This is a genomic window from Paracidovorax valerianellae (assembly GCF_900102625.1).
Taxonomy (GTDB): Bacteria; Pseudomonadota; Gammaproteobacteria; order Burkholderiales; family Burkholderiaceae_C; genus Paracidovorax; species Paracidovorax valerianellae.
Genome location: NZ_FMZC01000003.1, coordinates 278755 through 508586 on the forward strand (window position 1 = coordinate 278755; position 229832 = coordinate 508586).

At 67.5% G+C, this 229832-nt stretch carries 195 protein-coding genes, 2 tRNA genes, 3 pseudogenes and 1 riboswitch (1 of these 201 running past the window's edge); of the genes and pseudogenes, 78 read left to right on the forward strand and 122 right to left on the reverse strand.

Annotated features, from left to right (window positions below; all coding sequences use genetic code 11):
- Positions 1-161: 161 nt before the first annotated feature.
- On the reverse strand, positions 162-1067 hold the full coding sequence (locus BLT03_RS06635) for a methyltransferase domain-containing protein (RefSeq protein ID WP_092741549.1): 906 nt from the start codon (positions 1065-1067) through the stop codon (positions 162-164).
- Between the two features lie 37 nt (positions 1068-1104).
- On the opposite strand from BLT03_RS06635, the gene BLT03_RS06640 reads away from it, so the two are divergent.
- Both BLT03_RS06640 and trmL read left to right on the forward strand, forming a co-directional pair.
- Positions 1105-1827 (forward strand): ComF family protein, encoded by a 723-nt coding sequence (locus BLT03_RS06640; protein ID WP_092741551.1) that lies wholly within the window; start codon positions 1105-1107, stop codon positions 1825-1827.
- A gap of 78 nt (positions 1828-1905) precedes the next feature.
- Entirely contained in the window at positions 1906-2367 is a 462-nt protein-coding gene (gene trmL / locus BLT03_RS06645) for a tRNA (uridine(34)/cytosine(34)/5-carboxymethylaminomethyluridine(34)-2'-O)-methyltransferase TrmL (RefSeq protein WP_092741553.1), read from the forward strand.
- A gap of 39 nt (positions 2368-2406) precedes the next feature.
- Here the strand turns inward: trmL and BLT03_RS06650 are convergent, their stop codons facing one another.
- On the reverse strand, positions 2407-3363 hold the full coding sequence (locus BLT03_RS06650; RefSeq protein WP_092741555.1) for a LysR family transcriptional regulator: 957 nt from the start codon (positions 3361-3363) through the stop codon (positions 2407-2409).
- Positions 3364-3573: 210 nt separating this feature from the next.
- Here BLT03_RS06650 and BLT03_RS06655 point away from each other — a divergent pair, with 210 nt between their 5' ends.
- Positions 3574-3891, forward strand: a complete 318-nt coding sequence (locus BLT03_RS06655; RefSeq protein ID WP_092742009.1) for a DUF4148 domain-containing protein — start codon at positions 3574-3576, stop codon at positions 3889-3891.
- A gap of 117 nt (positions 3892-4008) precedes the next feature.
- Here the strand turns inward: BLT03_RS06655 and BLT03_RS06660 are convergent, their stop codons facing one another.
- The 3 genes from BLT03_RS06660 to BLT03_RS06670 all read right to left on the reverse strand — a co-directional run bounded on the left by BLT03_RS06660 (position 4009) and on the right by BLT03_RS06670 (position 5990).
- A complete protein-coding gene (locus tag BLT03_RS06660; RefSeq protein ID WP_092741557.1) occupies positions 4009-4473 on the reverse strand; it encodes a MaoC family dehydratase in 465 nt (154 codons plus the stop codon).
- A 96-nt stretch (positions 4474-4569) separates the two neighbouring features.
- Positions 4570-5187: a nucleotide-binding protein gene (locus BLT03_RS06665; protein ID WP_092741559.1), complete on the reverse strand. Its 618-nt coding sequence runs from the start codon at positions 5185-5187 to the stop codon at positions 4570-4572.
- A 164-nt stretch (positions 5188-5351) separates the two neighbouring features.
- Positions 5352-5990, reverse strand: a complete 639-nt coding sequence (locus tag BLT03_RS06670; protein ID WP_092741561.1) for a LysE family transporter — start codon at positions 5988-5990, stop codon at positions 5352-5354.
- A gap of 159 nt (positions 5991-6149) precedes the next feature.
- Between BLT03_RS06670 and kefC the strand changes: the two genes are divergently transcribed.
- From kefC to BLT03_RS06715, 9 genes are all read left to right on the forward strand, one after another.
- Positions 6150-8045: a glutathione-regulated potassium-efflux system protein KefC gene (kefC, locus tag BLT03_RS06675; protein WP_092741563.1), complete on the forward strand. Its 1896-nt coding sequence runs from the start codon at positions 6150-6152 to the stop codon at positions 8043-8045.
- Positions 8046-8129: 84 nt separating this feature from the next.
- Complete coding sequence (locus BLT03_RS06680) at positions 8130-12317, forward strand: DUF4132 domain-containing protein (protein WP_092741565.1); 4188 nt, start codon at positions 8130-8132, stop codon at positions 12315-12317.
- 51 nt (positions 12318-12368) lie between these two features.
- Positions 12369-13514, forward strand: coding sequence for an ATP-binding protein (locus tag BLT03_RS06685; protein ID WP_092741567.1), 1146 nt, complete (start codon positions 12369-12371; stop codon positions 13512-13514).
- A complete protein-coding gene (locus BLT03_RS06690) occupies positions 13511-15979 on the forward strand; it encodes a DUF5682 family protein (protein ID WP_092741569.1) in 2469 nt (822 codons plus the stop codon). The genes BLT03_RS06685 and BLT03_RS06690 overlap by 4 nt, the downstream gene beginning before the upstream one ends.
- A complete protein-coding gene (locus BLT03_RS06695) occupies positions 15976-17103 on the forward strand; it encodes a vWA domain-containing protein (RefSeq protein ID WP_092741571.1) in 1128 nt (375 codons plus the stop codon). Before BLT03_RS06690 ends, BLT03_RS06695 begins: the two co-directional genes overlap by 4 nt.
- The gene (locus BLT03_RS06700; protein WP_092741573.1) at positions 17100-19247 is read left to right on the forward strand and encodes a YehQ family protein; all 2148 of its coding nucleotides are present in this window, start codon (positions 17100-17102) and stop codon (positions 19245-19247) included. The genes BLT03_RS06695 and BLT03_RS06700 overlap by 4 nt, the downstream gene beginning before the upstream one ends.
- Before the next feature lie 247 nt (positions 19248-19494).
- Positions 19495-21666: a TonB-dependent siderophore receptor gene (locus tag BLT03_RS06705; protein ID WP_092741575.1), complete on the forward strand. Its 2172-nt coding sequence runs from the start codon at positions 19495-19497 to the stop codon at positions 21664-21666.
- 279 nt (positions 21667-21945) lie between these two features.
- Positions 21946-22488 (forward strand): helix-turn-helix transcriptional regulator, encoded by a 543-nt coding sequence (locus BLT03_RS24780; RefSeq protein WP_245711265.1) that lies wholly within the window; start codon positions 21946-21948, stop codon positions 22486-22488.
- Positions 22485-23762 carry a type II toxin-antitoxin system HipA family toxin gene (locus tag BLT03_RS06715; RefSeq protein ID WP_092741577.1) on the forward strand — a complete coding sequence of 426 codons (1278 nt, stop codon included), beginning with the start codon at positions 22485-22487 and terminating at the stop codon, positions 23760-23762. Before BLT03_RS24780 ends, BLT03_RS06715 begins: the two co-directional genes overlap by 4 nt.
- 112 nt (positions 23763-23874) lie before the next feature.
- On the opposite strand, the gene BLT03_RS06720 is transcribed toward BLT03_RS06715, so the two are convergent.
- The 10 genes from BLT03_RS06720 to BLT03_RS06765 all read right to left on the reverse strand — a co-directional run bounded on the left by BLT03_RS06720 (position 23875) and on the right by BLT03_RS06765 (position 32571).
- Complete coding sequence (locus BLT03_RS06720; RefSeq protein WP_092741579.1) at positions 23875-24855, reverse strand: tripartite tricarboxylate transporter substrate binding protein; 981 nt, start codon at positions 24853-24855, stop codon at positions 23875-23877.
- A gap of 135 nt (positions 24856-24990) precedes the next feature.
- Positions 24991-25275: a muconolactone Delta-isomerase gene (gene catC / locus BLT03_RS06725; protein WP_092741581.1), complete on the reverse strand. Its 285-nt coding sequence runs from the start codon at positions 25273-25275 to the stop codon at positions 24991-24993.
- A 65-nt stretch (positions 25276-25340) separates the two neighbouring features.
- On the reverse strand, positions 25341-26675 hold the full coding sequence (locus tag BLT03_RS06730; protein WP_092741583.1) for a short-chain fatty acid transporter: 1335 nt from the start codon (positions 26673-26675) through the stop codon (positions 25341-25343).
- Between the two features lie 71 nt (positions 26676-26746).
- Positions 26747-27508: an SDR family NAD(P)-dependent oxidoreductase gene (locus BLT03_RS06735; protein WP_092741585.1), complete on the reverse strand. Its 762-nt coding sequence runs from the start codon at positions 27506-27508 to the stop codon at positions 26747-26749.
- Between the two features lie 29 nt (positions 27509-27537).
- On the reverse strand, positions 27538-27834 hold the full coding sequence (locus BLT03_RS06740) for a YciI family protein (protein ID WP_092742011.1): 297 nt from the start codon (positions 27832-27834) through the stop codon (positions 27538-27540).
- A 104-nt stretch (positions 27835-27938) separates the two neighbouring features.
- Complete coding sequence (locus BLT03_RS06745; protein ID WP_092741588.1) at positions 27939-29006, reverse strand: cyclase family protein; 1068 nt, start codon at positions 29004-29006, stop codon at positions 27939-27941.
- A gap of 26 nt (positions 29007-29032) precedes the next feature.
- Complete coding sequence (gene pcaD, locus BLT03_RS06750) at positions 29033-29827, reverse strand: 3-oxoadipate enol-lactonase (RefSeq protein ID WP_092741590.1); 795 nt, start codon at positions 29825-29827, stop codon at positions 29033-29035.
- A gap of 99 nt (positions 29828-29926) precedes the next feature.
- Complete coding sequence (gene pcaF / locus BLT03_RS06755; protein WP_092741592.1) at positions 29927-31129, reverse strand: 3-oxoadipyl-CoA thiolase; 1203 nt, start codon at positions 31127-31129, stop codon at positions 29927-29929.
- A gap of 57 nt (positions 31130-31186) precedes the next feature.
- The gene (locus BLT03_RS06760) at positions 31187-31840 is read right to left on the reverse strand and encodes a 3-oxoacid CoA-transferase subunit B (protein WP_092742013.1); all 654 of its coding nucleotides are present in this window, start codon (positions 31838-31840) and stop codon (positions 31187-31189) included.
- A gap of 29 nt (positions 31841-31869) precedes the next feature.
- Positions 31870-32571, reverse strand: coding sequence for a 3-oxoacid CoA-transferase subunit A (locus BLT03_RS06765; protein ID WP_092741594.1), 702 nt, complete (start codon positions 32569-32571; stop codon positions 31870-31872).
- A gap of 108 nt (positions 32572-32679) precedes the next feature.
- Here BLT03_RS06765 and BLT03_RS06770 point away from each other — a divergent pair, with 108 nt between their 5' ends.
- The 4 genes from BLT03_RS06770 to BLT03_RS06785 all read left to right on the forward strand — a co-directional run bounded on the left by BLT03_RS06770 (position 32680) and on the right by BLT03_RS06785 (position 38809).
- A complete protein-coding gene (locus BLT03_RS06770; protein ID WP_092741596.1) occupies positions 32680-33483 on the forward strand; it encodes an IclR family transcriptional regulator domain-containing protein in 804 nt (267 codons plus the stop codon).
- A gap of 215 nt (positions 33484-33698) precedes the next feature.
- A complete protein-coding gene (locus tag BLT03_RS06775) occupies positions 33699-35555 on the forward strand; it encodes a methyl-accepting chemotaxis protein (RefSeq protein WP_092741598.1) in 1857 nt (618 codons plus the stop codon).
- 126 nt (positions 35556-35681) lie between these two features.
- Positions 35682-36116, forward strand: a complete 435-nt coding sequence (locus tag BLT03_RS06780) for a DUF1841 family protein (RefSeq protein WP_092741600.1) — start codon at positions 35682-35684, stop codon at positions 36114-36116.
- A gap of 173 nt (positions 36117-36289) precedes the next feature.
- Positions 36290-38809 carry a bifunctional diguanylate cyclase/phosphodiesterase gene (locus tag BLT03_RS06785; RefSeq protein ID WP_092741602.1) on the forward strand — a complete coding sequence of 840 codons (2520 nt, stop codon included), beginning with the start codon at positions 36290-36292 and terminating at the stop codon, positions 38807-38809.
- A gap of 29 nt (positions 38810-38838) precedes the next feature.
- Here BLT03_RS06785 and BLT03_RS06790 read toward each other — a convergent pair whose 3' ends face one another.
- Both BLT03_RS06790 and BLT03_RS06795 read right to left on the reverse strand, forming a co-directional pair.
- A complete protein-coding gene (locus BLT03_RS06790) occupies positions 38839-39891 on the reverse strand; it encodes a hypothetical protein (RefSeq protein WP_092741604.1) in 1053 nt (350 codons plus the stop codon).
- 230 nt (positions 39892-40121) lie between these two features.
- Positions 40122-40787, reverse strand: a complete 666-nt coding sequence (locus BLT03_RS06795) for a c-type cytochrome (RefSeq protein WP_092741606.1) — start codon at positions 40785-40787, stop codon at positions 40122-40124.
- 104 nt (positions 40788-40891) lie between these two features.
- On the opposite strand from BLT03_RS06795, the gene BLT03_RS06800 reads away from it, so the two are divergent.
- From BLT03_RS06800 to BLT03_RS06825, 6 genes are all read left to right on the forward strand, one after another.
- Positions 40892-41746, forward strand: coding sequence for an AAA family ATPase (locus tag BLT03_RS06800; RefSeq protein WP_092741608.1), 855 nt, complete (start codon positions 40892-40894; stop codon positions 41744-41746).
- Positions 41747-41756: 10 nt separating this feature from the next.
- Positions 41757-41987: a hypothetical protein gene (locus BLT03_RS06805; RefSeq protein ID WP_092741610.1), complete on the forward strand. Its 231-nt coding sequence runs from the start codon at positions 41757-41759 to the stop codon at positions 41985-41987.
- Positions 41988-41995: 8 nt separating this feature from the next.
- Positions 41996-42598: a GNAT family N-acetyltransferase gene (locus tag BLT03_RS06810; RefSeq protein ID WP_092741612.1), complete on the forward strand. Its 603-nt coding sequence runs from the start codon at positions 41996-41998 to the stop codon at positions 42596-42598.
- A 28-nt stretch (positions 42599-42626) separates the two neighbouring features.
- A complete protein-coding gene (locus BLT03_RS06815) occupies positions 42627-43814 on the forward strand; it encodes a vWA domain-containing protein (RefSeq protein ID WP_092741614.1) in 1188 nt (395 codons plus the stop codon).
- Positions 43815-44007: 193 nt separating this feature from the next.
- Complete coding sequence (locus BLT03_RS06820; RefSeq protein ID WP_245711266.1) at positions 44008-45861, forward strand: autotransporter assembly complex protein TamA; 1854 nt, start codon at positions 44008-44010, stop codon at positions 45859-45861.
- 24 nt (positions 45862-45885) lie between these two features.
- The gene (locus BLT03_RS06825; protein WP_092741616.1) at positions 45886-50100 is read left to right on the forward strand and encodes a translocation/assembly module TamB domain-containing protein; all 4215 of its coding nucleotides are present in this window, start codon (positions 45886-45888) and stop codon (positions 50098-50100) included.
- Positions 50101-50131: 31 nt separating this feature from the next.
- Here the strand turns inward: BLT03_RS06825 and BLT03_RS06830 are convergent, their stop codons facing one another.
- Positions 50132-50638, reverse strand: a complete 507-nt coding sequence (locus BLT03_RS06830; protein ID WP_139160338.1) for a guanylate cyclase — start codon at positions 50636-50638, stop codon at positions 50132-50134.
- Positions 50639-50784: 146 nt separating this feature from the next.
- Here BLT03_RS06830 and BLT03_RS06835 point away from each other — a divergent pair.
- Positions 50785-50859, forward strand: a tRNA-Arg gene (locus BLT03_RS06835).
- A 278-nt stretch (positions 50860-51137) separates the two neighbouring features.
- On the opposite strand, the gene BLT03_RS06840 is transcribed toward BLT03_RS06835, so the two are convergent.
- Together BLT03_RS06840 and BLT03_RS23810 are read right to left on the reverse strand one after the other, a co-directional pair.
- Positions 51138-51746 (reverse strand): hypothetical protein, encoded by a 609-nt coding sequence (locus tag BLT03_RS06840; protein ID WP_092741620.1) that lies wholly within the window; start codon positions 51744-51746, stop codon positions 51138-51140.
- A gap of 180 nt (positions 51747-51926) precedes the next feature.
- Positions 51927-52778 (reverse strand): hypothetical protein, encoded by an 852-nt coding sequence (locus tag BLT03_RS23810; RefSeq protein ID WP_139160339.1) that lies wholly within the window; start codon positions 52776-52778, stop codon positions 51927-51929.
- 570 nt (positions 52779-53348) lie between these two features.
- On the opposite strand from BLT03_RS23810, the gene BLT03_RS23815 reads away from it, so the two are divergent.
- Complete coding sequence (locus BLT03_RS23815) at positions 53349-53990, forward strand: DUF6338 family protein (protein WP_139160340.1); 642 nt, start codon at positions 53349-53351, stop codon at positions 53988-53990.
- Between the two features lie 343 nt (positions 53991-54333).
- Here BLT03_RS23815 and BLT03_RS06850 read toward each other — a convergent pair whose 3' ends face one another.
- The 6 genes and pseudogenes from BLT03_RS06850 to BLT03_RS06870 all read right to left on the reverse strand — a co-directional run bounded on the left by BLT03_RS06850 (position 54334) and on the right by BLT03_RS06870 (position 58919).
- Positions 54334-55170, reverse strand: a complete 837-nt coding sequence (locus BLT03_RS06850; RefSeq protein WP_245711267.1) for a tyrosine-type recombinase/integrase — start codon at positions 55168-55170, stop codon at positions 54334-54336.
- A 154-nt stretch (positions 55171-55324) separates the two neighbouring features.
- Positions 55325-55636, reverse strand: a pseudogene (locus tag BLT03_RS25075) (Arm DNA-binding domain-containing protein); the annotation flags it as partial.
- Between the two features lie 94 nt (positions 55637-55730).
- Positions 55731-55991 (reverse strand): zinc-ribbon domain-containing protein, encoded by a 261-nt coding sequence (locus BLT03_RS06855; RefSeq protein ID WP_139160341.1) that lies wholly within the window; start codon positions 55989-55991, stop codon positions 55731-55733.
- 111 nt (positions 55992-56102) lie between these two features.
- On the reverse strand, positions 56103-56600 hold the full coding sequence (locus BLT03_RS06860; RefSeq protein WP_175537685.1) for an META domain-containing protein: 498 nt from the start codon (positions 56598-56600) through the stop codon (positions 56103-56105).
- 64 nt (positions 56601-56664) lie between these two features.
- Positions 56665-58179 (reverse strand): lyase family protein, encoded by a 1515-nt coding sequence (locus BLT03_RS06865; RefSeq protein WP_092741626.1) that lies wholly within the window; start codon positions 58177-58179, stop codon positions 56665-56667.
- A gap of 254 nt (positions 58180-58433) precedes the next feature.
- Positions 58434-58919, reverse strand: coding sequence for a DUF2127 domain-containing protein (locus BLT03_RS06870; protein WP_092741628.1), 486 nt, complete (start codon positions 58917-58919; stop codon positions 58434-58436).
- Positions 58920-59154: 235 nt separating this feature from the next.
- On the opposite strand from BLT03_RS06870, the gene BLT03_RS06875 reads away from it, so the two are divergent.
- The 3 genes from BLT03_RS06875 to BLT03_RS06885 all read left to right on the forward strand — a co-directional run bounded on the left by BLT03_RS06875 (position 59155) and on the right by BLT03_RS06885 (position 63747).
- On the forward strand, positions 59155-59538 hold the full coding sequence (locus tag BLT03_RS06875; protein ID WP_245711268.1) for a DUF2946 family protein: 384 nt from the start codon (positions 59155-59157) through the stop codon (positions 59536-59538).
- A gap of 208 nt (positions 59539-59746) precedes the next feature.
- Positions 59747-62089 carry a TonB-dependent receptor gene (locus BLT03_RS06880; RefSeq protein ID WP_434802334.1) on the forward strand — a complete coding sequence of 781 codons (2343 nt, stop codon included), beginning with the start codon at positions 59747-59749 and terminating at the stop codon, positions 62087-62089.
- A gap of 71 nt (positions 62090-62160) precedes the next feature.
- Entirely contained in the window at positions 62161-63747 is a 1587-nt protein-coding gene (locus tag BLT03_RS06885) for a PepSY domain-containing protein (RefSeq protein ID WP_092742019.1), read from the forward strand.
- Positions 63748-63991: 244 nt separating this feature from the next.
- On the opposite strand, the gene BLT03_RS06890 is transcribed toward BLT03_RS06885, so the two are convergent.
- From BLT03_RS06890 to BLT03_RS06915, 6 genes are all read right to left on the reverse strand, one after another.
- Entirely contained in the window at positions 63992-65392 is a 1401-nt protein-coding gene (locus BLT03_RS06890; RefSeq protein ID WP_092741632.1) for a phospholipase D-like domain-containing protein, read from the reverse strand.
- Positions 65389-66900, reverse strand: coding sequence for an ATP-binding protein (locus tag BLT03_RS06895; protein ID WP_092741634.1), 1512 nt, complete (start codon positions 66898-66900; stop codon positions 65389-65391). The genes BLT03_RS06890 and BLT03_RS06895 overlap by 4 nt, the downstream gene beginning before the upstream one ends.
- Positions 66897-67556, reverse strand: a complete 660-nt coding sequence (locus BLT03_RS06900) for a response regulator (protein ID WP_092741636.1) — start codon at positions 67554-67556, stop codon at positions 66897-66899. Before BLT03_RS06900 ends, BLT03_RS06895 begins: the two co-directional genes overlap by 4 nt.
- A 171-nt stretch (positions 67557-67727) precedes the next feature.
- Complete coding sequence (locus BLT03_RS06905) at positions 67728-69257, reverse strand: DegQ family serine endoprotease (protein ID WP_092741638.1); 1530 nt, start codon at positions 69255-69257, stop codon at positions 67728-67730.
- Positions 69258-69347: 90 nt separating this feature from the next.
- Positions 69348-69872, reverse strand: coding sequence for a hypothetical protein (locus tag BLT03_RS06910; protein WP_092741640.1), 525 nt, complete (start codon positions 69870-69872; stop codon positions 69348-69350).
- Positions 69873-69895: 23 nt separating this feature from the next.
- The gene (locus tag BLT03_RS06915) at positions 69896-70651 is read right to left on the reverse strand and encodes an NIPSNAP family protein (RefSeq protein ID WP_175537686.1); all 756 of its coding nucleotides are present in this window, start codon (positions 70649-70651) and stop codon (positions 69896-69898) included.
- 134 nt (positions 70652-70785) lie between these two features.
- On the opposite strand from BLT03_RS06915, the gene BLT03_RS06920 reads away from it, so the two are divergent.
- Positions 70786-71778, forward strand: a complete 993-nt coding sequence (locus BLT03_RS06920) for a helix-turn-helix transcriptional regulator (RefSeq protein WP_092741642.1) — start codon at positions 70786-70788, stop codon at positions 71776-71778.
- Positions 71779-71855: 77 nt separating this feature from the next.
- On the opposite strand, the gene BLT03_RS06925 is transcribed toward BLT03_RS06920, so the two are convergent.
- On the reverse strand, positions 71856-73484 hold the full coding sequence (locus tag BLT03_RS06925) for an ABC transporter permease (RefSeq protein WP_092741644.1): 1629 nt from the start codon (positions 73482-73484) through the stop codon (positions 71856-71858).
- Between the two features lie 164 nt (positions 73485-73648).
- Here BLT03_RS06925 and BLT03_RS06930 point away from each other — a divergent pair, with 164 nt between their 5' ends.
- Positions 73649-74713, forward strand: a complete 1065-nt coding sequence (locus tag BLT03_RS06930) for an ABC transporter ATP-binding protein (protein ID WP_092741646.1) — start codon at positions 73649-73651, stop codon at positions 74711-74713.
- Between the two features lie 58 nt (positions 74714-74771).
- On the opposite strand, the gene BLT03_RS06935 is transcribed toward BLT03_RS06930, so the two are convergent.
- Both BLT03_RS06935 and BLT03_RS06940 read right to left on the reverse strand, forming a co-directional pair.
- Positions 74772-75707 carry a LysO family transporter gene (locus tag BLT03_RS06935; protein WP_092741648.1) on the reverse strand — a complete coding sequence of 312 codons (936 nt, stop codon included), beginning with the start codon at positions 75705-75707 and terminating at the stop codon, positions 74772-74774.
- Between the two features lie 3 nt (positions 75708-75710).
- Positions 75711-76475, reverse strand: coding sequence for a 2OG-Fe dioxygenase family protein (locus BLT03_RS06940; protein ID WP_092741650.1), 765 nt, complete (start codon positions 76473-76475; stop codon positions 75711-75713).
- Between the two features lie 286 nt (positions 76476-76761).
- On the opposite strand from BLT03_RS06940, the gene BLT03_RS06945 reads away from it, so the two are divergent.
- The gene (locus BLT03_RS06945; RefSeq protein ID WP_092741652.1) at positions 76762-77214 is read left to right on the forward strand and encodes an Lrp/AsnC family transcriptional regulator; all 453 of its coding nucleotides are present in this window, start codon (positions 76762-76764) and stop codon (positions 77212-77214) included.
- Positions 77215-77289: 75 nt separating this feature from the next.
- On the opposite strand, the gene BLT03_RS06950 is transcribed toward BLT03_RS06945, so the two are convergent.
- From BLT03_RS06950 to BLT03_RS06975, 6 genes are all read right to left on the reverse strand, one after another.
- The gene (locus BLT03_RS06950) at positions 77290-78030 is read right to left on the reverse strand and encodes a lysophospholipid acyltransferase family protein (protein ID WP_092741654.1); all 741 of its coding nucleotides are present in this window, start codon (positions 78028-78030) and stop codon (positions 77290-77292) included.
- A gap of 28 nt (positions 78031-78058) precedes the next feature.
- Positions 78059-79360 (reverse strand): dihydroorotase, encoded by a 1302-nt coding sequence (locus tag BLT03_RS06955; RefSeq protein WP_092741656.1) that lies wholly within the window; start codon positions 79358-79360, stop codon positions 78059-78061.
- Positions 79361-79442: 82 nt separating this feature from the next.
- The gene (locus BLT03_RS06960; RefSeq protein ID WP_092741658.1) at positions 79443-80405 is read right to left on the reverse strand and encodes an aspartate carbamoyltransferase catalytic subunit; all 963 of its coding nucleotides are present in this window, start codon (positions 80403-80405) and stop codon (positions 79443-79445) included.
- 2 nt (positions 80406-80407) lie between these two features.
- Positions 80408-80947 (reverse strand): bifunctional pyr operon transcriptional regulator/uracil phosphoribosyltransferase PyrR, encoded by a 540-nt coding sequence (gene pyrR / locus BLT03_RS06965; protein ID WP_092741660.1) that lies wholly within the window; start codon positions 80945-80947, stop codon positions 80408-80410.
- The gene (gene ruvX / locus BLT03_RS06970) at positions 80944-81381 is read right to left on the reverse strand and encodes a Holliday junction resolvase RuvX (RefSeq protein ID WP_092741662.1); all 438 of its coding nucleotides are present in this window, start codon (positions 81379-81381) and stop codon (positions 80944-80946) included. The genes pyrR and ruvX overlap by 4 nt, the downstream gene beginning before the upstream one ends.
- The gene (locus BLT03_RS06975; RefSeq protein WP_092741664.1) at positions 81378-81980 is read right to left on the reverse strand and encodes a YqgE/AlgH family protein; all 603 of its coding nucleotides are present in this window, start codon (positions 81978-81980) and stop codon (positions 81378-81380) included. The genes ruvX and BLT03_RS06975 overlap by 4 nt, the downstream gene beginning before the upstream one ends.
- A gap of 21 nt (positions 81981-82001) precedes the next feature.
- Here BLT03_RS06975 and BLT03_RS06980 point away from each other — a divergent pair, with 21 nt between their 5' ends.
- A complete protein-coding gene (locus BLT03_RS06980; protein ID WP_092741666.1) occupies positions 82002-83468 on the forward strand; it encodes a cryptochrome/photolyase family protein in 1467 nt (488 codons plus the stop codon).
- A 72-nt stretch (positions 83469-83540) separates the two neighbouring features.
- Here the strand turns inward: BLT03_RS06980 and BLT03_RS06985 are convergent, their stop codons facing one another.
- Genes BLT03_RS06985 through BLT03_RS07010 form a run of 6 tightly spaced genes read right to left on the reverse strand, consistent with a single transcriptional unit; the run spans position 83541 to position 93764 of the window.
- A complete protein-coding gene (locus BLT03_RS06985) occupies positions 83541-89882 on the reverse strand; it encodes a hybrid sensor histidine kinase/response regulator (RefSeq protein WP_092741668.1) in 6342 nt (2113 codons plus the stop codon).
- A 47-nt stretch (positions 89883-89929) separates the two neighbouring features.
- Positions 89930-92209 carry a methyl-accepting chemotaxis protein gene (locus BLT03_RS06990; protein ID WP_092741670.1) on the reverse strand — a complete coding sequence of 760 codons (2280 nt, stop codon included), beginning with the start codon at positions 92207-92209 and terminating at the stop codon, positions 89930-89932.
- A 21-nt stretch (positions 92210-92230) separates the two neighbouring features.
- On the reverse strand, positions 92231-92758 hold the full coding sequence (locus BLT03_RS06995) for a chemotaxis protein CheW (RefSeq protein ID WP_092741672.1): 528 nt from the start codon (positions 92756-92758) through the stop codon (positions 92231-92233).
- Between the two features lie 17 nt (positions 92759-92775).
- Positions 92776-93141, reverse strand: a complete 366-nt coding sequence (locus tag BLT03_RS07000; RefSeq protein ID WP_092741674.1) for a response regulator — start codon at positions 93139-93141, stop codon at positions 92776-92778.
- Entirely contained in the window at positions 93141-93539 is a 399-nt protein-coding gene (locus BLT03_RS07005; RefSeq protein WP_092741676.1) for a response regulator, read from the reverse strand. Before BLT03_RS07005 ends, BLT03_RS07000 begins: the two co-directional genes overlap by 1 nt.
- Before the next feature lie 51 nt (positions 93540-93590).
- Entirely contained in the window at positions 93591-93764 is a 174-nt protein-coding gene (locus BLT03_RS07010) for a rubredoxin (RefSeq protein ID WP_092741678.1), read from the reverse strand.
- A gap of 95 nt (positions 93765-93859) precedes the next feature.
- On the opposite strand from BLT03_RS07010, the gene thiD reads away from it, so the two are divergent.
- From thiD to BLT03_RS24785, 3 genes are all read left to right on the forward strand, one after another.
- On the forward strand, positions 93860-94813 hold the full coding sequence (gene thiD / locus BLT03_RS07015; protein ID WP_092741680.1) for a bifunctional hydroxymethylpyrimidine kinase/phosphomethylpyrimidine kinase: 954 nt from the start codon (positions 93860-93862) through the stop codon (positions 94811-94813).
- A complete protein-coding gene (gene hemL / locus BLT03_RS07020; RefSeq protein WP_092741682.1) occupies positions 94797-96110 on the forward strand; it encodes a glutamate-1-semialdehyde 2,1-aminomutase in 1314 nt (437 codons plus the stop codon). The genes thiD and hemL overlap by 17 nt, the downstream gene beginning before the upstream one ends.
- Before the next feature lie 194 nt (positions 96111-96304).
- Positions 96305-97510 carry a pectate lyase gene (locus tag BLT03_RS24785; RefSeq protein WP_245711269.1) on the forward strand — a complete coding sequence of 402 codons (1206 nt, stop codon included), beginning with the start codon at positions 96305-96307 and terminating at the stop codon, positions 97508-97510.
- 104 nt (positions 97511-97614) lie between these two features.
- Here the strand turns inward: BLT03_RS24785 and purH are convergent, their stop codons facing one another.
- The 4 genes from purH to BLT03_RS07050 all read right to left on the reverse strand — a co-directional run bounded on the left by purH (position 97615) and on the right by BLT03_RS07050 (position 101674).
- Positions 97615-99240: a bifunctional phosphoribosylaminoimidazolecarboxamide formyltransferase/IMP cyclohydrolase gene (gene purH / locus BLT03_RS07035; RefSeq protein WP_092741686.1), complete on the reverse strand. Its 1626-nt coding sequence runs from the start codon at positions 99238-99240 to the stop codon at positions 97615-97617.
- An 83-nt stretch (positions 99241-99323) separates the two neighbouring features.
- Complete coding sequence (locus BLT03_RS07040) at positions 99324-99557, reverse strand: Fis family transcriptional regulator (RefSeq protein WP_092741688.1); 234 nt, start codon at positions 99555-99557, stop codon at positions 99324-99326.
- A complete protein-coding gene (dusB, locus tag BLT03_RS07045) occupies positions 99554-100606 on the reverse strand; it encodes a tRNA dihydrouridine synthase DusB (RefSeq protein WP_092742023.1) in 1053 nt (350 codons plus the stop codon). The genes BLT03_RS07040 and dusB overlap by 4 nt, the downstream gene beginning before the upstream one ends.
- Positions 100607-100777: 171 nt before the next feature.
- Positions 100778-101674 (reverse strand): c-type cytochrome, encoded by an 897-nt coding sequence (locus BLT03_RS07050; RefSeq protein ID WP_092741690.1) that lies wholly within the window; start codon positions 101672-101674, stop codon positions 100778-100780.
- A 142-nt stretch (positions 101675-101816) separates the two neighbouring features.
- Between BLT03_RS07050 and BLT03_RS07055 the strand changes: the two genes are divergently transcribed.
- Positions 101817-102296, forward strand: a complete 480-nt coding sequence (locus tag BLT03_RS07055) for a YqaA family protein (RefSeq protein ID WP_092741692.1) — start codon at positions 101817-101819, stop codon at positions 102294-102296.
- Positions 102297-102372: 76 nt separating this feature from the next.
- On the opposite strand, the gene BLT03_RS24425 is transcribed toward BLT03_RS07055, so the two are convergent.
- Both BLT03_RS24425 and BLT03_RS07060 read right to left on the reverse strand, forming a co-directional pair.
- Positions 102373-102522 carry a hypothetical protein gene (locus tag BLT03_RS24425; protein WP_175537687.1) on the reverse strand — a complete coding sequence of 50 codons (150 nt, stop codon included), beginning with the start codon at positions 102520-102522 and terminating at the stop codon, positions 102373-102375.
- Positions 102519-103457, reverse strand: a complete 939-nt coding sequence (locus BLT03_RS07060) for a YihY/virulence factor BrkB family protein (protein WP_139160342.1) — start codon at positions 103455-103457, stop codon at positions 102519-102521. Before BLT03_RS07060 ends, BLT03_RS24425 begins: the two co-directional genes overlap by 4 nt.
- A gap of 651 nt (positions 103458-104108) precedes the next feature.
- On the opposite strand from BLT03_RS07060, the gene BLT03_RS07065 reads away from it, so the two are divergent.
- Together BLT03_RS07065 and BLT03_RS23820 are read left to right on the forward strand one after the other, a co-directional pair.
- Positions 104109-105290 carry a DUF262 domain-containing protein gene (locus BLT03_RS07065; RefSeq protein ID WP_092741697.1) on the forward strand — a complete coding sequence of 394 codons (1182 nt, stop codon included), beginning with the start codon at positions 104109-104111 and terminating at the stop codon, positions 105288-105290.
- Positions 105287-106039 (forward strand): hypothetical protein, encoded by a 753-nt coding sequence (locus BLT03_RS23820; protein WP_139160343.1) that lies wholly within the window; start codon positions 105287-105289, stop codon positions 106037-106039. The genes BLT03_RS07065 and BLT03_RS23820 overlap by 4 nt, the downstream gene beginning before the upstream one ends.
- Here the strand turns inward: BLT03_RS23820 and BLT03_RS07070 are convergent.
- The 3 genes from BLT03_RS07070 to BLT03_RS07080 all read right to left on the reverse strand — a co-directional run bounded on the left by BLT03_RS07070 (position 105991) and on the right by BLT03_RS07080 (position 109399).
- Complete coding sequence (locus BLT03_RS07070; protein ID WP_092741699.1) at positions 105991-107094, reverse strand: DNA cytosine methyltransferase; 1104 nt, start codon at positions 107092-107094, stop codon at positions 105991-105993. The two genes, BLT03_RS23820 and BLT03_RS07070, sit on opposite strands and share 49 nt — an antisense overlap.
- 236 nt (positions 107095-107330) lie before the next feature.
- Positions 107331-108425: a redox-regulated ATPase YchF gene (ychF, locus tag BLT03_RS07075; RefSeq protein WP_092741701.1), complete on the reverse strand. Its 1095-nt coding sequence runs from the start codon at positions 108423-108425 to the stop codon at positions 107331-107333.
- 101 nt (positions 108426-108526) lie between these two features.
- The gene (locus BLT03_RS07080; protein WP_092742025.1) at positions 108527-109399 is read right to left on the reverse strand and encodes an MOSC domain-containing protein; all 873 of its coding nucleotides are present in this window, start codon (positions 109397-109399) and stop codon (positions 108527-108529) included.
- A 95-nt stretch (positions 109400-109494) separates the two neighbouring features.
- On the opposite strand from BLT03_RS07080, the gene BLT03_RS07085 reads away from it, so the two are divergent.
- The 4 genes from BLT03_RS07085 (at position 109495) to BLT03_RS07100 (ending at position 114209) form a co-directional block, all read left to right on the forward strand.
- Positions 109495-110628, forward strand: a complete 1134-nt coding sequence (locus BLT03_RS07085; protein WP_092742027.1) for an FAD-dependent monooxygenase — start codon at positions 109495-109497, stop codon at positions 110626-110628.
- A gap of 85 nt (positions 110629-110713) precedes the next feature.
- Positions 110714-111433 carry a DsbC family protein gene (locus tag BLT03_RS07090; RefSeq protein ID WP_092741703.1) on the forward strand — a complete coding sequence of 240 codons (720 nt, stop codon included), beginning with the start codon at positions 110714-110716 and terminating at the stop codon, positions 111431-111433.
- Between the two features lie 126 nt (positions 111434-111559).
- Positions 111560-113359, forward strand: a complete 1800-nt coding sequence (locus tag BLT03_RS07095) for a M61 family metallopeptidase (protein WP_092741705.1) — start codon at positions 111560-111562, stop codon at positions 113357-113359.
- A gap of 70 nt (positions 113360-113429) precedes the next feature.
- The gene (locus tag BLT03_RS07100; RefSeq protein WP_092741707.1) at positions 113430-114209 is read left to right on the forward strand and encodes an enoyl-CoA hydratase; all 780 of its coding nucleotides are present in this window, start codon (positions 113430-113432) and stop codon (positions 114207-114209) included.
- A 302-nt stretch (positions 114210-114511) separates the two neighbouring features.
- Here BLT03_RS07100 and BLT03_RS07105 read toward each other — a convergent pair.
- A pseudogene (locus BLT03_RS07105) lies at positions 114512-115384 on the reverse strand (LysR family transcriptional regulator); the annotation flags it as partial.
- 113 nt (positions 115385-115497) lie between these two features.
- Here BLT03_RS07105 and BLT03_RS07110 point away from each other — a divergent pair.
- Together BLT03_RS07110 and BLT03_RS07115 are read left to right on the forward strand one after the other, a co-directional pair.
- A pseudogene (locus BLT03_RS07110) lies at positions 115498-116391 on the forward strand (MBL fold metallo-hydrolase); the annotation flags it as partial.
- The gene (locus BLT03_RS07115) at positions 116385-117119 is read left to right on the forward strand and encodes a DsbA family protein (RefSeq protein ID WP_175537688.1); all 735 of its coding nucleotides are present in this window, start codon (positions 116385-116387) and stop codon (positions 117117-117119) included. The pseudogene BLT03_RS07110 and the gene BLT03_RS07115, both read left to right, overlap by 7 nt.
- Positions 117120-117171: 52 nt before the next feature.
- Here BLT03_RS07115 and BLT03_RS24790 read toward each other — a convergent pair whose 3' ends face one another.
- The 10 genes from BLT03_RS24790 to BLT03_RS07160 form a co-directional block, all read right to left on the reverse strand.
- Positions 117172-118365, reverse strand: coding sequence for a CMD domain-containing protein (locus tag BLT03_RS24790; RefSeq protein WP_245711271.1), 1194 nt, complete (start codon positions 118363-118365; stop codon positions 117172-117174).
- A 48-nt stretch (positions 118366-118413) separates the two neighbouring features.
- On the reverse strand, positions 118414-119736 hold the full coding sequence (locus BLT03_RS24795) for an acyl-CoA thioesterase/bile acid-CoA:amino acid N-acyltransferase family protein (protein WP_245711272.1): 1323 nt from the start codon (positions 119734-119736) through the stop codon (positions 118414-118416).
- Positions 119737-119739: 3 nt separating this feature from the next.
- Entirely contained in the window at positions 119740-121329 is a 1590-nt protein-coding gene (locus tag BLT03_RS07125; RefSeq protein WP_092741713.1) for an ABC transporter substrate-binding protein, read from the reverse strand.
- 76 nt (positions 121330-121405) lie between these two features.
- Positions 121406-122470 carry an ABC transporter ATP-binding protein gene (locus BLT03_RS07130; protein ID WP_092741714.1) on the reverse strand — a complete coding sequence of 355 codons (1065 nt, stop codon included), beginning with the start codon at positions 122468-122470 and terminating at the stop codon, positions 121406-121408.
- A complete protein-coding gene (locus BLT03_RS07135) occupies positions 122467-123474 on the reverse strand; it encodes an ABC transporter ATP-binding protein (RefSeq protein WP_245711282.1) in 1008 nt (335 codons plus the stop codon). The genes BLT03_RS07130 and BLT03_RS07135 overlap by 4 nt, the downstream gene beginning before the upstream one ends.
- Positions 123475-123518: 44 nt before the next feature.
- On the reverse strand, positions 123519-124448 hold the full coding sequence (locus tag BLT03_RS07140; RefSeq protein WP_092741718.1) for an ABC transporter permease: 930 nt from the start codon (positions 124446-124448) through the stop codon (positions 123519-123521).
- A complete protein-coding gene (locus BLT03_RS07145; protein WP_092741720.1) occupies positions 124445-125419 on the reverse strand; it encodes an ABC transporter permease in 975 nt (324 codons plus the stop codon). Before BLT03_RS07145 ends, BLT03_RS07140 begins: the two co-directional genes overlap by 4 nt.
- A gap of 94 nt (positions 125420-125513) precedes the next feature.
- Complete coding sequence (locus tag BLT03_RS07150; protein ID WP_092741722.1) at positions 125514-127088, reverse strand: flavin-containing monooxygenase; 1575 nt, start codon at positions 127086-127088, stop codon at positions 125514-125516.
- The gene (locus tag BLT03_RS07155; RefSeq protein WP_092741724.1) at positions 127085-128074 is read right to left on the reverse strand and encodes a LysR substrate-binding domain-containing protein; all 990 of its coding nucleotides are present in this window, start codon (positions 128072-128074) and stop codon (positions 127085-127087) included. The genes BLT03_RS07150 and BLT03_RS07155 overlap by 4 nt, the downstream gene beginning before the upstream one ends.
- Positions 128075-128237: 163 nt before the next feature.
- The gene (locus tag BLT03_RS07160) at positions 128238-129113 is read right to left on the reverse strand and encodes an SDR family oxidoreductase (RefSeq protein WP_092741726.1); all 876 of its coding nucleotides are present in this window, start codon (positions 129111-129113) and stop codon (positions 128238-128240) included.
- A gap of 80 nt (positions 129114-129193) precedes the next feature.
- On the opposite strand from BLT03_RS07160, the gene BLT03_RS07165 reads away from it, so the two are divergent.
- Complete coding sequence (locus BLT03_RS07165; RefSeq protein WP_139160344.1) at positions 129194-129697, forward strand: winged helix-turn-helix transcriptional regulator; 504 nt, start codon at positions 129194-129196, stop codon at positions 129695-129697.
- Positions 129698-129799: 102 nt separating this feature from the next.
- Here the strand turns inward: BLT03_RS07165 and BLT03_RS07170 are convergent.
- A tRNA-Met gene (locus BLT03_RS07170) sits at positions 129800-129876 on the reverse strand.
- A gap of 124 nt (positions 129877-130000) precedes the next feature.
- On the opposite strand from BLT03_RS07170, the gene BLT03_RS07175 reads away from it, so the two are divergent.
- From BLT03_RS07175 to mdoH, 6 genes are all read left to right on the forward strand, one after another.
- The gene (locus BLT03_RS07175; RefSeq protein WP_092741728.1) at positions 130001-130423 is read left to right on the forward strand and encodes a hypothetical protein; all 423 of its coding nucleotides are present in this window, start codon (positions 130001-130003) and stop codon (positions 130421-130423) included.
- A gap of 133 nt (positions 130424-130556) precedes the next feature.
- Positions 130557-131900 carry a tRNA (N6-isopentenyl adenosine(37)-C2)-methylthiotransferase MiaB gene (gene miaB / locus BLT03_RS07180; RefSeq protein WP_092741730.1) on the forward strand — a complete coding sequence of 448 codons (1344 nt, stop codon included), beginning with the start codon at positions 130557-130559 and terminating at the stop codon, positions 131898-131900.
- A 13-nt stretch (positions 131901-131913) separates the two neighbouring features.
- Positions 131914-133374, forward strand: a complete 1461-nt coding sequence (locus BLT03_RS07185) for an ATP-binding protein (protein ID WP_092742033.1) — start codon at positions 131914-131916, stop codon at positions 133372-133374.
- Positions 133364-134074 carry a hypothetical protein gene (locus BLT03_RS07190; RefSeq protein ID WP_092741732.1) on the forward strand — a complete coding sequence of 237 codons (711 nt, stop codon included), beginning with the start codon at positions 133364-133366 and terminating at the stop codon, positions 134072-134074. Before BLT03_RS07185 ends, BLT03_RS07190 begins: the two co-directional genes overlap by 11 nt.
- A 19-nt stretch (positions 134075-134093) precedes the next feature.
- Positions 134094-135494 (forward strand): sigma 54-interacting transcriptional regulator, encoded by a 1401-nt coding sequence (locus BLT03_RS07195; protein WP_092741734.1) that lies wholly within the window; start codon positions 134094-134096, stop codon positions 135492-135494.
- 404 nt (positions 135495-135898) lie between these two features.
- Positions 135899-137971 carry a glucans biosynthesis glucosyltransferase MdoH gene (gene mdoH / locus BLT03_RS07200; RefSeq protein ID WP_092741736.1) on the forward strand — a complete coding sequence of 691 codons (2073 nt, stop codon included), beginning with the start codon at positions 135899-135901 and terminating at the stop codon, positions 137969-137971.
- 209 nt (positions 137972-138180) lie between these two features.
- On the opposite strand, the gene ffh is transcribed toward mdoH, so the two are convergent.
- Positions 138181-139560: a signal recognition particle protein gene (ffh, locus tag BLT03_RS07205; protein WP_092741738.1), complete on the reverse strand. Its 1380-nt coding sequence runs from the start codon at positions 139558-139560 to the stop codon at positions 138181-138183.
- An 89-nt stretch (positions 139561-139649) separates the two neighbouring features.
- Between ffh and BLT03_RS07210 the strand changes: the two genes are divergently transcribed.
- The 8 genes from BLT03_RS07210 to BLT03_RS07245 all read left to right on the forward strand — a co-directional run bounded on the left by BLT03_RS07210 (position 139650) and on the right by BLT03_RS07245 (position 149924).
- On the forward strand, positions 139650-140447 hold the full coding sequence (locus BLT03_RS07210) for a cytochrome C assembly family protein (RefSeq protein WP_092741740.1): 798 nt from the start codon (positions 139650-139652) through the stop codon (positions 140445-140447).
- Positions 140444-140659: a PP0621 family protein gene (locus BLT03_RS07215; RefSeq protein WP_092741742.1), complete on the forward strand. Its 216-nt coding sequence runs from the start codon at positions 140444-140446 to the stop codon at positions 140657-140659. The genes BLT03_RS07210 and BLT03_RS07215 overlap by 4 nt, the downstream gene beginning before the upstream one ends.
- A 13-nt stretch (positions 140660-140672) precedes the next feature.
- Positions 140673-142379, forward strand: coding sequence for a two-component system sensor histidine kinase NtrB (locus BLT03_RS07220; RefSeq protein WP_092741744.1), 1707 nt, complete (start codon positions 140673-140675; stop codon positions 142377-142379).
- A gap of 17 nt (positions 142380-142396) precedes the next feature.
- The gene (locus tag BLT03_RS07225) at positions 142397-143908 is read left to right on the forward strand and encodes a sigma-54-dependent transcriptional regulator (protein WP_092741746.1); all 1512 of its coding nucleotides are present in this window, start codon (positions 142397-142399) and stop codon (positions 143906-143908) included.
- The gene (gene ampD / locus BLT03_RS07230; RefSeq protein WP_092741748.1) at positions 143892-144491 is read left to right on the forward strand and encodes a 1,6-anhydro-N-acetylmuramyl-L-alanine amidase AmpD; all 600 of its coding nucleotides are present in this window, start codon (positions 143892-143894) and stop codon (positions 144489-144491) included. The genes BLT03_RS07225 and ampD overlap by 17 nt, the downstream gene beginning before the upstream one ends.
- 374 nt (positions 144492-144865) lie before the next feature.
- Positions 144866-147808 carry a ribonucleoside-diphosphate reductase subunit alpha gene (locus tag BLT03_RS07235; RefSeq protein ID WP_092741750.1) on the forward strand — a complete coding sequence of 981 codons (2943 nt, stop codon included), beginning with the start codon at positions 144866-144868 and terminating at the stop codon, positions 147806-147808.
- A 137-nt stretch (positions 147809-147945) separates the two neighbouring features.
- Complete coding sequence (locus BLT03_RS07240) at positions 147946-149142, forward strand: ribonucleotide-diphosphate reductase subunit beta (protein WP_092741752.1); 1197 nt, start codon at positions 147946-147948, stop codon at positions 149140-149142.
- Between the two features lie 182 nt (positions 149143-149324).
- Entirely contained in the window at positions 149325-149924 is a 600-nt protein-coding gene (locus BLT03_RS07245; protein ID WP_092742035.1) for a histone, read from the forward strand.
- A gap of 108 nt (positions 149925-150032) precedes the next feature.
- Here the strand turns inward: BLT03_RS07245 and BLT03_RS07250 are convergent, their stop codons facing one another.
- The 7 genes from BLT03_RS07250 to BLT03_RS07280 all read right to left on the reverse strand — a co-directional run bounded on the left by BLT03_RS07250 (position 150033) and on the right by BLT03_RS07280 (position 156863).
- Positions 150033-150929, reverse strand: a complete 897-nt coding sequence (locus tag BLT03_RS07250) for a carbohydrate kinase family protein (RefSeq protein WP_092741754.1) — start codon at positions 150927-150929, stop codon at positions 150033-150035.
- A 25-nt stretch (positions 150930-150954) separates the two neighbouring features.
- Positions 150955-152532 carry a DUF3426 domain-containing protein gene (locus tag BLT03_RS07255; RefSeq protein ID WP_092742037.1) on the reverse strand — a complete coding sequence of 526 codons (1578 nt, stop codon included), beginning with the start codon at positions 152530-152532 and terminating at the stop codon, positions 150955-150957.
- A 58-nt stretch (positions 152533-152590) separates the two neighbouring features.
- Positions 152591-153493, reverse strand: a complete 903-nt coding sequence (gene prmA, locus BLT03_RS07260; RefSeq protein WP_092741756.1) for a 50S ribosomal protein L11 methyltransferase — start codon at positions 153491-153493, stop codon at positions 152591-152593.
- A 78-nt stretch (positions 153494-153571) separates the two neighbouring features.
- Positions 153572-154921: an acetyl-CoA carboxylase biotin carboxylase subunit gene (gene accC / locus BLT03_RS07265; RefSeq protein ID WP_092741758.1), complete on the reverse strand. Its 1350-nt coding sequence runs from the start codon at positions 154919-154921 to the stop codon at positions 153572-153574.
- A gap of 178 nt (positions 154922-155099) precedes the next feature.
- Positions 155100-155543, reverse strand: a complete 444-nt coding sequence (gene accB, locus BLT03_RS07270; RefSeq protein WP_092741760.1) for an acetyl-CoA carboxylase biotin carboxyl carrier protein — start codon at positions 155541-155543, stop codon at positions 155100-155102.
- A 109-nt stretch (positions 155544-155652) separates the two neighbouring features.
- A complete protein-coding gene (locus BLT03_RS07275) occupies positions 155653-156270 on the reverse strand; it encodes a TlpA family protein disulfide reductase (RefSeq protein WP_092741762.1) in 618 nt (205 codons plus the stop codon).
- Positions 156267-156863: a hypothetical protein gene (locus BLT03_RS07280; protein ID WP_092741764.1), complete on the reverse strand. Its 597-nt coding sequence runs from the start codon at positions 156861-156863 to the stop codon at positions 156267-156269. The genes BLT03_RS07275 and BLT03_RS07280 overlap by 4 nt, the downstream gene beginning before the upstream one ends.
- A gap of 186 nt (positions 156864-157049) precedes the next feature.
- Here BLT03_RS07280 and mpl point away from each other — a divergent pair, with 186 nt between their 5' ends.
- Positions 157050-158459, forward strand: a complete 1410-nt coding sequence (gene mpl / locus BLT03_RS07285) for a UDP-N-acetylmuramate:L-alanyl-gamma-D-glutamyl-meso-diaminopimelate ligase (protein ID WP_092741766.1) — start codon at positions 157050-157052, stop codon at positions 158457-158459.
- A gap of 118 nt (positions 158460-158577) precedes the next feature.
- Here the strand turns inward: mpl and BLT03_RS07290 are convergent, their stop codons facing one another.
- The 4 genes from BLT03_RS07290 to tldD all read right to left on the reverse strand — a co-directional run bounded on the left by BLT03_RS07290 (position 158578) and on the right by tldD (position 162440).
- The gene (locus BLT03_RS07290; protein WP_092741768.1) at positions 158578-158889 is read right to left on the reverse strand and encodes a hypothetical protein; all 312 of its coding nucleotides are present in this window, start codon (positions 158887-158889) and stop codon (positions 158578-158580) included.
- 123 nt (positions 158890-159012) lie between these two features.
- Positions 159013-160134 carry a 3-deoxy-7-phosphoheptulonate synthase gene (locus BLT03_RS07295; RefSeq protein WP_092741770.1) on the reverse strand — a complete coding sequence of 374 codons (1122 nt, stop codon included), beginning with the start codon at positions 160132-160134 and terminating at the stop codon, positions 159013-159015.
- A 268-nt stretch (positions 160135-160402) separates the two neighbouring features.
- On the reverse strand, positions 160403-160948 hold the full coding sequence (locus tag BLT03_RS07300; RefSeq protein WP_092741772.1) for a hypothetical protein: 546 nt from the start codon (positions 160946-160948) through the stop codon (positions 160403-160405).
- Positions 160949-160979: 31 nt separating this feature from the next.
- A complete protein-coding gene (gene tldD / locus BLT03_RS07305) occupies positions 160980-162440 on the reverse strand; it encodes a metalloprotease TldD (protein ID WP_092741774.1) in 1461 nt (486 codons plus the stop codon).
- A gap of 156 nt (positions 162441-162596) precedes the next feature.
- Between tldD and BLT03_RS07310 the strand changes: the two genes are divergently transcribed.
- The 6 genes from BLT03_RS07310 to BLT03_RS07335 all read left to right on the forward strand — a co-directional run bounded on the left by BLT03_RS07310 (position 162597) and on the right by BLT03_RS07335 (position 168539).
- On the forward strand, positions 162597-163271 hold the full coding sequence (locus BLT03_RS07310) for a GntR family transcriptional regulator (protein WP_092741776.1): 675 nt from the start codon (positions 162597-162599) through the stop codon (positions 163269-163271).
- 39 nt (positions 163272-163310) lie between these two features.
- Entirely contained in the window at positions 163311-163991 is a 681-nt protein-coding gene (locus BLT03_RS07315; RefSeq protein WP_092741778.1) for a DUF2848 domain-containing protein, read from the forward strand.
- 11 nt (positions 163992-164002) lie between these two features.
- Positions 164003-165361 (forward strand): amidase, encoded by a 1359-nt coding sequence (locus BLT03_RS07320; RefSeq protein ID WP_434802339.1) that lies wholly within the window; start codon positions 164003-164005, stop codon positions 165359-165361.
- A 43-nt stretch (positions 165362-165404) separates the two neighbouring features.
- Positions 165405-166337, forward strand: a complete 933-nt coding sequence (locus BLT03_RS07325; RefSeq protein ID WP_092741782.1) for a LysR family transcriptional regulator — start codon at positions 165405-165407, stop codon at positions 166335-166337.
- Between the two features lie 127 nt (positions 166338-166464).
- Positions 166465-167145 carry a DUF4286 family protein gene (locus tag BLT03_RS07330; RefSeq protein WP_092741784.1) on the forward strand — a complete coding sequence of 227 codons (681 nt, stop codon included), beginning with the start codon at positions 166465-166467 and terminating at the stop codon, positions 167143-167145.
- Between the two features lie 83 nt (positions 167146-167228).
- Entirely contained in the window at positions 167229-168539 is a 1311-nt protein-coding gene (locus BLT03_RS07335; RefSeq protein ID WP_092741786.1) for an MFS transporter, read from the forward strand.
- 66 nt (positions 168540-168605) lie between these two features.
- On the opposite strand, the gene rodA is transcribed toward BLT03_RS07335, so the two are convergent.
- Entirely contained in the window at positions 168606-169769 is a 1164-nt protein-coding gene (gene rodA / locus BLT03_RS07340) for a rod shape-determining protein RodA (protein WP_092741788.1), read from the reverse strand.
- A 101-nt stretch (positions 169770-169870) separates the two neighbouring features.
- Between rodA and BLT03_RS07345 the strand changes: the two genes are divergently transcribed.
- Complete coding sequence (locus tag BLT03_RS07345; RefSeq protein WP_092741790.1) at positions 169871-170458, forward strand: YqiA/YcfP family alpha/beta fold hydrolase; 588 nt, start codon at positions 169871-169873, stop codon at positions 170456-170458.
- Between the two features lie 9 nt (positions 170459-170467).
- Here the strand turns inward: BLT03_RS07345 and BLT03_RS07350 are convergent, their stop codons facing one another.
- On the reverse strand, positions 170468-172075 hold the full coding sequence (locus BLT03_RS07350; RefSeq protein ID WP_092741792.1) for a PglL family O-oligosaccharyltransferase: 1608 nt from the start codon (positions 172073-172075) through the stop codon (positions 170468-170470).
- Between the two features lie 142 nt (positions 172076-172217).
- Between BLT03_RS07350 and BLT03_RS07355 the strand changes: the two genes are divergently transcribed.
- The 4 genes from BLT03_RS07355 (at position 172218) to mtgA (ending at position 176824) form a co-directional block, all read left to right on the forward strand.
- Entirely contained in the window at positions 172218-174308 is a 2091-nt protein-coding gene (locus BLT03_RS07355; protein ID WP_092741794.1) for a ribonuclease catalytic domain-containing protein, read from the forward strand.
- On the forward strand, positions 174305-175165 hold the full coding sequence (locus tag BLT03_RS07360) for a TonB family protein (protein WP_092741796.1): 861 nt from the start codon (positions 174305-174307) through the stop codon (positions 175163-175165). The genes BLT03_RS07355 and BLT03_RS07360 overlap by 4 nt, the downstream gene beginning before the upstream one ends.
- A gap of 65 nt (positions 175166-175230) precedes the next feature.
- A complete protein-coding gene (aroE, locus tag BLT03_RS07365) occupies positions 175231-176082 on the forward strand; it encodes a shikimate dehydrogenase (RefSeq protein WP_092741798.1) in 852 nt (283 codons plus the stop codon).
- A gap of 7 nt (positions 176083-176089) precedes the next feature.
- The gene (gene mtgA, locus BLT03_RS07370; protein WP_092741800.1) at positions 176090-176824 is read left to right on the forward strand and encodes a monofunctional biosynthetic peptidoglycan transglycosylase; all 735 of its coding nucleotides are present in this window, start codon (positions 176090-176092) and stop codon (positions 176822-176824) included.
- 49 nt (positions 176825-176873) lie between these two features.
- Here mtgA and BLT03_RS07375 read toward each other — a convergent pair whose 3' ends face one another.
- The 4 genes from BLT03_RS07375 to BLT03_RS07390 form a co-directional block, all read right to left on the reverse strand.
- The gene (locus BLT03_RS07375) at positions 176874-177671 is read right to left on the reverse strand and encodes an IclR family transcriptional regulator domain-containing protein (protein WP_092741802.1); all 798 of its coding nucleotides are present in this window, start codon (positions 177669-177671) and stop codon (positions 176874-176876) included.
- Between the two features lie 68 nt (positions 177672-177739).
- Positions 177740-178531, reverse strand: coding sequence for an HpcH/HpaI aldolase family protein (locus BLT03_RS07380; RefSeq protein ID WP_092741804.1), 792 nt, complete (start codon positions 178529-178531; stop codon positions 177740-177742).
- The gene (locus BLT03_RS07385) at positions 178528-178887 is read right to left on the reverse strand and encodes a cupin domain-containing protein (RefSeq protein WP_092741806.1); all 360 of its coding nucleotides are present in this window, start codon (positions 178885-178887) and stop codon (positions 178528-178530) included. Before BLT03_RS07385 ends, BLT03_RS07380 begins: the two co-directional genes overlap by 4 nt.
- Positions 178884-179879: a Bug family tripartite tricarboxylate transporter substrate binding protein gene (locus BLT03_RS07390; protein ID WP_092741808.1), complete on the reverse strand. Its 996-nt coding sequence runs from the start codon at positions 179877-179879 to the stop codon at positions 178884-178886. Before BLT03_RS07390 ends, BLT03_RS07385 begins: the two co-directional genes overlap by 4 nt.
- Positions 179880-180105: 226 nt before the next feature.
- Between BLT03_RS07390 and BLT03_RS07395 the strand changes: the two genes are divergently transcribed.
- Genes BLT03_RS07395 through ruvC form a run of 3 tightly spaced genes read left to right on the forward strand, consistent with a single transcriptional unit; the run spans position 180106 to position 182605 of the window.
- Positions 180106-180990, forward strand: coding sequence for a lysophospholipid acyltransferase family protein (locus tag BLT03_RS07395; protein ID WP_092742039.1), 885 nt, complete (start codon positions 180106-180108; stop codon positions 180988-180990).
- A gap of 2 nt (positions 180991-180992) precedes the next feature.
- Positions 180993-181997 carry a phosphatidate cytidylyltransferase gene (locus tag BLT03_RS07400; RefSeq protein ID WP_092741810.1) on the forward strand — a complete coding sequence of 335 codons (1005 nt, stop codon included), beginning with the start codon at positions 180993-180995 and terminating at the stop codon, positions 181995-181997.
- A gap of 59 nt (positions 181998-182056) precedes the next feature.
- Entirely contained in the window at positions 182057-182605 is a 549-nt protein-coding gene (ruvC, locus tag BLT03_RS07405) for a crossover junction endodeoxyribonuclease RuvC (RefSeq protein ID WP_092741812.1), read from the forward strand.
- A gap of 52 nt (positions 182606-182657) precedes the next feature.
- Here ruvC and BLT03_RS07410 read toward each other — a convergent pair whose 3' ends face one another.
- On the reverse strand, positions 182658-183185 hold the full coding sequence (locus BLT03_RS07410; protein ID WP_434802335.1) for an RcnB family protein: 528 nt from the start codon (positions 183183-183185) through the stop codon (positions 182658-182660).
- Between the two features lie 258 nt (positions 183186-183443).
- Positions 183444-185108, reverse strand: coding sequence for a methyl-accepting chemotaxis protein (locus tag BLT03_RS07415; protein WP_092741814.1), 1665 nt, complete (start codon positions 185106-185108; stop codon positions 183444-183446).
- Positions 185109-185389: 281 nt separating this feature from the next.
- Between BLT03_RS07415 and BLT03_RS07420 the strand changes: the two genes are divergently transcribed.
- Positions 185390-187054, forward strand: a complete 1665-nt coding sequence (locus BLT03_RS07420; RefSeq protein ID WP_092741816.1) for a methyl-accepting chemotaxis protein — start codon at positions 185390-185392, stop codon at positions 187052-187054.
- Between the two features lie 48 nt (positions 187055-187102).
- On the opposite strand, the gene thiC is transcribed toward BLT03_RS07420, so the two are convergent.
- From thiC to BLT03_RS07535, 24 genes are all read right to left on the reverse strand, one after another.
- The gene (gene thiC / locus BLT03_RS07425; protein WP_092741818.1) at positions 187103-188965 is read right to left on the reverse strand and encodes a phosphomethylpyrimidine synthase ThiC; all 1863 of its coding nucleotides are present in this window, start codon (positions 188963-188965) and stop codon (positions 187103-187105) included.
- Positions 188966-189078: 113 nt separating this feature from the next.
- Positions 189079-189202, reverse strand: a riboswitch (TPP riboswitch).
- Positions 189203-189238: 36 nt separating this feature from the next.
- Positions 189239-189415, reverse strand: a complete 177-nt coding sequence (locus BLT03_RS24430) for a hypothetical protein (protein WP_175537689.1) — start codon at positions 189413-189415, stop codon at positions 189239-189241.
- A 44-nt stretch (positions 189416-189459) separates the two neighbouring features.
- Positions 189460-190383 carry a UDP-3-O-acyl-N-acetylglucosamine deacetylase gene (gene lpxC / locus BLT03_RS07430; RefSeq protein WP_092741820.1) on the reverse strand — a complete coding sequence of 308 codons (924 nt, stop codon included), beginning with the start codon at positions 190381-190383 and terminating at the stop codon, positions 189460-189462.
- A gap of 144 nt (positions 190384-190527) precedes the next feature.
- Positions 190528-191754 carry a cell division protein FtsZ gene (gene ftsZ, locus BLT03_RS07435; protein WP_092741822.1) on the reverse strand — a complete coding sequence of 409 codons (1227 nt, stop codon included), beginning with the start codon at positions 191752-191754 and terminating at the stop codon, positions 190528-190530.
- A 171-nt stretch (positions 191755-191925) separates the two neighbouring features.
- Complete coding sequence (gene ftsA / locus BLT03_RS07440) at positions 191926-193155, reverse strand: cell division protein FtsA (protein ID WP_092741824.1); 1230 nt, start codon at positions 193153-193155, stop codon at positions 191926-191928.
- 15 nt (positions 193156-193170) lie between these two features.
- The gene (locus tag BLT03_RS07445; RefSeq protein WP_092741826.1) at positions 193171-194025 is read right to left on the reverse strand and encodes a cell division protein FtsQ/DivIB; all 855 of its coding nucleotides are present in this window, start codon (positions 194023-194025) and stop codon (positions 193171-193173) included.
- Positions 194022-195047 (reverse strand): D-alanine--D-alanine ligase, encoded by a 1026-nt coding sequence (locus BLT03_RS07450; RefSeq protein ID WP_434802336.1) that lies wholly within the window; start codon positions 195045-195047, stop codon positions 194022-194024. The genes BLT03_RS07445 and BLT03_RS07450 overlap by 4 nt, the downstream gene beginning before the upstream one ends.
- Positions 195044-196474, reverse strand: coding sequence for a UDP-N-acetylmuramate--L-alanine ligase (gene murC / locus BLT03_RS07455; RefSeq protein ID WP_092741828.1), 1431 nt, complete (start codon positions 196472-196474; stop codon positions 195044-195046). The genes BLT03_RS07450 and murC overlap by 4 nt, the downstream gene beginning before the upstream one ends.
- Positions 196471-197538, reverse strand: coding sequence for an undecaprenyldiphospho-muramoylpentapeptide beta-N-acetylglucosaminyltransferase (murG, locus tag BLT03_RS07460; protein ID WP_092741830.1), 1068 nt, complete (start codon positions 197536-197538; stop codon positions 196471-196473). Before murG ends, murC begins: the two co-directional genes overlap by 4 nt.
- A 79-nt stretch (positions 197539-197617) precedes the next feature.
- Positions 197618-198904: a putative lipid II flippase FtsW gene (gene ftsW / locus BLT03_RS07465; RefSeq protein ID WP_092741832.1), complete on the reverse strand. Its 1287-nt coding sequence runs from the start codon at positions 198902-198904 to the stop codon at positions 197618-197620.
- Entirely contained in the window at positions 198901-200463 is a 1563-nt protein-coding gene (locus BLT03_RS07470; protein WP_434802340.1) for a Mur ligase family protein, read from the reverse strand. Before BLT03_RS07470 ends, ftsW begins: the two co-directional genes overlap by 4 nt.
- A 578-nt stretch (positions 200464-201041) precedes the next feature.
- Positions 201042-202220: a phospho-N-acetylmuramoyl-pentapeptide-transferase gene (gene mraY, locus BLT03_RS07475; protein ID WP_092741836.1), complete on the reverse strand. Its 1179-nt coding sequence runs from the start codon at positions 202218-202220 to the stop codon at positions 201042-201044.
- Positions 202211-203629, reverse strand: coding sequence for a UDP-N-acetylmuramoyl-tripeptide--D-alanyl-D-alanine ligase (locus BLT03_RS07480; protein WP_092741838.1), 1419 nt, complete (start codon positions 203627-203629; stop codon positions 202211-202213). Before BLT03_RS07480 ends, mraY begins: the two co-directional genes overlap by 10 nt.
- Positions 203620-205137, reverse strand: coding sequence for a UDP-N-acetylmuramoyl-L-alanyl-D-glutamate--2,6-diaminopimelate ligase (locus tag BLT03_RS07485; RefSeq protein ID WP_092741840.1), 1518 nt, complete (start codon positions 205135-205137; stop codon positions 203620-203622). The genes BLT03_RS07480 and BLT03_RS07485 overlap by 10 nt, the downstream gene beginning before the upstream one ends.
- Positions 205134-206879, reverse strand: a complete 1746-nt coding sequence (locus BLT03_RS07490; protein WP_092741842.1) for a peptidoglycan D,D-transpeptidase FtsI family protein — start codon at positions 206877-206879, stop codon at positions 205134-205136. Before BLT03_RS07490 ends, BLT03_RS07485 begins: the two co-directional genes overlap by 4 nt.
- Positions 206876-207211, reverse strand: a complete 336-nt coding sequence (gene ftsL, locus BLT03_RS07495) for a cell division protein FtsL (RefSeq protein WP_092741844.1) — start codon at positions 207209-207211, stop codon at positions 206876-206878. Before ftsL ends, BLT03_RS07490 begins: the two co-directional genes overlap by 4 nt.
- Positions 207208-208137: a 16S rRNA (cytosine(1402)-N(4))-methyltransferase RsmH gene (gene rsmH, locus BLT03_RS07500; RefSeq protein WP_092742045.1), complete on the reverse strand. Its 930-nt coding sequence runs from the start codon at positions 208135-208137 to the stop codon at positions 207208-207210. Before rsmH ends, ftsL begins: the two co-directional genes overlap by 4 nt.
- A 7-nt stretch (positions 208138-208144) precedes the next feature.
- Positions 208145-208573: a division/cell wall cluster transcriptional repressor MraZ gene (gene mraZ / locus BLT03_RS07505; protein WP_092742047.1), complete on the reverse strand. Its 429-nt coding sequence runs from the start codon at positions 208571-208573 to the stop codon at positions 208145-208147.
- A 298-nt stretch (positions 208574-208871) separates the two neighbouring features.
- Positions 208872-210200 (reverse strand): ATP-dependent protease ATPase subunit HslU, encoded by a 1329-nt coding sequence (hslU, locus tag BLT03_RS07510; protein WP_092741846.1) that lies wholly within the window; start codon positions 210198-210200, stop codon positions 208872-208874.
- Between the two features lie 83 nt (positions 210201-210283).
- Positions 210284-210829 (reverse strand): ATP-dependent protease subunit HslV, encoded by a 546-nt coding sequence (gene hslV / locus BLT03_RS07515; RefSeq protein ID WP_092741848.1) that lies wholly within the window; start codon positions 210827-210829, stop codon positions 210284-210286.
- Between the two features lie 132 nt (positions 210830-210961).
- Positions 210962-212680, reverse strand: a complete 1719-nt coding sequence (locus BLT03_RS07520; protein WP_092741850.1) for an STAS domain-containing protein — start codon at positions 212678-212680, stop codon at positions 210962-210964.
- Positions 212681-212725: 45 nt separating this feature from the next.
- Positions 212726-213457 (reverse strand): RNA polymerase-binding protein DksA, encoded by a 732-nt coding sequence (dksA, locus tag BLT03_RS07525; protein ID WP_092741852.1) that lies wholly within the window; start codon positions 213455-213457, stop codon positions 212726-212728.
- Positions 213458-213631: 174 nt separating this feature from the next.
- Entirely contained in the window at positions 213632-214708 is a 1077-nt protein-coding gene (locus BLT03_RS07530; protein ID WP_092741855.1) for a CobW family GTP-binding protein, read from the reverse strand.
- A gap of 169 nt (positions 214709-214877) precedes the next feature.
- A complete protein-coding gene (locus BLT03_RS07535) occupies positions 214878-216065 on the reverse strand; it encodes a class I SAM-dependent rRNA methyltransferase (RefSeq protein WP_092741857.1) in 1188 nt (395 codons plus the stop codon).
- A gap of 212 nt (positions 216066-216277) precedes the next feature.
- Between BLT03_RS07535 and BLT03_RS07540 the strand changes: the two genes are divergently transcribed.
- Positions 216278-217882 carry a methyl-accepting chemotaxis protein gene (locus BLT03_RS07540; protein ID WP_092741859.1) on the forward strand — a complete coding sequence of 535 codons (1605 nt, stop codon included), beginning with the start codon at positions 216278-216280 and terminating at the stop codon, positions 217880-217882.
- Between the two features lie 29 nt (positions 217883-217911).
- On the opposite strand, the gene BLT03_RS07545 is transcribed toward BLT03_RS07540, so the two are convergent.
- The 10 genes from BLT03_RS07545 to BLT03_RS07590 form a co-directional block, all read right to left on the reverse strand.
- Positions 217912-218853, reverse strand: coding sequence for a tyrosine recombinase XerC (locus tag BLT03_RS07545; RefSeq protein WP_092742049.1), 942 nt, complete (start codon positions 218851-218853; stop codon positions 217912-217914).
- Positions 218854-219040: 187 nt separating this feature from the next.
- Entirely contained in the window at positions 219041-219733 is a 693-nt protein-coding gene (locus tag BLT03_RS07550; RefSeq protein WP_092742051.1) for a DUF484 family protein, read from the reverse strand.
- A 2-nt stretch (positions 219734-219735) separates the two neighbouring features.
- Positions 219736-220614 carry a diaminopimelate epimerase gene (dapF, locus tag BLT03_RS07555; RefSeq protein WP_092741861.1) on the reverse strand — a complete coding sequence of 293 codons (879 nt, stop codon included), beginning with the start codon at positions 220612-220614 and terminating at the stop codon, positions 219736-219738.
- 43 nt (positions 220615-220657) lie between these two features.
- Positions 220658-221593, reverse strand: a complete 936-nt coding sequence (locus BLT03_RS07560; protein WP_092741862.1) for an ROK family protein — start codon at positions 221591-221593, stop codon at positions 220658-220660.
- Between the two features lie 152 nt (positions 221594-221745).
- Complete coding sequence (locus BLT03_RS07565; protein ID WP_092741864.1) at positions 221746-222648, reverse strand: amino acid ABC transporter substrate-binding protein; 903 nt, start codon at positions 222646-222648, stop codon at positions 221746-221748.
- Positions 222649-222744: 96 nt separating this feature from the next.
- The gene (locus BLT03_RS07570) at positions 222745-222939 is read right to left on the reverse strand and encodes a DUF2905 domain-containing protein (protein ID WP_092741866.1); all 195 of its coding nucleotides are present in this window, start codon (positions 222937-222939) and stop codon (positions 222745-222747) included.
- Positions 222940-223036: 97 nt separating this feature from the next.
- Positions 223037-223954 (reverse strand): ABC transporter permease, encoded by a 918-nt coding sequence (locus BLT03_RS07575; protein ID WP_245711273.1) that lies wholly within the window; start codon positions 223952-223954, stop codon positions 223037-223039.
- Positions 223951-224961 (reverse strand): ABC transporter ATP-binding protein, encoded by a 1011-nt coding sequence (locus BLT03_RS07580; protein WP_092741868.1) that lies wholly within the window; start codon positions 224959-224961, stop codon positions 223951-223953. The genes BLT03_RS07575 and BLT03_RS07580 overlap by 4 nt, the downstream gene beginning before the upstream one ends.
- 9 nt (positions 224962-224970) lie before the next feature.
- On the reverse strand, positions 224971-226011 hold the full coding sequence (locus tag BLT03_RS07585; RefSeq protein WP_092741870.1) for an ABC transporter substrate-binding protein: 1041 nt from the start codon (positions 226009-226011) through the stop codon (positions 224971-224973).
- Positions 226012-226091: 80 nt separating this feature from the next.
- On the reverse strand, positions 226092-227030 hold the full coding sequence (locus tag BLT03_RS07590; protein ID WP_092741872.1) for a TauD/TfdA dioxygenase family protein: 939 nt from the start codon (positions 227028-227030) through the stop codon (positions 226092-226094).
- A 241-nt stretch (positions 227031-227271) separates the two neighbouring features.
- On the opposite strand from BLT03_RS07590, the gene BLT03_RS07595 reads away from it, so the two are divergent.
- The 3 genes from BLT03_RS07595 to BLT03_RS07605 all read left to right on the forward strand — a co-directional run.
- On the forward strand, positions 227272-228147 hold the full coding sequence (locus BLT03_RS07595; RefSeq protein WP_092741874.1) for a LysR family transcriptional regulator: 876 nt from the start codon (positions 227272-227274) through the stop codon (positions 228145-228147).
- Positions 228144-229313, forward strand: a complete 1170-nt coding sequence (locus tag BLT03_RS07600) for a YbfB/YjiJ family MFS transporter (RefSeq protein ID WP_092741876.1) — start codon at positions 228144-228146, stop codon at positions 229311-229313. The genes BLT03_RS07595 and BLT03_RS07600 overlap by 4 nt, the downstream gene beginning before the upstream one ends.
- A 366-nt stretch (positions 229314-229679) precedes the next feature.
- Positions 229680-229832 carry the 5' end (the start) of a DeoR/GlpR family DNA-binding transcription regulator gene (locus tag BLT03_RS07605; protein ID WP_092741878.1) on the forward strand. Its footprint extends 624 nt past the window's final position, so only the first 153 of its 777 coding nucleotides appear in the window; it begins with the start codon at positions 229680-229682; its stop codon lies beyond the right edge, outside the window.

Genomic DNA, 229832 nt, shown 5'->3' on the forward strand with positions numbered 1-229832 from the left:
CAAACCATGAGGCGGCCTGTAGGCGCTTCCGCCACAGGCGATCTCTCAAAGGGGGCCGCGTGGATTGCGCCGCACGTCCGAAGTTCCGGATCTGCAACAGCAAAGAATTGTAGCGTGCCGTTGATCGGGATCAGGAGCGGCCCCACCCCGGGAAAACACCCTCAAGCTCCCGGTTTTTTGGCCCCTTGCAGCATGGCGCGCATGTCCTGCAGCGATACGGCGCTGCTCTCGCTCACCCGCAGACGGGGTGCGGGTTTGAAGGCATGGCCGTAGACGATCTCGAAGGTCAACGCCAACTGGCCGCCCTGCCGGGGATCGGCCAATCGGTCGGCCAGCGCCTGTTCGAGCCGTTCGCGCCAGCGGCGGCCGCGCAGCGCCGGGAAGCGGTCCGGGTGCAGGTTGCAGCCCAGCTCACGCAACTCTTGCAGCAGCCGCGCGGGTGTGGCGAAGGTCAGCGTGATGTGTTCCATGTCCATGACGGGCTCGGCGAAACCCGCCTGCACCAGCATGTCGCCCCAGTCGTGCATGTCGGTCATCGCATGGCCTGCGGGCGGCCAGCCCAGCTCGGCATAGACCGCGTGCAACTCGCGCACGGTGTCCGGGCCGAAACAGGAGAACATGAGATAGCCGTCCACGGCCAGCGCCCGGTGCCATTGGCCGATCAGCCGCTGCGGATCTGCCGCCATGTGCAGGGCCATGTTGGCCCACACCAGGTTGACGCTGCCATCCGCCGGCAGGCCGAAGCGCGGGGCCCGGCTGCCCCAGCGCGAGGGGCTCCACCAGGGGGCGGCCAGCGCCTGCTCGGCCACGGGCTGCAGCCGCGCGGCGGTTTCTGCGACCTGGCACTGGGCTTGCGGATAGCGTTGGCGCACCAGGGCATGGCCCTGCAGACCGCCGCGCACCGGGTCCCAGTCGCACCAGGCGGCCGGCGCCTGCCGGATCCACTGCAGCCGCTCATCCATGCGCCGCGCGACCTCTTCGTGCAGCCAGGGGGAAACGGCCGGGGCGGCTTCGTGCCAGCGCGCTGCGGCGGCCGGGTCGATGGTGGGGGGAAGGTGCTCTGGCATGGGGGGATGGGAAGGTCGCGGCGAGTATATTGAGTCGATGCTCCACAGGCACCTTGCAGGGATATCGCACTGGATCGGCGCGGCACTGAGCGCCGTGCCCAGCCAGTGCGCCGTCTGCCATGCCTGGCCGGCACGGCGCATCTGCGAAGGCTGCGCCACGCGGTTCGCGCAGCCGCAGCCCCGCTGCCAGACCTGCGCCCTGCTTGTCCCGGCCGGCGTGACGCGTTGCGGGCAATGCGTGCTGGAGCCGCCACCGCTGGATGCCTGCATCGCCGCGGTGGGCTATGGCTACCCCTGGGCGCAGGCCCTGGCCGATTTCAAGTTCCGGGCCGACCCTGGCTGGGCGCCTTCTCTCGCGACGCTGCTGCGCAGCACGCCCTGGGTCGAGCCAGCGATCGAAGCGGCGGACTGCCTGCTGCCCATTCCGCTGTCGCGTGAACGCTTGCAGACGCGTGGCTTCAACCAGGCGGCACTGCTTGCCAGGGCCCTGTCGCCGGCCAAGGCGGACGCTGCCACCTTGCTGCGCACCCGGGCCACCGAAGCCCAGAGCAGCCTGCCGCGCAAGGACCGCCTGCGCAACCTGCGGGGTGCGTTCGCGCTGGAGCCGGCCCGCGCCACCCGCATTGCTGGCCGTCGGATCGTGCTCGTGGATGACGTGATGACCACCGGCGCCACGCTGCATGCCGCCGCCCGCGTGCTGCGGGAAGCAGGCGCCGTGCACATCACCGCACTGGTCGTGGCCCGCACCGACCTCCATTGATCGCTGAAACGCTGCCGTCGATACTTTTATTTACGAGCTTTTTCGCCGCTCCCAGCGGGGATGCCGACAATAGCCGCCATGTTTCATATCGTTCTTGTCGAACCCGAGATCCCGCCCAACACCGGCAATGTGATCCGCCTGGCCGCCAACACCGGGTGCCGGCTGCACCTGATCGAGCCGCTGGGTTTTTCCATGGAAGACCGCCTGATGAAGCGCGCGGGACTCGATTACCACGAGTACGCCGAGGTGCAGCGCCACGCGGGCTGGACCGCTTTTTTGCGCGATGCCGAGCCCGACGCGACCCGCATGTTCGCGATGACCACGCATGCAACGCTCACGGTGTATGAGACCAGCTTCAAGGCGGGCGACTGGCTGGTGTTCGGCGCCGAGACGCGCGGCCTCCCCCCCGAACTGCGGGAATCGTTCCCGCCGGCGCAGCAGCTTCGCCTGCCGATGGTTCCGGGCCAGCGCAGCCTGAATCTTTCCAACGCCGTGGCCGTCACGGTGTACGAAGCCTGGCGGCAAAACAGCTTTCTTTGAAGCGGTGACGCGGCCCGCTGATGGTTAAGGCCTCAGAACTCAAGTCTCCTGCGCCTGCGCCATGGCGGACGGGGCCTGCAGCGCCTCTTCGACCGACTGCTTGGTGTGTGCGCTCATGAAGTCCAGAAATACCCGGGTGCGCGCAGGCATGAACTTGCGGCTGGGAAAAGCCGCGTACAGCGTGAACCGCCCTTCCGTCCAGGGCGCCAGCACCCGCACCAGTTGCCCGCTGCGCAGGTAGGGTGCGGCCAGATCGACCGGCAGCGAGGTCAGGCCCGCACCGTCGAGTGCCGCCCTCAGCAGGGTGTCGATGTGGTTGGCCACGCAGACCGGCTGCACTTCGATGTCCACCGCCTTTTCCTTTTCGGCCTGCCGCGGATCGAAGAGCCGCATCACCCCTGATTTGGTGTCGCTGCGCCGCCGCAGCAGGCATTGATGCCGGACCAGGTCTTCGGGCGACTGCGGCATGCCGTGGCGCTGCAGGTAGGCGGGCGAGGCGCACACCACGCTGTCTGAGCGAACGATCGGCCGGGTGACCACATTGGCGCCGAGCACTGCGTCGTCGCTGAGCAGCGTGATGTCGAAGCTGCCGATGGGCGGCTCCATCGACGAGTCCACATGGATGTCCAGCACCACGCGCGGATGCGCCCGGTGAAACCCCTCCACCAGTGGCGCGAGGATGTGCACCGCCAGCATCGGCGGAGCATGCAGCCGCAATACGCCGGCGATTTCGGAAGTGTGGGCCTGCGCGGCCGCGAAGGCCTCTTCCACGTCGGCCAGGATCGTGCGCACCCGTGCCAGGTAAGCCTCGCCCGCATCGGTCAGCGACACGCGACGAGTAGTGCGCTGCAGCAGCCGTGCACCGATGTGGCTCTCCAGATCGGCGATGAGCCGCGTGACGGCCGCTGCGGACAGATCCATGGCGCGTGCCGCTGCCGCAAAGCCGCCTTCGTCCACCACGGCCTGGAACACGCGCATCGTCAGCAATCTATCCATTTCAGGAATGACGGCATTTCAAGAGCCGCGATTATTTCGATTTCGTTAATTATTCATTGCCCAGAGTGCTGTTTTTCAAAGGGTTAACCCTGCGTACAGTTCAACCCATCGATGAGGAAGCCCTGAAGGCGGACCCACCGAGGCAGGACAAGACCGGCCCCCAACAAGACCAGCCTTGCCCGGAAACACCAACCAATGAAGGACACCATCATGAACTACCGCACTCTCGCTACCGCTGCCGCCATCGCCCTGAGCGCTTTCGCCGCCAACGCCGCCTCCGGCGTGGAAGGCGACGGCTCCAACTACCCCGCTGCCTCGACCGCCACCAGCGGCCTGACCCGCGAAGCCGTGGTGGCCGACCTGGTCGCCGCACGCCAGAACGGCACCCTGCCCCGCGCCGGCGACTGGTATGACGTTCCCGCACCCCTGGCCATCTCCAGCAACGAAACGGTGCTGACCCGCAAGGAAGTGCAAGCCGAAACCGTGGCGGCTGCCAAGTCGAAGCGCAACTTCGGCGGCGACCACTGATCGCTCCCCCGCCTGGCCGGCTCGACCGTGCCATGCAAAAGGCCCGCAGGCTTCTCGCCTGCGGGCCTTTTTCGTTGGGTGCGAGACCCCTGGCGTCTATAGAAAGTGAGCGATGGCTTACGGCGCAGCGCCGTAATTGCGTGCCAGCGACTCGGCCACGCACGCCGGCTTGTCCGCCCCTTCGCGCTCGATGGTGACCAGCCAGGTCATCTGGATGCCGTCCGGCGCCGCCGGCTCGCAGGCCTGCAGCGTGAGCCGCGCCCGCAGGCGGCTGCCCACCGGGACGGGCGATGTGAACCGCACCCGGTTGAGCCCGTAGTTCACACCCATGCGCGCCCCGGCGATGGAAAAGGCCGATTCGAAAAAGCGGGGAATCAGCGACAGCGTGAGAAACCCGTGCGCGATCGGCGCGCCGAACGGCCCCTTCGCAGCCCGCTCGGGATCGACATGGATCCACTGGTGGTCGCCCGTGGCCTCGGCGAACAGGTCGATCTGCGCCTGGGTGATGGTGATCCAGTCGGTCACCGCCACCTCGCTGCCCACGCAAGCCGCCACTTCGGAATACATCTGGAAGGTTTTCATGCGCGCACTTTAGGCCCGGGTGGGCCGCGCGCGTTGTCGGGCGCGCGACAGCGGTGCAGCGCCGTGCCGTGCCGCGCCGTGGCTATAGGCGACCGATTACTGATCGAGCCAGCGGCAGATGCCCTGCCATTGCTCCAGGTCGCGCGCGACCCGGCTGGGCGACACGTCGAAAACCGACAGGCCCTGCGCTGCGAGATGGATGTAGTTCTGCGTATCGCGCAACTGGCCCAGCACCGGAAGGCCCAGGCTTTCGACGAATTCGTTCAGCTTGTCGGCTGCGATGGTGCGGGCATCGACGCGCATGCCGACGATGCCGATCTGCGTGTTGGCGGCATGGCGGCTTTCGGCCAGCTCGTCCAGGAAGCCGCGGATGGCGAAGATGTCGAACACGCTCGCCTGCAGCGGCACGATCACCTTGTCGGCGAGCTTGAGCACCTCTTTCAGCTGCGCGCCGTGCAGGCCCGCTGGCGTGTCGAGCACCGCATGGCTGGACTCTTTGGGTGGGCGGCCGATGGCGTCGGGCTGCACTGGCCAGTCGCCGATGGGGCGCACGGCCGGGGACCGCAGGCCGCGCCACAGCCGGGACGACTGCTGCGGATCGGCATCGCCCAGCACCACGGCGTGGCCCTGGCTGGCGAAGTAACCGGCGATGTTGGTGGAGAGCGTGGATTTGCCCACGCCGCCCTTGGGATTGGCCACTGCGATCACTGGCATACACGGCTCCTCGGTGTCAGAAGTTGGGATGGCGGTGGCGATGGTAGCGCCGCCCGGGGCTGGAATGAAACATGGGCATCAAAAACCCTTCCAGCGCATATTCCACTAGGGCACATAGCTATATTTTTTATAGCACGCATTCGACCATTCTTTTGGCGGTGCATTCAGCCATGCTGGGCGCCGCGCTTGACGAAGAAAAGCCCCGTGCCCACGGCCACCAGCAGGCCGCCGAACACGCGGTTCTGTGCCCGCATGGCGCGAGCGCTGCGCAGCAGGCGGCGCATGGCGCTCGCGCCAGCGGCGTAGCCGTGCATGACGGCCATGTCCACCACCACCATGGTGGCAGCCATGGCGAGCAATTGCGTCCACAGCGGGCGCGCGTCGGTCATGAACTGGGGCAGCACCGCCACCATGAAGATGATGCCCTTGGGATTGGTGGCATTGGTCAGAAAGCCGGTGAGGCAGCGCTTTTGCCAGGGGCCGGCAGGCGCCGCTTCGCCGCCTTGCAGGGGCGAAGCCTCGCCCGAGCGCCACTGGGCGATGCCCACATAGATGAGATAGCACGCCCCGAGGATCTTGACCGCGCTGAAGGCCGTCTCAGAGGCCAGCAGCAGCGAGCCCACGCCCGCCCCGGCGATCACCAGCACCAGCAGCAGCCCCAGTTGCAGGCCCAGGATGGTGGCGCCGGTCTTTCGCACGCCATAGGAGAGCCCGTGGCTCATCGACAGCACGGCGCCGGAGCCCGGCGAGATCGCGATGAGGCAAGCCGCCGCCAGAAAAGCCAGCCAGGTGTGCAGGTCCATGGGTCCACCGAAAAGAAAGAAGATGAAAGGAACGGGAGGCCGCCGATCTTACCGATGCCAGAATGGACGGCCCGCTTGGCGCCAGGACCGTCCATGGACCGGCAGCCTTGCCGCCTCGCCGCCGCCCCGACGTTTTCCCCATCCCTCTTTCGATCCTCCATGGCCCACGCACCCACCTGGCTCACCTACGGTTTTCTTTATCTCGGGGCGGCTGTGCTGGCCGTGCCCATCGCGCGGGCGCTGGGGCTGGGAGCGATCATCGGCTACCTGGCGGCCGGCATCGCCATCGGCCCGTGGGGGCTGGGCCTGGTGAGCAATGTGCAGGACATCCTGCATTTCGCCGAGTTCGGCGTGGTGCTGATGCTGTTCCTGGTGGGACTTGAGCTGCAGCCGAGCCGGCTGTGGAGCCTGCGCCGCCCGATCTTCGGGCTGGGCAGCGCGCAGGTGCTGGGTTGTGCGGCGCTGCTGTGGCTCGCGGCCTGGGCGTGCGGACTGCCCTGGCGCGTGGGGCTGGTGGGCGCGCTGGGGCTGGCGCTGTCGTCCACGGCCATCGCGCTGCAGTCGCTGAACGAACGCAACCTGATGCGCACCGACAGCGGACAGAAGGCGTTCTCGATCCTGCTGTTCCAGGACGTGGCGGCCATTCCCATCCTGGCGCTGCTGCCGCTGCTGGGCGCGGCCGCCGCAGGCGATGCGGCCCCCCACGCCTCGCCCGACCTGCTGCTGGAGGCCGCCAAGATCGTGGGCGTGGTGGGCGGCATCGTGCTGGGCGGGCGGCTGCTGCTGCGCCCGGTGCTGCGCTGGATCGCCAAGAGCAAGACGCCGGAGATCTTCACCGCCGCCGCGCTGCTGCTGGTGGTGGGCATCGCCTGGCTGATGGTGATCGTGGGCCTGTCGATGGCGCTGGGCGCCTTCCTTGCCGGCGTGCTGCTGGCCGACAGCGAATACCGGCGCGAGCTGGAGGCCGATATCGAGCCCTTCAAGGGCCTGCTGCTCGGGCTCTTTTTCATGGCCGTGGGCATGTCCATCGACTTCGGCGTGCTGATGCGCTCTCCGGGGTTGATGGCCCTGGTGCTGCTCGGTTTTCTGGCCATCAAGGGCGTGGTGATCTACGCATTGGCACGGGTGACCGGCACGCCGTACCAGGAGCGCCCCGTGATGACGCTGCTGCTGGCGCAGGGCGGCGAGTTCGCGTTCGTCGTGTTTCAGGCGGCGTCGACGGCAGGCGCGATACCGGCCGCCACCGCGTCGCTGCTGATCGGCGCCGTGGCGCTGTCGATGCTGCTGTCGCCGCTGCTGCTGGTGTTGCTGGACCGCGTGCTGCTGCGCCGCTATGCGCGGCTCAAGACCGATGTGCCGGCGGCGGCCAAGATCTCAGAGCCGCAGGAGGCGCCCGTCATCATCGCGGGCTTCGGGCGCTACGGGCAGATCGTCGCGCGCACCATGCTGCTGCAAGCCGTGCCGACCACCGTGCTGGACCACAGCGTGGAGATGCTGGAGGTGGCCCACACCTTCGGCTACCGCGTGTTCTACGGCGACGCCACGCGGCTGGAGCTACTGCGCATTGCGGGAGCTGCACAGGCCCGCATCCTCGTCATCGCGGTGGACGACGCGAGCCAGTCCATTAAGATCGCCGCGTTGGCGCGCGCTCACTTTCCACATCTGAAAATCGTGGCCCGAGCCCGCAACGTGAGCCATTGGAACTCGCTGCGCGATCTGGGCGTGGAGCATGTCGAACGCGAGTTATTCGAGTCCAGCCTGAAGACCGCCCGCACGGTGCTGGAACTCATGGGCCTGCCGGCGCAAGACGCTCTGCGCGTGGCGGACCGGTTCCGCGAACACAACATCGACCTGGCCAACCGCATGTACCCGCACCACAAAAACCACGAGAAGTTCATCGCCGTTGCGCGGCAAGGCCGCCAGCAGCTGGTGGAACAGATGGCCAAGGAGCGGCAGGAAGCCGCATCCGCTGCGGCGGATGCGGAAACCATGGCGGACGCCGCAGGCCATGCCCCGCCCGCGCAGCGCACCGGCCTGCCGCCGGGCAGCGCCTGACGTTTTTTCAACCGGCGGCCGCGGTCCGCGCCGCGACCGCCGGCCCATCCCCCAAGACCCGTTTGCGAAAGGACACACGACCCCATGCGCCGTTTCGAAATGATCGAAGGAAACTCCAGCAAATTCTGGGAGATCGAGCCCTCCGGCTCCGACCTGAACATCCGGTGGGGCCGCATCGGCACGGCCGGCCAGAGCCAGACCAAATCGTTCGCCGACGCCGCAAAGGCGTCGGCGGCGCTGACCAAGCTGGTCACCGAGAAAACGAACAAGGGCTACAGCGAAGTCGGCGTGGCCCCGGGCGCTGCCATCGGCGCCTCGCCGGCGCCCGCCGCCAAGGCGGCCGCGCCCCAGGCCGTTTCCAGACAGGCGGCTGCGGACGGTGCCGAGCCCTCCATTGCCGCCAGCGCTCCTGCACCGGTTCCCGCCCCGGCGGAAAGCCTGGACGCGCAGTGCGATCGTGTTTTCGCAGCCTTCTGCACGCAATTGGCCGAGGGTGCGATGAAGGTAGAAGACGTGTTCTCGGCCGCGGTGCTCAAGCGCCAGCACGGCGTGAGCGACCAGGGCGCCTCGATGGCATTCGAGCGCCTGAAATCCGAAGGCCTGCTGACGGGCTGGGGCACGACCGCGCAGGTCGGCAAGCGCGCGCCAGCCCTCGCCCAGGCCCTGCTCGCCGAAGCGGCGGCTGTGGCCGCGACCACGCCGCCAGCAGCAGCGACCACCGATGCCCCGGCCGGTGATGGCGGGCCCGGCGCGGTGCCGCCCTGGCTGGCCCAGGGCGACCCTGTGCGCCTGACGCCCCAGATGGAGCGCGAGACCTACGCCTCGCGCCGTTTCCCCCAGGAAACAAAAGCCGTTGCGCTGCCCCAGGCATGGAAGCGCGTGCGCAGCAGCTGCAACTTCCTGATCGATTTGGCGAGCACCGACGCCCCCCTGCGCGATCCGCTGCAGCGCACCATCGACCGCCTCAACCTGCACACGGTCGATGCCGATGCGGAGGCCGACACGGCGCTGCTCGCGCTGGCCTTGGCCAGTTCGGGCTACTACGGCGAGAACGACCCGGCCGACGCCATCGCGGACTACCTCGTGGCGCAGTACGGACTGCCGGGGGCCGTCGACCTCCTGATGGCATCGCAGCGCCTGGAGACGACCAACGATTACGACTCGACGATCAAGAAGCGCCGTGCGCACCTGTCCGCCACCGTCACCCGCCCGATGAGCAACGGATGGCGCGGGCCGTTGGGTGAGGGCGAAGAGGCCTTCCGCCGCTATCTCGCGGCCGCGCCACAGGCCGAGTGGGAGACCTGTGCGGACCGCATCGAGGCCGCCCTGCCTTCTCTGCATCCGAGCCGGCAGCCGGCGATGGCGCTGCTGCTGCCCGACCGGCCTGCGGTTTCCGACGCGCTGGCGCATCGGCTCGCCGCCGAGAAGGACGTGCCCGAAACCCTGCACTGGCTGCTGCTCACAGCCACGGACCCCACCGCGCTCGCGCTGGCCGCGAAGACGCGCCTGGGCTACTCCGAGGGCTTCTGGGGCAACAGGCGCATGGTGGCGACGGCCGTGCGCGAACGCGGCACCGGTGCGGTGGCGGTGCTGGAACGCGGGGCCGACGAGGAGGCCGCCGGCGAAGCGCTGGCCGCCCTCGGCACTCCCGAGGCCGTGCATGCGTTGGCCAAGGCCGCCAGCGGCTCCAAGGGCGCTCTGGCGCGCCTGTCCCTGGCGGCGGACCGCTGGCCGCTCGCGGCGATCGCGGCCCTCTCGCGGTTGGTGGCCGCGGATGGAAAGGACGCAGGCCTGCTCACGCCCATGCTCTCGCGCCTGCTGCGTGCGCACGGGCAGAGCGTGCCGCTGCTGCGCCCCTGGCTGGATGCCGCCGCGCAGGCTGCCGTGGACCGGCAACTGGCTCTCCTCACCGGCCCGGCCGAGGTGGCCGCCCGCGAAGAATTGCCGGCCGTTCTCGCCGATCCGCCCTGGCTCGCGAAGACCGCGCGCAAGACCGCGGCGGTGCTGTCGATCGAGCCGCTGCCGCTGGCCCCCGTCGAGGAATGGGCGCCCGGCGAACGCGAAGAGGCGCAGCGTCTCAACTCGTGGCAGCTCAGCCGCTTTGCGAAGGCGGCGCAGGACGTGGCGGAGATGGTGGATCTGCTGGGCTTCGACACGACCAAGAAAAAAAAGCTCAGTACGCACGGCGAAGAGGCCGCTCGCGCCATCCGGGCGGGAGACGCCGATGCGCTCATCGCGGCATGGCGCGCCATGCTGGCCGAGCGCAAGCGCGAGCGCTACTACTGGTATTCCTTCGACTGCGTGGCCGTGGCCACGCTGCCTCCAGCGCTCGCCGCGCCGTTCTGGAATGCCGTGGCGGGCGAGGCCGAGGGCTACGGCGTGGGCCATGCCATCGCCAAGCTGGGCCTGCCCGCGCTGCCGGCGCTCGCCGCCATGGTGCGCGCGAAGCCGGCCGAAAACCTGGCCTGGGCGATGCACTACGGTGCTGTGGAGATCGCACCCACGGCCGCGCGCGCGTTCGCCAAGCTCAAGACCGCGCGCGACGCTGGCCGCGCCTGGCTGCTGAAATACCCCGAGCACGCAGCCTGTGCGCTCATCGCTCCGGCCCTGGGCAAAGCGGGCGAGGCGCGCGACTGCGCGGGCGCCGCCCTGCGGCTGCTGCATGCGCAGGGCAACGGGGCACTTCTGATGGAGGTGGCAGGCCGCTACGGTGACGATGCGGTCCTGCAGGTGCTGAACACCGTGCTCGACGAAAGCCCGCTGGACCGCTTCCCGACCAAGCGCGCCAAATTGCCCGATTTCTGGCAGCCGCGCGGCTGGCGCCGCCCAGTGCTGCAAGACGGTCCGGGGCGCGGCAAGGCACTGCCCGACGAAGCGCTCGACGCGCTCGGCCAGATGCTGACCTTCCCCACGAGCGAGGAGGTGTATGCCGGCATCGCGGTGGTGCGCGAGGCCTGCACGCCCGATTCGCTGGCCGACTTTGCATGGGATGCATTCGGCGCCTGGCTCGAAGCAGGCGGCCCGTCCAAGGAGGGTTGGGCGCTGACCGCGCTGGGCCTGCTGGGCACCGACGACACCGCCCGCCGGCTCACGCCCTTCATCCGCGCCTGGCCCGGCGAGTCGGCCCATGCGCGCGCCGTCACGGGGCTGGACGTGCTCGCGCAGATCGGGACCGACGTCGCGCTGATGCTGCTCAACGGCATCGCACAGAAGATCAAGTTCAAGGGCTTGCAGGACAAGGCACGCGAGAAGATCGCCGCCATCGCCGAGGCGCGTGGCCTGAGCCCCGAGGAGCTGGAGGACCGCCTCGCGCCCGACCTGGGCCTGGACGCGCAGGGCACGCTGCGGCTCGACTTCGGTCCGAGGGCCTTCAAGGTGGGCTTCGACGAGACGCTCAAACCCTATGTGCGCGAGGTCTCGGTGGACGGCAGCGACGGCGCGCGCCTGCCGGACCTGCCCAAGCCGAAGAAGACCGACGACCCCGCCCTCTCGGCGGAGGCCGTGGAGCGTTTCAAGCTGCTCAAGAAGGACGCGCGCACCATCGCCAGCCAGCAGTTGCTGCGCCTGGAAGTGGCCATGTGCGCGCGCCGGCGCTGGACGCCGGAGGTGTTCCGTGCCTTCCTCGCCGGCCACCCGCTCGTGCGCCACATCGTGCAGCGCCTGGTTTGGGGCGTGTACGAGGTGGAAGATGGCGGCAGCTACGGCGGCCGGCTCACGGCCTGTTTTCGCGTGGCGGAAGACGGCAGCGCCACCACGGCCGAGGACGATGCGTTCGATATCCCGGAGGGCACGCAGGTGCGCATCGGCGTTCCGCATGCGCTGGAGCTGTCGCCCGAGGACGCCGCGGCCTTCGGCCAGATCTTCGCGGACTACGAACTGCTGCAGCCATTCCCGCAGATCGGCCGCGACACCTACACGCTGACCGAGGCGGAGAAGGCGGACATCAAGCTCTCGCGCTGGACCAAGGCCAAGGTGCCCACGGGCCGCGTGCTGGGCCTGGTCAACAAGGGCTGGCGCCGCGGGCAGGCGCAGGACGGCGGCGGCATCTGGTACTTCACCAAGCCGCTGGGTGCCGCCCACGTGATCGAGTTGCACCTGGACCCCGGCATCATCGTGGGCATGGTGGACGAATACCCCGAGCAGGAGCTGGGCGAAGTGCAGGTGGGCAAGCCTTCCGCCTGGGGCGAACTGCAGAATGCCGAGCCCATCGGCCGCCTGGACGCCATCTCCGCCAGCGAGCTGATCCGCGACCTGGAGGGACTTCGCGCCTGACCGGCCATCGCTGGCTGCCCCTCGCTTTTCCTGCACCTGACCGACCGCACCATGGCCACCTCCCGCAAAACAACATCTCCCGGCGAAGCCGCAACCACGGGTGTCCCGCTGCAGCGGCCGCCTTCCGAAATCCTCCATGCCGCGGAGCTGGAGCGCCTGCGCGCACAGGACGCCGACCCGCGCCCGCCCGGCTGGTCGCTGGGCCTGCGCGCCGCGCGGGCCTTCATCCTGGGCGATGCGGCGCTGGGCATCGCGCCCAAGATCGTTGCGCCCGTGGCAAGCATCGAGCGCATGCTGGTCACCCTGGCCACCGGCCGCGGGCTGATGCTTGTGGGCGAGCCCGGCACGGCCAAGTCGCTGCTGTCGGAACTGCTCGCCGCGGCCGTCTCGGGCGTCTCCACGCTGACCATCCAGGGCGGCGCCTCGACCACCGAGGACCAGATCAAGTACGGCTGGAACTACGCCCTGCTCATCAACGAAGGCCCCAGCCCGCGCGCGCTCGTGCCTGCACCGCTTTACCAAGGCATGCAGCAGGGCCGCGTCGTGCGGTTCGAGGAGATCACGCGCGCGCCGCTGGAGGTGCAGGACTGCCTGCTCGGCATGCTCTCCGACCGCGTGATGGCGGTGCCCGAGCTGGCGGGCGAACACGCCATGCTCTACGCCCGCGAGGGCTTCAACATCATCGCCACGGCCAACACGCGGGACCGCGGCGTGAACGAGATGAGCGCCGCGCTCAAGCGCCGGTTCGACTTCGAGACCGTCTTTCCGATCCTCGACTTCGAGCGAGAGCTGTCGCTCGTGCAGGATGCGAGCGCGCGGCTGCTCGCGCAGAGCGGCATTCCGCACGCCGTGCCGGAGCCCGTGCTGGAGCTGCTCGTGTCCACCTTTCGAGACCTGCGCGGTGCACCGGCCGAGGGCAAGCGGGGGGCGCCGCCCGATGCGGCCATGGACCGCCTCAGCGCCGTGATGTCCACCGCCGAGGCCGTGAACGTGGCCCACGCAGTGGGAGTGCGCGCCTGGTTCCTGGAGCGGCGCGAGGGCTCGCCCGCCGACCTCGTGGACTGCATCGCCGGCACCATCGTCAAGGACAACGCCGACGACCGCGCCAAGCTGCGCCGCTATTTCGAGCAAAAGGCCGCCAAGCGCACGGGCGGGCACTGGCGCGCGTACTACGAAGCGCGCCACCGGCTGCCGTGAAGGCCGGCACGGCGCCGCACGCCGACCCCGTCATCGTTGGCGTGCGCCACCACAGCCCCGCCTGTGCACGGCTGGTGGCAGCGCGCATCCGGGCGCTGCGGCCCGCGTTCGTACTGATCGAGGGGCCCGCGGACTTCAACGACCGGCTGGACGAGCTCTACCTGCCACACCGCCTGCCGGTCGCGATCTACAGCTACCTTGCGCGCGGCGATACGCACCGCGGATCGTGGACGCCCTTCGCCGATCACTCGCCCGAATGGCAGGCGCTGCAGGCCGGGCGGGAAGCCGGCGCGCAGGTGCGCTTCATCGACCTTCCCGCCTGGCACGACGCATTCGCCCATCTCGAGAACCGCTACGCCGATGCGGCCGATGCCGAGCACCAGGCGCGGGCCGAGGCCTACGAACGCGCGCTGGCGGAGAAGCTTGCGGTGCAGGGCCGCGACGCACTCTGGGACCACCTTTTTGAAGACGCAGGACCGGCGGATGCGCAGGCCGGCGATGGCCTGGCGCTGCGCCTGTCCACGTACTTCGGCCACCTGCGCGGTGAGGAGGAAACGGGCTCGCTCGGCAACCAGGCGCGCGAACAGATGATGGCGCGCTGGATCGCCTGGGCCATGGCGCAGGACCGCGGCACGGTGCTGGTGGTGTGCGGCGGCTACCACGCACCCGCGCTCGCGCGGCTCTGGCGCGGAATGCCCACCGACGAGCCGGAGACGCCGCAGCCCGGAGAAGACGTCGAAGGCACTATAAAAAATATAGCAATCGACCCAAACAACACTAGGGCACAGACGCGATTTGGCTCTTACATCGTGCCCTATACCTTCCGGCGGCTCGATGCCTTTGCGGGCTATGCGTCGGGCATGCCGTCGCCGCAGTACTACCAGTGGCTATGGGAGCACGGGGCCGAGGGCGCGGCCCGCGAGGTGCTGCGCGGCGTGATGCAGCGCCTGCGCGAGCGCAAGCTGAGCGCTTCCACCGCCGACCTGATGGCCGTGCATGCGCGCGCGCTCGGGCTGGCGCGTCTGCGGGGGCACCACCAGCCGCTGCGCTCGGACTGGCTCGACGCGCTCGCGGGCGCCTTGGTGAAGGAGGCGCTCGACGCCCCCCTGCCCTGGACCTACCGGGGCCCGCTGCGCGCTGGCACCGACCCGGTGCTGGTGCAGGCGATGGACGTGCTGGCCGGCGACACGGCGGGCCGCCTCGCACCGGGCACGCCACAGCCACCGCTGGTCGCGGCCGTGCGGGCCGAGCTGGCCGCCCAAGGCCTGCCGATGCGCGGCACCGTCACGCTCGACCTGCTGCAGGAAGGCGATCGCGCCCGCAGCCGCGTGCTGCACCGACTGGCCTTGCTGCAGTTGCCGGGCGTGGTGCGCACGCGCGGCCCGGCGATGGCGCTGTCGGGCGAACGCGGCGAGGCCTGGAGCCTCAGCGAACCGCTGGAGCAGCAGGCCGCGCTCATCGAGGCGGGCGCCTGGGGCGCGACGCTGGAAGATGCCGCACGGGCGCGCCTGGAAGACAGCCTGCGACAGGCACGCGGGCGCATCGGGCCGCTGGCTGAGGGCCTGAACAGCGCGGCCTGGGCCGGCCTCGCGAACCTGAGCGACGGGCTGCTGCGGGACATCGGCGAGGCCATCACGCAGGAAGCGCGTTTCGAGGCGCTGGCCCCCGCGCTGGGGCTGCTGCACACGCTGCTGCGCCATGGGCAAATGCTCGGCATGGCCGGTGCACCCGTGCTGCGCGTGGCGGTGGAGGCCGGCTTCGACCGTGCGCTCTGGCTTCTTGAAGCCCCCGCCGCAGTGGCCACCGCGGACACCGAAGACCATCTGCGCGGCCACCTCGCGCTGCACCGCATCGTCGCCGACACGCTGGCCGACCTGAACGACGGCGTGCCCGATCCGCTCGCACTGGAACCCGCGCGCGCCCTCGCGGTGTGGCAGCGCAAGGCGGCCGACCCGCAGGCCGCACCGGTCAGCCGCGGCGCGGCGCTCGGCGCGGTGCTGGCGCTGTCGGGCCGCCTGGGCGGTGGCTCGGAAGGCGACGACGCCATCGCACCCGAGGCCGGCGTGGCGGAGGCCATGGGCCTGCTCGCCACAATGACCGCCGCCACGCTGGGCGACGCCCTCGCCGGTCTTTTGGCGCTGGCGCGCGAGGCGCTCGCCACCGAACCCGCCTTCGCCACCGGCATGGACCGCCGCATCCAGGCGCTCGACGACGACGACTTCGTGCTGGCCCTGCCAGCGTTGCGGGCCGCCTTCGCCTGGCTGCCGCCGCGCGAGCGGGGCCAACTCGCCGGGCAGGTGCTGTCGCTGCACGGCGCGCGGCACCTGCCGCGCAGCGCCCTCATGGCCGCAACCCCGGGCGCACTGCCCCCCGAAGCGATGGCCCGCGCCCGCGCCGGCGAGGCCGCAGCCGCGGCGCGGCTGGCCGCCTGGGGCATTGCCACCGGTACCGGAGCCCTTTCATGACACGGCTGACCATTCCCGACCCACTGCAGCGCTGGCGCCTTCTGCTCGGCGAGCCGGCGGAACCCGCGTGCGGCGCGCTCCGCGACGCTGCGCAGGCGGCCGATGCAGCCCTCGAATGGCTCTACGGCCGCGACAGCGATCGCGCCGAACGCGGCGAGCGCGGCGCGGGCCTGGGGCCGTCGGCGCTCAGCACGCCGGACTGGATCAACACCATCCACACACTCTTTCCCAAAGAAGTGATCGAGCGCCTGGAACGCGATGCGGTGGAGCGCTACGGCATCGACGAAGTGGTGACCAATCTGGAGGTGCTGGAGCGCATCGAGCCGTCCGAGTCGCTGCTGCGCGCGGTGCTGCACACCAAGCACCTCATGAACCCGCAGGTGCTGGCCGCTGCCCGCCGGCTCGTGGCCGAAGTGGTGCGACGCATCATGGAAAAGCTCGCCACGGAGGTGCGCCAGGCGTTCAGCGGCAGCCGCGACCGGCGCCGCCGCTCGCGCATGAAAGTGGCGCGCAACTTCGACTTCCGGAGCACCCTGCAGGCCAATCTGCAGCGCTGGGACCCCGCCAGCGGCAAGCTTTATGTGGAGCGGCCGGTCTTCATCAGCCGCACGCGCCGGCACGCGGAACCGTGGGACATCGTGCTGCTCATCGACCAGAGCGGGTCGATGGTGGACTCCGTCATCCACAGCGCGGTGATGGCCGCGTGCCTTTGGCAGTTGCCGGGCATGCGCACGCGGCTGGTGGCCTTCGATACGAAGGTGGTGGACCTCACGGCCGATGTTTCCGACCCGGTGGAACTGCTCATGAAAGTCCAGCTTGGCGGCGGCACCGACATTGGCCGGGCCGTGGCCTATGCGCAATCGCTCGTCGCCAACCCGGCCCGCACCATCGTCGTGCTGGTGAGCGATTTCTACGAAGGTGGCGACCCCGGAGAACTCGTGCGCCGCGTGAAGGCGCTAACCAGTTCGGGCGCTAAGGTGCTGGGCCTGGCGGCGCTCGACGCGCAGGCTGAACCCGCCTACGACCGGGAGATGGCAGCGCGCCTCGTGAAAGAAGGCGCGCAGGTCGGCGCCATGACCCCGGGCCAGCTCGCGGGCTGGCTGGCCGAGAAGGTGCAGGCATGAACGCGCCGCTGCGGGCCGACCTGCTCGAACTCACTCCGCAGGCGCTGACTACGCTGGCCAACGCGGGCTTCGTCAAGCGCGCGCAGAAGGACGTGGCGGCCAACGCACTGCCACGTCTGGAGACCGAACCCGACGGCACCGTGCGCGCGGAATTCGACGACGGCGCGCGCACGCATCTGCCGCCAGGCCGCACGCTGCGCGATGCCGCATGCACCTGCGCCGCGAGCGGCATGTGCCGCCACCGCGTGATGCTGGTGCTGGCCTATCAACAACTGAACGGCACGGCAAGCGCCCCTGCGATCGATGCGTCCACGGCCGAAGCGCCGCCTGCGGAACCGGGCGGCGCCTGGAGCCCCGCGCATTTCGATGATGCAGCGGTGGCGGCCAGCGTGGCGCCCTCGGTGCTGGAGCAGGCCGCGCGGCTGGCGGCCTCGCGCCCCGTGGTGGCGGTGCAGCCGTGGCAGGGTCCCGCCGCGCCGCCCACCGCCCGGTTGCCGATGTGCACCGTGCGGTTCTTCTCGCGCAGCTCGCTCGTGCATGCGCGCTGCGACTGCCAGCAGGGCAGCGGCTGCGCGCATGTCGTGGTGGCGCTGTGGGCTTTTCGCGCTGCAGGCGATCTGCCCGCAGGCAGCGAAGAAGCCATGGTGGAAGTGCCGCCGCGCGCGGCCCCGGCCCAGCACGGTGCCGGCACCGATGCCGACAGCGGCGCGGCAGCGGCACCCGCACGCCTGCAGTCCCCCGAGGCGCTGCGCCTGCGCGAGGCACTCGATGCGGTGCTGCTGTCGCTGTGGCTCGACGGATCGGCCCAACCCACGATGGCCCTTGCCGCGCGCTTCGAGGCCTTGCGGGCCCAGGCGCAGGCCCTGGGCTGGCGCTGGGTGGACGATGGCATCGCAGAGCTGTGGCTGCTGCTGCAATCGCTGCAGGCCCGCAGCAGCCGGCACGACCCGCTGCGCCTGCTGGCCGTGGCGGCCGAGCTGTGGGCGCGCCCGCGTGCCGCAGCCCATGCCGAGGCCGCAGCCGCGGACACGACGGGGGCCGCACGCCCCGCGCTGCATGCCAGCCAGATCCTGGGCGTGGGCGTGAAAGGCGAGGTCGCGCTGGACCACATCAAGCTCGTCTCGCTGGGCGCCGCGCTCTGGTCTGACGCAGCCGCCGAAGGCGCCAACGTGCTCTTTGCCGATCCGGACACGCAGACCCTGACGGTGCTGGAACGCCAATGGCCGCGCGGCGAAGGCGCCAGCGGCCCCGTGCAGGCCCTCGCCGGACGGCGCGTGGCGGGGTTTCCGCTGCGGCAGATCGCAGCGGGGCAGGTCATCACCAAGACCGCTACGCGCCGCGCCAACGGCCTCATCGAAATCACCGCCGGGGCGCGCCAGACCGGCGTGATGCCGCTCTCGCCCGCGGCCTGGGACGAGCTGGCCCCGCCCCTGCGCCAAACCAGTGTGCAAGCGCTGCGCGATCGTCTGCGCGCGGCGCTTCCCGATTTCGTGCAGCCGCGTCAGGCCGCCACCGGCGCGGCCAGCGGGGCGTCGGGCGCGCTGCATGTGGTGGCGCTGGAAGGCGGCATGCAGGTGCAGGGCTTCGAGTGGGATGCGGCCGCGCAGGTGCTGCATGCGCGCATCGCGGACGCCCAGCAGGAAGACGCCGGCCCTCTCCTGCACCTCGCGCTGCCGCACCGTGCGGCCGCGCCGGGCGCCGTGGACGCGCTGGCCCGCGCGCTGGCTGGCGAATGGGGGCCGCTGCGCGCGGTGGCTGGGCCGGTGGCGCTGCGCGGTGGCGAGGCAGTCATGCAGCCGCTGGCCCTGCTCACCCATCAGCGCGCCGTGGTCCCGCAGATCGAGCCGCCATCCGCCCAGCCGCTGGGGCTGCGCACCGCCGCCGATGCGCCCACACCCCTGCAGGCCCTGCTCGACGAAACCCTGCAATCGCTCGCCCAGTGGCTGCGCCAGGGACTGCGCCACCAGCCAGGCGGGCTGGACGCGCGCGCGCAGTCTCAGGCCCGGCAGCTGCGGCAAGGCGGCCTGGACCGCGGCGCCGCGCTGCTCGAAAGCCTGGGCGGGCACCTGCGGTCGGCCGACCGCGCACCGCTGCTGGCAGCGCTCTCCACTCTGGCACTGCTGTTGCAGGCACAGGGCGGTTAAGGGCGGCTAGGGCGGCCGCGAGACTGCGCGCGCCCCCTTTAAGCGGGTGCAGGCACGTCGGGCGCACGCACGCCGAATGCCGGCTGAAAGCCCGCCGAATGCCGGCACCTCTTCCAGCTCGCCCCTCGCCACATCAATTTGAATGATAATTATTCTTGTTTAAATTGATTTTCGGCTGCCTTCCGGCCGGCCAGTTGCCCGCTTTTCTTCCTCGCTTACTCCTCGCCTCCTCCTCTCCCGCATTTCCATGGTCCACACACGTTCCGACGCGGCGCACTCGCCTGCCCGCGCTACTGCTTTCCTGCGCCCTTCACTGGCCCGTTCCCCCGCACGCACCCTGTGCCGCTGCGCACTCACGCCCCTGGCGCTGTGCCTGTCGCAGGCCGCCATGGCTCAGGCCAGCGCGGACGCGACGCCGCAACTGCAGGAAGTGCGCATCAATGCCAGCACCGAAAAAGACGTGGGCTTCGCCCCCGCCGAAGCGCAGACGGCGGGCAAGGCCCCGATGCGCCGGCTGGAAACGCCGCAGTCAATCAGCGTGGTGACGCGCGAGCAGATGGAGTCGCGCCAGATCACCAACATGCAGCAGGCGCTGCAGACCGTGGCGGGGGTGAGCCCGGTCAACTTCGGGCGGCGCGGGTTCGACGACATCAACATCCGCGGCTTTCGCTCGACCGAATCCATCCTCATCGACGGCCTGGTGCAAAGCCCCGGCATGTGGACGCGACTCACGCCCTACGGCTACGAGCGCTTCGAGGTGCTCAAGGGCGCCGCGTCGGTGCTGTATGGCCAGGTGCAGCCGGGCGGCATCGTGAACGCCGTCAGCAAGCGGCCCAAGCGCGATGCTTTGAGCGAGGTGGGCGTGGAAGTGGGCAGCTTCGGCCAGCGCACGCTGCAGGCCGACATCAACCGGCCGCTGAACGAGTCGGGCAAGGCGGCGTTCCGCATCAATGCGCAAGTCTCGAGCAGCGACGACCCGACCGACTTCGTCTACCGGCGCGACCGCTGGATCGCGCCTTCGCTGTCGCTCGACCTGGGGCCGCAGACCGACCTGGTCCTGTTCGCCACGTACAGCCAGAGCAACTGGCTGCGCCAGCAGGGCGTGACGCCCTACGGCACGGTGCTGCCCAACCGCAACGGCCCGGTGCGCACGACGCTGTACACGGGCGATCCGAGCTTCGGCGGCTACGACATCGAAAGCACCTCGGTCGGCTACGCGCTGGAACACCGCATCTCGCCGCAGCTGACGCTGAGACAGAACGTGCGCTACGAATCCGAAAAGGGCAACGGCAACTTCGTCTCGAACCTGGCGCTGCAGGCCAACCAGCGCCTGCAAAACCGCCAGGCCACGCGCCAGTACCTGGACGACGACATGCTGGCCACCGACACCTCGCTGCTGTCGCAGTTCGCCGCACTGGGCGTGCAGCACCGCCTGGTGACCGGGCTGGACGCACGCACCAGCCACAGTTGGCAAGGCCAGCGGCGCTGCACCATCGGCGCGCTCGACGTGTTCAACCCGGCGTACGGCGTGTCCACCGCGTGCCCGACGGCCTACACCAGCAACGCGCCCGAAAAGCTCAGCGTGATGGGCCTGTATGCGCAGGACCAGATCAAGTTCAACCCGCAATGGACCGCCCTGGTCGGCCTGCGCCGCGACTGGTCGAACAACCAGATCGACGACCGCCTGGCCAACCGGCAGACGCGCCAGAAGGATTCCGCCACCACCCTGTCGGCCGGGCTGGTGTATGAGTTCACGCCCGGCTGGGCGGCCTACACCAGCTACGGTGAATCGTTCCTGCCCGTGGCCGGCACCAACTTCGGCGGCTCGCCCTTCGTGCCGGAAACCGGCAAGCAGTGGGAAGCGGGCCTCAAATACGAAGCGCCGAACGGCGGGCTGACCGGCTCGCTCGCGCTCTTCGACCTCAAGCGCCGAAACGTCACCACGGCCGACGCCGCCAACACCGGCTTCAACGTGCAGACCGGCGAACAACGCGCACGCGGGCTGGAGCTGGAAGTGGGCGCCGAGCTGCTGCGCAGCCTGAAGCTGACGGGCGCCTACACCTACACCGACACGAAGGTCACCAGCGACAGCAACGCAGCCATCGTCGGCCTGCCGCTGAACCTCACGCCGCGCCACACCCTGGCGCTGTGGGCCACGTACAAGCTGCCGCAGATGCCGCAAATCACACTGGGCGCGGGCGCCCGCTACGTGAGCGAGCAGGTCGGCTCGTACCCCTTCACCCTGCCCGCCTATACGGTGGCGGACCTGTCGATCGGCTATGCCGGCTCCAACTACCGCATCACTGCAGGCGTGAAGAACGTGTTCGACAAGGCTTACTACGACGGCGCGATCAACGCCAACGTGGTGTCGCCCGCCATGCCGCGCAGCTTCAACGTGGGCCTGACGTACTTCTTCTGAAGCTGGCGTTGACCACATGAATGGGCTGATCTTGCCTGCCGGCACTGGTCATGAACCAATGGGCTCTGGCCAATGTTGCTCGCTGGTGGGAGGGATCGGCGGTGGCGTTGTGTGCTCTGGATGCTGATGCCCATGCCGTGCTTCGAAGCTCCAGAAGCAATTTATTTATAGATGAATAAATTCTTGAATTTCACAGCATCTATGTTGTTTTTCGGCATTTTCAGCTTGGCCGACGAAACCATAGATGTTGCTGAAACTTGGTTTCGATAACATCTATGAATGCCAAGACAAAACACCTCGCCTGCGGACTACCCCAAAGCCGTGCTCCAGCAGATCGAGCAACTGGCGCAGAACATCGTCATCGCGCGCAAGCGCCGCAAGGAAACGCAGGCGCAGTGGGCGCAGCGGCTGGGCGTGTCGCAGCCGACCATGGCCCGCATCGAGCGGGGGGACCCTTCTGTGGCGATGGCGTCGTACGTCATGTGCATGTGGCTCATCAACCAGGCACAGGGGCTGGCCGAGTTGATCGCGCCGCAGAAGGACCTGGCCTCGCTGGAGCGCGAGGTCGCCAGGACGCGGCCACGTGCACCGCGCTCGCCTCTCGTGAAAGCGCCGAAGAAAAGTACGGTGCCGCAGGCCGCCTCCCCCCTCGGCATGCCCAGCGTCGTCCGCGAAGCGGAACCGGTGTTCGACCGGTATGACACCGCGACGAGTGCTTCCCCTGAGAAAGCCGTTCAGCCAAGCCTTTCGGAGCGCCCCGCCAACAGCACGGCAGCGGGCTTGGCGTCCCTGATCGCCGGGCAAAAGAAAGCCCGCCCATGAGCACGCCGGCGGTGCTGCCGCGCTCTTACGTTCCGCAAGACACCCTGCACGTCTGGACGCTGGTCAACCCGGCCGCACCCGTGCTGACCGGCTCCATCGCGTTGTCGGCGCTGGTGCCCAACTGCGCCACCTTCAACTACGCGGCCGACTGGTGGGAGTTCGCGCTGAGCGAAGACCTGCCGCTGGTTGCCGGGCAAACCTTCAGCGCAGGCCAAAAGGACAGCGCCCCCGGCGCCATCGACGACGCCCGACCCGACCGCTGGGGCGAGCGCATCATCCGCCACGTGGACCGACCCGCGCGCCTGTCGATCCTGGAAATGCTGCTGTTCGCGGGCGACGACCGCTTCGGCGCACTGGGCATCTCCACCTCGGCCGACCGCTACGTTCCCCGCCGCATCGGGCCGTATCCGCAGTTGCGCGATCTGCCCTCGTTGGTTCGGGCGGTGGAAGACGTGCAGGCGCAGGCGCCCATCACGTCGGAGATCCAGCGGCTGGTGCAGCCCGGCGTCACGCTGGGTGGCGCGCGGCCCAAGGCGCTGCTGCAGACCGACAGCGGCGCGTGCGTGATCAAGTTCAGCGAGCTGGACGACCCCGTGGACACGCCGCTGATCGAACACGCCACGATGACGCTGGCCGCCAAGGCCGGCATTCGCGTCGCCACCACCGGTGTGTTGCCCCTGCCGCTGCGACATGCGCAAGGCCAACCGCGCCACGCATTGACCATCCAGCGATTCGACCGGCTCGACACCGGCACGCTGAACCTGCGCCTGCACTGCACTTCGGCCAGGACGGCGCTGGCGGCGGCGGGGCTTGGCGAAAGCTACGGCGCGCTCGCCACGGTGCTGCTGCGCCAGGCCCACCCCGACCGGCAGAAAGCCCAGCGCGAAGAGCTGTTCCAGCGCATGGTGTTCAACATCCTCATGGACAACACGGACGACCACGAGCGCAACCACTGCCTGCGGCTGGGCTTCGACGGGTATTACGAGCTGTCGCCCGCGTTCGACGTGGTGCCCACGCTGCAGAACATGGGCTACCAGGCGATGGTGGTGGGCCGGCACGGCGCGGAATCGACCCTGGAAAACGCGCTGACGGACCTGAGCGAGTTCGGCATCACACGCGCCCGGGCCGTAGAGCTGATCCAGGCCGTGGCCCGCACCGTGGACCAGTGGCCCCAGCACTTCGCCCGACAGGGCGTGGGCGCGCAAGACATGGAGCTATTGCACGCCAGCATCGACCGCGACGCGCTGAAAGCGCAGCGCCAGGCGTTCTGCTGAACGGCTGGCGGAACGTGCGCCGCGCAGGCATTTATATAAAAAAAAGGCCTTCAGCGCATGTTCCACTAGGGTGGTTAGCTACAAAACCAATAGCACTCTCGATGGAACCAGATCAGTCCACGCTGGCGCCGGACTCTTTCACCACCTTGCCCCACTTCGCGCTCTCCGCCTGGATGAAGGCGGCGAACTGCTCGGGCGTCTCGCTCACCGGCTCGGCGCCCTGGTCGGCCAGCTTCTTCTTCGTCTCGGGCTGCGACAGCACCTTGACCAGCGCCTTGTTCAGTTGCGCCACGATGGGCGCGGGCGTGCCGGCCGGCGCGAACATGCCGAACCACGACGTGGCTTCATAACCGGGCACACCGGCTTCGGCGATGGTCGGCACATCGGGCAGTTCGGGCGACCGCTTGGCGGTGGTCACGGCGATGGGCCGCAGCTTGCCCGAGCGCACGTGCTGGATGGCCGAAGGCATGTTGTCGAACATGATGCCGATCTGGTTGCCCAGCAGATCGGTGACGGCCGGGGCGCTGCCCTTGTAGGGAACGTGCTGCATGTCCACCTTGGCCAGGCTCTTGAAGAGCTCGCCCGACAGGTGAATGGAGCTGCCGCTGCCGGACGAGCCGAAGTTCACCTTGCCCGGGTTGGCCTTGGCGTAGGCGATGAGTTCCTGCACGCTCTTGTAGGGCTGGTTGGGGTTGGCCACCAGCAGGTTGGGCACGTTGGCCACGCGCGTCAGCGGCGCGAAGTCCTTCACCGGATCGAACGGCATCTTCTTGTACAGCGCAGCGTTGATGGCGTGCGTGCCCACCGTGCCCATGAAGAGCGTGTAGCCGTCGGCCGGTGCGCGTGCGGCCATCTGCCCGCCGATGTTGCCGCCTGCACCCGCGCGGTTGTCCACCACCACGGACTGGCCCAGTTCGGCGGACAGGCCCTGGCCGATCACGCGCGCCAGGATGTCGGTGGTGCCGCCGGCTGCGAACGGCACGATGATGGTGATGGGCTTGTTCGGAAAGGCCTGCGCGAACGCGCCGGCCGGCACCACCGCAGCAGCGGCAGAGATGATCGCAGCGGCCAGCAGCGTGCGGCGCGAACCCATGCGGGAATCAGCGGATCGGGGGATCGAACGGTTGGTTGAACGGAACGGGGTCATGTTTGTTTCCTCGGATCTCTTATGGAATGAAAGCCTGGCGGGTCGTGCGCCCGCTGGCGGCAAAAAACGAAACGTGCCGGCTTATTCCTGCACGATGGACGACGGGTGATTGGCCAGCGGCGTCACCTTGATCTGCATGTATGGGAACAGCGGCAGGCCGCTCAGGATCGTGTGCAGCTCGTCGTTGCTGGCCACGTCGAAGATGCTGACGTTGGCGTATTCGCCGACGACGCGCCACAGGTGGCGCCACTTGCCGTCACGCTGCAGCTGCTGCGAATATTCCTTTTCCTTGCGCTTTATCTCGTCGGCCACTTCCGGGGCCAGCGTGGACGGGATCTGCACGGTCATTTCAGCCATGAACAGCATGGGTTGCTCCTTGAAAAAAATGGAAAGAAAAGGGAATCAAAGGGGCGAGGCCATCAGCGCGGCGATCAGAGGTGCGGCCAGACCAGCATGGTCACCGCGTAGATCGCGCCCACCAGCAGCATGGAAACCACCGTGTAGCCCATGATGTCCTTCAGCTTCAGCTTGGACAGCGCCAGCGCCGGCAGGATCCAGAACGGCTGCACCAGATCGTTCCAGCCGTTGCCCAGCATCACCGACATGGCCGTCTGCGCCTGCGAGGCACCCAGCGTGGTGGCCGCGTTGATCATGAAGGGGCCCTGCAGCACCCAGTGGCCGCCGCCCGAGGGCGCGAAGAAGTTGATGACGAACGAGCTGACCAGGCCCCACAGCGGCAACGTGTCGGCCGTGGACACGCTCACGAACATGTGCGCGATCGATTCCACCAGGCCCGAGCCATGCATGATGGCCATGATCCCGGCGTAGAACGGGAACTGCAGAATGATCCCGCCGATGGTCTTCACGCCTTCATTCACCTTCTCCACGTACTTCATCGGTGTGCCCAGCAGCAGCACCCCGAGGAATAGGATGAAGAAGTTGATCATGTTCAGGTCGAGGTTGCCGCCTTTGATGAAGTGCATGGCCACGTACGCCATGCCGCACAGGCCGATCAGCAGGCTCAGCACGCGGCTGTTGTTCAGCCGATAGGCCAGCGTCTTCTGGTCGCCCAGCAGTCCCTCGGCACTCGCCGGCTTGGTGTCGGCCACGGTGGCCGGGTCCAGCTCGACGACGGGCTCGCCCTTCTTGGGGTGCATGGTGGCGTTCAGCAGCGGCAGCGCGATCAGCACGGCAAGGCTGGTCAGCAGAATGGGCGCGGAGAAGATCGTCTGCGTCAGCGGAATCAGTCCCATGGTGCTTTCGAACGCGTGGCCCTTGGTGGAGATCAGCACCGGAATGGTGGCCGAAAAGCCCAGGCTGTACATGGTGAAGCCCGTGTACGCCGCCGCGATGATCAGCGGGTAATGCACGCCCTTCACCTTCAGCGCCAGCTTGCGCGCCATGATGCCGCCGATCACGAGGCCAAAGCCCCAGTTGAGGTAGCTGCCCACGCAGCCGACGATGGTGGCCACGATGATGGCCTGGCGCGGCGTTTGCACGCGCGATGCGATGCGGTCCAGGAACCGGTCCACGATGGGCGCGGCCGCCAGCACGTAGCCCATCACCAGGATCACCGTCATCTGCGTGGTGAAGGCCAGCAGGCTCCAAAAGCCCTTGCCCCAGTCTTGCACCACGTCGTTGATCGGGCGGTTTTCCACGCCGAAGGCCAGCGCCATCGTCAGCAGCGTGAGCATGATCGCGAAGACGAACGGATCGGGCAGGTAGCGCCGCATCAGTTCGGTGAAGAAGGCTGTGATTTTCGACATCGGGACTGTCTCTTTGTTGTGTGTGGTGAGAAGCGAAAAAAAGAAGAAAAGAGAAAGAAAGGGGCCGCGCGCTACACGCCCGCCACGCCCACGGTCATGCCGCCGCAGACGTACAGCACCTGCCCGGTGACGAAGCCGCTGCGCTCGTCCAGCAGATAGGCCACGGCATGGGCCACGTCGTCCGGCGTTCCCACGCGCTTGACGGGCACCGAATCGATGATGGCCTGCGTGCGCGGCGAATCGGGCGGGTTGGCGCGGTCGAACAGCTCGGTGCGAATGGGCCCGGGGCCGATCGCGTTGGCCGTGATGCCGTGGCGGCCCAGCTCCAGCGCCCACACGCGCGTCATGCCGATCAGCCCGGCCTTGGTGGCCGAGTACGCGGTGCGCAGCTCCTTGCCCAGGGCCGCGCGCGACGACATGTTCACGATGCGCCCGAAGCCCGCCGCCTGCATGCCGGGCAGCAGCGCCTGCATGCACTGCAGCGAACAGCGCAGGTTCAGCGCCACGGCCAGATCGAACTGCTCCAGCGTCTGCTCGGCGGCTTCGGCGGGCACCACGATGCCCACGTTGTTCACCAGCCGCGTGATGGGACCGCCCGCCAGCGCCTGTTGCAGCGCCCGCGCGGTGTCGGCGGTATTGGACAGGTCGGCCTGGATGCCGCCCGGCACGTGGTCCACCACGCGGTCGATGATGACGGGCTCGTAGCCCTCGGCACGGCAGCGCTCGGCCGTGGCGGCGCCGATGCCCGCGCCGCCTCCCGTGATGAGAACGCGCTGGCGCACGGCAGAGGACGATGAAAACGAGGAAGCGGAAGAGGAAGGTGAAGCAGTCATGGGAGCCCCGCGAAGGAATCGAAAAAAAATCAGAGGTAGCAGCGGCCGTCCACGTAGGCCTTGCGCCAGCGGGTGAGCGTCACCCGTTCGAACAGGCTGGCAGCGTGGAAGGGGTCGGACTCGATGAAGCGCTGCGCTTCTTCGCGCGTTTCCAGCGCCACCACATAGAGCCCGCCGCCGAGGTCGGTGCCGTCGTCGGCCAGCTTGGCGCCGCACGCCAGCAGCAGGTCCTTGTGGCGCTCCAGGAATTCGAGGTGCGCCGCGCGGTGCGCCTTGCGCACATGCTGGTGGTCGGGCTTGTCGAAGGTTTCGATGATGTAGGGCACGGCAGTCTCCTCGTGCGCGGCGGTCCGGCACGTCGTGTTCGCCGGCGGGCCGGCATGGCAAAGGTACTTTCTGGCCAGCACGCCAGCCGGAAACGGGGTGACGCTCAGACGGTGGCGACCGGGGTCACGGGCGAGGCCACTGCACCAGGCAGGTTCAGCGGCGGCGCCGTCAGCAGAAAGCGGTGGCGCCGCTGCGCGCGCAGCCAGATGGCAAGCGGCGTGAGGTGCCACAGCTCCCCCAGGTGCACGCCCAGCTTGAACAGGCAGTGTTCGTGCAGCGGCAGCGCCGCGCAGCAGTCGAGGCCGGGGCGCGCGGGGTGCGCCTCCACGGCGTAGTTGTCGGCGGCGATGGCGGCGATCTGGCTGTCGGTGATCCACTGCAGCAGCCGCGCATCGCGCCCGTCCAGCACCGCGCAGCTACCGGCCAGCGTGGCCGGGTCGGGCTCGCGGCGCATGCCCAGCACCACCTCGGCAAAGCCGGTGTGCAGGCACAGGATGTCGCCCGGCTCCACCTGCACGCCATCGGCTTCCATCACGCGCAGCAGGGTGTCGTAGCCGACCAGCGTGCGGTCGTTGCCCAGGTGCGCGTGCAGATCGACCATCACGCCGCGGCCCTGCACGCCCGTGCGCGCCATGCCTTCGATGCCCAAGGCGCGGGCGGCCGAGGTGCTGATGGCCGCGCCGGGCCGTGCGGGCACACCGGCGTCCTGCACGTCGCTCGGGCCCACGATGTCGCGGCCGGCGGCGTAGCCGTTGTAGTACAGCGCTTCGGGCAGGCCGTCGCCGTTGGCATCGAACATCGAGCCGGCATGCGCCAGGCCGTCCCACTGCGTGGAGTACTGCAGGTGCAGGATCGCCAGATCGTCCGACAGCACGTCGGTGCGGCCGGGCTCCAGGTCGCCGAGCAGGCAGTTGAAATTGACCAGCCCCTTGCGCAGCAGCGGCCGCAGCACGGGCGGGTGCCGGTTGGGGTTGAGCGCGCTGCCGCCGGGGTAGTCCAGCGGCAGGCTCAACGCGAAGCTCAGGCCCTCGCGCACCTCGGCCACGCCCTGGCGCACCTTTTCAGGCGTGAGCAGGTTCAGGCGGCCCAGCTGGTCGTCGGGGCCGAAGTCGCCCCAGGTGGAGCCTTCGGGGCGGTGCCGCCAGCGGGGGTTCGTAGGCTGTTGATCCATTCGAAATTTCTTGGACGGCAAACCGCTCAGGCAGCCAGGAAAGCGGCCAGGGCGGCATTGAAGGCTTCGGGCGCCTCCAGGTTGGACAGGTGCGAGGCGGGAAGGTCCACGCGCTGCGCACCGGGAATCGCGGCCTGCATCGCTTGCGCGTCGGCCACGGTGGTCACCGGATCGGATACACCCGCGATCAGCAAGGTGGGCACGGCGATGGTGGCGATGGCGCTGCGCAAGTCGGCATGGGCCAGGGCCTCGCAGCACGCGGCATAGCCTTCGGGTGCGATGCCGGCGATCCACCCTTGCGCACGGCGCACCGCCTCGGGTTGCGCGGCGACGAAGGCTTCGGTGAACCAGCGGCCAGGCGACGACGCGGCCAGCTCGGCCATGCCGGCCGAACCTTTCTCGCGCACCAGGGCGGCGCGGGCGAGCCACCCATCGGTCGCGCCGATCTTCGCTGCGCTGTTGGCCACCGCCAGGCGGTTCAGCCGGCCCGGCGCGTTCACGCCCAGCCACAGGCCGATGAGACCGCCCATGGAGATGCCGCAAAAACTCGCGCGCTCGATTCCCAGCGCATCCAGCAGGGCGACCACGTCACTGCCCAGCTGATCCGCCCGGTAGGGCCCCGTGGGCACGACCGAGCCGCCGTGACCGCGCGTGTCGTAGCGCAGCACGCGGTGCGTGCGGGAAAAGTGCGCGGCCTGCGCGTCCCACATTTCCAGCGTGGTGCCCAAAGAGTTGGAGAACACCAGTGCGGGCGCATCTTCCGGGCCTTCGATGCAGACACGGAAGGCGCCAGCGGCGGTGGTGACGGTGGAAAGGGACACGGGGTTTCCTTGGGTATCTATCAGCTATCAGGCGGGCTTTTCAGCAGAACAGGCGAGAAAAGATGCGAGCGGGGCACACGGGCGCCCGCGCCACAGCCGTCAAACGCGTTCCAGCACGACGGCGATGCCCTGCCCCACGCCGATGCACATGGTGGCCAGCGCATAGCGCCCGCCGGTGGCGTGCAGGCGGTTGACCGCCGTGGTGGCCAGCCGCGCACCGCTGGCGCCCAGCGGGTGGCCCAGGGCGATGGCGCCGCCCCAGGCGTTCACGCGCTCGTCGTCGTCCTGCAGGCCCAGCTGGCGCAGCACGGCGATGCCTTGCGCGGCGAAGGCTTCGTTCAACTCGATCACGTCCATCTGCTCCAGCGTGAGGCCGGTGAGCTGCAGCACTTTCTGTGTGGCGGGTGCCGGGCCGATGCCCATCACGCGCGGCGCCACGCCGGCAGTGGCCATGCCGACCACGCGCGCCTTCGGGGTCAGGCCATGCTTGGCGGCACTGGCCTCATCGGCCAGCAGCAGCGCACAGGCGCCGTCGTTCACACCGCTGGCGTTGCCGGCTGTCACGGTGCCACCTTCGCGCACCACGGGCTTGAGCCTGGCCAGCGCTTCCAGGCTGGTTTCGCGCGGGTGTTCGTCCTTGTCCACCACGACGGGGTCGCCCTTTTTCTGAGGCACGTGCACGGGCGTGATCTCGCGGGCCAGGTGCCCGGCCTGCTGCGCGGCCACGGCCTTCAACTGGCTGGCAAGGGCCATGCGGTCCTGCGCCTCGCGCTCGATGCGGTAATCGTCGGCCACGTTCTCGGCGGTCTCGGGCATGGAATCGACCCCGTACTGCGCCTTCATCAGCTTGTTGACGAAACGCCAGCCGATGGTGGTGTCGTACACCGCGTTGGTGCGGCTGAAAGCGGTTTCGGCCTTGGGCATGACGAACGGCGCACGGCTCATGCTCTCGACGCCGCCAGCGATCATCAGGCCCGCCTCACCCGCCTTGATGGCGCGCGCCGCGGTGCCCACGGCATCGAGCCCCGAGCCGCACAGGCGGTTGATGGTGGCGCCGGGCACGTCGATCGGCAGCCCCGCCAGCAGCGCGGCCATGCGGGCCACGTTGCGGTTGTCCTCACCCGCCTGATTGGCGCAGCCGTAGAGCACGTCGGTCACCGCCGCCCAGTCCACGCCGGGATTGCGCGCCATCAGCGCCTTGAGGGGAATCGCGCCCAGGTCGTCGGTGCGCACGCTGGACAGCGCGCCCCCGTAGCGGCCGAAAGGCGTGCGGATGGCATCGCAGATGAAGGCTTGCGTCATGGCGTTTGTCTCCAGGGGGTTGGGTCCAGGGGTCGTTAGAGTTTGGCGGGCCGGCGCTTAGCCCTGCGCGGGCCGGATGGGCAGGCCCACCAGGCGTTCGAGTTCGGCGTGGTCCAGTCCCGGCACCATGTCGATGAGCACCAGGCCTTCGGGCGTGCAGGCCAGCGTGGCCAGGTCGCTGTAGATGCGTTTCACGCAGCCGATGCCGGTGAGCGGATAAGTGCACTGGGCGACGATCTTCGACTGCCCCTGCTTGGTGAGCAGATCCATCATCACCCACGTCTGCTTGGCGCCGATGGCCAGGTCCATGGCCCCGCCCACGGCGGGAATGGCGCCAGGCTCGCCGGTGCTCCAGTTGGCCAGGTCGCCCGTGGCGGACACCTGAAAGGCGCCCAGCACGCAAATGTCCAGATGGCCGCCGCGCATCATCGCGAAGCTGTCGGCGTGGTGGAAGTACGCGCCGCCCGGCAGCAGGCTCACGGGCTGTTTGCCGGCGTTGATAAGGTCGTAGTCTTCGTCGCCTGTGGCGGGCGCGGGGCCCATGCCCAGAATGCCGTTCTCGCTTTGCAGGATGACTTCGCGGCCGGCGGGAATGTGGTTGGCCACCAGGGTGGGCTGGCCGATGCCCAGGTTGACGTACGCGCCGTCGTGGATGTCCTGCGCCACGCGGGCGGCCAACTCATCCTTGCTCCGTTTTTGATAGCTACTCACGCTTTCTCCTATTGCGCTGGATGCCATTTTCATGCCGACTTCTTGAAGCCGCCGGCCTGCGTCGCGACGCGGTCGATCTTCACCACGTGGCTCACGTAGATGCCTGGCGTGACGATGGCCTCGGGATCGAGTTCGCCCAGCTCCACCAATTCGTGCACCGTCGCCACGGTGCGCCGGGCTGCCGTGGCCATCACCGGGCCGAAGTTGCGTGCGGACATGCGGTAAGTCAGGTTGCCCCAGCGATCACCCCGCTCGGCCTTGATCAGCGCCACGTCGCCATGGATGGGGTACTCCAGCACGTAATGTTTGCCGTCGATCTCGCGCGACTCCTTGCCCTTGGCAAGCTCGGTGCCGTAGCCCGTCGGGCAGAAGAAGGCGCCAATGCCGGCCCCGGCGGCGCGCAGGCGCTCGGCCAGGTTGCCCTGGGCTACCAGTTCCAGCTCCAGCTGGCCGGAGCGGTACAGCCCGTCGAACACATAGCTGTCGACCTGGCGCGGAAAGCTACAGATGATCTTGCGCACCCGGCCCGCCTTCAGCAGGGCCGCCAGGCCCGTGTCGGCGTTACCGGCGTTGTTGTTCACCACGGTGAGGTCGCGCGCGCCCTGCTCGATCAGGCCGTCGATCAGTTCGCCTGGAATGCCGGCCGTGCCGAAGCCGCCGATAAGCACGGTGGCGCCATCCTGAATGCCCGAAAGGGCCTGGGCCACGGAATCCGCAATCTTGTTGATCATGGGAGGTGGGGGTGCAAAAGGTGAAAATTCGGGTCCCGCCTGAGCGGCTGGGCATTTGTTCGCATATAGAACAAATGTTCGTATAATGAATTTTAGGACCAAATCCCAATGAGCGACAGCCCCCCGGAGATCGGTGATAACCCTAAGCCAGGCGACAGCTATGTGCAGTCGTTCGCCCGCGGCCTGGAGGTGATCCGCTCGTTCAGCGCCACCGCGCCGCAGCAGACGCTGAGCGACGTGGCCGCCCGCACCGGCCTCACCCGGGCCGGCGCGCGGCGCATCCTGCTCACGCTGCAGACGCTGGGTTATGTGGACACCGACGGCCGGCTGTTCCGCCTCACGCCCCGCATCCTGGACCTGGGCTTTGCCTATCTGTCGTCCATGCCGATCTGGGACCTGGCCGAGCCGACCATGGAAGCGCTGGTGGACCAGGTGCACGAGTCGTGTTCGGCCGCCGTGCTGGACGGCCGGGACATCGTCTACGTGCTGCGCGTGCACACTCACAAAATCATGAGCACCAACCTCGGCGTCGGCTCGCGCCTGCCGGCCTTCTGGACATCGATGGGCCGCGTGCTGCTGGCCGGCCAATCGGACGACGCGGTGATGGCGCTGCTGCAAAACCTGCCTCGCCGGCAGTTGACCCCCCACACCCTGCTGGACGACGAAAACCTTCTGGCCGCCGTGCGGCAGGCGCGCACGCAAGGCTGGTGCCTGATCAACCAGGAACTGGAAGAAGGCCTGATCTCCGTCGCCGCGCCGCTGCGCAACCGCGCCGGGGAGACTGTGGCAGCGCTCAACATCAGCGGACAGGCCAACCGCACCAGCGCCGAGATGATGCAGACACAGTTGCTGCCCGCGCTGCTCAAGGCGGCCGAGGCGATCTCTCGCACGCTGGGCACGCGCCGCCGCTGAACGAGGCCTTTGTCAGCCATGCCGTCATGACCACGGCCAACCGAAGGCCGGTTACACCTGTTGAGTTTTCCCCACAGGCGGCTCGGGGAGCCCTTTGAAAATGACCGTGCTCAAGAAGGCTTCAGTTTTAGTGGTTACGATTGCTGACAAATAGACAGTCGCCCGCGGCTGCCTCCCCGCTATCTCTGTCCAAGCACCTTTCCTAGAAGACTCCCATGAACAATCTCAAACTGGGCGTTCGCCTGGGCCTCGGCTTCGGCGTAGTGCTGCTGCTGATGGCCATCATCACCGGCATGAGCCTTTTTCGCCTGGCCGACCAGGACGAAGCCTCGCAGCAGCTCATCACCGACCTGTACCCCAAGGCCGCCGCCAGCCAGCAGCTGTCGTACCTCACGATGGACACGGCACGCCTCGTGCGCAACCTGATCATCCTGGCTGACGAAAATTCCATGGCCCCGAACAAGGCCGCACTGGACAAGAACATCGCGACCACCGGCACGCTCGTCGGCACGCTGGAAAAACTGGCCGACACCGCCGAGGAGCGTGCCCTCATCCAGGACATCAAGGCCCAGAGCGCGACCTACATCGCCTTCAGCCAGGAAGTCGCCACGCTCGGCATCCAGAACAAGAACGAAGAAGGCCAGCAACTGCTGTTCGGCCCGCGCTATGCCATCCAGGGCACTTATCTCGCCACGTTGCGAAAGATGGTCGAACTGCAGGAAAAGAACATGCAGCAAGGGGGCGAAGTGGCCCATGCCGCTTACCTGAACGCCCGCATGATCGTCTGGATCGTGGCGCTCATCGCGGCCCTGATCGGCATGGTCTGCGCCTTCTTCATCACCCGTTCGGTCACCGCCCCGCTGCAAGACGCCGTGGACGCCGCCGACCGCGTGGCCGATGGCAACCTGAGCGTGCCGATCGTCTCGCACTCGAAGGACGAAACCGGCACGCTGCTCACCGCCCTGCAGCGCATGCAGAACAACCTGGTGCAGACCGTGAGCGCCGTGCGCGGCAACGCCGAGAGCGTGGCCACGGCCAGCGCCGAAATCTCCCAGGGCAACAACGACCTGAGCCAGCGCACCGAGCAGCAGGCATCGGCCCTGGAGCAAACCGCCGCGTCGATGGAAGAGCTGGGCAGCACGGTGCGCCAGAACGCCGACAACGCACGCCAGGCGAACCAGTTGGCCCAGGACGCGAGCGAAGTGGCCGTCAAGGGCGGTGAGGTGGTGAACCAGGTGGTGGACACCATGAAGGGCATCAACGAGAGCTCGCGCAAGATCGCGGACATCATCTCGGTGATCGACAGCATCGCGTTCCAGACCAACATCCTGGCGCTCAATGCCGCGGTGGAAGCCGCCCGCGCGGGCGAGCAGGGCCGCGGCTTCGCGGTGGTGGCCAGCGAGGTGCGCAGCCTGGCGGGCCGCTCGGCCGATGCGGCCAAGGAAATCAAGGACCTCATCAGCGCCAGCGTGGAGCGTGTGGAACAAGGTACGGCGCTGGTGGACCAGGCCGGCAACACCATGACGGAAGTGGTGACCTCCATCCGCCGCGTGACCGCCATCGTGGGCGAGATCAGCGCCGCCAGCCGCGAGCAGAGCGACGGTGTGGCGCAGGTCGGCGAAGCCGTGGTGCAGATGGACCAGGCCACCCAGCAGAACGCCGCGCTGGTCGAGGAAAGCGCAGCAGCGGCCTCCGGCCTGCGCGTGCAGGCCGACCAACTGGTGCAGGCCGTGGCCGTCTTCAAGCTGGCCGCCGGCAGCGGTGCTTCTTCTGCCTCATCTGCCTACGTGGCATCAGCGCCAGCAGCCCCCGTGCGCAAGCCGGTCGCCCTGCCCGCACGCGCCGCCCCAGCACCAGCACCGAGAGCGGTGGCCCAACCGGCGCGCGCCCGCCTGGCTGCACCTTCGGCCACGGCACCCGGTGCAGCGAAGCCCACGGCAGGCAAAGCCCCTGCGGCATCGAAGGCACCCACCCAGAAGCCGCGCGCGATGGCTCCGCCGCCCGCCAACGCACCGGCTGCAGCGCCCGCATCGGGCGGCAAGCACAACGCCGACGACTGGGAAACCTTCTGATAAACCCTGGGATCGGGGCACGCACCCAGCCGCAGGCCGTGCCGGCGCTCCGCATACCGGAATGCCTGCGGCCGAGCATTGCAGGAAGGCCCCAAAACCCCTGTGGCCCGTGCTACGCTGGCTGACATGTTCAACCCTTCCCAAGCCGATGTGCGGCGCTTTTTCTGCGCCGTGTACGCCAAATCCCAGGCCGGCCAGCCCATGGAAGCCATCGAGACGCTGGCCAGCCTGTGGATCGCGGAACACCCCGAATACCACTCCGACCTCGCCGATGTCGATGCGGCCCTGGCCCGCAATTACGACGAGACGCCGGACCGCGCTAATCCGTTCCTGCACCTGTCGATGCACCTGTCCATCAGCGAGCAGTGCAGCATCGACCAGCCGCGCGGCATCCGCCAGGCCGTCGAGCTGTTGGCCGCACGCCTTGATTCGCTGCACGATGCCCACCATGCCGCCATGGAGTGCCTGGGGCAGATGCTGTGGGAAAGCCAGCGCTCCGGCCGCCCGCCCGATGGCGATGCCTACGTCGCCTGCGTGCAGCGGCGCGCCACCCGGGACTGATGCCGGCTCCGCCGCCACCACCGCACCACACCACCAAACCATGCTCGGGACCGAACGCACTCCGACACCTGCCTTGAAGGCCGGGCGCTGCACGGCGGAGCTCTCTGCGGCGCACCGCCGCGCCCATCGGCCGGGGACACCCAACGCCCCTGCACCGGACAGGACGGCCTGACATGCGCCGGTGGCAGATCTCCCTGCGCACCGCCATTGCCGTACCGTTCGCCGTTCTGTTCGCGGCCACCGCGGGGCTGCATGCCTTCACCCAGCAGCGGCAGATCGGCCACCTGATCGACCAGGAGAGCGTTCGCCTGCTGAACGCGGTAACGCAAACCTCGCAGGACCGCCTGTCGCGGTTCCTGTCGCGGCCTTTCGAAATACAGCGCGAAATCGCCGATGCGATCGGCCGCCACGGCCTCTACCAGCCCGGCGACATGCGCCCCATTCACGAGCACCTTCGCGCGGTGTTCGATGCGCTGTACCGCGACGAACGGCAGATCAGCCTGCTGAGCTTCGGCAGCCGCGACGGCGAATACACCGGCCTGCGCCGCGAGGCGGACAGCTACCGGCTGATCCTCAAGGACCGCTCCACCGAAGGCCTGATGCACGTGTACCAGACCGGCACGCCCGATTCGGTGTCGGCATCGTTTCGCGGCTACGACCCGCGCGTGCGGCCCTGGTATGTGCCGGTGGCCCGCACCGGAAAACCCGGCTGGTCGCCCATCTACACCACCGCCGGCGAGCGTGCCGATGTGACCATCTCCGCCGCCTCCGCCGTGGTCGCCAACGGCCAGATGGTGGGCGTGATGGAAGCCGACGTCCGGCTCGACACGCTCAACCATTTCCTGCGCGACGACCCCTTGCGCGGGCACGGCCACATCTTCATTCTGGACGTGGACCAGCGGCTGGTAGCGCAGTCCGAAGGCGGCTCGGTACTGTCCGAGCAGCCCGTTTCACGCACCGGCGAACGGGAGCGGCTCACCGCCGGGCTGAGCGCCAGCGCGCCCATCCGCGCCGCCGCCGCCGCCCTGCCGCGAACCCGGTCCGACGCGGGAATGGACTTTCAATTCCAGCACAGCGGCGAACGCTACTTCGCACGCGTCACCCCGTTCACGCAGCAGCCCGGCATCGACTGGCGCATCGTGGTGCTGCTGCCCGAATCCGACCTGCTGGGCGACACGCGCGTGATCAGCCGCCGGTACATCCTCGCGGCCAGCGGCATCGCGCTGCTCGGGTTGCTGCTGGGCCTGTGGGTGGTGCAGCGCGTGGCGCGCCCCATCCTGCTCACCGCCGAAGCCGCCAACCGGCTGTCGCGCGGCGACTGGGAGCCCGGCCTGCTGCGCCACACCAGCGCACTGCGGGAGACCACCACCCTCATCCAGGCCTTCAACCAGATGGCCGACCGGCTCCGGCAGTCGTTCCTGCAGATGCGCGAGCAATTGCTGGGCGACCCCCTCACCCGCCTGCTCACCCGGCGCGGCCTGCTGGAAAAGGCCGACTGGACCTCCCCACGCTGGGCCGTGCTCAGCCTCGTGGGGCTGGATGCCTTTCGCGCCATCAACGACAGCGTGGGCTTCGGCACCGGCGACCGGCTGATGCAGGCCATCGCCGAACGCATGCGCCAGCGCCTGCCGGCCACCGTGCTGATGGCACGGCTGGGCGGCGACGAGTTCGCGCTGCTGCACCTGGATGGCGAGGCCGCGGCGGAAGACACCATCGGCAAGGCCGTGCTGGGCCTTTTCTCCACGCCGTTCTCGGTGGGCGCGGACGAGGTCATGCTCAACGCGTCGGTCGGCGTGGTCGCGGGATCGCTGGTGGGCGACCAGCTCGCAGAATGGCTGCGCAACGGCAGCATTGCCCTGGGCGAAGCCAAGCGCCGCGGCCGCAACCAATGCGTGGTGTTCGAGCCGTGCATGGTGGAGCAGTCGATGGAGCGCACGCGGCTGGCCATCGAGTTGCGCCAGGCGCTGGAAAAAGGCCAGTTCATCGTGCATTACCAGCCTGTCATCGACCTTGCCAGTGGTCGCGTCACAGGCGCGGAGGCGCTGGTGCGCTGGAACAGCCCCTCGCGCGGATTGGTTCCGCCGGGTGTCTTCATCCCCATCGCGGAAGAGTCCGACCTCATCCTGGCCCTGGGCGACTGGGTGCTGCGCGCGGCCACGCACGCCATTGCCCACCAGCTGGCGCAATTGCCCGAGGGATTCGACCTGCATGTGAACGTATCGGCCCGCCAGCTCATTCAATCGGATTTTCCCGCCACGCTGCAGCAGGTGCTGCGCGACAGCGGGTTGCCACCGGACCACCTCACGCTGGAGCTGACCGAGTCGGTGCTGATCGAAGACGACGGCGTGACGCAGGCGCGGCTGGCCGCCATTCGCGCGCTGGGCGTGAAGATCGCCATCGACGACTTCGGCACCGGGTATTCATCGCTGGCCTATCTGAGCCGGCTGCCGTTCGATTGCCTCAAGATCGACCAGCGATTCGTGCGCAACCTGCTGCATTCACCGCAAGACGCGGCCATCGTCACCGCCGTGCTCAACATCGCCCAAGGGTTCGGCGTGACCGTGGTGGCCGAGGGCGTGGAAACCGAAGGCGAGGCGCGGCAACTGCGGGCCATGGGCTGCGCCCAGGCCCAGGGCTATCACTTCGGCCGGCCAGCGCCGCTGGAACTGTTCGACCGGTCCGTGCGGGGGTAGAGCCCCTCTGCACGGTGATCGGTGCGCCGTCAGGCGGTAAGTGCGCTGCCGATCCGGCTCAGCGATACCGTACCCGTGCCTGCGACCTGTATCTCCACCTGCTGGTTCTGTTTGCCGACCGGCAACGTCAGCGTCGCACCGTCCTGACCCACCGCACCTTGATTCGGTCGATTGGCCGCCAGCACTGCCATCGCCTGCTGCAAGGTGGTTTCCACAACGCGCGCCGCCTGCTCACCTGTTTCTCCGCGGTAGTTCGCCCCTTCGACGATGCAGCGGACCCCTTCGGAGAGCCGCGAAAACCCGATGCGCCGACCCTGCGACAGCCAGTTGGCGATGGCGTAGCCCACTTCCATCGGAGACACGGCCGTGTTCGCCAAACTGAGGGTTTCCAGCGCACCGAACAGCGCAGGCAGCAAGGCTTGCAGCGCTGCGTCAGCCGCTTCTTCGCGCTGTGCGGCGGTTGCCTGCGCCAAGCCCGGCAGCGTGTTGGCCAAGTGCAGATAGGTCCGGTAGTAGTCGGCAAACTCGCGCGGCGTGTGCGATAGGCGAATGCCGAACGCTGCAGCTTCTTCCTGCAACGCCTGCGAGGGAGCCGAGCCGTCCGCCGCGAGCCCAGGCAATGCGCACAGCGCCATGGCATCGAGGAGCTCTATGCTCTGGAACACAGGCGAATCGGCCACGCCGAGCGAACCGACGAAAGCCCGTGCGCTCTCGAAATCCGCCGCCGTCAGCAGCCGATGCTCGCGAAGAATGCGCTGAACCTCCGCCGTCACCGCAGGTTCTGCATCGCCCGATTCCGACCGGGCCAAAGTTTGCAGATCGCTCAATTCCAGCGTCATCAGCTTGCCCGGGCTGACCATCAGGCCCATGCCAGGCAGCAGCGCCAGGGCGGAGCCGTGAAGACCTTGCTGGACGTCGTTCACCAGCGCCGCTTCATCGGAAAAATGGTAGTGCGCGCTGGGTGAGGTGATCGCCCAGTTCAGCCATTCCTGGCCACCATCGACCAATGCCAGGGCAAGCCGCCCGGACTCCGACAATTCGGAAGGTTTGACTAGAAAACGCCCCACGATGGAAATGCTCATGCGATGGCCCCCGTTGCAATGCAGATTGGAAGGAATGACGAACAGGATTTGAGCGCTGGCGCGCCGCACCCCTGAAGGACCGATGCGGCACCCAGCCATTCGGTCAGCGGGTGCCGCGACCAAAATATAACGCTCGCGCACGGCCGTTCTTGCAGGAACCGGCCAAAAGAAAACCCGCCGGGCGGCGGGTTTCAAGGAAAGCGACGGGGAAGTGATTCCCCGTGAACGAATTAGCGGAAGCGCGACTGCGGCACCACTTGCAGTTCGCCATCGAGCGAGCCGATGTAGCCGGCCAGTGCCTTCAGCTCGGCATTGGTGAACTGCTTGGCGATGCCCGCCATGATGGCGTTGGAGCGGCCCAGGTGGGCATTGTTCGGATCGGCCTTGTAGGCCTTCAGTGCCACGAAAAGGTAGTCCGCATGCTGGCCGGACAGCTTGGGGTACGACGGATCGATGGGCTTGGAGAAGTTGTCGCCATGGCAGGACACGCACGCGCCCTTTTGCAGCAGCTGCGCCACCTGCGCGCTGGGCTCGCGGGTGGGCTTGGCCGGCAGGTTGGCGCCTTCGCGCACCTGCGCTGAGTAGTAGGCCGAGACATCGGCGATGTCCTGGTCGGTGAGCGAATCGGCAATGCCGCGCATGGTCGGGTGCTTGCGATCGCCCTTCTTGTAGGCGTTGAGGGCCGAGGCGATGTAGCGCTCGCCCTGTCCCGAAATCATGGGCACTTTGTGCACTTCGGGAAAGCTGGCCTGGTACCCTGGAATGCTGTGGCAGCCGATGCACATGGCGATCTTGCCTTGGCCCGCCTTGGCATCGCCCTTGGTCTCCTGGGCCTGCGAAACTGCGGTCACGCAAGCGACAGCCAGGGCGAATATCGTGGTCAACTTCTTGTTCATTTTGCGCGCACAATCTCGTGGAAGTTTGTCGGTGCTCGGGCAGAAAACGATTATAGCCAGCGCCTTTCCAGGCCTTTTATCAACGATTACCCTATTTACGGCCCATGAAATTCCAAGGCTCACAGAGTTACGTTGCCACCCAGGACCTGATGCTCGCGGTGAACGCGGCCATCACTTTGCAGCGGCCGCTGCTCGTCAAGGGCGAGCCGGGGACCGGCAAGACGATGCTGGCCGAGGAGGTCTCGCGCGAACTGGGCATGCCGCTGCTGCAGTGGCACATCAAGTCCACCACCAAGGCGCAGCAGGGCCTGTATGAGTACGACGCCGTGAGCCGCCTGCGCGACAGCCAGCTCGGCGATGCCGAGAGCAGCGAGCGCGTGAAGGACATCCGCAACTACATCGTGCAGGGCGTGCTCTGGCAGGCCTTCACGGCCGACCAGCCCGTGGCGCTGCTGATCGATGAGATCGACAAGGCCGACATCGAATTCCCGAACGACCTGCTGCGCGAGATCGACCGCATGGAGTTCTACTGCTACGAAACGCGCGAACTCATCCGCGCCAAGCACCGGCCGCTGGTCTTCATCACGTCCAACAACGAAAAAGAACTGCCCGACGCCTTCCTGCGCCGCTGCTTCTTTCACTACATCAAGTTCCCCGAAGCCGAGACGATGCGCAAGATCGTCCACGTGCATTTCCCCACGCTCAAGAGCGAACTGCTCGCCGTGGCGATGAAGACGTTCTACGACGTGCGCGGCCTGCCCGGCCTGAAAAAGAAACCCTCGACCAGCGAACTCATCGACTGGCTCAAGCTGCTGGTGGCCGAAGACATTCCGCTCGAAGCCCTGCAAAGCGCCGACCAGAAAGTGTCCGTGCCGCCGCTGGTGGGCGCCTTGCTGAAGAACGAACAGGACGTGGGCCTGTTCGAGAAGCTGGTGTTCATGAACCAGCGCAACCGCTGAAGGGCGCGCGATGAGCAGCGCGCGCCGCCTGTTGATGGAAGGCCTGTCGGACGCCGTGGGCTTCGTGGGCGGTGCGCTCGCGGGCTACTGGATCGGCCACCTGCTGGGCTTCGACATTTTTTCTTCGGGCTATGGCCCGTCCAGCCTGGCGGGCATCGCGCTCGTGGGCCTGGGCGGCGGCTTCGGCCTGCAAGCGGCGCGGCGCTGGCGCGCCAGCCGCTTACCGCGCGACAAGGAGTGATTCTTTCCATGGCTTTCGTTGAACCCGTCACCCTGCGCGATCGCGGCATCCGCCTGGAGCCCCTGGCACTGTCGCACGAAGAGGGTTTGCGCGCCGCAGCCACCGACGGCGCGCTGTGGACGCTGCGCATCACCTCCGTGCCCGAGCCGCAGGATGTGCGCGCCTATATCGAAACTGCCCTGGCGGGGCGCGAGCAGGGCCACCGGTTCGCATTCGCCGTGGTGCAGGAAGACACCGGCAAGGTGCTGGGCACCACCAGCTACCACGACATCGTGCCGGCCGTGAAGCGCGTGGAGATCGGCTTCACCTGGTATGCCAAGAGCGTGCAGCGCACGCACGTCAACACCACCTGCAAGCTGCTCATGATGGGACACGCCTTCGAGACGCTGGGCAGCCACGTGGTGGGCTGGCGCACCGACAACTACAACTTCGCCTCACAGCGCGCCATCGAACGCCTGGGCGCCCGCAAAGACGGCGTGCTGCGCGGCCATGCGCTGCGCCGCGACGGCACCATCCGCGACACGGTGATGTACAGCATGCGCTCGGGCGAGTGGCCCGAGGCCAAGGCCCAGTTGCTATACCTTTTGCAGCAGCACACCCTAGTGGAATAAGCGCCAGACGGCTAAAAGGCTTCAACCCATGCTGATCGATTTCTTCTACACCCTGCGCGCCGGCCAACTGCCGGTGTCGGTGAAGGAATACCTCACGCTGCTGGAGGCCCTGCAGGCCGGCGTCGTGGGCCCGAACTCGGACGACGCCTGGAGCCTGGACGATTTCTACCACCTAGCGCGCACGGTGCTCGTGAAGGACGAGAAGCACTTCGACAAGTTCGACCGGGCCTTCGGCGCCTATTTCAAGGGCGTGGAGATGGTGGCCGATTTCCGCAAGGACATCCCCGCCGACTGGCTGCGCAAGATCCTGGAGCGCGAACTCACGCCCGAGCAGAAGGCGGCCATCGAGAAGATGGGCTGGGACGAGCTGATGGAGACGCTCAAGAAGCGCCTGGAAGAGCAGAAGGAGCGCCATGAAGGCGGCAACAAGTGGATCGGCACAGGCGGCACCAGCCCGTTCGGCCACGGCGGCTACAACCCCCAGGGCGTGCGCATCGGCGGCGCAGGCAAGAACAAGAGCGCCGTGAAGGTGTGGGACCAGCGCGCCTACAAGGATTACGACGACACGCAGGAGCTGGGCACGCGCAACATCAAGGTGGCGCTGCGGCGGCTGCGCAAGTTCGCGCGCGAAGGCCATGAGATGGAGCTCGACCTGCCAGACACCATCCGCAGCACGGCGGCGAACGCGGGGTACCTGGACATCAAGATGATTCCCGAGCGCCACAACAATGTGAAGGTGCTGCTGCTGATGGACGTGGGCGGCACGATGGACGAGCACGTGCAGCGCGTGGAAGAGCTTTTCTCGGCCGTGAAGACCGAGTTCAAGCACCTGGAGTTCTATTACTTCCACAACTGCGTGTACGACTTCATGTGGAAGAACAACCGCCGCCGCTTCGCCGAGAAGTTTCCGACCTGGGACATCATCCGCAAGTACAACAAGGACTACAAGCTCATCTTCGTGGGCGACGCCACCATGAGCCCGTACGAGATCCTGCAGCCCGGCGGCAGCGTCGAATACAACAACGAAGAGGCCGGGGCCGAATGGCTGCAGCGGCTGATCCACGCCTTTCCCCGGTTCGCCTGGATCAACCCCGAGCCGCAGGGCGTGTGGCAGTACCGGCAGAGCATCGGCATCATTCAGCAGATCGTGGGCCAGCGCATGTACCCGCTGTCGCTGAAGGGCCTCGAAGAGACGATGCGGCTGCTGTCCAAATAACCCGGCCGGGCAGCGCAGCGCGCGCCGCTGTCTGACAGCGCCTGAGCACTTTTCAGGCCATAGTGCCCCCAATTGCCGCCACGCCTTTCAGGTTGAGGCGGCTTCGCAGCCCCTTCCCGCCAGCCTTATCAAAGCCCTCTTTTACGTGTCCCTCAACGCCCTCCATTCTTCGAGACGATTCCCGACGCCGGCCTTGTGGCCGGCGTTGCTGCTTTCGAGCCTCGTGGCGCTGCAGGGCTGCAGCCTGCTGCCCGGCGCGAAAGAAGGCACGGTCGACAACAACACCATTCAGTCCGACGCCGGAGCCGGCACGGGGCCGGATGCGTTTTCGCTGGAGGTGCGGGGCCCGGAGGCCGTTCGCGAATACCTCACGCGCCACATGGAACTGCAGCGCTTTCGCCAGTTGCCCGACCTGCAGTCCAGCGAAATCACCCGCCTGCTGGGTGCGGCCGAGGCCAATGCCCGCGAACTGCTGGGCACCCTGGGCTACTTCAGCCCTACGCTCACCATCACGATGCAAGAGACGCCCGACGCCGCAGGCGCGCCGCGCACCATCACGGTAGAGGTGGAGCCCGGCCCGCAGACCCGCGTGGCCAGCGCCGACATCGATTTCACCGGCGCCGAAGCCGACTCTCCGAAGTTCGCCAACCGCCGGGCCCGCCTGCAGCGCAGCTGGTCGCTCACGCCCGGACAGCCCTTCACGCAAGACGCATGGGACGGCGCCAAGTCCCAAGGTCTGCGCCAGTTGCAGACCAGCCGCTACCCCACGGCCAGCATCGCCAAAAGCCGCGCCGAGATCGATGCCGACCGCAACGAAGCCAAGCTGGGCGTGACGTACGACCCCGGCCCGCCCTACCGCTTCGGCGCACTGCGGGTGCAAGGCGGCGAACGCTACAGCGCCGACGGAGCGCGCCGCATCGCACGGCTGCCCACCGGGGCCGACTACAGCGAAACCCAGTTGCTCGACGCCCAGTTGCGCCTTGCCAGCAGCGGCTATTACGACGCCGTGTTCCTGTCCCTGGAGACCGACGGCACCGATCCGCAGGCGGCGCCCGTGGTGGCTCAGGTGCGTGAGGCGCCGCTGCAAAAGGTGGTGTTCGGCGTGGGCCTTTCTACCGACAGCGGCCCGCGGCTGAGCGTGGACCACATCCACAACAAACTGCCCGGCATCGGCTGGCGCGCAGTCAGCAAGGTCTCGGTGGACCGCAAGAACAAGCTGTTGTCCACCGACTGGACCGACTTGCCGGGCGAAGACGGCTGGCGATGGTTCACCGGCGCACAGGTGCAGCGCGAAACCACCGGCGACTACGAGGTCAACAGCACCCGCCTGCGCGGCGGCCGCAGCAAGAGCACCGACCACATCGACCGCAGCTATTTCCTGCAGCACGACACCGCCAAGAGCCAGGGCACGGATGCGCCGCCCTCCAGCGCAGCCATCAGCGCCAACTATGGCTGGACGGGCCGCTACTTCAACAACACGACCAACCCCACACGCGGTTTCGGCCTGGCCGCCGAACTGGGCGTGGGCACCACGCTGCGGCCCGAGCGCGACCCATTCGTGCGGGCCTACGCCCGATGGCAATCGTTCTATCCTATGGGCCGCGTGGACATGGGCGAGGGCGTGACGCGCACCAGCCGCCTGGCGCTGCGCGCCGAAGGCGGCGCGGTCATTGCACGGCGCGGCGCCGAGATTCCGGTGACCACGCTGTTCCTGACCGGCGGCGACACCACGGTGCGGGGCTACGGCTACCGCGAAATCGGCGCGCGCACCACCAACGGCCAACTGTATGGCGGCCGCTACCTGACCGTGGCCAGCGCCGAATGGCAGCGTCCCATCGAATTCCGCGGCAACCGCACCGACTTCGAAAGCGCCGTGTTCATCGATGCCGGCGCCGTGGCCGACCGCGCGGGCGACCTGGACCCGCGCGTCGGCGTGGGTGCGGGCCTGCGCTGGCGCAGCCCGGTCGGCCCGCTGCAGGCCGACGTGGCCTACGGCGTGCAGGCCAAGCAACTGCGGCTGCACCTACGGCTGGGTTTCAGCTTCTGACCCCCACCCGAGACCTTTGACCCCATGGCAGACCGCCCATCCCGCAACCCCTACGCCGCCGCTGCGGCCCCCGTTCCTGCGCCCCGGCGCCGGCGCGGTTGGCGCATTGCGCTGTGGACCTTGGCCGCGCTGCTGGCCCTGGTCGCGATCGTTCTTGGTGCGGCGTGGTGGTGGGCCGGTGGCCAGGCCTCGCTGGCGACCACGCTGGACCGGGCGGCGCGCTACCTGCCAGCCGACCAACGGCTCGAAACCCGTGACGTGACGGGCTCGCTGCGCGCGGGTGGCCACATCGGCTGGCTGCGCTGGAGCAGCCCCACGCTGGCGGTCGAGGTGAACGACGCGCGCATCGGCTGGCAATTGGCCCCGCTGCTGCAACGCCAGTTGACGCTGGGCGAGGTGCATGCTGCCGAGGTGCGCATCACGCCGCAGGGCCCGCCCCGCACCGAACCCGAAGCACCGCCGCAGCCGCTGGAATCGCTGGTGCTGCCGCTGCGCATCGACGTGCCCTTTCGCGTGGATTCGATCATCTGGGCCGCGCCCAGCCCAGTCATAGCGCAAGGTTTGGCGGGCCGCTACCGCTACGACGGCACGCACCACCGCCTGGTGGTGGACAACGTGGCGTTCGCCCAAGGCATTTATTCGGGCCAGGCCACCGTGCAGGCCCAGTCGCCCATGGCGCTGGAGCTGCGGGCCGACGGCACCGTGCGCACGGCATCGCCGGGCGGCGGGGACGACCTCGAAGCCAAGGCCCACGCCGAGGCCAAAGGCACGCTGGCCACCGCGGCGGCTCGCCTGCAGATCACCGCGCAACTGCAGGCCCAGACCGCAGCGCCGTTGACAACGAGTGCCCCATTGCCCTCGGCATCCGCTCCCACAGCCGCACGCGCCCCTTCAAACACCGCTTCCAAAACAGCAGCTACCAAGCCAGCCAAGTCTGTGGCCCGCTCTGCACTACCGGCCGAGCCCATGCGCGCCGATGTGCAGGCAGAGGTCGCGCCCTGGGCAACGCAGCCGCTGGTGCAGGCCAAGGCTGATGTCGCCTCGCTCGACCTCGCCGCCCTGTGGCCGCAGGCGCCCGCCACGTTGCTGAGCGGGCAAGTGCGCGTGGACCCGGCTGCGGCCGCGCCTGGCGCTGCCACCACCGGCTGGGCCATCGCAGCGCAACTGCGCAATGCCCTGCCCGGCCCCTGGGACCAGGCCAAGCTGCCGCTGGAGGGCATCGACGCCCAGGTCGATTTCGACGGTGCGCAATGGACCATTCCTGAAGCCACCGCCCGCATCGGCAACGGCACCGTCGCACTGCAAGGCCGCTTCACCCCTGCCACGCGTGCCATGGAAGGCCGCGCCGAAGTGCGTGGCCTGCGCCCCAGCGCCGTGTACAGCACGCTCGACGCCACGCCCATCGCGGGGCAAGCCCAGGCCCGCAGCGAAGGCGGCGACGACGATCCGCTGGTGCGCTTTTCCGCCGACCTGCGCGCCACCGGGGCTGCGGCACCGCGCCGCGCGGGCTCCGGCGCGGCGCTGCGTGTCGAGCGCCTGAACACCGAAGGCACCTGGCAAGGCAGCCGGCTCACGCTCGCGCGCCTGCAGTTGGATGCCTTGCAAGCTCAGGTCAACGCACAGTCACTGCAGATCGGCACGGCCGACCTGTCGGTGAAAGGCCAGTTGCAGGCCACCGTGCCCGGCGCCACGGCGAAGCTGGATGGCCAGATCGCCCCGCGCGCAGGCGACGGGCAGTTGGAATTGCGCGTGGCCGATGCACAGCGCGTACAGCACTGGGTCGAGTCACTGCCCGGTCTGGCCACGGCCCTGCGCGGCGCGGCCATGCAAGGCGACGCCCAGTTCACCACCCGCTGGAACGGCGGCTGGCAGACCCTGCAGCGGCAATTGCAGGCGGCAGGCTTGCTCGCGCCGGCCGCCGCAGGCACGGCCCGCGCCGCTGCCAGCGAGCGGTTCGAATGGCAGGCCCGGCTCACCGCGCCGCGCTTCGATGTCTCGTTGCCCGCCAGCGGCTCGGCGGCGCCCCTGTCCGTTCGGCTCACGGCCGTGCGCGCCGATGCGGCCGGTGGATTGGCCCAATCCACCCTGTCGCTGGACGGCGAGGCACGCGTGGACCGGCGCCGGCTCGACCTGCGCCTGCGCGGCACCGGGGGCACGGCGACGCCCGGCCAATGGAGCGCCCAGATCACAGAACTGCGCGCCCAGGCACGCGACGAACAATTGCCCGGCCCCTGGACGGTGCAGTTCAACCAGCCCCTGTCCATCACCACGCGCCAGGCGCCCGGCCTGCAGGTGGAAACCTCGGGCGGCGGCGCCACCGTCTCAGGCCCTGCGCCGGGGCAAGTCACGCTGAGCTGGGAGCCCGTGCGCTTTGCGCAGGGCGCCAACGGCGCCATCGCGCTGCGCACCCAGGGCCGCCTGCAAGGCCTGCCCATGGCCTGGACCGACGCATTCGGTCCGCAGGGCCAGGAAGCGCTGCAGCGCCTGGGCCTTGCAGGCAATCTGGTGTTCGACGGCGACTGGGATGTGGACGCTGGCGAAACCCTGCGCGCCACGGCCAGCGTGCGGCGCGCCAGCGGCGACATCCGCGTGCTGGCCGGCAGTGCCCCGCCCGCGACCACAGTGGTGCGCAGCAGCGGCCAGGGCCAGGGCGCCGGCCGTGCGCAGGCCAGCGAAGGGCCCGGCACGCCCGCCGGCGTGCGCCAGGCCGAAGTGCAACTGCAGGCCGAGGGCGACACCGTGCGCGCCCGCCTGCAATGGGACAGCGAACGCGCGGGCCGCGTCCAGGCCGAAGGCAGCACCCGCCTGGCCCGTGCGGACGGCGGCTGGCAATGGCCTGCCGATGCCCCGCTGGCCGCCACCGTGCGCGCGCAGTTGCCGGACGTGGGCGTGTGGTCGGCACTCGCACCGCCGGGCTGGCGCGTGAAAGGCACGCTGGACGCCAACGTCGCCCTGGCAGGCAATCGCACCGCCCCCCGCTGGAGCGGCACGCTGGGGGCCGACCAGTTGTCGGTGCGGTCGCTGATCGACGGTGTGGACCTGCAGGACGGCCGGCTGCGCGCCACCTTGAACGGCGACCGGCTCGACATCACCGAATTCCGCGTGAACGGCGGCCAGGGCAGCAACGCGCGCATCGCCGGCTTCAGCGGCAACCGCACTGCGGCACCGAAGGACGGCGGCACCCTCACGGGCAAGGGCAGCGTGTCATGGAGCACCGGCGCAAGCGCCGCGGCCTCGTCCGGCATAGCGATGGATTTCGACGCCGAAGCGCGCGCGCTGCAGGTGCTGGTGCGCGCGGACCGGCAGGTCAGCGTGTCCGGCAACCTCCAGGCACGGCTGCGGCAGGGCCAGTTCACCCTGCGCGGCAAGCTCACCACCGACCGCGCCACCATCATCCTGCCCGAGGCCGGCGCGCCCAGCCTGGGCACCGACGTGGTCGTGCGCTCGGCGGCCAAAGACCGCGAAACCGTCAAGCAGGCCGAACGTGCCGGCGAGGCCGCAGGCCGCGTCGAAGCCGCCAAGCCTCCGGACATCGCCGTCACCCTCAACCTGGGCGACGACTTCGCATTGCAGGGGCATGGCATCACCACGCGCCTGGCCGGCGAGCTGGAAATCCGCGGCGCCACCGTGCCCGGTGCACCGCCACGCGTCACCGGCGAAGTGCGCACCGTGGAAGGCCGCTACCGCGCCTGGGGCCAGTCGCTCGATGTGGAAACGGGTCTGGCGCGCTTCAACGGCCCGTACGACAACCCGGCGCTCGACATCCTCGCCATCCGACCCAACATCAGCGTGCGCGCCGGCGTGCAGGTCACCGGCTCGGCCAAGGCACCGCGCGTGCGGCTCTATTCCGACCCGGAACTGCCCGATGCGGAAAAACTCTCCTGGGTGGTGCTGGGCCGCAGCGGCGCCGCCGGCGGCGCCGAAGCCGCGCTGCTGCAACAGGCCGCGCTCGCCCTGCTGGGCGGCAACGGCAATTCCGGTGCGGGCAACTTCGCCAAGCGCGTCGGGCTCGACGAAATCGGGTTCAAGGGCCCGGGCTCGGGCGAGGACGCTTCGGCAGCGGCGCTCACCTTCGGCAAGCGGCTGTCCAAAGACCTGTACGTGACCTACGAACGCAGCCTTTCGGGTGCCCTGGGCACGCTGTATATCTTTTATGACCTGACCAAGAGCCTCACGCTGCGCGGCCAGACCGGCGCACAAAGCGCGGTGGACTTGATCTACACCGTGCGGTACGACTGAAAGGGCTCAGCCGGTCACCGGTGCAGGGCCTTCAGCCGGCGGCCGCCCTGGCGACCTGCGGTGCGCTGTACACCCGGCCATCCAGGTGCGGCAGATAGGGGTAGAGCAGCCCGCCCGCCGCCTGCAGCAATTCGAACTGCGGCTGCGCCAGGCTCAGCTCGATGAAATCGAAGTGGCACAACGTGCCGTACAGGCCGCCGCGCGGGTTCGTCACCGGCACCCCGTGGTAGGCCACCACCACCCCGCGGAAGGAACTGGACAGCAACCGATCGTCATGCATCGAGTTGTCCACCAATAGCGAGCCATCGCGCAGCACGAACTGGCAAAAGCTGTTGTCCAGTGCCACCACGGCCAGCGCCTCCGGCCGAATCTCGTGCTGCTTGTCGTAGAGAAAGACGTTGATGAGCTGCGACTCGATCACTTGAAAAACCCCCGTGTACCGATGCGGCACTCCGCGGTTCAGGGCCTCCATGGCAGGATAAAGTCCGTCCGCTTGAAGCAGCGCGTGGAACTGTGGAGGCGTCATCGAGAGGGTCATTGCGGGAGGCATTTTAGGCGTTCGCCCCGCTGGAGGCTCTGCGTACCAAGAGGCGCTTCCTCAAGCTGGTGGAAAAATGGTCTTCCTTCACGCGCTCTCAACGATGGTCCTCAGGCGCATCAGCGGCACCTTTACAATCGCCCGTCCTCCTCGTAGTTCAATGGATAGAACGAGTGCCTCCTAAGCGCTAGATACAGGTTCGATTCCTGTCGAGGGGACCAGTGACCAGTCCGTAAGAGTCTAAACTCTTCCGGACTTTTTTATAAATATGGAGCGAGGCGCGCGTCAATGGATAACAGGGGCGCCCAACCTAGAGAAAGCTCCAGTTCATCAGGCACATGATCTCGGGGCAGAAGACCACACGGGGCATCCACGGTATGGAGATACGCCGTTGATGATGTATCCCAATTAAAGTGAAGTTTTGGCCATTGGCTTGGTGGCAACCCTTCCAGTGCGTCGCGGTATACGTGCATGTTTTGTCCAGACGCTCAACTGGCTTTCATTGCGCTTGTGCTTGCCGATCTGAGCGCTCATGCATGTCTTTCATCATGTGCGCGTCCTTCATAAACCATTCGATCATCTCCCAACGGTCAAGCCTACTGCTTTGATTCCCCATGCTCCTGCGAATTTCCAAGAGCAGCGTTGCCATCAATGCAAGCCAGTGAGATGTCTTTTGGTCTAGTGGTCGTTGGTCTCCATCGATTTGATAGAAGAACTGCATGAGCGAGTTGTACGCCCGAACAACCTCGTCGTTGGCAACGAGAGAGAGCTTGAAGCCCACCTGTCTGTATTCAAACGACATCATGCGACTGACCGCAATTTCGTTCTTATTTTTGTTCTTGTATTTGGGATCTGAGGCGAGCGAAGCCTCAGTAGTGAAAAGCAGAAAAAAAGGATCGAGTAGCGCGTTGTAAGTGGCGATTCTGTCCTCGCGCAGTCTGTCCTCAAGCTCACGTATGCGGGCCTGCTGGTTGTCTCTTTCAGCACGAGCGGATTCGATCTTATTTTTCAGAGTCCACCCGATTGCCCCCAGGATTGCGAGCAACACGGGAGTTACGAGAGTCGCGATCGATGCAACGGTCTCAAGAACAGTCTTTTCTGCTGCCATGCGTGATTGTGGTTGGGTGTGAGATGAATCGAAGTGTAGGTCGCACGGTTGCGAAGCCCATTGCCCTCGCTGACGTGAAGTAGCTTTGCTGCCGATATGCCACACACGCGGACTGAACTGCCATCTCCTCTGGCCCCAAACGTCACATCGAATCCGTTGGTTTGACAGCCACTGCAACTCCTATGCGAGCAAGTGAAGTTTGCCATCTTCGCCAAGTTCGATGGCCATACTCCAGTCGTTCCACATCCATGGCGTAGGCGTCTGCAGCAACTCAGTGCCGCAAAAATCGTCTGCACACATCCCGGTCAGAAAAATGCAAATCGGTGCATGCATTGGCTTGGGCCAGCCATCAGATGCAAGATCAACCTTGACCTCAAGCAAGCGCGCGTCATTCGCGAAACCAGCATACAAAGTCGCTAGGCGGCCGTCCGCCACCTTGATGATGGCTCCATGAAGGCGAGTTATTGCCCATAGCGTTATGAAGTTCTTTGCTCCCGCCAGCTTGGCAAGATCCGCAGCGTCGACCACTCCATTGCACAAACACACCTGCACAAGATCTTCGTAAAGTACATCGTCGGTGAATGCGGGCTTCCAGACAAATCGATTGGCAAGAAAAAGAAATAGAGCCTCGTCGCTTTGAGACAGTGGATAGCCCGAAGTTAGCTTGCGTAGTGCTTTGTCGAATTTGTGTCGAGCGGCATCCCGTCTAAGTCCTGAGCCCATCTTGAGCTCTTCGTCTGTTAGCAAGCTCAGATTTGCCAAGCCTGCCGCTCTCAAGTCATCGAGCGTGGGTCTCAGCCGACGCAACCCAAGACTCCATACACGGAAGCTTGTAAAGATATCGCGGACTCGCTGAGTGACTGGGCCCTTGCTTCGCTGATCACGATGCGCAAGGAAGTCTCCGATCTCTCGAAAGCTCTCTTTCCCATGAGATGTCTCTCGTTGGTCGAGGAACAAGCGGTCGAGATCTTCGGCTTTGGCGCGACCTTCCATAAGTCGGCGTGCTCGTGCTTGCAACTCAGATTTGATCATTCAATGAGTCTCATGGGATGACGCTCCTCCGCGAGCACAGTCAGAGTGCTTCGGATGTCGCGAATGTTGGCGGCCTAGTCAATCGTAGCTGGCCGCCCCTGTCTATGAGACTTCATGCATTCGAAGGAAATGCCTTGAATTGGCGCCTTGGCAACCAACCGATACTGTTCGCATTCCACCAGTATCCGCATCAAAAATCTGTCACGTAACTCGTGCCCAACTTTGGTTTCAACGGCCAGTCAAAAGCCGTCAAATCCCGTCACAAGAATCCACTCAAAAAAAGCCTGGAGGCCGCACCACGCCGCGCGCCGCCCATGGTCGGCAGGGTCGGCAGAAACGGGCTGTTTAGAGGGCAGGTGAGGCGGGGTCTCCACTGCGCGCTCGGGGGTTCCGTCGTCTTCATCAGGGGAGCGCTGTGATAGCCATGCACGGCGGCTTGCCTCGTGGCAGATCAACCTTTGACGGGATATTGGACGGTGTCGCAGCACGCGGCATGATGATTTCGGGCGGGAGAAGGTTCTTTGCGCCCAAATCGCTTCGTCATTCTCATGCGAGCCGCTATGCTGAGCCATGCCTGAACTATCTAAAGACGTTGTAGCTTTGTTGCAGTACCTTGCACCAGGCTTCCTCGTCGCGTGGGTCTACTTCGGCCTAACCTCTCACATCAAACCATCTCAATTTGAGCGTGTTGTTCAAGCTCTCGTTTTTACGGTCGCTGTTCAGGCGATAGTCGCGATGGAAAAGTGGGGCGCTGAACGCATCGGATCAAGGTGGTTTTCATTGGGGGAATGGACATCTGAATCCACACTCATGGCGTCCATGGCTACAGCTATCCTGCTGGGAGTCGGTGTTTCAACATTGACTAACACTGATGGAATTCACGCCCTCGCGCGAAAGCTCGGGCTCAGCAAAAGAAGTGGCCACCCTGGGGAATGGTTTGGAGCCTTCTGCGACTGTCCCCGCTACGTCGTGCTTCAATTGAAAGACGGATCACGTATCTATGGCTGGCCGTCCCGATGGCCTTCTGAGTCGTCGAATGGGCATTTTTTCATTACTGACGTCACTCGGCAGGCCAATGGAGAAACGCAGGTGCTAGTTCAACTCGAAGGAATACTCATCGACGCGAAGGATGTAGCATCAGTTGAATTTGTCAAAGAACCGGAGACCAATGATGGCCAAGCCCCCAGCACCTGTGACCCCACTGCGGCCTAGCAGCCCACCGGACCAGCGCCGCGATCAGGCCAACGTTAACCCACCGGCAAGCTACGCCAAGCCGCCAATGCCACCAGCGCCACCCGCGAAAAAAAACTAGCCTAGCTTCCCCATCCTCATATGCGGGCAATCTGTTTTCTAGCCCGCACAGCCAAGCGCGTTTACTCTTTGTTTCCGCGACGAGCTGGGCAACATCTGGCGTCGTCTCCAACCGGGCGGCACTGGTCGTGAGTCATGTGGCCTCGCTTGGAATCCGGTCCAGCAGAAGCGACTTGCAGCGTTCGATTTAGAGCATCAGCTAACTTCGCGGCATGAGCGCCATCATGCGTTCGTGCGTGGCAAGTTACTGCTCAGGGGTCGCACCACCATTTCCCAAGTAGTCCGCCCACCACTGCATAAGTTTCGTCCGGTCAGCTATGTACGTGGTGCGGTGGTACGCCGCCCTGATCTCGTTCTGCTCCCGGTGCGCGAGCTGTCTCTCGATCACATCCGGGTTCCATCTGTGTTCGTTGGCCACGGTCGAGAACAAGGCCCTGAACCCGTGGGCTGTGGCGATGCTCTTGTAGCCCATGCGCGCGAGCGCTGAGTTGAAGGTGTTCTCGCTCAGTGGCTTGCTCGGGTAGTACGGACTCGGGAACACCAGCTCGCGGCCACCGCTGATGGCTTCGATCTTGTCCAACACTTCGAGGGCCTGTTTGGACAGGGGCACGCGGTGTTCCTCGCGCATTTTCATGCGCTCTGCGGGGATGGTCCACAGCGCCGCCTTGCGGTCGAATTCCACCCAGCGCGCGCCGCGTACTTCACCTGGCCTGCAGGCCGTCAGCATGAGCATGCGCAGGCCCAACACGATGCTCGGGGAGCCGTCATAGGCCGCGAGCTTGCGCATGAACTCAGGCAGCTCTTTGTCCGCCAAGGCGGCCCGGTGCTGGACGGTGCGGGGTTTGAGAATTTCCGAGGGCACCAGATCCAGAATCGGGTTGGTGTCGATGCGCTGGTGCGTGACGGCCCAGCGATAGATAGCCTTCACGCGCTGCAGCAAGCGGCCCGCCTGATCGCTGGCGCCACGCGCCTCCACCGCTTTGACCGCTTCCATGACCTCCCGGGCCTTCAGGCTGACCATCGGCCGTGAACCGAGGGCCGGGAACACATCCGATTCGAGTGAAGCCCGGATGCGGCCCATGGTGATGGGCTCCCAGCGGGTGGACTGGTGTTCGAGCCAGTTCTCGGGCCACGGCTTCGAGGGTGTTGCGGTTTTCGTGGACGATCCGGGCCTTTTGCTCCTTGCGGGCCTCCCCGGGGTCTTGGTTGTCTTGCAGCAGCTTGCGGGCCTTGCTGGCGGATTCCGTTGCCATCTTGAGGCTGATGTCGGGGTACACGCCAAAGGCCAGGCGCTTTTCTTTTCCTGCGAAGCGGTACTTCATGCGACAGTAGCGCCCGCCTGCCTTGGTGATTTCGAGATACAGGCCCAAGCCGTTGGCGTGTTTGCCAGGTTCAGAGAGGGTGCGGAGCTTCGTGTCGGTGAGTTTCAAGGGGCACCAAAAAGGTCTGGGGGCACAAAGGGGCACATTTTTCCAGCGCCTTTTTAGAAGTGAGTATTTATGCGGCCTAGCGGGCAGAATGTGAGAGCTGTCGAGGGACCATTTCACGGCAAAACATAAGCATGGGTCACTGGAGTCCGCCGATGGGAAATCAGCGATCCGGTGCTGGCTCCGATTCAGGACCCATCAAACCGTCTCGCCTCTACCGGCTCAACATCGCCACCACCGCGACGATCCCGATCACCACTACCGCCACCGCCCGCGCGGCCCAGCCGCCCAGGCTGGCGGCGGTCATGCCTGCGATGCCGGCCTTCACCGTTCCGGCGTGGCGGCCTTCGTGGGTGCCGGATTCAAAGGCGGAGCGCCTGCTGATCGCTGTTGATTGAGGATGGCCGCAGCCGGGGCAGGCCACTGCCTGGTCGGAAATCTGCCGGTTGCATTCAGGGCATTGAACGAGTGCCATGGGTTTCCTCTCCTGGTGGATTGAACGATGGCCACAACCTGCTTGTGACCATCGGACCATAGCCCGGCGCTGGTCCACGGCAGTTTCGAAATGCTTCAAGACGCGTTGCATCTACGGCGTCATTGGGTAGCCAGCCAGTTCCCACCGGCTGCCATCGGCAAAAAACAGCATCAGTCTCAAGTCGCCGGACGAGGTAACCAGGCGGAAGCGACGAACTTTCGACAACTGTTGATTGACCCAAACCTCCAGGCGCATCACCGGCTCATCGCATGCGGCCATCGTCTGCAAGATTTGCTCAGCACGCAGTCCGCCCTCTCCCACCAGTCTGTATCGGAATGTCGACCAGTTGCATACGCGTATGCCCAAAAGGCCGGCATTACGGGTACTCAAACGTACCGATGGGCCACTGTCCATCCCCACCCTCGGCCAATCGGCTCGCTCCGTGCCGTTGGGCTCGAAGATCGTGACCAGCGCCCATCCATCGGTATCCAGCGTAGACAGGTTAAAGTTTTCAAAGATTGGTCCTGTCGCTGGCTTGGTGGGTGGCGGCTGCGAAGCCCCCGCGCCACCCGCAGCGAAAGGGAGTGCGGCGCAAGCAACGAGAGCCATCACCCTTCGCATCTTCTGAGTCTGGTCAGGTAGCGCCATCAAGCGTTCAATGGCGGCGAGCACCCTAGCGCGCCCCGCCCAACTTCTCGAAATCCGCATCCAGCCGTGCCAGCGACGCCGAAATCTGCGCACGCCGTGCCTTGATCCAGCTGTCCTGATCGGCCACGCGCTGGGTGGCCTCGCGCAGCATGCGGTCCATTTCGGCAGGCTGCGGGCCGCCGGCGGTCTGGCGGTTCCTGACGATCGCCAAGGGGTCGAGCGTGGAGCGGAACTCTGCTTCGGACATCGGTAGCCCCTGCGCAAACTCCGTGCCCTTCACTGTCTCGGTGTAAATGCGTTGCGCCTCCGCATACGGAAACGCGAGTGGCTTGATGTCCTTGGCCTTGGCGTACTCCACGACCTCCGAGGCGAAATGGTGGCCGACGCGGAAGGGCAGCTTGTACTTGCGCATCAGCACGTCGGCCAGTTCCTGCGAGGCGGTCCAATCGCTGTTGAGCTCCTCCAGCGCACGCTGTGGGTCGATCACCAGGTTGTTGAGGATGCGGGTCCAGTTGTTCAATACGCCAGCCGCCGCTTGCACCATCGCGGCGTTGGTGCGGACTTCCTTGGGATCGCTCATGCCCGGGGGAATGTTGTGCGCCTGCAGTGCGGGGCCCATGCCCAGGTTGAGTGCCGTGGAAGCGTCGCGGCGGGTGCTGTTGAGCAGGCCGGGATTGCGCTTTTGCGGCATGGCGCTGGAAACGTACGTGTTGCCGCCGCCTTCCTGCAGCAGGATCCAGGGGCGAGGCTGGGCATATTGGGTCATCACGTCTTCGATGAAGCTGCCGGCATGCAGGGCGATGGCCATGACGATGGCGCCGGCCTCCACGGGCTGGTCGACCGCGGAGATCTGCGCGGCGTCGTACGCGTTGTCCACCGTGGCGGAAAAGCCCAGGTAGTCCGCCATGCGCTGGCGGTTCAACGGCCAGCTGGTGCCGTTGAGCACCGTGGTGCCCATGGGCGAGCGGTCCATGCGGGCATAGGCTTCGCGGATGCGCTGGGCGTCGCGCTCCAGCCCGGCGGCGATGCCCAGCAGATAGTGGCCGTAGCTGTTGGGCTGGGCTGCCACGCCGTTGGTGTAGTTGGGCACCACGGTGGCCCGGTGCTTGCCGGCGAGTTCGACGAGGGTGGCAGTGGTCTTGTTGAGTGCCTCGGCCAGGTGGAGCATTTCATCGCGCAGGATGGCGGACCGCGCGGTGGCCAGCATGTCCTGGCTCGACCGGCCGGCGTGCAGCAGCGTGATCTGGGGGCCTGCGGCCTCGATCAGCAGCGGCTCGAAGGTGATGACCAGCGAGGGCCGCTTGCCACCGGGCTTGTCGCCGTTGGCCAGCACCTGGGTGATGCCCCGGTAGACGAGGGGCGACAACGATTTGTCGAGCAGGCCTTCGTCGGTGTTGATCACGGCGGTGGCCTTGTTGATCTCACCGAGCCAGAAGAAATCGTCGTGCTTTCTGGCAGGGGTCTGGGCGCCTGCGTGGGGCACGAGGGCCGCCAGGAACATGGCGGCGGCAATGGCGAGTTGGGTGGGTTTCATGGGCATGGCATGTTGTCTCTGTGATGGGTTTATTTTCCCTGGCGCCGGTGGCCTTGGAGCGACGACGGGCGCGCCCTGCCCGTGCTCAGTACACGCCGTAGCGGTATGCGAAGTACAGAGCGGCGAGGGTGCCGACGACGGCAAGGACGGTCATTGCTTTGCGCATGGAAGCTCCGCAGGGAAAAGGCCATGGTAGCCGCCCCATGCCACACCCGCTGCCACCCGCCGCTGCCAGCCGCCTCTGGCAGCCGCCTCTGGCATCAGCCCCCATGCAGGCCCGGCTGCGCAACGCCCGGCCGCGCATCCCGCCGCCGCTGCAGCAGCGCCCGCACCATCACGGCCACCACCAGCGCGTTGACGATGAAGATGCCCGCGTGCAGCGCATTGCGGTGGTGCAGAAAACCGATGAACTCGAACGGCAGATAGATCGCCCCGCTGCCCGCGGCCAGCACCTCGGCCCAGGGCCGTTCCTTGAAGAGGCCGTAAGCCTCCACCAGCCGCAGCGTGGCATAGGCAGCGGCGCCCAGGGCCAGCAGGGACAGGCGCGCGTCCTGCAGATTGCGGGCCGCGTCCAGAAAGATCTGCGGGTACTTCGCGGCGGGATTCAGATGCGCGTGCTCGATGAGGCGCACGGCAATGGCGTAGAGGTCGCGGTGCATGAGCGACAGCAGCCCCGTGGCGGCCGCCAGGACGAGCAGGCCCTTGAAAGCTTCGAGGAAGGCGACGAGTCGGATGGCCTGGTTCATGGCAAGGCGATGGTGGTGGGCGAGCGGTGGGCGGATGCGCGCCCGGCTGAGCTGCGCCGGCCGATTGTCGGCGCTGGCGCTGCAGTGCGGCGCGCCTGGTCGCCTGAAGGGTTGCCGGCCTACAATCCGCCGCTGATGGCTACCCGCCCCATCGCAAGGTCCACAGCCAGCCACCAGGGTTTTGAACCAAATCGGCCTCCAGCGCAATAAATACTACGGCACATTGCTATCAAAAGTGAAGCAAGCACCTTCCATCGCCCTGCTGCATGCCGCGCGCGCCCTGCGCCGCTGGGTGCTGGCGTGCTTTGTGGGTGCGTTGCTGGTGGCGGTGGCATCGCCGCTGGTGCATGCGCGGGCGATGGAGTGGATCTGTTCCACGGCGGGCATGGTGAAGGTCTACGTGCAGACCGACGACGGCCCGGTGGAGATGGGCCAGACCGCCATGGATTGCCCCCTGTGCATGCCGCATGGCGCCCCTTTGCCGCCGGTGGCGATGCAAACGCTGCCGCAACCGTTGCCGCTCGGCCATGCGGTGCAGGCGATTCCGGCCGCGCGCATCGCGGCGGCCACGGCCGCGCCGCTTCCGGCGCGCGGGCCCCCGGCGTTTCAGCACGCCTGAGCCTTTTCGGCTCCCTTCGTTCGCCCTAGTTCGCCCCGGTTCGTCCTGACGCGGCGACCTGCCCGTGCATAGATGGCTGCGGCCTGGCGCGAACACGTTCCCTGTCCTTTTCGCTGACCCGGCCTGCCGGGCGCGCCGCTTGCCGCTGCCGACCGCGCGGTTCAGCGGCGCGCGCCGTGCGCCGGCTGCCCGCGTGCTGATCGATGCCATGACCACCACAACCCTTTCTCTCGTTTCTCCCCGCCCATCCACGCCAAGGCCGATGCCCGCGTCATCGGTGCGCACCGGATCACCCTCGGCCGACACCGAGGCACGCCTGCAGCGTCGGTTGGCGAGGTCGCCCCTTGCCCACGCGGTGCTGGCGCTGCTTGCCAGCGTTGCATCGCCTGCAGCGTCGGCGCAAGAGGGGCCGTCCCGGTCGGTGCCCACGCTGGCGCCCGTCACCGTGTCTGACACGCCCGCCGAGCCGATGGGCCGGCTGAACCTGGACACCCCCGCCGAAACCGGCAGCCGCCTGGGCCTGACGCCGCGCGAGACGCCGGCATCGGTCACCGTGGTGGACCGCGCGACCATCGAGGCGCGCGGCGCGCAGGACACGCAGGAGATCCTCCGTGCCGTGCCCGGCGTGACAGTGCACAACGCGCCGGGCTCGATGGCGGCCAGCTACCGGGGCTTCAACAACAACTCGGTCACGCAACTGTTCAACGGCATCACCGTGCAATACGGCAGCGCCACGCGCGCGGTGGACAGCTGGATCTACGACCGCGTGGAGGCGATCGGCGGGGCCTCGGGGTTCTTGTACGGCGCGGGGGCGGTGGGCGGCTCGCTCAACTTCATCACCAAGACGCCCGACCGCAGCGGCGACTTCACGGAAGGCCGCCTGCGCCTGGGCTCGTATGGCCTGAAGGAAGCATCTGTCGGCATCAACCGCCGCATCGCCGGGCCGCAGGATGGCAGCGCCGCACCAAGCCCGGGGTCGAGCCCCGGACCGAGCCCAGGGCCGAGTCATTACGTGCGCCTGGACGTGAACCACCGCGACGCCGGCAGCTGGACCACCGGCACGCAGACCCGGTCCACGCAACTGGCCGCATCCCTGCTGTCCGACCTGGGCGGCGGATTCACGCACCTGCTGGCCTACGAGTTCCAGAAGGAAACGGTGGACCGGCCCTACTGGGGTACGCCGGTGCTCAACCCCAGCAGCGGCGCGCTGCGCATCGACCCGGGGACGCGGTTTGCCAACTACAACAGCGCCGACGGCATGTATGCCCAGCGTGTGCAGTGGCTGCGCTCGATGGCGCAGTGGCGGGTGTCCGATGCGCTGCAGTGGCGCAACACGCTGTATGCCTACGACGCGCTGCGCGACTACCGCAACGTGGAGACGTACCAGTTCAATGCGGCCAACACCTTGGTGTCGCGCGGCAGCGCCTTTCTGCAGCGGCACGATCAGCAACTGGTGGGCAACCGCACCGAGGCCACGTGGCACGGCACGCTCGCCGGCCGGCAGAGCGACTGGGCGTTCGGCCTGGACGTGAGCGTGAACCGGCAGACGCGCTTTCCCAACAGCCTGTCCGGCACGGTGAGCACGGTGGACCCATACCGCTTCACCACCGAACGGTTCTTCGACATTCCCGGCATGGCGCCGGGATTTCGGGCCGACCGCGACAACCGCGTGCAGACCACGGCGGTCTTCGCAGAAAACCGCACGGCGCTGGTGCCCGGCGTGCACCTGGTGACCGCGCTGCGGCACGAGCGCATCGCGCTGGAGGTGAACAACCGCCGCGCCATCACCGCCACGAGCCCGGCCGCGTTCGACCGCAGCTACACGCCCACCACCGGCCGGCTGGGCGTGGTGTGGGACGTGGCACCCGGCGCCAACGTGTATGCGCAGTACGCGACGGCGGGCGACCCGCCTTCGGGGTCGCTCTCCACCGCATCGTTCGCCGACGTAGCCAACAACAGCGCGCTAACCACCGGCCGCCAGGCCGAGGTGGGCAGCAAATTCGACTTCTGGGGCGGGCGCGGCACGGCCACCGTGGCGGCGTTCCAGATCACGCGGCGCAACATCGCCTCGCAAGACCCGAACAACCCTGCGTTCACCGTGCAGGTGGGTGAGCAATCGTCGCGCGGGGTGGAGGTGGCCGCAGGCCTGCGGCTGACCGACCGCTGGCAGGTGCAGGCCAACGCGATGCGCGCGCGTGCCCGCTACGAGCAGTTCGTGCAGGGCGGCGTGTCGCTCGCGGGCCGCACGCCCATCAACACGCCCGAGAGCGTGGCCAACCTGTGGCTGGGCTACGCGATCACGCCTGCGCTGCAGGCCACGGCGGGCGTGCGGCGCGTGGGGCGCATCTATGCGGACGCGGCCAACACGCAGTATTGGCCTTCGTACACGCTGCTGGACCTGGGGCTGGCATGGAAGCTCTCGCCCACGGCCACGCTCACCGGGCGCATTCGCAATGCCACCGACCGCATCTACGCGGCGGAGGCCCGCAGCGCGCAGGTGTACCTGGGCGCGCCGCGCACGGCGGACGTGTCGCTGCAGGTGGCGTTCTGACCGCGGCCGGGAGACCTGACATGCCACCGCTTCGCCTTACGGGCATCGCCCGCAGCCTGCGCACCCTGCCAATGCCGGGCCTCGGCCCTGCCAAGCGCTGGCTGTTTTTGACGCACCGCTGGCTGGGGGTGCTGCTGTGCGCCTTCTTCGCCATGTGGTTCTTCTCCGGCATCGTGATGATGTACGTGGGCTACCCGCAGCTCACCGAGGCCGAGCGCACCGCGCACCTGCCGACGCTGGGCGACGGCGCGGGCCTGCTGGAGCCCGCCGCCGCGCTGGCAACCGCCGGGCTGTCGCAGACGCCGCTGGCCGACCTGCGCCTGGCTGTGGCGAGCGGTGGGCAGGCCGTGTATCTGGTGCGGCCCGAAAGCGCGCCGCCGCGTTTGGCCGCCACGGTGATCGATGCGCGGACGGGCGAGGTGCTACAGGCAGTGGATGCGATCCGCGCCCGGGCCAGCGCCATGGCCTGGGCGGGGAGCGGCGTGGCGGCGGACCACGAGGGCACGCTGCAGGAGGACGCCTTCACCCATTCGCGCGGGCTGGACGCGCACCGGCCGCTGCACCGCGTGCGCCTGCACGATGCGGACGACACGGTGCTCTACGTGTCCGGCACCACGGGCGAGGTGGTGCGCGATGCGCCGCGCACCGAGCGCCTGTGGGGCTATGTGGGCACCTGGATCCACTGGCTCTATCCGCTGCGGGGCAACGCGCTGCAGCCTTACTGGAGCGCCACCGTGAACACGCTCGCCGTGGCGGGCACGCTGGCCGCGCTGGCCGGCACGGTGGCGGGCCTGCAGCGCTGGCGGTTTCGCGGCCGCTACCGCAGCGGGGCGCGCACGCCTTACCCCACGCGCGCCATGCGCTGGCACCACGTGCTGGGGCTGGCGTTTTCGCTGGCCACCATCGCGTGGATCTTCAGCGGCTTCATGTCGATGAACCCGTGGAAGCTGTTCGACAGCGGCGCGCCGCCGCTGCGCATGGCTTCGCTGCAGGGCGGGCCGCTCACCATGGCTGAGCCAGCGGGCGACAGCGCCCGGCAGGCACCGCTGGCCGCGCTGCTCGCCCAGGCCGGTGGCGCCACGCGCGAGCTGCGCTGGGTGCGCGCCACGGGCCGTACGCTGGTGCTGGCGCAGCCGGCCCAGGGCGCGCCCGAAGTGCTGGACACCGCCACCGCCGCGCCCACCGCCATCGACGCCACGGCGCTGCAGCACGGCATTGCCGGGCTGGTGGCCGCGCCGCTGGTGCGCATGGACACGCTCGCGCACTATGACCTGTACTACTACGCCCGCGCCTCCCACACCATGACCGGCGCCCCGGCCAAGCCCCTGCCCGTGCTGCGCGCCGTGTTCGCCGACGAGCACGCCACCTGGGTGCATGTGGACCCGCGCACCGGTGCCGTGATGGGCCGCCTGGACGACCACCGCCGCGCCAGCCGCTGGCTTTTTGCCATGCTGCACAGCTGGGACTGGGTGCCGCTGCTGGAGCGGCGGCCGCTGTGGGATGCGGTGATGCTGCTGCTCGGCCTGGGCGGTGCGGCGCTGAGCGGTACGGGCATGGTGATCGGATGGCGCCGCCTGCGGCGCAAGGCAAGCCAATCGGGCAAGGCGGGCCAAGCAGGCAAGACGCAGACTGCAAAGCGCCCCGTGGCAAGGGCCTGAGTGCAGTGATGTGATGGGTGCAGTGACGGGGCGCGACGGCACAGGCGCGTTGTGCGGCGCCCTGCCACGTCGCATCTCATCGCGTCGCATCGTCGCATCGTCGCATCGTCGCATCGTCGCATCGTCGCATCGCAGATTTAGATCAAAACCGCCCTCTGCCGCCGTATTCATTGCGCTGACGGCTATAAAAACAATAGCAAACGATTGGCTACCAATGGCTCAGTACCTTTGCGCCGCCACCGCTCTACAACTGAAAGCCCACCGCCCGTACCACGCCCTCGGCGATGTCGCGCGGCCAGGACGGCCGCCGGGGAACGAACGGCCGGGCCAGGGCGATCTGGCGCGCGCACCAGTCCGAGAGCCATTGCACCTCGGCCGGGCCGTAGAACGCCGTCATCGCCTCGTAGTTGAGGAACAGGCTGCGCGCATCCAGGTTGAGCGAGCCGGACAGGGCCAGGTCGTCGTCGATCAGCACGGCCTTGGCGTGCACCATGCCGGGCGCCAGCCATACCTCGGCGCCGGCCAGGCCCAGCTCGCGCAGGGCACGCTCGCGGGCCCAGTCGGCCAGTCGGTGGTTGGAGCGCCGGGGCACCAGCAGGCTCACGCGCACGCCGCGGCGGCAGGCCATGCACCAGGCTTCCAGCAGCGCATCGTCGGGCACGAAGTACGGCGTCACGGCGACGATGCGCTCCTGCGCGTGGTAAGCGCCTGCCAGCAGCAATGCGTGCACGGTGTCGTCGGCATGGTCGGGGCCGCTGGGCACCCACTGCGCCAGGGCGCCGTGCTCGGGCCCGGTGGGCAGCGGCTGCTTCAGCGCGGCGCGCACCAGCCGGCCGCTGGCGGTGCTCCAGTCGGCGTCGAACTGCGCGGCGGCTTGCAGGGCGATGGGGCCGTGCACTTCATAGCTCAGGTCGATCCAGGCCGGGTGGCCGGGCTGGTCCAGAAAATATTCGCAGGCCAGATTGCGCCCACCGCTCCACAGGCGCTCGCCATCGGCCACCACCAGCTTGCGGTGGTTGCGCAGGTTGGTGCGCCCGCGCATCGGGTTGTGCAGCATGGGCATGAAGCGGCGCACCTGCACGCCCTGGGCCTGCAGGGTGCGCACCATCACGTTGGGCGTGGCGAGGCTGCCCACCGCATCCAGCAGCAGCCGCACCGCCACGCCGCGCTGGGCGCATTCGCCCAGGGCCTGCGCGACCTGGCGGCCCACCGGGTCGTCGCCGAAGACGAAGGTGCACACGTCCAGGCTGCGCTCGGCCGAGGCGATGGTGGCGCGCAGCGTCTGCAGCGCCTGCGCGCCGTCGGCATGCAGCACGACGCGGTCGTTGCGCACCGCGGGCTCCAGCTCCATGCTGGCCAGCAGGCGCGCCGCCCAGGCGGGCCCCGCCGGCAGCGCGGCAGCGGCCATGGCCTCCTGCTGCGCCTTGCGGGGGCGGCGCAGGGGCCGCGCGAACTTGCGGGTGCCGAACAGCACGAAGAGCGGCACGGCCACGTACGGAAACGCCACGATGGCGACCACCCACGCGATGGCTGCCGAAGGATGCCGCCGCTGGTGCCCGATGCGCGTGCCCATCACGTAGACCAGCAGGCCCACTGCCACGAACACCGCGTGGCCCAGGCCGGAGAGAACGGCGAACCCGGTCAAGCCTGGCCCTCGGCCGATGAAGGCGGCACGCCGAACCGCACCGACACGCGCAAGCCGCCCAGGCGGGGCGAGCCGTCCAGATCGACCTGCGCCTGGTGCATGCGTGCGATCGACTGCACGATGGCCAGGCCCAGGCCGCTGCCCGCCACCTGCGCACCGCCGTCGGCGGCCTGCGGCACGCGATAGAACCGGCCCAGCACGCGCTCGCGGTCGCCCTCGCCGATACCGGGGCCGCTGTCTTCCACCACCAGGGTGACGGTGCCGGGCCGGGCCGCACCCGCATCGCCATCGCCGTCGCCGTCGCCACCCGCATCCCGGCTGTCCGTTGTTGTCGCCCCATCCGGCGCCGCGATCACGTGCACGTCCACCACGCCGCCGTCGGGCGTGTACTTGACGGCGTTGTCCACCAGGTTGCGCAGCAAGATGCGCAAGGCCTCGGCATGGCCCGCCACCGGGGCCGCATCGGCCGTGGCCAGGCCCAGGTCGATGCCGCGCTGCTGGGCGGCCGGCGCCGCGTCGGCCACGGCCTGCAGCGCCAGATCGGCCAGCACCACCGGCTGCGCGGGTGCGCCCGCGGCCACGCTGGACTCCTGCCGCGCCAGCGCCAGCAGTTGCTCCACGAGCCGCGTGGCGCGGTCGATGCCGGCCGACAGCCGGGCCACCGCCACGCTGCGCGCCTCGGCATCAGGCGCGCGCAGCAAGCCTTGCGCCTGCAGCTTGAGTGCGGCCAGCGGCGAACGTAGCTCATGCGCGGCATCGGCCACGAAGTGCTGCTGCGCCTCGAAGGCACGCTGCACCCGCACGAAGAGCAGGTTCAGCTCATCCACCAGCGGCTGCACTTCGGCAGGCAGCGCCTCGCCATCGACGGGCGACAGGTCATCGGCCTGGCGCTGCGCCACCTGGCGGCGCACACGCTCCACAGGCGCCAGCGAACCGCTCACCACCCACCACACGGCCAGCGCCAGCAGCGGCGCCATGAGGGCGATGGGACCGGCCGTGCTCAGCGCCAGGTCGCGCGCCATGGCCTTGCGCGCCGCCATGTCCTGCGCCACCTGGATCACCTGCGCGCGGGTCTGCACCGAGAACACGCGGTAGGTGGTGCCATGCGCCTTCACGTTCGAAAAACCCAGCACCGCACGCTGCGGCAGCGCCGCGCCCACGGCGGACTCGAACACGCGCGACCCTTCGGAAGACCAGACCTGCACGACGAACTCGTAGCTTTCGTCTTCGTGCACCAGCGGAGCGGGCGCATTGGCCGGCACTTCCGGCAAGCCGGGGCGCAGCGCCATCGCCATCTGCTCCATGTGGTAGTCGAAGATTTCGTCGGCCTCGGTCAGCGCGGAGCGGTACGACAGCGCAATCTGCAGCAGCGCGGTGCACACGATCGCCCCCAGCAAAAACCAAAGCAGCCGCGCGCGCAGCGAATGCGCGGCCGACGCATGCCCGGCCGCGAGCGGCGCGTGGGCCTGGACGGGCGGGCTGGCGTCCGTTGCTGCGGGCTTCTTCATGCCTTGGGCACCATGTAGCCCACGCCGCGCACGTTCAGCAGCAGGTCGGCCCCCAGTTTCTTGCGCAGGCCATGCACGTACACCTCCACGGCGTTGCTGCTGATCTCGTCCTTCCAGCCATAGAGCTTTTCTTCGAGCTGCGTGCGCGACAGCACCATGCCCGGCCGCGCCAGCAGCGGCTCCAGCACGGCCCATTCGCGCGCCGACAGCACCACGGGCGTTCCGTTCACGGTCACCTCGCGCGTGGCCGGCAAGATCCTCACGCCCTTGTGTTCGTACGCCGGCTCCGCCCGCCCGGCCGCCCGCCGCGTCAGCGCGCGGATGCGGGCGAGCAGTTCGTCCAGTTCGTAGGGTTTGAGCACGTAGTCGTCGGCGCCGGCGTCCAGCCCTTCGACACGCTGCGCCAGCGCATCGCGCGCGGTGGCCACCAGCACTGGAGTGCGGTCCTTGCGCGCGCGCAGGTCACGCAGCACGGACAGGCCATCGCGGCGCGGCAGGCCCAGGTCGAGCAGCACGAGGTCATAGGTCTGCGTGCGCAGGGCGGTATCGGCCATGTCGCCATCGCGCACCCAATCCACCGCGTAGTGCTCGGCGCGCAGCAGGTCGTGCACGGCTTCCCCGATCATGGTGTCGTCTTCGACGAGCAGCAAGCGCATGGGCGGCCCTCTTCTTCTTTCTTCTTGTCAGGTCAATCAACGCCACCGCGCCGGTAGCGGCTGCGGCCATCGCAGCGCCAGCGGCGCGGGTGTGTGGGGTGGCGAAAGGTGAGCGGCTTCCATGGCCGCCAAGCATAGCGGCCCGGTCCGCCGCTGCCGCGTAGGACGCGGTCAGCCCAGCGGGACCGGCACGAAGATCTTGTCGCCGTCGCGCTGGATCAAAAGCGCCACCGATTTGCCGGCCTTGGCCATCGCCTCGCGCACCTGATCCACCCCGCGGGCCGGCGTGCCGTTGATCGCCAGCAGCACATCACCGGGCTGCACGCCCGCCAGGGCGGCAGGGCCGCGCGCATCTTCCACCAGCAGGCCGCCGTCCACGCCGGCATCGCGGCGCTCCTGCGGCTGCAGCGGCCGCAGCGCCAGGCCCAGCCGGCCCTTGCCTGCGGACTTTTCGGTGCTGGCGATCTTGTTGGCCTTCTCGCTCGCATCGCCCAGCGTCGCCATGAACTCCACCGGCTTGCCATGGCGCCACACCTCCAGCTTGGCCTGTGTGCCAGGCGCCGCCTGGCCCACGATGGCCGGCAGGTCGCCCGACGCCACGATGGGCTGCCCGTTCACGCTGCGGATCACGTCGCCCGACTTCAGGCCCGCCTTGTCGGCCGGGCCGCCCTCTTCCACGCCGGCCACCAGCGCGCCCTCGGGCTTGTCGAGCTGGAACGAGTCGGCAAACGCCTGGTTCACCTCCTGCACCGACACGCCCAGCCGCGCATGGCTGGCCTTGCCCGTGGCCACGATCTGGTCCTTGACCTTGGCCGCCACCTCGATCGGAATGGAGAACGACACCCCTTGGTAACCGCCCGATCGGCTGTAGATCTGAGAGTTGATGCCCACCACCTCGCCACGCGCATTGAACAGCGGGCCGCCGGAATTGCCGGGGTTCACCGCCACGTCGGTCTGGATGAAAGGCACATAGCTGTCATCGGGCAGCGAGCGGCCCTTGGCACTGACCACGCCCGCCGTCACGCTGTTTTCAAAGCCGAACGGCGAGCCGATCGCCAGCACCCATTCGCCAACCGCCAGGTTGCGCGTGCTGCCTAGCTGCACCACGGGCAGGTCCTTGGCATCGATCTTCAGCACGGCGATGTCGGTCTTCGGGTCCGAGCCCAGCACCTTGGCCCGAAACTCGCGCCGGTCGGTCAGCTTCACCGTGACCGTGTTGGCGCCTTTCACCACATGGGCATTGGTGAGGATCACCCCGTCCGCACTCACGATGAAACCCGAGCCTTCACCGCGCGTGGGCACCTCGCGCTGCCGGCCCGGGGCCTGCGCGCCGGGCGGCACCATGCCGAAACGGCGGAAGAACTCGAACATTGGATCGTTCGGGTCCATGCCCTGCGCGCCGCTGCGAGGGTGTGCCGCGGTTTCGTCATCGTCGTCGTCCGAATCGGTCAGCGATGTCTTGGTGGTGCCGCTCACGCTGATGTTCACCACCGCCGGGCCATTGCGCGCGGTGATCTGCGCAAAGTCCGGCGCCGTCACGCCCCCGGTGTAGGGCATGGCGGCAGGCTGCGTCACTGCGGGCGGCACCGCGGCACGGCTCGGGTGCATGTTGGTCACCAGCCCTGCGCCGGTGGCTCCGATGGCGCCAGCGGTCAGCAGGGCCAGGGTCAGACGGCGAGGGGTCGAGAGAACGGAGTTCATGGCAGTCCTTTCGTTGGGTCGTTGCATGGGGGCAGTTTGGGCAACGAGACTTAGGTGTGGCTTAGGGACTGCCAACGCCTTCACATCCTCTCAGCCCCCCGGCCGCGAGAACTCCATGACCCAATTGGTCTCCCAGCTGCGCCCCTCATCGTCCGAAAACGCTTGCTCCCAACGGGGCGTGCCGGTGGCCAGGTTTTTCGTCCAATAGAAACGCACTTGGACTGGCCGGCCCTCGAACATGTCCTGGCCGAAAAACAAGCCCCGGTCCGTACCAGAAAACCCTCCGACCACGGGCGACCAGAGCATGTCCGTTGCAGGGTCCAGACCGCCTGTCACGTTGTCCAGCCAGTAGATGGTCCAGCGCTTGTTTTGCGGATTGAACAGGCGCAGCGCCATACCAACGTAGCCTGCGCACCAAGTGGCGGGAATGAAGTCGTCGCAGTTGGCGATGCCGCCGGGCAATGGACGCGCTGTGCCTGTCGCGTCGAAGGTCTCCCACTCGGTACAGCCTGCGAGCCGCCGCACAAGGCGGGTATTGCGGATGTGCCAGGGGCCCATCAGGAAATCGAAATCGCTGGCATCGCCAGTGGGTGGAATCGTGTCGGGAAGGTTCATGGTCTGCCTCGGAAGGTGGCGGGTCATGCGTGCAAGGCCGAGTGGGCCGTGGGCTGGAGGCGATGACTTTCGGGGGCCTTCGCGAGCCAGGATGCGAGGCCGGGCGCCACGTCGCGCTGCCATGCGCTGCTGTTGGCGAAGTTGTCGAGGGCTTGCGCATCGTCGAACAGCGCCAAGCCGAGCAGCACCGGCTCGCCTTCGCGCACGGGCAGGCGCGGGAAGGTGTTGGGGCTTGCATCGCTGGCATACCACGCGGTGTGGCGGGCGCCGCCCGTGCGCAGCACGGGGTCCATGTGATGGCGGCAATGGTCCAGCAGCGCGGGCGTTGCGGGCTCGTTCAGATAGAACACCGTGGCATCGAGCACGTCGTGGGCCAAGCCGTTGGCGCCCGCGGCTGCGCGGTTCGCCGGCAAGCCCGTAGCGGCGCCTGGCCATGCGGGGTGCAGCAGCAGCACGTTGTCCGAATCGACCATGGTGGCGTTGGCAGCATCGCGGTGCGCGGCCCAGACGGGCCCGCCGTAAAAGGCGGCGAGGGCCCGCTGGCGCGCAGGCATGTCGGCAAAGCCGCGCAGCCAGACGAAGAGATCGGGCCGGTCCAGGTCGATGAACTGGCCGATCACCCGCATGCCTTCGCGCTCCTGCGTTTCGAGGAACTCACGGTCGAACAGGTCGATGAGCATTTCGCGCTGGCCGGGGTGCAATGCGTATTGGCGGAATTCGACGATGGAGCAGTCGGCGAGCGGTGGAGCGGAGGGAATGGCGGTGGCGATGGTGGACATGCGGCGTTCCTGGGGTCGAAGGGTTCACGGAAAGAGGAAGCCCGCAGTCTGCGGCGCCATACCTGCCAAGGCATGGCAGGTATTCGCTGCATACTGTCGCGAGCAAAAAATTCTCGTAGCCGGACTCTCCCACCATGCGCGCCAGTCGCCTGCTCTCCATCCAGATGCTGCTCGAAACCCAGGGGCGCATGAGCGCGCAGGCCCTGGCCGGGGCACTCGAAGTCTCGGTGCGCACGCTTTACCGCGATGTGGACCAGCTCACCGCCGCCGGCGTGCCCATTTATGCCGAGCGGGGGCGCCATGGCGGGTTTGCGTTGCTGCCGGGGTGGAAGACCACGCTGACGGGGCTCACCCCATCCGAAGCGCAGGCCGTGTTCTTGAGCGGGTTGCCCGGCCCGGCCGGCGACCTGGGCCTGGGGGAGGATGTAGCGGGCGCGCGCCTCAAATTGCTGGCGGCACTGCCCGCGCCCTGGCGCGAAGATGCGCAGCGTGTGAGCGCGCGGCTGCACCTCGACCCCGTGGACTGGTACCGCGAGAGCGAGCCCACGCCGCACTTGGCGACGGTGGCGGCCGCTGTGTGGAGCGGCCAGCAACTGGCCTTGCGCTATGAGAGCTGGGCCGACACGGTGGAGCGAACGGTGGGCGCCCTGGGCCTGGTGCTCAAGGCCGGTGTCTGGTACCTGGTGGCCCTGCCCACCGGCAACGGTGCGAAAGAAGGAGGACCACGCACTTACCGCGTGTCCAGCATTCGCGCGGCCACGGCACTCGGCACTGCGGTGCGGCGCCCGGCGCGGTTCGATTTGCCGGCCTACTGGGCGCAGTCCATCCGCCGGTTCGAGTCGAGCCTCTACACGGGCGAGGCGGATCTGTTGGCCACGCCTGCAGGCCTTAAAGGACTGAGCGCGCTCAGCGCCGCAGTGGCACGGGCAGTGGCGACAGCTGTGGCTGCGCCATCGCGCCGTAAGGATGGCCGCGTGGCGGTCACGATTCCCATCGAATCGGTGGACCACGCCTGCGGACAGCTCATGCGCCAATCGCCCGAGGTCGAGGTGCTGCGCCCGGTGGCGTTGCGGCGCGCACTGGTCAAGCGCATCGAAGCCACTGCGCGGCTGTATCGGCTGCGCTGACACCGCACGGGTTCACGACCTGTCGCGATCTTTCACAAGGACAGGTCATCAAGCCGGCTGATGACACAGGCGAATGGTCAGCCGCGGCTGCGCAGCGTGCGGCTCAGCAGCACGACCGGTACCAAGCCCACCGCCACCAGCGCCAGCGAGGGCAGCGCGGCTTCGCCCAGGCGCTCGTCGCGCGCCAGTTGGTAGGCGACCACGGCGAGGGTGTCGCTGTTGAAGGGCCGCAGCACCATGGTGGCGGGCAGTTCCTTCATCACATCCACGAACACCAGCAATGCCGCAGCGGCGGTGGAACGCTTGAGCAGCGGCCAGTGCACGCGTGCCAGCAGGCCGGCGCCGCCCGCGCCGAGCATGCGGGCGGAATCGTCCAGGCTGGCAGGAATGCGCGCGTAGCCGCTTTGCATGGATTGCAGGGCCACCGCGCAAAAGCGCACGAGATAAGCCCACACGATGCCGACCGCCGTGGCGGTGATGATCGACGGCAGCCCCCATTGCGGCGCGGCGGCCTGCAGCCAGCCCACGGGCAGCAGCAGGCCGACGACGATCACGGCGCCGGGCACGGCATACCCCAGGCTCGCCAGCTGGGCCACGCCCCGCGTGAGCGCGCCGGCCTGCCGGCGCACGGCAAAGGCCAGCACCAGGGCGATGGCCACGGCCAGCACGGCGGTGATGCTGCCCAGGCGCACGCTGTTGCCGGCCCATTCCAGAAAGCGCGACCAGGGCAGCACGGACCAGTCGGCCGCCAGCGGCCGCAGCATGAACGCCACCGGCGCCACGAAGCCGAACAGCACCGGCAGCACGCACACCGCCCACGCGGCCACGCAACGCAGGCCCTGCAGCCGCTGCGGCTGGGCCTCGGCTGAGCCGGCACGGCCGGCACCGCCCGCGGCAAAGCGCATGCGCCGCTGCGCGCGCTGCTCCAGTTGCAGCAGCAGCATGACGAGCACGAGCAGGATGGTGGCCAGCTGCGCAGCGGCAAGCCGGTTGTCCATCGACAGCCATGCCTTGTAGATGCCCGTGGTGAATGTTTGAATGCCGAAGTAGCTCACCACGCCGAAGTCGGCCAGGGTTTCCATCAGGACCAGTGCCACGCCCGCCGCGACGGCCGGGCGCGCCAGCGGCAGCGCCACGGTGCGCACCCGCCGCGCCAGAGGCGCGCCCAGCAGTCGCGCGGCCTCCATGAGGTGGGCCGCGCGCTCGCCCAGGGCAGTGCGCGCGAGCAGGTACACGTAGGGATACAGCGAGAAGATGAAGACCCACACGGCCCCGCCCAGGCTGCGTACTTCGGGCAGCAACCGGCCCTGCAAGCCATAGGTCTCGCGCAGCCACACCTGCAGGGGGCCGCTGAACTGCAGAAAGTCGGTATAGGCGTACGCGGTCACATAGGCCGGCATGGCCAGCGGCAGCAGCAGCAGCCATTCCAACGTGCGCCGTCCCCTGAAATCAAACAGCGTGACGGCCGCCGCCGTGGCCGTGCCCACCACCGCAGCACCGATGGCCACGGCCAGCCCCAGCCAGACCGTGGTGACGAAGTAGCCCGGCAACACGGTGGCCGCCATTTCGCGAAGGATGGCCCCGGCCTCGGCGCCCCCCACCGTGCCCGGCAACCAGGAGGCGAGCACTGCCAGCACCGGCAATGTCAGCGCGGCGGCCAGCAGCAGCAAGGGAATGGATCGCAGGGCGGAGAGCAAGCGGGGCAACGGGCGGCCTTGGGAATGGAAGGAGAAAGGACGACGGAACGCCGGAGCGAAGAGCGGCACGCGCCATCGGGAGCAGAACGCGAAATGCCCTGAATGGCTTGCCGATGAAAGCCGCGAGATGCAAATGCGAATTCTACGCATTGGCGCCTTCTAGAATCGCGGCCATGTTCCTTGAAGTCTCTCAACTGGAAGTGCGCTACGCCGGCCGTGCGCAAGCTGCCGTGCGCGGCGTCACCCTCGGCCTGGCCGCGGGCGAGATCGGCGTGCTCATCGGGCCGTCGGGCTGCGGCAAGACCACGCTGCTGCGCGCGGTTGCCGGGCTGGAGCCCGTGACGGCCGGCGAGATCCGGCTGAGCGGTGCGCTGGTGGGCGGCGCGGGCCGCAGCGTGCCGCCGGAGCAGCGGCGCATCGGCATGGTATTCCAGGACTACGCCCTCTTCCCTCACCTCTCCGTGGGCCGCAACGTGGCGTTCGGCATCCACCGCCTGCCGCGCGCCGAGCAGGCCGCCCGTGTGGACGAAGTGCTGCGGCTCGTCGGGCTGGAAGGCAGCGCGGCACGCTTTCCGCACGAGTTGTCCGGCGGCCAGCAGCAGCGGGTGGCCCTGGCCCGCGCGCTGGCGCCCCGGCCACAGTTGATGCTGCTGGATGAACCGTTTTCCAACTTGGACGTAGACCTGCGGGAGCGCCTGGCGCACGAAGTGCGGGGCATTTTGAAAGCCGCAGGCGCCACCGCGCTGTTCGTCACGCACGACCAGTTGGAAGCCTTTGCCATCGGCGACCGCATCGGGGTGATGGAAAGCGGCCAGTTGCACCAGTGGGACGACGCCTATGCGCTCTACCACCGCCCCGCGATGCGCTTCGTGGCCGACTTCATCGGCCACGGCGTGTTTGCGCCGGCCACGCTGGAGCAGCGCGGCGACAACGTGGTGGCCCGCACGCCACTGGGCGACCTGACCGACATCGCCGAATGTCCGTTGCCGACCAGCTACCCCGGCGGCGAATGCGATGTGCTGCTGCGTGCCGACGACGTGGTGCACGACGACGCCTCGCCCGTGCAGGCCCGCATCGTTCGCAAATCATTCCGGGGCTCTGAATTTCTGTACACGCTGCAACTGCGCGACGGCCTGACCGTGATGGCCCACGTGCCGAGCCACCACGACCACGCGGTGGGCGAGTGGATCGGCATTCGTCCGCAGGTGGACCACGTGGTGGCGTTTCCACGGGCCTGAGGCGGCGAATCAGCCTGGTTCAGCAGGCAGCGACGCCCTGTGGCGGCCGACAGGCTCGCTATGACAGGAACAGGGCGATGAAGACCGGCGCCAGGACGGTCAGGATGAAACCGCTGACCAAGGCCAGCGGAATCGCATCGGGGTGGCAGGCTTGCTTGACGATCGGCAGCGTGGAGTCCAGCGCCGTCGCGCCGGCGCTGCCGATGCCGATGGCCGGGTGGTACCGGCCGATCGCGTAAAGCGCGACGATGGCGATCAGCTCACGGAACAGATCGACCATCAGCGCCATGGTCCCGTAGGTCTGGCCCAGGTGCTGGCCCACCATCACGCTCGACAGCGTGAACCAGCCGAAGCCGCTGGAGAGGGCCAGAGCGACCTTGAGGCTCTCTCCCGTCGCCCAGGACGACGCCACGGCACCCACGAACGATCCGATCACGACCAGCACCGGCACCGACAGAACCGCCCAGGAAAACCAGCGCGCGTTGAGCTTCACGGTCGCCAGATCGATCCCCACCAATACGATCAATGCCAGCAAGATGGCAGAGCTGGACGGCAGCCACAGGGCGCCTGCCAGATAGGTCTCATTGATGAAAAAGAGCGCACTGCCCAGCGCCACCATCGACAGGGCGATGCAGCATTCCTTCAAGGGGGGCCAGACTGTGCGGAACCCCGGCTTGCCCGCCGTTTTTCCAGCGTTGCCGTTGCCGTTGCCGTTGTGACTGCTGCTGCGGATGCCCGCCGCAAAAATCAACCCGCAGGGCACCAGCGTCGTCAGCAAGGCAAAGACCGCGGCGGTCTTGACGACCTGACCCACCGATTGCGCAGAAAGAATGACTTCGCCGAACTCGACGCCGATCAAGAAAAGCAAAAGCCAGACGAGCGGCAATATCAACCGGATCAATGCCCCGCCAAAACGGGCCGGTATTATTTTGCCGGCCACAAAACCCCCGGCGAGTGCCAGAACGATAGGAAGCAACGCGTAAAAAACACCCATGGTTTATATGCTCTGCCTCATTCTGGAAAAGTCGATGAGTATAACGCAGCGTTCTCCGTCACCCGATCCATTCTCTTTGCTGCGAATCGGCGTCACATAATGGGAAACGCGTGGGTCATGGACGACGAAGCTTTCCATGAATCGAGACAATTCGAATTCGGCAATGACGTCCTCTTTGGGCACTTCATGCAATCCGAGGCCCCGAGCCTGCACCGTGCCGATGTAATTGGTGCCGCCCGCCGTGCCACTGGTTCTGCGCATCAGGTGGGCAAAGGTGAAGGGCTCTCCGTCCTGGTGAAAGCAGTCGGGTGAACTGATTCCGAGGTCCGACGCCGAGCCCGAGCGGAGCTTCACGAAGTGCACGCCGAAATAGATCGGCGCCCGGCGATCGGCCTCCGACCAGAAGGTGTGCGAGAAGTCCTTCCTGATCAGGTCACCCAGGAAATCGGTGGCTTTCGCCTCTTCGCTCAACGCGCGAAAGTAGCGAATATCGGGGTGCTCCGGGTTGTTGCCGCCCTGGTCGTAGCCGGACAGGCGCGCGCCGTGGTCGTCCTCTGCCGTCGGAATCCAGTGGATGTCCGTCTGCTCCGTCCACGGAAGGATGATGCCGTTGCCATAGCGCCGGAAACGCTTCACCTTGTCCGGTGCATAGGGATCGTGCTCCAGTCGATCGAATTCCCGGTGGAGGGTTTTGAGCTCTTCCGAATCGCAATCGATCTCTGGAACGAATTGGCAATAGCCGAATTGCTTGAGTTGCGTTTGAATCATTGGCATAAGCGTGAAATGACACTCCCATAAATCTTTGAAATAAACATCTCAAGAATCAAGGATGATGCACCGCTGGCATTACCCAAACGCAATAAGCCATGCCGCATTGGCATAATGAAAGATGCATTCCGATGCATTTCCCGGTTCGCTTATATTGAGCGCTTGATCTTGAGCGACAGCAATGCTAATAAGGAGGAAAGCATGAAGGGAATGCAAGAAATGAGATTTAAATACCACCCATCCTCATTAAATTAGATATTTCCCGTCATTACCTAATTTAAGCAATATGGACAATATTGATCGAAATCTGCTGACGGCTTTGCACCAGGACGCCAAGACCACCGTGAAGGCGTTGAGCGAGCGGGTGGGCCTGTCTCAGCCCAGTTGCGCCGAGCGCATCAAGCGGCTGGTCGACCAGGGAGTGATCGAAAAATTCTCGATCCAGATATCGCCCAAGGCCATCGGCTTCCCGATTGCCGCCATCGTGCGGGTGCGGCCTTTGCCCGGCGAGATGTTCCGGGTCGAGGAGGTGATTCGCGATATCGATGCCATCGTGCAGTGCGACAAGGTCACCGGCGACGACGCGTTTTTCTGCCGGCTGTATCTGCGCGACATCGAAGAGCTGGACCACTGCTTGGGCAAGATCGCCCCCTATGCGACGACCAGCACGTCGATCGTCAAATCGACGCAGATCGCCAACCGGCTTTTACCGCTGCACGAGCCGGCTCGCGTCTGTTAGCGGAAATAAGGAGTGATTCGCCAGCATCGCCGAGCGGGATGCAGCAATGCTGGAGGCCGGCGGCTGGCGGCTGGCTCAGGTACGGCGCAGCACGTCCACCGCCGCCCGCAGATCGTCCGCCCAGGCGCGGCGGTCGCGGCCTTGCGCGTGCTGCAGCGGGCCATAGTGCACGACGGCCACCAGGCCGTCCGCCATGACGGTGCGCCACAGCGAGCCGAGCAAGGTGTCGTCGCCGACATAGTTGGGGGCGCTGGTGGGCGCTCCGGTGGTGCGTTCCACGAAGCGCAGGCCCACGGGTTGCACGGGCGCATTGGCCACCACGGCGGCCTGGAGCAGATTGGCGTGAAACGGCAGCAATTCGCGGCCATCGGCGGTCGTGCCCTCGGGGAACACCGCCAGCACCTCTTGCCGCGCAAGGGCCTCCTGCATCAGGCGGACCATGCGCAGTGCGTCGCGGCGCGAACTGCGCTCCAGGTAGAGCGTGCCGGCCGCCGTGGCCAGCGTGCCCACCAGGGGCCAACCCTTGATGTCCGACTTGGAGATGAAGCGGCAATGGCGCGCGGCGTGCATGACGGTGATGTCCAGCCACGACAGGTGATTGGCCACCAACAGCACCGGGCCCGCAGGCGCGGGCGTGCCTCGCACTTCAAGGGTGATGCCGGAATGCACCAGCATCTGCCGCGACCACGCCTGCACGCGCGCATGCTGTTCCTTTTCGGGCATGCGGGGAAAGCGCAGCGCGACGGTGCCCAGCCCGGTGACGAGGTGCGCCAGCACGCGCGCCAGGCGCCACACGGCACGGGCCTGGCGCTTCATGAAGCGGGCCCGAAGGCGGTGTGCGTCATCACAGGTTGCCGCGTTCGAACGCGACCTGCCCGCCCACCAGCGTGTAGCGCACGCGGCCGGGCAGTTCGTAGCCGGAAAACGGCGTGTGCTTGCCCTGGCTGCGCAGTGCCCCGGCCTCGACGGTCCAGGCCGCCTTGGGGTCGAGCACGCACAGATCCGCCACGCCGCCTTCCACGATCTGGCCGACGCTGGCCTGCAGCGTGCCCAGCGCACTGCCCAGCACGCGGGCGGGCTCGGCGGTCACCGTGGCCAGCGCGCGCACCAGCGGCACGCCGTGGTCGGCGGACCATTTGAGGGCGATGCCCAGCAGCAGCTCCAACCCGGTCGCGCCGGGCTCGGCTTCGGCGAACGGCAGGGTCTTGGCATCTTCGTCCACGGGCGTGTGGTCGGAAACGAGTGCATCGATGGTGCCGTCGGCCAGCGCGGCCAGCAGCGCATCGCGATCGCGTTGCTGGCGCAGCGGCGGCGACAGCCGGGCGCGGCTGTCGAAGAAGCCGATGTCGTTGTCGGTCAGCAGCAGCGAGTTAATGCTGACGTCGCAGGTGACCTTCAGGCCCTCGGCCTTGGCGCGGCGCACCAGCTCCACGCCCGCAGCACTGCTGATGCGGCACAGGTGCACGCGGGCGCCGGTGGTCTTGAGCAGCTCGAAGATGGTGTGCAGCGCGATGGTTTCGGCCGCCACGGGCACGCCCGACAGGCCCAGGCGCGTGGCCAGCGGCCCGCTGGCAGCGACGCCGCGGCCCAGGTGCAGCTCTTGCGGGCGCAGCCAGACGGTGTAGCCGAACGTGGCCGCGTACTGCAGCGCGCGCTGGGTGACCTGGGTGCTGGCCAGCGGCACGTCGGCCTGGCCGAAGCCGACGCAGCCGGACTCGGTCAGCTCGGCCATTTCGGTCAGCACCTCGCCGGCCAGGCCGCGCGTGAGCGCCCCCAGCGGAAACAGGCGCGCCTGGTGCAGCTTTTCCGCCCGGAACTTGAGCATTTCCACCAGGCCGGGTTCGTCCAGCACGGGGTCGGTGTCGGGCGGGCAGACGAGGCTGGTCACCCCGCCGGCCACGGCCGCCGCCATCTCGGATTCGAGCATGCCTTCGTGCTCGTGGCCCGGTTCGCGCAGCCGTGCCGCCAGGTCCACCAGCCCGGGCAGCACGATGCAGCCCGTGGCGTCGATCACGCGGTTGGGGGTGAAGTCGCGCGGCGCCCGCTGCACGGCGATGACACGCCCGGCCGCCAGCGCCACATCGCCCGTCTGGTCGAGGCCGCTGGCGGGATCGATCACGCGGCCGTTCTGGATCAGTATCTTCATGGTCTTGAGCAAAAAAGGCCGCTAGCGCATATAGGACTAGGGCGTATAGCTATAAATTTAATAGCAACCGATCACGCTGCGATCACGCTTCGTTTCCAGCGACGATCGACATCACCGCCATGCGCACCGCGATCCCGAAGGTGACCTGCGGCAGGATCACGCTCTGCTTGCCGTCCACCACGGCGGAGTCGATCTCCACGCCGCGGTTGATGGGGCCCGGGTGCATGACGATGGCATCGGGCTTGGCCAGTTGCAGCTTCTCGGGCGTGAGACCGAAGCTCTTGAAGTATTCCTGGCTGGACGGCAGCAGCGCGCCGCTCATGCGCTCGTTCTGCAGACGCAGCATGATCACCACGTCGGCGTCCTTGATGCCCTCTTCCAGCGTGTGGCACACGCGCACGCCCATCTGGGCCATGTCGGCGGGCACCAGGGTGCGCGGGCCTACCACGCGCACTTCGGCGCAGCCGAGCGTAGTGAGGCCATGGATGTCCGAGCGTGCCACGCGGGAGTGCAGCACGTCGCCCACGATGGCCACGGTGAGGTTGCTGAAGTCCTTCTTGTAGTGGCGGATGGTGTACATGTCCAGCAGCCCCTGCGTGGGGTGGGCATGCCGGCCATCGCCCGCGTTGATCACGTGCACGTGCGGCGCCACATGCTGCGCGATGAGGTAGGGCGCCCCCGATTCGCTGTGCCGCACCACGAACAGGTCGGCCGCCATGGCCGAGAGGTTGGCGATGGTGTCGAGCAGCGACTCGCCCTTGCTGGCCGAGCTGCGGGCGATGTCCAGGTTGATCACGTCGGCCGAAAGGCGCTTGGCAGCGATCTCGAAGGTGGTGCGCGTGCGCGTGCTGTTTTCGAAGAACAGGTTGAACACGCTCTTGCCGCGCAACAGCGGCACCTTCTTGACCTCGCGGTCGTTCACCGACACGAAGTTGGCGGCCGTGTCGAGGATGTGCGTGACGATGCTCTTGGGCAGGCCCTCGATCGACAGCAGGTGGATCAGCTCGCCATTGGCGTTGAGTTGGGGGTTGCGCTTGTGCAGCACCGTCAGGCCTCTTGGACTTGGAAGTGGAAGGTGCCGGCCTCGGTGCGGGCCAGCGCCAGCGATTGCGTGTCCGGCAGCGCCACGCGGGCGGCGGCGAACTCGGCTTGCACCGGCAACTCGCGCCCGCCGCGGTCCACCAGCACGGCCAGCCGCACGCTGGCCGGGCGGCCGTAGTCGAACAATTCATTGAGCACGGCGCGAATGGTGCGGCCGGTGTAGAGCACGTCGTCCAGCAGCAGGATGTCGGCGCCGTTCACGTCGAAAGGCAGCGCGGTCTGGGCGCTCACCGCCATGCCGCGCTGCGAGAAATCATCGCGGTGCATGGCGGACGACAGCACGCCGGCCTCGCCCGGCAGGGCCAGGTCCTTTTGCAGCCGCTCGGCCAGCCAGGCGCCGCCCGAGGCGATGCCGGCCAGCTGGGTATTGGCCGTGCGCAGGCTGCGCACGCCGCGCAGCAGCTCGCGGTACAGCGCCTCGGCATCGAGCGCGAGGGTGCCTGTCGATGGGGAGGGCGTGGAAGACGCGGGGGGCGTGGCACTCATGGAAGATTCCTCAAAAACTGCTCCAGGATGATGCAGGCCGAAGCGGCATCGGCATCGCGGGCGCCGCTCGAATGCGCCTCGGTGGTGCTGTAGCGCTCGTCCACCTCGAACACCTGCAGGCCGAAGCGGCCGCGCAACTGGCGCGCGAACTTGAGCGCGCGCGCAGTGTTCTCGTGGCTGGCGCCGTCGGGGTGATAGGGAACGCCGATCACCAGCGCATCGGGCTGCCATTCGCGGATGCGATCGGCCACCTGGGCAAAGCGGGCATCGCCCTCGGCGCGGATGGTGGCCTGCGGCGTGGCGGTACGCAGCAACCGCGAGCCCACAGCGACTCCGGTGCGCTTGAGCCCGAAGTCGAGCGCGAGAAAGCTCTGGAAATGCGCGGGAACGGCCTGCGGGGCGGTGGGGGCGGCAGCGGCGGGCGTACCGCTCATGCATGCCCCGCGTCGGGCGAGAGCATCCAGGACTGCAGGCCCAGCAGGCCCAGCGCGCGGTCGTAGCGCTCGATCACCGGCGTGTCGAAGATCACCGACAGGTCGGCACCCACGGTCAGCCAGCTGTTCTCGGCCAGTTCGGATTCGAGCTGCCCTTCGCCCCAGGACGAATAGCCCAGGGTGACCAGCACGCGGCGCGGGCCGGCCCCGGTGGACAGGGCTTCCAGCACGTCTTTCGAGGTGGTCATTTCGAGCCCGCCCGGAATGGCCATGGTGGAGGCATAGGCCGACTCATCGCTGTCTACGCTGGCAGCGGCGAACATGGGTTCGTGCAGCACGAACCCGCGTTCGGTCTGCACGGGACCGCCCTGAAAGACGGGCTCTTTGGAAAGGTCCTCCCGGCGCAGCGACAGATCGACCTTGTCGAAAAGGCCCTTGAGGCTGATGTCGGAGGGTTTGTTGATGATGAGACCGAGCGCACCACGCTCGCTGTGTTCGCACAGGTACACGACGCTGCGGGCAAACGACGCGTCTTCGAGCCCTGGCATGGCGATCAAGAAATGGTGCGTCAGGTTCATGGGCGCAGAATCGGCAGGCATTTGCCAATTTTAGCGACGATCATGGAGCACACCTTTTCATCGGGCCTTGTCTGGTTCCGCCGCGACCTGCGCAGCAACGACCACGCCGCCCTGTACAACGCCCTGCGCCAATGCGCCCAGGTGCATTGCGCCTTCGTCTTCGACCGTGAAATCCTCGACGCCCTGCCCCGCGCCGACCGGCGCGTGGAGTTCATCCGCGATTCGCTGGTGGCGCTGGACGAGGCGCTGCGAAAACTCTCGGGCAGCGCCCACGGCGGGCTCATCGTGCGCCACGCGGTGGCCCACCAGGACATTCCGGCGCTCGCGAAGGAGCTTGGCGTGCAAGCCGTGTTCGCCAACCACGACGACGAACCGCTCGCGCTCGAACGCGATGCCCGGGTGCGCGGGGCGCTCGACGGCATGGGCATGCGCCTGCTCACCTTCAAGGACCACAGCATCTTCGAGCGCGCCGAGGTGCTGACCCAGGCCGGCACCCCCTACACGGTGTTCACGCCCTACAAGAACGCCTGGCTGCGCAAGGTGGACGATTTCTACCTGAGCTCGTACCCCGTCGAGCGCCATGCCGTCCGGCTCGCGCCCCGGCCTGCGGGCATGCGCAGCGCGGTGCCATCGCTGCAGGCGCTGGGCTTCGAGACGACCGACCTGCAAGCCTTGGGCTTGCCCACCGGCATGCAGGGCGCACAGGCGCTGTTCGACGATTTCCTCGGCCGCATGGACCGCTACGGCGAGGCCCGCGACTTTCCCGCCGTGAAAGGCCCCAGCTACCTCAGCGTGCACCTGCGCTTCGGCACCCTGTCGCCGCGCGTGGCCGCCCGCGCTGCGCACGAACGCAGCCTTCAAGGCAGTGCCGGAGCATCCACCTGGTTGGGGGAACTGATCTGGCGCGACTTCTACTTCCAGGTCCTGGCCCACCACCCCCACGTCGCCGGTAGCAGCTTCAAGCCTGCCTACGACGCGATCCAGTGGGAAGACGGCGCGCAAGCCAAGGCGCTGTTTGCCGCATGGTGCGAAGGGCGCACCGGCTACCCGCTGGTGGACGCCGCCATGGCGCAGATCAACCAGTCGGGCTACATGCACAACCGCCTGCGCATGGTTGTGGCCAGCTTTCTCACCAAGGACTTAGGGATCGACTGGCGCTGGGGCGAGCGCTATTTTGCGGAGAAGCTGAACGACTTCGATCTGTCCGCCAACAACGGCGGCTGGCAATGGGCCAGCTCCAGCGGATGCGATGCCCAGCCCTACTTTCGCATCTTCAACCCGGTGAGCCAGAGCGAGAAGTTCGACCGCGAGGGCAAGTTCATCCGCCGCTATCTACCGCAATTGGCCGGATTGCAAGGCAAGGCGCTGCATTCGCCGTGGAAGGCGGCGCCGTTGGAGTTGCAGGCGGCAGGCGTGGTGCTGGGCAAGGACTACCCCCGCCCGGTGGTGGACCACGACGAAGCGCGGCAACGCACGCTGGCCCGGTATGCCGTGGTGAAGGCCGGGTAAGCAGCGGGCAACAGGCCATAAAAAGGGCCGCTCAAGAGCGGCCCTTTGGGAGCGGTGGCGCAGGCCGATCGATCAGGCGACGGCAGCCTCCGCAGCCGCCCGCGCGTAGTGCTGCACCAGGCTCAGCAGTTCTTCGTCGGAATACGGTTTGCCCAGGTAGTGGTTCACGCCCAGTTCCGCCGCATGCTCGCGGTGCTTTTGTGCGATGCGCGAGGTGATCATGATGATCGGCAGCTCGCGCAGCCGCGCATCGGCGCGGATGTTGCGCGCCAGGTCGAACCCGTCCATGCGCGGCATTTCGATGTCGGACAGCACGACGGTCGGACGCTCTTCCTGCAGCCGCTCCAGGGCCTGCAGACCATCGGCGGCCAGCACCACGCGATAGCCTTCGCGCTGCAGCAAGCGCTGCGTGACGCGGCGCACCGTGATCGAATCGTCCACCACGAGCACCAGCGGCACCTGGCTGGCGGCCGACAACGCTGGCGGGGCCGCCTTGCGCTCGCCGTCGCCGGACGCTTGCGCATCGGCAGCGCCGGCCGGTGCGGAAAGGGCCGCGAGCTGCGCCCGCACCTGATCGCCGTACACGGTCGACAACGCCACCGGGTTGTAGATGAGCACGACGGCGCCGGAAGCCAGCACGGACATGCCGGCAAGACCCGGCAGACGCGACAGCTGCGGCCCGAGGTTCTTCACCACCACTTCCTGGTTGCCCAGCACTTCGTCCACGTGGATCGCGATGCGCTGCGAGGCGCTTCGCAACACGACCACCGGACGGGTCTTGCCCGAGGTTTCGCTGCTGCGCTGCGACGCTTGCAGCAACGCGCCGGCCCAGAAGAACGGCAGCGCTTCCACGCCGTCCTCGAAAGCGCCTTGCTGGTACGCACCCTCCAGCTCGCTGGCGGTGGTGCGGCGCACGATCTCCACCAGGTTGGCGGGCACGCCGATGGTGAGGTCGCCCGCGCGCAGCATCACCACCTGCGTCACGGCCGTGGTGAGCGGCAGCACCATCCGGAAGGAGGTGCCCTGCCCTGCAGTGGTATGGGTTTCGATGCGGCCGCCCAGTGCGTTCACTTCGGCGCGGACCACGTCCATGCCGATGCCGCGGCCGGCCAGGCCGGTGATCTCGCTCGCCGTCGAGAAGCCGGGCGTGAAGATCAGGTTGGCGGCTTCGGCCGTGCTCAGCGCGGCGTCGGGAGCGATCAAACCCTGGTCCACGGCCTTGGCTCTAATACGGTCGATGTTCAGGCCGGCGCCGTCGTCGCGGAACTCCACCGAGACGTCATTGCCTTCCTGGTGCAGGTCCACCGTGATCGTGCCCGAAGCCGGCTTGCCGGCCGCCGTGCGGTCCTCGGGGGCTTCGATGCCATGGGCGACGCAGTTGCGCAGCAAGTGTTCGAACGCGGGCGTCATGCGGTCCAGCACGCCTCGGTCCATCTCGATCGAGCCGCCGGAAATGTCCAGCTTGATCTGCTTGCCCGTTTCCTTGGAGGCCTGGCGCACCACGGCATACAGGCGCTCGGAGATACCTTCGAACTCCACCATGCGGGTGCGAAGCAGATCGCGCTGCAGTTCGCGGGCTTGCCGCCCTTGCGAGATCAGATCGTCTTCGGCGCCTTCCATGGACCGTTGCAGGTTGCGCTGCACGGTGGCCACGTCGTTGACCGATTCGGCCATCATGCGGGTCAGTTCCTGCACGCGGGTGAAGCGGTCGAACTCCAGCGGATCGAAGCCCGCGGCGGAATCCTTGGACAGCGCCAGCCGGGATTGCATCTGCGATTCGGCCTGGACCTCGATGTCGCGCAGTTGCTGGCGCAGACGCTCCAGGTTGCCCGACAGGTCGCTCAGCGAACTCTTCATCTGGCCCATGCGCACGTCCAGGCGCGAACGGGCGATCATCACCTCGCCGGCCTGGTTGACCAGGCGGTCCAGCAACTGGGCACGCACGCGCACCGACTGGCTCGACACCGGGCGCACTGCCGTGAGCTGCGAAGCCGCGGGCAGGCGCACTGCGGGCAGCGTCTGCAGCACCGGTGCTTCAGGAGCGCCGGCCGATGCCGATGCTGGCGGCACCTCTTGCCGCTCGGAGATCGGCACGGGCGCCACGGCCACGGGTTCGGCCAAGCCTTGCGAGCCGATCGTGCGCAGCGCATCGAAGCTGGCCTGCAGGCCGTCGAAGCTGGCGAGCAACGGCTCGATCAACTCGGCCTTGGGCTCTTCGATGTCGATCTGTTCCACCGCCGATTCCAGGCGGTGGGCCATTTCGCCCAGGCGCATGGCCCCGGCCAGGCGGGAGCTGCCCTTGAGGGTGTGCAGCGCGCGAAGCAATTCGCTGCGTGCGCCCAGGTTGTCGGGACGTGCCGCCCACTGGCGCAGCGCGGCGCCCAGCTGTGGCAGCAGTTCGATGGCCTCTTCCTCGAAGATGGGGAAAAGGTCTGGATCGATCACGTCCAGCGCGTCGATGTCGTCGTCGATATCGGATGAGAGCAACACCGCGTGGGCGATGGCCGCATCCACGTTGTCGTCGTGCTGGTTCGACACCACGACCGACAAGGCAGGCGCCACGTAGCCGCGGGCGACCGGGGCGGGTGCCTCGGCTTGCGGCTCGGCCACTGCGATGTCCGGCGCGGCCTCTTCGGTGGGCTGCACCGTTTCGGCCACGGAGGGCTCTTCGACGGCTTCGGCAATGGCTCCTTCGGCGACAGGCGCCTCGGCCACGGGGTCGCTGTCGCTTCCCAGCGCAGCCAATCCGCTGCCGACTTCGGTCTGCAGAATTTCGCGCAGCTCGGCCAGCACTTGCTGGTTCGGCTCCTTGAGGAAACCGGCTGCGAATTGGTGCAGCAGACGGCGAATGTCGTCGGCGGCCGCCAGGAAGACACGGGCCTGGTCCGCCGAACCCTGGCCACGCAGCTGAACGTGCTGCAGCGCATGTTCCAGGGCGCGTGCCATTTCCGACAGTGCCTGGAAGCCGACCGTCGCGGAACTGCCGGCCAGCGAATGCGCCAGGGCCACGGCCGTGTCCGGCAGGGGCTCATGCAGTTCCAACGCCCATTCCTGCAGGCAGGTGGCGAGACGGCGCGACCATTCGTCGGCCTCGTTGAGATACACGTTGTACAGCGGAATACCGATGCGCAAGGTCTCGATGACCTTGACCGCTTCGTCCTGCGCCGCAGCATCGACCTCGGGCAGATCGATGCCATCTTCCATGGCCTCCACGACCTCGATCACCTCGGGAACGGGGGCAGGCTCGACCACGGGGGCCAGTTCGCCTCCGAAATCTTCCGGGCTGTCGGCAACGGCATCGAGCACGTCTGCGTCGGCATCTGCCTGCGCATCCGCCAGTTCGGCTGTGGTCTCTTCGGCCTCTGCTTCGGCGTCGGACTCGACAGCCGGCAGATCCAGCGGCGAGGAGTCGGCCGTCAGTTCCGCCAGGCTTTCGATCGCGAGTTCGCCGGGCAAGTCCATCGCCAGGTCTGCCAGTTCGGCTTGCGACAGCTCGGACAAGGTTGCTGGCTCGGCGGTGTCCACCAGCAGCTCGTCGAGCGACGGCAGCGGTGCGTCCTGCGCCGTTTCCGGCACGGGGGCGGGAGTTGCCGAGGGGGGCAGCTCTTGCGCCAGCGCATCGGCGAACACCGAAAAGTCGATGTCCTCGGCCATTTCGGGCGTAACGGCTTCGACCGGAGCGGGAAGCGCCTCGGCCGTTCCGAGGTCCGGCATTTCCGTGTCGGCAAAGTCCAGCAGCGGTGGCTCGTCTTCGAGCAGCAGGTCGAATTCATGCGCCGGCACCGATGCCGCCGTGGCGCCAGCCAGTTCGGGAGCAGCGGCCGCATCGAGCAATTCGTCGGCGGGAAGGTCGATTTCCAGTTCGGGCAGCGGCTCGGAAAGCACTTCGGGCATGGCCGGAACCGTATCGGTCGCAGCCTCGGCATCGACCGCCACGGCGCCTGCCAAGGGCACGGCCAGCGGCAGGAAGACTCCGGTGTCGCGCATGGCTTCCGCCGAGGCGTTGAACGCCCGGGGCTGCCAGGCCGACGCATCGCCCGCGGCAATGTCGTCCGCCCATGCGCCGAAAGCGCGCAAGGCTTCACCCGACAGCTGCAGGAGCGCTGGCGGCATGGGCTTTTGTTCAGCCAGCCAGGCATTCAGCACCTGCTCCATCGACCAGGCGGCCTCTCCGAACGCATCCAGGCCCACCATGCGCGAGCTGCCCTTGAGCGTGTGGAACGCGCGCCGCAGCGTGGTTTGCTCGCTCAGGTCGGACGGCTTGGCCGTCAATGCTGCGACCGCAGCCAAGCCGTTGGCCACCACTTCGCGCGCTTCTTCCAGGAAGATGTCGAGCAGTTCGTCTTCGTCGTCCTGATCGGAAGCGACGGCAGATGCGGGAACGGCCGCCGGTGCCGCAACGCTCGCTGGAGCCGGTGCGGCAGTGTCTTCGGCAGCGGGTGTTTCCTCCAGCGAAGCCAAAGCGGAAGATGGCAGATCAAGGGCCTCTTCCAGCGTCGGAGCCAGTTCTCCCAGGGATTCCTGCACCACCTTGGGTGCCGGCTCCACGCGGGGAACGATCTCGGGGGCGACGACCGGGCCGCGCTCTTCGACCTTGGCGACCAGTTCTTCGGGCGCATCGGAAGCACGGCCGCGGGTGCGCCCCATCAGGATGCGCAGTTCGCCCAGCTCTTCGTCATAGACGAACAGCTTGCGCGCCATGGTGCGCTGATAGCTCAGCATGTCGATCAGGAAGCCCAGCGCGCCCAGGCTGCTGCCCAGCTTCTCGAACACCTGCTGGCGTTCCGCTTCCGGCACTTCGTTGATCAACAGGCGTTCGACGGTGTCGCGCATGCGCAGCACGGCCAGCGAAGCCTGGTCCAGACCCAGTACCGACAGCACGCCACGCATCTGCGCCAGGCGTCCCGGCACCGGCGCCAGCGTGGACAGATCGTCGGGGCTGCGGAAATACTGGTCCATGGCCTTTTCGGCCTCGCCCAGGGTGGAGCGGAGTTCGTCCACCACGCTGCCCATCGTCTGGTGGTCGCTGACGCGGCGGTACAGCTCCTCCATCCAGGGTTCCAGGGGTGCCGAATCGCCGCCAGCGGTCACGTTGTCCAGGCGTTCTGCCAGGCGCGCCGCGCGGTCGGTCATGTATTCGTGCGCAGAGTCCAGTTCTTCGAACGTGGCCTGCAGGTACAGCACGGCCGTGGCGACTTCCATGGCCAGTGCGGGCGATGGCGGCTCGCCGGAACGGGTCGTCACTTCCACCGCGCGGGTCAGGGCCTGGGCAAGGCTGTCACTGCCGGGGTGCAGCTTGGCCAGCGAGTCGCACACCAGGCTGAACTGGTCCGTGGCGGGCTTGAGCTTGTTGCGGTCGCCCCCGGCCAGTGCGGACCAGGTTTCGGTGGCAGCGGCCATGCGCTTGCGCGCCTGGGCCAGCAGCGCGGGATCGAACAGGCCGAACCGCGGGGTTTCGTAGTCCACGGCCTTGAACCGGTCCAGACCGAACGCCTGGCGCACGGCCTGCAGCGCCGAGCCATCGCCCGCCACTTCGTCGGACGCCAGGGGCTTGGCCTGCGAGCAAAAGAAGAGCAGGTCCTGCACGAGCCGGTCGGCAATCGTCGGGTCGCCCTTGGCCAGGGTCGCGTATTGCATCAGCACGCGGGAGGCCACGCGCTTCACGTACAGATCGGGACTCAGGCGGCCCTGGGCCAGCGCTTCGAAAAAGCCGGCGCAGATCTTCCAGAAGGCGCGCGACTGGCGGTCCGCCTGCGAAGCCACGAAGGCCAGGCAGATGTCGCGCAGGTCCCCGGCGGCGGCCAGGTCGCCCGTCTTCACGATGCGCAGCACGGCAGAGTCGAGCCGCGCGCGGGCTTCGGGGCCATAGTTGAGCGGTGGCACCGACACGGCGAAGTCGGGCTCGCGGAAGCGCCGCTCGACCGGCCACAGATCGGCCGGGTGCACGCGCTCGGCGCCCGCCAGCGCCTGGGCGTCTCGGTATTGGGGGAACAGGGCCACGGGCGAGACGGCCTTGCCGGCCAGCACGCTCTCCAGGTATTCGATCAGCGCGAAGCTGGCGCGTTCGATCACGCCTGCGGCTTCGTCGCTGCACAGCTCGGGCCGGTGCACGAACTTCTGCACGGCCGACTCCATGGCGCGCAGCACGAGCGCTGGCGGGCCCATGCCCACCATTTCCAGCGCGCCGCTGGCCTGATGCAGTTGCTGGCGCGCGATGCGCAGCGTGCCGGCATCGAGAGCAGCCAGATCGGATTCGCGTGCCAGTTCGGCGTCGCGCACGAAACGGCGCATGGCCTTGACGGCACCGTCGAGGGACTTGCGCAACTCATCGAGCACCCAAGCAAGAGGACCCAGGTCCTGCTCACCCTGGGTCCAGTCTGCGGCGGGTGCGTTGGCGGCGTCAGTAGATGACATGGATTCGTCCCCGGCTCCGCGAGCCAGTTCGTTGATGGGTCCGCGCGTCAGGCGATCTTGAAACGTGCAACCGACTGGCGCAGTTCTTCAGCCATGTGCGACAGCTCGCGCACCTGCTGGGCCGTCGTGCGGGTGCCTTCACCGGTCTGCTCGGTCACCGCAAAAATGTGCTGGATGTTGTCGGCCACTTCGTTGGCCAGTTCGGCTTCGCGGGACGTGGACGACGAAATCTGTTCAATCAGGTCCGCCAGGCGGCGCGACACGCGGTCGATCTCGGTCAGTGCCGTACCGGCGCTGTCGGACAGACGGGCCCCTTCCACCACACCCTGCGTGGAACGCTCCATAGCGGCCACGGCATCCTGGGTGTCGGTCTGAATGGCCTTCACCAGCGCGGAAATCTGGCGCGTTGCGTCAGCGGAGCGTTCAGCCAGCCGCTGCACTTCTTCCGCCACCACCGAGAAGCCGCGACCGGCTTCACCGGCGGATGCGGCCTGGATGGCTGCGTTCAGGGCCAGCACGTTCGTCTGCTCGGTAATGTCGGAAATCAGTTCGGTGATTTCACCGATCTCCTGGGACGATTCGCCCAGGCGCTTGATCCGCTTGGACGTGTCCTGGATCTGGTCGCGGATGGAGTTCATACCGCCGATGGCGTTCTGCACGGCCTGCAGGCCCGAGTCGGCGGCTTGCAGCGACTGGCGCGCCACCGAGGCCGATTCCTGCGCTTGCGTGGACACTTCGTTGATTCGGCTCGCCATGTCGAGCACCGAGCGGCCGGTTTCGCGAATTTCGCGCAGCTGTTCGGTCGAAGCGGCCAGCAGTTCGGTGGACGTGCTGTCCACCTGCGACGTCGTCTGGGCCACGCGGGTAGCCGTGTTCTGCACGCTGCCCACCAGTTGGCGCAACTCTTCCACCGTGTAGTTCACCGAGTCGGCGATGGCGCCCGTGATGTCTTCGGTCACGGTGGCTTCCTGCGTCAAATCGCCTTCAGCGACCGACTGCAGTTCGTTCATCAAACGCAAAATGGCGGCCTGGTTGGCGTCGTTCACGCGCTTGGCTTCCTGCTCCTGCCGGCGGGCATCTTTTTGCTGCGATTCGGCAGAGGCCTGGCGCGAGCGGCTGTCCATCAGCTGGACGCGCGAAATTCCGATACCGCACAGCAGCACGAACAGACCGGCGACTGCCAGTGCAGCGAACTGCCCGGCGCCCAGGCCCGTCTGGGACGACAGCTTGGTCTGCAGGCCTTCCAGTTGGCGGCGCAGCGGTTCGCTGTCGGCAATGATGGCTGACTGCGCTTCGCGGGCCGACACCAGACCTTGCAGGTTGCCCAGAATGGCGCTGGCCTGCGAGCGGGTCTGCTCATAGAGCTTGATCAGGCTTTCCAGTTGTTCGCGGGTCTGTGCGTCCTTGGTGGCGGCCAGGCGCAGGTCGGCACTGCCGTCCAGCATGCCCTGGGCGATTTCCTTGAACGAGTTCAAATCCTTGCCCAGCAGGAACACCGCTTCAGGGCTCACGCCTTCGGTGGTCTGGAATTCGTTGGCGGACTTGCCGATGCGCTGGGTCAGCATCACCAGTTGGCCGGCGGCGGAGATTTCAGCGGCGGGCGCGTTCTGTTGCAGCTTGAGCGACGAAATCGTTTCGGCGATTTCCAGCAGGTCGGACGACTGGCGGTTGATGGTGCGAAGCGCGTCGCCCACCTGCGTCAGGATCTTCTGCTGGCCCATCACCACGCTGGCGTTGCGCTCGGCGCGTTCCATCAGGGGCGTCACGGCTTCGAGGTCGGGCTTGAACTGTTCGCCCAGGGCCTGCACGTTGCGGTCGTTGTCGCCGCTGTTCAGGGCGCGAACGTCGCGCGCCAGGGAGCCGGAGCTTTCCATCACATCAGGGAAGGCCTGTGGGCTGCCCACCAGTGCCTGAGACACCGATTTAGCGAGGCGCTGCGACTGCATCAGCGACTGGCCCGTGGCCGCCAGCTGTTGCGCAGAGCGGTCGGCCTGCTGCAGCACCCAGCCGGCGATCACCGCCAGCACGATCACCCCGATGGCCAGCAGCATCAGCAGGCGGCGCTGGTGGCTCGCGGCCGTCGCGCGGCCCAGCAGGGGCAGCGAGATCAGGTCCTCGTCGGCCAGCTCGCCTTCGGAGAACTGCGAAATCGCGGAGGGGTCGCCCTGCACGCTGTTCATGGCGTCGGCCTGGTAGGAGTCGCGCAGCGAGGACGCGTCGGACGTCAACGGATCCAGCCCGGCATCCGCTCCCGAAAGCCCCAAGTTGGCATCCGGCTCGGCGGGCTTGCGGTTGAACATTTTTGCAAATGGGTTGACGACGGACATGGTGCGGCCTTACAGAAAAACTCAAGCACTGATGCTGAGGAATGCGGGGTGTTGGGACAGGGCTTGCAAGTTGAGCTCCTGCCATTGGACTCCCTGGGAGTCCAGATACAAGGTGCCGTAGAACGGCGGCGCGTCTTCGGCGGGCGGCTCGGAGGAAACGAAGGCTTCCGTGCCGCGCAGGCCGGCCAGCCGGTCCACGAGCAAGGCGGCGTTCACGTCGAGCACCGCATTGAACGCCAGCAGGCTGGCATCGGCCAGCGTCTGTTCGTTGCGGGTGGAGGGCAGGCCCAGCAGGCCCGCCAGATCGACCACGCCGATCAGGGAGCCGCGCAGGTTGGCGACCCCTAGGAACCAGGTGTGGGTATAGGGCACGGACTGCACGCCCGCCCACGGAAAAATCTCTCCCGACTGGCCCAGCGGCAGCAGGAAACGGCGCCCGGCCGACTCGACGGCCAGCCAGGACGAAACGGATACACCCTCGCCCCGAGCCGCCTGCAGCCGGGCGGCAAGGCGGGTCTGGAGCTCTCTCAGCGCTTCACGGTTGGCCATGGACGGTGCGGCCGCTTTTAGTTCAGTGCGTCGATCTTGGCTTGCAGCTCGGCAGGATCCACCGGCTTGGTGATGTAGCCGCGAGCGCCCTGGCGCATGCCCCACACCCGGTCGGTTTCCTGGTTCTTGCTGGTGCACATGATGATCGGCACATCGGCGAACTGGGGATCGCGGGTAATGGCGCGGGTGAGCTGAAAGCCGTTTTGGCCAGGCATCACGACGTCCATGAGGATCAGATCGGGCTTTTCTTCAGCCAGGCGGCGGAAGGCTTCTTCGGCGTTTTCCGCGGTCCGGACCTGCATGCCCTTTTTTTGCAGCAAGTCGGTCAGGAACATCAACTCGGTCTTCGAGTCGTCAACGACCAGTACTTTCTGGATAGGCATTACATCGCTCCTTGTTGGGCATTACCGAACTGCTGAACGGCTTTCAGCAACTGGTCTTTGGTAAATGGTTTGGTGAGATATTCCTGGCAGCCCACCATGCGTCCACGCGCCTTGTCGAAAACGCCGTCCTTGGAGGAGAGCATGACGACGGGCGTATCGGCGAAGCGCGCATTGCGCTTGATGATGGCGCAGGTCTGGTAGCCGTCCAGCTTGGGCATCAGGATGTCGCAGAAGATCAGCTGAGGCTGGTAATCGTTGACTTTGGCCAAGGCATCGAAGCCGTCATCGGCGAGCAGCACTTCGTGGCCGCCCTGCTTGAGAAAGATTTCTGCGCTGCGGCGGATGGTGTTGCTGTCATCCACGACGAGCACCTTGAAGGATGCGCCTGTTGTAGTCAATTTCGTCACCGCTCCTGAAGGGGAAAGAACAACGCTGGCAGGAGCCGCGCCTCAGATCTGGACCATTTCGAAGTCTTCCTTGCGTGCACCACACTCTGGACAAGTCCAATTCATGGGCACTTGATCCCAGGGCGTATTGGGCGATATTCCGTCCTCAGGAGATCCCGCGGCCTCGTCATATATCCAACCGCAAATCAAGCACATCCAGGTTTTAGGGTCCGTCACAGCTTAAATGGCCTTCACATAGAATGCAACGATTGTATCCAAGCATCTCAACGGGAAGGCAGTTTCCGTGCCAACCGTTACGCTGGTGCGGCGCCATGACCACAGATTCCCCCCTCCCCCCCGAACCCACTTCCACGTCCGATGAGTCCACCGAAGACGGGGCCACGCCGGCCTGCGTCATGGTGTTCAACGCCAATGACCCGAGCGGGGCCGGCGGGCTGACGGCGGACATCGTCACCATCGCCTCCGTCGGCGGCCACCCGATCGCGATCGCCACGGGCGCCTACGTTCGCGACACGGCCGAGATATTCGACCACTACGCCTTCGACGACGAAGCGGTGGCAGAACAGGCGCGTACCGTGCTGGAGGACCTCACCGTGCAGGCCATCAAAGTCGGCTTCGTGGGCAGCCCCGAGAACCTCAGCGCCATCGCCTCGGTCGCGTCCGACTACGACGATGTGCCCCTGATCGCCTACATGCCCAACCTCTCCTGGTGGCGGGACGACCTCATCGACCAGTACCTCGACGCCTTTCAGGAACTGCTTTTGCCCCAGGCTTCGCTGTTGGTTGGAAACCACAGCACGCTGTGCCGATGGCTGTTGCCGGACTGGACCGGCAGCAAGAAGCCGTCCGCGCGCGACCTTGCCATGGCAGCGTCCGAGCTCGGAGTTCCCTACATACTTGTAACAGGCATCCCCGCGCCGGAGCAGTTCGTGGAGAACGTCCTCGCCTCCCCGCAGACCGTGCTGGGCAGCGGCAAGTTCGAACTGTTCGAAGCCACCTTCGCCGGCGCCGGCGACACGCTCTCGGCGGCCCTGACGGCGCTCGTCGCCAGCGGCAACGACCTGGGCGAGGCGACCAGCGAAGCGCTCGCCTACCTGGACCGCTGCCTGGACGCGGGCTTTCGCCCCGGCATGGGCCACATCCTTCCCGACCGCATGTTCTGGGCGCAGCCCGACGAGGACGACGAAGAGGAAGATGGCGAGCCCCTGCCCGACCCCACCGCCACCGACGGCTTCGTGATGCCACCCCATGACACCCAGCACTGATCTCAACCTCTCCCTGTTCGAACGCGCCAAGGCGCTCATTCCCGGCGGCGTCAACTCGCCCGTGAGGGCCTTCAAGGCTGTGGGCGGCACGCCGCGCTTCGTGCAGCGCGCCCAGGGCGCCTATTTCTGGGATGCCAACGGCCAGCGCTTCATCGACTACATCGGCTCCTGGGGTCCGATGATCCTGGGGCACGGCCACCCGGCCGTGCTGGAAGCGGTGCAGAAGGCCGCGCTGGAAGGCTTCAGCTTCGGCGCGCCGACCGAGCGCGAGGTCGAACTGGCCGAGGCCATCATCGGCCACGTGCCTTCGATGGAGATGATCCGCCTGGTCAGCTCGGGCACCGAAGCCGGCATGAGCGCCATCCGCCTGGCGCGCGGCGCCACGGGGCGCAGCAAGATCATCAAGTTCAACGGCTGCTACCACGGCCATGCCGATGCGCTGCTGGTCAAAGCCGGCTCGGGCCTGGCCACCTTCGGCCACGCCACGAGCGCAGGCGTGCCGGCCGAAGTGGTGCAGCACACCCTGGTGCTCGAATACAACGACATCGCGCAACTGGAAGAGGCCTTCGCCCTGCACGGCCAGGACCTGGCCTGCCTGATGATCGAACCCATCGCCGGCAACATGAACTTCGTGCGCGCCAGCGTGCCCTTCATGCAGCGCTGCCGCGAGCTGTGCACGCAATACGGTGCGCTGCTGGTGTTCGACGAAGTCATGACGGGTTTCCGCGTGGCGCTCGGCAGCGCCCAAAGCCTGTATGCGCAGAGCATTCCCGGATTCAAGCCCGACCTCACCGTGCTGGGCAAGGTGATCGGCGGGGGTATGCCTCTGGCTGCCTTCGGCGGACCGCGCGCGATCATGGAGCACCTGGCGCCGCTGGGCCCGGTCTATCAGGCCGGCACCCTGTCGGGCAACCCGGTGGCGACGGCTTGCGGGCTGGCCACGCTGCGCGAGATCGGGCGGCCGGGCTTCTATGAAGCGCTGGGCGCGCGCACGCGTTCGCTGATCGAAGGGCTGACCCAGGCCGCGCAGGCCGAGGGCGTTCCCTTCAGCGCCGACTCGGAAGGCGGCATGTTCGGCTTCTTCCTGTTGCCCGAATTGCCGCAGAACTACCCGACGGTGATGGCCACGGACGGCACGCGCTTCAACACGCTGTTCCACGGTTTGCTGGACCGCGGCGTCTACATTGCGCCCGCACTGTATGAAGCCGGCTTCGTGAGCAGCGCCCACACGGCGCAGGACATCGAAGAGACCGTGGCTGCCGCACGCGCGGTGTTCCGCACGCTCGCCGCCGGCTAAGGCCTCGCCCCTACCCCGGCGGCTCTGCCAGGACTTCCCCCGACGGCGCCCGGCGCCCGTAGCGCTTCGGGTGGCCGCAGCCGGCTTCGCGCCGCCGCACTGCGGCGCGAAGGCCGGGCGCACAGTGTTCGCGAAGCCACGCATGTTGCGTGGCATGTCCACGGCGGTTCGTTCCGCCGAGATCGCGAGCCCGCATGAGTCCCATCGACCTTCTCTCTTCCTTCAGCGCCTGGAACACGCACCGCAAGCAGGTCCAGTCCGGGTCGTCGAACGCCCCCACCTCGGGTGCCGACAGCCAGCCCTTGCAGAAGGCCATCGAATCCTTGCTACAGGGCTTTCTGGAAAAGCTCCTGAAAGAGCTGACGGGGCAGTCCAAGCCATCCGAGAGCGGCGCAAGCGGAGGCGGCGGCGGCAATTCGCCATCGCCATCCCCGTCCCCGGCGCCGTCCTCTTCCCCTTCGCCCTCTTACGCGCAGCCACCGTCCTCCCCATCCCCTGCGCCATCCCCCTCGCAGGTGCCGGCCCCGGCGCCGTCTGCCTACACACCGGCACCGCCAGCGCCCGTGCCCGCCCCCACTCCCCCCGCAACGTCTCCCACGCCACCGCCAAGCACGGGCAGCACAGCGCCCGCGCAGGCCCCGGCACCTGCATCGGCACCAGGCACGGACTCATCGTCGCCTGCCGGTGTGACCAAGCCGCCCGCAAACATGAAGGTCGGCACGCCCACGGGGGTGGAGGAGGTGAACAAGCCCATCATCGTGAAGGCGGGCACGACCTTCGACGGGCAAGGCAAGCTGTTCAACGCTGGCTCCGGACTGAACGGCGGCGGCACCGCCGAAACGCAGTTGCCGATGTTCATCCTCGAACCAGGCGCATCGATCAAGAACCTGCAGTTCAAAGGCGGGGACGGCATCCACCTGCTGGGCGATGCCAAGCTGGACAACGTGCACGGCCTGCAGACCGGCGATGACTTCGTCACCGTGGATGGCGCGGAGAACAAGGCCGTCGATGCCCAGCGCGCTGGCATCTCGGCGAAGGACCTGCCGAGCGGCCCCGCGAAGGTGGAGATCACCAACTCGTCGTTCCAGAACAGCCATGACAAGGCGATCCAGATCAACGGCGATGTGGACCTGAAGCTGAAGGGCATCTACGCGGACAACATCGGGCAGTTGGCGGTCACGAGCGGAGGTAAACCGATCACCGCGAATGTGGAGCTATCCGATTCGACGCTGCAGAACCTCAAGGCCTTCACCTTCCGCTTCGACTCCAAGCACTCCACCGCCAACATCGCCAACACCGATGTGGACGGCGGCAAGACGCCGGTGAACGTCATGGCGGGCGACCCCGGCAAGATCAAGGGCGCCGACAGCGTGCGCCAGTCGGTGCAGACGGTCGGGTAATCCACCGCACTGGAACGGCGAAGGCCCTGCCAGCGCAGGAAGGCAGGGTCTGCCTTTCCGCGCTGGCAGGGCCTTCGCGTTTCAGGAGGCTTTCGCCGCCCGGATCAGTGGCGGAAGTGGCGCACGCCGCTGAACACCATGGCCACGCCGCGCTCGTCGGCAGCGTCGATGACTTCCTGGTCGCGCATGCTGCCGCCGGGCTGGATGATGCAGGTCGCGCCCGCGTCCACCACCACGTCCAGGCCGTCGCGGAAGGGGAAGAACGCGTCGCTCGCCACCACCGTGCCGGCCAGCGACAGGTTGGCGTGCTGGGCCTTGATGCTGGCGATGCGTGCCGAGTCGAGGCGGCTCATCTGGCCTGCGCCCACGCCCATCGTCATGCCGCCCTTGCAGAACACGATCGCGTTGCTCTTCACGTACTTGGCGACCTTCCAGGCGAACAGCAGGTCTTCCATCTCTTCCAGCGTGGGCTGCTTTTGCGTGACGACCTTGATGTCGATCATCGACAGCTCATGGTTGTCGGCCGACTGCAGCAGCATGCCGGAGCCGATGCGCTTGGCGTCCATGGCATTGCGGCCGCGGTGCCAGGGCGTGTTGCCGCCCAGGGCGAACTGCGCCGCGTCCAGCGGGGCCGGCAGCGCGATCTTGAGCAGGCGCACATTGGCCTTGGCCTTAAAGACTTCCAGCGCCTCGGCGGTGAAATCGGGCGCCATCAGCACTTCGACGAACTGCTTGGCGATCTGCTGCGCCGCCGCGCCGTCCACCGGGCGGTTGAAGGCGATGATGCCGCCGAAGGCGCTCGTGGGGTCGGTCTGGAAGGCCTTGCCGTAGGCGCTCAGGGCGTCGAGGCCCACGGCCACGCCGCACGGGTTGGCGTGCTTGACGATCACGCAGGCGGGCACGTCGAAGCTCTTGACGCATTCCCACGCGGCGTCGGCGTCGGCGATGTTGTTGTACGAGAGTTCCTTGCCCTGCAGCTGCACGCCGGTGACGATGGAGCCGGGCGCGGGGTACAGGTCGCGGTACAGCGCGGCCTGCTGGTGGCCGTTCTCGCCGTAGCGCAGGTCCTGCACCTTGGTGAAGATGCCGTTGCTCTGGCCGGGGAAGGCGGCGCGCGCGGGCACGTAGTCTTCGGCCAGCTTCTCGGCCTCGAACGTGACGGACGAGAGGTAGTCGCTGATGGCGCCGTCGTACTGGGCGATGCGGTTGAACGCCGCCACCGACAGCCCGAAGCGCAGGGCGTCGGACAGCTTGCCCGAAGCCTTCAACTCGCCCAGCACGCTGTCGTACTGCGACGCATCGGTCACCACGCCCACGTCCTTCCAGTTCTTGGCGGCGCTGCGCACCATGGCTGGGCCGCCGATGTCGATGTTCTCGATCGCGTCGGCCAGCGTGCAGCCGGCCTTGGCCACGGTGGCTTCGAAGGGATAGAGGTTCACCACCAGCAGGTCGATGGTGTCGATGCCGTGCTCCTTGAGCGCCGCCATGTGCTCGGGCAGTTCGCGGCGGGCCAGCAGGCCGCCGTGCACCTTGGGGTGCAGCGTCTTCACGCGGCCGTCCAGCATCTCGGGGAACTGCGTGACCTCGGCCACCTCGGTCACGGGCAGGCCGGCCTTGGCCAGCAGCTGGGCGGTGCCGCCGGTGGACAGTAGCCGGATGCCCAGCGCGTGCAGGGCCTGGGCGAATTCAACGATGCCGGTCTTGTCGGAGACGGAGAGAAGTGCGTTCATGGGGAGGTCGGGTTTGGATGAAATCGGGCCACAGCGCAATATTCACTAGGGCAGTGCGCTATTAAAAATATAGCAAAAGGCCATCAGAGCAGCTTGTGCTCCACCAGCTTCTTGCGCAGCGTATTGCGGTTCAGCCCCAGCCATTCTGCGGCGCGGGACTGGTTGTTCTCGGCGTGGCTCATGACCACCTCCAGCAGAGGCTTTTCGACCACGCGCACGAGCATCTCGTACATGCCGTCCGGCGTTTCGCCCCCCAAGTCGCGAAAGTATCCCTGCAGGCTCTCCCGCACGCACTCTTCGATGTGTTTCTTGCTCATGCCGCCAGGCCTTCCTGCTCTTCGCTGGGGTCTGCGTCCGCCGGGTAGGCGACGGGCGGCAACCGGTCCATCTGCTGCGCGATCGCATCCAGATAGCCGGCCACCGCGTGCCACTGTTCGGAGCAGTCCTCGATGGTGTTGATGTGTTGTCTGAAAGCTTCGCCGCCGGGCAGCGCCCGCAGGTACCAGGCGATGTGCTTGCGCGCGCTGCGCAGCCCGGTCGATTCTCCGTACAGGCGGTAGTGGTCCTGCAGGTGGTCCAGCAGCAGGCGCCGCACCTCGGCCACCAGCGGCGGCGCCAGGTGCTCGCCCGTGGCAAGGTAATGCGCGATCTCGCGGAAGATCCACGGCCGGCCCTGCGCCGCGCGCCCGATCATCACCGCGTCGGCGCCCGTGGCGGCCAGCACGGCATTCGCCTTCTCGGGCGAGGTGATGTCGCCGTTGGCCACCACCGGCACGCGCACCGCGGCCTTCACGGCGGCGATGGTGTCGTACTCGGCATGGCCACGATAGCCCTGCTCGCGGGTGCGGCCGTGCACGGTGAGCATCTGGATGCCCACGCTCTCGAACACCCGGGCCAGGGCCACGGCGTTCCTGTGGTCCTGGCTCCAGCCGGTGCGCATCTTGAGGGTGACCGGCACGTTGCGCGGCGCGCAGGCATCGACCACGGCCTGGGCGATCTCGATGGCCAGCGGCTCGTTCTGCATCAGGGCGGAGCCCGCCCATTTGTTGCAGACCTTCTTGGCCGGGCAGCCCATGTTGATGTCGATGATCTGGGCGCCCCGGTCCACGTTGTAAAGCGCGGCCTCGGCCATCATCGCGGCGTCGGTGCCAGCGATCTGCACGGCGATGGGCCCGGGCTCGCCCTCGTGGTTGGCGCGGCGCGAGGTCTTGAGGCTGTTCCACAGGTCCTTGCGCGAGGTGACCATCTCGCTCACCGCGTAGCCCGCCCCCAGCGCCTTGCACAACTGGCGGAACGGCCGGTCCGTGACGCCCGCCATCGGGGCGACGAACAGGCGGTTCGCCAGGGGAATGTGGCCGATGTGCATGGGAAGGGGGTGGCAGCGCGTGCTGAAAAAGGAGGCAGGATTGTAGCTGCTCAAAATTTCAGCAAATGAAAAGTCCGTTCGCTGGCGAAACGCAGGCGCCACGGGTCCGGCGGCCGGGCGAATCCCTGCCGCCGTATCGTCATCGCCTCGCCGCACCCCCGCTTGCCACGGTCAGCGCACGGCGCGGCGGTCGCGGGCCATGTGCTGCAGGTAGGCGACCAGATCGTCCAGGTCGCGCTCGCTCAGCATGCCGGGCGTGAAGGCCGGCATCGACTGTCCAGGCCACTGCCGCACGCTGGCGGGGTTGCGCACCAGTTGGCGCAGCGCCTGCGGCTGGAAATACTCCACAGGGCTCATCGGCAGATTGAGGTCGGGTCCCAGGCGCGCTTCGCCGCCGCCGTTCATCGTGTGGCAGACGAAACACTGCGCCACGAACACCGCCTGCCCGCGCCGCCGCGCATCGGCAGCAGGCACCTCGGGCGCGACGGCGATCTGCGGCCAGCGCTGGTCCGGCGCCTGTCGCACCTGCAGCCGTGCCACGGCATAGGGCCACTGCTCACTGCGCACGCCCTCGGCCACGGGCCAGACGATGTAGAACGGCCCGGGCCCCGCGCCCGCCGCCTTGCCCGGCAGCGCAGGCCATGGCGCCCCCGCCGGCTCGACCGCCAGCCAGGGCTGGTCCGGCCCCTGGCGCAGCACCAGCGCGCCGGGCAGCTGCGCCACAAAGCCGTCCAGCGCCACCGCCTCCAGCGTTTCGCTGGCCGTCAGGCCCAGGCCGTTCAGGACCACCGCCATCGGCACGGCGCGGTAGCGCATGGGGCGGTGGTACGCGACATCCGCCGGCACATCGATCTCGCGGGCCGCCGGGTGGCGCAGCAGGGTCTCGGTGTCGATCTGGCGCGAGCCGCCCGGCCCCTCCAGTTGCAAAACCGCCGCCTGCGCCCATCCACCCAGGCAGCCGGCAAGCCCCAGGGTGAGCCAGGCCAGGGCACGCCGCAGGCCCGGCAGCGGCGGGGAGACAGAAACAGACCTGAAAGCAATGGCGACAAAGACGCTGAACGAACGCATGGGGAACCCTCCTGTTTTTGATGGCTTTGAAGGCGGCGCCGCAGGCCTCGGCACCCGGCCGCCGCACCATGGAATCGTACGGCGCGCAGGCGTCCGTCCGACAGCGGGGGCTTGCGACCCTCCCCTACACTGCGGCTCAGTTATGGAAATCTGGATGAACCACCTCATGGACCTGCTGGCGCTGCCCCAGTACGGCCTCAGCACCGTCTTCATGGTGTCGTTCATCTCCGCCACTTTGCTGCCGCTGGGCTCCGAGCCCGCGGTGTTCGGCCTCATCAAGCTCAACCCGGAACTCTTCTGGCCCGCCGTGCTGGTGGCCACCGCCGGCAACACGCTGGGCGGTGCGGTGAGCTGGTGGATGGGGTTCGGCGCGCACAAAGCGGTGGACCGCGCCCGCGGCGAACACTCCAACCCCCGTGCCCTCGCCTGGCTGCAGCGCTTCGGCGCCAAAGCCTGTCTTCTGAGCTGGCTGCCCGTAGTGGGCGACCCGCTGTGCGCCGTGGCCGGCTGGCTCAAGCTGCCGTTCTGGCCCTGCGTGGCCTACATGGCCGTCGGCAAATTCGCCCGCTACCTGACCATGACGGCGGGGCTGCTGTACCTGTGGCCCGAGGCGGGGCGCTGATTTCTTTTGCTATTTAATTAATAGCAATACACCCTAGTGGGATATGCGCTGGAGGCCTATTTCACTCATACCCGCTTCACGACCGACGCTCCAGGCGCTGGCCCCGGCCACGCAGGGATAGGCGCATCGCCACGGGCTGGCGCTCGGCCAGCGGGTCGATGAACGGCAGCGTCTCTTTCGTGCGGCCCCCGTTGGCCGGGCCCGCGCATTGGAAGTGCGAGATCAATGCGGTGGCAGGTCGGCCGCTGCGGGCTCACCAGCCGCCGGACCGAAAGCATCTGCCCCATCAGCCGGCGCATCGGCCTTGTTGCGCAGCACGCCGTTGACCTCGGCCCCGAAGATCAGCGTGGTGGCGCTGATGTACAGAAACACCAGCGTGGCCACCACCCCGGCGAAACTGCCGTAGACGAGCGCCAGCTTGCCCGCGCTGCGCAGCGTGTACGACAGCGTGGCGGCTGCCCCCACCCACATGCCCGCGCCCACGATGGCGCCCGGCACCACGGTGCGCAGCCGCTGGCGCAGATCGGGCAGCCAGCCGTAGAGCAACGCATACAGCACCGTCAGCACCACGAACGCCGACCCGTAGCGCACGCTGTTGCGCAGCCAGGGCACCTCTTCGCCCACGCCCACGTTGTTCTCCAGAAGCTGCCACACGTACGGCATGACGATCACCGAACTGAAGGCCGCGAGAATGCCGCCGCCCACCACCACGGTGAACACCGTGACCTTGATGCGCGCCTTCCAGAACGGCAGGCCGCGCTCGATGCCGTAAGAGCGGTTCAGCGCGGTCCGCACCGCCTGCATGCCCGACGACGCCGTCCATAGCGTGACGAGAAAACCGATCGCGAGCAGCGCCTGGTTGCGCTGCGACAGCACCTGTTCGATGACGGGCTGCATCGCATCGCGCACGACCTGGGGTGCGTACTCCATCACCCGCTGGGCCAGCGCCGCGGCATCGCCCGGCTCGCCCACATAGGCTGCGGTGGCCGACAGCAGGATCAGCAGCGGGAACATCGCGAGGACGGACGAGAACGCCATGCTCCCGGCCTGATTGGCGCTCTGATGCAGGATGTAGTTGCGAATCGCCAGCGCGATGACGGGCAGGCCGGGAATGGACCAGGCTAACTTCTGCGCGCGCCGCCAGACAGCCAGGGGATTCACGCGGGGGTCCAGCACTGCAGCATCTTCGTTTGGCCTGTCGGAGGGGGGTGGATTCAAATCTTAATATCCTCCAAGTCCGATGCGCTGGCTGTAGGACTCAAGGAGCAGCGGTACAGGGATGCACCTTTGGCGAATAGTCCCCTGCGTACGCCATCCAACGCGGCGATTAAAATTCCGCAAAACGGAAAGAAAAATTGAGCCTGAGTGCTCACGCAACGTAGGCATAACGTGAATACCGCTAAGAATTTAAAGCGATTCTTTAGTGCGTGGGTTTTTGCGGGGAATCGCTAGCAGGGAAAGTGCAAGCGCACGGGGCAGCGGATACCTGCCGAAGCAGGAGTACCTAAGTCACAAAAACCGCTCGACGAGGTTTGCAGGCACCCAGCGTGCGATCTGCTCCCGCTGCAGCGAAACTCATTGGCGCTCTTTTATCTATATGGAGGAGTAAAGAATTATTTTGTATTGAAGACCCAAATGCTCAAGTTCACACTTGCAGTCTCAGTACATTTTTCAAGTATCCTGACCATGTCATGTGCTCTGGCCTTTGGCCCGACACGCATCGCTAGTCTTCCAAGCGCGCTGCTCTTTAATCTGACAGCGGACGCGTGCGGTGCTTAGCCAGATCCACTATTTACTGACCAAGAAGTTTCAATGAGCCAAGACATGCTTCCAATGCCAGCTACTGATCAGGCCGATCTAGTCGAAGCGCAGATTGCAGAATTGCAAAAGGAGACTGATTACGAGATACGTGAATGGCCCATTGAGGTGCTCGTGGAAAAATTTACTAATGGTCGTGACAACGATACCTCTGAAATATTTATCCCCGACTACCAGCGCGAAATGGTTTGGAGCGCGAAGCAACAGTCACGTTTTATCGAATCCATTCTGATTCGCTTGCCGGTGCCCTTCATCTTTGCCGCTGACGTGGGCACGGGCGACCGAGAAGGCGCGCTCGAAATTATTGATGGCTCCCAACGGTTACGTACGTTAGATCACTTCCTCAACGATAAGCTGCGCCTAGTTGGCCTACAGCGCCTGACAAACGCTCTTGGCATGCGCTTCTCAGATTTGGCTAGACCCCGGCAGCTTCGGTTTAAGCGCTCCACCATTCGAGTCATTGAACTAACTGAGAAGGCTGACGAGCAAGCGCGCCGCGAGATGTTTGATCGCCTCAATTCTGGGGGCACAAAGCTTACGAGTATGGAGACACGCCGCGGTGTGGAAGATGGGCCTTTCATGGCGTTTATCACTGAATGCGCTCGGACGGCGCTATTTAAGGAAATGGTTAAGCTGAGTGATCGCAATGCAAGTCGGAAGGAGCATGAAGAGTTTGCGCTGCGCTATTTCGCATACGCCAACAACTACCTCAATTTCCGCAAAAGTGTCGTCGATTTTTTGGACGAATACCTCAAGGACGGAAACGAACACGCCACTACGGAAATTTTGGGCACTTTGGCTGCAGAGTTACAGCAGACCCTGGAATTCGTAAAGCAGCACTTTCCATGCGGCTTCAAGCGAGAGGGCCACACAACTGTGCCCCGCATCCGTTTCGAGGCCATTGCGGTGGGAGTGACTTTGGCCCTACGCGAACAGCCTGATCTACAACCGGCTCCGGTCAATACGTGGCTGGATAGCAAAGAATTCATCCAGCACACGCGCTCGGACGCAAGTAACTCTCGGCCTAAGCTGCGAAACCGCATCCACTATGTGCGAGATCATCTTTTGGGGCGCACCGTGCAGTTAGATCCCGAAACTGAATTGGTCGAAAATAGCGCTAATGCTGACGCGCATGAGGAAGATGAACTACAGCAACAACAAGGCCTGTTCACATGACCCAGCTAGTAGCTACTACGATGGATCTATTACGCACCCGTGGCAGAGAAATGCTTTCCTACCTAGCGTTTCTTGAGCTAGCAGTGGAGAACGACGCGCACATTACCGCTTACAACGGTCAACGCAAATTGGCGCTCGACAAGCCTCTAACCCATGTGTTAAAGGCAAATGTATCCTTGCTTCTATACAGTGCTATGGAAGCCAGCACCGTGTCTTTGCTAGACGAGATGCATGATGCTATTGGAAAAAACTGCGGAGGTGCGGATCTGCTGAATGATCAACTATTTCTATTGGTCGCTCGGAGGTTCAAAGGACACAAGACGGACATAACTAAAGACAACACGCGAAGACCATTGCATGAGCACCTTTTTAAGACGTGGATCACTGACTGGAATGATCGAAGCCAACGCGAAAAGCGTCAAATCGGTTTCTCAGGAGGCGTTGACGGGCTTGAAATATTCAACCAATTGCAACGATTTGGTGTTTTTCCACCAGAAGTAAGCAAGCCACCGACCCGTCTGACGCATAAGGCTCTGCAACACACCCGAGCTCGCCGCAACCGGCTTGCACATGGAGAAATTAGTTTTGAGGATTTAGGCCAAACGTTAGCACTCGCATCCCTTCGCTCGGAGGTACGTGCTGTTTTCCGGACGCTTCGCCGTGTTATTTTGGAGGTCGATGCCTTCTTACACCAAAGACTCTATCTAGCTGTACCCTTATCCGCAGTAGCACTACCAACGACAGCCTGATGAAGCGAATGCGCAACGGCTTCACCTAGCTTGGGCGGTACGGCATTACCAATTAGACGCGCTAACGTTTTAATAGACATGCCTTCTCCTTCCTTCACAAAGCGATAGTCGTTCGGAAAAGACTGGAAGATGGCAGCTTCGCGCAACGTGATCCCACGGTGCTGCTGTGGATGACCAAAACGGCCGTTACCGTACCCGTTACACAAAGTGGTCATGGTTGGTGCCGGGCGGTCCCACTCCATACGACCATAAACGCCGGCTGAATGTTTACCACTTTCGCGTTTATGACATTCAGCAACCAACTCTTGTGGCCAATCGCGCCAAGTGCCGCCCGGCTTAGAAGCTTGGATACGCTGGCGGTTAAGGGGCGACAGAGCAGAAGCGACGTGCAGCGGGTCATGCCCGCACTTCTGACCATCGCTAAGCTTGGGCAAGTGACCCACCGCCTGCCGCACCGTGACCCATTGATCCGCCCCATTGTGCGTGGGTTTAGGCATGGTTACTGGTCCGAGCCGTGAGGCCACAAGAACAAGCCGCTTGCGTTGCTGCGGCGCGCCGTAATCAGCAGCATTCAATACGCCATAGGCAACACTATATTTACCCCGCTTGAGCGCACTTAAAAAAGCCTTGAAAGGCGCCGTACCCTTGAGTCGAGGTACGTTTTCCATCGTGACAAGATCGGGCGCACATTCGTCTACTAACCTGGCGAATTCTTTGAGCAGCCGCCACTTTGCTTTGTCGACTGTCGCCGTATTGGCATAAGTAGAAAACGGCTGGCATGGCGCACAGCCCGCCAAAAGCCTTACAGCCCCAGCAGACCACAACCCGTTGAGCTGCTCGCCTTTGAGCGTTCCCACATCTATTTCCACAAACTTCGCGCCTGGATGGTTAGCTGTGTAAGGATACTCACAAGCAGGGTCTATATCAAAGCCAGCCACCACGCGAACTCCTTGGGAAGAGAGACCCCATGAGAGACCGCCAACTCCACAGAAGAGGTCAATAGCCTCAATCAGTGGAGAAGCGACCGGAGACGAAACAATAGGCTGAGTAATCATTTTGCAAACGATAAAAAACACTCTCTCAGGCTTCGACCCACGCGATGTTGGTTCTATAGAGATCTGAATTGAGTGACTCACACGAGTTTTCTCAAAACTCAGTCAAGTACCATGCGCTCCCGGTTATGCCACATATGAGGGCCCTGAACGCCCATGCGCACTGGCGGGCAGTTTTCTATACCTTCAATGGAATAACCAAGGCCGACAGACATAGTGAACCCAACAACTTTTCCTTTTTAAACGTTAAACAAGAAGTTCATCACGTCGCCATCCTTGACGACGTATTCCTTGCCTTCGGCGCGCATCTTGCCCGCGTCCTTGGCGCCCTGCTCGCCCTTGAAGGCGATGAAGTCTTCGAAGGCGATCGTCTGCGCACGGATGAAGCCGCGCTCGAAGTCGCCGTGGATCACGCCCGCGGCCTGGGGTGCGGTGTCGCCCACGTGGATGGTCCAGGCGCGCACTTCCTTCACGCCGGCGGTGAAGTAGGTCTGCAGACCGAGCAGGTTGAAGCCGGCGCGGATCAAACGGTTCAGGCCCGGTTCGGCCTGGCCCATCTCGGCCAGGAACATGTCGCGGTCCTCGTCGCTCATCTCGGACATTTCGGCTTCCATCTTGGCGCAGATGGCCACGACGGGTGCGTTCTGGGCGGCGGCGTATTCCTTGAGGCGGTCCAGCAGCGGGTTGTTCTCGAAGCCGTCATCGCTCACGTTGCCCACGAACATGGCGGGCTTGGCGGTGATCAGGCAAAAGGGCTTGAGCAGCGGGGCGTCTTCCTTGCTCAGGGCCACGGTGCGTGCGGGCTTGCCCTGGTCGAGCGCGGCCTGGATGGGCGTGAGGATCGACACCAGCTTGGCGGCTTCCTTGTCGTTGCCCGACTTGGCGGCCTTGCTGTAGCGGTTCAGCGCCTTTTCCACCGTGGCGAGGTCGGCCAGGCACAGCTCGGTCTGGATGACTTCGATGTCGGAGATCGGGTCCACGCGGCCGGCCACGTGGATGACGTTGTCGTCCTCGAAGCAGCGCACCACGTTCACGATGGCGTCCGTCTCGCGGATGTGCGCGAGGAACTGGTTGCCCAGGCCTTCGCCCTGGCTGGCGCCGGCCACGAGGCCCGCGATGTCCACGAACTCGACGATGGCTGGCACGATGCGCTCGGGCGTGATGATGTCGGCGAGCTGCTGCAGGCGGGGATCGGGCACTTCCACCACGCCCGTGTTGGGCTCGATGGTGCAGAACGGGTAGTTCTCGGCGGCAATGCCGGCCTTGGTCAGCGCGTTGAAGAGGGTGGACTTGCCCACATTGGGCAGGCCCACGATGCCGCATTTCAGGCTCATGGCAGGGCTTTCAGGTGTTCGGGAGACAAACCCGCGATTTTACGGGGTGGGCCGGGGGATGGGGAGGCATGGCCTTGCAAGCCCTGCCCGGCAGGGGCCGATCATTCGAAGCGCAGGTCGGCGGCGATGGGCTGGCCCACCCGCAGCACGCGGCCGGCGCCCTCGCGCACGATGGCGTTCATGCCGAAGGTGATGGCGCCGCCCAGGCGCCGGTCGTGGCGGTAGGTGCGCAGCATGGTGCTCACCTCCGGGCTGCTCGCAGCCGTCGCCGGGTCGATGTCCGGAATGGGGCAGCGCGCGCAGGGCTTGGTGGGCTGCAGGTGCACTTCTTCGCCGTCCCCCGTGCCGATGTAGAGCCGGTCGATGCGGTCCTCGTCATGGGCATGCAGTCCGCCGACCACGATGTTGGGGCGAAAGCGTTCCATGCCCACGGCCGCCTGGCCGGCGGCCAGCAGGCGCTCGTTCAGCCCGTCGAGCGAGGCCTCGCTGGCCAGCAGCAGCGGAAAGCCGTCGGAGAACAGATTGGGAACATCGAGGCCGTCGGTCCACTTCGGGCTGGACAGCCGGCGGTGCTCGGGGTCGAACCGCACCATGCGGCAGGGCTGGCCCAGAAAGTCGGTGAACCACTGGGCCGCCAGCGGGCCCATGTCCCAGGCGGGCACGGTGTCGTCCCACACCTGCACGGTGGCCGGCCCCTCGACCTGGTCGATCGCCACGTGCAGCGCCAGCATGCCCGGTGCGCGCAGCACCATTTCGTGCACCTTGAGTTGGGGCCGCACCAGGGCCATGCGGGGCAGCGCGCGCTGGGTGAGAAATTGCCCGTCGGCATCGACGACCATCCAGGCGCGGTCCAGGTCGAGCCCGGCGTCGGTCAGCAGCGCTTCGCGCACTTCGATGCCGGCGCAGGATTTGACGGGGTGGACGAACAGGCGCGAGATGGTGCCGGCAAGGTCGTGGTCGGGGCGAAAGGTCACGGGAAAAGGCTCCAGGGGCACGGGCGCGAAACCCGCCGGTGAAAGCGGGATTGTGCCCGCCCGCCCGGCCTCGGCCGGCTCCTACAATGCCCGGCATGGCGCAAACCTTTGATGTATGTATCCGTGGCGCTGGCGTCGTGGGCCGCACCCTCGCCCTGCTGCTGGCGCGCGAGCGGCTCCGCGTGGCGCTGGTCGGCACCCCTTCTTCCCTGTCGGCCGACGTGCGCGCCTATGCGCTGAACGCCGCCTCGCGCGGGCTGCTCGAATCCGTGCGCAGCTGGCCCGACGCCGCCCACGCTACCGCCGTGCGGCAGATGCAGGTGCATGGCGACCAGGGTGGCGAAGTGACGTTCGACGCCGCCCGCCAGGGCACCGAGGCCCTGGCCTGGATCGTGGACGTGCCCGCGCTGGAAGCCCGACTGGCCGATGCCCTGCGCTTTCAGCCGCAGGCCGAGTGGGTGGACGCCCCCGTGCCCGCCGCCCTCACCGTGGTGTGCGAGGGCCGTGCCAGCCGCACGCGCGAGGAATTCGGGGTGGACTTCGCCACCATGCCCTACGGCCAGCACGCGGTGGCCACCCGGCTGCAATGCGAACGGCCCCACGGCCAGGTGGCGCGCCAGTGGTTTCTGCCGGACGGCATCCTGGCTTTTCTGCCGCTGGGCGGCGCCGAAGGGAACTCCGTCGCGGTCGTCTGGTCAGTCTCGCAGGACCAGGCGCAGCGACTGACGGCCATCGACACCACCGAATTCGAGCAACAGATCCAGCAAGCCAGCCAGAACACCCTCGGCACCGTGCAATTGAGCGCGGACCGCACGGCCTGGCCGCTGCAGCAAGCCCGGGCGGACCGCTGGTGCGGCCCGATGTCGCCGCCCAGTGGCGCTGCCACGGCCGCACGCAGCTGGGTGCTGGCCGGCGATGCGGCGCACAACGTGCATCCGCTGGCCGGCCAGGGCCTGAACCTGGGCCTGGGCGACGCGCAGGCGCTGGCCCGTGTGTTGAACGGGCGTGACTACTGGCGCGGCGTGGGAGACCTGCGGCTGCTGCGCCAATACGAGCGCGAACGCAAGGCCGCCCTGCTGCCCATGGGCTGGACGATGGACGGGCTGCAGCAGCTTTTCTCGCGCAACGAAGGGCCTTTGACGGCGCTGCGCAACTGGGGCATGAGGGGTTTCGAGCACAGCGGCCCGATCAAGGACTGGGTGACGCGCCAGGCCATGGGCCGGGTCTAGAGGGATGGATCGAAGGGCCGCAAGGCAAGACGCTGGCGACTGCCGCAACGGATCGAACAACGAATTGAAGAACGAAAGAATCGCCATGAAACTGCTTTCCTCCGTGCTGGCCGCCGCCGCGCTCACCCTTTCCCTGGGCGCCTTCGCCCAGGAAACGGTCATCCGCAAATCCCTGTCCGAGCGCATTCCCCAGCTGGAGAAGATCGACGAGGTGCGCAGCACGCCCATGCAGGGCCTGTACGAAGTGCGCATCGGCACCGACCTGTTCTACACCGACGCCAAGGGCAACTACCTGATCCAGGGCGAGTTGATCGATACCAAGGCCCGCCGCAACCTGACCGAAGACCGCATCAACAAGCTCACGGCGGTGGACTTCGACGCGCTGCCTTTCAAGGATGCCTTCACCATCGTGCGGGGCAACGGCAAGCGCAAGATCGCGGTGTTCGAAGACCCCAACTGCGGCTACTGCAAGCGCTTCGAAAAAGACCTGCAGAACGTGGACAACGTCACCGTGTACATGTTCCTGTACCCCATCCTGAGCCCCGATTCGGCCGAGAAATCTCGCAACATCTGGTGCGCCAAGGACCGCGTGGTCGCCTGGCAGGACCAGATGGTCCGCGACAAGCCGGCGCCCTCGGCCAGTTGCGACACGGCGGCCGTGCAGCGCAACCTGGCCTTCGGCAAGAAGCACAAGATCACCGGCACCCCGACGATCATCTTCGCCGACGGGTCCCGCGTGCCGGGAGCGATCAACGCGCAAGAGGTCGAAAAGCGCATGTCCGACGCCGGCGGCTCCGGCAACTGAGCCCCCGGGTGCGCGGCGGCGGCTGCCGCTGCCGCTGCGCACAGAACCTTTCCTTTTCTCTGACCGGCCAGGCGGCGCGGTGCATGCGCTGCCCCCGGCCGCCCATCGACCACCAGCGCCCGCACCATGCCCGTCCTTCGCAACGCTTCACCCGCCGTCCACTACCGCGTCGAGCCCACCCAGCCGCACGCCCACCTTTTCAGCGTGACGCTGACGGTGGCCAAGCCCGCGGCGCAGCAGCAGCTGTCGCTGCCGGTGTGGATTCCTGGCAGCTACCTCGTGCGCGAATTCGCCAAGAACCTGCAGAACCTGCGCGCGCAGCAGGACGGCAAGGACGTGCCGCTCGCCCAACTGGACAAATGCCGCTGGGAAGCCCAATGCCGCAAGACCCAGCCGCTGGTGCTGACCTATGAGGTCTGCGCCTACGACACCTCGGTGCGCACCGCCTTCCTCGACGCCACGCGCGGCTTCTTCAACGGCACGAGCGTGTGCCTGCGCGTGCACGGCCAGGAAGACGCCCGCCACGACCTCGAAGTGGTGAGCACGCCCGCCGTGGCGCGCTGGTCGGTCGCCACCGGGCTCACCGCCGAGAAAACCACGCGTGCGGGCTTTGGCACCTACACCGCCGAGCACTACGACGAACTGGTGGACTGCCCGGTGGAGATGGGGCCGTTCTGGAGCATCCGCTTCACGGCCTGCGGCGTGCCGCACCGGCTGGTGGTGTCGGGCGCTGCGCCCTCGTTCGATGGCAACCGGCTGGTCGCCGACATTCGCCGCATCTGCGAGGAAGGCATTCGCTTCTGGCACGGCAGCGGCAAGCCGCCCTACCAGAACTACCTCTTCTTGCTGAACGTGGTGGACGACGGCTACGGGGGCCTGGAACACCGCAACTCCACCGCGCTGATCTGCGGGCGGCGCGACCTGCCGCGCATCGGCCAGGCCCGGGCGCCCGAGGGCTACAACACGCTGCTCGGGCTGGTGAGCCACGAGCACTTCCACACCTGGAACGTCAAGCGGCTGCGCCCGGCGGAGTTCGCACGCTACGACTACACGCAGGAGAACCACACCCGGCTGCTGTGGTTCTTCGAAGGCTTCACCAGCTACTACGACGACCTGCTGCTGCGCCGCGCCGGCATGATCGACAACGCCACGTACCTGCGGCTGCTCACCAAGACCATCAACCAGGTGCTGCAGACGCCCGGCCGCCGCGTGCAGTCGGTGGCCCAGGCCAGCTTCGACGCCTGGGTCAAGTACTACCGCCAGGACGAGAACACGCCCAACAGCACGGTGAGCTACTACACCAAGGGTTCGCTGGTGGCCCTGTGCCTGGACCTGGCCCTGCGCCGCGAAGGCCAGACCACGCTGGACGATGTGATGCGCGGCCTGTGGGAGCGCTGCGCCGCCGGCCCGATGTCCGAGGCCGACCTGCTCGCCACGGTCCAGGCGCTGGCGGGCCGCTCGTTCGCGGACGAGATCGCGCAATGGGCGCACGGCACCGACGACCTGCCGCTGGCCGAACTGCTGGCGGCCAACGGCGTCACCCTGCAGGACGAGCCCGCGCAACTGGCCCAGCGCCTGGGCGTGCGGGTGGCCGAAGGCTCGGGCCTGCAGATCAAGGTGGTGCTGCGGGGCGGACTGGCCGAGCAAGCCGGCTTCGCCGCGGGCGACGAATGGGTGGGGGTCGAGGTGCAGGGCGAAGCCTGGCGCGTGCAACGGCTGGACGACGTGCCGCTGTATGCCGGCGTCGAGCCCCACGTGACCGCGCTGGTGGCCCGGGACCGCAAGCTGCTCAAGCTGGCCCTGGAGCTACCCAACCCAGGGCGCACGGGCGCTGGACATGAGATCGACACCGTGGGCCTGTCGGTGGCCGATGCGGCCCTGGCGAACCGCTGGCTGGACGGCACCACGGCCCAGCCGGAACGGTAAAAGCCCGGGCGCGGGCGCGGAAGGCCTTGGGTATAGTCTGCCGATCACCAACGATCAACGGAGACACCCCTTGGCCTACGAAGTCATCGAGGTCCGCACCGAGGCGGACAAGGTCGGCATCATCACGCTGAACCGGCCCAAGCAACTGAACGCGCTGAACGATCAGCTGATGAACGAACTGGGGGAGGCGCTGCAGGCCTTCGATGCGGACGAGAAGATCGGCTGCGTCATCATCACCGGCAGCGAAAAGGCCTTTGCCGCGGGCGCGGACATCGGCGCCATGGCGAACTACAGCTTCGCCGATGCCTACAAGGGCGACTACATCACGCGCAACTGGGAGCGCATCCGTTCCATCCGCAAGCCGGTGATCGCCGCCGTGAGCGGCTTCGCCCTGGGCGGCGGCTGCGAACTGGCCATGATGTGCGACTTCATCATCGCGGCCGACAACGCCAAATTCGGCCAGCCCGAAATCAAGCTGGGCGTCATCCCCGGCGCCGGCGGCACGCAGCGCCTGCCGCGCGCGGTGGGCAAGTCCAAGGCCATGGACATGGCCCTGACCGGCCGCATGATGGACGCCGCCGAAGCCGAGCGCGCCGGGCTGGTCAGCCGCGTCGTGCCGTTCCCGCAGCTCATGGACGAAGCCCTGGGCGCCGCGCTGCAGATCAGCGACTTCTCGCGGATCGCCGTGATGGCGGCCAAGGAATCGGTCAACCGCGCGTTCGAGAGCGGGCTCTCGGACGGCGTGATGTTCGAGCGCCGCCTGTTTCACGCCCTGTTCGCCACCAGCGACCAGAAGGAAGGCATGGACGCCTTCGTGAACAAGCGCAAGGCGAGCTTCACGCACCGCTGAACAAGCCACAAGGCGCATTGCACCCGCCCGCAGTTGCCCTTGCGTCGGCCTCCAGAAAACGCCGCCCTGTGCGGCGTTTTTCGTTGCTGGTCCGGCGGCGGCTATCGCGCCCTGGCGGCTGGCCGGGCTTTCGGCGTCACCTGGCGGGGTGCCTTTGGCTTTGGGGATGCTTTCGCCGCGCCAGCCTTCGCAGGCACAGCCTTTGACAGCATTGCCGCCCCGCCATCGGCGCGGCTGCGGCTCCGGCCCCTCCCGGGCGCCGTGGGATGCGCCAGCCCCACGGACCAATGCGCCGGGTCGGCGAAACGCTCCACCAGAAAATCCAGCATCGCACGCAGCGCGGGCGGCACTTGCCGGCGCGAGGCATACACGCCGTGCACGCCCAGGGCGCGCGGCGCATAGCCCGGCAGCAGCGCTGTAAGACGTCCCTGCGCGATGAGCGGCGCGGCGGAATAGATCGGCTGCAGCGTCACGCCCGCGCCGTGCAGCGCGGCGGCCAGCAGCACCTGCGATTCGTTGGCGCTCAGGTTGCCGCCCACCGGCACCGCGATGCGCTCGCCCCGGTGCGTGAACTCCCACAGGCTGCGGCCGAAGTACGAATACGTCAGGCAGTTGTGCGTGGCCAGGTCCTGCGCGCGGCGCGGCGTGCCGTGCGCGGCCAGGTAGGCCGGCGCCGCGCACACCACCGAAGCGCATTCTCCCAGCGGCCGGGCGATGAGATTGGGGTCCAGCTCGTTGCTGATGCGCACGGCCAGGTCGATGCGCTCTTGCACCAGGTTGACCGGGCGCGCATCGATGTGCAGGTCCACCGCCACCAGCGGATGGCGGCGCAGGAACTCGGCCACCGCCGACGACAGCACGTCCTGCGCGAGCGATTGCGAACTCGCCATGCGCAGCAGGCCGCGCGGCACCTCGGCCTCATCCCCCACGGGCACGGCCATTTCGCCGGCCAGCTCCAGCAATTGCCGGCAGCGGGCCAGGGCCTGCTCGCCCGCGGCGGTGAGGCTCAGGCGCCGCGTGGTGCGGTGCAAAAGCCGCGCCCCGGCCCAGGCCTCCATCTGCGCGAGGTAGCGCGTGACCATGGCGCGCGACATGTCCAGCGAATCGGCGGCGGCCGTCATGCTGCCGCGCTCGGCAATGCGGACGAAGACATCGGCGGCGGTGAGGCGGTCCATTGAATTTGATCGATTCGTGCAACAAATCATTGCATCGTAAGGGGTTTTTTGATCGATCGGGGCAACCTACGATGCGAGCCATCCATTCACCAACCCCTTGACGGGAGCCTCGCATGTTCAATCCCACCCTTCTTCGCACCCTGCTCGCCGGCGTTGCCAGCCTTGGCTTCGCCGCCTCGGCGATGGCCGCCGGCCCGCTGCAATTGCAGGTGTACAACCCGGGCACGAAAAGCCTGTTCCCGGTGTCGTCGGAGCTGATCACCGGCGCCCACGACGCCGTGCTGATCGACGCGCAGTTCCAGCGCGACGATGCCGAGGCCCTCGTCGAGAAGATCCGCGCCAGCGGCAAGAAGCTGACCACCGTGTACATCAGCCACAAGGACCCCGACTTCTACTTCGGCCTCGATGTCATCCAGGCGGCCTTCCCCGACGCGAAGATCGTCGCCACGCCGCAGACGGTGGCTGGCATCAAGGCGTCCAAGGACGGCAAGCTCGCCCACTGGGGCCCGATTCTGAAAGGCAACGCACCCAAGGCCCTGGTAGTGCCCGAGCCGATGCAGGGGGACACCATCACGCTGGAAGGCCAGGCCATCAAGGTGCTGGGCCTCGACGGCCCCACGCCCGCACGCACCGTGGTGTGGATTCCCTCGCTGAAGGCCGTGGTGGGCGGCGTGCCCGTGGCAGCCAACATCCACGTCTGGATGGCCGACACGCAGAGCCCCGAGTCGCGCCGCGACTGGATCACCACGCTCGACCGCATCGAAGCGCTGAAACCCGAGGTCGTGGTGCCGGGCCACTTCGTGGTGGACGCCAAGGGCCAGGAGCCTCGCAGCACCGCCTCGCTGGCCTTCACCCGCGACTACGTGAAGGCTTTCGAGACGGAAGCCGCCCAGGCCAAGGACGCCGCCGCACTCGTGGTGGCCATGAAGAAGCGTTACCCCGAACTGGGCGAATCGTCTTCGCTGGACCTGGGCGCCAAGGTCATCAAGGGAGAAATGAAATGGCCGTGACGAGCCCTGCAACGCCCGCTGCGGTGCTGCATTACGTGTTCGACCCGCTGTGCGGCTGGTGCTATGCCGCCGCCCCGCTGGTGGAGGCCGCGCGGCAGGTGCCGGGCCTGGCGATCGTGCTGCACGGGGGCGGCATGATGACCGGCCCCAACCGCCGCCACATCACGCCCCAGTGGCGCGACCACGTGATGCCGCACGACCGCCGCATCGCCGAGCTGAGCGGCCAGCCGTTCGGCGAGCGCTATTTCGACGGCCTGCTGCGCGACACCACGGCGGTGATGGATTCCGCACCGCCAACCACCGCCCTGCTCGCCGCCGAGGCGATGGCCGGGCGCGGGCTGGACATGCTGCACCGCCAGCAGCAGGCGCACTACGTCGAAGGCTTGCGCATCGCGGACACCGGCGTGCTGGAGGCCCTGGCGCAGGACCTCGGGCTCGATGCCGCAGCCTTCGAGGAAGCGTTTGCGCAATGGGAGGGCGCCGCCACCGAAGCGCACATGGCCACCAGCCGCCAATGGCTGGCGCGCGCTGGCGGCCAGGGCTTTCCGACGCTGGCGCTCGCCGTGGGCGCCGGCCCGCTGCAGCGGCTGGACATCGGCCCCTGGCTCGGCCAGCCCGAAGCCTGGCAGGCCGAACTGCAGCGGCGCCTGCCCGTGGGCGCAGTGACTGATGCCGCGCCGGCAGGGGCCGCCCTGGCCTGCGGGCCGGGGCACTGCGCGATCTGAACGGCGCGTGGGCCCGGCTTCACTGCCCGGCCTGCGGTTCAGACCTGCGCGTTCAGGCCGGGAAGACCGGCTCGCCCAGGTTGAGCATCAGCCGGTTGGCCCACGCGAAGATCGCCACGGCATGCACCGTGTCGAGAATCTCCAGGTCGGACAGGCCCGCCACGCGCAGCGGCTGCACCTGGTCTGCACCGAACGCGCCGGGCGCGTGCGTGAGGTCGATGCTGGCCTGCACGATGGCCTGCTCGCGCGCCGTGGTGCCCGCGCCCTGTGGTTCGGTGAACACCTGCACGATCACGTCGTTGCGCTTGGCCAGTTGCTCGAAGCGCTGCGCATGCACCGAGGCGCAATACACGCAGCCGTTCACACGCGAGACGACGGCGCTGGCCAGCTCGCGCTCGGCGCGCGACAGGCCGCCGGGCGCGTACATGATCGCGTTGAAAACGATGGAGCGCTCTTCCAGAATGCGCGGCTGGTGCACCAGCACGCGGTAGTAGTCGCTCGTCTTGGCCTTGGGGTGGCTGGCTTCCAGCACCGCCAGTTGCGCGGGCGAGGCCTGCGCCAGGTCCAGCACCGGCAGCCAGGCCTTCCACTCCAGCGTTTCGCTGGTGTAGCCGTTCACGCGCACGGGCTCGCCGGGCTTGGGCAGGTTGGCCGGGTGCACGAACGGTGCGGCGGCCGGTGCAGTCGCCGGTGCGGACTCGCCGCCCGCTGCCTGTGCCGACCCGGACGCCTGCGGCGCACCGAGCGCTGCCAGTGCCTGCAACCCGGCCACCACGCGCACCTGGTACGCCACGAAGGCGATGAGCTGCGCCAGCGCGACCACGGCCGGCGTGCTCAAGCCCGCGGCGGGCAACTGCAGCAGCGCCGCGCGGTCGCCCTCCACCGGCCGCGCGGCCAGCAGATCGGCAAAGCGCAGTATGGCCTGCAGGCGTGCGTCGTCCGCGTTCGCCGAACCCGACGCCACCGCGTCGCGCTGCGCGGGCGTCAGGTCGGGCAGACCCTGCAGGCGCGCCGTGTAGTGCGCCACCAGGGGCGCGCTGCCGGCCTGGGCAGCGATGGCCAGCGCGGCGAGCAGGCGCTCGGCCAGCGAGAGGCCCTCCAGCGCGGGATCGAACAGGCTGTCGTAGCTGCCCTGCGTGGCGGCCACCACCTTGTCGCGCTGGTGGCGCACGGCATGCACCGGGTCGCCGGCAACCAGCGGCACGAGGGTGTCCACGAGGTCGAGGGAAAGGGAGGAATCGGTCATGGTCAGCTCCGGTGGGGCGGCACGGCGGCCGCCAGGGATCTCAATGATTTAAGGCTCCAGCGCATATTCTTCTAGGGCAGCATGCTTCAAAAACGATAGCACCTGTTGCCAGGAATCTTCATCGGCCCATGCGTTGGGTGCGGGCGTGCCGCCGCCCGTGCTGCGCCGGCCGGAGACCGGATGGGCGTACACGGTCTGCGTGCTCGGCAGGTAGGGAAACAGGATCGAATGCCCGGCGCCGGCGTAGTCGTGGTGCGCCACCGGATGCGGGTGCGCGTGGGCCTTCAGGCGCTCGGCGACCATGCGGCCGTAGAGCGACGACGGCCACGAGCCATCGTCTTCGGCGGTGAGCAGCAGCACCGGGCCGCGGATGCGCTCCACGCGGATTCGGGCGCGCTCCACGGCGTCTTCGTCCTGCAGCGCGGTGAGCAACGCGTTGGCGTGGCGACGCGGCTCGGGGCCGTCGTCCCACGGCGCCCAGGTGGCCGTGCGGTTGTTTTCCCACAGGTGCGGCAGCGGCCGGCCACGAAAGATCCACGCGGGGCCGTTGCGGCTGTCGGGGCCGTTGGCCGGGTCGCACGCGTTCTGCGCGCTGTGCACCACCGCGCCCGGCACGTAGCCGATCACGGCCGAGACCTGTTCGGGAAACAGGCTGCCCAGCAGCAGCACCAGTTCACCGCCGCGCGACTGCCCGCTCAAGGCCACGAAACCGCCGCGCGGGCGCACGGTGCGGTGCAGCCAGGCGAGCGCGGTTTCGAAATATTCGAGGTGCGTGTCCGAGATGTAGTCGGGACGCCCGGGCGACTGGAAATAGCCCAGCGCCAGCGCCGCGTAACCGTGCGAGGCGTACAGCGCGGCGCGCGGCTCGTTGATGCCGCCGCCCGAGCCGTTGAGCACCAGTACCGCAGGGTGCGGGCCGGGGCCCGGCGGCAGAAACAGCGTGCCCGACAGGCCGTCATCGCGCACGTCGCGCCGCACCACGCCGGGGCCGACGAGGTGCTGCACGAAGCGGCCCGAGAGCGGCGCCTCGCCGGTGGCGGCGCGCTCCAGGGCGATGTCGGTGGTCAGCGGCGCCGCCGGGGTGCTGGCGAACAGCGCGCGCGGCGCCTGTCCGCCGTCCGGCACCTGCGACCACACCAGGCCCATGGGCGACACGCCCGCGTAGCTGCCCGACAGCGGCGCATCGCGCGACAGGTCTACCGTGCCTTCGGCATCGGCGCGAAACACCGCCTCGGCGCGCCAGGCCACGGCCGGCCCGCGCAGGGTGTGGCTGCGCAGCGTGACCGCCTCGCCGGGAACGAGCCCGGTGGCGACGATGCGCCGGGGCACGTCGATCAGCGCCTCGGCGGGGGTGATGGAAAGCGCGGCCACGCCTTACTTGCCCACGCGGGTGACTTGCAGGGCGGTGGTGCGATCGCTCAGGATCGGCTCGACCTTCAGGCCCTTCTTGGCCGCCCAGATGTTCTGGTAATGGAACAGCGGGATCTGGCCCACGTCGTCGGTCACCAGCTTGGCGGCGTGGCGGAACACGGCCTCGCGGCGGCGCGCGTCGAACTCCACCGTGGCGGCGTCGAGCGCCTTGTCCACGGCCTCGTTGCTGTAGCGGCCCCAGTTGTTGGCGCCCCGGCCGCGCTTGGCGTCGGTGGTAGCCAGGGTCTGCAGCAGGCCGTAGCCGGCTTCGCCCGTGCCGTTGCCCCAGGCGATCACGCTGACGGCGAAGTCGTTCTTGGTGGCGCGGCTCGCGTACGACGCCCAGGGCAGCACCTCGACCTTGGTCTTCACACCGGCGCGGCTCCAGAACTGGGCCACGGCCTGCACCGTCTCGGGGGCCTGCGGATAGCGGTCGCCGGGCACGTGGATGGTGATCTGAAAGCCCTGCGGAAAGCCCGCTTCGGCCAGCAGCTTCCTGGCCTGCTCCACGCTGTAGGGGATGTCCTTGACCTCGGGGTTGTAGCCGAAGCTGCCCTTGGGCATCCACTGGTTGGCTTCCGTCACGGTGCCCTGCAGCACGCGGTCCACGATGGCCTTGCGGTTGATGGCCAGCGACAGCGCCTGGCGCACGCGCACGTCCAGCAGCGGGTTCTGCGCGAGCGGCTTGCCCGCGTTGTCGGTCACGAACTCGTTCGGGCCGGCCTTGAAGCTGGGCTGCAGCAGCAGCGCACGCAGGCCGGGGTAGGTGTACACGCTCACGCTGGGCGTCTTGCGCAGCTTGTCCACATCGGTCACGGCGACCTTGTCGATCACGTCCACGTCGCCGGCCAGCAGCGCGGCGGTGCGCGCCGCGCCGTTGTTGATGAAGCGGTAGTTCACCTTGTCCCACACCGGCTTCGGGCCGTAGTAGCTCGCGCTGCGCTCGAACACCGTGCGGTCGCCCGGCACGTACGACACGAATTTGTAGGGGCCCGTGCCCACCACCGCGCGGCCGGCGTTGTAGTCCTCGGTCTTGGATTTTTCGCCCACGTGTTTGCTCACGATGTAGATCGAGGCGATCTCCAGCGGCAGCATCGGGTTGGGCGTGTTGGTCTTGACGATGACGGTGTGCGCATCCTTGGCCGTGGTGGATTCGACCGTGCGCAGCGCGCCGGCATACGACGCCACGCTGCCGGGCACGCTGCGCGCGCGCTGGAACGAGAACACGATGTCGTCGGCCGTGAAGGGCGTGCCGTCCTGCCACTTCACGTCGGTGCGCAGCTTGAACTCCCAGGTCTTGTCGTCCAGCGTCTTCCAGCTCGCGGCCAGACCCGGCTCCAGCTTGCCGCCGTCGCGCGAGTTGACCAGCGAGTCCCAGAAATGCAGCGCCAGCGACCGGTCGCCGGCATGGTTGTTGAGTTGTGGATCGACCGACGACACCGGGTCGGCGAAACCGATGGACAGCGTGTTGCCGTTCTGCGCGAACGCGCCGGTGGCACCGGTGCCGGCGAGCAGCGCGGCGGCGGCCAGGGTGGCGAGGCGGAAGGAAGTCATGGCGGGCCTTTCAGGAAGAACGAAGGGGTTGATGCAGGCGATGGGCGGGCAACGAACGGATGGCGAGCAGGTGGGGTCATCCGCCGCCCGCATCGTTCAGGTGGCAGGCGCTTTCGTGCCGCACGGCGATGCCGCGCAATCGCGGCACCTCGGTGGCGCAGCGCGGCATGGCGTGCGGGCACCGGGGGTGGAAATGGCAGCCGGACGGCGGCGCAATCGGGCTGGGAATCTCGCCACGGATGGACGAGAAACGCGTGCGCCGCGCGGCCACGCTCGGAATCTCTGCCAGCAGCGCCTGCGTGTAGGGGTGGTTGGGCCGCGCGAACAGTTCCTCGACCGGCGCACTCTCGACCACGCGCCCCAGGTACATGACCACCACGCGGTCGCACACGTGCTCCACCACGCCCAGGTCGTGGCTGATGAACAGGTAGGTCAGGCCGAGCTGGTCGCGCAGGTCCATGAACAGGTTGAGGATCTGCGCCTGGATCGACACGTCCAGCGCCGCCACGGCCTCATCGCACACCAGCATGCCCGGCTGCACCGCCAGCGCGCGGGCGATGCCGATGCGCTGGCGCTGCCCGCCGCTGAACTGGTGCGGGTAGCGATGGCGCAGCGCGGGGTCGAGCCCGGCGCGCTGCAGTTGCGCGCTCACGTAGTCGTCGAGCCCGGCGGCATCGGTCAGCCCGTGCAGCAGCGCCGCCTCGCCCACGATGCGCGAGACGCGCAGGCGCGGGTTCAGGCTGGCGAAGGGGTCCTGGAACACCATCTGCGTGCGCAGCCGCGCGGTCAGGCGGTCCCGGCCGTTCAATCCTTCGAGCGACCGGCCCTCCACCAGCACCTCGCCTTCGGTGGCCGGCAGCAGGCCGGCGGCGATGCGGCCGAGCGTGGATTTGCCGCAGCCCGACTCGCCCACCAGCCCCACCACCTCGCCGGCATGCACCGACAGGTCCACGCCATCGACCGCGTGCGTCACCACCGGCGCCTTGGACAGGCCCAGGCGCCGCAATGCGCGGCCCACCGGGCCCGGTGGCGGCTGCAGGCCGAAGCGCTTGGCCACGCCGCGCAGCTCGATCAGCGGCGGTGCGGCGTGCGCGGTATCGGCGGGGGTGCCAAGGCCTTGCGGCGAAAGAACGTCGCTCATGCCGCACCCTCCCCTGCGCCCGGATGGAAGCACCGCACCGCATGCGCCGGGGCCTCCGCCCGCGGGTGCGTGATGCCCGGCGGCACACCGCAGGCCGCGCTGGCCCGCGCACAGCGCGGCGCGAAGGCGCAGCCCGGCGGCATGTGCAGCAGCGAGGGCGCCATGCCCGGAATCTGCCGCAGCCGCTCGCCGCGCCGGTTGGCGCTGGGCAGGCTGCCGATGAGGCCCTGCGTGTAGGGGTGCTGCGGGTGGTCGAGCACGTCGTCCACGGTGCCGTGCTCCACGATGCGCCCGGCGTACATCACGGCGATCTCGTCAGCCAGGCCGGCCACCACCGACAGGTCGTGGCTGATCCAGATCAGCGAGGTGCCGCGCTCGCGCACCAGCTTTTGCACCTCCGACAGGATCTGCGCCTGGATGGTCACGTCCAGCGCCGTGGTGGGCTCGTCGGCAATGATGAGGTCGGGCCCGTGCAGCATGGCGATGGCGATGGCCACGCGCTGGCGCATGCCGCCGGACAACTGGTGCGGGTAGGCCCGCAGCCGGTCGTCCGGGCTGGGAATGCCCATCAGCGCCAGCGTGTCGCGCGACAGCGCCCGGGCTTCGGCCGTCGTGGCGGGGCGATGGGCCTTCACGGCTTCGATCATTTGCGTGTCCACGCGCAGCACGGGGTTGAGCGTGGCCATGGGGTCCTGAAAGATCATGGCGATGCGGTTGCCCTGCAGCGCGCGCCGCTCGGCGGCCGGCAGCGTGGTGAGGTCGCGGCCCTGGAACAGCACCTGCCCGCCTTCCACACGGCCGGGCGGATCGACGAGCCCCATGATCGAAAAGCCGGTGACGGATTTGCCCGAGCCCGACTCGCCCACCAGCCCCAGCACCTTGCCGCGCCCCAGCGTGAACGACACGCCGTCCACCACCGGCAGCACGCCGGCGCGGGTGTGAAAGCGCGTGCGCAGGTCGCGCACTTCCAGCGTGGGGGCGCCTTCCGGTGCGGCGGTGGGCACGGCGGTGGACGCTGCCGGCAGCGCGAAAGAAGTCACGGCGCGCGTCATTTCTGCAGCCTCGGGTTGAGCACATCGCGCAGCTGGTCGCCCACGAGGTTGATCGCGACGATGGTGAACAGCAGCGCCAGGCCGGGAAAGAAGCTGATCCAGTATTCGTTGGACAGCAGGTACTGGTAGCCGTTGGAGATCAGCAGGCCCAGCGACGGCTCGGTGATCGGCACGCCCAGGCCCAGGAACGACAGCGTGGCCTCCAGCGTGATGGCGCGCGCCACCTGCAGCGCGCCGATCACCAGGAGCGGCGGCAGGCAGTTGGGCAGGATGTGCCCGGTCACGATGCGCCAGCCCGGAATGCCCTGGCCGCGCGCGGCCTCCACGTATTCGCGGCGCGCCTCCACCAGCGCCTGGCCACGCGCTGTGCGGGCGTAGTACGCCCATTCGAGCAGCACCAGCGTGAGCACCACGTTGCCCACGCCCTTGCCCACGTAGGCCAGGATCATCAGCGCCATGAGGATGGTCGGGAACGACAGCAACAGGTCCACCACGCGCATCAGCAGCGCATCGACCTTGCCGCCCGCGTAAGCCGCAAGCAGCCCCACCAGCGTACCGATCACCGCGGCGACCACGGCGGAGCCCACGCCCACCAGCAGGCTGATGCGCAGGCCGTAAACGATGGCCGAGTACAGGTCGCGCCCCTGCCCGTCCGTGCCCAGCCAGTAGGTGAAGGTGCCTTCGCCGTTGGTGGCGCCGGGCTTCAGGCGCGCATCCAGCACGTCCAGTTGCATGAGGTCGTAGGGGTTCTGCGGCGTGATCCAGGGCGCGGCCAGCGCGGCGATCACCACCAGCGCCAGCACGGCCAGCGCCGCTGCGGCGGTGCGCGAGCGCAGGAAGTCCGCCGCCACGCGGTACCAGATCGAACGGTCGTCGAAGCCACGCGCCGCTGGGGCGGTGGACGAAGCGGTCACAGGCTGCGTCATGCGGCGCCCTCCACCCGGGCGCGCGGGTCCAGAAGGCGGTAGAGCACGTCCACCACCAGATTGAGCGTGACGAAGATCACCACCACCACCATCAGGTACGCCACGACCACGGGGCGGTCCAGGCTGTTGATGCTGTCCAGGATGAGCTTGCCCGCACCGGGCCACGCGAAGATGCTTTCGGTCACCACCGCATAGGCGATGGTCGAGCCCAGCTCCAGGCCCAGCACCGTGACGAGCGGAATGAGCGTGTTGCGCAGCACGTGCATGCCCATCACCCGCGCGGGCGACAGGCCCTTGGCACGCGCGAACTTCACGAAGTCCTGCGGCAGCACTTCGCGCACGCCGGCCCGAGTGAGCCGCAGCACCAGCGAGATCTTGAACAGCGCCAGGTTGAAGGCCGGCAGCGCCAGGTGCTGCAGGCCATCGAGCGTGAGGAACGACCACGGCACGCCGAACACCTCCCGCGTGGCGCCGCGGCCGCTGGCGGGCATCCACCCCAGCTGCACGCTGAACACCATGATGAGCATCAGCGCAACCCAGAACGCCGGCAGCGAAAAGCCCGCGATGCTGACTGCCATGAGCGCCTTGGACACCGGGCTGTCCGGCCGCATGCCGGCATAAAGCCCCAGCGGCACGCCCAGCACCACCGCCAGCACCAGCGAGGCCATGGCCAGTTCCAGCGTGGCGGGCAGGCGCTGCAGGATCAGGCGCACGGCGTCTTCCTGGTAGACGAAGCTCTTGCCCAGGCTGCCGTGCAGCGCGCCATCGACGAACGCCAGGTACTGGCGCCACAGCGGCTGGTCGAGCCCCAGGCGTGCGATGGCGGCCAGGCGCTCCTGCTGGTTCATGTCGTCGCCGATCAGGATGTCCACCGGGTTGCCGATGGCGTGCAGGCCCACGAAGACGATCACCGTCATGGCCAGCACCACCAGCAGCGCCTGTCCGAGCCGGCGCAGCAGCCAGCCAGTCATGGCCGCGGGGCCGCGGGCGGCCGCGAGCGATTCAAGCCAAAAAGGCCTCCAGCGCAATAACCACTAGGGTGTATAGCTATTAATTTGATAGCAATCATCGCGTGGCCTCCTGAGTGCTTTCGGGGGAAGCGGTGGCGGCAGGCGCTGCGCCCTCCGATGTGTAGGCCGGAAACTCCGCGGGCGTCCACTCGTCGCCGTCCAGTTCGGGCTCTTCGTAGCGCTGCATGGCGGCGTAGTGCAGCGCGGCGTCGTCGGCCAGCAGCCGTGCGGCCAGGCCCCGGGCCAGGCGCTGCGCGCCGTCGCTGATCTGCGGAATATCGCCCGCGCCTGCACCCTGCGACAGCGCGCCGCCGTAGTTGAAGCAGTGCACGCGGTCCAGGGCCGGGCAGGTGCCGGGCACCTTTTCCTGGAACTCGAACAGCGGCCCCAGGTCGGGCGAGGCGGACAGCTCGGCATCGTCCTCGCCAGCGGGGGGCACGAAGCGGTCCTGCCACAGGCGCACGGCCGGCGCGAACGCGGCGAACTCGGGGCGCAGCGCCCAGTCGGTGCGAAAGCCGGTGCAGAAGATCACGAAGTCGGCGGCCAGCGGTCCCTTGGCGGTCTCCAGCCGCAGCGCGCCGTCGGCCCGCACGGAAGCGCTGCGCACGCCCGCGCCCAGGTGGAAATGCGCATTGGCGTGGCGCGACACGCGCAGCGTGCTGCCGTGCGGCGGCGGCACCTGCTGCACGTTGAGGTAATGGCGAAAGCGCCACTTCCATTCGTCCGGCAGCGACCAAAAGCCGTGCGCCATGCCGGGGTTGCCGGCGCCCTTGCCCTTGTTCACGCGGGGCAGTTCGGCGCGGCGCACCAGCAGGTCCACGCGCGCGGCGCCGGCCTCCAGCGCGGTCGCGGCCGAGTCCATGGCCGAAGCGCCACCGCCCACCACCGCCACGCGCAGGCCGCGCAGCGCGGCGCCGTCCCAGGCATCCGCCGAATGCGCCCAGCGGCCGCGCGGCAGTGCCCGCGCCCACTCGGGCACCCAGGGGCCGCCCAGGCCGTCGCGGCCGGTGGCCAGCACGGCATGGCGCGCCAGCACGTGGTACGGCGCGCCGCCCTGCGCGTCATTGGCCAGATCGATCCGCACCAGCCCATCGGCGCGCGGATGCACGGCCAGCACGCGCTGGCGGTTGCGCACGTCCAGGCCCAGCACGCGGCGATACCAGCGCAGGTATTCCATCCACTGCAGACGCGGAATCTTGTCCAGCGCCGCCCAGGCGGGCAGGCCGAACTGCGATTCGAACCAGGCCCGGAAGGTGAGCGCGGGCAGGCCCAGCGCCGGCCCCGTCAGCTCCTTGGGCGAGCGCAGCGTTTCCATGCGCGCCGTGGTCGCCCAGGGGCCTTCGAATCCCTCGGGCGCCCGGTCGAACAGCGGTGCCTGCACGCCCATGTGCGCGAGCGATGCGCCCAGCGCCAGCCCGGCCATGCCGCCGCCGACGATGGCCACGTCCAGCACGGGCTCGCCTGCTTCGGTGGTGCGCGGCGGCACCCAGCGCCGCGCGGGCAGGCCCAGCCACTGCAGGTCCTGGCGCAGGCGTGCCTCCAGGGCGGCGAGCCCGGCGGGTGCGGGTGCGGGTGCGGGTGCGGGCGCCGGGATGGGGGTGGGGATGGAGTCGGCGGGGGCAGTCGTCATTCGGAAACCTCGGAAGCAGTGGGGCCGGCATCGCCGCCGTAGAGCGCCTGCAGCAGCGCAGCGTGGGCTTGCGGCGCGTGCTGGACGAAGCCCGGCAGCGGCCGGGCGGCCAGCAGCAGCGCGTCCGCCACGGCCTGCACCTGCGGCGTGACGGGCTGCGCCTGGGGCGTGATGACCCCGAAGAAAAAAGGAATGTCCGTGTCCAGCGGCCGCACGACCACGCCGTCGCACGGCAGGCCCAGGGCAGTCAGCGGCTCCAGCACGGCCACGCCCAGCCCCGCGCGCACGGCGGCCTGGGCATTGACGGAAGAATTGGTCTCGATCGCATCGCGCCGCACCACCCCGGGCCGGCCCGCCTGGGCCAGGGCGCGGTCGATGCGCCCGCGCAGGCGAAAGGGGTTGCTCAGGCTGATGAGGCGGCGCTCGGCCAGGGCCGCGAGCGGCACCACGGCCTCGGCGGCGAGCGGGTCGTCCTCCGGCAGCACGGCCATGCAGGCGGTCTGGACGATCCAGTGCACCTGCAGCCCACGGTGTTCCAGCGGCAGGCTGGTGGCGCCCAGTTGCACCGCGCCGGTGAGCACGGCATGCACCACCTCTTCGGGCGAAGTGCTGCGCAACTGGATGGCGGCGCTGCCGGTGTGCGGCTCGGCCAGCCGCAGCGCCTGGGGCAGCAGGCCCACGGCCAGCGCCGAAGTGGCGGCCAGGCGCAGCGGGCGGGCCTCGCCCCGTGCGATTTCAGCGGCGCGGTCGCGGATCTGGCGCAGGCCGCCGAGCGCACGCTCCACATCCTCGTACAGCAAAAAGCCCTGCTCGGTGGGGGTGACGCGCGGGCCGCCGCGAATGAAGAGGGCGTAGCCGATCTCGGCCTCCAGCTCTTGCAGCGAGCGGCTGACGGAGGGCTGGGAGCGGTCCAGCAACCGCGCGGCCGCTGTCACGCTGCCGGTGGACATCACGGCGGCGAAGGCTTCGAGTTGGCGCAGTTCCATGGGGTTGATTGCATGCGTTTTATGAAATCATGAACCCCTTGCATGCGAAATACAAATACTTTGACCGCATATGCAAATGCCGAAGGGGCGCAAGCAGGGGCTTGACGCTCGCCTTCGGCACGCCGGCCGGGGTGCCCGGCCAGAAATCGTCGGGTGGCCTATTTCAGGATTTCAGGGCTTCGCTGACCGAGGCCGAGAACGGCGTCGTCGGCCGGCCGATCAATGCGCTCAGTTGGCGCGCACAGTCGAACAGCGCGCCCTTGGCCGCGCCGGCGTCGCTGTCGGCCAGCATCTCGGCGACCGGCGCGGGCAATCCCACCTGGACCAGCAGATCGCGGTAGGCGGCTTCGGGCATGTCCTGGTAGACCAGCGGCTTGCCGGCCTGGCGCGCCACCTCCTGCGCCAGTTCGGCCCGGGTGTAGGCGCCGTCGCCCGCGAGTTCATAGACCTTGCCGGCCGGGCTGTCCTTGGCGGCCATCACGGCGGCGGCTGCGGCGGCGTAGTCTTCCCGTGACGCGGAGGCGAACCGGCCCTCGCCCGAAGCGCCCACCAGCACGCCGCGGCCCAGCGCGTCGGCGATGCCCATCAGATTGTTTTCGGTGTACCAGCCGTTGCGCAGCAGCACGAAGGGCACGCCCGAGTCCTTGAGCAACGCCTCGGTCGCTACATGCTCTTTCGCCAGGCCCAGCGGGGACACATCGGCGTGCAGCAAGCTGGTGTAGGCGATCAACTGCACGTTCGCCTTCGCCGCCGCACGGATCACGTTGCCGTGCTGCGCGACGCGGCTGCCGACCTCGCTGGATGAAATCAACAGCACCCGGTCGATGCCCTGCAAGGCAGCATCCCACGAGGCCGCGTCGGTGTAGTCCGCCTGGCGCAGTTCGACACCGTCTGGCAATACGCCTTTGCTTTTCTCGACATTGCGCACCGAGGCCACGATCTGCGAAGCCGGCACCTGCGTGAGCAATTGCTGAATGACGAGGCGGCCGAGCTGGCCGCTGGCGCCGGTAACGAGCAGGCGGGGGGAAGAAGTGGACATGCGAGAACCTCAGAAGGTATGGATTAGAGAGGAGGTCTATATTAGGAACCGCCCAAACTTCCACAAGAAGGCAGTTTTTCATGCCCTGGTTACCTGAAGCTCACCACCCGGCCCTGGCTCCCGTGGCCAAAGTGGCACCCGAAGCCCTCGAAGTCCTGACCGCCACCCAGGCCTGGATGCGCGACCGGCCAGAGGGCCTGGACCTCTCCAAATGCCCGGTGCGCGACGTGCTGGACCACATCGGCGACAAATGGACCACGTTGATTTTGCTCACGCTCGCCCCCGGCCCATTGCGCTTCGGCGCCCTGCAGCGCGCCGTGCCCGACATCTCTAAGCGCATGCTGGCCCAGACCCTGCGGTCGTTGGAGCGCGACGGCCTGCTGACCCGGCACGTCTTTCCTACCAAGCCGCCCAGCGTGGAGTACCGGCTGTCGGTCCTGGGCCGATCGGTGATGGTGCCGCTGTCGCAGTTGCTGCAATGGGCAGAACAACACCACGGGAGCATCCGCACCGCGCGGGAACGGTACGACGAAGAGGCGTTGGCGACACAGGCGCCGGCCTTGGCGGAAGTGCCTGCGATGTAAGTGCCGGGAGGCCCCAGCCATCGGCTTGGGGCGTAGTGCGGCCAGAAAGTGTGGCCGGAAATGCAAAAGGGGCTGCGTTTTCACGCAGCCCCTTTTTCTGTTTGGTGGCGCTTCACGGATTCGAACCGCGGACCTGTGGATTATGATTCCATCGCTCTAACCGACTGAGCTAAAGCGCCTAAGCCTTCGATTATATCGCGACTTTTTTCGCTTTCAACCCTTTTCTTAGCTTCCCTGCTGCCGCGGACGGCGCTTCGACGGGCCTGCACGTAAAATCGCGCCCCCAGCCCCTGGATGTAAACCATGAACCGCTGCCCCACTGCTCCGTTGTCTTTTCTCTTCGCGCCCTTGCTGGCCGGCGCCCTGCTCACCGGCGCGGTCCTGCCCGCTGCGGCCCAGGTGGTCGCGCCCCTGGGTGGATTGCGCACCTTTCCCGAAAATGCCCTGCGCGGCACGCTCGCCATCAAGAGCACCGTCGATGCTGAGCTGGATGGCAAGGCCATCCGCATGGCGCCCGGAATGCGCCTGCTCAGCCCGCAGAACACGCTCGTCATGGCGCATTCGGTGATCGGGCAGAAGTACACGGTGAACTATGTGGTCGAGGCCAGCACCGGCATGCTGCTGACGGCCTGGATCCTGAGCAAGGAAGAGGCCGCCCTGCCGCGCAAGGGCGCCAATTCGACGGGCCGCAATTTCATCTTCGAGTCCGAGATCCCCAAGCGATAGGCCCGGCACCTCCAACGCTGCGGCTGCTGAACGCGCCATCCCTTTTTCCCCCAAGCCGCACGACCGGCTCCGCGCGCTATCGGCCCATTGCCTTGGTGGCCGCGGGCAGCGCTACCGACACCAGAGATTCCCCATGAGCAAAAAAGTCTTCATCAAAACCTTCGGCTGCCAGATGAACGAGTACGACTCGGACAAGATGGCCGACGTGCTGCATGCCGCCCAGGGCTACGAGCCCACGCTGGACGTGGAACAGGCCGACCTGATCCTCTTCAACACCTGCTCGGTGCGTGAGAAGGCACAGGAAAAGGTTTTCAGCGATCTGGGACGCATCAAGCATTTGAAGGCGCGGGGCGTGAAGATCGGCGTGGGCGGCTGCGTGGCCAGCCAGGAAGGTGCCGAGATCATCAAGCGCGCACCGTATGTGGACGTGGTGTTCGGCCCGCAGACGCTGCACCGCCTGCCCGAACTGCTGGCCCAGCGCGAAAGCCAGCGCCGCCCGCAGGTGGATATCAGCTTTCCAGAGATCGAAAAGTTCGACCACCTGCCGCCCGCCCGCGTGGAGGGCGCCAGCGCCTTCGTCTCGATCATGGAGGGCTGCAGCAAGTACTGCAGCTACTGCGTGGTGCCCTACACGCGCGGCGAAGAGGTGAGCCGTCCGTTCGAGGACGTGCTGGTCGAGGTCGCCGGCCTGGCCTACCAGGGCGTGAAGGAAATCACGCTGCTGGGCCAGAACGTGAACGCCTATCTGGGCAAGATGGGCGACACGGCGGAGATCGCCGACTTCGCGCTGCTGCTGGAATATGTGGCCGACATTCCCGGCATCGAGCGCATCCGCTACACCACGAGCCACCCCAACGAATTCACGCCGCGGCTGATCGAGGCCTATGCCCGCATCCCCAAGCTGGCCAGCCACCTGCACCTGCCCGTGCAGCATGGCTCGGACCGCATCCTGATGGCCATGAAGCGCGGCTACACCGCCATGGAATACAAGAGCACGGTGCGCAAGCTGCGCGCGATCCGGCCTGACCTGGCAATGAGCAGCGACTTCATCGTGGGATTCCCCGGCGAGACCGAGGAGGATTTCCGCAAGATGATGAAGCTGATCGACGACGTGCATTTCGACAACAGCTTCAGCTTCATCTTCAGCCCTCGTCCGGGCACTCCCGCCGCCAGCCTGCACGACGACACGCCCCATGAGGTGAAGCTCAAGCGCCTGCAAGAGTTACAAGCCGTCATCAACGGCAACATCAAGTCCATCAGCGAAAGCCGTGTGGGCACCGTGCAGCGCATCCTTGTCGAAGGCGCTTCCAAGCGCGACGCCAACGAATTGATGGGCCGCACCGAATGCAACCGGGTCGTCAACTTCGTCGGCCAGCCCCGGCTGGTGGGGCAGATGGTGGACGTGACCATCACCGAAGCCAAGGCCTACACCCTGCGCGGCGAGGTGGTGGTGCGCGAGCCTGCGCTGGCGCACTGAGGGCCGCATGGGCATGGGATTCGCGATGCGCTTCTTGCGCCGGCAGCAAGGGGTTGCGGCCCTGGGTGGCCTCTCGTTCCAGCAGATGCTGTTGCTGGCCTTTTTGCTGATCGCCGGGCTGCTGGGCGCCAGTTCGCTGCGGGCGATCTTCACGCTGGAACAGCTCATGGGCCAAAGCCGCAACGGCGCGGCCGAGGCGATCCAGCTCACCGCGGCGGCGCAGAGCCTGAACGGGCGCAGCCAGACGCTGGAGCGCGCGGCGCGCCAATCGCTGGTGCTGGCCGACAAATCGCTGCGCCGGCGGTTCGACGAAGTGTCCGCCGAGGCCCGCGACATCCTGCAGCGGCTGGAAACCAAGGGCCTGCCGTCGGACCTGCCCAACCTGTGGCGCAAGCACCTGGGCGAAGTCACTTCCCTGCTGGACGGGCCTGCGGCGCTGTCGCTGGAGAACGAGCGGGTCGTGGCAGCGCTGTTCCTCGAACTCGATGCGCTGAACGGCACCATCGCGCAGACGGTGCAGGACATGAACGCGCAGCGCAGCACGGCCTTGCTGGAAAAGATCGAGGCCAGCCGGCGCGAAGTGACGCATCAGGTGGTGGGCGTGATCGTGCTGGCCCTGGCCCTGGCCCTGGCCTTCGGCATCTGGCTGGCCCGGCCGTTCAAGCGCATGGAGCACGCCATCCGCCTGCTGGGTGAAAACGACCTGTCGCAGGCGGTGGACCTCTCCGGCCCGGTGGACATACGCCGGGTGGGGCAGCAACTGGAATGGCTGCGCATGCGGCTTCTGGAGCTGGATGCCGACAAGGCGCGCTTTCTGCGGCACGTCTCCCACGAATTGAAAACGCCACTGGCCTCGATGCGCGAAGGCGTAGCGCTGCTTCAGGACGGCGTCACCGGCGAACTGACCGACGGGCAGCGCGAGGTGGTGGACATCCTGCACCAGAACACGCTGGTGCTGCAGGGCGAGATCGAGGCGCTGCTGCGCTTCAACGCGGCGGCGTTCGAGGCACGCCAGCTGCGCCGCGCAGAGACCGATCTGCTGGCGCTCATCGAAAGCCAGGTGGAGGCGCAGCGCCTGCACTGGCAGGCCAAGAAGCTCGACGTGGTGGTCGAAGGCGGTCCGGTGTCGCTGCAGATCGACGCGGAAAAGATCGCCTCGGCGGCCAGCAATCTGCTGTCGAACGCCATCCGGTTCTCGCCGCGCGGTGGAACGATTCGGATCACCTTGTCACGTTTTGCCGACCGGATTCGGGTCGATTTCGCGGACGACGGCCCGGGAGTGCATGAGAATGACCGCTCTCGCATCTTCGAACCGTTTTACCGGGGTGTGCGCCAACCCGAAGACGCCGCGCGCGGCACGGGCATCGGCCTGTCCATCGTCCAGGAATACGTGAGCGCCCACGGCGGCCACGTCACGCTCGTGGAGGACGGCGAACGCACCCCCTTCCGCATTGAACTGCCCCATGTCTCCTGAATCCCCGTCGCTTACTGTCCCCCGCGCGGCCTGCGGTGCACGCCGCGCCGGACCGGCCGGCCTGCTGCTGGCGGTGGCCCTGCTGAGCGCGGGCTGCGCCAATGAGCCGCCCGTGGTGGCTCCGCCGCCTCCACCCGTGGAAGCGCCGGCACCGGCTGCGCCGCCGCCGAAGGAAGAGCCGGACGAGCCGCCACCGCCGGTGACGGAAGCCCCGGCCAAGGACAACGGCAGCCCGCGTGCGTCCATTCCGCGGCAGATGCTGCAGTACGCCGACAAGGCACGCAGCATGGGCACGGCCGAGCTTGCCGCCGAGATCACGCAGCTGTCCAACACGCAGCAGCCGTCGCCCGAGAAAACGCTGCAACTGGCCATCGTGCTGATGCACACGCGCCAGGCACCCGATACCGCCCGTGCGCTCGGGCTGGTGCAGCGCGTCATGGCCGACAACACGGCCCCCGCGCCCACGTTGCATCCCCTGGCCCGGCTGCTGGAAGGCCGGCTGCTGCAGCAGCGCCGGCTGGAAGACCAGCTGGACCGCCAGAACCAGCAATTGCGCGATGCCCAGCGGCGGATCGACCAGTTGAACGACCGGCTGGAGGCCATGCGGGCCATCGAACGCAGCCTGAATGCGCGGCCCGGGGGCGTCAACGACCCGGCCAAGGGCGCGCAACCCCCTCCCGCCGCAGAACCCCAACGCTGACCGCCAACCGATCGCCACCATGAAAGCCTCTTCCGGACACCGCCAACGCATCCTTGTGGTGGACGACGACGCCGACATGCTGCGGCTGCTGTCGCTGCGCCTGCAGGGCGCGGGCTACGAAGTCACCGCCGTGACCTCGGCCGAGGCCGCGCTCGCCCAACTGGACATCGACCGGCCCCAGCTCGTGCTGAGCGATGTGCGCCTGCCAGGGCGGGACGGCCTGGCGTTGTTCGACGAGGTCCGGTCGCGCCACCCATCGCTTCCGGTCATCCTGCTGACCGCGCACGGGACGATTCCCGACGCGGTGGAAGCCACGGCGCGAGGCGTGTTCACCTACCTCACCAAGCCCTACGACGCCAAGGACCTGCTGGACAAGATCGCGCAGGCCCTGGCCTTCAGCACCCCGACCGCGCAGACCACCCGGGCCGACGATGCCTGGCGCACGGAGATCATCAGCCGCTCCAACCGCATGGCGGACCTGCTGGCCGAAGCGCACATGGTCGCCCAGTCCGATGCCAGCGTGCTGCTGCTGGGCGACAGCGGCACCGGCAAGGAATTGCTGGCCCGGGCCATCCACCGCGCCAGCCCCCGCGCCAACCGGCCCTTCGTGGCGGTGAACTGCGGCGCCATTCCCGAAGCGCTGCTCGAGTCCGAACTGTTCGGCCACATGAAAGGCGCGTTCACCGACGCCGTGACCAACCACAAGGGCCTGTTCCAGGCAGCCGACGGCGGTACGCTGCTACTCGACGAAATCGGCGATATGCCGCCGGCCCTGCAGGTCAAGCTGCTGCGGGTGCTGCAGGAACGGGCCGTGCGGCCCGTAGGCGCCAGCCAGGCGACGCCGGTGAACGTGCGCATCATCTCGGCCACCCACCGCGACCTGGAGACGGCCATGGCCGCCGCGCAGTTCCGGGAAGACCTGTACTACCGCCTCAACGTCGTGACGCTGACCCTGCCCACGCTGGGTGACCGGCGCGAGGACATCGCGCTGCTGGCCAACCATTTCCTGGACAACCTCGCCCGCAAATACGACAAGCGCCTGTCCGGCTTCTCGCCGGAGGCGCTCAAGGCGCTCACCACCGCGGCCTGGCCAGGCAACGTGCGCCAGCTCTACAACGTGGTGGAACAGGCCTGCGCACTGTCCACGACACCCCTGGTTTCGCTGGGGCTGGTGCAACGCGCGCTGCGCACGCCTTCGGCCCAGGTGCTGAGCTTCGCCGAAGCCCGCCACCGGTTCGAGCGCGAATACCTGGTGGACCTGCTCAAGATGACGGACGGCAACGTGGCCGACGCCGCCCGCCTCGCCCAGCGCAACCGCACGGAGTTCTACCGGCTGCTGCAAAAGCACGCCCTGACCCCCGGCCATTTCAAGGCCGACGCGGGGGGGGCCGAGGATGTCGCCGAAGAGCGACACGATTAAATCGTTGATTTAAAAGGGAATTCGTCTCCCACCCCTCGGACTGGTCGCCGAATCCCGACAGATTCGACCCTTTTCGAGCGGTTTTGCGGCGCTGCACAACCACTTACAGCCCGATTGCGTCATAAGTCTTTGATTTAAAAAGACTTTTTGGAGCTGGCACAGGGTTTGCCCTATAGACCGGCATGACGCAAGAATTTTCTCCTTCCCAAGCCCCGCAGGTGCCCAGTGCCTCTGCGAACCGGACGCCTGTCGCCGCACCGGCCACAGGACAGCAACCGGCACGGGCAAGCCAGGGCGAAGTCTCCGCGCGTCTGGCCCTGTCTTCGGCCTCCGGCGCCTTTGTCGCCGAAAGCCGGACAAGTGCTTCTTCCCCAACGACAACCCAACTCCGCAATGAGGGAACCATGGACCCACATCAATCTTCCCGTGTAGGACGTGTCGGCGCCGTAGCGCATGCACCCGCCGTGGTGGCGAAGCGCGGTGCCAAATACCCCCGTCCCGTGGCCTCCAGCCGCAGCACGATGCGCGAAGAGCGCCATCCCAATTCCGTGACCGCACCGCCCGTGCACCGCGGCTCCATGGCGCCGCTGCCCTGGCGCGGTTTCTGGAACAGCATCGGCACCGCGTTGCTGATGCGCCTGAACGGCCAGCGCAACCGCCCGGCCGAAGGCTCCGAACTGACCGAAACGTGGCAGCAGGCCGCCCAGCAGCGCCGCCTGGTGTTCATGCTGCTGACGGTCGCCAGCAGCGCGCTGGCCACTACCCTGTTCGCCGGCGTCCAGCCCAGCTACGACAGCGCCTGGCTCGAATACGGCCAACTGGCCCTGTTCGCCCTGCTCTCCACCTGGGTCGTCACCGGCTTCCTGACCGGCGTGATGGGCTTTTGGGTCATGCTGCGCGGCGACGCCCACGCGTTGTCGGCCGCCAGCGTGCGCAACCAGCCTTTGAGCCCCGATGCGCGCACCGCGATCATCATGCCGATCTGCAACGAGGACGTGGCCACCGTGTTCGCCGGCCTGCGTGCAACCTGCGAATCCGTGGCTGCCACGGGGCAGGCGAAGACCTTCGACGTGTTCGTGCTGTCCGACAGCTACGACCCCAAGATCGCCGCTGCCGAACGCACCGCCTGGGAAGAGCTGCGCGCCGCCCTGGCCGCCAACGGCAACCAGCCGCAGGTCGAGGTGTATTACCGCCTGCGCACCCGCCGCAGCCACCGCAAGGCCGGCAACGTGGCCGACTTCTGCCGCCGCTGGGGCAAGGACTACCGCTACATGGTCGTGCTCGATGCCGACAGCGTCATGAGCGGCGACTGCATCGTTTCCATGGCCAAGCTGATGGAAGCGTATCCCCGCGCCGGCATCATCCAGACCGCGACCCAAGCCATCGGCCACGTCACCCTGCACGCCCGTGCACAGCAGTTCGCCTCCCGTGTGACGGGCCGGCTGTTCACCCTCGGCATGCAGTTCTGGCAACTCGGCGAGTCCCATTACTGGGGCCACAACGCGATCATCCGCGTCGCACCCTTCATGGAACATTGCGCGCTGGCCCCCATCAAGGGCACTGGCGGCATGAGCGGCGGCATCATGTCGCACGACTTCGTGGAAGCAGCCCTGATGCGCCGCGCCGGCTACCACGTGTGGCTGGTGTCCGACCTGGTCGGCAGCTACGAGCAGCAACCGCCTGATCTGCTGTCCGAACTGCAGCGCGATCGCCGCTGGTGCCAGGGCAACCTGCAAAACGCCCGCCTGATGGCCGAGCCCGGCATCCACCCCGTGCACCGCGCCATGTTCGTGACCGGCGCCATGGCTTACCTGTCCGCGCCCCTGTGGCTGGCTTTCATCACCTTCGGCACGGCCCTGTGGCTGGCCGGTGCGCGGCTGGTGTCCGACTGGAACATCCTGCCCAGCGAACTGATGGCGCTGTGGGCCTGGACGCTGTGCATGCTGTTCCTGCCTCGCGCACTGGGCGTGACGGCCATCCTCATGAAGGGTGAGCAAAAGCAGTACGGCGGCACCGCCAGCCTGCTGAAGAGCGCCGGTCTGGAAAGCGTGCTGGCCATCCTGCAAGCCCCGATCCGCATGCTGGCCCATTCGCTGTTCGTGCTGATCGCCCTCACCGGCCTGAAGCTGGACTGGAAATCGCCTCCCCGCGAAGCCAACGCCGTGCCTTGGAGCGATGCCGTCCGCCAACTGGCCCCCATGACCGGTGTGATCGCCCTGCTGGGTGTGGGCGTGGCGCTGATCGACCCGAGCGCGCTGATCTGGCTGATGCCCGTGGGCCTGCCGCTGGCCCTGTCGATCCCGCTGGTGGTGGTCTCCAGCCAGATCGCCCTGGGACGCGCGGTGCGCGCTCAGCGCCTGCTGCTGATCCCCGAAGAGGCATGGTCGCCACCCGTCCTGCGCCGTGCATGGATGCACGCCACGCAGCTGAAGAACCGCCCCCAGCGTTCTGCAGCCCCGGTGCTGAAGGCGGCCTGAGCGGCAGCAAACTGCCGCCCGATGCTGGTCAGGCACAGTGACGATCGCTGTGCGCCGTCACCGTGCGCACGCCAAAGACCAATGGTCTTTTTGGCCTCCAGCGCATGATCCACTAGGGTGTATAGCTACTAATTTTATAGCAACCCATCAAGACTGGTCATGCCACCGCCACCGCGCCACAGCATGGCGGGGCGCCGGCCGGGTGCCGGTCAGAACGGCAGCTTCGGCATTCCGCCGCCGCCCAGACCCTTCATGCCTCCCATGCGCTTCATCATCTTCATGAGGCCGCCACCCTTCATTTTCTTCATCATCCCCTGCATCTGATCGAACTCGTTGAGCAGGCGGTTGACATCCTGCACATGCACGCCGGACCCGGCGGCGATGCGCTTCTTGCGGGTGGCCTTGATCAGCTCGGGCTTGCGGCGCTCCAGCGGCGTCATGCTCTGGATGATCCCTTCCTTGCGGCGGATGTCCTTCTCCGCCTTGTCCATGTCCACCTGGCCGGCCTTGGCGGTGAACTGGGCGGGCAGCTTGTCCATCAGGCTGGACAGTCCACCCATCTGCTTCATCTGCTGCAGCTGCGACAGGAAGTCGTTCAGATCGAAGCCATCGCCACTCTTGACCTTGGCGGCGAGCTTTTGCGCCGCCTCCATGTCCACGCCCGCGCTCACCTGCTCGACCAGCGCGACGATGTCGCCCATGCCCAGGATGCGGCCGGCATGGCGTTCCGCGTCGAACACCTCCAGGCCGTCGATCTTTTCCGAGACGCCGGCGAACTTGATCGGCGCGCCGGTCACCTGCCGCACCGACAGGGCCGCGCCACCGCGGGAGTCGCCGTCCAGCTTGGTCAGCACGATGCCGGTGAGCGGCAGCGCCTCCTTGAAGGCCCTGGCCGTGTTGATGGCGTCCTGGCCCTGCATGGCGTCGACCACGAACAGCGTCTCGACCGGGTTCAGCACGGCGTGCAGTTCCTTGATCTCGGCCATCAGGGCTTCGTCGATGGCCAGGCGGCCGGCGGTGTCCACCAGCAGCACGTCGAAGTAATGGCGCTTGGCGTAGTCGATGGCGGCGCGCGCGATGTCCAGGGGTTTCTGGTCGGCGGTGCTCGGGAACCACTCGGCGCCGGCCTGCGCGGTCACGGTCTTGAGCTGCTCGATGGCGGCCGGGCGGTACACGTCGCCCGACACGGTCAGCACCTTCTTCTTGCGCTTTTCGATCAGGTGCTTGGCCAGTTTGGCGGTGGTGGTCGTCTTGCCGGCGCCCTGCAGGCCCGCCATCAGGATCACCGCCGGCGGCTGGGCCGCCAGGTTGATGTCGGCGATACCTTCGCCCATGGTGGCGGCCAGTTCGCGGTTCACGATGGACACCAGCGTCTGCCCCGGCTTGAGCGAGCCCAGCACTTCCTGGCCGAGGGCCTTTTCCTTCACGCGGGCGATGAAGTCGCGCACCACGGGCAGGGCCACGTCGGCCTCCAGCAGCGCCATGCGCACTTCGCGCAGCATGTCCTGCACGTTGGATTCGGTGATGCGGGCCTGGCCGCGCATCTCCTTGACGAGTCGCGTGAGTTTTTCGGTAAGGGCGGAGGCCATAGGAGTGTTCCGGAAGTGCCCTTGGCGCCGGGCGGCTGGTGCCGCAGGCAGGTCCGCCGGAGGCGGGCGAAGGGCTAAACTGTGAGACCATGATTTTACCCAGTGCGTCTCCTGTCAGCTGGCTGCTGGCCTTGTCCGCGGCGGTGGCTTACGCGGCCCCTGCCGCAGCCGCCGCACGATTCGGCCCCCAAAGCGGCCGCACCGCGCTCTGGGTCGCCTGGGTGCTGCACGCCGCCGTGCTCGCCTGGGGCCTGCTCGGAAACACCCCGCACTTCGGCTTTGCCCCCGCGCTGTCCATGACGGCGTGGCTCGTTCTCACCGTGTATGCCGTCGAGCGGCAGATGTTTCCCGAGCTCCAGGCCCGGTGGGCGCTGGCGACGCTGGGCGCTGTCGCGGTGCTGCTGGCGCTGCTGTTTCCGGGCCAGCCTTTGCACGTGAACGCGTCGGCCTGGCTACCGCTGCACCTGGCGCTGGGCATTGCTTCGTACGGATTGTTCGCCGCGGCCGTGGTGCACGCCTGGCTCATGACGCGTGCCGAACGCAAGATCCGCCAGGCGGCGGACCCGCACAGCGGCATTCCCCTGCTCACCCTCGAGCGCCTCACGTTCCGCTTCGTGATGGCGGGGTTCGTGCTGCTGACCGCCACGCTCGTCGCCGGCTGGCTCTTCGGCGAAACGCTGTATGGCCGGGCCTGGAATTGGGAGCACAAGACGGTCTTCTCGGTCCTGTCGTGGCTGACCTTCGCGGTGCTGCTGATCGGCAGGGCGCGTTTCGGCTGGCGCGGTCGCAGCGCGGTGCGCGTTCTGTATGCCGGCGCGGGGCTGCTGCTGCTGGCCTATGTGGGTTCCCGGTTCGTGCTCGAAGTGGTGCTGGGGCGCACCGCATGAAGTACCTCGTCCTGCTGGTGGTGCTGGTCATCGCATTCGGCGTGTGGCGCAGCCGCCGGGCCGTGCCCCCGCAGACGGCGGCCCGCCCTGCCCTGCCGCAGGCCATGGTGTCCTGCGCGCGGTGCGGTGTGCACATTCCCCGGTCCGAGGCATTGACCGACGGCGGCCCGAGCTACTGCAGCCCCGAGCACCAGCGCCAAGGGCCGGCGTGAAAAGCCCGCACCCATGCCAGCCCTGAAGCGCGCCAGCGCCCTGCGGTCCGCCGACGCGCCGTTCGCCCGGCTGTGGGGCAGCTTCCTGTCGGGCCGCATCATGGTGGCGGCCGCCTTGCTGCTGCTGCAGGGCCTGGGCGTGGCGCTGAACCAGTCGTACGAACCGCTCCTGCTGGGCATCTGCGCCGGCTACCTAGTGGCCACCGTGCTGCTGCTGGTGCTGGCGGGCCATTCGCCGCCCGGTCCGCATTCATGGCTGCAATGGGTGTGTTCGATCGGTGTGGACCTGGCCTTGATCAGCACCTTGCAGGTGCTGCATGTGGGCTCGATGAACTTCACGCCGCTGTTCGGCCTGCCCATCCTGATGGCGGGCGTGCTGGGCACCCTCACGCTGGCGCTGGGCACGACCGCCGCCGTGACGCTGCTGCTGCTGGCCTGGGCCTGGTGGCTGGGCGGCAGCGGCGGCTCAGACGCCACGCAGCGCTATTTCCAGACGGCGCTCACCGGCACGGGCTACTTTATCGTCGCCTACCTGGTGCACCAGCTCGCATCCCGCCTGAACCGCGAACAGCAACTGGCACAGGCCAGCCAGATGGCCGCCAAGGTGCAGGAGCAGGTGAGCGCCCTGGTCATCCACAACCTGTCGGACGGGGTGCTGGTGCTGGACCAGCGGGACACCGTGCGCATCGCCAACCCGGCGGCGCTGAGGCTGCTGGGCACCAACGCCCGCCATGCGCTGCCGTTTTCGATGGGCCATTCGTCGCCCTGGAAGCCCCTGCTCGCCATGGCGCGGCAGACCTTCCTGAAAGGCCAGCCGCAGAGCGCCGATGTGGATGTACTGCACCCGGGCCAAAGCCCGCTGGCGCTGCATGTGCGGGCCTGGCTCACTTCGTCGCAGGAGATTGCCCGCGAAACCGGGGGAGAGCATCTGTGCGTGATGTTCCTGCACGACCTGCGCGAAATGGAAGCGCGGCTTCGCACCGAAAAGCTCGCGTCCATGGGCCGCATGTCGGCCGCCGTGGCGCACGAGATCCGCAACCCGCTGGCCGCCATCATGCAAGCCAACGCCCTGCTCGAAGAAGAACTTCATGAGCCGGGCCAGAAGCGGCTGGCCCACATGGTGCAGCAGAACGCCGAGCGGCTGGCGCGCATCGCCGAGGAGGTGCTCGACATCGCCCGGGTGCAGCACCAGATCAGCCACGCGCCGGCCTCGACCATCGTGCTGTGCGACGTGGTCGCCCAGGTCTGGGCCGACTGGCAGGCGCAGGACCCTGGAAAACGCCGGGCCCAGCTGGCACTGCAGGCCGACCGGGTCCCCGTGGAGTTCGACGCCGAGCACCTGCGCCGCGTGATCGTCAATCTGCTCGACAACGCCCTGCGCTACATGGGCCAGGAACCCGATTCGCTCTATGTGGCCACCTATGTGAGCGCCGCAGGCCCCGTGGGGCTTCAGGTGTGGAGCGACGGCGCCCCGCTGGACAAGACGGTCGAGCGCCATCTGTTCGAGCCGTTCTTTTCTTCGGAGAGCCGCTCCAGCGGCCTGGGGCTCTACATTTGCCGCGAGCTGTGCCAGCGGCACGGCGCATCGATCGGCTACCAGCGCCTGACCCGCACCCTGCCGCGGGGCGCCGTCGGCGGCAACGCATTTACCGTGGTTTTCCGCAAGAACGCCCGGCCGCAGGACCCGAACGCCACGCTGTTTGACACAATCGTCGTCTGACCAGCCCGCACCCTTCCATGAACGCCAACGCCGCCACGATCCTCGTCGTCGATGACGAACCTGACCTGCGCACTCTGTATGAGCTGACGCTGCTGCGCGAAGGCTACCGGGTCGAGACGGCGGCCAATCTGCTGGAGGCCCGCCAGCAGTTGCAGGCCCAGCGCTTCGACGCCGTGATCACCGACATGCGCCTGCCGGACGGCTTCGGCATGGAACTGCTGCACGAACTGCGCGACCAGCAGCGGCGCGAACGCTGCGTGGTCATGACGGCTTACGGGTCTGCCGAAAACGCCGTCGAGGCCTTGCGCTCGGGCGCGTTCGATTACCTCACCAAGCCGGTCGACCTGAAGCAGTTCCGCTCGGTCGTCGCTTCGGCGATCCAGGGGACCGGTGGGGTTCCGCCGCCGCGTTCGGCCCGCACCGGACAGTCCCCGCGCGCGCCATCGCAAGAGCCTGGAGGCGCGCCCACCACGCTCTCGCTGGACCGGCTGATCGGTGAGTCGGAAGCCATGCGCAACGTCAAGCAGCGCATCGCCAAGGTCGCACGCAGCATGGCACCGGTGCTCATCCGTGGCGAGTCGGGCACCGGCAAGGAACTGGTGGCCCGCGCACTGCACGCCAGCAGCCAACGGGCCGATGGCCCGCTGGTCGCCGTGAACTGCGGCGCCATTCCGGAGAATCTGCTCGAGGCCGAATTCTTCGGCGCCCGCAAGGGCTCCTACACCGGCGCCACGCAAGACCGCGACGGCTACTTCCAGGCCGCCCGCGGGGGCACACTGTTCCTGGACGAGATCGGCGACCTGCCGATCGCCATGCAATCCAAGCTGCTGCGCGCCATCCAGGAACGCAGCGTGCGCGCGCTGGGGTCCACGGCGGAAGAGACCGTGGACGTGCGCATCGTCAGCGCCACCCACCGCGATCTGGCGGCCGATGTGCAGTCCGGGCGCTTCCGGCAAGACCTGTACTACCGCCTCAACGTCATCGAGGTCGTCATTCCGCCGCTGCGGGAACGCCGCGAAGACCTACCGGCCCTGTGCGCGACGCTGCTGGCGCGCATCGCCCAGGAATCAGGCGCGCCGGTGCCGCCACTCACCCAGAACGCACTCGATCGCATCGCCATGCACCCGCTGACCGGCAACGTGCGCGAGCTGGAAAACCTGCTGCACCGCGCTGTGGCCCTGAGCGACGGGGAAGAACTGCATGTCGAGCCCCCGCACGCCTCGGCCTTCGACGCGGTGCGCTCAGACGCGGCGGCGGCACCGGCCGCATCGCCCGCTTCGGGCACAGAGGCATCCGGCGGCCAGCGCAGCGCCAACCCGGCCGCCTCCGTCGCGCTGCCCAGCGACCTGCAGGCCTGGCTGGACCAGCAAGAGCGCGAGATTCTGGTGCGCGCCCTGCGGGAAACCGGCTTTAACCGTACCGCTACGGCGGCGCGGCTGGGGATCAGCCTGCGGCAGATCCGCTACCGCATCGCCCGCCTGGACATCGCAGCGCCGAACGACAACGACGCCAATGACGACAGCGAGTGAGCCGTCGGCCTGGGACGGCGGCTGGTACCGCGGCGCGACGCGCGAGCCGTCGCCCAACTACGGCCCCCGACCTCCCGATGCGTCCATCGACCTCATCGTGGTGCACTCGATCAGCCTTCCGCCGGGCGAGTACGGCGGGCGGAAGGTGCACCAGTTGTTCACCAACACGCTCGACTGGGACGCACACCCCTACTACGCGGGGATCCGGGGACTGCAGGTGTCGGCCCACTTCTTCATCGAGCGCGACGGACGGCTTTGGCAGTTCGTGGACTGCGACCAACGCGCCTGGCATGCGGGCCCTTCGAGCTACCGGGGCCGCGCCAACTGCAACGACGACTCAATTGGCATCGAACTCGAAGGACTCGAGGGCGAGGCCTTCGCGCCCGCCCAATACGCCACGCTGGCCCGGCTTTGCAGCGATTTGCCGAGTCGCTACCCCATCGCGCATGTGGCGGGCCACGAACACATTGCCCCGGGAAGAAAGCAGGATCCGGGGCCGGGCTTCGACTGGATGCGGCTTCAAGCGCAGCTTCCATGGCCGTCTTCGGCGTTTCCACAAAAGTCAACCCACTCGCCGCCATAATTCAGGGTTTACCCTTCCCTCCAGCGAACCGGCGGCCGAACCGCGACACTCGCCTGCCCACCTTTGATACAGCGCTGATGCGGCCCTTGCAGCGGAAACGCCCTGGGCCCTGCGCCAGTCCTCGTTCCTCGTTCGAAAACCCCGCTCCTTCAGCCTTTGCAGAGCCCTCGAAAGAAGGCTTCCGAGCGACGGAAACAGCATGTTCTGGAACACGCACAAAGGGCGCTGTACACTACCGGTAGTGTCTTGGTACCATCTCACACCCTAGATATAGCGTGTGGGGCCAGCACTCCACCCCCACCATTTTTTCCGCTTCGGCGCAGCCATTCCTGCGCTGAATCCGCTTTTCCGACAGCTCCCAAAGGACCCCTCACATGCAAGCTGCGCTAAACCCTTCATCCACCACGAATGCCCCTGGCCAAACTTCCGCGGCCGCGGACGAATCGCAGGCAGCGCTGCCCGGCAGTGACGTGTTGGCGCACTACCAGATCATTCGCCGCAACGGGGCCGTCGTGCCGTTCGAGCCGCAGAAGATCGCCGTGGCGTTGATGAAGGCGTTTCTCGCAGTGCATGGCACCCAGGGTGCGGCATCGGCCAGCGTGCGCGAAGTGGTGGACACGCTGACCCAGAACGTGGTGCGCGCCCTCATGCGTTCGCGTCCCGGCGGCGGCACGTTCCACATCGAAGATGTGCAAGACCAGGTCGAACTCGGCCTGATGCGCGGCGGCCACCACGAGGTCGCCCGTGCCTACGTGCTGTACCGCGAGCGCCGCTCGCAGGAGCGTGCCCACCAGCAGGACCAGCGCGCACCCGCCGTGCCCACCCTGCATGTGATCGACCACGGCCAGCGCGTGCCCCTTGATGAAGCCCGTCTGCTGGGCCTTATCCAGGCGGCCTGCTCCAACCTGGGCAATGACATCCAGGCCGCACCGATCGTGGCCGAAACCATGCGCAACCTGTACGACGGTGTGCCCATGGACGAGGTGTACAAGGCGTCGATCCTGGCTGCCCGCACCCTGATCGAAAAAGACCCCGACTACACCTACGCCACCGCTCGCCTGCTGCTGCACACCATCGTGCGCGAGGTGCTGGGCCGTGACGTGGCGCCCGGCGAGATGAGCGCCGCGTATGCCAACTACTTCCCCGTATTCATCCAGAAGGGCGTGGACAACGACCTGCTGGACCCCCGCCTGCTCGAGTACGACTTGCAAAAGCTCGGCGCCGCACTGAAGTTCGAGCGCGACCAGCAGTTCGACTACCTGGGCCTGCAGACCCTGTACGACCGCTACTTCCTGCACGTGCGCAAGAGCCGCATCGAACTGCCCCAGGCGTTCTTCATGCGCGTGGCCATGGGCCTGGCGCTCAAGGAAGACAACCGCGAAGCCCGCGCCATCGAGTTCTACGAAGTGCTGTCGTCGTTCGACTTCATGTCCAGCACACCCACGCTGTTCAACAGCGGCACGCTGCGTTCGCAGCTGTCTTCGTGCTACCTGACCACGGTGCCTGACGACCTGGACGGCATCTACGAATCGATCAAGGAAAACGCCCTCCTCTCCAAGTTTGCCGGCGGCCTGGGCAACGACTGGACCCGCGTGCGCGCGCTGGGTTCGCACATCAAGGGCACCAACGGCGAATCGCAAGGCGTGGTCCCGTTCCTCAAGGTGGTGAACGACACGGCCGTGGCCGTGAACCAGGGCGGCAAGCGCAAGGGCGCCGTCTGTACCTACCTCGAAACCTGGCATCTGGACATCGAAGAGTTCCTGGAGCTGCGCAAGAACACCGGCGACGACCGCCGCCGCACGCACGACATGAACACGGCCAACTGGATCCCCGACCTGTTCATGCGCCGCGTGATGGAAAAGGGCACCTGGACCCTGTTCTCGCCTTCCAACGTACCCGACCTGCACGACCTGTTCGGCACCGACTTCGAGAAGGCCTACGTGGCCTATGAAGAGAAGGCCGCCCGTGGCGAGATCAAGCCTTCGCGCACCCTGCAGGCGACCGACCTGTGGCGCAAGATCCTGACCATGCTGTTCGAAACCGGCCACCCCTGGATCACGTTCAAGGATGCCTGCAACGTGCGCTCGCCCCAGCAGCACGCGGGTGTCGTGCACTCGTCCAACCTGTGCACCGAGATCACGCTGAACACCAGTGACACCGAAACCGCCGTGTGCAATCTCGGCTCGGTCAACCTGCTGCGTCACCTGAAGGACGGCCCGAACGGCCGCGAGCTCGACCACGTCAAGCTGCGCAAGACCATCTCCACGGCCATGCGCATGCTCGACAACGTGATCGACATCAACTACTACGCCGTGGAAAAGGCCCGCGCCTCCAACATGCGCCACCGTCCCGTGGGCCTGGGCATCATGGCCTTCCAGGACAGCCTGTACGAACTGCGCATCCCCTACGCGTCGCAAGCCGCCGTCGACTTCGCGGACAAGTCGATGGAAGCCATCTGCTACTACGCCTACTGGGCCTCGACCGAACTGGCGCGCGAACGCGGCCAGTACGAAAGCTACAAGGGCTCGCTGTGGGACCGCGGCATCCTGCCGTTCGACACGCTCGACATGCTGCAAAAGGCCCGTGGCGGCTTCGTGGAAGTCGACCGTTCCTCGTCGCTCGATTGGGATGCGCTGCGCAACAAGATCACGCAGGACGGCATGCGCAACTCCAATTGCGTGGCCATCGCGCCGACGGCGACCATCTCCAACATCGTCGGTGTCGATGCGTCCATCGAACCATCGTTCGGCAACCTGTCGGTCAAGTCCAACCTGTCGGGCGAATTCACCGTCATCAACAGCTACCTGGTGCGTGACCTCAAGCGCCTGGGCCTGTGGGACGACGTGATGGTCATGGATCTCAAGCACTTCAAGGGCTCGCTGCACTCCATCGACCGCGTGCCGCAGGACGTGAAGGCGCTGTATTCCACGGCCTTCGAAGTGGAACCGTCGTGGCTCGTCGAGGCCGCATCGCGCCGCCAGAAGTGGATCGACCAGGCGCAGAGCCTGAACATCTACATGGCCGGCGCATCGGGCAAGAAGCTCGACGACACGTACAAGCTCGCATGGGTGCGCGGTCTCAAGACCACGTATTACCTGCGCACGCAAAGCGCCACGCACGTCGAGATGAGCACCGTGAACACGCGTCAGCTCAACTCCGTTTCGTCGGGCAGTGACGGCGGCGGCGCACACGCCGCAGCCAAGCCCAGCGCGCTCGAAGCCGCTGCGGCCGCAGCGCAGGCACAGGCCGCGGCATTGCCCGCGACCGATGTGAAGTTCTGCGCCATCGACGACCCGACCTGCGAAGCCTGCCAGTGATGCGCACGCCATGCGCGGCACCCTGATCGTTCAGGGTGCCGCGCATGTGCAGTGAAGCAACAAAAACATGGCTGCATCACGCTCCAGCGCTTTTAATTTTGCAGCGCTGCTTTCATAATCCGACCATTGGAAAACCTATGCTGACCTGGGACGAAGAAGTCAAGCCCTCATCGCAGAAACTCTTGGACGGCGGTCTGCAAAACAACCGCCCGGCGGAGCCGCCGTCCGCGCCTTTGCAAGCGCCTGCGACGTCCTCCGAAAGCCTGCCGATCGGTGACGCAGCGGCCTCGTCCGCACAGCCCGCCGCCACCGTGCACCGCCGCGTAAATGCCGCCGACAAGCGCATCATCAACGGACAGACCGACGTCAATCAGCTGGTGCCCTTCAAGTACAAATGGGCGTGGGAAAAGTACCTCGCCACTTGCGCCAACCACTGGATGCCGCAAGAGGTCAACATGACGCGCGACATCGCGTTGTGGAAGGACCCCAACGGCCTGACCGAAGACGAGCGCCGCATCATCAAGCGCAACCTCGGCTTCTTCGTGACCGCCGACTCGCTCGCCGCCAACAACATCGTGCTGGGCACGTACCGGCACATCACCGCACCCGAATGCCGCCAGTTCCTGCTGCGCCAGGCTTTCGAAGAAGCGATCCACACGCACGCCTACCAGTACATCGTCGAGTCGCTCGGCCTCGATGAGAGCGAGATCTTCAACGCGTATAACGAAGTCGCGTCCATCCGCAACAAGGACGAGTTCCTGATCCCCTTCATCGAAGCGATCATGGACCCCAACTTCAAGACCGGCACGCCCGAGACCGACCAGACGCTGCTCAAGTCGCTGATCGTCTTCGCCTGCCTGATGGAAGGCCTCTTCTTCTACGTCGGCTTCACGCAGATCCTGGCGCTGGGCCGGCAGAACAAGATGACCGGCGCGGCCGAGCAATACCAGTACATCCTTCGCGACGAATCGATGCACTGCAACTTCGGCATCGACCTGATCAACCAGCTCAAGCTGGAGAACCCGCACTTGTGGACCGCGGAATTCAAGGAAGAGATCAACGGCCTGTTCATGAAGGCCGTCGAGCTTGAATACCAATACGCCGAAGACACCATGCCGCGTGGCGTGCTGGGCATGAACGCGTCCATGTTCAAGGGCTACCTGCGCTACATCGCCAACCGCCGCGCTACGCAGATCGGCCTGGAGGCGCTGTTCCCCAATGAAGAAAACCCCTTCCCCTGGATGAGCGAGATGATCGACCTCAAGAAGGAGCGCAACTTCTTCGAGACCCGCGTCATCGAGTACCAGTCCGGCGGTGCACTGTCCTGGGATTAGCCTCCCGACACATTCCAGGCCATGCATTTTCATTCCACGCCCCACACCGGCAGCGCTGCAAAGCCCTGCCGTGCGGGGCGTTCCCGTGTTCATGGCGGTGGGATCCCTCCCATCCCCATGGATCGCTCCATGTCCAATGCAGGCGTGGAGTGCTCTTTGCAAATTGACCCAAGGAGAAAATGATGGCAACTGCGAAAAAGACCGCCGCCAAGAAGGCAGCACCCGCGAAGAAAGCCGCCCCCGCCAAAAAGGCAGTGGTAGCGAAGAAGGCCGCCGCACCGGCGAAGAAGGCAGCGCCCGCCAAGAAGGCCGCCGCCCCCGCCAAGAAGGTAACGGCTGCGAAGAAGGCAGCACCGGCCAAGAAGGCTGCGGCTCCAGCGAAGAAGGCAGCGCCCGCCAAGAAGGCCGCCGCCCCCGCCAAGAAGGTAACGGCCGCGAAGAAGGCAGCACCGGCCAAGAAGGCCGCCGCTCCCGCGAAGAAGGCTGCAGCACCTGCCAAGAAAGCCACGGCCGTGAAGAAGTCGTCTGCAGCGCCTGCCAAGAAGGCCGCTGCACCGGCCAAGAAGGCCAGCACAAAGCCAGCGACCGCGACCAAGAAGGTGGCGGCTTCGGCCAAGAAGACGACTGCAGCGCCTGCTGCCAAGAAGCCTGCCGCTGCACCGGCTGCCAAGAAGGCCGCTGCGCCCAAGAAAGCGGCCAAGGCCCCTGCACCTGCGCCTGCTGCGCAGACCACGCTGAACCCCCAGGCCGCCTGGCCCTTCCCCACGGGTGGCAAGCCGTAAGGCAGAGCCTCTCGGGAAGTCCTGCCAACCCGGTGCCCTGCACCGGGTTTTTTTATGCCCGCATGCCTGCGATGCGCATGGCAAAGGGTGCGTGACTCGCCCCGCCCTTTATTCCGGCTGGAAGTCGAGCACGTAGTTCTGCGGCCCGCGCTGTGCGATCTTCAGCGCTCCCATGCGATTGCCCAGTTCCGCGCAGCGCACCAAGGACCAATCCTTTTCCAAGCCGAACAGCAGCGCGCCCCGCCACGCATCGCCGCAGCCGGTGGGATCGACCACCTCGGCAGGTGCGGCGACCGGCACATTGGTGCGTTCACCGTTTTCCCACACGTCGCAGCCCTCGGCACCCAGCGTCACGATGAGGCCCCGCACTTTGCGGGAAATCTCCTGCAGGCTCCAGCCAGTGCGTTCGCACAGCATCCGGCCTTCGTAGTCGTTCACAGTGATCCAGGTGGCCTGCTCGATGAAATGGGCCAGTTCCTCGCCGTTGAACATGGGCAGGCCCTGGCCCGGATCGAACACGAAAGGAATGCCGGCCTCCGCCAGTTGTGCGGCGTGCTGCAGCATCGCGTCGCGTCCGTCGGGCGCGACGATGGCCAGGCGCACATCGGGCTCGGCCGTGATGCGCGTTCGGTGGGCCTGCATCATGGCGCCGGGGTGGAAGGCGGTGATCTGGTTGTTGTCGCGGTCCGTCATGATCATGGCCTGCGCGGTGTACAGGTCATCCACCTGCCCCACATGCCGCGTGTCGATCGCCAGGGAGTTCAGGCGTTCCAGATAGCCCGCGCCGTCGCTGCCCAGCATGGCCATGGGCACCGGGTCACCGCCGAGCAGCTTGAGGCTGTAGGCGATGTTGCCCGCGCAGCCGCCGAAGTCGCGCCGAAGCGAGGGCACCAAGAACGAGACGTTCAGGATGTGCAACTGGTCGGGCAATATCTGCTCGGCGAAGCGGCCCTCGAAAGTCATGATGGTGTCGAACGCCAGGGAACCGCAAATCAAGGCAGCCATAACAGGTCCAGTTAAGAGAGAACAATCAAGGGTAGAACGCAAGAACTCGGTAGCCGGACACGCGCGCGCCTCCCGTCACCACCACCACGGGCAACGTGCCGCTCCACTCGCCGCCGGGTGCGATTTCTCCAGGGGCGCCCAGCTCCTGCGGGCGCAGCACGCGGCGCAGCACGGGACGGTCCTGTGCATCGGTCAGCGTCAACTCCACCGAAGGCATGGCCAGCGCGAACCCAGCGCGGCTTTTGATGGACAACGCCAGTTGGTACGAGTCGCCCCGAGCCTTGTTGAAAGAAGAACTGTCGATCACCACATCGGCGATGCGGCGCGGGGCACCGATGGTGCATTGCAGCGGCACGCACAGGGCTTGAAGAACGGGGCGCACGCCAGGGTATTGCGACGCCAGCCGCTCTCGCTCCTGCACAGCCATCTGTAGCCCGAGCCCGGCGAGCAGCACCATCAGCAGCATCGCCATACTTATCCGCACGACCGGCTTGCGCCAGAAGGCCTTGCGGCGCGCGGCGCGCACGAAATCCGGCTCGTCCTGCGTGGGGGAAGCTGCGGTCTCTTCGTCGTCGTCATCATCCGCATCCGATGGCACATGCGGGCGTCGTGACACATGCCGCGCATCGGCCGACGCAGTCCCCGGACCGGTCACCGTGGGGGCCAGCCCTTCCATTCCGCCACCCGCCTGCGTGGCAATGGCGACGGGATCGGTATCGGCATCGATGGCTTCCAAAGCCATGTCCATCGCCACGGCCTTGGCGATCGCATCGTCGGTCGCTTCTTGGCGAAGACTTCCGTGCGGCTTGCCTTGGGGCGGCTCGTCCGTGTGCACCGACGTTGGCTCGTCGTCGTCCAGATGGTCCGGCCATTCGGAATCGCGCAGTTCGGCGAACGGAAGTTCGTAGCCCGACAGCTCCTGGGCAGGCGGCACCGCGGCAGGGGCCGCCTGCTCATCGTCTCTTGCATCGGCGACAGGCGTTTCGGCCAGTCCATCAAGAGCGGGTTCGTCGTCAGGCGCAGACCCGGGCAGCTCCCAGCCCTGGACAGGACCTGGCGCCACAGACACTGGTTTTGCCGCGTCACGGGCAGCGTCCGAAGCAGCGGGACGGACACGCCAGCCAAGAGGCGACGCAGGCTCCAGGCTCCAATCGGCTGGCGGCTCCATCGTGGGGGATGCAAGCGGCCGCGCAGTCAGAAAGCTGGGCACGGCCGGCGGCTCAGGCACTTCCAAGGGGGCGGGCAGCGTGTCGTCCATCGCCACATGCAGGTCACGCGCTGCCGAAGGCTCGGGCGCGGTTGGCTGCGCAAACGCCGGTGGCGCCTGAGGCGGTGAGGACGTGGAAGGTGACAGCGGCGTGGCAGCGATGCCGCCGCCCCAGGCCCGCTCGGCCACGGCAGGAGGCCGCGCCGCAGGCCGCGGACCGTCGGGAATCGCCATCTCGGGCAGCAGGTCGTGCGAGGCCGCGCGCACCAGATGGGCAGCGGCGTCGAAAACCTCTTTGCACTGCCCGCACCGCACCCATCCGTCGGAGATGCGCAACTGGTCCGCGACGACCTTGAAGGTCGTGCCGCAGGCGGGGCAGCGTGTGATCTGGCTCATCGGCTCGGAATTGTAGGTGCGCGCCACGCCGGCCTGAAGGGCCGCATGGCTTCGCCCATCAACGCGCGGCCACCATCAGGATCCAGCCCTCTTGCGTGTCGGCCACCTGCAGGGACAGCCACGGCGCATAGGCCTCTTTCAGTTCGTCGGCCTGGCGTTCCAGAATGCCGGCCAGCACCAGATGGCCGCCCGCCGCGACATGAGCGCACAGCAGCGGCGCCAGCACCTTGAGCGGGGTCGCAAGAATGTTGGCCAGCACAGTCTGGTAAGTGCCGCCGGCCTGATCGGGCAGGCCCGCTTTCAGCGTGACGCCGTTGGCCTCGGCATTCAGCCGGGTGGACTCCACGGCAGCGGGGTCGATGTCCACGGCATCGATGTCCGTGGCCCCGAACTTGGCCGCTCCGATCGCCAGAATGCCGGAGCCGCAGCCATAGTCGAGCACGCGCCCGAGGGGATTGCCATCGGTTCCGTGCGGGGCCCCGTGCGCGGCGATCCAGCGCAGGCACATCCGCGTGGTCGGGTGGGTGCCCGTGCCGAAGGCCAGGCCCGGGTCGAGCCGGATGCTGCGCTTGGCCTCTTGCGGCAGCTCATGCCAGGTGGGCACGATCCAGAAGTCCGGCGTGATGTCCACAGGCGCGAACTGCGACTGCGTGAGGCGCACCCAGTCCTGGTCCTGCAAAGCGGTGATCCCCAGCACGCGGCAGCCTTCGAAAAAGTCCTGCACTTCCAGCAGCGCGCGCGCCTCCTGGGCCTCGGCTTCGTTCTGGAACAACGCCACCACACGGCTGCGCTGCCAGCCGTCCTTGGGGGGCGGCATGCCGGGCTCGCCGAACAGGGCCTGCTCGGCATCGGTCTGCGCGTCGGCGTCCTCGACGGAAACGCTCAGCGCCTGCAGCGCATCGAGCGCATCGCTCAAAGACTCGACCCGGTCTTCGGGGCACATCAGGCTCAGCTCAAACATCGGGACCTCCGGGAGAAAACGAAAATGCTGGCACCCGTTGCCAGATGCCAGCATGCAAAACCACCACGCGCGGCCAGCTCAGCGCTTGTGCTGCGACAGCCACTCTTCCAGGTAATGGATGTTGGTGCCGCCGGCCACGAACTTGGCGTCCACCATCAGCTCACGGTGCAGCGGCACGTTGGTGTTGATGCCTTCGATCACGGTCTCGGACAGCGCCGTGCGCATGCGCGCCAGGGCCTGCTCACGCGTGTCGCCGTGGACGATGATCTTGCCGATCATCGAGTCGTAGTTGGGGGGCACGTAGTAGTTCGAATAGGCATGCGAGTCCACGCGCACGCCCGGGCCGCCCGGCGCATGCCACATGGTGATGCGGCCTGGCGACGGAATGAACTTGTACGGGTCCTCGGCGTTCACGCGGCACTCGATGGCGTGCCCGCGGATCTCGATCTGGCGCTGCGTGAACGGCAGCTTTTCGCCCGCGGCCACCATGATCTGCGTCTTCACGATATCCACGCCCGTGATCCACTCGGTCACCGGGTGCTCCACCTGCACGCGCGTGTTCATTTCGATGAAGTAGAACTCGCCGTTTTCATACAGGAACTCGAACGTGCCCGCACCGCGGTAGCCGATCTTCTTGCACGCGGCCACGCAGCGCTCGCCGATCTTCTCGATCAGCTTGCGCGGAATGCCGGGCGCCGGCGCCTCTTCGATCACCTTCTGGTGGCGGCGCTGCATCGAGCAGTCGCGCTCGCCCAGGTAGACCGCGTTGCGGTGCTTGTCCGCCAGGATCTGGATTTCGATGTGGCGCGGGTTCTGGAGAAACTTCTCCATGTACACGGCCGGATTGCCGAACGCCGCACCGGCCTCGGCCTTGGTCATCTGCACGGCGTTGATGAGCGCCGCCTCGGTGTGCACCACGCGCATGCCCCGGCCACCGCCGCCGCCGGCGGCCTTGATGATCACCGGGTAGCCGACCGCCTTGGCGATGCGGCGGATCTGGACGGGATCGTCGGGCAGCTCGCCTTCCGAGCCCGGCACGCACGGCACGCCCGCGCGGATCATGGCCTGCTTGGCCGAGACCTTGTCCCCCATGGTGCGGATCGATTCGGGCGTCGGCCCGATGAACTGGAACCCGCTCTTTTCCACGCGCTCGGCGAAGTCGGCGTTCTCGGACAGGAAGCCGTAGCCGGGGTGGATGGCTTCCGCATCGGTGACCTCGGCGGCCGAGATGATCGCCGGCATGTTGAGGTAGGACAGCGGCGACGGCGCTGGGCCGATGCAGACCGCTTCTTCGGCCAGCTTCACGTACTTGGCGTCGCGGTCGGCCTCGGAATACACCATGACGGCCTTGACGCCCAGCTCACGGCAGGCGCGCTGGATGCGCAAGGCGATTTCGCCGCGATTGGCAACGAGGATTTTCTTAAACATAGGCTTCTTCGCGGCTCATCACCCGTGCGCTGCGCACACGAGTGCGGTGGGCTGGCGCGCCTTGCCTGCGGCAAGAACGCCGGAGCCGGCGACGAGGATTTTCTGAAACATGGACTTTCCCTGGCGCCCGGCAATAACGCCGGTGCGCGCGACAAGGACCGGAAGGGGCATGTGCAATTTATTCGATCACGAACAGAGGCTGCCCGTATTCGACGGCCTGGCCGTTTTCACCCAGGATGCGGGTGACGGTGCCGGACTTGTCGGCTTCGATTTCGTTGAGGATCTTCATGGCCTCGATGATGCAGATGGTCTCGCCTTCCTTGACCTGGCTGCCCACCTCGACGAAGGACTTGGCGCCCGGGCTGGACGCACGGTAGAACGTGCCCACCATGGGCGACTTGACGATGTGGCCGGTGGGTGCGGCCGGTGCCGGCAGCTCTGCAACAGGGGCGGCCGCAGCGGCTGGCGCTGCTGCCTGGGCGGGTGCCGCCATATATTGCTGGACGACCGCACCGCCGCTCTTGACGATGCGGACCTTGCCTTCTGCCTCGGTGATCTCGAGTTCTGACACATTCGACTCGGACACGAGGTCGATCAAGGTCTTGAGTTTTCGCAAATCCATGGGAACTCCAACGCCAAAAACAAAATAGGGCGCGAATTTACCCTAAATTCAACCTACGACCGGCATTTGGCTGCAAATACATTGAACTCCACAGTGCATTGCAGAGTGATTACCCGAGCGCCACCCACTGCTGGAGGTCTTGCGGGGTCACCTGTCCCATTTTACGGTGGAGCACGGTCCCATCCGCACCCAACAGCACGCTAAATGGCAGTCCCCCTGTGAGATTGCCCAGGGAACGGCCCAGTTCGGTGCCCGACAACCCTGCCAGGCCGACGGGAAATTCCAGCGGGAGGCGGTCGAGAAACTTGCGAACCGACGAAGGCTGGTCGATGGCCAGCCCCACCACTTGCCATCCTTTTGCGGCGTTTTCGCGGTAGAAGGCATTCAAAAGCGGCAATTCATCGACGCAAGGCGGGCACCAGGTCGCCCAGAAGTTCACCAAAAGAGGTTTGCCGCGAAAACGCTCCATGGCTACGGGCTCACCGCCGGCAGGCGCATCGAAGCGTTCGGCCCACAGCGCGGCTTCCGCCCCCGTCATCACCGCATGGGGCTGAAACCGCCACCACGCAAGGCCTGCGCCGCCCAGGGCGGCGGCCGCGGCCACTCCGCCATAGAGCCATCTGCGGCGTGAGGAGGATGCGGCACCCTGGGCAGCTCCGCCGCCTTTGGGTGAACCGGCGTCGGCGGAAAAGGAAGTGCCCGGATCGGAGGGCGGGGACAGACTCATTCGGGGGTGTTCTCCATCAGCTTGCGCACGGCACGAATATCGCCACGCGGCACCCGGCCGCGCGCGTCGGGGCGGAGCGCGCCACGCAGGTCGTCCAAGTCATAGATCAAAAGGTGCACACCGATCATCTCGCCCAAAGGCTGCGAATGGCTGGAGATGCTCAGTGCCTCGACCGATTCGCCGTGGAAACCGGTGACGGTGCGCGGCTCGTAGTCCACATGGTGATCGATCAGGGCGATCTCGGCGGATTTGCAGTCGTCGCAGAACAACTGCAGATAGATATCGGACAGGCGGGTCGCCGTGCCATGCCAGACCGCGCCGCCCAGGTGTGGCCGGAACGTCTCCATGCGCTCCATCCAGACCAGCGCCAATTCACGCAAGGCCCGCAATTCAGCCGGCTGGGTGTCGGCGCAGAACAGGCCGATGTATTCGCGCACCGCGTCTTCCACCAGATCGTTGTCCGGCAGCGGAGTGCGGGTGGGCAGGCCCAACTGGCGAACGGCCCGGCGTTTGGCCGGGCCCCATTCCAGGCCTTCTTCGACGACCAGGCGGGCTGCGGCGTTGGCGATCTCGGTGGCGAGGGCGTTTTGCATGGCGGCGGCTCGGGAGGTAAGACTGCATTGTGGCCGCAATGCCGCGCACTGGCTCGTGAAAGCGCCCGCGCCCGGCAGGGGCATGGAAGCCGGCAGACCCGGCTTTGCTATTGAAAATATAGCTGACGAGGCAACAGGGGTGTGCGCGGGCGGCCCAGCAGGCCTGCAACCTTAGAATCTGCGCCCATGCATATTCACATTCTGGGCATCTGCGGCACGTTCATGGGCGGCCTGGCGGCACTGGCACGCGAAGCGGGCCACAAGGTCACCGGCTGCGATACCGGCGTATATCCCCCGATGAGCGACCAGCTCCGCGCCCTGGGCATCGAGTTGATCGAAGGCTATGGCGCCGACCAGATGGCGTTCGCACCCGACCTGTTCGTCATCGGCAACGTGGTCAGCCGGGCGCGGCTGCCTGATGGCACCCCGAAATTTCCCCTGATGGAAGCCATCCTCGACGCAGGCGCGGCCTACACCAGCGGGCCGCAGTGGCTTGCCGAACACGTCCTGCAGGGCCGGCATGTGCTGGCCGTTGCCGGAACCCATGGCAAGACGACCACCACGTCGATGCTCGCGTGGATTCTGGAATGCGCCGGCCTCCAGCCAGGCTTCCTGGTGGGCGGCGTGCCGCTGGATTTCGGCGTCTCCGCCCGGCTGGGCGCGGCGCGCCGGCCCTCGCCAGGCGCAGGCATCGCGGGCGAGGCGCCCGTGTTCGTGATCGAGGCCGACGAATACGACACCGCGTTCTTCGACAAGCGTAGCAAGTTCGTCCACTACCGCCCTCGCACCGCCGTACTGAACAACCTGGAATTCGACCACGCAGACATCTTTGACGACCTGCCTGCGATCGAGCGCCAGTTCCACCACCTGGTGCGCACCGTGCCGCCTTCGGGCCGCGTCGTGGTCAACGGGCTCGAAGAAAGCCTGGCGCGCGTGCTGCACGCAGGTTGCTGGAGCGAAGTGGCCAGCTTCGGCGCGCTGGTGAGCGACTTCACCGCCCAGGGCGATCCGCAAGCCTTCGATGTGCTCCACCAGGGACGGACCGTGGCCCGCGTGGAATGGGCGCTCACCGGCGTGCACAACCAGCTGAACGCCTTGGCGGCCATCGCGGCGGCCCACCATGTGGGCGCTTCGCCGGCAGAGGCCGGCCGGGCGCTCGCCCGGTTTCAGAACGTGAAGCGGCGCATGGAGTTGCGCGGCACCGTGCGCGGCATCGCGGTGTACGACGATTTCGCCCACCACCCGACCGCCTTGCGCACCACGCTGGATGGCCTGCGCCGCAGCGTCGGGCCGGGGGCGCGAATCCTCGCTGCCTTCGAACCGCGCAGCAACACCATGAAGCTCGGCACGATGAAATCGCAGCTGCCCTGGGCGCTGGAGTCAGCCGACCTGGCGTTTTGCCACACGGCCGGGCTCGACTGGGACGCCGCCCAGGTGCTGGCACCCATGGGCACCAAGGCCGTGACGGCACCGGACATCGACACCCTGGCCGCGCAGATCGCTCAGGCAGCCCAGCCAGGCGATCACATCGTTTGCATGAGCAACGGCAGCTTCGGCGGCATCCACGGCAAGCTCATTGATTTGCTATCTAAATAATAGCAATATACCCTAGTGAAATATGCGCTGGAGGCCATTTTGGCTACAACCCCTCAGCGCATGGAAGAGGCAGGCGGCGCATCGGTCGCCGCCTTGATCCCTCGTCCGCAGACCTTGATCAATAAGTCACGGCCATGCCGGCCACGTCCACCCGAACCACGGGGCGGGCCAAGGCGGCGCTGGCCGCTTCGGCGAACTGGCGGCCCCATTGCGGATCGGACAGCAGCCGAACGCCAGCGGCCTGCGCCACCGTGAGGACCTTGTCGGCCAGCAGCACCTTGCCGCTGGCCCGAAGCGGTTCGCACTCCAGGCTGATGAACGCCTCGTCCAGCCAGCGGCGGGCGTCTTCGTTGCCCAAGGGCTCCGATCCTTCCAGATCGAAACGGAATTCCTGGCCCGGCGCCAGGGTGATCGAGACTTCTCTGCGCATGGATTGCTTTCCTTAAATCAAGGTCAGGACAGGGAGACGGGCAGCATGGGAGGCCAAGCGGGCGCCGCGCGCCGGCGGCGATCAAAGCTTACACCGCAGGCAGCGCCGCCCCTGGCCCATCTCTTAAAGGGCGCGGCGCGCCACCACGGCGGCCGACAGATCGGCCAATGCCGACAGCGAATCGTCCCAGCCCAGGCAGGCATCGGTGATGCTCTTGCCATATTCCAGGGCGCCGGGCTGGTCCTTGCCGGGCGTGAACTTCTGGGCGCCTGCGGTCAGATGGCTTTCGATCATCAAGCCGAACACGCAGCGCGAGCCGCCAGCGATCTGCGCGCCGATGTCACGCGCCACATCCCGCTGCTTTTCGTGCTGCTTGCTGCTGTTGGCATGGCTGCAGTCCACCATCAAAGTGGCGGGCAGCTTGGCGGCTTCCAGGTCCTGGCAGGCCGCGGCAACGCTGGCCGCGTCGTAGTTGGGCGCCTTGCCGCCGCGCAGGATCACGTGGCAGTCGGGGTTGCCCTGGGTGTTGACGATCGCCACCTGGCCGTTCTTGTGCACCGACAGGAAGTGGTGCCCGCGGCTGGCGGACTGGATGGCGTCGGTGGCGATGCGGATGTTGCCGTCCGTGCCGTTCTTGAAGCCGATGGGGGCCGAAAGCCCCGAAGCCAGTTCGCGGTGCACCTGGCTTTCGGTGGTGCGGGCGCCGATGGCGCCCCAGCTGATGAGGTCGCCGATGTACTGCGGCGAGATCACGTCCAGGAACTCGCTGCCCGCCGGCACGCCCATGCGGTTGATGTCGATGAGCAGCTGGCGCGCGATGCGCAGGCCCTCGTCGATGCGGTAGCTTTCGTCCAGGTAGGGGTCGTTGATGAGGCCCTTCCAGCCGACGGTGGTGCGGGGCTTCTCGAAATACACCCGCATCACGATTTCCAGCGTGTCGGCGTACTGCTCGCGCACGGCTTTCAGGCGCCGGGCGTATTCCAGCGCCGCAGCGGGGTCGTGGATGGAGCAGGGGCCGATCACCACCAGCAGCCGATCGTCCCGGCCCGCCATGATGTCTTGAATGCCGCGCCGCGTGCGCGTGATCAGGGATTCCACCGCCGTTCCCCGGATGGGGAAGAAGCGGATCAGATGTTCCGGGGGAGGCAGCACGGTGATGTCCTTGATACGTTCGTCGTCGGTCTGGCTGGTCTTCTCGACGTCTCGGTACCAGGCATCGCTGGTGGGGTTGGCAGTGGCCGTCATGGTTGCGTCCTCGTGGGGTGGATCGGAAAAAGGGGGGAACAGAAAAAGGGGAAGCGAAAAACAAAAAACCGCCGGGCTTTTCAGCTTCGGCGGTTTCTAGGAGAAGGGCTCGGGTGGTTGCGCGCGACCTCTCATCCGCCAGGGACAGAGAAGTAAAACCAAAAATAAAACGCGCTACGCACTTGCATCGGTGGCAATGTAACACCGATTTTTGCGCCGCAACATCCCCGGCGCGTTGCCGCGCTGCCACAAGCGAAGTGGCGGGTGTTCACCGCGTGCGCCCCGCCAGCCAGCGGCGCAGGCGCGCCAGCATCGGCCGGCGCGTGGCGCCAGCGGGTTTTGCGGGCGGCTCGCTGAAGGCCGCGCCGCCCTGTTCGTACATGTCGATGACGAGCAATGCTTCGCCCAGCGTGCGCCAGGCCAGGCGCTCGAATGCGTCGAAGCACGCGGGCTCGCTGCGGCTGTGGCGCGTCAGCGCCTGGTGCCACAGATCGATCGCGTCGCGCAGGTCCTTGAGCGCCTGCTGATAGGCGCCCAGCTCGTACAGCGCATGCCAGGCCGAGCCGAGGCCGGTGAGAAAGAACTGGTGCTCGCGCGCCGCGCGCTTCAAGTGCTCCAGGCTCCAGAAGATGGCGGACGGGTCCGCGCAGGCGCGGCGCAGGTGCGCGGCATCTTCGATGAGTGCGGAGAGCGATGTCAGCGCATCGCGGAACTGGCGGGACTCTTCATCGGCAACCCCCTCGCGCAGCAAACGGCTGAGGTCACCGAAAGACTGTGCGGTGTTCAGCAGCTGGCTGGACGGAGGGGCTGGCATGGCGGACGCCTGGAAGACCCGCCGCTGGCCGTCAGGCCGTGCCGCCGACCGTGAGGCCGTCGATGCGCAGCGTGGGCTGGCCCACGCCGACCGGCACGCTCTGGCCTTCCTTGCCGCACGTGCCCACGCCGCTGTCGAGCGCCATGTCGTTGCCGATCAGCGTCACCTTCTTGAGCGACTCCGGGCCGCTGCCGACGATGGTGGCTCCCTTCACGGGGTACAGGATCTTGCCGTTCTCGACCCAGTACGCTTCGCTGGCCGAAAACACGAACTTGCCGCTGGTGATGTCCACCTGCCCGCCGCCGAAGTTGGTGGCGTAGAGGCCGCGCTTGATGCTCGCCACGATCTCCGCCGGTTCCTTGTCGCCACCCAGCATGTAGGTGTTGGTCATGCGCGGCATGGGGATGTGCGCGTAGCTTTCGCGCCGTCCGTTGCCGGTGGGCGCCACGCCCGACAGGCGCGCGTTCATCGAATCCTGGATGTAGCCCTTGAGAATGCCGTCCTCGATGAGCACATTGCGCTGGCTGGCATGGCCTTCGTCGTCCACGTTGAGCGAGCCGCGGCGGTCGGCCAGGGTGCCGTCGTCCAGCACCGTCACGCCCTTGGCCGCCACGCGCTGGCCGATGCGTCCGCTGAACGCGCTCGAGCCCTTGCGGTTGAAGTCGCCCTCGAGGCCGTGGCCCACGGCTTCGTGCAACAGCACCCCAGGCCAGCCGGGGCCGAGCACCACGGTCATTTCACCTGCAGGAGCAGGACGCGATTCCAGATTGACGAGGGCGGCGTTCACCGCTTCATCGACGTATTTGGTGATTTGCGCATCGTCAAAATAAGCCAGCCCGAAACGCCCTCCCCCACCTGCCGAGCCCACCTCGCGGCGGCCGGCCTGCTCGGCGATCACGGTGACCGACAGGCGCACGAGTGGCCGCACATCGGCAGCGAGCGTGCCATCGGAGCGCGCCACCAGCACCACGTCGTATTCGCTGGCCAGGCCCGCCATGACCTGGGCCACGCGCGGGTCCTTGGCACGGGCCTGCTGCTCCACCTTTTCCAGCAGCGCCACCTTGGCCGTGCTGTCCAGCGAGGCGATGGGATCGGTGCCGGGATAGAGCGATCGGCTGGCGGAAATTTTCTTCAGTGAGATCTTCGCCCGCTTCTCCTGCGAAACCGCAGAAATGGCCCGGACGGTGCGTGCCGCGTCGAGCAAAGACGCTTCGGAGATGTCGTCGGAATACGCGAAGGCCGTCTTCTCGCCGCTCACGGCCCGCACGCCCACGCCCTGGTCGATGCTGAAGGAACCCGTCTTCACGATGCCCTCTTCCAAGCTCCAGCCTTCGCTGCGCGTGTATTGGAAATAAAGGTCGGCATCGTCCACCTGATGGGCCCGGATGTCGGCGAGCGCTCGCGCCAGGTGGGTTTCGTCGAGACCGAAAGGCTCCAGGAGCAGACGGCGGGCGACGGACAGGCGTTCGATGGTGGGTTCGCGGGAGATCATGGGCAGATTCTAGAAGCCTTGCTGCCCGGCGGCTTGGCGCTTTCAGAGCATCCCGACCGGTGGCGCGGCCATGCCCCAAGAATCCAACGCCGCAGAAATGCCATCAGTGATATTTCACTGATATATCATTCATCGAAATTCACGACCCAGCCTCGCATGCCGACCCCGTCAACGCCGTCCCGCCCCGCCTCCGGCACTGGAGGTGCCCAGCTGCGCGAGCAGGCTTACGCCGATCTCAAGCGCCGCATCATCGCGTGCGAACTGGCGCCGGGCACCCAGATCAACGAAGGCGCGCTGGGGACGCTGCTCGGCCTGGGGCGCACGCCGATCCATCAGGCGCTGCACCGGCTGGAGATGGAAGGGCTCGTGACGATCCTGCCGCGCAAAGGCATCGTGGTGGCGCCGCTGTCGCTCGACGAAGTGCTGGACATGATCGAGGTGCGCGCGTGCAACGAGACCTTGTGCGTGCGCCTTGCCGCCGAACGGGTCCGCCCGGCCGAACTGGCCGCCATGCGCCGCCTGCTCGACGAAGCCCCGGCGCTGCTGGCGGCGCACGACGTGCATTCGCTGATGGCGCTCGACCTGCGATTCCACAGCGCGATCTCGGCCGCGGCCCGCAACACGGTGCTGGCAGACCTGCTGCGCCGGCTGCATGAGCAGCAGGCGCGCTTTTGGTTTCTGACGCTGTCGGAGGCCGGGCACAGCGCGCGCATCCACGACGAGCACAAGGACATCCTGGCCGCGCTGGAGCGCCGCGACCCCGATGCCGCCGTGGCCGCGATGCAGCGGCACATCGACGATTTCCGCCGCGCGATCACCCGCGCACTCTGATCCCCGCAGCCCTTCCATCGCCATTCCTTCGACATTCCCATGCCCCTGCACACCTTCGACCTCGCCGGCCACGGGCCGGTCACCCTGGACATTCGCCACCTCGTCATCGCCGGCTGGGCCGGCCGCGACCGCGCGGCGGTGGACCATCACATCGCCGAGCTGGCCGCCATCGGCGTGAAGCCGCCGTCCACAGTGCCCACCTTCTATCGGGTGGCCAGCCAGTTGCTCGACACGGGCAGCACGATCCAGGTCCCGGGCCGCAACGCTTCCGGCGAAGTGGAATGCGTGCTGCTGGCCAGCGAGGCGCGTGGCGTGCTCGTGGGCATCGGCTCGGACCACACGGACCGCACGGTGGAGGCCTACGACGTCACCGTGTCCAAGCAGATGTGCGCCAAGCCCGTCGGCCCCGTCCTGTGGCCGCTCTCGGAAGTGCAAGGCCACTGGGACCAGCTCATCACCCGCTGCTGGCGCACCCGCGACGGCGTGCGCGCGCTGTACCAGGAAGGCCCCCTGGCCCGCCTGCTGCCGCCTGCGGAGCTGATGCAAAAATTGAACGCATCGGGCCGCTTGCCCGACCATGCGGCCATGTTCTGCGGCACGCACGCTGTGATCGGCGAACTCGGCTGGGGCGAAACGTTCGAGCTGGAGCTGCACGACCCCGTTCTGGGCCGCAGCCTGCACCACCGCTACACCATCGAAGCCCTGGAGATCGCTCAATGACCACCCATGCCCTGACCGCTACCCGCCACCCCACCGTCCGCGAACAGGCCGATGCCCTGGCGCGGGGCGATACCACCAGCGTCGCGCTGGTCGAGGCCGCGCTGGCGCGCATCGCCACCCACCGCGCCGAGGGCGGCCACGCCTATGTGGGCGACGTCGATGCCGAAGCGGCTCTGCATGCCGCCCGCGCCAGCGATGCGGCCCGCGCGGGCGGACACGTGCCGTCGCTGCTTGCCGGCCTGCCCGTGTCCATCAAGGATTTGTTCGACGTTCACGGGCAGCTGACGCGCGCCGGCTCGGCCGTGATGGCCGGACAGCCTGCCGCAGCCGATGCGGTGGCCGTGGCCCGCCTGCGCGCCGCCGGTGCCGTGCTGCTGGGCCGCACGAACATGAGCGAATTCGCGTTCTCCGGCCTGGGCCTGAACCCGCACTACGGCACGCCGGCCAATCCGCACGATCCCGACCGCATCACCGGCGGCTCCAGCTCCGGCGGCGCGGCCACGGTGGCGCTCGATCTCGCCACTGTGGCGCTGGGGACCGACACGGGCGGCTCGATCCGCATCCCGTCGGCGTTCTGCGGGCTGACCGGCTTCAAGCCCACGGCACGCCGTGTTCCGCTGGCGGGCGCATATCCGCTGTCGCGCAGCCTCGATTCGGCCGGCCCGCTGGCCCGCAGCGTGGACTGCTGCGCCATCGCCGATGCCATCCTGAGCGGCGAAGCGCTGGACACCCGCGCCGCCCCGCTGGCCGGGCTGCGCCTGGGCGTAACCGACGATTTCGTGATGGACGGCGTCGAGCCCGAAGTGGCGGCCGCCTTCGACACCGCGCTGCAGCGCCTGGCCGCGGACGGCGCCCGCATCGTGCGTTTCAGCTTTGCCGAACTGCATCAGTTGCCAACGCTCAACGCAACGGGCGGCCTGATTGCGGCCGAGGCCTGGCAGGTGCACCGCACGCGTCTGCAAGACCCGGCGCAGGAAGCGCAATACGACCACCGCGTGGCCCAGCGCACGCGCCGCGGTGCGGCCATTTCCGCCGCCGACTACGTCGATCTGCAGGACGCCCGCCTGCGGCTGCAGGCCACGGCCAGCGAACGGCTGCGCGACCTGGACGCCTGGCTGATGCCCACCGTGGCCGTGCGCGCGCCACGCCTGGCCGACCTCACCGGGGACGACGCCAGGTTCTTTGCCGCCAACGGGCTGGTGCTGCGCAACACGACCGTGCTCAACTTCCTGGACGGCTGCGCGCTGTCGCTGCCATGCCATGCGCCCGGCGAGCTTCCGGTGGGCCTGTCGGTGGGCGGCGTGCACGGCGCCGATGCCCGCGTGCTGCAGGTGGGGCGCGCGGTCGAGGCCTGCCTGCGCGCCGGGTGACAGCCCGCCGGTTCTGACGGCACCCGGTTGCGCGCGCCATGCCATGAATACCCGCTTCGTCGAAGCCTTTCTCTGGATCGCAAGGCTCGGGAGCTTTCGCGCCGCGGCCGAGCGGCTGCATGTGACGCAGGCGGCGATTTCCAACCGCATCGCCTCGCTGGAAGAAGAAATCGGGGCGCGCGTTTTCGAGCGCGACCCGCGCGATCTGCGGCTCACGCCCGTGGGCCTGCGGCTGCTCGACTACGGTGAGCGCATGCTGGAGCTGCAGCGCGAGATGATCGCGCTAGGGCATCCGCAGCAGGAACTGCTGGGCCTGGTGCGCATCGGCGCCATCGAAAGCGTGGTGCACACCTGGCTGGTGGATTTTCTCGGCACGCTGCAGCGCCTGCACCCGGGCATCGAAGTGCAGCTGACTTCGGAAACCACCCTCGCGCTGCACGAACGCCTGCAGATGGGCGCCATCGACATCGCGCTGCAGACCGACCCGATGGCCAGCGCCGAGATCGTCAACATGCCCTGCCCGCCGATGGCCATGGGCTGGGTGGGCGCAGGCGCTTCCGCACAGCAGCCCGACGAAGGCCGCATCGCGCACCTGCTGCTGCAGCCGGTGCTCACCATGAGCCCGGGATCGCAGCCCCACCAAGCCCTCAAGCAGCTATACCGGCAGGCCAGCATGCCGGTCGGCAAGGTGCACTGCGTGAGTTCGATGGCCGCCATCGTTCGGCTGGTGCAGTCGGGCTTCGGCAATGCGCTGATTCCGCTGCCTCCGGTGCGCGAGGAGATCGAGCGCGGCGACCTGCGCGTGATCGCGTGCGACACGCCGCTGCCGCCGCAGCGCATCGTGGTGAGCCATCTGGAGGCCGGCGGCTCGGCCGCCATCCGCCGGGTGGCCGAACTGGCGTGCAGCGAATCGGAACGATTTGCCGCCTCGCTGTCCGCACCATTCCGGACGCCAGGCCCAGAGGGCGAACCCTGATTTGGTGCAGAAAAAGCGTCCGACCCGACAAGTAATTCTGATGGCTGCAGGGCAGAAAAACCCGTTTGTGGCACCGGGGTGTGCCGCCGATGATTCCCTGGTCTTTTGCAACGAAACACCAGCGCCCATGGCACCCCAGAACTCCCCAGCGCCCCGCCCCGGCACCGTGCACGGCATGCTCTTCGTGGCAGCGAATGTCGCCGCCGCCGACGAGGCCGATTTCAACCAGTGGTACGACCGCGAACATGTCGAAGAGCGCGTGCGCATCGACGGCTTTCTCTCCGGCGCCCGCTACTTTTCGCTGCAGGGTGGCCGCCAATACCTGGGCCTGTACCGCACGCAGTCGCTGGGCGCCTTCACGTCCGATGCCTACCGCGCTGCGTTCACCCGGCAGACGCCCTGGTCGGTCACCAACCTGGGCCGCATGCAGGACCCGATGCGCCGCGTCTGCGCGGTAGAGGCCGTCACCGGGTTCGGTTCGGGCTGCCACCTGAGCGTGATGGCATTGCCACCGGCGAACGACCGCAACGGGCTGGTAGCGGGCGCCCTGGAAGCAGGTGCGCGGCTCGCGGAACTGCCGGGCTTCGTGCAGTCGTACCTGCTGGTGCCGGACCCGGTGCTGAGCACGCCCTTGCCCACCGAGCGCACCGAAGGCCGCGCGCTGCAACCGTTGATGGTGGTCGAGACCAGCCATGCCGATGCGCACCGCGAGGCCCTGGCCCGGGCCGCCACCCTGCTGCAGGCCGACGCCGGCGCCGCTGCGCACTACGCGCTCGGCTGGAAGCTCACGCGGGCCGACCTGGCCTGACGCGGCCTGACCCGGCCTGCCCCCCATCCATTCGCCCTCGCGGCCCGACCTTTTCCTTCACCGCTTTTCACGGAGACCTTTCCATGCGTGATGTTCCCCAGGGCGTTGCCCACGCCCCTCCCCATGCCCCGAAGATGGGCCGCCTCGCCATGGCGAGTTCGGTCGGCACCACGCTCGAGTGGTACGACTTCACGGTCTACAACATCATGGCGGCGCTGGTCTTCAACGCCATCTTCTTCCCTTCCTTCGACCCGCTCACAGGCACCATCCTGGCGTTCTCGACCTATGCGGTGGGCTACATCTCGCGGCCGCTGGGCGGCATGGTGTTCGGCCACCTGGGCGACCGGCTCGGCCGGCGCTTCGTGCTCGTGGCCACGCTGGTCATCATGGGGGTTTCCACAGGCCTGATGGGACTGCTGCCGACCTATGGCACCTGGGGCATCTGGGCGCCCATCGCTCTGGTGGCCTTGCGTTTCGTGCAAGGGGTGGCACTGGGCGGCGAATGGGCCGGTGCGGTTCTCCTGTCGATGGAGCACGGCAAGCCCACCGAGCGCGGGCGCAATGCCTCGTTCACCCAGGTGGGCCCATCCTGCGGCACGCTGATCGGCACCGGGTTCATCGCCCTGGTTTCGGCCTGGCTGAGCCCGGAAGATTTTCAGGCCTGGGGCTGGCGCATTCCCTTCGTGTCCAGCGTGGCGCTGGTGCTGTTCGGCCTGTGGCTACGCCGCGGCGTCGACGAAACCCCGGTGTTCCGCGAAATGGAAGCGCACAAGGCCACCGCCAAGACGCCGATCAAGGAAGTGTTCACGCAGCACTGGCGCCGCCTGCTGGTGGCCGGCGGCTCGCGCATCGGCTCCGACGTGCTGTACGCGCTGGTGGTGGTGTTCACACTGACCTACGTGACGACGGTGCTGCACCTGTCGCGGCCGCTGGCCTTGACCGCCACGATGATCGGTGCGGCCTGCAATGCCATCGCGGTGCCGTGGTTCGGGGCGCTGTCGGACCGCATCGGCCGGCGCCCGGTGTACATCGCCGGCGCGTTGCTGGGCATCGCCTGGGCATTCGTCTTTTTCGTGCTGATGGACCGGGCGCAGCCGCTGGCCATCTGCGCGGCCGTGGTCGGCGGCCTGCTGATCCACGCCATGATGTACGGCCCGCAGGCTGCCTTCGTGACCGAGCAGTTTCCCAACCGCGTGCGCTACGCCGGCGCCTCGCTGGCCTACACGCTGGCCGGCATCCTGGGCGGCGGGTTCGCTCCGCTGATCATCGCCTCGCTGTTCAAGTCGTACGGATCGACCGTGGCGGTGTCGCTCTACGTGGTGGCGGCGCTGGGGCTCACGCTCATCGCCCTGGTGGTCGCCCGCGAGACGGCGCACGAGCCGCTGCAGGCCTGATCCGCAATCGCTGATCCACCCTTTCACTCATCTCCGAAAGCCGGCCGGCACCACTGGCCGGCTTTTTTACGAGCGATCGGTCATGGGAATGCGCTGCGCCCGGGCGATGGACATCAGCACGCCCAGCGCCAGCCCCAGCGTCACCATGGCCGTGCCGCCATAGCTCACGAAGGGCAGCGGCACGCCCACCACGGGCAGGATGCCGCTCACCATGCCCATGTTCACGAAGGCATAGGTGAAGAAGATCATCGACACCGCGCCGGCCATGAGGCGCGAGAACAGCGTGGTCGCCCCGACCGCGATGGCCAGGCCGCGCCACACCAGCATCAGGAAACACGCGATCAGAAACAGGTTGCCCGCCAGCCCGAACTCTTCGGAGAACGTGGCAAAGATGAAGTCGGTGGTGCGCTCGGGGATGAACTCCAGGTGCGTCTGCGTGCCGGCCATGAAGCCCTTGCCCCAAAAGCCTCCGGAACCGATGGCGATCATGCCCTGGATGATGTGAAAGCCCTTGCCCAGCGGGTCGCGCGTGGGGTCCAGCAGCGTGCAGATGCGCTGCTGCTGGTAGTCGTGCAGCACGGGCCAGCGCACACCGTCGGCACACAGTTGCGGCTCGAACCACACGATGAGCGCGATGCCGATGCCTCCGATCAGCACAGGCGGCAGCACCAGCTTCCAGGGCAGGCCGGCGAAGAAGATCACCGACAGCCCGGCCGCCAGCACCAGCAGCGACGTGCCCAGGTCGGGCTGCTTCATGATCAGCCCCACCGGCACCGCCAGCAGCGCGCAGGCGACCACGAAGTCCAGGGGCCGCAACTGGCCTTCGCGCCGCTGGAACCACCACGCCAGCATGAGCGGCATGGCGATCTTGAGCAGTTCGCTGGGCTGCACCACCACGCCCAGGTTGATCCAGCGCTGGGCCCCCTTCTTGGTGATGCCGAACAGCGCCACCGCCACCAGCAAGGCCACCCCCAGCGTGTAGAGCGGCACGGCCATGGCCATCAACCGCTGGGGCGGCACCTGGGCCACCACGAAAAGAATGCCGGCGGCCAGCAGCATGTTGCGGCCGTGGTCGTAAAAGCGCGACCCATGGTCGTAGCCCGAGGAATACATCGCCACCAGCCCGGTCGATGCAAGCATCAGCAGCACCAGAATGAGCAGCCAGTCGAAGCCACGGAACAGGGGCAGGACGCGCTGCAGCAGGGAGGGTTTGTCGAAAACGGCGGACATGGGGCGCGATTATCCGGCCGGCCGCAGGCGCCGGCGCCCCGGCACAATCGAAGGCCCCCGGCCCTGCCGCACCATTGCCCGCCACAGGGCGTCGCCCCGCCATGCCCGCCACCACCCATCTGCTCTATCTGCACGGCTTCCGTTCATCGCCCCAGTCGGCCAAGGCCCGGCAGATGGCGGCGCACGTGGCCGCCCACCACCCGGGCGTGCACCTGTGGTGCCCGCAATTGCCGCCCTCGCCGCGCGCCGCCATGCAGCAGGTGGCGCAGGGCATTGCGGACTGGCCCCGCGGCGCGATGGCCGTGGTGGGGTCTTCGCTCGGCGGGTTCTACGCCAGCTGGGTGGCGCAGCAGGCCCGCTGCCCCAGCGTTCTGCTGAACCCGGCCGTGGACCCGGCCCGCGACCTGGAGCGCTACATCGGCGAGCAGACCGCCTGGCACGACCCGGCAGAGCGCTTTTTCTTCCTTCCCGAATACATCGGCGAACTGCGCGCGCTGGACGTGCGGGGCCTGCCGGCCGCCGGTCCGGAACTGGCCATCATCGCCAAGGGCGACGAATTGCTGGATTGGCGCGAAATGTCGGGGCGCTACCCCGCCGCGCAGCAGGTGCTGCTGGAGGGCGGCGACCATGCCCTGAGCGATTTCCCCGCGCACATCGGCACGGTGGCGCGGTTCTGCGGCCTGCCGTAGGCGCCGCCCTCAGGGGGCCGACGCGGCGGCGGACGGCACGGCAGCGGCAACGCCCCCGCCCGGATGGCTGGCCGCCCAGCGCGCGTACTCCTGCGGATAGGCGATGCGGTAGCGCGTGGTGTGGAAATCGACCTCGGCCTGGCGCCCCAACAGCGCCGCACTGGCCAGCACGGCTTCGATGACGCGGGGCTCCGGCGAATAGTGCAGCAGCCGCGTCGCCCGTGCATGCATCTCAACCGCGTTCTGGGCGGTGACCGGCGTGGTCGTCACGGTGGCGAAATGGGCCGTTTCGCGAAAGAAGGCGATGCTGGCGAACACCTTGCGCGCGGTGTCTTCGCGGTAGGCCGGGTCGCGCTCAGGCACTGCGCGGTAGAGCTGGCTCACCCGCTCGTAGTCCCGCACCAGCAGCACGCCGAAAGCCAACGCCGCGCCACACACCAGCGCTGCGGCGCCCAACCCCACCCGACCAGGACGCCAGGGGTGCCCGTTGCGCTCACTGCGCCCGCTGGGCCAGCGGCGCACCAGGAGCAGCAGCGCGAACACCGTGGCCAACTGGAACGGCCCGTACCACAGCGGAAACTCCAGCAGGCTGTGCACCCCGACGATGGCGAGCACGCCCCAGGCCAGTTGGCGCACCGGATCGGTCTCGCGCCAGGGGCGCAGGCGCCAGAGGCCCCACAGCGCCAGCGCGCACAGGGCCGACGTGACTGGCAGGCCCAGCTCCACGGCCAAGTGCAGCGGCAGGTTGTGGGCGTTGTCCAGCAGCACGCAAAAACGCTCGCCCGGGAACAGGGTGGCGTAGTGCGCGTAGGCCATTTCGCCCCAGCCCCAGCCGGTGAGAGGCTTCTGGGCGATCAGGTGGAGCATGTTGGACCACAGCACCTTGCGGCTGACGCAGCCCTGGCCTTCATCGGCCAGCCGCTGGAACAGCCCGTCCATCTGCACGCCCATCCAGTGCTCCAGCATCCAGGGCAGCAGCCAGGCCGCCAGCGCATAGAGCAGTGCGCCCGTGGCAGCGAAGGCCAGCGGGAAGACCCCGAGCGACCGGCGCCAGAGCACCAGCAGCCCGAGCATCACGCCCCACTCCAGAATGCCGGTGCGCGACGCGGTGGCGGCGTCGGCGGCGCTGATGAGCACCAGCGCCCAGGCAGCCAGCATGCCGGCGGCCACCGGCCCGGCCGGCCGGCGGATCGCGGGGAGCGCGGCCTGCAGGCGCGCCATCATCCAGGCCAGCGACCAGGCGCCCATGGCCAGCAGCGAGGCCTGCTGGTTGCGCTGGCGCAGGTTGCCCAGCGCCAGCCCCGGCGTGGACGGGTAGATCCAGGGCGACGCGCCGACATCGCCCCAGAAGAACTGCACCAGCCCCACGCCGGACGCTAGCACCGCCGCCAGCAGCAGGCCACCGGCGAGCACCCAGGCCGCCCACCGGCGCAACCCGCCCCGGGCCGGCTGCGCCTGCGCGGCCCCCAGGGCCAGGCCGGCCAGCACGAGGGCGCAGGCGCCGGACGCCATCTGGGGCCAGAAATTGGACAGCGGCGCCTGGGTGTGGGCGAACAGGAACGGCAGCGCCACGGCCACGAGGGCCAGCGCACAGGCGAAGGCGTTGAACAGGGGCATTGGGTGCGGCGGGGGCAAAAGGGCCCGATCATAGGCAGGGCGGGCGCCATCGCCCGAAGCGCCGGGGCCGGCTGGCGAAAACCCGGCGGCGCGGTCCGGGGTGCCGCCGGGGGCCTGCGGCACCCATGGGACAATCCCGCCCATGCATGCACTGTTTGAAGAGGCCGGCAAATTCCTCGCCGGCCGCATCCTTTCCGAGGCCGAAAGCTCAGCCCAGATCGAGCTCGACTCGGGCAAACGGGTGAAGGTCAAGGCCGCCCACCTGTTGATCCGGTTCGAAAAGCCATCGCCGGCCGAGATGCTGGCCCAGGCCCAGGCCGTGGCCGCGTCGATCGAGCTCGACCTGGCCTGGGAATTCGCCCCCGAGGACGAATTCGGCTTTGCCGACCTCGCGCGGGACTATTTCTCCGAGAACGCCACGCTGGTCCAGCAGGCCGGCGCGCTGTTCGCGCTGTACGAGGCACCGCACTACTTCCGCCGTGCGGGCAAGGGCCGGTTCAAGAAGGCGCCGGCCGAGATCCTGCAGCAGGCGCTGGCCGCCATCGAGAAGAAAAAGCTCGTGCTGCAGCAGATCGCCGACTGGGCCGAGCAGCTGGGCCGGGGTGAATGCCCGCAGCCGATCCGCGAGCAGCTGTACAAGATCCTGTTCAAGCCCGACAAGAACGCGCCCGAGTACAAGGCCGTGGTGGAGGCCAGCCGCGCCACCCACCTGCCGCCGCTGGAGCTGCTGCAGCGGGCCGGCGCCATCGACTCGGCCTACCAGTTCCACTGGAAGCGCTTCCTGTTCGACAACTTCCCGAAGGGCACCGGCTTTCCCGCCGTCACGGCACCCCAGCCGCCCGAAGACCTGCCGCTGGCCCCCGTGCAGGCCTATTCGATCGACGATTCGCAGACCACCGAAATCGACGATGCGCTGTCGGTGCAAGGGCTGGGCACCGGCACCGTGGTGCTGGGCATCCACATCGCCGCGCCGGGCCTTGCCATCGTGCCGGGCACGCCGCTCGACCAATTGGGGCGCAACCGCCTGTCCACGGTGTACATGCCCGGCTACAAGATCACCATGCTGCCCGACGAGGTGGTGAAGATCTACACGCTGGACGAAGGGCGCGCCAACCCGGCCGTGTCGCTGTACGTCACGATCGACGAGGCGACGCTGGAAATTTCCGGCACCGAGACCAAGCTCGAACGCGTGCCCGTGGTGGCCAACCTGCGGCACGACCAGCTCGACCACATCGTGACCGAAGAGTGGCTGACCGATCCGGCATTTCAGGCCCCGGATGCCCCCCAGCGCTTGCTGGACCTGCGTTGGCAGCTATCCTTTTTGCATCGCCTGGCCAAGAGCCTCAAGGCCCAGCGCGAAGTGGTGCGCGGCAAGCCGGAGACCTTCAACCGGCCGGACTACAACTTCCGCCTCACCGGCAACGACGGCGCCGAGCCGCAGGGCCGCGAAACCGTCTCGATCACCACGCGCCGCCGCGGCGCGCCGCTGGACCTGATCGTGGCCGAGGCCGCCATCGTGGCCAACAGCACCTGGGGCGGCCTGCTGGCCGACCACGGTGTGCCGGGCATCTACCGCAGCCAGGCCAGCCTGGCGCCGGGCGTGAAGGTGCGCATGGGCACCAAGGCGCTGCCGCACGCGGGCATCGGCGTGAAAAGCTACGCGTGGGCGACCTCGCCGCTGCGCCGCTACGTCGATCTGGTGAACCAGTGGCAGATCATCGCGTGCGTGCGCAATGGCCGCACGGCCGCGCTGGCCGCGCCGTTCAAGCCCAAGGACGCGGACCTGTTTTCGGTCATCAGCAGCTTCGATGCGGCCTACAGCGCCTACAACGGCTACCAGGCCGGCATGGAGCGCTTCTGGACGCTGCAATACCTGCAGCAAAACGAGATCACCGAGATCGAGGCCACCGTGTTCAAGGAAGGCCCGGGGGGCAGCTTCCTCGTGCGGGCCGATGCGCTGCCGCTGGTGCTGCCCGTGCTGGGCGCGCAGAACCTGTCGCGCGGCGCGCGGGTGCGCGTGAAGCTCGGCGAGATCGATGAGATCACGCTCGACGTCAACGGCACCGTGCTGGAGCGCCTGGACAGCCCGGCCGACAGTGCCGAAGCCGCGCCGCAGGGCGACGAGGCGGGCGAGGACGACGAAGAAGCCGTGGCGGGCCCCATCGCCATCGCAGTGGATGTGAACGAAGCCGAGGCCGGCGCAGGCGCCAGCACGGATAATCGGGCGCCGTGAAACTGCCCGCCTTCCTCCAACGATTCAGCACGCTGCAGCTGGCGCTCGGCGTGTCCATCGCCGTGCACGCGGTGCTGCTGTCGGTGCGGTTCATCGACCCGGAGGGCTTCAACCGCGTTTTCCAGGACACCCCGCTGGAGGTGATTCTGGTGAACGCGAAATCCAACGAGCGCCCGGACAAGGCCCAGGCGATCGCGCAGTCGTCCCTGGCGGGCGGCGGCGAGGCGGCCAAGGGTCGCGCCACCAGCCCCCTGCCCTATTCGGCCCTTACCGCGGTGGGCGACGACTTCGAAGAGGCCCAGCGCAAGCTCGACGCCATGCAGGAGCAGCAAAGCCAGCTGCTCGCTCAGTTGCGCAAGCAACTGGCGACCCTGCCCCTGCCCGACCCGCGCCAGCCCAGCCAGAGCGCCGATGCGCTGGCGCAGGAAGAAAAACGCCGCCAGCTCATCAAGCTGCTGGCCGAGATCGAAAAGCGCATCAACGAAGAAAACGCCCGCCCCAAGAAACGCTACATCAGCCCCGCCACGCGCGAGGAGGTGTACGCGGTTTACTACGACGGGCTGCGCCGCAAGATCGAAGACAAAGGCACCGACAACTTCCCCGAACAGGGCGGCAAGAAGCTCTACGGCGAGCTCACGATGATCGTGACCGTGAACCACGACGGCACCGTGCTGGAAACCGAGATCGTGCAGGGCTCGGGCAACCGCCTGCTGGACAACCGCGCCCAGGCCATCGCCCGTTCGGCGGGGCCGTTCGGCGCCTTCGGCCCGGCGATGCGGGCCAAGGCCGACCAGATCGCCGTGGTTTCGCGCTTCAAGTTCACGCGCGACCAGACCCTCGAAACCAGCGTGCGCTGATCGATGCCCGCGCGCTCCTTGCCGCTTTAGGCACCTTCGCCGCTTTCTATCTGCACCGCACCGTGATGACTTCGCCCGTGGATTCCTACTGCGTGATGGGCAACCCCGTCGAGCACAGCCGCTCGCCCTGGATCCATGCGCGATTCGCCGAACTCACCGGCGAACGCCTTTCCTACACCCGCCGGCTCGTGCCGCTGGAGGGCTTCGATCAGGCCCTGGCCGACTTCGCCGCGGCGGGCGGGCGGGGCTGCAACGTGACGGTGCCCTTCAAGCTCGACGCCGCCCGGCTGGCCCACCGCGCCAGTGAACGGGTGCGGCTGGCCGGTGCGGCCAACACGCTCACCTTCGACGATGACGGCCGCGTGGCCGCCGACAACACCGACGGGCTGGGCCTGGTGGCCGACATCGTGCGCAATGCCGGTGTGCCGCTGGCGGGCCGCGATGTGCTGCTGGTGGGCGCGGGCGGCGCAGCCGCCGGGGTGCTGGGGCCGCTGCTGCACGAGCGCCCGCGCCGCATCGTGGTGGTCAACCGCACCGCCGCCCGCGCACAAGCCCTGGTCCAGGCGCACGCCGATCTGGCTTTGCTACAAAAAACAGAGCTAACCACCCTAGATACATATGCGCTGGAGGCCGATTTCGATGTGATCGTCAACGCCACCGCCAGTAGCCTGTCCGGCGGTGAGGTGCCGGTGCCGGCGCAGGTGCTGCGCGCCGGCAGCCTGGCCTACGACATGATGTACGGCCCGGCCGCGCAGGGCTTTCTGGACTGGGCGAAGCAGCACGGCGCGGTGCCGCGCGACGGCCTGGGCATGCTGGTGGAGCAGGCCGCCGAAGCGTTCGCGCTGTGGCGCGGCGTGCGCCCCCCGGCCGCACAGGTGCTGGACGAACTGCGCACCGCCACGGCGGCAGGCCGTTGAACCCGCCATGAAAGCCTTGCTGCGCTGGATCGGGCTGGTGCTGCTGGCGTTCGTGGCCCTGCAGGTCTTCTTCATCGGCCGCATTGCCGCCATGGTGGTTATCGACCCCGAATCCACCGCCTTCCAGCGCTCCGAAGCCTGGGCGCAGATCGCGGGACCCGGCCCGCTGCGGTGGCACCAGCAGTGGGTGCCCTACGGCCAGATCGCCGACACCCTCAAGCGTGCGGTGATCGCATCGGAGGACGACGGCTTCGTCAACCACGACGGCGTGGACTGGAATGCCATCGAAAAGGCCTGGGAGCGCAATGCACGCGCCGAAGCGCAGTCCGCCAAACGCCAGGAGGCGCAGCCCGACCGGCCGGTGCGCAACCCCAAGATCCGCGGCGGCTCCACCATCACCCAGCAACTGGCCAAGAACCTGCTGCTGTCGGGCGAGCGCACGCTGTTGCGCAAGGGGCAGGAATTCGTGCTCACGCTGGCGCTGGAGCAACTGCTGAGCAAGCAGCGCATCCTGGAGACCTACCTGAACAGCGTGGAATGGGGCGAAGGCGTCTTCGGGGCCGAGGCCGCCGCGCAGCACTACTTTCGCAAGAGCGCCGCGAAGCTCAGCGCGGCCGAAGCGGCCCGGCTGGCGGTGATGCTGCCGCAGCCCAAGCGCTTTGAAAAGGCACCGGGGTCGGCCTATCTGTCCGGCCGCACCCGCGTGATCCTGGGCCGCATGGGATCGGCCGAACTGCCCTAGAAACCCAGGCCAGGTCGGGGCCGAAGCCCCTGAGCCCAGGCGCCTGGATTCAGACGTGCGGGCCGTTGAGCATGTCGCCCAGCGGGCCGGGCATGATCGCCGCCTCTTCGCCGATGCGGTCCGCGGTGGCCTGCACCAGCGGCAGGAAGCGCTTGAGCATGCGCTCGTCCATCTGGCTGGCGAACGTCGAATACACCAGTGCTCCGCGCAGCACCCCGCCGCCGAACACCGGCACGGCGAACGCCGTGCTCTCGGCATTGCTGCGCGCGTGGCGAATGGCGTAGCCCTGGCGCCGCGTCTGCTGCACGACCTTGCGCATGCCCCACAGGTCGGTGATCTTCTGGCTTTCGTCGCCGTGCAGGTTGGCCGATTCCACCAGGATGCGGCGCTCGGCGCGGCTGCAAAACGACAGGTAGGTGCGGCCCAGCGCGGACGGAATCAACTCGTAGCGGCGCCCCAGGCTGGAGGGGCGGATGGCATAGGGGCTGTAGGGCATGGTGCAGAACACCACGCGGATCTGGTGGCCTTCGATGACCCCCAGCGACAGCGGCCACTTGATCTGGCGCGTGGTGGCGATCATGAGCGGCGCGGCCACTTCGGCCAGGCGCAGCTTTTCGTTGATGCCGCTGCTCAGGTTGCCCACTGCGAGCGTGAGCTGGTATTGGCCGTACGCATGCGGGTCGCTGCGCACGTATTTCTCGGATTCCAGCGTGCTCAGCAGCCGGTGCAGCGTGGACTTGGCCAGGCCGGTGCGCTGGTGCAATTCCTGCAGGCTCCAGGTGGATCGCTCGTTCATCACGCGAAGGATGAGCAGCGCACGCTGCACGGAACGGACTTCGGTACTCATGTTTCTCTCTCGGTCTCGGGTTGGGCAGTATGGCGCACGTACGCCACACGCAATCAGCGGTACGCCGCCTATGCCGCCATGGATTCAAGCGCTCCCGCCATCGCCTGCCGGGCCGCTGCACGCAGCAGAGCCTGGTCGGAGCCGACGACGAAGAACGCGACGCCCAGCGCGCGCAGGCTTGTCACCTGACGCACATCGGACACGAAGCACCCCACGGCACAACGTGCCTGGCGCCCCGCTTCGCACACCTGGGCCACCGCCTCGGTCACGCGCGGATCGGTCGGGCTGTCGGCCCCGATCGACACGGCGAGATCGGCAGGGCCGATGAACAGGCAATCGACCCCCGGCACAGCCGCGATCTCATGCGCCTGCGCCACGGCCTGCCCGCTTTCGATCTGCACGAGAACGGCGGTGTGCGCGTCGCTCAGGCGCAGATGTTCGGCCATGCCGCGCTGGCCATAGCCTCCGGCGCGCGGCGAAGCGGAATAACCACGGGTGCCACCATACCGCGCCGCGCGCACCACGTCGAGTGCGACGACGGCGGAGTCCACGTGCGGCACCATCACCCCGGCTGCGCCCATGTCCAGCGCCTGCTGGATGGCCGCGCCGCGCGGGTACGGCACGCGCACCAGCACCGGCAGGCCGCAGGCGCGTGCTGCCAGCAGGCTGCGGTCCAGGCTCTCGGGGCCGAAGGGGGCGTGCTCGGCATCGAGCACCAGGGTGTCGAGCCCCGTGGCGGCGAGCACTTCCACCGTCTGGTGCGAAGTCGTCTTCACGAAGGTCGAAAAGAGAGGCTCGCCCGCCACGAGGCGTTCGCGCAGGGACAGGCCGCCTGGCTCGCCGGGAAGGGCGGCACTCATGCCAGGTATTCCGGGCGCGCGGGCGTGAAAACGTCGAGATTGAGCACCGGCTCGTCGCCCACGACCACACCGTAGTGCTGTACGTTGGGCGGAATGACCAGCAGCCCCCCGGGGCCGAGGCGCTTGACCTGGTCGTCGATGAAAAAGTCGATCTGCCCCGAAAGGATGTACACCACCTGCTCGTGGGGATGGGAGTGCGGGCGTGGCTCGTGCCCCGGCATCAGCCGGTGCAGCGCGAGCGTGACGTTCTCGCTGCCGAACGCCTTGCGCTCGATGCCGCGGCGCACGGGTGTCCATTCCAGGGCACTCCAGTCGACGCTGTTCAGCGCCCCGAACAGGGGGTGGGGGGTATTCATTCGGAGGCGATTCCCAACGACTTGATGGTGGAAGACCACAGCCGGTAGTCAGCCTGCAGGATCTCGCGCAACTGGGCCGGATCGACGGGCGCGCGCACCATGCCCAGACCCTTGAGCCGTTCGGCCACTTCGGGAAGGCCGGTCACCCGGTTGATTTCCTGGTTGATGACGGCCCGGCGCGCAGGGTCGAGCCCCTTGGGCGCGAACACGCCATACCAGTTGGTGACCTCGAAGCCCTTGAGCGTCTCGGCCGCGCTGGGCACGTCGGGCAGCAGGTCGGAGCGGGTCTTTTCAGTCACGGCGATCAGGCGCACCTTGCCGGCCTGCGCATGCGGCAGCAGCAGCGAGGCGCCGCCCGCGAACATCTGGCATTCGCCCTGCAGCAGCGCGGCGACGGCGGGGCCGCCGCCCTTGTAGGGCACGTGCACGATGTCCAGCTGCGCGGTTTTCGCCAGCAGCGCGAGCGTGAGGTGGTTGTGCGTGCCGATGCCGCCCGAGGCGTAGTTGAGCTTGCCAGGGTTGGCGCGGATGTAGGCCAGCAGTTCCGGAAAGGTGCGCGCGGGCACGCTGGGCGACACGGCGATGACGTTGATCGCGTAGGCCAGCATGGCCACGGTGTCGAAATCGTTCATCGGATCGAACGCCAGTTGCTTGTACAGGCTGCCGTTCATGGCATGCGTGGACATCGCGCCGATCTCCAGCGTGTAGCCGTCGGCCGGGGAGCGAGCCACCAGCGCCGCGCCCAGGTTGCCGCCGGCGCCGGCCATGTTCTCCACCACCGTCGGCTGGCCGCTGGCCGGAAAAAGGTGCTTGGAGAGCAGGCGGCCGAGGATGTCGGTCGAGCCGCCCGGCGCGAACGGCACGATCAGGCGAACGGGATGCACGGGATAGTCGGCGGCCGCAGCGGCGGGTCCTTGGGCGTGGGCCGCCCAGGGCAACGCACCCGACATGCCGAGAACCAGAGCCTGGCGGCGCGTGGTCGAGAAATTCATGAAAACCCCCTGATTTCTTTTAGATGGAAAACCCAACCGCTTTCGAGCGGCAGGGATAGTCTAGAAGTGCCCTAATGAAAGAAAAGCGCGAACTTGAAATATTCCGCCTTGCAGAATGGAATTTCGAGGCGAAGCCGAAAAACGTGGCATGCGCCTGCTCAGCCGTAGCGCGGCCTGCGCCACGGGCATTGCTTTGCCGCTCATCTGCGCCCGTATCATGGCCGCCATGCTTTCCAAGTTGATGAGCCTTTTTCTCCTGGGACTGGTGCGTTTTCTCACCGGTTCCCAGGCCCGCTGGTACGGCTGCCCGCCCAAGGCGGAGCAACGCATCTATTTCGCCAACCACCAGAGCCACGCCGACCTGGTGATGATCTGGGCGGCCCTGCCGCAAGAGCTGCGCAGCATCACCCGGCCCATCGCTGCCAAGGACTACTGGACCAAGACGCCGTTTCGCCAGTGGATCACCTCCGCCGTGTTCAACGCGGTGTATGTGGACCGCCAGTCGGGCACGCCGCCCACAGCGCCTGCGGCGCCTGTCGAGCCCGTGCGCGTGGAGCCATCGCTCGATGCCCCCGGGATCGCAGCCAGTTCTGGCGCCGCCAGCCCGGTGGAGGGCGAGCAGATTCCGCTGTCCGGATTTGTAGCGGAGGAAATGCCCGCAGCCCCTCTTTCGGCACCGGACATTGCGGCGCCGGCCCCTGCCCTGCCCGAGCCTGTGCCACCGACCGGCCCCGCCCCCGAAACACCGCCAATGGACGCGCAGGCCCTGCGCGATGCCTTGCCCCCCGACGACCCGCTGGCCCCGCTGGTGCGGGCGCTGGAGAGCGGCGACTCGATCGTGATCTTTCCCGAAGGCACGCGCGGCCACGGCGATGAGCCGCAGCCGTTCAAATCTGGCCTGTACAAGCTGGCGCTGATGTTCCCGCAGGCGGTGCTGGTGCCCGCCTGGATTCACAACGTGCAGCGCGTCATGCCCAAGGGCGAAGTGGTGCCGGTGCCCATCCTGTGCTCGGTGACCTTCGGCGCGCCCATCCAGGTCGAACCCGGCGAAGAGCGCCGCCCCTTCCTGGACCGCGCGCGCCGCGCCGTCATCGCCCTGCGGGAGGTCTGAGGATGAACGACTTCCTTCGCAATCTCACCACCACGCAGCAGATCGGCGCGCTCTTCATCGCGATGTTCGGCCTGCTGTCGCTGGTCACGCTGTATGCCTTCTTCCAGACGCTGCGCGAGGCCCGCAGCGCCGACCTGCACGATCAGGCCGAGCACGAGGCGCACCAGCAGGAATGGCGGCGCTTTTGGAGCCTGCTGAAAACCTCGTGGTTCATGGCCACGGTGTTCTGGATCGGCTGGGCGCTGGGCGACGCGGTCGCCACCGTGCTGTTCGCCATCGTGGCGTTCTTCGCGCTGCGCGAGTTCATCACGCTCTCGCCCACGCGCCGGGGCGACCACCGCAGCCTGGTGCTGGCGTTCTTCGTGGTGCTGCCGCTGCAGTTCATCATCGTGGGCACGCGCAAGTTCGACCTGTTCACGGTGTTCATTCCCGTTTACGTGTTCCTTGCGCTGCCGGTGGCCAGCGCCCTCGCCAACGACCCGGAGCGCTTTCTGGAGCGCAACGCCAAGCTGCAATGGGGGATCATGGTCTGCGTGTACGGCATGAGCCACGTGCCCGCGCTGCTGCTGCTCGACTTTCCCGGCTACGAAGGCAAAGGCGCGTTCCTCGTGTTCTTCCTGGTGGTGGTGGTGCAGGCCGGCGTGATCGCACAGCACCTGCTGGGCCGCAAATTTCCGCACCGGCCCGTTGCGCCGCAGGTGAGCCAGAGCTTTCAATGGCTGAGCTGGGCCAGCGGTGTGGCGGTGGGCGGCGTGGCGGGGGTCATGCTGTCGTTCATCACCCCTTTCAAGCCCGGGCAAGCGCTGGGCATGGCGCTGCTGGCCTGTCTGGCGGGCAGCCTGGGCCACCTGGTGATGAAGGCCCTCAAGCGCGATCGCGGCATCACGAGCTGGGGCATGCAGGGCCAGTCGGTCACCGGTGCGGGCGGCCTGCTGGACCGGGTGGACGCGCTGTGTTTTGCCGCGCCTGTGTTTTTCCATTCCGTGCGCTGGTACTTCGGTTTATAGATCGAAATGGGCTTCCACCGCCGTATTCATTGCGCTGGGGGCTATCAATAAGTGAGCAAATGAGAATTCTGGGAATCGACCCTGGCCTGCAGACCACCGGCTTCGGCGTGGTGGACATGGACGGCCACGCGCTGAGCTACGTCGCCAGCGGGACGATCCGCACCACGGCGCTGGCGCTGGGCGATCTGCCCGGGCGTTTGAAAGTGCTGTTCGACGGCATCACCGAAGTGGCGGCGCGCTACCAGCCCGATGTGGCCACGGTGGAGATCGTCTTCGTGAACGTGAATCCGCAGTCCACTCTGCTGCTGGGGCAGGCGCGGGGTGCGTGCATCACCGCGCTGGTGGCCAGCAACCTGCCCGTGGCCGAATACACCGCGCTGCAGATGAAGAAAGCCGTGGTCGGCCACGGCCGCGCCGCCAAGACCCAGGTGCAGGAAATGGTGCGCCGGCTCCTGCAGTTGCCCGGCCTGCCCGGCTCCGATGCGGCCGACGCGCTGGGGATGGCCATCACCCACGCGCACGCAGGGGCCGCCATGGCCCGCCTGGGCGAGGCGGCCACGCTCAACCGGCGCCAGCACGCCATGTACAAGGGCGGCCGGAGCTACTGACCGGCGGCTCGCACAGCGCGCTCGCCCGGTCGGGCGGCAGTGCTGTCCAGGCCTATTGGAAGACGATCTGCGCGATCACCCCGGTGCCGATGGCGATCAGCAGGTAGTCCGGCCCGTTCTGCACCCAGTGGTACCCGCGTGGTGGCGCGGCGAGGTGGTGGTGGCGCCAGTTGTTGACCACGTAATGGTGCGATCGGTACATGGGTGGCACGCGGCTGCCGCGGTACCAGTTGTGCTGCGGGCCCACGCCCCGGTGCCCGTGCATCTGCGGCGGGCGGTGGCCCGGGTGCACCATGGGCGGGCCTGGCCGGTAGGCGGGGCCGCCATGGTAGGCGTGCGGCGGCGGGCCGGGATGCCGGTAGCCCGGCGGGCCGCGCCGGTCGTCGTGCCGGCGGTCACCATGGCGGCCGTCGTCGCGGCCCCGGTCGCGGTCGCGGTGGTCTCCGTGGCGCTGGCCATGGCGCTGCTCATGCCGGTCGTCGCGGGGCTGCGCCTCGACACCCAGCGAGGCAGCGCCCATGACCACCGCCACGCAGGCAGCCGCCAGGCCTTGCAGACGCCGGGAGGGGGAAGCGGTCAAAGCGGGCCCTGCGGCAGACAGACCGCGGGATTCATTCAGGATCGAAGCGTCTCGCGACATTTCCAGCCTTTCGAAAAGGTTGAACATGCCCGCATGGTGCCGCAAATTGCGCGGTCCGCCGCCGCGCAAGGACCTGCTTTACCGGAGGTTTTCCCGGCGTTGCCACAGGTTTGCAAGCGCTGTACAGCGGCAACGAAATGCATCGGCCGTGGCGATGTCTTGCTTTAAGCGGCCGACCGGGCGGCCGCCGCCGCTCTTTCAGCGCAGTTGCAGGGCCGAGGCTTGCGCAACGGCCGGCGCCGCATGCGGGCGGCCTGCGCCCATGTTCGAAATTCCGCCCGCTCCGATGGGCCGCAGCGCGTCCGCATCGCTCAGCTTGAACTGGCTCACCGCCTGCGTGAGCTGGTTGGCCTGATCGCGCAGCGATTCCGAGGCGGCCGTGGACTGCTCCACCAGAGCCGCGTTCTGCTGCGTCATCTGGTCGAGCTGGCTCACGGACTGGCTGATCTGGCCGATGTTGTCGCTCTGCTCGGACGACGCTGCGGTGATCTCGGAAATGATGTCCGACACGCGGCGCACGCTGCCCACGATCTCGTTCATGGTGGCTCCGGCTTCGGTCACCAGCCGCGAGCCGTCTTCCACGCGGTCCACCGACGAACCGATGAGGCCCTTGATCTCCTTGGCGGCCTCGGCGCTGCGTTGCGCCAGGCTGCGCACTTCGCTGGCCACCACGGCAAAGCCGCGGCCCTGCTCGCCGGCCCGTGCGGCCTCGACGGCGGCATTCAGCGCGAGGATGTTGGTCTGGAACGCGATGGAATCGATCACGCCCGTGATGTCGGCGATCTTGCGCGAGCTGTCCGTGATCTGGCCCATGGTGCTGACCACCTGCGACACCACGGCGCCGCCCCGCGCGGCCACTTCGGCCGCGGTGGTGGCGAATTCGCTGGCCTGCCGCGCGGACTGCGCGCTTTGCTGCACGGTGCTGGTGAGCAGCTCCATCGACGAGGCGGTCTCTTCCAGGTTGGCGGCCGTCTGCTCGGTACGGTGGCTCAGGTCGTGGTTGCCCGAAGCGATCTCGGAACTGGCGGTGGAGATGCTGCCCGAGGCCTCCTGCACCTGGCGCACCAGCCCGCGCAGCGCCTCCTGCATGCGCCCCATGGCGGTGACGAGCTGACCCACTTCGTCCTGCTGCGTGGCGTGCACCTCGTGCGAGAGGTCGCCGCTGGCGATGCGTTCCGCCAGGTCGCGCGCCTGGCCCAGCGACCGGGTGATCGACCGCACGCTGAAGAACGTGAGCGGGATGAGCACCGCCAGGCCCAGCAAAAGCCCTCCGCCGATCGCCGCCGACATGAAGGCCGTGCGCGCTTCCACGCCCTGGCGCGCTTCTTCCATCTGCTGGCGTGCGCTCGTGGCCAGGCTGGCGAACAGCTGGTCGGTGGCCTCCATGTGCTGCTTCAGCCGGTCGGCATAGGCGCCACCGCCGGCACCGTCGATCTGCGCGCGTTCGATCTGCTCGAAGATCGGCGAGATGCCGGTTTCGTATTGCTTGATTTCGGCCAGCGACTTGTCGATGCCATCGACGAAAGCCGCGTCGCCGGCCTGCGCCTGCCGAACGTCGGCCAAACTCTTGCGCAGCGCGGTGAGCGTCTTGCCCCAGCTGTCGCGCAGGGCAGACACTTCGACCGAGTTGTTGAAGTTGATGATGATGTCCTTCTCGGCCCGGCGCAGGTTGCCCAGCGCGGTCCGAAGCTCGGCCATGTCGGTGAGTGTCTGCACCCGCTGGGAGAACAGCACCTGCAGCGTGTCGCGCGTGCGGTCCAGGGTCAGATAGCCCATCGCACCGATGACGACGAGGAGCACCAGGGAAAAGATCGTGCCGAAATACAGGCGGGTACGGATCGACAGGCGGCCAAGAGCGTTCATGGCTCTCCTCTACAAAATGTTACCAAGGCGTTAGCAATAACCACGCCAACGGAAAAAGCAGCCTCGTGGGCCGGATTGGCGCTCACTATATTCGGCACCCTGCCGATAGCCGACGGGGGTATTCACCGACGCCCTGCGTGTTTCAAGTGGCTTTCCAAAATGCCCCGGATTTGTGCACTGTAAAACAAATTGTCACAAATAAGGTGCACATTCGCCCCAACGGCAACCGCGCTTGCCTGTGCGTTCTCACAGGCCCCTGCGCTCTTACACACGCACCTCTCATGGCACTCTCATCATCGCAAGCACCGTCCCATCGCTCCACCACCGCCAGCGGTTCGCTGAGCCAGCGCCTGCTGACGGTTTTCCTGGCCGTCCTGGCGCTGAGCCTCGTGGGCTCGGCCATCGGAATCTGGTCGTTGCACCACATCGGCCGCGCGACCGATGCGATGGTGCAGCGCAGCGTCGCCACCGAACGCCTGGTGGCCGACGCCTACCGGCTGCAGGCGATCAATGCCGAGCGGTACAAGGCCGTGGCGCTGAGCTCCGAGCCCGAAGTGGGCGAGATCCTCGGCGCGGACATCGCCCGCACCCAGCAGCAGTACGACGCGCTGGTCGCGCAACTGGCCCAGCGGCTCGAGGGCACGGACGACATGCCGCAGGTGACGCAGGTGCGCACCATGGGCGCCACCTTCCTGGCGGCGCGTACGGAACTGGTGGCCGCGCGCGATTCCGGCCTGACCGAACGCATCCGCAAGGTGTACGGCGAGCGCTTTCTGCCATCCGCCACGGCGTTGCTCGCCGCGCTGGAAACGCTCTCGCAATCGCAACGCCAGGACATCGACGGGGCGGCGGCGCAGGTCGCGCGCCTGAGCGGCATGGCGCGCTGGGCGCTGCTGGCCTTCGGCGCGCTGTCGCTGGCGCTGGGCACCTTGCTCGCGCTATGGCTGGTGCGCAGCATCACCCGGCCGATCGCCATCGCCAGCGCCACGGCGGACCGCGTGGCCGGCCTGGACCTGCGCCATGACATCGCCGGCCACGAGCGCGACGAAACCGGCCGCATGCTCACCTCGCTGTCGGTGATGCAGGGCGCGCTGCGCAGCCTGGTGCACCGCGTGCAGACGCTGGGCCAGAGCATCAGCGCCGCCTCGACCGACATCGCGGGCGGCAATGCCGACCTGTCCAACCGCACCGAAGAAGCCGCCGCACGGCTGCAGGAAACCGCCGCGTCGCTGGAACAGGTGACCCGGCGGGTGGCCGACGCCGCGGCCTCGGCCGAGCGCACGGAAGCCCTGGCCTCACAGGCCGCGAGCGTGGCGCAAGAGGGCAGCGGCGTGGTCACGCAGGTGGTGGACACCATGGACCGCATCGCCACCGGCTCGCGCCGCATCGCCGACATCACGGGCGTGATCGACTCCATCGCGTTCCAGACCAACATCCTGGCGCTGAACGCCGCGGTGGAAGCCGCGCGGGCGGGCGACCAGGGCCGCGGCTTCGCCGTGGTGGCCAGCGAAGTCCGCAGCCTGGCGAACCGCTCGGCCGAGGCCGCGCGGGAGATCAAGGCGCTGATCGCCGATTCGGTGCAGCAGGTGGCCTCGGGCGCCAGCCTGGCCGGGCACGCCGGCCGCACGATGGAGCGTGTGGTCTCCACCATCCAGCACACGGCGCAGACCATGGGCGAAATCCGCAACCACACCCGGTCGCAGAACCAGGACATTGCGGCCATCCACGCCGCCATGTCGCGGCTGGACGAGATGACGCAGCAAAACGCCGCCCTGGTGGAGCAGTCCGCCGCCGCCGCGGAAAGCCTGCGCGGCCAGGCGCACGACCTGTCGGCGGTGATCAGCCGGTTCGCGCTGCCCCAATCCACCACCGAGCCCGGCCCGCGGGTGGGCGATCCGACAGCGCAGAACCCCTCCCCGCGCCCGCTGCGCCTGTCGCACGCTTGAGCGGGTGGTGCGCCGCCCTGGCCTGGCGGCGCGCCTCGGTTAAAGCCGTCAGGCGACGGGCTGGATCGGCACGTACAGCTCGCCGCCCGTGCCGCGGAACTCCACCGCCTTTTCCTGCAGGCCCTTGGCGGCGAATTCACGCACTTCCTGGGTGATCTTCATCGAGCAGAACTTGGGACCGCACATCGAGCAGAAATGGGCCACCTTGGCGCTGTCTTTCGGCAGCGTTTCGTCGTGGTATTCCTTGGCCGTCTCGGGGTCGAGGCCCAGGTTGAACTGGTCCTGCCAGCGGAACTCGAAGCGCGCCTGGCTCAATGCGTCGTCGCGCGCACGGGCTCCGGGGTGCCCCTTGGCCACGTCGGCCGCGTGCGCCGCGATCTTGTACGCGATGATTCCCTGCTTCACATCGTCGCGATCGGGCAGCCCCAGGTGTTCCTTGGGGGTCACGTAGCAGAGCATGGCGGTGCCCATCCAGCCGATCATGGCCGCGCCGATGGCGCTGGCGATGTGGTCGTAGCCCGGGGCGATGTCGATGGTCAGCGGGCCCAGGGTATAGAACGGCGCTTCGTGGCAGGTCTTGAGCTGCTCGTTCATGTTGGCCTGGATCAGGTGCATGGGCACGTGGCCGGGGCCTTCGATCATGGTTTGCACGTCGTGCTTCCAGGCGGTCTGGGTGAGCTCGCCCAGCGTGTGCAGTTCGGCGAACTGCGCCTCGTCGTTGGCATCGGATGCGCAGCCGGGCCGCAGGCCGTCGCCCAGGCTGAACGACACGTCGTACGCCTTCATGATGTCGCAGATGTCCTCGAAGTGCTCGTACAGGAAGCTCTCCTTGTGATGCGCCATGCACCACTTGGCCATGATGGAGCCGCCGCGCGAAACGATGCCGGTGCGGCGCTGGGCCGTGAGGTGGATGTAGGCCAGCCGCACGCCCGCATGGATGGTGAAGTAGTCCACGCCCTGCTCCGCCTGCTCGATGAGCGTGTCGCGGAAGATGGCCCAGGTGAGGTCCTCGGCCACGCCGCCGACCTTCTCCAGCGCCTGGTAGATCGGCACCGTGCCGATGGGCACCGGCGAGTTGCGCACGATCCAGTCGCGCGTGGTGTGGATGGCCTTGCCGGTGGACAGGTCCATCACGTTGTCGGCACCCCATCGGATGGCCCACACCAGCTTTTCGACCTCTTCCTCGATGCTGGAGGTAACGGCCGAGTTACCGATGTTGGCGTTGATCTTGACCTTGAAGTTGCGCCCGATGGCCATCGGCTCCACTTCGGGGTGGTTGATGTTGGCGGGAATGATCGCGCGGCCACGGGCCACCTCGTCGCGCACGAACTCGGGCGTGATGATCTTGGGAATGCTCGCGCCCATGGGGTTGCCGATCAGCCGCTGCTCGCGGCCGGCATCCTGCATGTACTGCTCCATCCATTCGCGGCGGCCGTTTTCGCGGATGGCGACGTATTCCATCTCGGGGGTGACGATGCCGCGGCGTGCGTAGTGCATCTGCGTCACGTTGGCGCCGCTCTTGGCGCGCAGCGGCCGGCGCTGCAGCGCGGCGGCTTCGGCACGCAGCTGGGCCAGGCGGGCCGCATCTTCGCTCTTTTGGCCGTCATCGAGCGCCACGGGCGAGCGGCCTTCGTAGTGCTCCACATCGCCGCGGGCCGTGATCCAGCCGCCGCGCACGCTGGCCAGGCCCTGGCGCACGTCGATCACGGCCTCGGGGTCGGTGTACGGACCGGAGGTGTCGTACACGCTGACCTGCTCGCCGTTGGTGAGCGCGATGTCGCGCACCGGCACACGCACGTCCGCGTGCGTATGGCCGGGCAGATAGGCCTTGCGCGAAGCGGGAAAGGGTTCGCGGGTGAGCGCGAGCAGTTCGGCGAATTTTTCGCGGGCGAGGGGTTCGGGTGCGTTCATGGGGCAGGTCTCCTGTTTCCGGGGGCGGTGGGGCTGCTCCGGAAATGGACCTGCGCCGGGACAGGCGCGCGGCGCCTGTGGAAGCGGTGCGTGCCCCGCGGGTGCGGGCACGGTCACGGGAGGTCGGCTCTTCTTCCGCCGGTATGAACCGGATCAAGTTCGTCGGGTTCGCAAGCCAGCCTGACATTCGTCAGGCCGCCCGCATCTCAGCGCATCAGCACACCCCGGAGCAGGCGCCAGTATAGGCCAGCGCCCTGGCGCATTCCAGGCCCTTCAGGCGATGCGCCCCAGGATGAGCACGGCGAAAAACACGAATGCGGCGATCACCGTCCACTTGAGGATGATGAGTCCCCAGCGCTTGTAGCGCGCCTGCCCCGTGCCCACGTAGAACGCGAACGACACGGCGGCCATGAGCAGCAGCAGGGTGGCGAGCCAGCGAAAGATCAGCATGCGATGGCGGTGTGGGCGTTAAGCCGGTGGCAGAGCGCGCCGGCTCACCAGGCTGCCACCGGCTGCGCGAAGCCGGCCGGCGCCTGGCGTTCATTTTCGAACGTGGCGATTTCCCAGGCGTCCTTTTGCGAGAGCAACTCGCGCAGCAGCAGGTTGTTCATCGCGTGGCCGGAGCGGAACGCGCTGTAGGCCGCCAGCAGCGGCTTGCCGACGAGGTACAGGTCGCCGATGGCATCGAGGATCTTGTGCTTGACGAACTCGTCGTCATAGCGAAGGCCATCGCTGTTGAGCACCTTGTAGTCGTCCATGACGATGGCGTTGTCGAGCCCGCCGCCCAGCGCCAGCCCGCTCGCCCGCATCATCTCCACATCCTTGGTGAAGCCGAAGGTGCGCGCGCGCGCGATGTCGCGGGTGTAGTTGCCGGAGCCCAGATCGAACTCCACGCTCTGCCCGGTGGAATCGACCGCCGGGTGGGCGAAGTCGATCTCGAAGCGCAGCTTGTAGCCATGGTAGGGATCGAGCCGCGCCCACTTGGTGTTGGCGCCGGTGCCTTCGCGCACCTCGACCGGCCGAATGACACGGATAAAGCGCTTGGGTGCCTTCTGCAACTCCACGCCGGCGCTCTGCAGCAGGAATACGAACGACGCCGACGATCCGTCGAGGATGGGCACTTCTTCGGCGGTGATGTCGATGTAGAGGTTGTCCAGCCCCAGGCCGGCACAGGCCGACATGAGGTGCTCCACCGTGTGCACCTTGGCACTGCCCACGCCGATGGTGGAGGCCATGCGCGTGTCCACCACGGCCATGGCGGTGATCGGAATGTCCACCGGCTCGGGCAGGTCCACCCGGCGAAACACGATGCCCGTGTCGGGCTGGGCCGGCCGCAGCGTCAATTCGACGCGCTGGCCGCTGTGCAGACCTACGCCGACGGCGCGGGTCAGGGTCTTGATCGTGCGTTGCTGGAGCATCGGGCGATTTTAGAGGGGCAGGCACCATCGTGGGGCATCCCCGCATCTATGAAGGTGATAGGCCGGGTGGGTGGAAAAAAACCGCCAGGCCCCTTGCGGAGCGTGGCGGTTGTGTGAACAAGAAAGGCCGGGCGGCCCCTCCGATCAGTCGGCCTGCTTGCGCAGGAACGCGGGGATTTCCAGATCGTCCATGCCGCCGGAGGACAGCGCATCCACGCGCGCTGCTGCCTGGGTGCGGTTGGTGCGCCACACGCTGGGCACCGACATGTTGCCGTAGTCAGCCTGAGCGGATCCTGCGCCGACCAGGCCACCGCCCAGCGTCGCGCCGGCGATGGGCATCTGGTAGGCCACGTTGTCCGTACCGGTGCGCAGGCCGCCCTGCACCACCGAGATGGGCTGGCGGCGTGCGTTCTGGCGCGACAGGCCGGTGGCCACCACGGTGACGCGGATCTCTTCGCCCAGGCTGTCGTCGTAGGCGGCGCCGTAGATCACGTGCGCATCCGGCGAGGCGTAGGCATTGATAGTGCTCATGGCCAGGCGCGACTCGGACAGCTTCAAGCTGCCCTTGGCGGCCGTGACCAGCACCAGCACGCCCTTGGCGCCCGACAGGTCGATGCCTTCCAGCAGCGGGCAGGCCACGGCCTGCTCGGCAGCGATGCGTGCGCGGTCTGGGCCAGCGGCCGTGGCCGTGCCCATCATGGCCTTGCCGGGTTCGCCCATCACGGTGCGCACGTCTTCGAAGTCGACGTTCACGTGGCCGTATTCATTGATGATTTCGGCAATGCCGCCCACGGCGTTCTTCAGCACGTCGTTGGCATGCGCGAAGGCTTCGTCCTGGGTGATGTCGTCGCCCAGCACTTCCAGCAGCTTCTCGTTGAGCACGACGATCAGCGAATCGACGTTGGCTTCCAGCTCGGCCAGGCCGTTGTCGGCGTTGGCCATGCGGCGGCCGCCTTCCCAGTCGAAGGGCTTGGTGACCACGCCCACGGTGAGAATGCCCATTTCCTTGGCGACGCGCGCGATCACGGGCGCAGCGCCCGTGCCCGTGCCGCCGCCCATGCCTGCGGTGATGAACAGCATGTGCGCGCCGGCAATGGCGCTGCGGATGTCTTCCACGGCCGCTTCAGCGGCGTCGCGGCCCTTGTCGGGCTTGCTGCCGGCGCCCAGGCCGCTGCCGCCCAGCTGGATGGTGCGGTGCGCGGGGCTGCGGGTGAGGGCTTGCGCGTCGGTATTGGCGCAGACGAACTCCACGCCCTGAACATTGCGCGCGATCATGTGGGCCACGGCATTGCCGCCGCCGCCGCCGACACCGATCACCTTGATCTGGGTGCCCTGATTGAATTCTTCGGCTTCGATCATTTCGATGGTCATGGTGGGTGCTCCTAGTCTTTCACGTGAATTGCATGGGGCCAAAAAGGCTGGATGGTTGAAATGGGTTGCGAGACAGTCCGGGGAACGAACGGCGGGCCGGTGCCCCGCCATCGGTGCCAGGAAAGCGCATTGGGGCCGGCGCGAGCAAGCCAGGGCAGAGGGGGGAACATGTCAGAAGTTCCCCACGATGAAGTCTTTGAAACGGCCGAACGCAGTCTTTACCGAGCCGCTCTTTTGCGCGACCTTGAAGCCGCGCAGGCGCGCCAGGCGCGCCTCTTCGAGCAGGCCCATCACGGTGGCCGCGCGCGGCTGGGCGATCATGTCCGCCAGCGCGCTCGAATACTTGGGAATGCCCCGGCGCACGGGCTTGAGGAAGATGTCCTCGCCCAGCTCGACCATGCCCGGCATGATGGCGCTGCCACCCGTGAGCACGATGCCCGAGGACAGCACTTCTTCGTAGCCCGATTCCCGGATGACCTGCTGCACGAGCGAGAAGATCTCTTCCACGCGCGGCTCAATCACGCCGGCCAGTGCCTGCTTGCTGAGCATGCGCGGGCTGCGGTCGCCCAGGCCCGGCACCTCGACCTGCGCCTCGGGGTCGGCCAGCAGTTGCTTGGCATAGCCGCTCTCGACCTTGATGTCTTCGGCGTCCTTGGTGGGCGTACGCAGCGCCATGGCGATGTCGCTGGTGATGAGGTCGCCCGCGATCGGGATCACGGCCGTGTGGCGGATCGCACCGCCGGTGAAGATCGCCACGTCGGTCGTTCCCGCGCCGATGTCCACCACCGCCACGCCCAGTTCGCGCTCGTCGTCGGTCAGCACGGCCTGGCTGGAAGCGAGCGGGTTCAGCATGAGCTGCTCCACTTCGAGCCCGCAGCGGCGCACGCACTTGATGATGTTCTCGGCCGCGCTCTGCGCGCCGGTCACGATGTGGATCTTGGCCTCCAGGCGGATGCCGCTCATGCCGATGGGCTCCTTGACGTCCTGCCCGTCGATCACGAATTCCTGCGGCTCGACCAGCAACAGCCGCTGGTCGCTGGAGATGTTGATGGCCTTGGCCGTCTCCACCACGCGTGCCACGTCGGCCTGGGTGACTTCCTTGTCCTTGACCGCCACCATGCCGCTCGAATTGAGCCCGCGGATGTGGCTGCCGGTGATGCCGGTGTACACGCGCTGGATCTTGCAGTCGGCCATCAGCTCGGCCTCTTTCAAAGCCTGCTGGATGCTCTGCACCGTGGCGTCGATGTTCACCACCACGCCGCGCTTGAGCCCGTTGCTGGGCGCCACGCCCAGCCCCGCGAGCTTGAGTTCGCCGTTGGGCAGCACCTCGGCGACCACCGCCATCACCTTGGCGGTGCCGATGTCCAGCCCCACGACCACGTCTTTGTATTCTCTTGCCATATCTGTGTCCTGCCCTCAGTGGTTCTGCCCTGTTGTTCTGCCTGGGCGTGCGCGCTGCGCCGCATTGCGCGCGGGCGCCCTGGCGGCGGCCTTGGGCGCATCGCCATTCACCGTGGTCACGCCGCGCAGCCGCAGCGCATAGCCATCGGCATGGCGCAGATCGGCCGACTCGAGCGCATCCGCGCGGCGTCCGTACTGGCCGGCCACGCGTGCCAGCGTGCGCACGAAGCGCTGCGAACGCTGCACCACCTCTTCGGGGGTGCCGCCGCCCAGCTCCACGGCCGCGCCGCTGTCCAGCGTGGCGCGCCAGCCGCCACGCCCGGTGAGTTCGAGCGCATCGACCTTCGCGCCGAGCGGCTGAAAGACCGGGCCCAGGCGGTGGTACATCTGCAGCACCTCCAGCGAATGGCCCTGCGGCCCTTGCAGGCGGGGCAGGTCATCCGCGTCCAGGTCGTCGCCGTTGGCCTCGAACACTTCGCCCTGGCTGTTGACCAGCGTGGAGCCCTCTTCGGCGCCCCAATAGGCGGCAGCGTCGTGCTCCTGCAGTTCCACGCGCAGGCTGTTGGGAAACTCGCGCCGCACCATGGCATGCCGCACCCAGGGCACCTGCTCGAACGCTTCGCGCACGGCGCGCAGGTCCACCGTGAAGAAATTGCCCACCAGGTGCGGACCGACATTGGCGCGCAGCGTCACGGCGTTGTTGTGCACCAGCTCGCCCTGCACCACGATGCGCCCGATCGCGAACGCCGGATGGCGCAGCATCCACGAGCCGCCCGCCACCAGCACGAACGCGGCGCAGCCCACGAACAGGACCGTGGCGGTCAGGTTCATGAGCTTGACGTCAAGCGGTGCGGGCAGCGAGGGGGTCATGCGGCTCCTGGCGTTCCGGGGGTCACGGTCGGCGTCGCTGCGCCCGCGTTGCCTTGCAGCCCGTCGAGCGATGCGCTCGCGAGAATGCTCAGGCACAGCGCCTCGTAGCTCACGCCGCTCGCGCGGGCCGACATGGGCACCAGCGAATGGCCGGTCATGCCGGGCGAGGTGTTGATCTCCAGCAGAAAAGGCTTGCGGTCGCTGGCGCGGATCATGATGTCGGCGCGCGCCCAGCCGCGGCACTGCAGCGTGCGGAAGGCCTCGACCACCAGCCGCTGGATCTCGCGCTCCTCATGCTCGGGCAGGCCGCTCGGGCAGTGGTACTGGGTGACGTCGGTGAAATACTTGTTCTGGTAGTCGTAGTTGCCGGCGGGCGCCACGATGCGGATCACCGGCAGCGCCCGGGCGCCTGCGCCCTGACCCAGCACGGGGCAGGTGGTCTCGTCGCCCTCGATGAATTCTTCGCACAGCACTTCGGGGTCGTAGCGGGAGGCCAGCAGATAGGCCTGCTCGCACTGCCCGGGTGACGTCACCTTGGTGAGGCCGATGGTCGAGCCCTCGCGCGAGGGCTTCACGATCATCGGCGCGCCCAGTGCCTGCAGCGCCTGCGCGGTCTCCGCAGCGCTTGAGACGAGGCGCCAGTCCGGCGTCGGCAGCCCTTCGAAGCGCCAGATGCGCTTGGTCATGATCTTGTCCATGGCGATGCTGGACGCCATCACGCCCGGACCGGTGTACGGAATGCCGAGCAGCTCGAGCGCGCCCTGCACCGTGCCGTCCTCGCCGTGGCGGCCGTGGAGCGCGATGAAGCAGCGCGCATAGCCGCCGTGCCGCAGTTCGGACAGGTCGGTCTGCGAGGGATCGAAGGCGTGCGCATCCACGCCCCGGGCGCGCAGCGCCTGGAGCACGCCGCCGCCGGACATGAGCGAAACCTCGCGCTCGGCGGACGAGCCGCCCATCAGCACGGCGACCTTGCCGAGTGCCCGCACGTCGATGGCCGGGGTGTTGTCTTCGGTACTCATCATGCGGCCTCCGAGAGGGCTGGCGTTTGTTCTTTTTGCAGCATCTCCACCACCTTGGCAGGCACCGCGCCGATCGAGCCTGCGCCCATGCACAGCACCACATCGCCATCGCGGGCGTTGTCCACGATCGTCTGCGCGAGCGTGCCCACGTCGTCCACGAACACGGGCTCGACCTTGCCGGCCACGCGCAGGGCGCGGGTGAGCGACCGGCCATCGGCCGCCACGATGGGCGCCTCGCCCGCGGCATAGACCTCGGTCAGCAGCACGGCATCGGCGCTGCCCATGACCTTGACGAAATCCTCGAAGCAGTCGCGCGTGCGGCTGTAGCGGTGCGGCTGGAAAGCCAGCAGCAAGCGTCGGCCCGGGAAGGCACCGCGCGCCGCCGCGAGCGTGGCCGTCATCTCGACCGGGTGGTGGCCGTAGTCTTCGATCAGCGCGAACGTGCCGCCGGCCGGTGCGGGAATGTCGCCGTAGCGCTGGAAGCGCCGGCCCACGCCCTTGAAGCTGGCCAGGGCGCGCAGCAGCGCGTCGTCCGGAATGTTCAGCTCGACCGCGACCGCGATGGCCGACAGCGCGTTCAGCACGTTGTGCTCGCCCGCGAGGTTCAGCACCACGTCGATGTCCGGCAGGGTGACGCCGTTGCGCCGCTGCACGCGAAAGCGCATCTGCCCGGCATCGGCCCGCACGTCCACCGCGCGAACCTGGGCATCTTCGGAAAAGCCGTAGCTCGTGATGGGGCAGGTCACGTCGGCCAGGATGTCGCGGATGGCCGGGTTGTCCACGCACAGGATCGCCGTGCCGTAGAACGGCATGCGGTGCAGGAACTCGACGAACGCGCCTTTCAGGCGGCCGAAGTCGTGCCCGTAGGTTTCCATGTGGTCGGCGTCGATGTTCGTCACCACGGCCATCACGGGCAGCAGGTTGAGGAACGACGCGTCGGATTCGTCCGCTTCCACGACGATGTAGTCGCCGCTGCCCAGCTTGGCGTTGGCGCCGGCGCTGTTCAGGCGCCCGCCGATCACGAAGGTCGGGTCGAGCCCCGCCTCGGCCAGCACGCTGGTGACGAGGCTGGTGGTGGTGGTCTTGCCGTGCGTGCCGGCGATGGCGATGCCGCGCTTCAGGCGCATCAGCTCCGCCAGCATCAGCGCGCGCGGCACCACGGGAATCTTCTTTTCGCGGGCGGCCAGCACTTCGGGGTTGTCCGCCTGCACCGCCGTGGAGGTGACCACAGCGTCGGCGCCTTCGATGTGCGCGGCCGCATGGCCCACGCAGGTGCGGATGCCCAGTGCTTCCAGGCGGCGCAGCGTGGCGCTGTCGGACAGGTCCGAGCCGGAAATGCTGTAGCCCAGGTTGAACAGCACCTCGGCGATGCCGCACATGCCGGCGCCGCCCAGGCCGACGAAGTGGATGTGGCGAATGGCGTGCTTCATCCGGCGAGTTCCTCGCAGGCAGTCACCACTTCGCGGGTGGCGTTGATCTTTTGCATGTTTTTGGCCTTCCGCGCAATATCCACTAGGGCAGTGCGCTCTGAATTTTGTAGCATATCCGCCAGCCATTCGGGGGTGAGGTCGCGCTGCTGCACGAGCCACCCGCCGCCGGCGTCCACAAGGAAGCGGGCGTTGGCGGTCTGGTGGTCGTCCACCGCATGGGGAAACGGCACGAACACCGCCGCCGCGCCCACGGCGGCGATTTCGGTCACGGTGCTGGCCCCGGCGCGGCAGACGATGAGGTCGGCGTCGGCAAACGCCGCCGCCGTGTCGTCGATGAAGGGGGTGAGCGTGGCCTGCACGCCCGCTTTCGCGTAGTGCTCGCGCAGTGCGTCGATCTGCGCCGCGCCGCTCTGGTGGGTGACCACCGGCCGGCGGTCCGCAGGAATGCGGGCCAGCGCCTGGGGAACGATCTCGTTGAGCGCCCGCGCGCCCAGGCTGCCGCCCACGACGAGCAGGCGCAGCGGCCCCGTGCGGCCGGCGAAACGCTCGGCCGGCGCAGGCTGCTGCGTGAAGGCGGTGCGCAGCGGGTTACCCACCCACTGGGCTTTCTTGAGCACCTCGGGGAACGCCGTGAACACCCGGTCGGCCACGCCGGCCAGCACCTTGTTCACCAGGCCCGCCACCGAGTTCTGCTCATGCAGCACCAGCGGCTTGCCCACCAGCACGGCCATCATGCCGCCCGGAAACGTCACATAACCGCCCAGGCCCACGACCACGTCGGGCTTCACGCGCCGTACCACCGCCAGCGATTGCCAGAACGCGCGCAGCAGGCGCAGCGGCAGCAGGGCCAGCGTGACCAGTCCCTTGCCGCGCACCCCGGAAAAGTCGATGGGCTCGAACGCGAAACCGCGCGGGGGCACCAGGCGCGACTCCATGCTGGCGGGCGTGCCCAGCCAGTGCACGCGCCAGCCGCGGGCGCGCAACTCCTCGGCCACGGCAAGGCCCGGAAAAATATGGCCGCCGGTCCCGCCGGCCATGATCAGCGCGGTCTTCGATGCGCTCATACGCGGCCACCCCTCATCGGGCGCTGCGCGCCCGGCATGGCCGGCGCCATGCGATGCCCTTTTTGTTGAAACAAGCACCTCATACGCGGCCTCCGCGCATGAGGTGCTTGTTTTCGTAGTCAACCCGAAGCACCACGGCGATGGCCACCAGGTTCATCAGAATCGCGGACCCTCCGAAGCTCATCAGCGGCAGCGTCAGTCCCTTGGTCGGCAGCGCGCCCAGGTTCACGCCCATGTTGATGAACGCCTGAAAGCCCATCCAGATCGCCACGCCCTGCGCCACAAGCCCCGCGAACACGCGGTCCAGGGCGATGGCCTGGCGGCCGATGTGCATGATGCGGCGGGTCATCCACAGGAACAGCACGATGAGGACGAGCACGCCGACCAGGCCGAACTCTTCCCCGATGACGGCGAGCAGGAAGTCGGTGTGCGCCTCGGGCAGCCAGTGCAGCTTTTCCACGCTGCCGCCCAGCCCCACGCCGAAGATCTCGCCGCGGCCGATGGCGATCAGCGAGTGCGACAGCTGGTAGCCTTTGCCCAGGGCGTGCTTTTCGCTCCAGGGGTCCAGGTACGCGAAGATGCGCTCGCGACGCCAGTCGCTCATCATCACCATGAGGGCGAAGGCGCCCACCAGCACGGCGGCGATCAGAAAGAACATGCGAGCGTTCACGCCGCCCAGGAACAGGATGCCCATGGCGATCACGGCGATCACCATGAAGGCGCCCATGTCGGGCTCGGCCAGCAGCAAGGCGCCGACCACCGCCACAGCCGCGCCCATGGGCAGCACGGCGCGGAAGAAGCGTTCCTTCACGTCCATCTTGCGCACCATGTAATCGGAGGCGTAGATGAGCACCGCGAACTTCGCCAGTTCGGACGGCTGGAAGTTCATCACCCCCAGCGACAGCCAGCGCCGTGCACCGTTGACGACTGTGCCCACGTGGGGAATCAGCACTGCGATCAGCAGGGCGATGGACAGCACGAACAGCCACGGGGCCACGCGCTCCCAGGTGGCCATGGACACCTGAAACGCCAGCAACGCGGCGACGAAGGCAATCACCAGCGCCATGATGTGGCGCACCAGGAAATGGGTGGGCGCGATCTTGCCGAAGCGCGGGTTGTCCGGCATGGCGATCGAGGCCGAATACACCATCACCAACCCCCACGCGAGCAGCGCCACCACCACCCACAGCAGGGCCTGGTCGAAGCCGAGCACGCTGGCCGGCGTGGTCGTGGTCTGGCGGTATTCGGTCCCGCCCACGCGCACGGGCAGCACGTCGGCAGGCTGGGCCGGCTTGCCGCCGAACCATCCGCCGAATCGGCTGGACAGGCGCTGCGCCAGGCTTGGCGATGCGGGTGCGGTGCTCATGCGGAGCCCTCCAGGTCCTGGCCACGGTCGTTCGCCAGCGCTTGCACCGCTTCGCAAAACACGCGCGCCCGGTGCTCGTAATCGTTGAACATATCGAAACTGGCACAGGCGGGCGACATCAGCACCGCATCGCCGCCATGGGCGCGCTGCGTGGCCAGGGCCACGGCCTCGGGCAGGGTCTGCGCGTCCAGCATTGCCACGCCCGCATCGCGCAGGGCAGCGCGGATCTGCGGCGCATCGCGGCCGATCAGCACCACCGCACGGGCATAGCGGGAAACGGGCGGGGCCAGGGGCGAAAAGTCCTGCCCCTTGCCCTCGCCGCCCAGAATGACGACCAGCCGGCGCTCGGCCCCCAGGCCCGTCAACGCGGCCACGGTGGCGCCCACGTTCGTGCCCTTGCTGTCGTCGAAATATTCCACGTCGCCGATGAGCCCGATGGGCTCCACCCGGTGCGGCTCGCCACGGTATTCGCGCAGGCCGTACAGCATCGGACCCAGCGCGCAGCCCGCCGCCTGGGCCAGCGCCAGCGCGGCCAGGGCGTTCACGGCGTTGTGGCGGCCGCGGATGCGCAGCGCATCGGCCGGCATGAGGCGCTGGATGTACAGCTCTTCGTCCTGCACGCGCGAACGCCGCGCGGTTTCGTCGGCCTCCTGGGCGCGCACGAGCCAGGCCATGCCGTTCACGATCTCCAGGCCGAAATCACCGGGGCGCTGGGGCATGTCGCCGCCGAACGTGACGTGCGGGCGCACCTGCACCTTGGGTGGCTTCTGGCGCGATGCCGGCTTGGCGACGGCCCCACCGGATGACAGGCTGCCGGCGCTGGCGCCGGCCAGCATGCCCATGACTTCCGGGTCTTCGCGGTTGAGCAGCATCAGCCCGCTCTGGCCGAAGATGCGCGCCTTAGCCGCGGCGTAGGCGGCCAGGCTGCCGTGCCAGTCCAGGTGGTCCTGCGTGATGTTGAGCACCGCTGCGGCCGTGGGCTCGAAGCCCGTCACGCCGTCAAGCTGAAAGCTCGACAGTTCCAGCACCCAGACTTCGGGCAGCGTGTCCGCATCGATGTGCTGGCCCAGCGTATCCAGCAGGGTTGGGCCGATGTTTCCGGCCACCGCCACGGTCTTGCCGGCGCAGTCCACCAGCTTCCCGGTGAGGGACGTCACGGTGGTCTTGCCGTTGGTGCCGCTGATGGCCAGCACCGCCGGCGCGTAGCCGTGCGATGCGCGCAGATCGCGCAGCGCCATGGCGAACAGGGCCAGCTCGCCTTCAAAGGGAATGCCACGTGCCTGCGCCGCGCCCGACAGGGCGGCCAGCGTGGCGGGGGCCAAGCCGGGCGAGCGGTAGATCGCGTGCGGCGCACGGCCTTCGATCAATTGCTCGTCGAACGCACCGGCCACGAAGCGCACCTGGGGCAGTTCGGCATGCAAAGTGCCGCGCTGCGGCGGCGCTTCGCGGGTGTCGGCCACGGTCACTTCGGCGCCGCAGCGCACGCACCAGCGCGCCATGGCCAGGCCCGACGCGCCCAGGCCGAGGATGAGAATGTTCTGGCCCTGCAGCGGCGCCATGTTTTCGCCGGGCCGGCCGAGGGGAGCCGGAGCAGTGTCGCCATTACCTTCGGCATCGGCTGCAGGAGCGGCGCCCTCAACGGACACTTCGGTATCGGCGGGGGCGGCATCGGCGCCGGCAGCACCGGGCGCTGCCGCTTTGCGCGGATCGGGAGCGGCCACGTCAGCGAAGATCTGCGCCACGAAAGCAGCGGCGGCCGCCGCGGCGGACACGGCAGGAGCCGTCATGCCGGCGAGCGCCTGCGCCATGCGGTCGTCGGCGGGCGCTGGCGAAGGCGGTGCCACGAGGGCTGCGTCCGTCGCCGTCGCCTCCGGCAGCATGGCTTCAACCACCGCAGATGTTTCGGGCGGTTCTGGCAGTTCCGTGGGCTCGTGCAGGCCAGCCGCTTCGGCAGAACTTGCCGGGGCCAGTGCCTCGGGGGCGGCCGGGGCTGGCGCCTGCCAATCGTCCGGCGTGCCCGGCACATCCTTTTCCGGCGCTTCCTCCCAACGCGCAGGCGCAGCCACCCCTTCGCCGGGGCCGGTGGCGCCCTGCGGCAGGCCGGGCGCCTCGCCAGGAAGAAGGGGATCGTGCGGGTTCATCGCAGCTTCAGCGTGGTCAGGCCGATAAGGCACAGCAGCATGGTGATGATCCAGAAGCGCACGACCACCTGCGTTTCCTTCCAGCCGCTCTTTTCGAAATGGTGGTGCAGCGGCGCCATCTTGAGCAGCCGGCGGCCCTGGCCGTAGCGCTTCTTGGTGTACTTGAACCACGCCACCTGCAGCATCACCGAGAGCGCCTCGACCACGAAGATGCCGCCCATGATGGCCAGCACGATCTCCTGGCGCACGATCACCGCAATGGTGCCCAGTGCGCCGCCGAGCGCCAGCGCGCCCACGTCGCCCATGAACACCTGGGCCGGATGGGTGTTGAACCACAGGAAGGCCAAGCCGGCCCCTGCCATGGCCGAGCAGAAGATCAGCAACTCGCCCGCGCCGGCGATGTGTGGGAACAGCAGGTACTTGGAATACACGGTGCTGCCGGCCACGTAGGCGAACAGCCCCAGCGCCGAGCCCACCATCACCACCGGCATGATCGCCAGCCCGTCGAGGCCGTCGGTCAGGTTGACGGCGTTGCTCGACCCCACGATCACGAGGTAGGTCAGGATCACGAAGCCCAGCACGCCCAGCGGGTAGCTCACTTCCTTGAAGAACGGCACCAGCAGCCCGGCCTGTGGCGGCAGGTCCAGCGAGAAGCCGGACTGCACCCAGGTGATGAACAGCTCGAACACGCGCGAATTGGAGTTCTCGGAAATGCTGAACACCAGGTACAGCGCGGCCAGCAGGCCGATGATGGATTGCCAGAAATACTTTTCGCGCGAACGCATGCCTTCCGGGTCCTTGCGCACCACCTTGCGCCAGTCGTCCACCCAGCCGATGGCGCCGAAGCCCAGCGTCACGGCCAGCACGATCCACACGAAGCGGTTGGACAGGTCGAACCACAGCAGCGTCGAGATGGCGATGGCGCCCAAGATCAGCACGCCGCCCATGGTCGGTGTGCCGCTCTTGGACAGGTGCGACTCCATCGCATAGCCACGGATGGGCTGGCCGATCTTGAGCGAGGTGAGCATGCGGATCACCTTCGGGCCGGCGACCAGGCCGATCACCAGCGCCGTGAGCGCGGCCATCACCGCACGGAACGTGAGGTACTGGAACACCCGGAAGAATCCGAATTCCGGCGACAGGCCCTGCAGCCACTGCGACAACATCAGCAGCATGTGGCGCCCCCGCGTGCGTTCTTCATTGCGTCCGCACGGGCTTCCAGCGCCTGCACCACCTGCTCCATCTTCATGAACCGAGATCCCTTCACCAGCACGCTGCCCACCTGGGGCAGGGCTTGCTGTACCGCTGCGAGCAGCGATGCCATGTCGTCGAAATGCCGCGCATCCGGCCCGTAGGCCTGCGCGGCGTGAGTGCTGAGCGCGCCCAGCGCGAACAGCCCGCCGATGCCGCTGGCGCGCGCCTGGGCGCCCGCCTCGGCATGGAATTGAGGCCCCTGCTCGCCCACCTCGCCCATGTCGCCCAGCACCAGCAACTGCGGGCCGGGCAAGCCAGCCAGCACGTCGATGGCGGCGCGCATGGAATCGGGGTTGGCGTTGTAGGTGTCGTCCACGGCCGTGACCACGCGCCCATCGTGCGGAACGCTGAAGGCGCGCGATCTCCCCTTGACCGGCACGAAGACCGAAAGCCCGCGCGCCACGGCGTCGAGTGGCACTCCGGCGGCCAGGGCACAGGCGGTGGCGGCCAGCGCATTGGTCACGTTGTGCATGCCGGCGATGCGCAGCGTGACATCGAAGCCGCCCTGCGGCGTTTCGATGCGGGCGCGCCAGGCGCTGCCTTCCCACTGCGCGGCGGTGCAGCGCACATCGGCATCGCCCGCACCAAAGGTGACGCAGCGGCGCCCCGCGGCCAGTTGCCGCCACAGCGCGGTATAGGTGTCGCCCTCAGGGAACACAGCCACGCCGTCGGCAGGCAGCGCCGCGATGGACGCTCCGTTTTCCTCGGCCACGGCCTGCACCGTGTGCATGAATTCAAGGTGCTCGCGCTGCGCGTTGTTGACCAGCGCGACCGTGGGGCGAGCCAAGCCGGCCAGGTAGGCGATCTCGCCCGGGTGATTCATGCCCAGCTCGATGACCGCCGCCTCGTGCGCGGCGTTCAGGCGCAGCAGCATCAGCGGCACGCCGATGTCGTTGTTGAAGTTGCCTTGCGTGGCAAAGGCGGCCGGGCCTTTCCAGGCCTGCAGCACCGCCGCGATCATTTGCGTCACCGTGGTCTTGCCGTTGCTGCCCGTCACCCCGATGAGCGGCAGACGGAACTGCGCGCGCCAGCCGGCGGCGAGGGCGCCAAGCGACTGCAGCGTATCGGGCACCTCGATGCCGGGCAGGCCCGCCGCATCGACACCGGCATGCGCCACGGCGGCGGCCGCGCCGGCAGCGCGCGCATCGGCCAGAAAAGCATTGGCGTCGTAGCGCTCGCCCTTGAGCGCGACGAACAGATCGCCGGCCTGCAGCGTGCGCGTGTCGGTGTGCACGCGGGACAGGGGCATGCCGCCCTCGCCCACCAGCCGGGCCGCGGGCACGCGTGCCTGGATGAAGGCCAGCGCCTGCTGCAGCGTCATCATGCCCATGCGCGGCCTCCGCGGGCGGCCAGGGCCGTCTGGGCATGGCCCATGTCGGAGAATGGCCGGCGTTCGCCTGCCACCTCCTGGTAGTCCTCATGGCCCTTGCCGGCGATCAGCACGACATCGCGGGGACCGGCCTCGGCCAACGCCATCGCGATGGCGGCGGCGCGGTCGACCTCGGCGCGCACGGTGCGCCCGGCCACGGTGCCCTGCAGCACTTCATGAATGATGTCCGCCGGCACTTCGCCGCGCGGGTTGTCGCTGGTGACGATGACCGCGTCGGCACGCTGCTGGGCGATGGCACCCATCAGCGGCCGCTTGGCGCGGTCGCGGCTTCCGCCGCAGCCGAACACGCACCACAGCCGCCCGCCGCGCTCGGCCGCGATGGGGCGCAGCGCCTGCAGCGCCTGGTCGAGCGCATCGGGCGTGTGGGCGTAGTCCACGGCCACCAGGGGCTGGTGCGGCAAGTGGATCTGCTCCATGCGGCCCGGCACCGGCGAGAGCTGCGCGCAGGCATACAGCGCGTGCTCCAGCGGCACGCCGAGCGCGCGCAAGGTGGCCAGCACCAGCAGCAGGTTGCTGACGTTGTAGTGCCCGACCAGCCGGGTTTGCAGCACATGGCTCTGCGAGCCTTCCGCCACGGTGAACGACAGGCCACCATCGCCCCAGGCGATGTCCCGCGCCTGCAGCCTGGCCGGCCCTTTCAAAGAAACGCTCCACAGGTCCAGCGGTTGCTGGGACAGCGCCTCGTGCAGTTCGGCGCCGCGCAGATCGTCGGTGTTCACCACCGCGATCTGCAGCCCGGGCCATTCGAACAGCGTGCTCTTGGCCTGCCAGTAGGCCGCCATGCTGGGGTGGTAGTCGAGGTGATCCTGCGTGAAATTGGTGAACAGGGCGGCGCGCACCCGCGTGCCCGTCAGGCGGTGCTCCGCCAGGCCGATGGACGATGCCTCGATCGCACAGGCCACATGGCCTTCCTTGGCGAAGTGGGCGAAAGCGCGCTGCAGGCGCACGGGGTCGGGCGTGGTGAGGCCGGTGGATTCGAGCGTGGGCGGAACGCCGGCGCCGAGGGTGCCGATGAGCGCACAGCCCCCCTGGGCGAGCAGTTCGTTGCGCGACAGCAGGTTGAGCGCGTCCGCCAGCCACCAGCTCACGCTCGTCTTGCCGTTGGTGCCGGTCACGGCCAGCACATCGAGCGAATGCGTGGGGTGGCCAAACCATTCGGCCGCCAGGCTGCCGGTGACCGCTTTCAGACCGCGCAGCGCAGCCACCGGCGCGTCGCCGAAGTGGAAGGATTCGATGCCCTCGTGCTCGACCAGGCAGGCCACGGCGCCGCGGGCCAGCGCATCGCCCACATGGGCGCGGCCGTCGGTGGCGGCTCCAGGCCAGGCGATGAAACCGTCGCCGGGCTGGATCAACCGGCTGTCGGTCTGCAGCGTGCCGGCCACACGGGCGGCCAGCCATTGCACGGCGTCGTGCACGGAGGTGAGCAACGGGGTCGTCGTTGTCGTCATAGCGATTCCTCCACGGTATTGGCCACGATCTGCGGCTTGACGGCCATGTCGGGCTGCACGCCCATCATGCGAAGGGTCTGCTGCACGACGGCGCTGAACACCGGCGCGGCCACCGCGCCCCCGTAGAACACCCCGTTGCTGGGTTCGTCGATCATCACGGCGACGATGATGCGCGGCTTGTCGATCGGGGCCATGCCGGTGAACCATGCGCGGTACTTGCCCGAGGCGTAGCTCTTGCCCACCTGCTTGCGCGCGGTGCCGGACTTGCCGCCCACCGAGTAGCCCACGGTCTGCGCCTGCTGGCCCGTGCCGCCGGGCCCAGCAGCCATCTGCAGCATCTTGCGCACCTGATCGGCCGTGCGCTCGGAAAACACGGGCACGCCCACAGCCGGCGCGCTCGACTTCAGCATGGTCGCCGGGATGATCTGGCCGCCGTTGGCGAACACGGTGTACGAGCGCGCCATCTGCAGCAGGCTGGCCGAGAGGCCGTAGCCGTACGACATGGTGGCCTGCTCCACCGGGCGCCAGGTCTTGTAGGGCCGCAGGCGGCCGCTCACGACACCGGGAAAGTGGATTTGCGGCTTCTGCCCGAAGCCGGCCGCCGAGAAGGTCTCCCACATCTCGCGCGCCGGCATCTGCATGGCGATCTTGGTGGTGCCCACGTTGCTGGACTTCTGGATCACGCCCTCGACCGTGAGCACGCCGTAGTTGTGCGTGTCGGAGATGGTCGAGCCCGTGATCGTCACGCGACCGGGGTTGGTGTCGACGATGGTCTCGGGCCGCACGCGGCCGGTTTCCAGCGCCAGGCCGATGGTGAACGGCTTCATGGTCGAGCCGGGCTCGAACACATCGGTGAGCGCGCGGTTGCGCAGCTGCTCGCCGGTGAGGTTCTGGCGCTTGTCGGGCACGTAGCTGGGGTAGTTGGCCAGCGCCAGCAGTTCGCCCGTGTGCGCGTCGATCACCACCACGCTGCCGGCCTTGGCCTTGTGCAGCGCCACCTGGTCGCGAAGCTTCTGGTAGGCGAAGAACTGCACCTTGCTGTCGATGGACAGTTGCATGTCCTGCCCGTCCACCGGCGGCACCTCGGCGCCCACGCCTTCCACCACACGGCCCAGCCGGTCCTTGATGACGCGGCGCGAACCGGCCTTGCCCGCCAGTTGCTGGTCGAAGGCGAGCTCCATGCCCTCCTGGCCATGGTCTTCCACGTTGGTGAAGCCCACCACGTGCGCGGCCGATTCGCCTTCGGGGTATTGGCGCTTGTATTCCTTGCGCTGGTAGATGCCCTTGATGTCGAGCGCGGCGATCTGCTGGCCGACTTCCCAATCGAGCTGGCGCTTGATCCAGACGAAGGTCTTGTCCTCGTCCGCGAGCTTGGTCTTGAGCGCGGGCAGCGGCATTTCCAGCAGCTTGGCCAGCTGCTGGAGCTTTTCACGCACCTCGGGCTTGTCCTGCTCGACGTCTTCCGGAATGGCCCAGATGCTGGCGGCGGGCACGCTGGAGGCGAGGATCAGGCCATTGCGGTCCACGATGCGCCCGCGGTTGGCGGGCAGCTCCAGCGTGCGAGCGAAACGCACTTCGCCCTGCCGCTGAAAGAATGCGTTGCCGAACACCTGCACGTAGGCCGCGCGGGCGCCCAGGCCCACGAAGCCCAGCGCCACCATGGCGACGATGAACTTGCTGCGCCAGACCGGCGTCTTGCTGGCCAGCAGCGGGCTGGAGGTGTAGTTCACGCTGCGGCTCATCGGCGCACGCTCCCGGAACCCGGCGTGGCCGGCACGGGCGCAGCCGTGGCGGCGGTGACGACGGGCGTGCCGTCGTCGGCCACGTACTGCGTGATGGCCGGGGTGGCCGTGCGCATCTGCAGGCGGTCGCGGGCGAGTTTCTCCACCCGCAGCGGCGTCGCCTGGGCGCGCTTTTCGACCTGCAGGCGCTGGTGTTCGGTCTCCAGCCGGCGCGCCTCGGCCACCGCGCGGTCCAGCTCGGTGAACAGGCGGCGCGACTCGTACTGCATGTGCACGAGGTACAGCGCGCTGACCATCACGCCGAGCAGCAGCACCAGGCTCAGGCGCGTCATGCCGGCACCTCCGTGCGCTCGGCCACGCGCATCACAGCGCTGCGGGAGCGGGGATTGGCCTCGACTTCGGCCGCGCTGGGCTTGATGCGGTCGAGCGCTTTCAGGCGCATGGGCTGCGGCTGCGCGAACGGCGCGCGGCGGTCGAACACCTCTTTGGAATGCTGGGCGATGAACTGCTTGACGATGCGGTCTTCCAGCGAATGGAAGCTGATCACCACCAGCCGCCCGCCGGGCGCGAGCACCCGCAGACTGGCTTCTAGCGCCTGCTGGAGCTCTTCAAGCTCGGCGTTGATGAAAATCCGAAGAGCCTGAAAGGTGCGCGTTGCAGGGTTCTGGCCTGCTTCGCGGGTCTTGACCGAGCCAGCCACGAGTTGGGCCAGTTCAGCGGTGGTGGCAAGAGGGCCCCGTTCCTCGCGACGAGCAACAATCGCCTTTGCAATGGGGCCAGCAAACCGTTCTTCGCCGTAGTCACGTATCACCTCCGCAATCTGGCCGACCTCGGCCGTGGCCAGCCAATCGGCCACGCTTTCCCCGCGCGTGGTGTCCATGCGCATGTCCAGCGGGCCATCGAAACGAAAGCTGAAGCCCCGGGCGGGGCTGTCGATCTGGGGCGAACTCACGCCCAGGTCCATGAGGATGCCGGCGGCGCTGCGCTCGGGCAGGTCGGCCAGGTGGCGAAATCCCTCGTGCCGAATGGAAAAACGCGCATCGGTGATGCGCGCTGCTTCTGCGATGGCCTCGGGGTCCTTGTCGAACGCCACGAGGCCTCCGCCCGGCCCTAGCCGATCCAGAATTTTTCGCGAATGCCCTCCGCGACCGAAGGTGGCGTCGATCCAGGTACCGGCAGGCGCCGGGCCGGCGCCGCCCAGCAAGGCGTCGACCGCCTCGCCCAGCAAGACCGTGGTGTGTTGCAGCGGTGCGTTCACCATGGCCTCAGAAAGAAAAGTCCTGGAAAGCGGCCGGCATTTCGGCCTGCATCGCGACGGCTTCCTGCGCCTCGTAAGTCGCCTTGTCCCACAGTTCGAAGTGGTTGCCCATGCCGAGCAGCATGGTGTCCTTGGTGATGCCTGCGGCCTGGCGCAGTTCGGGCGAAACCAGCACCCGGCCGGTGCCGTCCATGTCCACGTCCATCGCGTTGCCCAGGAAGATGCGCTTCCACCACTGGGCGGACATGGGGAGCTCGGCAATGCGTTCGCGGAATTTTTCCCATTCGGGGCGGGGGAACACCATGAGGCAGCCGTGCGGGTGCTTGGTGATGGTGAGTTGACCGTTCGCGGTGGCGGCGAGGACGTCACGATGCCGGGTAGGCACGGAAAGCCTCCCCTTTGCATCCAGACTCAGCGATGACGCCCCTTGAAACACGGAATCGAACCCCAACTCGTTGTCGCGCCTGAACGCCCGGAATGGACGCACGAGGGCACTTTTCACCACTTAATTGCACTTTTTTGCACTGTAGCAGGAAAAAAATACCGAGCCCCGCCAGGTGCAACAAAGTTTTGCAATGAAATCAACGACTTAGCACCGACAGTGCCAGTGGCGAATGCCCAAAATGCGTTATCGAATAAGCACTTAGGGCAGCCTGTGCAAGTGATACCTGAAGGGTTTCACCCAACCCGGAATCCCGCCAACGAACCGGGGGGCCACGCCGGCCCGGAATCTTTTACAAGATATAGCGCGACAAATCCTCGTCCTGGCTCAAGGACTCGAGCCGGCCGTTCACGTAGGCGGCATCGATGACCACCGTCTGGCCCGACAGCCGGGCCGCATCGAAGCTCACTTCGTCGAGCAGCCGCTCCATCACCGTGGAGAGCCGGCGCGCGCCGATGTTCTCGGTGCGTTCGTTCACTTCGAACGCGATGTGCGCCAGCCGGGTGATGCCTTCGGGCGCGAATTCCAGCGTCACGCCTTCGGTCGCCAGCAGGGCCTGGTACTGCTTGACCAGCGAGGCATGCGTCTGCGTGAGGATGGCCTCGAAGTCCTGCACCGACAGCGATTCCAGTTCCACGCGGATCGGAAAGCGCCCCTGCAACTCGGGAATCAGATCGCTCGGCTTGCTCAGGTGGAAGGCCCCGGAGGCGATGAACAGGATGTGGTCCGTCTTGACCATGCCGTATTTGGTGGACACCGTGGTGCCCTCGACCAGCGGTAGCAGGTCGCGCTGCACGCCCTGGCGCGAGATGTCCGAGCCGCTGGCCTCCTGCCGCGTGGCGACCTTGTCGATCTCGTCGATGAAGACGATGCCGTTCTGCTCGGCGTTCTGCACCGCGCGGGTCTTCACTTCGTCCTCGTTCACGAGCTTGGCGGCTTCCTCGTCGGTGAGCAGCTTCAGCGCTTCGGCGATCTTGAGCTTGCGCGTGTGGCGCTTTTCCTGGCCCATCTGGCTGAACATGCCGCGCAGCTGCTCGGCCATTTCCTCCATGCCCTGCGGACCCATGATCTCCAGCTGCGGGCGGGCGTCGGCCACGTCGATCTCGATTTCCTTGTCATCGAGCTGGCCCTCGCGCAGCTTCTTGCGAAAGACCTGGCGGGCAGTGTTGTCGGCGGGCGCTGCCGCGTCCTGCGCCGTGTTCCGCGCGGGGGGCACCAGCACGTCGAGGATACGGTCCTCGGCGGCATCCTCGGCGCGGGCGCGGCCCTTTTTCATGTCGCTCTCGCGCGCCTGCTTCACGGCCATCTCGACCAGATCGCGGACGATGGAATCCACGTCCTTGCCCACATAGCCCACTTCGGTGAACTTCGTGGCCTCGACCTTGATGAAGGGCGCATCGGCCAGGCGGGCCAGGCGGCGGGCGATCTCGGTCTTGCCCACGCCGGTGGGGCCGATCATGAGGATGTTCTTGGGCGTGATCTCGTGGCGCAGCGCGCCCTCCACCTGCTGGCGGCGCCACCGGTTGCGCAGCGCGATGGCGACGGCGCGCTTGGCGCTGGCCTGGCCGACGATGTGGTGGTCGAGTTCGGAGACGATTTCCTGGGGGGTCATGGACGACATGGGGACCTGCAATCAAATGAGCCGCCAGCGCATATTCTTCTAAGGCAGGCAGCTATCAAATTAATAGTAAAACACCCGAACGCTCACAGCGTCTCGATGGTGTGGTTCATGTTGGTGTAGATGCACAGTTCGCCGGCGATCTCCAGCGACTTCTTGACCACCTCCTGCGCGCTGAGCTCGGTGTGGTTCAACAGCGCCTTGGCGGCCGAATGCGCGTAGGCGCCGCCCGATCCGATGGACACGATGCCCTGCTCGGGCTCCAGCACGTCGCCGTTGCCGGTGATGATGAGCGAGGCGCTCGCATCGGCCACGGCCAGCATGGCCTCCAGGCGGCGCAGCACGCGGTCGGTGCGCCAGTCCTTGGTGAGCTCGATGGCCGCACGTGTCAGGTGGCCCTGGTGCTTTTCCAGCTTGGCCTCGAACCGCTCGAAGAGCGTGAACGCGTCGGCCGTGGCCCCGGCGAAGCCGGCGAGGACCTTGCCGTGGTAGAGCTTGCGCACCTTGCGCGCGGTGCCCTTGACCACGATGTTGCCCAGGGTGACCTGGCCGTCGCCGCCGATGGCGACCTGAATGCCGTCCGCCGTCTGGCGGCGGACGCTGAGGATGGTGGTGCCGTGAAACTGTTCCATAGCGTTGGCATGTGGGGATGCCCGCACGGTTTGCAACGGCCGACCCGAAAGGGGTTGCAAGGCACCGCCAACGGCGCCCGCCACCCACCCAGCCATCCGCGCCGATGTCTGCCGCCTGAGGGCGGCAAGGCGTCAGTTCTTGCGCGGAACGACCCAGGCGTGTTCGTTCACGCCGATCACGTTGAAGAACACCGCCACCAGCCGCTGCAGGTTGATGAAGTGCACTGCGTGACCCTGGGCCTGCTGCTCGGCGGCCCAGTTGAGCACCGAGCCGGCCGCCGCGAAATCCACGCGGATCAGCCGGTCGCAAGAGATGATCAACGGCGCGCCGGGCTTGAGCCGTTCTTCGAACGGTTCCAGCAGCGGCGCCGCGTCGCCTTCGATGTGGCCGGACAGCGAGGCCGGCAGATCGCCGCTTTCCAGCCCCGCGGGCATCGACGCTGGATCGCCGTAGCCCGAGGCATGCAGATCGGCCAGCGATGCTGCTTCGGCTGCGGGCGCCGAGCCGTCGTCGCTGGAATAGCTGCACCGCGGCGAGACCCACGACGGGGGCGAGACCTCGTAGGTCACGCAGTAGTCGAGGGCCACGAGTTCGAATTCGTCGGGCCGGCCCATGAGGCGCAGGGCCGCCATGCGCAGGCGCCACCACTCCGGGGACGTGTCGCTGTCGCCGGACTGCGTGCGCGATTCGAGCATCGCATTGAGCGCATCCACCCCAAAGAAGGAGAGTTGCACTTCCTGCTCGGCCCACTGCGTGAACAGGTTGGCCAGCAGCGGCACGGCGGCCTCGTCGATGGTTGCCAGGCGCGACCACGTGAGGGTCCAGGGCGGCGCGGCGCGGGCCAGCGAGGCCTGCAGCGCCACCACGGATTGCGCGGCCAGGGCGGCCGGGGCGTTCCAGCTGAATTCGCGCTGCGCCAGTCCCGTGGCGGCCGGCGCCGCCTGCACCTGCAGGCCGAGCAGTTCGGGCATGGAAAACCACAGCGGGGCCGAACGGCTGAACCGCGCCGCGTAGTCGATCGCCAGCGCATCGAAGCGCTCGTGCTCTCCGATGGCGCGGTACAGGTCGAACAGCGTCATCCAGATTTCCAGCTGCTGCTGGGGATCGTCCTGCTCGTGCTGCGCCAGCACTTCGAGCAGGCCGGACTCCGCGCCGGCATGGTCGCCATTGGCAAAGCGGATGGCGGCTTCCTCGAGGTCGGGTTCGTGCACGAATTCCTCCGGTTCTGGGGCCACGGCAGGGGCCGCTGGCAGCGCGCTGGCATGGGCCGATGGCACCGGCTGCTGCGCTGGCGGCACGATCGCGCCGCCTTCGGACGAAGCGCCCGGCAGCAGGCTCTCGCCCGTGAACAGCGGCTGCACCGCGGTGGGGGCCGACAGCGCCCCCGTCAGGCTGGCCGGCGCCGTGGGCGCGAAGGCCCGGGCATCGGCCGCGGATTTGGATTCCGGCGAACCCATGTCGCCGAGTTCGCTGGGCGCGGCGGTGTTCTTGCTTTTCCACCACTGCTGGGACATCTGCGCCTCGATCTCGTCGATCTTCTTGAGCGTGACGGCCCGGTCGTCGGGCGATGCCATGCTGCTCTGGAAGAACGAGGGGCGCGCGGTCGGGTCTTCAGTGCGCTGGCCCTGCAGGGCCTCGCGCTTGCGCAGCTTGCGCAGTTGATCGAACTCGCGGCGGCGCACGAAATCGTTGCGGCGCTTGCGCTCGATCATCTCCTTGAGCATCTGCTTGCTGTACTGGCTTTCGCGGTCGGCGTCGATGGAATCCAGATCGGTCCAGTTGACCGTGGGGTTGCGGACGAACCGAACCATCTTGGACAACAGGCCGGGGGAGGTCTCTTCCTTGCTCATGGATCGTGATTCAGGTCGCTCGCCGTGTACAGCTGCGCAGGGAGATCAATCCCCGAACATCTTTTGCTTGAGTTCGCGGCGTTGCTGCGCTTCCAGCGACAGCGTGGCCGTGGGACGCGCCAGCAGGCGGCCAACGCCGATGGGTTCGCCCGTCTCGTCGCAGTAGCCGTAGTCGCCAGCGTCGATGCGGCCGATGGATTGCTCGATCTTCTTGAGCAGCTTGCGCTCGCGGTCGCGGGTGCGCAGTTCGAGAGCGTGCTCTTCTTCGATGGTGGCGCGGTCGGCGGGGTCGGGCACGACCACGGTGTCTTCGCGCAGGTGCTCGGTGGTTTCACCGGCGTTGTTGTGCATGTCCTGCTTGAGCTGCACCAGCTTGTGGCGGAAGAACGCCAGCTGTTTTTCATTCATGTACTCGCTGTCGGGCATGGCGAGCACTTCGGCGTCGGTCAGCTCCTCGGCGGACTTGGTTTTCCAGTTGCCGGCCAGCTTCGGGTCTTTCTTGGCGGCCGCGCCGGAATTTTGCAGGGTCGTAGGCATGGTGTGTGTATAGCTGGCTTTGGCGGCGGTGGAGGCCACCGCGGGTGCCATGGATGGTACGGTCAATTGGGCCAAACGGGAAGAAGGCCGGGTGCTGCGCGCGGGTTCGTCCGATGACCCCGCGGAGACGGGCAATGCCGCCGCGGGCTTGGGTTTGGCGACCGCTTTTGCGGCCGCGCGGACGGTGCCGCTGAGGGGTGCCTTGGCATCCACCTCGGGTTTGCTGGTATCGGCTTTCACTTCCTGTCTCCTCGCAGTAGGGGCGGGCCCTGAGCACGCGACGCGGCTCCGGGGGCAGTAGCAGGCCTTCCGGCGTTTTACGGGGCGCGATTGTATCGATCCAGGGGCACCGCGCACTGGAAAGTGGCAGATATCACACAAGCCCGCGCGGCAAGCGCCGAAAGGGGCTTCGTCCTACTCGGCCAGGCACTGCTCCAGACCTTGCAGGAAGATGTCCTTGGGCAGGTCCAGCCCGATGAACACCATCTTGCTCAAACGCTCCTCGCCCTCGGCCCATTGCGGCCCCAGGTCGCTGCCCATCAGCTGGTGCACGCCCTGGAAGATGACCTTGCGCTCGGTGCCCTTCATGTTCAGCACGCCCTTGTAGCGCAGCATGCGCGGGCCGTAGATGTTGACGATGGCGCCCAGGAAGTCCTCCAGCTTGGCGGGATCGAAGGGGCGCTCGGCGCGGTAGACGAAGCTCTTGACGTCGTCGTCATGGTGATGGTGGTGCCCGTGGTTCTCGCCGTGCTGGTGCGAGGGGTGGTCGCAATGCTCGCCGTGTTCATGGTCGTGATCGTGGTGGTCATGGCCATGGTCGTGCCCGTGGTCGTCTTCCTTGAGGAAGTCGGGGTCGATGTCCAGCTTGGCGTTCAGGTTGAAGCCGCGCAGGTCCAGCACCTCGGCCAGCGGCACTTCGCCGAAATGCACGGCCTTGATGGGCGCGCGCGGGTTCATGTGCTTGAGGCGGTGGATCAGCGCGTCGGTCTCTTCCTTGCCCACCAGGTCGGTCTTGGACAGGAAGATCTGGTCGGCGAAGCCCACCTGGCGGCGCGCCTCCTGGCGGTCGTTGAGCTGCTGGGGCGCGTGCTTGGCGTCCACCAGGGTGATGATCGAATCGATCAGGTAGGTCTCGGCGATCTCTTCGTCCATGAAGAAGGTCTGCGCCACGGGGCCGGGGTCGGCCAGGCCGGTGGTTTCGATCACGATGCGGTCGAATTCGAGCAGGCCCTTGCGCTTCTTCGCGGCCAGCAGTTGCAGCGTCTCGCGCAGGTCTTCGCGGATGGTGCAGCAGATGCAGCCGTTGCTCATCTGAACGATCTGCTCCTTGGATTCGGTCACCAGGATGTCGTTGTCGATGTTCTCTTCACCGAATTCGTTCTCGATCACGGCGATCTTCTGGCCATGGGCCTCGGACAGCAGGCGTTTGAGCAGCGTGGTCTTGCCCGAGCCCAGGAAGCCGGTGAGGATGGTGGTGGGAATGAGCGACATGGATGGCTTTCAGGGAAAGGCCGCCGGGGCCGGAATGCGGCGAAGCGCGGCGGAATTTGGGGATCGGGGAGCGGGCCTAGCGGCCGCTCCAGGGGCATGAAAGAAGTTTAGCGAAGCTGTCAAGCCCCACGCCCGGGGCCGCCGCTCCACCCTGGCGCAAGGCAGGGCTTCAGGCCGGCTTGCGCATCACCGCCAGGCCTTTCAGGTACTCGCCTTCGGGAAACTCCAGCGTCATCGGATGGTCGGGCGCGCCGCCCAGGCGCTCCAGGATGAAACCGTCCACGCCCGCATCGGCCCCGGCCGAGGCGACGATCTTGTGGAACAGGTCGGCGCTGATGCCGCCCGAGCACGAGAACGTGTAGAGCATGCCGCCCGGCTCCAGCAGTTGCAGTGCCAGGCGGTTGATGTCCTTGTAGGCCCGTGCGGCGCGGTCTGCGTGGGCGGCGGTGGGGGCGAACTTGGGCGGATCGAGCACGATGGCGTCGAAGGTGCGGCCGTCTTTCAGGAATTGCCGCAGCGAGGCGTTCACGTCGGCATCGAGAAAATCCGCGCGGCCCGCATCGAACCCGTTCAGGGCCACGTGCGACCGGGCGCGCTCCAGCGCGGGCCCCGAGGAATCGATGGAGGTCACGTGCCCTGCCCCGCCCGCCAGCGCCGCCACGGTGAAGCCGCCCGTGTAGCAGTAGCAATTGAGCACGCGCTGAAAGCCCAGGCGCCGCGTGGCGTCGGCAAAGCGCTTTCGGCTGTCGCGCTGGTCGAGGTAAAAGCCGGTCTTGTGCCCCTCGGCGATGTCCAGCGTCAGGCGCCATTCGTGTTCGCGGATTTCCAGGCCCGTCTCGCCCTCGCCGCGCAGCCAGCCGGTCGCGGGCTCCAGCCCCTCCAGCGCGCGCACGCTGGCGTCGGAGCGTTCATACAGGCGGGTCAGCCCCGTCTCCTGGAGCAGCGCGTCGGCGATCGCGGCCTTCCAGCGCTCGGTGCCGGCGCTGGTGAATTGCGCCACCAGCGTGTCGCCGTAGCGGTCCACGATCAGGCCGGGCAGTCCATCGGACTCGCCGTGCACCAGGCGCACGCCGTCGCTTTCAATGCCAAATCGGCCTCTGGCGCATATAGAACGCCGGACCTTAGCTATGAAAAAAGGAGCATCGATGCGCTGTGCCTCGTCGAAGCTCCACACCCGGGCGCGGATGCGGGAGGTCGGGCTGAAGGCCGCCCAGGCGAGGAACTGGCCTTCGTGCGACTCGACCCGCACCGTCTCGCCGCTGTCGCCCCCGCCTTTGGCGATGGCCGATTCGAAGATCCACGGGTGGCGGCGCAGGAGCGAGCGCTCCTTGCCAGGGTGAAGGCGAAGGGTTTTCATGCCCGCGATTGTGCGATGCCGGAAGGCCCCTCCGGGCGGAAGCGGTCTGTCGGATCGGCTCCGGCACCGAGGACGCAAAGCAACATTTGAGCATTGTTGAGAAACATCCGCTCACATCTTCCTACGATCCGTCCAGCCTCCAGCACCCTGCGGAGACGCTGCCGCCAGCGTTCGCACCAGATCCATTTCAATAATTCGGGAGAAACTTTCACATGCTGCACTTCGGTCCCCTCAAGGTCGCCACCCGCCTGGCCCTGCTCCTTGCGTTCTTGTGCCTGCTGGCTGCGGGGGTCGGCACCGCCGGCCTGCTGGGCATGGCGGGCTCCAACGCTTCGCTCGTTTCGGTCTACCACGACCGGGTCGTGCCGCTCAAACAGATCAAGGTGGTGGCCGACGCGTACGCCGTCAACGTGGTCGACACGGCGCACAAGGTGCGCGATGGCGCCATGACGGCGCAGCAGGGGTTGGAATCGATCGCCAGCGCGCGCAAGGACATCGTCTCGCAATGGTCGGCCTACCTGGGCACCACCCTGATCGGCGAGGAGCGCCGGCTGGTGGGCGAATTCCGCCCGCTGCAGGTGGCGGCCGACGCCGCCGTGGCGCGGCTGGAAAGCCTGCTGCAGGCCGGCGACATCGCGGGCCTGACCGCATTCGCCGCCCGTGAGATGTACCCGGCGCTCGATCCGCTGCAGAACGTGCTGTCGTCGCTGACGCAGGTGCAGCTCGAAGTAGCCCGCGCCGATTACGAATCCGCCGCAACCGCCTTCGACCACACGCGCCTTTGGATCGTGGCGGTGGTGGCCGCGGGCGTGCTGGCGGCGCTCGGCTTCGGGTATCTGGTGGCGCGCAGCATCCTGCGCGAACTGGGCGCCGAACCGGCCACCGCCGCCGCCCTGGCGCGCAGCGTGGCGCAGGGCGACCTCACGGTAGCCATCGCCCTCGCCCCCGGCGACGAAACCAGCCTGATGGCGCAGCTGCGCCACATGCGCGACCACCTCGCCGCCGTGGTGTCCGCCATCCATGAAAGCGCCGAAAGCGTCTCGGCCGCCGCGGTGCAGATCGCCCAGGGCAACGGCGACCTCTCGGCCCGCACCGAGGGTCAGGCCGGCGCACTGCAGCAGACCGCGGCGTCGATGGAGCAACTGAGCGCCACCGTGCGCCACAACGCCGACAGCGCGCGGCAGGCCGACCAATTGGCGCAGACGGCCTCCGCCGTGGCCCGCGAGGGCGGCGCGGTGGTATCGGACGTGATCGAGACCATGCGCGGCATCAACGACAGCAGCCGCAAGATCGCGGACATCACCGGGGTGATCGACGCCATCGCCTTTCAGACCAACATCCTTGCGCTCAACGCCGCGGTGGAAGCGGCCCGGGCCGGCTCCGAAGGCCGCGGCTTCGCGGTGGTGGCGACCGAAGTGCGGCACCTGGCGCAGCGCGCCGCGCAGGCGGCCGGCGAGATCAAGGGCCTGATCGCCGCCAGCGTGGAGCGGGTCAATGCCGGCACGGCGCTGGTCGACCGCGCGGGCCGGACCATGGGCAGCGTGGTGAGCAGCATCGGCGGCCTGACCGGGCTGGTGGGCGAAATCACCGCCGCCAGCCGCGAGCAGAGCGAAGGCGTGGACCAGATCAACGGCGCCGTGACGCAGATGGACCAGACCACCCAGCACAACGCCGCCATGGTGGAAGAGATGGCCGCCGCCGCATCGGCCCTGAGCAGCCGCGCACGCGAGCTGCTGGGGGCGGTCGCCGCCTTCAAGCTGCCGCACCGCCCTGCCCTGGCCCACCCGCACGTATCGCTGCGGCTGCTGCAGGCCTGATGGGTTGGCGGCCTCGGCCCCTGCTCAGGTCACTCCGAAGACTTCTTGCGCGCCCGCGGATGGGCCGCGTCGTACACCTTGGCCAGGTGCTGGAAATCGAGCCGCGTATAGACCTGGGTGGTGGTGATGTTGGCGTGGCCGAGCAGCTCCTGCACCGCCCGCAGGTCGCCGCTCGATTGCAGCAGGTGGCTGGCGAACGAGTGGCGCAGCATGTGCGGGTGCACCGGCGTCGTCAGCCCCGCCTGCTGGCTGCGCTGGCGCAGGCGCAGCCAGATCGATTGCGCCGTGAGACGTCGGCCGCGCTGGCCCACGAACAGCGCAGGCTCCAGCCGGGCCGAGGCCGCGCCGCCGAAGGGCTGCGGGCGCTGGGCCAGCCAGGTGTGCAGCGCAGCCAGCGCCGCGCTGCCCACGGGCACGCTGCGGCGCTTGGAGCCTTTGCCGAACACATGGGCTTCGCCGCCCTCCAGGTCGATCCAGCCGCGGCCCTGGCGCTGGGTGTCGGGGCCGGGCACGGCGTCCAGCCCCGCGAGTTCGCCCACGCGCAGCCCGCAGCCGTAAAGCAGCTCCACCATGGCGGCGTCGCGCGCCTCCAGCCAGGGGTCGCCGCCGGCATGTTCGAAATCGGCCAGGCGCACCGCGTCGTCCACGGCCAGGGCCTTGGGCAGCGGCTTGGGTGCGCGCGGCGCCCGCACGCCCTGCACCGGGTTGTGCGGCACGAGGCCCTGCTGCCCGGCCCAGGTGAAGAAGCCGCGCCAGCCCGAGAGGATGAGGGCGATGCCGCGCCCGCTGCGCCCGCCGCTGTGCATCAGCGCCACGAAGCGGCGGATGTGCCCGGTCGTGAGCCGCAGCAGCGGCACGCCCGCGCCTTCGGCAAAGCGGGCGAGCTTTTCCAGGTCCAGCGTGTACAGGGCCAGGGTGCGCGCGGCCAGGCGCTTTTCGACCCGAACGTGCTCCAGGTAGCGCAGCACCATCGGGTCGGGAGGCAGCGCGGCGGGAGCACCTTCGGCCGGGCCATCGGCCGGATCGCTCAGGCGCTGGGCCGGCTGCGCTGCGGCCGGGACCGGTTCCGGGTCAACGGGCACCGTGTCAGTCATGGCGGTCATGGCGGTCATGCGATCAAGGCATCGCTGGGCGCCAACCGTGGCGGGCGCCCCGGCGTCAGCGCAGCCGCGAGAGCGCGCCGCTGGCCAGTTCGGCCATGCGGGCGAGAAAGTCGGTGCCCATGGACGCATCGAAGCGCAGCGGGTCGGGCGAGCCCAGCACCAGCAGGCCGAACGCCGGCGACGGGCTGTCGATCGCGCCTTCACGCAGCGGCAGCAGGGCCAGCGACTGCACCTGACCGGCGTCGGGCAGCCAGGCCGTGGGCTCGAAGCCCAGGTTGGGGCCGCAGAACGGCATGGTGAGCGACGAGGCGAAGGCGCGGGCATCGGCGCTGGCGCCCTGCGCGTAGTCGGCGCCGGCATAGGTGGGCGCCACATCCCACAGCCGCAGCGCGGCCTGCGGCACGTCGAACAGGCGGCGGATGCCTTCCTCGACCACGAACGGCAGGCTGGACGGGTTGCGGGCCTCGGCCAGCTCGCGCGTCCAGCGGTGGATCTTCTGGGCGATGGCGGCGTTCTCGTTGCTGTTGCGCACCATTTCCATGATGCGTTGCTCCAGGCCCTTGATCTTCTCGCGCAGCATCTCGGCCTGGCGCTCTTGCAGGCTCACGGCGCGCTGGCCGTGGGGGCTGGTGATCTGCACGCTAGCCAGCACTTCGGCGTGGCGCTCGAAAAAGCCCGGCGTCTGCGCCAGGAACTCGGCGATGTCGTCTTCGGTGATGGGAGGAACCTGGGTGCTGCTTGGGGACATGGTCATGGTGCGTCGGGAATGTCGATCTGGCCTTCGAAAACGGTCGTGGAGGGGCCGGTCATGAAGACCGGGTCCGCGTCGCCGCCGTTCCAGGCGATGGTGAGGAGGCCGCCGCGCGTCTGCACGTCCACGCGCGCGTCGAGCAGCCCCAGGCGGATGCCGGTGGCCACGGCGGCGCAGGCGCCCGTGCCGCAGGCCAGCGTCTCGCCGGCGCCGCGCTCGTACACGCGCAGGCGCACATGGGTGCGGTCCACGATTTGAAGGAAGCCGGCGTTCACACGCTGCGGAAAGCGCGCGTGGCGCTCGATGAGGGGGCCGGCCTGGGCGACGGGCGCGGTGTCCACGTCGTCCACCAGCTGCACCGCGTGCGGATTGCCCATGGAAGCAACTGCTACCAAAGTAATAGCACTGCCCCCTACTGAATCATGCGCCAGAGGCCATTTTTGCCCTGAACCCTGCGCCACCGGCACGAGGCTGGCCGTGTCGAACGGCACGCGAGCGGGGTCGAACACGGGGCAGCCCATGTCCACCGTCACGCGGCCATCGGGCGTGAGTTCGGGCGCGATGTCGCCGGAGCGCGTGCGCACGCGGATACGGTCCTTGCCGGTCAGGCCCTTGTCGCGCACGAAGCGGGCGAAGCAGCGGGCGCCGTTGCCGCACTGCTCCACCTCGCCGCCGTCGGCGTTGTGGATCAGGTATTCGAAGTCGATGCCCTCGGCGGGCGAGGGACGGACGGTGAGGATCTGGTCGGCGCCCACGCCGAAGTGGCGGTCGCCCAGGAAACGGTATTGCGCGGCGGTCAGGCCGAGGCGGCCCTGCGTTTCATCGATCACGACGAAATCGTTGCCCGCGCCCTGCATCTTGGTGAAGCGGATGTGCATGGGGCCGGATTATCGTCGCCATGCCGGCCCGCGATGTAACGGTTCAGCCGCTGGCCACGGCCAGCGCCGCGTAGTCGCCCACCTTCAGGCCCAGCCCGGCCGGCACCAGCTGCACGCCGGCCGTGAGCGCCGGCAGGTGCGCCGACACCTCGGTCTGCAGGGGCGGCAGCAGGTAGTCCTGGTGGTGCAGGAATACGCTGCCACCGATGCTGATGCGCTGCAGGTCCAGCGTGGCCACCAGGTTGTAGAGCATGCGGCCCAGCACCCGGCACATGCCCGCGACGGCGGCGTGCGCTTCGGCATCGCCCCGCTTGGCGGCGTCCACCAGTTGCTCGGCATCGCGGCCGAAGCGGCGCGGCATCGAATTGCCAGCCACCAGCGATTCGACGTCGCCCACATTGCCGCAGCCGCACAGCGCATCGCCCGGCCCGTCGCTGGAAAAGCTGTGGCCCGCATGGCCCGCATTGCCGCTCTTGCCGCGCAGCACCCGGCCATCCACGCACAGGCCCACGCCTACGCCAGTGCTCCAGGTCACGTAGGCGCAGTGGTCCAGGCCCTGCAGCGCGCCCCAGCGGCGTTCGGCCAGCAAGGCAGCCACGGCATCGTTTTGCGCATGCACCACGCCCAGCGCGGCCGCCAGCGGCGCCTGGATGGGGATCTGCTTCCAGTCGTTGGGCGCATCGCGTTCGGGGCCAGCCAGGCCGCCGCAGATGTTGGGGGTGGCCAGCTCGACCTGGCCGTCGCGCAGCGCGAAGGGGCCGCAGGCGGACACGCCGGTGGAATGCAGTTGCGCGCGGGTGATGCCGGCTTCGGCGCAGGCTTCGTCCACCATGCGCAGGGCCTGCCGGGCAAGAGCGTCTGGGGCGCCGGTCTTGGCCGTGGGTTCGGTGCGGCGGGCCACCAGTTCGGCCAGGCCGGTGCCGGCGGGGGCCAGGGCGACGGCGATCTTCGTGCCGCCGATGTCAATGCATGCTCTCATCTCCACCTCGCGTATCTGTCGTACAAGGCCTGCGCCGGCCGGCCGCCGCACAGGGCGGCGTCAGCGGGCGAGGGCGATGCTCGGCAGTATGGGCGCCACGGCGGCCCTGCCATGTAGGCCTGTGCCTCCCGCTGGCGCGGCCGGCCGCGGTGTCAGATGGAGTAGCCCAGGACCATCGCCACGCCGGGTTCCTTGTTCGGGCGGCTGAAGCTCTCACGGCTCAGGCGGGCCATGGGCAGGTTGAACTGGTCGTTGGCGAACCACTTCTTGTACAGCGGATCGATCTCGCGGCTCGAAAACAGGCGGTTCAGCGTGCGGTCCACCACGGCCGCCAGATCGGCATCGCCGCGGCGCATCATGATCGCGTAAGGCTCGACCGACAGCACGAACTTGCTGAGCGCAACCTTGTCCGCCGCCTTGTTCTTGGTCGCCATGCCGAGCAGCAGCGAATCGTCGTTGGCATAGGCGCGCACGGTGCCGTCCTGAAAGGCCTTGTAGGCCTCGGTGTCCGACGCGAAGACCTTGAGCTGCATCTTCACTTCATTGACGGCAAGCTGGGTCAGGAGCTTCTCGGACGTCGTGCCCTTGCTCACCGCCACGGGCATGCCGGCCAGGTCTTGCAGCACATCCATCTTCACGCCCTTGGGCACCAGCACGCGAATGCCAGCCACGAAGACGGTGTTGCTGAAGCTCACGCGTTCCTGGCGGGCCTTGGTGTTGGTGGTGGAGCCGCATTCGAGGTCGATCTCGCCGGCCTCCAGCTTGGGGATGCGCTCCGTGCCGCTCACCACCTTGTATTTCACGTCCAGCTCCTTGAGCTTGAGCGTGCGCTTGATCTCTTCCACCGCGGCCAGGCACAGGTCGACGGAATAGCCGGCCGGCGCCTTCTTGTCGTCCAGGAACGAAAACGGCCAGGCCGCTTCGCGCACGCCCAGGGTGATGGAATGGGTTTCCTGAATGCGTTGCATCGTGTTGGCCGGCGCCTGGGCGGAGGCGGACAGCGGCACGAGGGCGCAGGCGAGCAGCGGCAGCAGCCGGGCGATGGAGCGGAACATGGGAACGACTTTCGAAGGAGCGGCCGGGAGACCGTAGCCAGGGGCGCCCAGTGTGGCAAGGGCAGATGGAGAATTGGTGACAGGCGTGTGGAGGCCCTACACCCATTTGGCGATCACGCTGGCCAGGGCACTGAGCAGCAGGGTGCTGGTGAGCGGAATGAACCACTCGCGCCCGAAGAGCCTGAACCGGAAGTCTCCCGGCAACCGCCCCATTCCCAGCCGCTGCAGCAATGGCGTGAGGCCATTGATGAGCACCAGCGCGAGGAAAACGACGATCAGCCAGCGAAACATGGGCTGGGAGTTTAGGGCTTGCCGGCGCGGATGGCCCGGCGATTGGCCCTGCCCGGCGGATGGGTGCGCCGCGAGGGCGGCCTCGCCAGGCACTTTTTCAGCGCTGCACGCCCCAGCGCCGCACCGTCAGCCGCTCCAGCGTGTGAAAGCCCAGCGTCTCCACCAGCAGCCCGATCAGGATCACGAGTGCAAGGCCCGCGAACACCTTGTCGGTATAAAGCTCGTTGCGGTTCTGGAAGATGTACCAGCCGAGCCCGCCCTTGCCCGACGAGGCGCCGAACACCAGCTCGGCCGCGATCAGCGTGCGCCAGGCGAAGGCCCAGCCGATCTTCAGGCCCGACAGGATGGAGGGCAGCGCGGCGGGCACCAGGATCTGCAGCACGTACCGGATGCCCGTGAGCCCGTAGTTGCGCCCGGCCATGCGCAGGGTTTCGGGCACGCCCTGAAATCCAGCGTAGGTGGCCAGCGACAGCGGCCACAGCACCGAATGCACCAGCACGAACACCAAACTGCCCTGCCCCAGGCCGAACCACAGCAGCGCCAGCGGCAGCAGCGCGATCGCGGGCAGCGGGTTGAACATCGACGTGAGCGTGGACAGCAGGTCGCGCCCGAACTGCGTGGACACGGCCAGCGTGGTGAGCACGAAGGCCCCCGCGATGCCGGCCAGATAGCCCTTGAGCAGCACCGACAGCGAAATGGCCGCCTTGGCCAGCAGTTCGCCCGACGCCAGCCCTTCGCCCAGCGCCCGTGCGGTCTGCAAGAACGTGGGCAGCAGCAGATCGTTGTTCTGCCAGCGCGCCAGCACCTCCCACAGCACCGCGAGCACGGCCAGGATGGCCAGGCGGCGCACGGCCCCGTGCTGCCAGATCCGCGCGACGAGTGGCAGCGGCTGCTCCGGCGCGATGCCGGCCAGGGGCACGAGCGGGCCTTCGAACTCGGGGCGCACGGGTGGCTCGGGTCGCTCGGGCCGCGCGCGCAGCGCGGTGTCCACGGGATGGGTCAGGGCTGCGGTCATACGGAAATCTGAAACGGCAAGGTGCCACCATGGCGTGGAGGTGGCGAAGCAGCAGCCCGTTCGTGCGCCTGCACCTCGGCCTGCACCTGCCCGCTCGTCTCATCGCCACGACTGCCTTCACCGGGCGCGGCCTCGTCGAACAGCAGCCGGTGGATGCGCTGCGCGGTGGCCTGGAACGCGGTGCCGCCCAGGCTGTGCAGCCCGAACTGGTGGCAGTTGACCTCGGCGCGCAGCCGGCCGGGGTGCGGCGACAGGATGGCGATGCGGTTGCCCACCACCAGCGCTTCTTCGATCGAATGGGTGACGAAGATCAGCGTGAATCGAAACTCGTCCCACAGCCCCAGCAGTTCTTCCTGCATGCGGCGGCGCGTGAGCGCATCGAGCGCGGCGAAAGGCTCGTCCATCAGCAGCACGCGCGGCTGCATGGCCAGGGCGCGGGCGATGGCCACGCGCTGCTTCATGCCGCCCGACAGCTGGTGCGGATGGACGTCGGCGAACTTCGTCAGCCCCACCTTGTCCAGGTACAGCGCCGCGCGCTCCGCAGCTTCCGATCGGCTGGCGCGGCGCGCGGCCAGCAGTGGAAACATGACGTTCTCGCGCACGGTCTTCCAGGGCGGCAACTGGTCGAACTCCTGGAACACCACCACGCGGTCGGGACCCGGCCGCGTGACCGGCTGGCCGTCGAGCACGATGCGGCCCTCGCTCGGCGCGATGAAGCCTGCGATGGCCTTGAGCAAGGTCGATTTGCCGCAGCCAGAAGCGCCCAGCAGCACGAAGCGGTCGGCCGCATGCACGTCGAAACCGACCCGGTGCGTAGCGCGCACGGCGGTGTCGCGCGTGCGGTAGTCGATGCTGACGCCTTCCACCCGCAGCAGCGCAGGGGATATGGCCTCAGCCCCCAGCGGGCTTGCAGACAGTGCCGGCAGCGCGCACTCGCCGCCCCCGGCCGCGCCGGTTTCGGGGTCCAGGCGCTCCATGAGCGCGGGGTTCAGGGATCGGAACCGCATGGCGTGGCGTCAGCTGCCGCCGGCGGTGTGGGCGTCGTCGAAGAAATAGTCCTTGAGCGCGGCAGGCGCGTTCTTGATCGCCCCCACGCGGTGCAGGAACTGCCCCATGCCGAGCGTGTTCTCGGGGCGCACCTTGAACTGGACCTCGGGGTTTTTGATGATCTTGAGCAGCAGATCGCGGTCGGTCTTGGCACCGGTCACGCGCAGGTAGATGTCGGCCGCTTTCTCAGGGTTGGCGGCGATGAACTTCGCTGCCTCGTCCAGGCCGTCGAGGAACGCCTTGTAGGTCTTGGGGCTCTCGTTGCGGAATTTCTCGGTGGCGTATAGCACCGTGGCCGACGACGGCCCGCCCAGCACGTCGTACGAATTGAGCACGATGCGGGCGGCTGGGTTGCCGGCCAGTTCCTGCTCCTGGAACGGCGGGTTGCCGAAGTGGCCCGAAATCTCGGTGCCGCCCTTGATGATGGCCGCCGCGGCATCGGGGTGCGGCAGGGCGACCTGGATCTTGTCCAGGCGGTTGAACTCTTTGTCGCCCCACAGCTTGGCCGAAGCCATCTGCAGCACGCGCGATTGCACCGACACGCCCACGGCCGGCAGGGCGATGCGGTCCTGGTCGGTGAAGTCGGCCAGGGTCTTCACCTTGGGGTTGTTGCTCACCAGGTAGTACGGAAAGTTGCCCAGCGATGCCACGCCCTTCACGTTCTGGCGGCCCTTGGTGCGGTCCCACAGCGTGAACAGCGGGCCCACGCCCGCCCCCGCGATGTCGATGTTGCCGGACAGCAGCGCATCGTTCACCGCAGAGCCGCCCGACAGCTGGAGGTAATCGACCTTGATGTCGATGCCCGCGGCCTTGCCGTGCTTTTCGATGAGCTTCTGGTCCTGCGCCACGTTCAGCAGCAGATACACCACGCCGAACTGCTGGGCGATGCGCAATTGGCCTTCGGCCGCCTGCGCGGCGGCGGGCAACGCCATGCCGCAAGCCATCAGGCCGGCAGCGGCCAGGGCGGCGAAAGTGCGGCGGGCGGCGCCGCGGCGTGATGGCTGGAACATGGTGGGCGTTTCCTGGGAAAGATCGGTGGAGCTAAAAAAAGAGCGAAAACCAGAACGCAAAGCGAGCGGCATCGATGCAGTCAGAACGTCAAGTCGCCCTCGACAGTGGTGCGGTAGAGCTTGCGCCGCTCGCTGTCGGGCGTGCCGGCCGCCAGGTGCATGACGGAGCGGTTGTCCCAGAACACCAGGTCGTGCGGCTGCCAGCGGTGCCGGTACAGAAAATCCGGCCGCACGCTGGCCGCGAACAGTTCGTCCAGCAGCGCACGGCTTTCGTCCTCGGGCAGGCCGACGATGCGCGTGGTGAAGTGCTCGCTCACGAAGAGCGCCTTGCGGCCGGTTTCGGGATGCGTGCGCACCACCGGGTGCACGGCAGGCGCCACCTCGTCGATCTGCGCCTGCGTGAGTTTCGGGCGCCAGGGGTTGCGGGCGCGCAGCTCTTCGTACTTGGCCAGGTAGCTGTGCTCGGCCGACAGCGATGCGATGGCCGTCTTGAGCGCTTCCGGCAAGGCGTCGTAGGCCGCGTGCTGGTCGGCGAACAGCGTGTCGCCGCCCTCGCCCGGCAGTTCCTGCGCGTGCAGCAGGGAGCCCAGGCTGGGCTTTTCCTTGTACGACAGATCGGAGTGCCAGTAGTGCCCGGCATCGCCCAGCCCGATGGGCTGGCCACCGGCGTCCTTGATGTTGGAGACGATCAGGATCTCGGGGTGGCCGGCCAACTGGAAGTTCTTCAGCACGTGGATCTGCAGCGGGCCGAAGCGGCGGCTGAATTCGATGTGCTGGCGCGGCGTGATGCGCTGGTCGCGAAACACCAGCACGTGGTGATCCAGGTGCGCCTGGTGGATGCGGGAGAAGTCCTTCGCGCCGATGGGCCGGGACAGATCGAGCCCGACCACCTCGGCGCCCAGCGCGCCTGCAGCGCCAGGGGCGGAGCGGATGTCGAACCGCTGGGGTTCGGCACCGCCCGGCGCGGTCGAAAGAGAGGAAACGGTGGCGGATGAAGCGGGAGACAGAACGGCCGACATGGTGAGCAACCTTTGAGCGGGCCCGGTGGGGCCTGGAGGTTTGCCACTTTATTCAGCACGCCTGCGATCCGGAACGAATGATTTATCAGTTGTTAACTACTAAAACATCTATTCAAGGCTGTCGCAGGTCATCACACAGCTTCTCCACGGCCCTTCAGGGTCAAAGTTGCCGCAGAGACCAATCCATTAAAATCTCAAAAAAGGAATAACATTCACAAATCATTCTTCAAACAAGAACATCATGGACCCCGAATCGTTGAAGATTTTCTGTGCGGTGGCGAACGAACTCAGTGTGACGCAGGCCTCCGCCCGGCTCGGGCGTGCGCCCTCCAACGTCACGACGCGCATCCAGAACCTGGAGGCGCACCTGGGCGTGGAACTGTTCGTGCGGTCCGGCAAGCGCATGCACCTGTCCACGGCGGGAGAGCGGTTGGTGGGCTATGCCCAGCGCCTGCTGTCGCTGCAGGACGAAGCCGAAGAAGCCGTGGCCGGCGGGCGCGAGGGCGGCATGCTGCGCATCGGCAGCATGGAAAGCACGGCGGCCAGCCGGCTTCCCCGCCCCCTGGCGTCGCTCTGCAAAACCCATCCTTCCGTACGGCTGGAAGTGTCCACCGGCACCTCGCAAAGCCTGTTGGACGCGGTTCGCACCGGCCGGCTGGACTGCGCCTTCGTGGCACTGCAGCCCGGCCTGGACGACGCTGCCGCGCTGGCGGAACTCGGGTTGCAAGCCCGCGCGGTCTGGAGGGAAACGCTGGTGCTGCTGCTTCCTCCCAACGAAAAGGCCAGGACCCTGGGTGCCGTCCAGACCCGAAGTCTCGCCGCCTTCCGCCAGGGCTGCGTGTACCGAGCCATCGCGCAAGAGGCACTGGGCATCGACGGCGATCCGAAATGGTCCGTTCAGGAGATGGGCTCCTACCATGCGATGGTGGCGGGGGTGGCTGCCGGGGCCTGCGTGTCGCTGCTGCCGAAGAGCGTGCTCGGGCTGACGGCCCCCGCATCGCCCGCGCTGCGCACGCTGAAGGTCGGGACGGCCACGACCTGGCTGCTCTCACGGGCGGGGTTCAACGCCTCGCCGTTCCAGGCGCTGACCCAGGCGCTGGACGGAGAGCCGGCATGAGCGCGACTGCACACCACGGCCACGCCGGGCTGCGGCCATCGTTTCACGCAGCGCTGCTGCTGGCGGTCGGCATGGGCATCGGCCGTTTCTCGTTCACTGCGCTCTACCCGTACATGGTGGCCGAGGGCCTGATCGATGTGGCCACCGGGGGCCTGGCCGCATCGGCCAACTACGCGGGCTACCTGCTGGGTGCCATGCTGGCCATGAGGACGCGCGCCCACAATGCGCGCGCCATGTGCGTCGCAGCCACGCTGGGCACCGTCGCTTGCCTGGCCTTGCTGGGCCTTGCCAACGCGGCCGTGTTCATCGTCGTGGTGCGGGGCCTGGCCGGGGCCTTCAGTGCGCTGGCGATGGTCGCTGCGTCCACCTGGCTGCTCGAACACCGCAAGCATGCCCATGGCGCGCCACTGCTCTACGGGGGCGTGGGAATCGGGATCGCCGTTTCGGCGGAACTGCTCGTCGCCGGTGTCGATGCTGGCCTCCAGAGCCACGGGCTGTGGTGGCTGCTGACGGCGGTTTCGGCCGTGACCGGGTTGGCGGCGCTGGCCGGCCTCGCGGGTCCGGAAAAAGAGCGGCTCGCTGCCGAAGCCGTTGCAATGCCCGTGAACGCACCGCCTACCCCACCGGCCTCCCCGGCCGTCAACCGGGCTGCCCTCACCGCGGTCTATGCCCTGGCCGGTTTCGGCTACATCATCACCGCGACCTACCTGCCGCTGCTGATGAGCAAGGCGCTGCCGGGCACCAACGTGGCGCACACCTGGGCGCTGTTCGGGCTGAGCGCCGCGCCCTCCTGCTACCTGTGGCATTTCGCGCACCGGCGCCTGGGCACGTCCCGGGCCATGGCGATCAACCTGCTGGTGCAAGCCTGCGGGGTCAGCCTGCCCGTGCTCTCCAGCGCAGCAGCCGCGCACATGCTCAGCGCCATCCTGGTGGGCGGCACTTTCCTGGGGGTGGTCACGATCGCCATGCCTGCGGCCCAACGCATCAGCCGAGCCACGGGAAGCAATCTGATGGCTCAACTGACCGTGGTCTACAGCCTGGGGCAGATTGCGGGCCCGCTGCTGGCCAGCGCCTTGTTCGGCATGACGCAGAGCTTCAACGCTGCGCTGGTGACGGCCTCCGCGGCGCTCTGCGTGGCGGCGGCCATCAGTCTTCGAAGGTTCTGACGGGGGACGGCCAGGGTCAGCGTCATGAAACTGACCTTGGGCCACGGCATATTCAAGGCTTGTGGCACTCCGTGCAAAGAACAGTCATCGGCACGGGCGCATCCAATGCACGTTTTCGGGCCTGCCGTTTCCAGGGCTTGGTTGACGTCCGGTGCCAGCCCGGCCGCCCTTCGGCCCTGGATGACGCTGTTCACCGTGGCCTCTTTTCTTCACGCGCTCACCAGGTCTTCGCTTCCCGAAGGCCGCCCAGCTTTCAAAGGGCATCATGGCGAGGCGGACTGCTGGACTTGATGCTGCTGCACGCAGCGGTCTGGCGCCGTGGCCGATGAAACCCGCGAACGAATCTTTTCGACAGGATTACAGGACATGCTGCAGGCAGAACGATTCATCCGCATCCGCACGCTGCTCACCACGCTCACCCGCGTGAGCACCGAGCGCATCGTGCAAGAGCTCGACGTGTCGCGCGAGACCGTGCGGCGCGACGTCGTCGAGCTGGAGGCGCAGGGCATTCTGCGCCGC

Bases quoted from the DNA above. Each gene is read 5' to 3' on its own strand.
- BLT03_RS07240 (WP_092741752.1), top strand. From the start codon at position 147,946: ATGCTGACCTGGGACGAAGAAGTCAAGCCCTCATCGCAGAAACTCTTG.
- dapF (WP_092741861.1), bottom strand. From the start codon at position 220,614: ATGCACATCCGCTTCACCAAGATGCAGGGCGCGGGCAACGATTTCGTC.
- BLT03_RS07380 (WP_092741804.1), bottom strand. From the start codon at position 178,531: ATGAGTGCCGCCCTTCCCGGCGAGCCAGGCGGCCTGTCCCTGCGCGAA.
- ruvC (WP_092741812.1), top strand. From the start codon at position 182,057: ATGAGAATTCTGGGAATCGACCCTGGCCTGCAGACCACCGGCTTCGGC.
- BLT03_RS06825 (WP_092741616.1), top strand. From the start codon at position 45,886: ATGGCAGACCGCCCATCCCGCAACCCCTACGCCGCCGCTGCGGCCCCC.
- BLT03_RS07130 (WP_092741714.1), bottom strand. From the start codon at position 122,470: ATGAGCGACGTTCTTTCGCCGCAAGGCCTTGGCACCCCCGCCGATACC.
- BLT03_RS07550 (WP_092742051.1), bottom strand. From the start codon at position 219,733: ATGTCCCCAAGCAGCACCCAGGTTCCTCCCATCACCGAAGACGACATC.
- dusB (WP_092742023.1), bottom strand. From the start codon at position 100,606: ATGCACATCGGCCACATTCCCCTGGCGAACCGCCTGTTCGTCGCCCCG.
- BLT03_RS07065 (WP_092741697.1), top strand. From the start codon at position 104,109: ATGAGCCAAGACATGCTTCCAATGCCAGCTACTGATCAGGCCGATCTA.
- hslU (WP_092741846.1), bottom strand. From the start codon at position 210,200: ATGTCGTCCATGACCCCCCAGGAAATCGTCTCCGAACTCGACCACCAC.
- BLT03_RS07595 (WP_092741874.1), top strand. From the start codon at position 227,272: ATGGACCCCGAATCGTTGAAGATTTTCTGTGCGGTGGCGAACGAACTC.
- trmL (WP_092741553.1), top strand. From the start codon at position 1,906: ATGTTTCATATCGTTCTTGTCGAACCCGAGATCCCGCCCAACACCGGC.
- BLT03_RS06935 (WP_092741648.1), bottom strand. From the start codon at position 75,707: ATGGGTGTTTTTTACGCGTTGCTTCCTATCGTTCTGGCACTCGCCGGG.
- BLT03_RS06780 (WP_092741600.1), top strand. From the start codon at position 35,682: ATGTTCAACCCTTCCCAAGCCGATGTGCGGCGCTTTTTCTGCGCCGTG.
- BLT03_RS06805 (WP_092741610.1), top strand. From the start codon at position 41,757: ATGAGCAGCGCGCGCCGCCTGTTGATGGAAGGCCTGTCGGACGCCGTG.
- BLT03_RS06860 (WP_175537685.1), bottom strand. From the start codon at position 56,600: ATGGCTCTCGTTGCTTGCGCCGCACTCCCTTTCGCTGCGGGTGGCGCG.
- BLT03_RS07140 (WP_092741718.1), bottom strand. From the start codon at position 124,448: ATGACGCAGCCTGTGACCGCTTCGTCCACCGCCCCAGCGGCGCGTGGC.
- BLT03_RS07395 (WP_092742039.1), top strand. From the start codon at position 180,106: ATGCTTTCCAAGTTGATGAGCCTTTTTCTCCTGGGACTGGTGCGTTTT.
- BLT03_RS06705 (WP_092741575.1), top strand. From the start codon at position 19,495: ATGGTCCACACACGTTCCGACGCGGCGCACTCGCCTGCCCGCGCTACT.
- BLT03_RS06695 (WP_092741571.1), top strand. From the start codon at position 15,976: ATGACACGGCTGACCATTCCCGACCCACTGCAGCGCTGGCGCCTTCTG.
- murG (WP_092741830.1), bottom strand. From the start codon at position 197,538: ATGAGCGCATCGAAGACCGCGCTGATCATGGCCGGCGGGACCGGCGGC.
- BLT03_RS23810 (WP_139160339.1), bottom strand. From the start codon at position 52,778: ATGATCAAATCTGAGTTGCAAGCACGAGCACGCCGACTTATGGAAGGT.
- BLT03_RS07310 (WP_092741776.1), top strand. From the start codon at position 162,597: ATGCCGACCCCGTCAACGCCGTCCCGCCCCGCCTCCGGCACTGGAGGT.
- BLT03_RS06900 (WP_092741636.1), bottom strand. From the start codon at position 67,556: ATGCGCTTGCTGCTCGTCGAAGACGACACCATGATCGGGGAAGCCGTG.
- mpl (WP_092741766.1), top strand. From the start codon at position 157,050: ATGCATATTCACATTCTGGGCATCTGCGGCACGTTCATGGGCGGCCTG.
- BLT03_RS07300 (WP_092741772.1), bottom strand. From the start codon at position 160,948: ATGCCAGCCCCTCCGTCCAGCCAGCTGCTGAACACCGCACAGTCTTTC.
- BLT03_RS07295 (WP_092741770.1), bottom strand. From the start codon at position 160,134: ATGACGGCCACTGCCAACCCCACCAGCGATGCCTGGTACCGAGACGTC.
- BLT03_RS07090 (WP_092741703.1), top strand. From the start codon at position 110,714: ATGAAACTGCTTTCCTCCGTGCTGGCCGCCGCCGCGCTCACCCTTTCC.
- BLT03_RS24785 (WP_245711269.1), top strand. From the start codon at position 96,305: ATGAGTCCCATCGACCTTCTCTCTTCCTTCAGCGCCTGGAACACGCAC.
- BLT03_RS07150 (WP_092741722.1), bottom strand. From the start codon at position 127,088: ATGACGACTGCCCCCGCCGACTCCATCCCCACCCCCATCCCGGCGCCC.
- BLT03_RS07215 (WP_092741742.1), top strand. From the start codon at position 140,444: ATGAAGTACCTCGTCCTGCTGGTGGTGCTGGTCATCGCATTCGGCGTG.
- BLT03_RS06680 (WP_092741565.1), top strand. From the start codon at position 8,130: ATGCGCCGTTTCGAAATGATCGAAGGAAACTCCAGCAAATTCTGGGAG.
- BLT03_RS06670 (WP_092741561.1), bottom strand. From the start codon at position 5,990: ATGGACCTGCACACCTGGCTGGCTTTTCTGGCGGCGGCTTGCCTCATC.
- BLT03_RS07055 (WP_092741692.1), top strand. From the start codon at position 101,817: ATGGAAATCTGGATGAACCACCTCATGGACCTGCTGGCGCTGCCCCAG.
- BLT03_RS06650 (WP_092741555.1), bottom strand. From the start codon at position 3,363: ATGGATAGATTGCTGACGATGCGCGTGTTCCAGGCCGTGGTGGACGAA.
- ftsL (WP_092741844.1), bottom strand. From the start codon at position 207,211: ATGACGCGCCTGAGCCTGGTGCTGCTGCTCGGCGTGATGGTCAGCGCG.
- BLT03_RS06735 (WP_092741585.1), bottom strand. From the start codon at position 27,508: ATGACTGCTTCACCTTCCTCTTCCGCTTCCTCGTTTTCATCGTCCTCT.
- murC (WP_092741828.1), bottom strand. From the start codon at position 196,474: ATGAAGCACGCCATTCGCCACATCCACTTCGTCGGCCTGGGCGGCGCC.
- ampD (WP_092741748.1), top strand. From the start codon at position 143,892: ATGACGACAGCGAGTGAGCCGTCGGCCTGGGACGGCGGCTGGTACCGC.
- BLT03_RS07330 (WP_092741784.1), top strand. From the start codon at position 166,465: ATGGCACCCCAGAACTCCCCAGCGCCCCGCCCCGGCACCGTGCACGGC.
- BLT03_RS07545 (WP_092742049.1), bottom strand. From the start codon at position 218,853: ATGGTGCTGCGCTACCTGGAGCACGTTCGGGTCGAAAAGCGCCTGGCC.
- BLT03_RS07325 (WP_092741782.1), top strand. From the start codon at position 165,405: ATGAATACCCGCTTCGTCGAAGCCTTTCTCTGGATCGCAAGGCTCGGG.
- BLT03_RS06770 (WP_092741596.1), top strand. From the start codon at position 32,680: ATGAGCGACAGCCCCCCGGAGATCGGTGATAACCCTAAGCCAGGCGAC.
- accB (WP_092741760.1), bottom strand. From the start codon at position 155,543: ATGGATTTGCGAAAACTCAAGACCTTGATCGACCTCGTGTCCGAGTCG.
- BLT03_RS07145 (WP_092741720.1), bottom strand. From the start codon at position 125,419: ATGACTGGCTGGCTGCTGCGCCGGCTCGGACAGGCGCTGCTGGTGGTG.
- BLT03_RS07040 (WP_092741688.1), bottom strand. From the start codon at position 99,557: ATGAGCAAGAAACACATCGAAGAGTGCGTGCGGGAGAGCCTGCAGGGA.
- BLT03_RS06885 (WP_092742019.1), top strand. From the start codon at position 62,161: ATGCCGGGCCTCGGCCCTGCCAAGCGCTGGCTGTTTTTGACGCACCGC.
- BLT03_RS06635 (WP_092741549.1), bottom strand. From the start codon at position 1,067: ATGCCAGAGCACCTTCCCCCCACCATCGACCCGGCCGCCGCAGCGCGC.
- aroE (WP_092741798.1), top strand. From the start codon at position 175,231: ATGACTTCGCCCGTGGATTCCTACTGCGTGATGGGCAACCCCGTCGAG.
- BLT03_RS07385 (WP_092741806.1), bottom strand. From the start codon at position 178,887: ATGAATACCCCCCACCCCCTGTTCGGGGCGCTGAACAGCGTCGACTGG.
- BLT03_RS07255 (WP_092742037.1), bottom strand. From the start codon at position 152,532: ATGAGCCAGATCACACGCTGCCCCGCCTGCGGCACGACCTTCAAGGTC.
- BLT03_RS07600 (WP_092741876.1), top strand. From the start codon at position 228,144: ATGAGCGCGACTGCACACCACGGCCACGCCGGGCTGCGGCCATCGTTT.
- BLT03_RS07190 (WP_092741732.1), top strand. From the start codon at position 133,364: ATGTCTCCTGAATCCCCGTCGCTTACTGTCCCCCGCGCGGCCTGCGGT.
- BLT03_RS06930 (WP_092741646.1), top strand. From the start codon at position 73,649: ATGTTCCTTGAAGTCTCTCAACTGGAAGTGCGCTACGCCGGCCGTGCG.
- BLT03_RS07070 (WP_092741699.1), bottom strand. From the start codon at position 107,094: ATGATTACTCAGCCTATTGTTTCGTCTCCGGTCGCTTCTCCACTGATT.
- BLT03_RS06700 (WP_092741573.1), top strand. From the start codon at position 17,100: ATGAACGCGCCGCTGCGGGCCGACCTGCTCGAACTCACTCCGCAGGCG.
- thiC (WP_092741818.1), bottom strand. From the start codon at position 188,965: ATGAACGCACCCGAACCCCTCGCCCGCGAAAAATTCGCCGAACTGCTC.
- BLT03_RS06785 (WP_092741602.1), top strand. From the start codon at position 36,290: ATGCGCCGGTGGCAGATCTCCCTGCGCACCGCCATTGCCGTACCGTTC.
- pcaF (WP_092741592.1), bottom strand. From the start codon at position 31,129: ATGACGCAAGCCTTCATCTGCGATGCCATCCGCACGCCTTTCGGCCGC.
- BLT03_RS06895 (WP_092741634.1), bottom strand. From the start codon at position 66,900: ATGAAGAAGCCCGCAGCAACGGACGCCAGCCCGCCCGTCCAGGCCCAC.
- mraY (WP_092741836.1), bottom strand. From the start codon at position 202,220: ATGCTGCTGATGTTGTCGCAGTGGCTGCAGGGCCTGTCGCCGGAATTC.
- BLT03_RS07220 (WP_092741744.1), top strand. From the start codon at position 140,673: ATGCCAGCCCTGAAGCGCGCCAGCGCCCTGCGGTCCGCCGACGCGCCG.
- BLT03_RS07565 (WP_092741864.1), bottom strand. From the start codon at position 222,648: ATGTTCCGCTCCATCGCCCGGCTGCTGCCGCTGCTCGCCTGCGCCCTC.
- BLT03_RS07530 (WP_092741855.1), bottom strand. From the start codon at position 214,708: ATGTCGCTCATTCCCACCACCATCCTCACCGGCTTCCTGGGCTCGGGC.
- BLT03_RS06940 (WP_092741650.1), bottom strand. From the start codon at position 76,475: ATGATTCAAACGCAACTCAAGCAATTCGGCTATTGCCAATTCGTTCCA.
- BLT03_RS07175 (WP_092741728.1), top strand. From the start codon at position 130,001: ATGAACCGCTGCCCCACTGCTCCGTTGTCTTTTCTCTTCGCGCCCTTG.
- BLT03_RS07195 (WP_092741734.1), top strand. From the start codon at position 134,094: ATGAAAGCCTCTTCCGGACACCGCCAACGCATCCTTGTGGTGGACGAC.
- BLT03_RS07485 (WP_092741840.1), bottom strand. From the start codon at position 205,137: ATGACGACAACGACGACCCCGTTGCTCACCTCCGTGCACGACGCCGTG.
- BLT03_RS06685 (WP_092741567.1), top strand. From the start codon at position 12,369: ATGGCCACCTCCCGCAAAACAACATCTCCCGGCGAAGCCGCAACCACG.
- BLT03_RS07390 (WP_092741808.1), bottom strand. From the start codon at position 179,879: ATGAATTTCTCGACCACGCGCCGCCAGGCTCTGGTTCTCGGCATGTCG.
- BLT03_RS24780 (WP_245711265.1), top strand. From the start codon at position 21,946: ATGCCAAGACAAAACACCTCGCCTGCGGACTACCCCAAAGCCGTGCTC.
- BLT03_RS06985 (WP_092741668.1), bottom strand. From the start codon at position 89,882: ATGTCATCTACTGACGCCGCCAACGCACCCGCCGCAGACTGGACCCAG.
- ftsW (WP_092741832.1), bottom strand. From the start codon at position 198,904: ATGAGCACCGCACCCGCATCGCCAAGCCTGGCGCAGCGCCTGTCCAGC.
- BLT03_RS06655 (WP_092742009.1), top strand. From the start codon at position 3,574: ATGAACTACCGCACTCTCGCTACCGCTGCCGCCATCGCCCTGAGCGCT.
- BLT03_RS07350 (WP_092741792.1), bottom strand. From the start codon at position 172,075: ATGCCCCTGTTCAACGCCTTCGCCTGTGCGCTGGCCCTCGTGGCCGTG.
- prmA (WP_092741756.1), bottom strand. From the start codon at position 153,493: ATGTTTGAGCTGAGCCTGATGTGCCCCGAAGACCGGGTCGAGTCTTTG.
- lpxC (WP_092741820.1), bottom strand. From the start codon at position 190,383: ATGCTCCAGCAACGCACGATCAAGACCCTGACCCGCGCCGTCGGCGTA.
- BLT03_RS06870 (WP_092741628.1), bottom strand. From the start codon at position 58,919: ATGAACCAGGCCATCCGACTCGTCGCCTTCCTCGAAGCTTTCAAGGGC.
- BLT03_RS07490 (WP_092741842.1), bottom strand. From the start codon at position 206,879: ATGAGCCGCAGCGTGAACTACACCTCCAGCCCGCTGCTGGCCAGCAAG.
- BLT03_RS07470 (WP_434802340.1), bottom strand. From the start codon at position 200,463: ATGGCGCCGCTGCAGGGCCAGAACATTCTCATCCTCGGCCTGGGCGCG.
- BLT03_RS07400 (WP_092741810.1), top strand. From the start codon at position 180,993: ATGAACGACTTCCTTCGCAATCTCACCACCACGCAGCAGATCGGCGCG.
- BLT03_RS07585 (WP_092741870.1), bottom strand. From the start codon at position 226,011: ATGTTCCAGCCATCACGCCGCGGCGCCGCCCGCCGCACTTTCGCCGCC.
- purH (WP_092741686.1), bottom strand. From the start codon at position 99,240: ATGAACGCACTTCTCTCCGTCTCCGACAAGACCGGCATCGTTGAATTC.
- BLT03_RS07275 (WP_092741762.1), bottom strand. From the start codon at position 156,270: ATGAGTCTGTCCCCGCCCTCCGATCCGGGCACTTCCTTTTCCGCCGAC.
- ffh (WP_092741738.1), bottom strand. From the start codon at position 139,560: ATGGCCTCCGCCCTTACCGAAAAACTCACGCGACTCGTCAAGGAGATG.
- accC (WP_092741758.1), bottom strand. From the start codon at position 154,921: ATGTTTAAGAAAATCCTCGTTGCCAATCGCGGCGAAATCGCCTTGCGC.
- BLT03_RS06910 (WP_092741640.1), bottom strand. From the start codon at position 69,872: ATGAACCTTCCCGACACGATTCCACCCACTGGCGATGCCAGCGATTTC.
- BLT03_RS06850 (WP_245711267.1), bottom strand. From the start codon at position 55,170: ATGGGCCGCATCCGGGCTTCACTCGAATCGGATGTGTTCCCGGCCCTC.
- BLT03_RS06905 (WP_092741638.1), bottom strand. From the start codon at position 69,257: ATGAACTCCGTTCTCTCGACCCCTCGCCGTCTGACCCTGGCCCTGCTG.
- BLT03_RS24430 (WP_175537689.1), bottom strand. From the start codon at position 189,415: ATGCTGATCTTTCGCTGGCTCGCCACCCTGCTGCTGCTCATGGCCGCC.
- BLT03_RS07115 (WP_175537688.1), top strand. From the start codon at position 116,385: ATGGCCGTGACGAGCCCTGCAACGCCCGCTGCGGTGCTGCATTACGTG.
- hemL (WP_092741682.1), top strand. From the start codon at position 94,797: ATGACACCCAGCACTGATCTCAACCTCTCCCTGTTCGAACGCGCCAAG.
- BLT03_RS06975 (WP_092741664.1), bottom strand. From the start codon at position 81,980: ATGCCTGCCGATTCTGCGCCCATGAACCTGACGCACCATTTCTTGATC.
- BLT03_RS06810 (WP_092741612.1), top strand. From the start codon at position 41,996: ATGGCTTTCGTTGAACCCGTCACCCTGCGCGATCGCGGCATCCGCCTG.
- BLT03_RS06640 (WP_092741551.1), top strand. From the start codon at position 1,105: ATGCTCCACAGGCACCTTGCAGGGATATCGCACTGGATCGGCGCGGCA.
- BLT03_RS07420 (WP_092741816.1), top strand. From the start codon at position 185,390: ATGGCACTCTCATCATCGCAAGCACCGTCCCATCGCTCCACCACCGCC.
- BLT03_RS23820 (WP_139160343.1), top strand. From the start codon at position 105,287: ATGACCCAGCTAGTAGCTACTACGATGGATCTATTACGCACCCGTGGC.
- BLT03_RS06815 (WP_092741614.1), top strand. From the start codon at position 42,627: ATGCTGATCGATTTCTTCTACACCCTGCGCGCCGGCCAACTGCCGGTG.
- BLT03_RS06775 (WP_092741598.1), top strand. From the start codon at position 33,699: ATGAACAATCTCAAACTGGGCGTTCGCCTGGGCCTCGGCTTCGGCGTA.
- BLT03_RS07165 (WP_139160344.1), top strand. From the start codon at position 129,194: ATGCCCTGGTTACCTGAAGCTCACCACCCGGCCCTGGCTCCCGTGGCC.
- BLT03_RS06765 (WP_092741594.1), bottom strand. From the start codon at position 32,571: ATGATCAACAAGATTGCGGATTCCGTGGCCCAGGCCCTTTCGGGCATT.
- kefC (WP_092741563.1), top strand. From the start codon at position 6,150: ATGGCCCACGCACCCACCTGGCTCACCTACGGTTTTCTTTATCTCGGG.
- BLT03_RS23815 (WP_139160340.1), top strand. From the start codon at position 53,349: ATGCCTGAACTATCTAAAGACGTTGTAGCTTTGTTGCAGTACCTTGCA.
- BLT03_RS07415 (WP_092741814.1), bottom strand. From the start codon at position 185,108: ATGAACGCTCTTGGCCGCCTGTCGATCCGTACCCGCCTGTATTTCGGC.
- BLT03_RS07280 (WP_092741764.1), bottom strand. From the start codon at position 156,863: ATGCAAAACGCCCTCGCCACCGAGATCGCCAACGCCGCAGCCCGCCTG.
- BLT03_RS07050 (WP_092741690.1), bottom strand. From the start codon at position 101,674: ATGCGTTCGTTCAGCGTCTTTGTCGCCATTGCTTTCAGGTCTGTTTCT.
- BLT03_RS07355 (WP_092741794.1), top strand. From the start codon at position 172,218: ATGCATGCACTGTTTGAAGAGGCCGGCAAATTCCTCGCCGGCCGCATC.
- BLT03_RS06830 (WP_139160338.1), bottom strand. From the start codon at position 50,638: ATGACCCTCTCGATGACGCCTCCACAGTTCCACGCGCTGCTTCAAGCG.
- BLT03_RS07185 (WP_092742033.1), top strand. From the start codon at position 131,914: ATGGGATTCGCGATGCGCTTCTTGCGCCGGCAGCAAGGGGTTGCGGCC.
- BLT03_RS07540 (WP_092741859.1), top strand. From the start codon at position 216,278: ATGCTGCACTTCGGTCCCCTCAAGGTCGCCACCCGCCTGGCCCTGCTC.
- BLT03_RS06720 (WP_092741579.1), bottom strand. From the start codon at position 24,855: ATGGGTTCGCGCCGCACGCTGCTGGCCGCTGCGATCATCTCTGCCGCT.
- BLT03_RS06880 (WP_434802334.1), top strand. From the start codon at position 59,747: ATGACCACCACAACCCTTTCTCTCGTTTCTCCCCGCCCATCCACGCCA.
- BLT03_RS07375 (WP_092741802.1), bottom strand. From the start codon at position 177,671: ATGAGTACCGAAGTCCGTTCCGTGCAGCGTGCGCTGCTCATCCTTCGC.
- pyrR (WP_092741660.1), bottom strand. From the start codon at position 80,947: ATGAGTGCCACGCCCCCCGCGTCTTCCACGCCCTCCCCATCGACAGGC.
- BLT03_RS06790 (WP_092741604.1), bottom strand. From the start codon at position 39,891: ATGAGCATTTCCATCGTGGGGCGTTTTCTAGTCAAACCTTCCGAATTG.
- BLT03_RS24790 (WP_245711271.1), bottom strand. From the start codon at position 118,365: ATGACCGATTCCTCCCTTTCCCTCGACCTCGTGGACACCCTCGTGCCG.
- hslV (WP_092741848.1), bottom strand. From the start codon at position 210,829: ATGGAACAGTTTCACGGCACCACCATCCTCAGCGTCCGCCGCCAGACG.
- BLT03_RS07085 (WP_092742027.1), top strand. From the start codon at position 109,495: ATGGCGCAAACCTTTGATGTATGTATCCGTGGCGCTGGCGTCGTGGGC.
- BLT03_RS07450 (WP_434802336.1), bottom strand. From the start codon at position 195,047: ATGATGAGTACCGAAGACAACACCCCGGCCATCGACGTGCGGGCACTC.
- BLT03_RS07160 (WP_092741726.1), bottom strand. From the start codon at position 129,113: ATGTCCACTTCTTCCCCCCGCCTGCTCGTTACCGGCGCCAGCGGCCAG.
- BLT03_RS07560 (WP_092741862.1), bottom strand. From the start codon at position 221,593: ATGAGAGCATGCATTGACATCGGCGGCACGAAGATCGCCGTCGCCCTG.
- BLT03_RS06715 (WP_092741577.1), top strand. From the start codon at position 22,485: ATGAGCACGCCGGCGGTGCTGCCGCGCTCTTACGTTCCGCAAGACACC.
- BLT03_RS07580 (WP_092741868.1), bottom strand. From the start codon at position 224,961: ATGCGGTTCCGATCCCTGAACCCCGCGCTCATGGAGCGCCTGGACCCC.
- BLT03_RS06800 (WP_092741608.1), top strand. From the start codon at position 40,892: ATGAAATTCCAAGGCTCACAGAGTTACGTTGCCACCCAGGACCTGATG.
- rodA (WP_092741788.1), bottom strand. From the start codon at position 169,769: ATGTCCGCCGTTTTCGACAAACCCTCCCTGCTGCAGCGCGTCCTGCCC.
- BLT03_RS06980 (WP_092741666.1), top strand. From the start codon at position 82,002: ATGGAGCACACCTTTTCATCGGGCCTTGTCTGGTTCCGCCGCGACCTG.
- BLT03_RS06915 (WP_175537686.1), bottom strand. From the start codon at position 70,651: ATGTCCACCATCGCCACCGCCATTCCCTCCGCTCCACCGCTCGCCGAC.
- thiD (WP_092741680.1), top strand. From the start codon at position 93,860: ATGACCACAGATTCCCCCCTCCCCCCCGAACCCACTTCCACGTCCGAT.
- BLT03_RS06840 (WP_092741620.1), bottom strand. From the start codon at position 51,746: ATGGCAGCAGAAAAGACTGTTCTTGAGACCGTTGCATCGATCGCGACT.
- BLT03_RS06995 (WP_092741672.1), bottom strand. From the start codon at position 92,758: ATGGCCAACCGTGAAGCGCTGAGAGAGCTCCAGACCCGCCTTGCCGCC.
- BLT03_RS07290 (WP_092741768.1), bottom strand. From the start codon at position 158,889: ATGCGCAGAGAAGTCTCGATCACCCTGGCGCCGGGCCAGGAATTCCGT.
- catC (WP_092741581.1), bottom strand. From the start codon at position 25,275: ATGCTGTTCATGGCTGAAATGACCGTGCAGATCCCGTCCACGCTGGCC.
- BLT03_RS07520 (WP_092741850.1), bottom strand. From the start codon at position 212,680: ATGAGCAAGGAAGAGACCTCCCCCGGCCTGTTGTCCAAGATGGTTCGG.
- BLT03_RS07210 (WP_092741740.1), top strand. From the start codon at position 139,650: ATGATTTTACCCAGTGCGTCTCCTGTCAGCTGGCTGCTGGCCTTGTCC.
- ruvX (WP_092741662.1), bottom strand. From the start codon at position 81,381: ATGAGCGGTACGCCCGCCGCTGCCGCCCCCACCGCCCCGCAGGCCGTT.
- BLT03_RS07535 (WP_092741857.1), bottom strand. From the start codon at position 216,065: ATGAAAACCCTTCGCCTTCACCCTGGCAAGGAGCGCTCGCTCCTGCGC.
- BLT03_RS06955 (WP_092741656.1), bottom strand. From the start codon at position 79,360: ATGAAGATACTGATCCAGAACGGCCGCGTGATCGATCCCGCCAGCGGC.
- BLT03_RS06865 (WP_092741626.1), bottom strand. From the start codon at position 58,179: ATGCCCATGAAACCCACCCAACTCGCCATTGCCGCCGCCATGTTCCTG.
- BLT03_RS07095 (WP_092741705.1), top strand. From the start codon at position 111,560: ATGCCCGTCCTTCGCAACGCTTCACCCGCCGTCCACTACCGCGTCGAG.
- BLT03_RS07590 (WP_092741872.1), bottom strand. From the start codon at position 227,030: ATGTCGGCCGTTCTGTCTCCCGCTTCATCCGCCACCGTTTCCTCTCTT.
- BLT03_RS07125 (WP_092741713.1), bottom strand. From the start codon at position 121,329: ATGACTTCCTTCCGCCTCGCCACCCTGGCCGCCGCCGCGCTGCTCGCC.
- BLT03_RS07225 (WP_092741746.1), top strand. From the start codon at position 142,397: ATGAACGCCAACGCCGCCACGATCCTCGTCGTCGATGACGAACCTGAC.
- ychF (WP_092741701.1), bottom strand. From the start codon at position 108,425: ATGAGCCTGAAATGCGGCATCGTGGGCCTGCCCAATGTGGGCAAGTCC.
- BLT03_RS06730 (WP_092741583.1), bottom strand. From the start codon at position 26,675: ATGTCGAAAATCACAGCCTTCTTCACCGAACTGATGCGGCGCTACCTG.
- mdoH (WP_092741736.1), top strand. From the start codon at position 135,899: ATGGACCCACATCAATCTTCCCGTGTAGGACGTGTCGGCGCCGTAGCG.
- BLT03_RS06795 (WP_092741606.1), bottom strand. From the start codon at position 40,787: ATGAACAAGAAGTTGACCACGATATTCGCCCTGGCTGTCGCTTGCGTG.
- BLT03_RS06950 (WP_092741654.1), bottom strand. From the start codon at position 78,030: ATGAAGCGCCAGGCCCGTGCCGTGTGGCGCCTGGCGCGCGTGCTGGCG.
- tldD (WP_092741774.1), bottom strand. From the start codon at position 162,440: ATGATCTCCCGCGAACCCACCATCGAACGCCTGTCCGTCGCCCGCCGT.
- BLT03_RS06920 (WP_092741642.1), top strand. From the start codon at position 70,786: ATGCGCGCCAGTCGCCTGCTCTCCATCCAGATGCTGCTCGAAACCCAG.
- BLT03_RS07570 (WP_092741866.1), bottom strand. From the start codon at position 222,939: ATGTTTCGCTGGCTGATCGTCGTTTTCCTCGCGCTGGTGCTCATCAAT.
- BLT03_RS06745 (WP_092741588.1), bottom strand. From the start codon at position 29,006: ATGGATCAACAGCCTACGAACCCCCGCTGGCGGCACCGCCCCGAAGGC.
- BLT03_RS06855 (WP_139160341.1), bottom strand. From the start codon at position 55,991: ATGGCACTCGTTCAATGCCCTGAATGCAACCGGCAGATTTCCGACCAG.
- BLT03_RS07315 (WP_092741778.1), top strand. From the start codon at position 163,311: ATGCCCCTGCACACCTTCGACCTCGCCGGCCACGGGCCGGTCACCCTG.
- BLT03_RS07345 (WP_092741790.1), top strand. From the start codon at position 169,871: ATGCCCGCCACCACCCATCTGCTCTATCTGCACGGCTTCCGTTCATCG.
- miaB (WP_092741730.1), top strand. From the start codon at position 130,557: ATGAGCAAAAAAGTCTTCATCAAAACCTTCGGCTGCCAGATGAACGAG.
- BLT03_RS07000 (WP_092741674.1), bottom strand. From the start codon at position 93,141: ATGCCTATCCAGAAAGTACTGGTCGTTGACGACTCGAAGACCGAGTTG.
- BLT03_RS06665 (WP_092741559.1), bottom strand. From the start codon at position 5,187: ATGCCAGTGATCGCAGTGGCCAATCCCAAGGGCGGCGTGGGCAAATCC.
- BLT03_RS06660 (WP_092741557.1), bottom strand. From the start codon at position 4,473: ATGAAAACCTTCCAGATGTATTCCGAAGTGGCGGCTTGCGTGGGCAGC.
- BLT03_RS07445 (WP_092741826.1), bottom strand. From the start codon at position 194,025: ATGACCCCCTCGCTGCCCGCACCGCTTGACGTCAAGCTCATGAACCTG.
- BLT03_RS07480 (WP_092741838.1), bottom strand. From the start codon at position 203,629: ATGGGCATGATGACGCTGCAGCAGGCGCTGGCCTTCATCCAGGCACGC.
- BLT03_RS06990 (WP_092741670.1), bottom strand. From the start codon at position 92,209: ATGTCCGTCGTCAACCCATTTGCAAAAATGTTCAACCGCAAGCCCGCC.
- mtgA (WP_092741800.1), top strand. From the start codon at position 176,090: ATGAAAGCCTTGCTGCGCTGGATCGGGCTGGTGCTGCTGGCGTTCGTG.
- BLT03_RS06945 (WP_092741652.1), top strand. From the start codon at position 76,762: ATGGACAATATTGATCGAAATCTGCTGACGGCTTTGCACCAGGACGCC.
- ftsZ (WP_092741822.1), bottom strand. From the start codon at position 191,754: ATGACCATCGAAATGATCGAAGCCGAAGAATTCAATCAGGGCACCCAG.
- BLT03_RS07155 (WP_092741724.1), bottom strand. From the start codon at position 128,074: ATGGAACTGCGCCAACTCGAAGCCTTCGCCGCCGTGATGTCCACCGGC.
- BLT03_RS07250 (WP_092741754.1), bottom strand. From the start codon at position 150,929: ATGGCTGCCTTGATTTGCGGTTCCCTGGCGTTCGACACCATCATGACT.
- BLT03_RS07575 (WP_245711273.1), bottom strand. From the start codon at position 223,954: ATGACCGCAGCCCTGACCCATCCCGTGGACACCGCGCTGCGCGCGCGG.
- ftsA (WP_092741824.1), bottom strand. From the start codon at position 193,155: ATGGCAAGAGAATACAAAGACGTGGTCGTGGGGCTGGACATCGGCACC.
- BLT03_RS07235 (WP_092741750.1), top strand. From the start codon at position 144,866: ATGCAAGCTGCGCTAAACCCTTCATCCACCACGAATGCCCCTGGCCAA.
- BLT03_RS07245 (WP_092742035.1), top strand. From the start codon at position 149,325: ATGGCAACTGCGAAAAAGACCGCCGCCAAGAAGGCAGCACCCGCGAAG.
- BLT03_RS07335 (WP_092741786.1), top strand. From the start codon at position 167,229: ATGCGTGATGTTCCCCAGGGCGTTGCCCACGCCCCTCCCCATGCCCCG.